Here is a 230,686-nt window from a genome sequence, read left to right on the forward strand (position 1 = left end):
AACGCGTTTGCCAGAATCGTGCTCCGTAACCGCAGTTGGCAGAGAGACTGGTGAAGAATAATCGGCAACCTGGGGATAGAGCGCAAGAGTGGGAAATTCCTTGCGCAGTTTGCGCGCGGAATCCAGCAGAATTTCTGCCGAGATATCGATAGGCACATAGGCTTTGGGATTCGGCAGACTGTGCAGCAAATTGCGTATTTTGCGCCCCTCGCCGGAACCGTATTCCACAATCGTCGCGTTTTCGCCAATCAAATCGGCAACTTCCGGCAATATTTGTTCGAGCAGACGGATTTCGGTGCGGGTAATGTAATATTCGGCGATTTGGCAAATTTGGGTAAACAGTATGGAGCCGCGTTCGTCGTAAAAATATTTGCAGGGTAATTCTTTTGGGGTTTTGCGCAAACCTTCGATAACGTCGCGCATAAAAGGGGAAATCTCTTCAACAGGATTTGTTATTCGATTGCGGGTTTCAAATAAAATCATCGGCTAACCTCACACCACTGAATTGCCAGCGCGTGCCGACAGGAAAAAAGTTGCGATAACTTGGACGGATATGACCGGGAGGCGTCGCGCAGGAACCGCCGCGCAGTACCCACTGATTTACCATAAATTTGCCGTTGTATTCACCGACGGCACCAGCGGGCGGGACATAACCGGGGTAGGGGAGATAAGCACTTTGCGTCCACTGCCAAACATTGCCAAATATTCGGTTGGCTTGGGAATTTTCGGCACTGTGCGGATGCAGTATTTCTGGATCTAAAAAATTTCCTTGGGTATCAGAAAATTGCGCTGCCAGTTCCCACTCATATTCCGTTGGCAAGCGTTTTCCTGCCCAGCTGGCAAACGCGGACGCCTCAAAATAACTGATATGACAAACCGGTTCGCCTGCGGCGACAGGACGAAGGCCGGCCAAGGTATAAGTCCACCATTCGCCATCTTGATTAATCCAATACAATGGCGCTTCTATGTGATTTTCCTGCACCCATGCCCAACCTTCTGAGAGCCAATGGCGCGGATCGTGATAACCGCCGTCTGCCATAAATTCCAAATATTCCGCATTAATCACCGGTCGACTTGCCAAGCGAAATGCGTGCACATAGGCGCGGTGCAAAGGCGCTTCATTATCGAAGTGAAAACCGTCATCACAGCCAAACCAGGATTCGCCGGGCGCAAAATGTCGCCAGTGCAATTCCGGTTTTTGCGAACTGGATTTATCGGGGAAATCAACCAGTTTCGGATACAAAGGATTAAAAGAAAGAGCGTGTTTAATATCTGTAACAATCAATTCCTGATGCTGTTGCTCGTGATGAATTCCCAACTCAATCAGCTGTAGTTCTGCCGGTGTTAATGCGTCCCATAGCGTTATCAGTTTTTCCTCCAGCGCAAATCGGTAATCCCAAATTTCGTCTAGGGAAGGACGTGACAGGATTCCTCGCTGAGCGCGGCGGAATTGCGGGCCGACTTGGTTGTAATAAGAGTTGAACAGATATTCATAACCGGGTTTGGCGACTGACGCGTCGCGTGGCAGCAGAATGAAGGTATCGAAAAACCAAGTGGTGTGCGCCAGATGCCATTTGGTTGGGCTGGCGTCCGGCATGGACTGGAGCTGCTGATCTTCCGGAGAGAGTTTCTGCGTCAGACGAGCAGACAGTTTCCGCGTCCGCTGAAATTGCTCGCGTAAACGACCGGCAAACTCTTCTGTGGTTGGCTTGGCTTTGTTTTGGCTGCGGTTGCTTGCGATATGGATGCCTGCGGTGGGAGGCACGAAGGTTTGGAGTGGAATCGCAGTGTCGCTCACAGTGACTGCCTTCTCAGGTGCGTCTTTCGGTTAATGGCGATCAGTCAATATGAGCTTGAGTGTAAGGACGCAGGTCTAAGGTGAATGTACGAAATCCAACAGTCTTAAGGCGGCGCAGCAAAACACGGGATTGAATTGGCGATTTACCCATGGGGTAATAATGCCTATAATGCCCGGTTTATCTCGCTTCACTTACCAGCTCCGAGGTGGACACCCAATGCTGAGAATTGCTCAAGAGGCACTCACTTTCGATGATGTTTTGCTGGTGCCCGGATATTCGACGGTCACAGCAAAGGACGTCTCTCTCAAAACTTCCCTCACTCGCGGTATCACCCTGAATATCCCTTTGATGTCAGCAGCGATGGACACGGTCACCGAGTCTCGCCTGGCTATTGCATTGGCTCAGGAAGGTGGTATCGGAATCATTCACAAAAGCATGTCGATTGAGCAGCAAGCCAGCGAAGTGCGTGCGGTCAAAAAGTTTGAAGCCGGTGTGGTCAAAGACCCCATCACCATCAATGCCGACGCCAGCATTAAGCAGCTGATTGCCTTGACTCGCCAGCACAAGATTTCCGGCGTTCCTGTTTTAAGTAACGGCGATCTGATCGGGATAGTCACCGGGCGTGACGTGCGCTTTGAATCCAATATGGACGCCAAAGTCGCCAGCATCATGACTCCCAAAGACAAGCTGGTAACCGTCAGAGAAGGCGCCAGCGCTGCGGAAGTCCGCTCGCTGCTGCACAAGCACCGCATCGAGAAGGTTCTGGTGGTCAATGACCGTTTCGAGCTGAAAGGCTTGATCACGGTGAAAGATATAAACAAGTCCGAGATGTTCCCCAACGCCGCCAAGGACGCTGACGGCAGTCTGCGTGTCGGCGCCTCTGTAGGTACCAGCCCGGATACCGACGACCGCGTAGAAGCCCTGGTCGCAGCTGGCGTGGACGTTCTGGTGGTGGATACGGCACACGGCCACTCACGCAACGTGCTCGAGCGCGTCAAACGGATCAAAACCCTTTACCCGCACGTACAGGTGATTGGTGGCAACATCGCCACTGGCGAAGCTGCTTTGGCGCTGGTCGAAGCGGGCGCAGATGCGGTGAAAGTGGGTATCGGTCCTGGCTCAATCTGCACCACGCGTATCGTGACTGGTGTGGGTGTACCGCAGATCTCCGCTATCGCCAATGTCGCAGCGGCTTTGAAAGGTACGGATGTGCCGATCATCGCTGACGGTGGTATTCGTTTTTCCGGTGACGTCGCCAAAGCCATTGTGGCCGGCGCGCATGTGGTGATGATGGGTTCCATGTTCGCCGGTACCGAAGAAGCACCGGGCGAAGTTGAGCTCTACCAAGGCCGTACCTACAAGTCCTACCGCGGCATGGGTTCACTGGGTGCCATGAGCAAAACCCAAGGCTCCTCCGACCGTTACTTCCAGGACTCCAGCCAAGGTATGGAGAAACTGGTGCCCGAAGGTATCGAAGGTCGCGTGCCTTACAAGGGTCCTCTGACCGCCATAGTTCACCAGTTGATGGGTGGCTTGCGTGCGGCGATGGGCTATACCGGCTCGATCGATATCGAAACCATGCGCACCAAACCGCAGTTTGTTCGTGTAACTGCGGCCGGTATGGGCGAAAGCCACGTGCATGACGTCAGCATCACCAAAGAAGCGCCTAATTATCCTGTTGGCGGTCGCTAAACTCCCGTTGGCGGCCGCTACATTTCTGTTAGGGGCCGCTAAACGTCGAAGGCAATTCTGACCTAGTTCCAGCGAAAGCCCGCCCGCGCGGGTTTTCTTGTTTTTCATTCCGACCAAACGATGAAGCACACCATGGCAATTGATATTCACGCACAGCGAATCCTGGTTCTGGATTTCGGCTCCCAATACACCCAGCTGATCGCCCGACGAGTGCGCGAGATCGGCGTCTACTGTGAAATCCACGCCTTTGATATGAGCGAAGCGGATATCCGCGCTTTCGCCCCAAAGGGCATTATCCTGGCTGGTGGGCCTGAGTCAGTGACTGAGCTGAACTCTCCACGCGCGCCGCAAGTGGTGTTTGAACTGGGATTGCCGGTGCTGGGCATTTGCTACGGTATGCAAACCATGGCGGAGCAGTTGGGCGGTAAGGTTTCTGGTTCCCATGTGCGCGAATTTGGTTATGCCCAGATCAAAGTTGAGGAGCCGAACGAACTCTTCAAAAACGTCCAGGACCATGTAGCACCGGATGGCAAAGGTCTGTTGGATGTGTGGATGAGCCACGGCGACAAGGTCACTCAAATGCCCGAAGGCTTTGTCTGCATCGCCTCTACACCGTCTTGCCCCATAGCCGCCATGGCGGACGCATCGCGCAATCTCTACGGTGTGCAATTCCACCCCGAAGTAACCCACACATTGCAAGGCAAGCGCATTTTCGAACACTTCCTGTTCGATATGTGCAAATGCGAAGCCCTGTGGACGCCAGCGAATATCGTGGAAGACGCTATTGCCAAGGTGCGTGAGCAAGTTGGATCGGACAAGGTGTTGTTGGGTCTTTCCGGCGGCGTGGATTCATCGGTGGTTGCTGCGTTGTTGCATCGGGCGATCGGCGATCAATTAACCTGTGTATTTGTCGACAACGGTTTGTTGCGCAAAAACGAAGGCGACCAAGTAATGGCGATGTTCGCCAAAAATATGGGCGTTAAAGTGATTCGCGCCGATGCGGAAGATCTTTTCCTGAGCAAGCTCGCCGGCGTTTCCGATCCCGAGAAAAAACGCAAAATCATCGGCAATACCTTTATCGAAGTATTCGATGCCGAAGCGTCCAAATTAAAAGACGTGAAATGGCTTGCACAAGGCACCATTTATCCGGACGTTATCGAATCCGCCGCTGCCAAAACCGGCAAAGCGCACGTGATTAAATCCCACCACAATGTCGGCGGTCTGCCGGAAGATATGCAATTTAAATTGGTGGAACCGCTGCGCGAATTATTTAAAGACGAAGTGCGCAAAATCGGTTTGGAACTCGGCCTGCCATACGACATGGTCTACCGCCATCCATTCCCAGGCCCAGGTTTGGGCGTGCGCATTTTGGGCGAAGTGAAAAAAGAATACGCCGATGTACTGCGTGAAGCGGATGCGATTTTTATCGAAGAATTGCACAACGCTGGCTGGTACCACAAAACCAGTCAGGCATTTGTGGTATTTCTGCCGGTTAAATCCGTCGGCGTTGTAGGCGACGCCCGCCGTTATGAATGGGTAGTCTCACTGCGCGCCGTCGAAACCATCGACTTTATGACCGCCCGCTGGGCCCACCTGCCATACGAGCTACTGGAAAAAGTCTCCAACCGCATCATCAATGAAATCAGCGGCATTTCCCGCGTTGCGTACGACGTATCGAGCAAGCCACCGGCTACGATTGAGTGGGAATGATTCCGCGTCCGGCAGCGGCCGGCAGGATCAGGCACCAGAAACACCTAAGCCCGCGTCACTGCGGGCTTTTTTGTGCTTCCAACCTGGCACGGACTGGCAGCCTGGGGTATGGCCAAGCACGAATTTTTCATGGCATAGTCGATGGCACGAAACCGGCCCTGTGCCATGCCTCGCCACCGATGCCATGCGCCTCGTTCCCAGGTGGCCATGATATCGGAATCATGTAAGTGGTTGCTGTAAAACAAATTTTTGTCGTTCCGCGCGGGGTTTTCCAGGCATGGTATTGATGGTCGGTGAAGCGTGTGCGTCACGATGGCCATGCCATGGGTACGTCCCCGTAAGCTGTTGACTTGTAAGGGGGTCTCTTTGGTTCAAGCAGGGCGCACGACGCATGGTGTTGCAAGGGAGCGTGTGTGCCATGTTGACCGATACCAAGCTGCGGAACCTCAAACCGACGGGCAAGCTGTACAAGGTGGCGGACAGGGACGGCCTATATGTGGCCGTCACCCCCTCCGGGACCATTTCGTTCCGCTACAACTACGCCCTCAACGGGCGCCAGGAGACCATCACCTTCGGCCGGTACGGGCCCGGGCGGCATCACGCTGGCCGAGGCCCGGGAACGCCTGGCCGAAGCCAAGAAGATGATCGCGGCGGGAAAGTCTCCGGCCCGGGAGAAAGCCAGGGAGAAGGCCCGTGTGCGCGACGCCGAGACGTTCGGTGCCTGGGCGGAAAAGTGGCTTCGCAGCTACCAGATGGCCGAGTCCACCCGCGACATGCGGCGCTCGGTCTATGAGCGGGACCTGAAGGCCAGGTTCGGCAACCTCAAGCTGACCGAGATCACCCACGAAGACCTGCGGGCCCTGACCGACGCCATCGTCGAGCGGGGCGCGCCGGCCACCGCCGTCCATGCGCGCGAGATCGTGTACCAGGTCTACCGGTGGGCCATCGAGCGAGGCCAGAAGGTCGAGAATCCCGCCGAGCTGGTCCGCCCGGCCAGCATCGCGAAGTTTGCGCCGCGCGACCGCGCCCTGACGCCGGAAGAGATCGGCCTCATGTACCAGTACCTGGAGCGCGTCGGCACGTCGCCGTCGATCCGCGCCGCCGTGAAGCTGCTCCTGCTGACGATGGTGCGCAAGAGCGAGCTGACCAACGCCAGGTGGAGCGAGATCAACTTCAGCGAAGCCCTGTGGACCATCCCGAAGGAAAGGATGAAGCGGCGCAACCCGCACCTGGTGTTCCTGTCGCGGCAGGCGATGGACCTGCTGGTCGCGCTGAAAACCTTTGCCGGTGGTTCGGAATACGTCCTGCCGTCACGCTATGACCCCAGCGTGCCGATGAGCAGCGCCACGCTCAACCAGGTGATGAAGCTGACCTATCAACTGGCGCAGAAGGACGGCAAGCCGCTGGGCAAGTTCGGGCCGCACGACCTGCGCCGCACGGCCAGCACCCTGCTGCACGAAGCCGGGTACAACAGCGACTGGATCGAAAAGTGCCTCGCCCACGAACAGCGCGGCGTCAGGGCCATCTACAACAAGGCCGAGTACCGGGAGCAGCGGCGGCAGATGTTGCAGGACTGGGCGGACATGATCGACCAGTGGACGAAGGCACCAAAGCCGTAACCGTGGCGGCGCTCAACGCGGCGCTGCGGGTTTTCGTGCCACGCCTGACAGCAGGAACTCGGTGCTGTATTCGGGAAGGCTGGGAAGTTGCCAGAACACGCTGGGGATACTGGCGCTGGCCTTGGAGACGGCTTGCCGCTGAATGCCAAGGACGCTGGCGGCATCGGATTGGCTCATGCCGTACCGCAGCAGCATGACGATTTGCTTCTTGCGGTCGGTCAGCCGGGCGTCTGTCATCCGCCTGGCGTGATCGCGCAGTTCGGACGTATCGCCATACCGGAGGCGATGCTTGAGCACGTAGTGGTGAAGGTAGCAGTCGACCAGCCAGTCGCCTGACCCGGCGCACGGTTCGCGCCAGTTACCTGCCTGACGGGTGAGGCGCTCCAGCTCCGCGTCGAACTGAGCGGCCGAACGCCTGGCCCTTTGGTGCTCAGGATTCCACCCACCATCCGGCAACTTTGGACGGTGCCGTGAACAGTACAGGCTGCTGAATTGCAGAGTCTCGTCAGGGTCACTTTCCAGGCGGCCGTTGGCGTAGGCCGCCAGTTCCGTTGGGGAGCCGCAGTAGCGGCAGAAGTCCTGGATGCGATCCCTGTCCACCTGCTTTCCATTCGCACGCGAGGTGAGCGGTGGCTTGCGCGCGCACGCTCGCGTGAGTGCGAGAAGGGTTTCCAGTGTGGCCACGAACCGTCGGCCCTGGTCAGTCTTTACGCCGTGGCTCGAAACGAACTGGCGAAGCAACTGGCGCTGAAGGCGTGCAGCGTCGTTCAGACCAACCAGCCGGCAAATGTCGCTGAACGAGAGGCCTGAGCCTGCACCGGGCAGAAAGTGGAGCAGGTCGGGCGGCAGCGTGGCTGCATAGGCTGCTACGGCCGGATCGATGACCTGCTGGATGAGCCGGTCGATGCGCTTGCTGCGCGACGCCATCGAGTACGGCCGCCACACCTCCTGCAACTTGCGGACTGCAGCACCAATGCCTGGATCACAGTTCTCCCAGACAAGGATGATGGGAAAGTGCGGCATGTCAACCAATTCGACAAATCTTTGACTGTATCGATTTTGCACTGCCGGGCACCATCACGCAATGCTTCGCATTGACTTGGAGGTTGCTGCATGGAGCCAAGGCAGAAAGTGTTGATCAACCGGAAGAAGCTCCACTCGATGATCCCACTCAGCGAGCGGACCATCTTCAATATGGAGCAGCGGGGGGAGTTCCCCAGGCGCATCGCGTTGACCCGACGCAACGTTGCGTGGGATCTGGCTGAGGTCGAAGCCTGGATCGAGGCGAGGAAAGCGTCCTGCCAGCAGGCGGACCGTCCTGGAGGCGGGCAGTGACGATGACGGTCAACGTGCAGGCCGCGTTCGAAAACGATCCGCCTGCGCTCGACTTCGTCTGGCCCGGCTTTCTCGCCGGTACGGTCGGGGCGCTGGTGGCTCCCGGTGGCGCGGGCAAGAGCTTCTGGGCGCTGGAGGCGGCAATGGCCGTTGCCGGCGGGGATGCTCCCGGCAGTGATCTGCTCGGGCTTGGGCCGTCACGGGCTGGGCGGGTGGTCTATTTTGCTGGCGAAGATCCGCTGCCGATACTGGAGTACCGCATCCACGCGATTGGCAAGCACCTGCCTTGCCAGGTGCATCCGGTTATTGCCGGCCGCATGACCGTCAAGACGGTTGTAGGGCAGTGCATGAACGTCATGGACGAGCCGACGCTGCGGCAGGTGGTCGGAGAGTGCCTAGGAGCACGCCTCATCGTGCTGGACACGTTGAGCCGCTTCCACAGCCTCGACGAGAACAGCAACGGCGACATGGCGCGGCTGGTCTCCAGGCTGGGGCGCATTGCCGTGGAAACAGGGGCATCCGTGCTGTACCTGCATCACGTCACCAAAGGCAGCACGAAGGAGGGTGGGGCCGATCAGCAGCAGGCCGCCCGTGGGGCGTCGGCTCTTGTCTATGACGCCCGATGGTGCGGCTTCATGGCTCCCATGACCTGCGAGGAGGCTTCACGCCTCAGTGCGGACCCCGAGGGTGCGGTGCCCATCGGGGAAGGCCGCCGCAGGCACTTCGTGCGCTTTGGTGTTTCCAAGCAGAACTACGGGCATATGCCGCCAGACCGCTGGTATTTGCGAGGCGCTGACGGCGTGCTTCTACCGGTAGCTCTGTCTGCTGCTGGATCAAGAGGCCGGAGGAAGGTGCATCGTGAGTACGCATGATTTGACGCACGCGCGGCACGACCCGATCCATTGCCTGGCACCGGGCTTGTTCCGCAGTCTCCAGAAGGGCGAGCGCAAGCGTGCCAAGCTGGATGTCGTCTATGACTTCGGCGACGGCAGGCGGGTGGAGTTCAGCGGTCCCGAACCGCTGGGCGCGGACGACCTGCGCATCTTGCAGGGCCTGGTGGCCATGGCGGGGCCGGCTGGGCTGGTGCTTTCACCCAAGCCGCAAACGGAGGCGGGCCGGCAGCTCCGGCTGTTCCTTGAGCCCAAATGGGATGCGATCCGGCAGGATGCGATGGTTGTCAGGGGAAGCTACAGGGCACTGGCACGTGAAGTCGGCTACGCCAATGTGGATAACGCCAAGCCGATCCGAGACTGCATCGAGCGTCTCTGGAAGGTCTCGGTCATCGTGCAGGATGGGAAGCGGCGCCAAGGCTTCAGGCTTCTTTCGGAGTACGCCAGCGACGAGCACGACGGAAAGCTCTACGTGGCGCTTAACCCCCTTCTGGCCCGTGCCGTGATGGGCGGTCAGCACGTGCGGATCAGTATGGGCGAGGTGCGGGCTCTACGAACCGATGCTGCGCGCCTCCTCCACCAGCGCCTGTGCGCCTGGATTGACCCAGGCAAGTCGGGCCGTGCGGACATCGACACTCTGTGCGGGTACGTTTGGCCCGACGCAGCGGTGAATGCCAACACGGTCAAGACCCGGCGTCAGACAGTCCGCCGTGCCCTGGCTGAGCTGGACGCGCTGGGCTGGAGAGTGGAGAGCTACACCAAGGACAAATGGGAAATCTCCAGGCCCAAGCTTACCGAACCCCGGCTGGGGCGGTGAGCATGCGTGGGGCCCACTTTAACGCCACCCCGATGATGCAAAAAAATTCAATAAATACAATGTGTTATGAGAGGCCTGGAAATGCTTTCCAAGATTATCCAAGAGATAATCCACTAGGCGCGGCCGAGGCCTTGCCTTCCTTCAGGACACCAAAAGATACAAGGGCCGGGAAGGGCACGTGTAATCTGTTAGCACCTCCCCCGAGGGGCGGCTCAACACCCGTGTCGCCGTTGACTGTCCGGCCCTTGGGCGGCGTGGCAGATGCATGTTTTGTCTGTGAATCGAGGGGCCGCTGGAATCTGCCGAACGGCCCCTTTCCTTTTGGTGCCCATCGCGACCGCGCGCAGGCCATGTTGCGCGAATATGTGCGATTCAATGCGACGAAGCGCGAACGTACGCGACGAAACGCGATGATGCGCGAAGACGTGCGATTGATCGTAGATTCGCGCGCCGATCGCGAAAGATCGCATAAGTTCGCAGTGAGTTTTGACGGCAAGATATGTGTTGTGGGCCTACGCGCAAGTGCGAAGTCCTCCAACACTCCCCCTTGCTCGCCATTGGCTCGACGGCATCTTGCTCTGGGAGGCTTACGGTCGCTGCCGCGACAGATGCCCTTACTCGCACCAACGGGAGGAACCTGCGATGCTCGGCGATAGCGCGAACGACCTGTTTGAGCTGCCCCGGCGCAGCCTGCCGCCGATCAAGGTCTGGGTCACACTCGAGGAACGGGCCGAGATCGAAATCCGCGCGGCACAGACCGGGCTTTCGGTTTCGGCCTACATGAGGGCGGCGGGGTTGAACCACCCGGTCCGCTCCGTCCTTGACCTGAAGGTGGTGGCTGACCTGGTAAGGATCAACGGCGACCTGGGACGGGTTGCCGGACTGCTGAAGCTTTGGCTCGCCGAGAAGCGAGGGCAGGGCGCACGCCCGGTGGACGTGGAGGCGTTGATGCGTCGCTTCCAGGCTTTGCAGACAGAGCTGCACCAGATCATCGGGCGCGCAGTTCGGGGCGCTTGACAGGGAGGCCCCGGAGCCGACCGGCAGATAGCCCGGGACAGAGATGGTTTGAAGCAATGCTGTCGTTATGATAAATTTGCTGTCATTGAAGGCATAGTGCGAGGTACTGCGTCATGGCTGTCCTGACGATCAGAAATGTGCCTGAAGACGTGCACCGGGCCTTGCGGGTGCGGGCCGCGCAGCATGGCCGCAGCACGGAGGCCGAGGTGCGCGAGATCCTGGCGGCGGCGGTCAAGCCCGAAAGCCGCGTGCGCATGGGCGATGCCCTGGCTGCCATCGGGCGGAAGATTGGCTTGACCGACGAAGACTTTGCCGATCTTGAGAGTGTCCGCGACAGGACGCCCGCCGAGCCGCCGAGGTTCGAATGATCGTCCTCGATACCAACGTCGTATCCGAGGCGATGAAGCCGGCGCCCAACGCAGTGGTCGTGGCGTGGCTGAATGACCAGGCGGCGGAGACTCTATACATCACCAGCGTCACGCTGGCTGAGCTGCTGTTCGGCATCCAGGCACTGCCGCAGGGCAGGCGCAGGGACCTGTTGGATGGCGCGCTCAACGCGCTGCTGGAGCTGTTCAGGGATCGCGTGCTGTCCTTCGACACGGAGGCAGCGCGGTGCTACGCAGAGCTGGCCGTGGCGGCCAGGAATGGAGGGCGTGGCTTCCCGACGCCGGATGGCTACATCGCCGCCATCGCTGCATCGCGGGGCTTCATCGTGGCGTCACGCGATACCGCGCCCTTCGAGGCGGCTGGGGTGGCGGTCATCAATCCGTGGGACGGATCGTAAGCCGAAATGCCTGCGACGCTGGATATCAGGCCAGGCCCTGCCAAGGGAACGAATGTGATTCACGCTGGATGTAACCAGGCGGCGTCGTTGCGGCAGCTTGGTTCGATAACTGACAAGAAGCTGGACAGGAACGTAAGCTTCCCCGTCAAGCAGGCATTTCAAAAGTAGAACTTCCGGCGACGTGTTGGCGGTACTCGGCCGGGGTCAGATTGCCGAGCGAATCGTGGGGACGCTCCTCGTTGTACTCGAGCATCCACCAGTACGCGGCCTCGCGCACGTCGTCGAGGCGGGTGAACAGGTGCTGGTCCAGGACCTCCTCGCGGAAGGTCCGATTGAAGCGTTCGATGTAGGCGTTCTGGTTGGGCTTGCCGGGCTGGATGTACCGGATGGCCATGCCGTTGAGCTTGGCCCACTGCATGAAGGCCTCGCCCAGGAACTCCGGGCCGTTGTCGGTACGCAGGACCTGCGGCAGGCCGTGGTCGCGCTTGAGCTGCTCGAAGATGCGGACCAGGCGAGTGGACGAGATCGAGCCACCAGTGGTCACTGGCCACTGACATGACATCGCGGGCATCGTCGGGCGCCAATAGCTCGGCAAGCCGATCCATTGCGGGTTCGACCTGCTGCCATTCGGCCTCCCCATCCCGGCTACGCTGCTGCAGACCGTGCAGCATCACGGCCAGCGGCAGGTCCCCGTTATCGAGCAGGGCCGACTTCAGATCGGCTGCTGGAACGGGGTACGCGATGTCCGGCAACCCGTACTGCGCCAGCGTCTCTGGCTTGAGGTGAAGCTCTGCGAAATCTTGCATGGCGCCCGTACCGATCCTTTTATCGCTGCGCCGCTTGTGGTTATCACAATACGATGCACACACAAATCAAAATAGAGTCATGGACAGATTCTAGGGCAGACCATACACTTCCCGCAACAAACCGTACCAGCATTTGCTAACCGCACGAACCAGCCAGGATGTCGAACCAACAGCTTGCCGATCTCACCCAACCACAACGCGACCGGCTCGCCTTCGTGGAGTTACGCGTGCGCTTCATCGGGGAAATACGCCGCCAGGACCTGGTCGCGCGGTTTGGCATCCAGTCCGCCGCCGCCTCCCGGGATCTGGCGCTGTACAAGGAGCTGGCCCCGGGCAATATCGACTACGACACCCGGGGCAAGTCCTACGTCCTGGGGCCGGACTTCCGGCCCATCTTCGACTTTCCGCCGGAGCGGGTGCTGTCCTGGCTGACCCGGGGCTTTGGTGATGGCGAGCCGATGCAGTTCAAGGCCCCATTCACGAATGCGGTGCTGGCCAGCGAGTACCCCTCACGGCTCACGCAGCCGGATCTGGATGTGCTGGCGAGCGTGACCCGGGCGATCCACCTTGGGTGTCCCCTCGCCATCGAGTACCACTCCATCACCAGTGGCCGCACCGCGCGGGAGATCGTCCCGTTCGCGCTGATCGACAACGGCCTGCGCTGGCACGTCCGCGCCTTCGACCGGCAGACCCAAGAGTTCCGGGATTTCGTCATCACCCGGATCAAGCGCCCCGTGGTGCTCAAGGGCCAGCCCGTGGCGCCCCATGAGATGAGCGACCAGGACATCCAGTGGACCCGCATCGTCGAGCTGGAACTGGTGCCGCACCCGGACCAGCCCCGGCCGGAAATCACCGAGATGGATTACGGCATGCAGGACGGCGTGCTGCGAATCAAGCTGCGCGCCGCCACCGCCGGCTACACCCTGCGCAAGTGGAGCGTGGACTGCTCGCCGGACCACAGCCTGCGCGGGCACGAGTACCGGCTGTGGCTGAGGGACCACCTGACGCTGTATGGGGTCAAGAACGCGGTGTTGGCGCCGGGTTATCGTTCGCCTGAACAACATATCGAAGCAGATGCCGACTGAATAACAGGACTGACCTAAACGTGGCCGTAGAGAACATACACAACAAAAAGCTGGAACGACTCGGGTTCAGTTATGAGCGCGGCGGCGTCCATACCGCCCGGACGATGATGCTCGCCGAGCTGCGCGCACTACTGTCCTTTGTGGACGCGGCCGACGCGGCCAAGGCCGACTACCTGGAAGCCATCCAGACTGCCAATTGTTTGGGGAAGCGCTCGGGCAAGACGCGAACACTGACCTTCCGACATTTAGTCGACCTCTATGCCCTCGATCCACGCTTGCTGGTGTTCCGTGCCCTGCGTTTCTTCTGGAAACGCGATGTGGATGGACAGCCGTTATTGGCAGCGCTCTGCGCCTATTCGCGTGACCCACTGCTTCGGGCCACGGCGCCCTTTGTCTTGGGCTTCCAAGAAGGCGCCACCGTCACCCGTGAGGCGATAGAAGAGTTCATTGACGCACAGGAGCCGGGACGCTTCAGTAAGGCGACGCTCAAGTCCACTGCACAGAACATCAATTCATCCTGGACCCAGGCAGGTCACCTGGTCGGCCGTGTCCGCAAGGTGCGGACTTGCGCTGTGGCGACTCCAGGATCGGTGTCGTTTGCGCTGCTTCTGGGTTATGTCAGTGGTCTTCGTGGCGAGTCGCTACTCAAGAGCGATTTCACCCGCATGCTCGACTGCCCCTTCGAAAAGACGATTGAGCTGGCCGAGGACGCCTCGCGTCGGGGCTGGATCTCGCTCAAGCGCGTCGGCCAAGTGGTTGAGGTGCTTTTCCCTAATTTGATCACCGCGCAGGAAATGGAGTGGCTCCGTGAGCAGAATTAAGCGATTGATTCAGTCCTACAGCAAGTATGTCGCTGTCCCATGGCGCGATGATGCCGCCGCCGCCCAGCGTGTCATTTTCTGCGTCTACCACGAGACGGAAGAATTGCGCCTGCGGGCCAAAGTCGACGAGTTTGAGATCGCCACTCGGGCGGCAGGCCACGACTGGGCATTGTTCGACTTGACCAATTCGTTCCCGAATTGGTTGGCGTCCCAGCGCTACGCCAAGAGCTACTTCCAAAAGCCTAATCTGCTGTCCACGCTGCTGCCCAAGTACCTGAGCTACATCGAAGTCGAGTTCGAGGCCTTTCTGAAAGACAAGAACGTCGGTGATGAGTTTGTCGTGGCGCTCCAAGGAGTGGGCACTCTGTTCGGATTCCTGAAGGTCAAGGAGGTGGTGGACAAGCTCGCACCCAAGGTGAAAGGCCGCCTGCTGGTCTTTTTCCCAGGCAGCTACGAAAACAACAACTACCGCTTGCTGGACGGGTACGACGGCTGGAATTACCTCGCCGTGCCAATCACCGCAGACAAAGAATTTTGATTAAGGGGAAGCACATGCTCAATCGCGACATCTACCAAAAGGACCCGTCGACCCGGAAGCTGGTCAACGAGGGGGTGGCCAGTGTCAACGACGAAAAAACCAACCAGGCATTGTCTGTCCTGCGGTATGAGCTCGAAACATTCGTCTGCGATGGCCAGTACGAAAAAGGCCTTGAGCACATCCTCGACGTCTACCTGAAGAACATCGAACAGGCTGAACAGCCCGCCGTTTGGGTCAGCGGATTCTATGGCTCGGGTAAATCGCACCTGGTCAAGATGTTGCGCGCACTTTGGGTGGATACCCCATTTGACGACGGCGCTACCGCGCGGGGCATTGCAAACCTCCCACAAGGGGTGAGTGACTTGCTAAAGGAACTCAGCACCCAGGCCAAGCGCCATGGTGGCTTGCACGCCGCGTCCGGCACGCTGGGCTCCAGTTCGCGCGACAAGTCCGTGCGCATGGCCTTGCTCGGCATCATCTTCAAGTCGGTTGGCCTGCCGGAGCAGTACCCGGTAGCGCGCTTTGTCATGTGGCTCCAGCAAGAAGGTATCTACGACGCCGTGCGAGATCACGTTGAAAAGAGCGGTTTCGACTGGAACGAAGAGCTCGACAACTTCTACGTGGCTGAGGGCCTGCACGAAGCCCTGGTCAAAGCAAAGCCCAACCTGTTCACATCGCCAGCGTCCTGCGTCGAGACCCTGAACAACCTGTACCCCTATGTGCAGGATGTCTCCAGCAGCGACATGATCAAGGCCATTCGGCAGGCGCTGACCCGTGACGGCAAGTTCCCCTTGACCCTGGTGGTGCTGGACGAGGTGCAGCAGTACATCGGCGAGGACAGCCAGCGCTCTATTGACGTGCAGGAAGTGGTTGAAGCCTGCTGCAAGAACATCGGCGCCAAGATACTGTTCATCGGTACCGGCCAGACGGCTGTCACTGGCACCTCCAACCTCAAAAAGCTCGAAGGCCGCTTCACTGTGCGTGTGGAGTTGTCCGACGCTGACGTCGATGCCGTGATCCGTCAGGTCATCCTGGCCAAAAAGCCCGAGGCAAAGGTGCCGGTTGAGCAGGTGATGCAGACCAACTTGGGCGAAATCTCCCGCCACCTGGCCGGTACCACCATTGGCCACCGTGCCGACGATATCCAGTTCTTCGCGCAGGACTACCCGATCCTGCCGGTGCGCCGTCGCTTCTGGGAGAACACCCTGCGTGTGCTGGACCAGACGGGCACCGACAGCCAGCTGCGCAACCAGCTCTCCATGATTCACAGGGTCATCCAAACCAATGTGGACGCGCCAGTCGGCAGTGTGGTGCCTGCGGACTACCTGTACTTTGACGCAGCGGACAAGCTGCTGCAGTCGCGCATCCTGCCACGCAAGGTGCATGAGAAGACCATGGTCTGGGCCAAAGGCTCAGATGACCAGCGCCTGATGGCACGGTCTTGCGGCCTGGTGTTTCTCATCAACAAGTTGGCCAGCAGCAATCACGAAATCGGCATTCGCGCCACTGCCGACACCCTGGCTGACTTGTTGGTGGAAGACCTCACCCAAGGCTCCAGCGCGCTGCGCAGCAAGCTCCCGAGCGTGCTGGACAAGTGCGAGCTGCTGATGAAGGTGGGTGACGAATACCGCATCCAGACCGAAGAAAGCGCTGCCTGGAACGACGAGTTTCTCAGCCAGCGCAACAGCCTGGCCAACGAAGCCCACCGCGTGGAGGCGGAGCGCGACGACCGCATCCGCAAGAAGTTCGGCGAGATGGTGCGCAAACTGTCGCTGACCCAAGGCGCATCCAAGGTCACACGCGACATTTTTCCGGTGTTCGATGCTCAGCTACCGGCTGACGCCAACGAGAAGGTCTGCGTCTGGGTGCGTGACGGCTGGAGCATCGACGAAAACTCGGTGCGTGCCGACGCTCGCCAGGCAGGCAACCAGTCGCCCACCGTGTTCGTCTTCATCCCCAAGCGCTCTGCCGACGATCTGCGGCACTACCTGATCGACTTCAAAGCGGCCAGCGCCACGCTGGACAAGCGCGGTGTGCCCAACACCGCCGAGGGCATGGAGGCCCGCTCGGCGATGGAGACCACCAAGCAAACCGCTGAAGGCAAGATTCGCGAATTGCTGCAAGAAGCCTTCTCTGGCGCCCGTGTCTTCCAAGGTGGTGGCAATGAGATCCTGGGCACTGACCTGCAGGAGATGACGCTGGAAGCCGCCACCAATGCGCTGCAACGTCTGTACCCGCAATTCCATATTGCCGACCATGCTGGCTGGGAAAACGTTCTGAAGAAGGCCCAAAAAGGTGCGCCAGACGCGCTCAAGAGTGTGGGCGACGATGGTGAGCCCGCCAAGAACCCCGTGTGCAAAGCCATCCTCGCTTTCATCGCTGGCGGCAAGAAAGGCATCGACATCCGCAAGCACTTCGAAGGCGCTCCCTACGGCTGGCCAGGTGATGCGGTGGACGGTGGCCTGCAGGTGCTGCTGGTGGCCGGGCTGATCCGCGCCCAGGATGAAAAAGGCCAGATCATTGACCCGAAAGACCTGGAACGCAAGGCCATCGGCAAGGCCATGTTCAAAGTCGAATCTGCCACCGTCTCGGCGGCACAGCGCATCCAGATTCGCAAGGTACTGCAGAAAGTCGGCCTCACCGCGAAGCAAGGCGAAGAGCTGGCCTACGTGCCGCAGTTCCTGGTCAACGCGCAAGAGCTGGCCAACCGCGCCGGCGGGGAGCCACCTCGCCCAGTGCAGCCAGATACGAAGGGGCTGGAGGAAATCCGCCTCACCGCAGGCAACGAACAGTTGTTGGCGCTGTACAACCAGCGCGATGAGCTCAGCGCTGCCATCGACACCTGGAAGGACTTGGCTGAACGCATAGAGAAGCGCCTGCCGGCGTGGAACACCCTCAAGCGTCTGCTGGCCCACGCCAATAGCCTACCGGGAGCCGAGGTCTTGGTGGCACAGGTCACGCACCTGGAGCAGCAACGCCAGCTATTGGAAGAGCCTGATCCCATTACGCCGCTAGTGGCCAGTCTCACTCAGTTGCTGCGCGACGAACTGAATCGCCTGCATACCGACTACCAGGCCCGCCACAAGAACGGTATGGCGCGCCTGGACGCGGACACCAACTGGCAGCAGCTGGAGCCTGAGCAGCGCAACAGCCTTTTGGCTGCCCAGAAGCTCACCCTTACTGACGCACCCAAGGTGCAAGTGGCCAACACCGACGAGGTGCTGGCCACGGTGGATCGACTGTCCCTCTCTTCGTTCGCCGACCGTGTGGCCGCCATCGACTCGCGCTTCGACGCCGTGCTGGTGGCTGCTGCCGAACTGATGGAGCCCAAGGCGCAGTTCGTCAAACTGCCGAGCCGCACCATCAAGTCGGAGGCTGAGATCGAGGCCTGGTTGAACGATACCCGACAAGCCATAGCGCAGGCCCTGAAAAACGGCCCGGTTGTTCTTCATTGAGGTCTGAATACGCATGATGCAAGCACTGGATAAAGATCTGCGCAGCGCGCTGGAGAAAACGGTTAGAGCAGCCCGCAAGGTTGCTGAAACTGCTGCGCGCGCGGCGATAGACCAATTGGGCGTTGGCCACGACAAGCCGGAAGCGTTTCTGAGCGATGCCGAGAAGGCGCTGCGCAATCGTCTGCGCATCCACGGCAAGCAGCTTGGCGACGCTCGCGACTCCAAGAGCACCAACCCGACTTACGGCAAGCAAGAGGTACAGCGCCTGGTGCAAGAGGTGGCCTATCAGCACTGGCACCGCATGCTGTTCGCACGCTTTCTGGCGGACAACAATCTGCTGATGTATGACGGCGTGGCCGTCACCCTCGAAGAGTGTGAGGAACTGGCACAGGACGAAGGTGCCAAGAACGGCTGGGAGCTGGCCGGCAGGCTGGCCGCCCGCATGCTGCCACAGGTGTTCAAGCCCGGTTCGCCGGTGTTCGAACTGACCTTTGCGCCCGAACACCAGAGCGAACTGGAGCGCTTGCTGAAGGATCTGCCCGATGCCGTGTTCAAGGCCAGCGACAGTCTCGGCTGGGTGTATCAGTTCTGGCAGGCTGACAACAAGGAGCGCATCAACAAGTCGGAAGTGAAGATTGGCGCCGACGAGTTGCCCGCCGTTACCCAGCTCTTCACCGAGCCCTACATGGTGGCCTTCTTGCTGCACAACTCGCTCGGCGCCTGGTGGGCCACGCGGCATCCGGGCAAACCATGTCCAGTAGACCTCGACTACTTCCGCACCCTGGAAGACGGTACCCCGGCGGCCGGCAGATTCGAGGGTTGGCCCGATTCACTGGCCGACTTCAAGCTGCTCGATCCCTGTTGTGGCTCGGGGCATTTCCTGGTGGCTGCTTTCCTGATGCTGGTGCCGATGCGCATGGCCGCGGAGGGGCTTAGTGCCAGAGATGCGGTCAATCGCGTGCTGGCCGAAAATATCCATGGTCTTGAGATCGACCCACGCTGTGTGGAAATTGCAGTGTTCGCGGTGGCGCTGGAAGCCTGGCGCTATCCGGATGAATCCGGCAAGCCGCTCGGTGTGCGGGAGATCCCGGCGCCCAACATTGCGTGCTGCGGCCTGAAAGTGGCGGCCAAGGCCGAGGACTGGGAGGCACTGGTTCCAGCTGACGCGACGAATGCCGCGCATTTGAGAGAGGGTTTGAGGCGCTTGCATGAACTATTTGCCCAGGCCCCTTTGCTTGGCAGCCTGCTATCCCCTGGCAAAAGCAAAGGCGATCTGTTCGGCGCCGATTACCGTGAATTGGGCGAGCTGCTGCGCGATGCGTTAGCGCGTGAGGGCACGGGTAAGCGCAAGGAGGGTGAAGAAAGCTGGGATTTGGCGCTTAGCGCCCTGGGGCTGCTCGACGCGGCTCGTTTGCTCGATGGCCGCTACCAGCTTGTGATCACCAATGTGCCGTATCTTGCCCGAGGTAAGCAGAGCGAAGTGCTCAAGGCTTACTGCGAGAGTCACTATCCTGAGGCAAAGAACGACCTGGCCAATGTGTTTCTTGAGCGCTGTCTGGAACTGGCCTGTTCGCCCGAAGGCGACCAGGGCGCCGGCGTGGTGCAAATCGTCATGCCGCAAAACTGGTTATTTCTCGGCAGCTACAAGAAGCAGCGCCAATCACTGCTCCAATGCGTGCAGTGGAATCTGCTGGCGAGATTGGGCGAAGGTGGTTTTGAGAGCGCGCAAGCAGCGGGAGCTTTCATTATCCTGCTCACGCTGACCCATGTACCCTTGACGGAGGGCGGTCAGCTACGCGGCATAGATGCCAGCGGGTCCAAGATGGCGCATGAGAAAGCAGCACGACTACGGAATGGCGAGTTGTTGGCTGTAAGCCAGTCGGCGCAATTAAGAAATCCGGATTCACGAGTTGTGCTTGGTGTCCTTGAAGAAGGTGAGCTACTAACAAAGTTCGCTTCAAGCCACCATGGGCTGACTACTGGCGATACGCCAAGAATGCAAATTGCCTTTTGGGAGCTACCTCGGGTGAAAGACGGCTGGATACCTTTTCAGGGTACGTGTGACAGCACTAAGCACTTTGGAGGTAAGGAAAATCTCCTGCGCTGGAATGGTGGCTCGGGGGCGATTGATGAGCTAGAGGGTGCCCGTAAAGATGGCACTGCAGCGTGGGGGAAACGTGGAGTTGTAATTCGACAGATGCGGCACCTTCCCGCTTCGCTGTATCAAGGGGATGCGTTCGACATAAATACAGCAGTGCTGGTACCTAAGAATTCTGAGCATTTGGCTGCTATTTGGTGCTTCTGTAGTTCGGATGATTACAACAACGCTGTTCGTGCCGTTGACCAAAAGGTAATCGTCACTAGCGCAACGTTGACAAAGGTGCCCTTTGATTTGCACCGTTGGCAGGTGGTGGCAGCTGAGAGCTATCCAAATGGCCTGCCTAAGCCCTACTCGGACGACCCAACTCAGTGGATTTTTCACGGCCACCCGCAGCCGGCAACCTCTCCGCTGCAGGTGGCCGTCGCCCGCTTGGTCGGTTACACCTGGCCAGCTGAATCCGACGACAAGATGGAATTGTCGGATGAGGCGCGTCAATGGATCGCCCGCAGCAAGGCGCTCACGAGTCATGCCGACAAAGACGGCATCGTCTGCATTCCGCCCGTAGGCCGCGAGGCATCAGCGAGTGATCGGCTACTGAATTTGCTGGCAGATGCCTATGGCGAAGACTGGAGTAATGATGTCCTGGCGCAACTGCTGACGGCAGCCGACCATGCCGGCAAGTCGCTGGAAAGCTGGCTGCGCGACAAATTCTTCACACAACACTGCGCGCTCTTCGGTAGTCGTCCATTTGTCTGGCACATCTGGGATGGCCTGCGCGATGGCTTTGCCGCCTTGGTCAACTATCACAAGCTCGATTACAAAACGCTGGAAGCGCTGATCTACACCTACCTGGGGGACTGGATCAGCCGTCAGAAGCGTGACGCCGACAACGGCGTGGATGGCGCGCAGGAAAAACTCGCCGCTGCTGAAGGTTTGAAAAAGCGCCTGGAGCTAATCCTTGTTGGCGAGGCCCCCTACGACATCTTCGTGCGTTGGAAGCCCATCGAGGAACAGCCCATCGGCTGGAACCCCGATCTCAACGACGGTGTGCGCCTCAACATCCGCCCCTTCCTCTCTGTCCCTGATGTCGGAAAGAAAGGGGCCGGCGTATTGCGCGACAAACCCAAGATCAAATGGGATAAAGACCGCGGCAGCGATGTACCCTCCGCGCCCTGGTATGAGCTTGGCCTGCAGTACGGCGGCAAGGCGGGCGACCGAATCAATGATCACCATTTGACCTTGGCCGAGAAGCGTACCGCAAGGGAGGCTACCAAATGATGTCCTCATACAAAGGAATGCGCTGGTTGAAATGCGACCTGCAGATGCAGACACCTGCGGACGCGCGGCATTGGGCCGGAGACCGCCTCGAAGCCGGACAGGAGGCTGCCGCAGCGAAGGCATTTGCGGAAGCCTGTTATCAGCAGCGTCTGGATGTGGTGGGCATTACCGACCACAACTTTCTCAGCAAGGATTTCATTCCACACCTACAGGCTGCGTTCGCTGAGATTGAGCGAGAGTTCAGCCACAAGATCACCTTGTTTCCAGGGTTTGAACTTGAAGCAGATGTCGGTAAAGGAATGCATGTTCTTTGTCTTTTTGAGCCTGGAACAAGCACCGACGACATAGACCACATTTTAACGGAATGCGGAGTTGGTAGACCTCGAATACAAAGTGAGCGGCTAGCTAAGTCAACAAAACGCCTGCCCGACATTTTAAGCGTTGTACAGAAACCCAATCCGGACGGCACATGGCGAGGAATCGTTATTGTCCCTCACGTTTTCGAAGACAGCCTTTTCGATAACGATCGGATTAGTGAATGGCTCCAGCAGGAGGAATACCGAAACCCTGATCTTTTAGCCGTTGAGGTTCCCAAGCCCGTAAGTCGAATGAGCGATGCATTCCAGAAGCTGTTTCGCTCTGGTGACGATTGCTATGAAGACTGGAAGCGCATTCGCCCCATTGCGACGATCATGTCCTCGGACAACAAGAAGCTGGTTGATCTCGATGAGCATCAAAAGCCGAAACCTAACAGCATTGGTTACCGGTACTCATGGTTGAAAATGTCGGAGCCCTCCATAGAGTCGCTCCGCCAGGCATTCCTCGACCACGAATCCCGCATCATTCTGCCGGAAGATGTAACGACTGATACGCATCCCGCGCAGCGTGTTCGTCAGGCAACCATCAAATCAATCTCTATCAAGAATGTGGCGTTCCTGGCTGACCAGGTGGTGCATTTTTCCCCCAATTTGAACTGCGTCATCGGAGGGCGTGGCAGCGGGAAATCCACTCTGCTTGAATACCTGAGAATCATCCTCGGCAAGGATAAGACGAAGGATCTTGATGACGGGACAAAAGAGCGGATCAACCGGGTACGCGAGACGCTGAACCTACCCGGCGCAGAAGTTGAAGTGTGCTGGGTCAGCGCGGATGGCGTCGAGGATCGGATCGTTTGGCAAAACGGCAACCCCACAGTGCAGGGACGCGACCTGGCGGATCCTGAAACCTTTTTCAATAGCTTGCCTATTCGCTTTTACAGCCAGCAGCAGCTCAATCGCCTGACCGAATCGAAAGCCGATGAAGGAAGCGTTCGTCAGGCTCAGCGGTTACTGGAGTTGGTTGACGGATTCGCCAAAAACGAACTGGATGAGCTGGCAGGCCGGGAGCACAAGCTCAAGCTGCAAATCCAGGACGCATTTTCCAATCTACGCAAGGCCAAGACGCTCGAAAAGGATTACCAGCGGCTCCAGCAAGAGCAGCAAGAACTGGACCGGCAATGGAAGGCACGAAGCGAGATTCAAGAGGATGCCCGCCGACACCAACTCCTCAAGGCCGAGGCACGCTACCTCGAAGGGCTTTTAGGAACACCAGGCAAGCAGTTCACCGACGTTGCCTCCCTGGCAGAGACAATCGCCGCATCGCACGTAGCATTTCACGTCACAGATTCAACTCACGCGACTTGGTTTAGGCAATTCGACGATAAGGTAAAGGCCGCCAAGGATGCGTTGGCCCGAACTATTCGGGATGCCGTCGAGCAATTCGAAGCCGCTGTCGAGGATCTTAAAGCCAGCGATCCGATGTGGAAGGCGATACGGGAGGAACTGGATCAGGCCGACGCCAAGTTCAGTGAAGCCTGTGCGGCTAAAGGTCTGACACCAGATGATGTTGGACATCTTCAGGAAATCAATCAAGCGCGCGCCAAGAAACAACGGGAGATTGATGAAATCGGTGCTGAAATCCAGCGGCTCAAAGACGCTGCGGGAGACACCGATAGGCTCATGCAGCAGTTGCACCAAATCTGGAGAGAACAATTTCAGAAGCGCGTTGAAGCCGCTGAACGAGCCAATGAACTCGCTGTGCTGAGGGAGGGGGCACAGCGTTTTATCGAAGTCACTGCAAAGTACCAGCAAGATCATACAAGTTTCCGGGAGCTCTGGGAGAGCTTTGCGCCCTCTGATAGGCGGACGCGGCTGGGCAAAAACTGGGAAAGCTGTGGGGAGATACTCTACACGCTGTTTACCGGGCAGGAAGATGCTGAGTCGCCTTGGCGAGTTCTGGAGGAGCGTTTGTCCGCGGAGCAAGGTTCAGCGGGTCCTGATTTTGGAGCAAGCAGCCAAGAGCTATTCCAGCACATCCAAAACAATCTCGAACGTTGGGAAAATCTGCGCTGCTCTCGGGTGCAAGACACCGTTGATATGAAACTGTTTCGAGCGGACGGATCGACAGCAGGCAGCATCGCCGAAGGCTCCCTCTCTGACGGTCAGCGGAACACAGCAGCCCTGGCGCTGTTACTGGCGCAGGAAGGCGGGCCGTTGGTCATCGATCAACCTGAGGACGAATTGGACTCCAATTTCCTGTATCGGGAGCTGATTCCGATGCTGCGCAAAGTGAAATCGAAGCGTCAACTCATCATTGCTACGCACAATGCCAACTTGCCGGTAAACGGTGACGCCGAGCTGGTCTATGCCTTCGAAGCCCGAGACGGAAAAGGTGAAGCGCGTGCTTGCGGTGGACTTGACCAGGCGTCTGTCACCAAGGCTGTTCTCGACATCATGGAAGGGACGGAAGAAGCATTCCGCCGTAGACGTGAGAAATACCATTTTTGAGGCGTTAGATGATTAAGTCCGTAAATAACTACCCGGTCTCGCAGCTCTTCGACATCGAAGCAGGCGTGGTTTATGCGATTCCGCGCTACCAGCGGGAGTACACATGGAACAAGGCTCAGTGGGAGTCGTTGTTTGATGACGTACAAGAGAACGATCCTGGCTACTTCCTGGGTTCGATCATCTGCATCAACCAGACTACTGACACCTTGGCGGTGCAGCGGCTGGAGGTGGTGGACGGCCAGCAGCGGCTGACGACGCTATCGCTGCTGTTTGCGGCGCTGTATCAGTCGCTGAAACTGCACGAAAAAGACCTGGATGACGACCAGCGCGTGGAGCTGATCAACCTCAAGCGAAAGCTCGTGCTGAAGAAGGGGGACGACCAGTTGCGCGTCATCCCTCAAATTCAGAACAACAACCAGAACGACTACCGTGCCGTCTTGTCCGACGTGGGCGTGATCAGCCCGTTCGATACACCAGCCTATGCGGGCAACCGCAAGATCTTCCGCGCCTTCCGTTACTTCCAGGGGCGTATCGAAGAGATGGTGGACAGCGAGAACGATCGCCTGGCGTCGATCATGGCCTTCCTCGACAAGGTGAGCCAGGCCTGCCTGGTGAAGATCGAGGTCGCCAGCCACGCCGATGCCTACACGCTGTTCGAGTCGCTCAATAACCGGGGCATGCCGCTCACGGCCATTGACCTGATAAAGAACAAGCTGTTGTCGCGGCTGGAGACCACCGAGCCCGGCAAGGTGGACCACTACTTCGACGTTTGGAACAAGCTGCTGGGGTATCTGGGCGACGACTACAGCGTCCAGGAGCGCTTCTTCCGGCACTATTACAACGCGTTCAAGGACCCACTGAATGCACCGTTCCGCAAGGACGAGGACAAGAAGAAAGACCCCCTGGGTCCCGTGGCCACAAGGTCCAATCTGATCCAGATCTACGAGAAGCTGATCAACCAAGACGCCAAGCACCATCTGCAGGCCATTCGCTCCGCAGGTCAGTTGTATGCACTGATGCTGGGGCGTAACACTGACGAGGCCTGGGCTCTGCTGGATAAGCCGTTGAAGGACCTGGACCGCATTCAGGGCGCCCCGTCTTACCTGTTGATGCTGTACCTGCTGGTGCGCCGTGAGGCGTTGGGGATCGACGTGGCGCAGCTGGAAGAGATCGCCCGGCTGCTGGTTTGCTTCTTCGTTCGACGCAACCTCACCGATACGCCGCCGACCCGTGACCTGACGCGCCTCTTCATGGCCACCATCGACAAGGTGGCAGAGCTGCCGGGTGCAGCCGTGGTGAAGACAATTCGCGACGAACTGCTCGCGGTGTCTGTCAGCGACGAGACTTTCCGCAGCAAGCTTGAAGGCCCCATCTACGAGGAGAACGCCGGGGTCGCCCGGTTCGTGCTGTGCGCCTTAGCTGAGCAGAGTATGACCAAGGAGACCTGGGTTGATCTTTGGAAGTACGAAGGCAAACAATTCGTGTGGACCATCGAACACATCTTCCCACAGGGCGACAACATCCCTGCGTCGTGGGTGACGATGATCGCGGGCGGAGATGAGAAGAAGGCGAAAGCAATTCAGGAAACGCATGTCCACAAGCTGGGCAACCTGACGATCTCCGGCTTCAATAGCGCGCTCGGCAACAAGAGCTTCAAAGAGAAACGCGACCGCACTGACAGCAAGGGCCGTGAGGTTGGCTACAAGAACGGGCTCAAGCTCAACGCCGAGTTGGCAACGGCCGAGGCATGGAGCGTGGAGCAGATCGATGCGCGGACCACCACGCTAGTTAACCAGGTGATGAATCTCTTCGCCATGACGGAGGCTCATTCATGCGCGTGATCGAACATCTGGTCAAGACCCTGCGCGACTCGGCAATCTTCAACCCTGAAGTCCAAGTCGCGCCCTCGTGCATCTTGTGGCCCGACAAGGACCGCCAGTGGGAGGCGGTGATTCCACGCCTGCAGAGCGAATTGGGAGAACTGCTTGTGCTGGGCGACTACGCGCCCGAGAAGCGCATGGGGCCGGCCATCTGGCTGCGTTGCGTGATTGCGGGAAAGGCCCCTGATGTCACTTTGCCAGCCGACCGCGTGCCGGTGCTCTACCTGCCTGGCGTGAGCCGCCAGGACCTTCGGGCGATCGAAGACTGCCCCGAGCTCTTGAAGCCCTTGGCCGAGCTGCAATACCGGGGCGTGATCTGGTCGCAGGCGAATGCCAAGGACTGGACCATCATGGCCTTCCTGAAGTCCGACCAAGGCGGCATGGGTCTGGATGTGGCCCAGGACAACGACTCCAGGAACGCCATGCAACTGGCGCTGTACCGGCTGTTGGACGAAGAGCTTGAATTGCTGAAAGGCAAGCGGCTGGGCAAAGACTACTTCAACACCCTGCTGACCGGCGGTGACCCGGTGCGTGACCTGCTGCAGTGGCTGAATCTGGGCGACGCGTTTCAGACCTCGCGCGGCGCCAACGAGTGGAAGGCCTTTGTGGAGGTTTGCAAGTCGCAGCTTGCGTTCAATCCCCAGGCCGATGGCGTGCTGGCTGGTGCCAGCAAGCTGGCGATGCGCGAAGGGCCCTGGCATTCGGTGTGGGAGCGCTATAGCGAGGCGCCAAAGCGTTACCCCAACATCCCGAACCGAATCCGCCAATGCAAGCCGCCACTGTTTGACCTCTTCGCCACGGCTGAATCGGCGGGTGGTTGGCCGCAATGGAACGAGGAACAGGAGCAAGCGCTTCAACGTGACTTGCTCGCCTTAAGCCATATGCCGGCGCACGAAGCCAGGAAGCGCGTGTTGGAGCTTGAGAAGGTACATGCGCAACGCCGCGAATTGGTGTGGGCTGAGCTGGGTGAGTCGCCGCTGGCTTTGGCTGTAAAGCACCTGGCAGTGGTTGCAGAGGTAACCAAGACGGCGTTGGCGGCCGGCTCGGTTGCGGACTTGCAGGCGGGGTATGCCACGCAGGGCTGGCGTGCAGACGATGCGGTTTTGTCAGCACTGGCGTGCGTAGACAAAGCGGCGGATGTTGATGCGGTGACGGCTGCAGTGCGGGCGATCTATCTGCCCTGGCTGGAGGAGTCGGCGCGCTACCTGCAAAAGCTGGTCGATGGATCGAGCTACCCCGGTGGAACGATCGCCAGTGCCAAGGCCTTCGCCGCCTCCAAGGGCGAGTGCGTGCTGTTCGTGGATGGCCTGCGCTTTGACACGGCCCGCCGTCTCTCTGCCATCCTGGAGGCACGCGGTTGCCAGGTAGCGGAGGCCATGAGTTGGACAGCGCTGCCCAGCGTAACCGCAACTGGCAAGGCGGCTGTTTCGCCAGTGCGAACCAAGATCAGCGGTGCCGACGACTGTGATGACTTCGAGCCTTGCGTCGCTGCCACCGGTCAGTCCCTCAAGGGTGGTTACCACCTGAAGAAGCTGCTGAACGACAACCATTGGAAAGTGCTGGACCGTACCGAAAGCGGCGATGGTCAGGGCAACGCGTGGTGCGAATTTGGCGACATCGACAGCGAGGGGCATGCACGCGGCTGGAAGCTTGCCAAGCATATCGACCTGCTTCTTGCCGAGATTGCAGAACGCATCGGAGCTTTGTTGGCTGCCGGTTGGAACAGCGTCAGGGTGGTGACCGACCATGGCTGGCTACTCATGCCGGGCAAGTTACCCACGATTCAGATGTCCAAGGACCTCACTGACAACAAATGGGGGCGCTGCGCCTCGATCAAGCCAGGCGCTTCTACCGGGGAGCGCTTGTACCCTTGGTATTGGAACCCCAATCAGCAGTTCGCGCTGGCTGACGGGGTGAGCTGCTATGGAAAATCGGTGGATTACAACCACGGCGGATTGAGTTTGCAGGAGTGTCTGACGCTGGAGTTGATGGTGACCCGAAGGGAGAGCGCTTCAGCACAGCAGGTGGTCGAGGTCACCGATATCGCCTGGAAGGGCTTGCGCTGCACGGTGGCTGTGGATGGTCAGTACGCGAATCTGTCCCTGGATATTCGCACCCAGGCTGGCGACCCGGCGTCTAGCGTGGTCGTGAGCGTGAAGCCGCTCAAGGACAACGGTACCGCGTCGGTGGTGGTTGAGAACGAAGAATTGCAAGGCCGCGCGGCGTCTCTGGTTCTGCTCAGTGCATCGGGCGAGCTGGTGGCCGAGGCAAACACCGTAATCGGCGGAGAATGACGAATGATTGAATTGGATCAGATAGACAAGAAAGCAGCCTCGGTGCTAGACGGGTATCTGGTCCGGAAAGACTTGGTCCGCACCTTTAGTCGGCAATTTCCGGTACCTACCTACGTTGTCGAGTTCATGCTCGGGCGTTATTGCGCCAGCACGGATCAGGAGGAGATCGACGAGGGACTAGAGATCGTTCAGCGCCAGCTCAAGTCCCGCACGGTCCGCGCCGGCGAGGAGGAGCTGTTCAAGGCAAGGGCGCTAGAAACTGGTGAGGTGAAAATCATCGACCTGGTGACGGCACGCGTGGACAACAAGGGCGAGTACGTTGCCAGCCTGCCCAGTCTGCGGCTGACGGATGTACGAATCAGCAGTGAGCTCGTCAACCAACACGAACGCATGTTGACCGGTGGCTTCTATGCCGAACTGGGCGTGACGTTCGATGTGGCCATCGCCCAGGAGGCCAAAGGGCGTCCGTTTGGGATCACCTCCCTGCGCGAGATTCAGCTATCGAAACGCGACGTGCTGGAGACACTGTCCAAGGCACGCGCCGAATTCACGAGCGAGGAGTGGAAGTCGTTTCTGCTCCGGTCCATTGGGATTGAACCCACGGGTTTGACCGAGCGGCAAAAGAATGCGTTTCTGCTGCGCATGGTGCCGTTCGTCGAACGCAACTACAACCTGGTTGAACTTGGGCCTCGCGGCACCGGCAAGAGTCATCTGTTCCAGCAGGTCTCGCCCTATGCGCACCTTGTATCAGGTGGCAAAGCTACCGTTGCCAAGATGTTCGTGGAGAACACGGCCAGAGGTCGTAGGGGCTTGGTTTGCCAATACGACGTGGTCTGCTTCGATGAGGTGTCGGGCATCTCCTTCGACCAGAAGGATGGCGTGAACATCATGAAGGGCTACATGGAGTCCGGTGAGTTCAGCCGAGGCAAAGAGAGCATCCGCGCCGACGGCAGCATCGTGATGGTCGGCAACTTCGACGTCGATGTAGAACATCAGCAGCGCATTGGGCACTTGTTTGGCCCCATGCCGCCGGAGATGCGTGACGACACCGCCTTTATGGACCGCATCCATGCGTTCTTGCCGGGTTGGGATGTGCCCAAGATCAACAAGGATCTGGTCACCAACCACTTCGGCCTGGTCAGCGACTTCCTGTCCGAGTGCTGGAGCCAGCTTCGGAACCAGAGTCGGGTGAGCGAATTGCAGAACCGCGTCTTCTTTGGCGGTGCTCTGTCTGGCCGCGACACCAATGCGGTCAACAAGACGGTCAGCGGTTTGCTCAAGCTGTTGTATCCGAGCTCGGACACCCCAGTTCCGGACGAAGACCTGGAATGGGCTGTTCGCATCGCTATGGAGGCTCGGCGCCGCGTAAAAGAGCAGCAAAAGCGTGTGGGCGCTGCCGAGTTTCGCAATACGCACTTCAGCTACATCATGGGCACCGACGGCGTGGAGAAGTTTGTCTCGACGCCTGAGCTGCAAAGCGACAACAGTATTGGCGGCGACCCACTGGAGCCAGGTCAGGTGTGGGCCATCAGCCCGGGAGGCGGCGAAGAAAACCCGGGCCTCTACCGCATTGAGGTCAATGAAGGCCCAGGCTCCGGTGTGAAGGTGCTTAACAAGCCCATTCCTCCTGCGTTCCGCGAAAGCATCGGCTTTGCCGAACAGAACCTGTACGCCAGGTCCATGCAATTGGTGGGGGACAAAGACCCCAGGCAGCACGAGTTCACGGTACAGCTTCGGGCGTTTGACGCGGCAAAGTCAGGTGCCAAGCTTGGTGTGGCCTCTTTGGTCGCCCTATGCACGTCACTGTTGAAGCGAAGCGTGCGTGGTGGCTTGATCATTGTTGGCGAGATCAACCTCGGGGGCTCGATTGAACCGATCCACAACGCGGTCACGATTGCCGAGATCGCGGTTGAGAAAGGCGCGACTTCGCTACTGATGCCGGTGGCGTGCCGGCGTCAGTTGGTCGATTTGTCCGACGACATGGCGACCAAAATCGACATCCAGTTCTACTCCGACGCCCGCGATGCGTTGTTGAAAACCATGGCCGAATGACCCAAGAGGACAAACACCATGGCACTTAACCTTGGGTTGGTGCAAACCTCATGCTGCGGTCAGAAGGGCCGAGTAACCAGTTCGTCGCTTTGCAAGACACGAAATGAGAGTGGAACTTGCCTGGAGCACCCGAATGGCAATGCTGAACAAATCGGCCGAACCTTGTTTCATCTCCGATGGTCCACCATCAAGTGACCTACCGATCCCGCCGCATCGGACGATGAACTTGGCGCAAATCCTTGCGAGCCTTACCGATGACGAGTTGGAGAGGTGGCCAGGCAGCTTGGTCAGCACAGAACTGGAGAAGCGGCGTGCGACTGTAGATGGGACGTCATCCCGTGGGTAGCTCAACTTCCTCTTGGTGTTGAATGGTATTTTTCATGGCATTGCTCGGCTGTGCATTACTAATGCATTGATATTCTTGAGGATTTTTGTGAAAACAATAATCGAGTGGGAAAAAATTGTTGGATATAAAAGCCCGCTTATGCGGGCTTTTTTTTGGTCTATTGATCTTCACAAAAAGAAATTTATCTTGAGAAGCCCCGGTGTCCGCTCAATCAAAACAAGCAGATAGCGGACACATTTTGCGGACACATGTGCATGGCGTAAAGCCGTTACTTGCTTAAATAATTTCTTTAAAAACATCTATTTACTAATTTTTTGTCTATGTGGTACGGGCTTTGAAATGCGTATGGCAAACAAGTCCGGTTCACGTCTATGAATATGAAAATTGCCGACACCTCTGCCCAGGATTTAGTTGTGGGGCAAGCAACTCGCAAGAGCAGGTTGATGCTGATTGTGGGAGGCGCTCTGCTGGTAATCGCGGTTGTTGGGTGGGCGGCTCATTATGTAGCGGATGTGTCACTGGCTGGGCAGGTGGTGGAGCGATCTGCGATTCGGGTTGCGACAGTGGAGCGCGGTACGCTGGTGCGTGAGGTGGTTTCGCAGGGGCGAATTGTGGCGGCGAACAGTCCTACATTGTTTAGCCCGGAACAGGGCTACATTGATTTGGCTGTTAAAGCCGGTGACAAAGTGGAGCGTGACCAAATCCTCGCCACAATTGTCAGCCCCGATTTGAATGAGTTATTAGCGCAGGAGACGGCCAATCTGACGCGTCTCGAAGCGGATCTCGGTCGGCAAAAAATAGAAGCCAAACGCCGCAATTTGGAATTGGAACAAATCATTGCCATGGCGCAAGTGAGCAAAAAAGCCATGGCGAGAGAAAAATTACGTGCGCAGCAGGCCATCAGCAAAAAATTGATCAGCCAACTGGAATACGAAAAAGCCGAAGATGATTTGGAGCGCGCTGAACTGGAGTTGGCACAGGCCAAACAAAATGGCGAACTCGCCAAAGAATCTTTGGCTTTTGATATTGAGTCGCTGACATTGCAGCTGAAACGCCAACAACTGCTGGTCGACGCATTGCGCCGCCGCGTCAATGAGTTAACGATTCGATCGCCTGTTGCTGGCATGGTGGGCAATGTGCAGGTGATCAACCGGCAAGCCGTTATCGCTAATCAAGCGCTGATTACAGTGGTGGATTTGAGTGCATTTGAAGTGGAAGCGGTGGTACCAGAAGGCTTTGCGGATGAAATAGCGCCGCTGATGGAAGCGGAAATTACTTTAGGCGGAGCCGTTTATCCCGGCGTGGTTACTGCCATATCACCCGAGGTTGTGAATGGTGGTGTGAGCGCGCGCATTCGTTTTGCGAATGCATTGCCTGACAATCTCCGCCAGAGCCAACGCCTGACCGCCAGAATTATTCTGGAAAACAAACCTAATGCTTTGATCGTAAATCGCGGTTCTTTCTTCGATGGTTTTCGCGGTCATGTTTACAAATTGCAAAACAATAAAGCGCTGCGTGTACCTGTGGTGCTCGGTGGCTCAAGTCTAAAACACATGGAGATTGTGGATGGGTTGCAAGAAGGTGACAGCATTATCATCTCCTCTTTAACGACTTCCGCCACAGACGAACAAATCTTGATAACCAATTAATTCAGGGTGTTGCCAATGTTGAAAATGCAATCCGTAAAAAAATATACCGAACCGATATGATTGAAACCCATGCTTTGCGCGATTTTAATCTGGAGGTGAAGGAGGGAGAGTTTGTCGCTGTAACAGGGCCCTCTGGTTCCGGCAAAACGACGTTTCTCAATATCGCCGGATTGTTGGAAACCTTTGAACAAGGACAGTATTTACTGGATGGACAGGACGTGAGTCGCTTGAGTGATAATGTCCGCTCAAAATTGCGCAATGAAAAAATTGGATTTATTTTTCAGGGTTTTAATCTGATCTCAGATCTCAATATTTTCGACAATGTTGATGTTCCCCTGCGATATCGCGGGTTTTCTGCGGCAGAACGAAAAAAACGGATTCTGAATGCGCTGGAGATGGTGGGGTTGGCCTCGCGCGCGCGCCATCTTCCGTCGCAGTTGTCGGGTGGTCAACAGCAGCGGGTGGCGATTGCCCGCGCGCTGGCAGGTGAACCCAAGTTTTTATTGGCGGATGAGCCAACTGGTAATCTCGATACTTTGATGGCGCGACAAGTCATGGAGATGCTCGAAGACATCAACAAAAATGGCATGACCATTGTGATGGTGACGCACGATCCTGATTTGGCGCGACGCGCAAACCGCAATATTCAAATCGTGGACGGGCAAGTTACCGACTTTAAAATCTACGAATCCTATGTCGATTCTGATAGCGCAAGAAATGCGGATGTGGCGAGCGCAAACAAATCCGCAACTCAAACGATTTAGTCGGGAGCCAAAAACATGTGGCGATATTATTTGCGATTATCCTTGCTTAGCCTGCGTAAAACTCCGGTCTTGTCGCTGTTGATGGTACTTGCCACCGCTGTTGGTATTGCAGCCAATCTTACGATTCTGACCATGCATTCCGTGGTTTCGAGCAATCCTTTGGCCCATAAAAACGAGCGTGTTTTTGCCGTTCAGCTCAATGCCTGGAACCCTGACGTGGAGTATTTCAGTCTTAATGCTATTCCACCTCAAGTGACTTATCAGGATGCCAAGGCGCTTTATGACGCCCAGGTGGCAGATGAAATTGTCGTGATGCGCAAGGCGGGCACCATTATTCAGCTGCCGGATTCGTCAGAGACGTCATCGGCCTACAATACCCGTATGACAACGCGCGATTTTTTCAGCATGTTCGATGTGCAATTCATCTATGTGGGGCTTGGAGTAAAAATGCGGATGAAGGTCCCGAGCATGTGATTGTGATCAGTGAGGGGCTTAATAATAAATTTTTTAAAGGGGAGAACAGCTTGGGCAAGGCGCTATTGCTGGATGGCGAAATCTTTACGGTGGTGGGTGTGGTCAGTGAGAAATGGCAAGTTGTGCCCAATGTTTATGACCTGAATAATCTCCCATTTGAAAACGCACCAGAAGCCTATATTCCATTCTTTTTTGTTGCCTCTAAAGCCTTTCAATCCTGGGGGAATGCGCAGAGTTGGTTGGATGAAAACATCCGAACCTACGAAGACTTTTTGCAAAGCGAGACGATTTGGATACAAGCCTGGGTGGGCCTCAACTCTGCTGAGAAAAAGCAGGAGTTTACACAATTCCTGGATAACTATATTTCCACACAAAAAGAGCGAGGCCGGTTTAAGCGTTCGCCTGGATATCAACTGAATACTCCGCAAGAGTGGTTGGAGATTAACAATGTAGTGTCTAAAGACAACAAACAATTGTTAGTGCTTTCCTTTGTTTTTCTGGCGATTTGTCTGGTCAATAGCACTGTTTTGATGCTCGCTAAATTTCTGCGCAAAGTGCCTGAGGCGGGTATCAGGCGGGCTCTTGGTGCGAGTCGTTATTCGATATTTTTCCAGCACTTGACCGAAGCCTTTATGGTCGGAACGGCTGGAGCTTTGCTCGGTTTGTTTTTGTCAATTGGCGGGCTATCTGCGGTGCGATCACTTTATAACAACTATGAAAACGTTGCTGTTTTTAACGGTGTTACGGTCGCGGCTGCACTTTTGCTCGCTTTGGTGGCAAGCCTGTGCAGCGGTTTTCTTCCTGCTTGGCGGGTGAGTCATGCTGCCCCCGCCAAATATCTAAAAACCCAATGACACAAGCCAGGATAATTTTATGTTGGATATTATGCCGATATTGAAAAGTTTGTGGCGCAATAAAACCGGGCCACTCTTGATTATTCTTCAGCTCTCACTCACTGTCGCCGTTGTGAGTACAGCATTGTTTGTGGTCGGTGAGCGACTAGAAAATATAGGACGTCCGAGCGGCTTGGCAGAAGAGGAAATATTCAGGGTCTGGATGCGACAAAGTTCTTCGGGCGCCGATATAGAGCAAATCGCAAAAAGGGATATGGAAATTATTCGCGCAATGCCAGGTGTTATCGACGCGACGCCCATATCCTATGTCCCTATATCGGGAGCCGGAAGTTCTTGGTTACTTTTCAAAAGCCTGGAAGAGAAGGTGACGGATTTTCCCAGTGCAATTTACGAGATGAGCGATCATGGTTTGTCGACGCTCGGGCTGGAATTGATAGAGGGTCGGAATTTCAATGCAAACGAAATTCAATATTATGAGAGGGAGAATACGCCGGAGCAGTCGATAACTATCATTACCAAAGATCTTGCCAATAAGCTATTTCCAGACGATTCCGCGGTTGGGAAAGTGATATATATGGGAAATATGCAGTTGACGATTGTCGGAATCGTTGAGCGCTTGATGGGGCCGTGGCCAGATGCTGAATTCGCAACCAGCTCAGCAATTCTTCCTGATATTGTGAAAGAAAATTCTCTCAATTATCTCGTGCGGGCCGATCGCAATCAGCGAGACGCCGTGATGCATTCGGTGGTGGAAAAGTTGCGCTCTATTGATAGTACTCGTTTGATTGTGGACGAAAAATCAATCGCACAAATCAAGCGTGAAACATACTCCAGTGATTATGCCATGATCAAAATCCTGTCTCTTGTCATATTCCTGCTGGTCTTTGTCAATGCGCTGGGAATTGTTGGGCTGACGACATTCTGGGTAAATCAGCGGCGCAAACAAATTGGAATTCGACGCGCGCTTGGCTCCACCAAGGCGGGCGTGATGCGTTATTTTATGGTGGAAAATGTTGTTCTGGTCGTATTCGCAGCGGTTATTGGTACTATGATCGCTTATGTAAATAGCAGCTATATGGTCCGAACCCACGGTATGAGTCTTCTTCCAATAGAGTATGTTGTGATTACTGTGCTGTTTTTATTGTTGGTAACTATGCTGGCGGCTTATTTGCCGATTCGAAAGGCTGCGCAGATTTCACCCGTTGTAGCTGTTGCCAACGTTTGATCTGGGTGAGCTGCAGTGTTTAATTTGGGTAATCTCTATGGCTCAAAAAGTTTTGATTGTCGATGACAATCCCGCGGTTGGAAAAGCACTGCATTTGCTGCTGAGCGTGCATGACATTGCAGCGGAAATTGCACTGACACCGCAGGCAGCATGCAAGCGTTTGGAGGAGGACGGCAGCATTGCGCTGGTTGTTCAGGATATGAATTTTTCCGAGGCCACCACGTCGGGCGAAGAGGGTAAAGCCCTTTTTTATAGGCTCAGGCTAATTCGACCGGATATTCCCATTATTTTAATCACCGCCTGGACACAGCTTGAAACCGCCATTGAGCTGGTGAAGAGCGGGGCGGCGGATTATGTCGCCAAACCCTGGGATGATATTAAGTTGGTGACAACGATTAAAAATCTATTGGAGTTGGCCGACCTGCAACAGCAGCAGCGATTGCAAGCGCAAACACAATTAAATGAAAAAGCCCGTTTGTTGGAAAGCGCCAATCTTTGTGGACTTGTTTACCAAAGCGCTTCAATGCATGCGCTAGTTACCCTGGCGGTAAAAATTGCCCGTTCCGATGCACCTGTGCTGATTACCGGGCCCAATGGTTCGGGCAAGGAGAAAATTGCCCAAATTATTCAGGCCAATTCAGGGTAAATAGCGGGCCATTTGTATGTGTCAATGTCGGTGCCTTACCGCAGGAATTAATCGAGGCGGAATTGTTTGGAGCGGAAGCAGGGGCTTATACCGGCATTAACAAACGGCGTATTGGCCGTTTTGAGGCGGCTGATGGCGGAACCTTGTTTTTGGACGAATTAGGCAATCTGTCTGCTACTGGCCAGGCCAAATTGTTGCGAGTTTTACAAACAGGTGAGTTTGAACGTTTGGGTTCCAGCGAGACCCGGCGTTGTAAAGTGCGGGTTATCAGTGCAACCAATACCAATCTGGAACTCGCAATCAAAAAGGGCGAGTTTCGCGAAGATTTGTTATATCGCCTGAATGTGTTTGAGTTGAAAGTCCCTCCTCTAGAGGAGCGCAAAGAAGACATACTGCCGCTGATACACCATTTTTTTCATGGCAAAGCGCAGCTGGATGATTCGGTTTTACACGCGCTGCGTTGTTATTCGTGGCCGGGAAATGTGCGTGAACTGGAGAACGCTTGTCAGCGCGCGCAAATCTTGAATGAAGGGGGAAAACTCCAGCTTAAAGACTTTGGATTGCCCATAGATGAGGCTGTAATAGACAGTTACAAGCCAGTTATTGCAGAACCCTCGCGTGAAGTGATTGAAATGGTGCTGAAGCAAAATCAGGGGGTTGTCGCACAGGCTGCACGGCAACTGGGTTTTTCTCGCCAAGCTCTCTATCGTCGATTGGAAAAATACAAAATTGAACTCAATTCGTAAAACCATCTCACTTGAAGGAAAGCTTTGCGCGATAGTGACGCTATCGATCACTATCGGTTTGGGAATTTTGGTTGCTTTTTCGAAATTAATTGATGACTTATGGGTGGCATTGGTGGTCGCTCTGCCGGTTGCGCTGGCAGTCTCAACCTGGTTGGTGAGCAAGTTGGCGCAGCATCAAAAAATCAAAATCAGCGCTATCCAGAACGGCATGCTGAACCTGCTGGATAACGATTTTAGTGTAAGCATCTTCAATACAGGCAAGGACGAACTCAGCGAAATCATTGCTGTTTTTAATCAGCTTTCAGAAAAAATGCGTAACGAGCGGCAGCACGTATATCAGCGCGAATTGCTGCTGGATATGATCATTCAAAACTCCAACATGGGGGTTGTTCTTATAGATCAAGAAGATCGAGTGATTTATTCCAATAGTTTTGCCAAGGAAATGCTCAATGCTGGCAAACCGATTAACGGCATGTGCCTGTCCGACGCGATCAAAGCTACGCCAGACTTACTGAGAGAAAGGATTGCGCAAAGACAAGATGGGTTATTCCGGGTGAAAGAAAGCTCCGGCGATGAGCTTTATCACATGACCACAGGAAGTTTTATGTTTAATGTGCGCAAACATGAGGTGATATTGATCAAGCGTATGACGTTCGAACTCCATCGCCAGGAGGCAATGATCTGGAAAAAAGTCATTCGTACGGTTACTCATGAGTTGAATAATTCCCTAGCGCCGATCTCCTCAATGGCGCATTCCGGCGAGCGGCTGGTCGAACAAGGAAAATATGATCAGTTGAGTGTGGTATTTGAAACCATTGGCGAGCGCGCTCAGCATCTCAAACACTTTGTCGATGGCTACGCGCGAATTGCCAAATTGCCAACGCCAGAAAAGAAGCGAGTGGATTGGTCGGAGTTTATTAAAAAGCTGTCTGTAGCTTTGGAATTTCGTTTTGACGGGAATATGCCTTCTGCTCCGGGATATTTTGACCCGGTGCAGATTCAGCAAGTGATTACCAATCTGCTAAAAAATGCCCACGAATCTGGCTCAGCCTCAGATGAAATCTGGTTGGCGATAGAGCAAAACAGCCAATACTGCGTGTTACGGGTTTTGGATCGCGGCACCGGCATGTCAGCAAACACCATGGAACATGCGCTGCTGCCTTTCTACACCACCAAACAATCGGGCAGCGGAATTGGTTTATCGCTGTGTCGCGAGATCGTGGATGCCCACGGCGGGCAGATTTCCTTGGAGAACAGAAATGGTGGCGGAGTTTGTGTAAGGGTCTTACTGCCGAATGCTCCCAGATAAAAAAAATCCCGGTTTGGTAACCAAACCGGGATTTTTGTTTACTCAGGATTGATTGATTACTGTTTTACAACCAGTCGGCGAGACAGGAGCAGAGCGCCCATCATCAGCAGGAACAGAGCACCGTTGCTGCCGCCGCCAGTATTGCCATTGCCACCGCCGTTGTTGTTGCCGCCGGAGGAAGAGCTGCTGGAGCTGCTGCTAGATGAGCTGCTGCTAGAGCTGGAAGAACTGCTGCTAGAGCTGCTTGAAGAGCTGCTGGAAGACGAGCTGGAGCTGGAAGAGCTGCTAGCTGACTTGGTTACCAACAGTGAGCTCAGGGTTGCGTTGTCAGTGTTAGTAGTCAACACAACGTCCAGTTTGCCGTCGGTTACGGTTACGTCAAAGGTCTTCTTCATTACAGTGTTGGCGCCAACTTCTGCATAGATATCGACGTTGCGCATTACTTGCTGGCCTTCGATAGCAACGTTGAAAGAACGCGAGTTAGAGGCAGTCCAGTACATCTCAACAAAGCCCAATTCAACAGTGTAAGCACCGTTGGTAACAGGGATAGACGCACTGAAGTCACCGTAGAGCTCGGTTTTGTAAACGTCGTTGTTGCCGCCAGTAATGTTCGCTGTAGTGGAGTTCGGCTGACCGCCTGTCATATAGAGGTTAGGCGCGTAGTAGATGTTGCCGATCTGAACTGCGGGGCCATCGCTACCTACGTTAACCGCTGCAATAACGTTGGATGGGTTGGCTGGGTGCCAGCCGACAGTTTTGTCGGTTACAGTACAAGCTTTGCCGTTCTCCATACCCATGCCGCTACCAATCGGGTCTTCAGAGCGGATATGACAGCAAACAGGTACGCCACCTACTTCACCACATGCTGGGCCTTGGTTACCGCCGCCGCCACCTGCACCTTCACTGATCCACAGCTCGGAGTTACCGGAGGAGTTTCTGTTGCCATCGTAACCTTCGGTAGCGAGAACCATGTAGTAATGGTCATCACCCAGTCTCATGCCGGCGTTAGCCCAGGCTTGGAAGTGCGCGCCCACGTCGATGGAGCCTTGAACCTGACCCCAGGGCAGCGGGTTTTGGCGTACGCTGAAGAACTGCTTGAATGTGGAAGTACCAGAAATAGAAGGCTGGTTGGTACGAGTACACTGAGTCAAGTCGTAAGCCACACCGCCGATAGTAACGGTTCCTTTGCGGCCGTCACCGTTACCGCCGCCGCCAACTACACCGCCGCCACCACCGCAGTTAGCTGGGTTGTAGGAGCCGTAACTCTCAACTACGTAATACTCAACTTCTGTTGGGACGCGAGTCCATCCGTAAAGTGCCAGATATGAGTTTGAGGAGTTGCGCTGGCGGCCAGAGTTGAATGAACCGCGGTAATTAACGATTCGCGGACCGCCTGGGTTCCAGCCCAGTCCACCTACCCAGTTAAAGACGTTGCTCCATTCAGTCTTGTAATAGCCGGGTTCACCGCAGGTAATGCTTACTCGGTTGCCGTTTTCCTGCTTCCAGAATGAATAGTAGAAGCCGTTGTGAGTACCGACCGCGTTGTTGGAGTTGTTAAGTACGCCGGTACAAGCGTTCGCTGAGGAAAAACTCATCAAAGCAGCACATGCCGTCACTGCTGCAAGTGAGCTTTTAAGTTTGAAAAAACTCATAGGGAAACCCCGCCTAATGAATATTTGCTGTTTATTGAAAATAGGAGGAGCATCTTCGCTCCGGGTGAGGCATTCCGATCGAACGAGCCATCGTTATTGTTAACTTGCTCCACCCGGACCGCACTGCCGCGGCGACCGACAAATACAACCGTCGCGTCGAACATGCCTTAGAACCAATCTACGTAGATATTGAAATTTGGTATGTGCGCCATTTCTTCCTTTTGTCATATCATCAAATAAAGCAAAGATTTGGTTAAAAAATTGCCAACTTGCGCATGGTCATATTGACTCTAAAGCCGTGTTTTTACACAAAAAAATGCCCAAAGGATTAATAAAGCAGACTTACCGTCGCTTGCTTTTTTTGCACTTGGTGGCCTTGGCAGTTACAAAATCCCCCAGTTGTACAACCTCTTTTTTCATGTCGGGAAGATAAAAACTAATCACTTCGCCGGCATAGGCTTCGCCGTCAACTTCTTCCCCTTCTCTCAGATCCTCCACAAGCAAGATGCGAGCAACCGCTTGCAACACTTCTTTTCCGTTGCGTCTCACAACAAATACATCATCGTGGGAAATGCATCCCTCTTCGGCAGTCCCAGTGATAGAAACACCTCGCAGGACGATTCCATTCAATTCGTCGATACGGTCGATTTTCATTCTGAAATCAGTTGCGTTAGCGCTAACCCCGGTAGCCAACAAGCCTGCCAAAATGATGGTTCTTAAAATCATGATGATTACTCCGCGTTTGCCGCAAAATTCCAAAGGATATACCAGTGCCCTCGTTTGATCGCAATGCAACCATTCAGTGGCGAATCGGTTTGTGATCGAGTCCGCGAAATTGGATTGTTTGTGCGTAGTGCTTAGGCTAGGTTGACTAGGCCAAATAGACACCATTCATATCAGTCATGACTAAAACAAGCATGTAAGAAAGGCTCGTAAAAGGTATTTATGTCTGGAAATTCAGTTTGAGGTCATTAAATCCAAAATCGCCGGATGAATATAGATGAGCAATGCATGCGAACAGGAAAGTTAGAATGCATCGTCGATGTTTATTCAATTTTTGATAATGTGTGCGGCAGCAACGTTTGGCCGGTTTCTCCAAGAGAATATTTTGGATTTGTGTGTCTGAAGAAGTTTTCAAGGAGCGGCAAATGTCCAAAAAATTTGGATCTGGGTCATCGTATCCGTCGGAAAATGATGAAATCTCGCTGGAGTTGAAAAAGTTAAAATTTTTCAAAATTGAGTTTCCGCATGGAGGTCAGTACAACGATGGTATACTTTGGTTGCTAAATTTAAGCACTTTTATGATGAAGATTTGGTCCTTCTCCTGCGGGAATTGGGTGTTGAGCCTGTTCTTATGGATGAACAACCGCCCGCACCAAAAGAGTATTCCGATCCTATTTATGATGAGTTGGTAATTGATGGAAAACCAACATGGTTGAAAAGGGTAGGTTATTGCAAAATTCTCGACGAATGGTTTTATGTGTCGTACGGAATGGAAGGGCTGCGAATTTTGGCTAATGGTGGAAGTTATGAAGTTGAGCTATCTGATGTCATTAAAGCAAAGAAATTGGAGAGTAAAATGAATTTTCCTTTCTTCCTGAGACGAGTTGATAACTCGTAAAACAGGGTTATCAACTGCGTTATTGTGTGTCAACTTTCGTGAGATTCTTTGAATTTCACTGACTAGCGCCTCTCAAGAATCGGTTCACCTTTCCGTAACAATCCTATCCCTTCCCCCCAAATACCCCATACCCGCCTGAACCACCGCACAAGCCGTCAATCCCCCCAACGGAATTAGCCATCCGCCGGAAATATCGTGCGCAAGGCCAAATAAAAGTGGGCCGGAGGCGGCGAGGAGGTAGCCTATGGATTGGGACATTAGGGAGAGAGAGGTGGCTTGGTGATGGTCGCGGGTGCGCAGGCCTATAAGGGCTATGGCCAGAGGGAAGGAGATGCCGCTGCCGAATCCTACAACGCAAACCCAAATCATTGCTGCTTTGGGATAGGCAAGAAGGCCAAAAAATCCCGTCGCCATGGTGAGCGCGGCGAACAAGGCGAGTCCACTTTGATTTTTTCGCTTAGCGAGCAGGCGCGGCATGGCGGCGCCGGAAACCAGAGAGACAAGCTGCAAGCCAGTGATCATTAAGCCTGCAAAGGCGGGGGCGTGGCCGTTGTCCTGAATGACCTTGGGCAGCCAAGCGATGGATACATAAAAACAGAGTGATTGCAGCCCCATAAAGGTGGTGACGCACCAAGCGATAGGAGAACGCCAAATGGATGACGTTGTGGAATTCGGATTGGGTGGAGGTGTGTGGCGAGGCCGAAAAGACGCCCATGCCCAGAGTGCTGCCGCAAGTGCGGCTGGGATTGCCCAGACTGCCAGCGCGCTTTGCCATCCGCCGGGCAGCAACCGTTCCAAAGGAACTGCCAGCCCCGAGGCAATAGCAGCAGTTAAAGTGAGCACCAGCGCATAGATGGTGGTGAGTGTGTTTATTCGGTCGGGGTAATCGCGTTTGATGATGCTGGGGACGAGTACATTGCCGATAGCGATGCCCGCCGCGAGCAGTAATGTGCCGCAATAAAGCGCTATGGCAGAGCCGCTGGAACGAATAAGAAGTCCCGTAAAGAGCATCACCATAGCTACCGTCAACACTCGCTCAAGGCCAAAGCGACGACCGAAATTGGCGAGCGGGGCGAATGCGGCAAAGGCGAGCAAGGGGAGGCTGCTCAAGAGTCCCAGCGCGGTGCCGGACAATCCAGTGGCGTCTTGAATGCTGCTAATCAATGGACCAACGGTGGTGATTGCTGGTCGCAGATTTGCGGCTATCAGCAAAAAGGAGAGAAATGCAAACATTCGGATCTCGTAATAGGGTTAGCCAGAAGGAGTATTAGGCGTCTGGGGCGCGGCATTCTAAAAAAAGATTTCTTGGGTTAGGCGTTTTATTTTGTAGTCGCTCCAAAAACAGCTGAGCACAGACAGGGGCCGCATAAAGTAGCCCCGCATAGGCATCAGCTCTATCAAATGTGCTGCAGCACATTCACCAGATTGCCAAACGGATCCTGTACAAAAAACCTTCTCACACCCCAAGGTTCCTCGACCGGGCCATATTCCAGAGGGATTTGAGCTTGTTGCATACGGAGCAGTGCTTCGTCGAGGTCGTCTACTTCTATGGAGAGATCGGGTACCGGCGTGTCCGAACCACCTTGGCTGGCGAAGCTGATTTGGACGGTCATTTGATTTAATCCTGCGTAAGTGCGAATCCAACCATGGTCCATTGCGACTTCCAAGCCTAGAATGTCGCGGTAGAATTTGTCCGCTGCGGCGGGGTTGGCAGTCGGGATATTGGCAACGATACGGTTGACTTTCATCATTAAGCCTCTGTTCATCCGATAAGTGAGCAAATATGCATCAGGCCGGCATCAGGGACGCGGCCATGGGAATGTATCCCATTCAATGAAAAATCACTTTGCCCAGATGTGAAAATTTCACTGAATTCGACATCCTGGACGCCTAATCTTCTTTCCAAGCCTTGATATATATGGGTAAGAAATGGTCACCAGAGTGGTTATTGAAACTACGTCTAGCGCCGGTTTGGCTGACGGTGAATCCGTGCGCTAACGTTAAGAAGGAAAATTATCTTATTAATAAACGAAACTTGGTTTTTCCATGAGGGCAAAGCAATGAATTTCGAAGCATGGACTGTGGATCTGGCGTCATCTTCAGCGGTGCATTCAACCGGCTTCAAAGTGGTTGTGGAAGGTGATTTAAATAATCCGTCCGGAGTTCATCCGGGCAAATTTCCCGAGGGGTTGACAGCTCTGGAACAGGTTAGACTTTTGCGCTGCGGTGTTGAGGCGATAGTCAAGCTGGCGCAGGCTCAGGAAGCTAAGCAGGAGCAAAAACGATTTGCTGAGCGAGCACAAGTAGCCTCCTTGCCGAAAACTACACGCAAGGTACTTTCATTAAAGAAGCAGTCTTGAGGCTCTGTCATTTAGACGGCAGCCTCAAAATTCAGTCACTTGAAAAACTGCATTAAAAATCTGTCCTTAACGTCTCTTAAAACAGAAAATCACTCGCGCTTAAGGCGCGAGCGCTTTGACTACGAGATTTTTCAGGTCGTCTTTCAATGGAATTTGTAGGGCGGCGTTATGGGCATCGGCGGACATTTTTGCCCAGGTCTTTTTGATAATGTCGATTAATTTTTCTTCGTCGTGTTTGCTGGCGAAATCTTCCAAATAATGGCGGATAAATACCAGGCAGGCGACGTCTTCCAGAGTTTGTGTTTCCGCATCGCGTCCTAAACCGCGTTTTTGCACTATGTACTGCGTGCGTTTGATATCTTCTTCGCTGTAGCCAGCTTCGTGCATTAATTCACCTACGCGCCGCGCGTGGAACAGCCCTAATTCAGCACGCCATTTTTTGTAACCGGTGCGGCCTTCCGGATAGGCGCTGCGCGGGCTGGTCCAGCGTTCAATATGTTGGCCGCGCACGGCAATTTGCAGATGCTCGGAAGCATCTGGGCGAAACTCCAAAAGGCAGCGCGTCATGCGCTCCGAATACAAAAACTCTTTGGGAAAGGATTTGTCGCCATCCTGTTCCAGATTGGGATCTTGCAGGTTGGCGGCGTCAATAAGAGCAATGGTTTTTGCAAAAGGCGTGGGCATAGAAAATCCGTTAAATAAATGGCACCACAGCGGCGCGGGAGAGTGTAAAAAATCAGGGTTTGTCGCTGGTTAACGCCAAATTGCGCAGGGCAGTCATGTCGTTGATCAATACGTGCTTTTTATCCAGCGTGATGATTTTTTGTTTGTGGAGACGGCTCAAAACCCGGCTGACGGTTTCGATGGTCAGGCCGAGATAATTGCCAATATCTGAGCGGGACATTGGCAAATAAAATTCTTCCGCCGACAGGCCACGGCTGTGATTGCGTGCGGAAATGCTCAGCAATAAAGAGGCAATGCGCTGATCCGCATTATTTTTGCTGAGCAGGGTGATGAGCTGTTGGTCGTTGGTGATTTCTTTGCTCATCAATTGGAAAAAACGGCGCTGCAAATTCGGCAATTGCGCACTTAATTCTTCCAGGCGGCCAAAGGGAATTTCGCAGACGGCGGAGGTTTCCAGGGCAATAGCGGAGTTGGAGTGGGTATTGGTTGCCAGTCCATCCATGCCAATGATTTCGCCCGGCAAATAAAATCCGGTGATTTGCTCCTGGCCGTCCTGGGTATTGCTGACGGTTTTGATGGCACCGGAGCGGACGGCGTAGACGGAACGGAATTTATCGCCAGCGTGGTAGACGTGATCGCCCCTTTGAATCGGCCGGCCGCGCTGGATGATTTCATCGAGTTTGTTAATGTCGGTCAGTTCAAGGCTGATCGGCAGGCACAGCATATTCAGGCGGCAGCTGGAGCAATTGATCTGCGGCATGGAGTGGCATTGGGAGGTAGGAATAACCATGCGGAAACAGCCTGATTAGAAATGCTTGCTCAATTTTGGGGCGGGTAAACCATCGAAAGGATAGTGGATGCCAGAATGGCTTGTCAAAAAAGCGGGCAAAACCACGGTTAGCGACAGGTTGCTACGGGCAAGCCATTGGTCTGTACGCGGGCATGATAAGCCAGTGCGGTAGCAAAATTGACGGTGCGCATAGCGCCGAAGCGAGACGCTGCACCAGGGCCGAGCCTTACGCAGTCTGTAGGGCGGCTGCGTAGGGGGCTGTTAAAGCGCATGATGGTGTTGTCTTCATGGAGGAAGTAGCCAAATTGCATTAACAGAGCGGTAAGTCCTTCTCCGGCTATGCGGGCCAATGGATCTTTGATGCTGCGGTGAAACGCCAGGGTGGCCGGTTCGACAAATGACAACAATTCCATCAGTTGCATGCTGAAGGCATCGCGCTCACTGCCAAAATCCAATTGCAAACTGACGTAGGCGATTTTGAATTCCAGCAGGGTTTGTTTTACTTGCCGCAATTGCTGGATATCAAAATCCACCGGGACGCGAATTTCGATATGGTTGAACCCCAATCCCTTCAGCAGGGCGATGTTTTGCCGCGTGATATCGGCGATGGCTAAGGTCGCCGTGTGTTCGACGTGGTTGCCGGAAATGAGTTTGAGGTTTTGGCCGATGGCGTGAGTCAGTTCTGTGAGGCTCGGCGCATCCATCAGGCAAAAGGGTTCGTTGATCAAAATGCGGCTGATTGGGCGACGGTTTAAGTAGTGATTCCAGGCGCGCAGTTCGCGCACCAGATTTTGGTAGCGAAATCGCTCTTGCATTTGTTCTTCGCCCCAAGTGCGCATGGCGGCGCAGTCGATCTCCAACGCGAGCGGCGCAATATTGTTGCGCAACTGACAATGGAGCAGCTCCAGCACGACTTCTTGGGGAAGGTGCGGCTCTTCGTGGACGGCGTTTAACATGTTGGGATCATCTGATTTCATAACCAGAAGTTTAGGACGACCCCCCAAGTTTGTCTTGACGCAGGTCAACTGGAGCGGATGAGATGTATTGCCTAGCCGATCAAAGCCGCGCATTGAAAAATGCGCGGCTTTGATCGGCTATTTTTTAAGCGTTTTGCTGGGCCAGTTGGGCGAAAAACTCGGTAACCATCTGACTGGCCGGACCGTAGTGGTGTTCGGCAAACAGCGAGCGGCCCGCGGAAGGTTCCAGGTTGAGTTCGACGGTATGAGCGCCGTAGCTGCGGGCGATTTGCACGAAGCCCGCAGCTGGGTAAACCTGGCCGGATGTGCCGATGGAGACAAATAAATCGCACTCAGCCAGTGCTTCTTCGATTTCATTCATATACAGCGGCATTTCACCAAACCACACAATATGCGGACGCAGTGCGCCTATACGGTTGCAGCAGGGACAGGGTGCGTCGACCGTAATATCGTCACGTCAGGGAATGACTTTACCGGTGGAACTGCAGCGCGCTTTTAATAATTCGCCGTGCATGTGAAATAAATTGCGGCTGCCGGCGCGCTCGTGCAGGTCATCGACGTTTTGCGTGACTAAGGTGAATTTGCCTTTAAAGGACTGTTCGAATTCCGCCAGGGCAAGATGTGCGGGATTGGGTTTTGCCTCTGTCACCAATTGCTGGCGCCGGGCGTTGTAAAACCGCTGTACAAGTTCCGGGTTGCGCACAAAGGCTTCGGGCGTGCACACATCTTCCACGCGGTGGTTTTCCCACAGGCCGTTGCTGTCGCGAAAGGTTTTGATGCCGGATTCGGCGGAAACGCCAGCACCTGTAAGGACGACAATGGATTTAAATGAAGCCATGTGGAATCCGCTGTTTATAAATAACGCATCAACAGAGCGTAACCGCCGTCTTCTGTTAGGGGGAAGTCCGGCGCGGGAATGCGGACGACGTGACCGGAACCGGGAGCGGCCTCCAGACTTTCACCCTTGGTACTTTCCAGTGCGCCGAGGCGGAATACGTGATTGCCTTTGGGCGTGATCAATTCCAGCTGGTCGTTTAGTTCGAAGCGGTTTTTCACATCCAGAGTCAGCCAGCCGTTGGCGGCGTCGTAGGCGATGGCTTCGGCCACAAACTGTTGGTTGCTGTTGTCGGAAACGCCTTTTTCATAGTTCTGATATTCGCTCGGCACATGGCGGCGGTAGAAGCCTTCGGTGTAGCCGCGGTTGGCGAGGTGGTCGAGCTCGCGCATCAGGTTCATATCAAAAGGCTGGCCGGCTTTGGCGGCGTCTATAGCGCGGCGGTAAACCTGCGCGGTGCGCGCCACGTAGTAGTGGGATTTGGTGCGGCCTTCGATCTTAAGCGAGTGGATGCCCATATTCACCAGCCGCTCCACATGCTGCACCGCGCGCAGGTCTTTGGAGTTCATGATGTAGGTGCCGTGCTCGTCTTCGTAGGCGGGCATATATTCGCCTGGACGGCTTTTTTCCTGCAGCAGCACCGGCTGGATTTCGTCGTTGATTTCCGGGTTCCAGGTTTTCGGCTGCGCCGATTCCACCGCAATCAAGTCGCCGGTTTCCGTTTCTTTCGCCGGGTGGGCGTTGTATTCCCAGCGGCAGGAGTTGGTGCAGGCGCCTTGGTTGGAGTCCCGGTGGGTCATATAACCGGACAGCAAGCAGCGGCCAGAATAGGCGATACAGAGTGCGCCGTGTACGAAAACTTCCAGTTCGGTATCCGGGCATTCGTTGCGGATTTCTTCGATTTCCTCGATGGACAACTCGCGCGACAGAATCACCCGCTCGATGCCTTGTTTGGCCCAGAACTTCACCGTTGCGTAGTTGACGGCGTTGGCTTGTACCGAGAGGTGCACCGGCTGATCCGGCCAGGTTTCCCGCACCATCATGATCAGACCTGGGTCGGCCATGATCAGCGCGTCCGGTTTCATCGCAATGACGGGTTCCAGGTCGCGGATATAGGTGCGCACCTTGTCGTTGTGGGGCGACAGGTTGCTCGCCAGATAAAACTTTTTGCCCTGGCTGTGAGCTTCCTCTACCGCCAGGGCGAGATTTTCCAGTTTGTTGAATTCGTTGTTGCGCACGCGCAGGCTGTAACGCGGTTGGCCGGCGTAAACCGCATCGGCGCCATAGGCGAAGGCGTAGCGCATGCTTTTAAGGGTGCCGGCGGGAGAGAGTAGTTCTGACATAACACAAAAACCGCATTTGACGGGCTAAGGCCCAAAAATGCGGGCATTTTAGCGAACTGACCGCGGTGCGGCTAATCCTTAAATCCGGTTACGGCCCAAATCCCGAATCAAAAACCGCGCGGGGTGCAGTGAGAGGATCTGCTCGCGCGGCAGAGGCAGCGGCTGGGCGGTGATCAGGCAGGCGAGCAGTTCGGCGCACAAGGGCGTATAGGCCAGCCCACGGGAGCCGTGGCCGACGTTGATAAATAGGCCGGGGTAATAGCCGCCGGGTTGATCGACATTGGCTTTGGCATTCTGGCGCAAGCGGGCAAAACGCTCGGCCATGGTATCGGCGTCTGCGAGTGGGCCTGTGATTGGCAGATAATCGGGTGTGGTACAGCGGAAGCTGACGCGCGCCTGATGCAGATCTTCGACGACCAGCCCGTTTAGAGCCGGAGAGAGTTCGGCGACATTGTGCAGATTGCCTTCGTGCTCCTGCCAGGAGGGTTCGGTCTCCTCCGTGCGCAATACAAAGGAGGCTCCCATGCAGTGCTGGCCGTCGACGGCTGGCGCTATATAACCCTCGCCGCAGAGCACGGTTTTAAGCGTTGCCGAAGTTTGTGTGGCTGGAGCCAGGCTGACCTGGCCGCGAATTTTCTTTAAAGGCAAATGCATGGATTGGGCAAATTGGCTGCTGCTGTAGGCGCAGGCAATAACCGCTGCCTCGCAAGCCGAAATAACCTCGTCAGTATCGCCAAGTAGCTCCCATCCATTGGTGCTTTGGCGAATTTCCTGGACTCGGGTACCGGTCAGCAGGCGAATATTCGGATGATTGGCGAGTGCCCGGCAGAGTTGCGGCGGGCTCAACCATCCGGCCTGGGGAAAATAGAGTGCGCCATTGGGAAGTGGAACTCCGGCAATTTCGGCAGCTTCCGTCGGTTCCAGCCAGCGGGCGATTTCCGGAGATTGCAGCATAAGCTCGGCAATTTGCCTTAATTGGGTTTCGTGCTCGGGATTTTCCGGCAATTGCAAAACGCCGCAGCTGTCGCCAACCGATTGGAAAAATCCCTCCTGGTGATAAAAGCGGCAGGCGTAGAGATAAGCGGTGAGATTAAAGTCGGACAAGCGACCGGTGGTGTGGGAAAGGCGGCTGTACAAAACCCCCATCGGATTGCCGGAGGCGCCCGCACCGGGTTCGGCTTGCTCGATCAAAGTAACCTGCACACCTTTTTGCGCCAGCGCCCAGGCTGTGTGACAACCGGCCATGCCTGCGCCGATCACCGCCACATGTTTTGGTGGAGTTCCTTTTGTTTCCACCAAATGCCAGCTGAAATCGTGTTTTCCTTCGACAGGTTTTGCTGCTTGGGTATCGGCAATCATGCCGTGCAGCATTTCCCGTTTGGTGCCGTAACCTGGAACTTTATTGACTTGAAATCCTTCCGCCAATAATCCGCGCCGCACTATGCCCGCCGCCGTAAAAGTCGCGAAGGTAGCACCGGGACGACTTAAGCGCGCCAATAATTGAAAAAGCTCGGGCGTCCATAAATCCGGATTTTTCGCTGGCGCAAAGCCATCCAAAAACCAGGCATCCACCAAACCTTTGCCGCTATAAGGACCAAATCCGCATTCCTGCACAGCCACATTCGGGCCGGGCTGAACAATGGGCAGCAATTGCGAAAAACCTGCAAGGGCGTCGTCGTAAATCAGCGTTAATTGCACTGAACCAAAATTCAGACGGTGAAATCCTGCTGCATCGACGGGCGGATATTGGCGCAGAAGGGCAGATGCTAAATCATTTAATTCCGGCCACAACGAAAGCGCGCGGGCGAGGTCGTCGCGCGAGAGGGGGAATTTTTCCACGCTGATAAAATGCAGCGTCGCATTTGCGGGTGCGTGATCACGCCAGGCTTGCCATGCAGCAAGAAAATTCAAACCAGTGCCAAAGCCGGTTTCCGCAATGGTAAATACGGCGCCCGGTGGCAAATCTTTCCAGCGTTCCGGCAAATCGTTGTGTTTTAAAAAAACAAAGCGGGTTTCGTCGATGCCACTATTTTTTGAAAAATACACATCGTCGAATTGATTGGAGATCGGCTGGCCATTTTCGTCCCAAGTAATGCGGGCGGTTTTGGGATCGAGTGTCATATCAAGCCAAATTCACGCAAAATCTGATCGCACCATTGCGCAATGCGATCGGCTGTCAGGTCGAATTGATTTTCTTCGTCCAATGCCAGGCCGACAAAGTATTGGCTGTCGTCGGTTAAGGCTTTGGAGCTTTCGAATTCGTAGCCTTCATTGGGCCAGTAACCACAAATTGTCGCGCCGCGTTCGACGAGTTTATCGTGCAGATAACCGAGGGCATCGAGAAACCATTCGGGATAACCCACTTGATCGCCCAGGCCGTAAAGCGCGACTTTTTTGCCGGTGAGATCCAGATCATCCAGCTCTGCCCAAACATCTTCCCAGTCTTCCTGTAATTCACCGTAATCCCAGGTGGGAATACCGAAAATCAAATAGTCGTACAGCTGCGCGGTAATCACCGGTACGTCGGCGATATTGCACAGATCTACGCGCTCGCTGCCGATACGGTCGCGAATTTTTTCGCCCGCCATTTCCGTGTAGCAGGTTGAGCTGCCATAAAACAGGCCGATCAGGGCGCGTTCGCTCATAGCAGAGTGCTCCATTCATTGGCCCAGTCGGATGCATCCGAGGCGGGATCGTTGGTAAAGATGGAATCTATGACCAACGGCTCGCCGATGCGCACAGCGCCTAAATCGGCCACGGCTTCATCCAGAGTTTTGCCCGCCTGGGCAAAATTGGGGAAGGAGCTGTCGCCCAGGTTGATGACGCCGTAGCGGCGGCCGGCCAGGGCGGGGTAGTCATTTTTCAGATGCTCGTAGAAAGGAACTATGTTCATCGGCAAATCGCCCATGCCGGTGTTGGAGGTGCAGATCAGTAATACCTCCTGCGCATCCTGCAGATCACCTTTTTGAAAACGCGCATTGATCCGCACTTGGTGACCATGAGCGGTAAGGGTGTCGGCGACGGCTTCCGCGACTTCCAGGGCAGTGCCCGACACGGAACCCACAATAATCTGTACAGCAGCCATAAGCATTTGCAGAGCTATCAAAAAGGGGCGTTATGGTAGAGCGCGGAAGCATATTGTTCAAACCGGGCTATTTCCCCCTCTAAACGCTCTTATAACCAAAAAGTTAGTGAGACGCGGATCTCAGATCTGACTGGAACAGCTATACCGGGGAAAAAGTGCTGATTAATATTTGGTCAATTCGTAGTGGTCAAAGGAAAACTTTGTGCGAATCCTCTTAGCGCTTTGTCTGGCTGTTGGGCTCTCCATGCAAGCCCAAGCCTCCGTCTCTGTAAGCGATCTTCCCCATATCGCCGGCACTCCCTTGGCCGAAGATAATTCCTGGCAAATTCTGGATATCGCACAAACCGAAGACACCATTCACTGGGTCTGGCTGCAGCGCAACTCTACCTCCGCATTTATTGTTTACCCATCCAGAAGTGAAATTTTATTGCCGGATAATTCCACTGCGCCGGCTAACGCCGACCAATTAACTCTGCGTTTTTCTGGTTCTGAAGAGGAATATGCTTTTACACGCTTTGGCGATGCATCGATTACGCTGGTTGGTTCGGACGTGGAGGTGCGTTACGACATCCAGCAAAGTGCAGAAGAAGGTGCATATGCTGGCGATATGTATTTACAAGCCGAGGAAGTACATTTTTACGGCGATTTGATTCTGGATGGCAATCTGGATGTGGTCGCGCATAATGTGTTGGGAATATACGGTAATCTGGACCTGACTGATCACTATTTTTCCGCCATCGCCTCAGCCAATTTGATTTTGGGCGCAGTGAAATCCGCCGAAGGCGTATTGAATGCCTGCCAACCGAATTCCCAATACAGTTCTATCAATATAGGCGTTAGTCTCGGACAAAAAACCTGTGTTGGCGATTTTGTTGTTCCTCAGAAAAATTCTGTGCAAACCCAAGCAACGGAAAAATCCGCAAAATCCAGCGGTGGTAGCGCGGGGTGGTGGTTTTTTGCGCTGCTTTCATTAATTGCTGGGGTGCGTTTCCGCAGTTCCATCCAATAACGTAGGTCGGCCTTTTAAATCCGGGAATTTCAACATCGGTTCTTAAATTCCTCATCCCAGAGATCACCAAATCCATTTTTGGTCATATATCCACAGATCTTGTTAAATAATTTGTGGATCCAGAACTCAATATCATCTACACCATCTACTTCTTTATTGCTCAGGTGAAATTCCGCCGCTAGATCGGTCATATGCATTGCAACCGCCTCGCGCGCCGGATGTGCGGTGTTGTTCATTCAGATTTGACGTTACACTTGACCACATTGACTAACAATCGGTGAAAGAAATTTTTTAAAAACAACCATGACTCAAATTGAAGGAATAAGCGAAGATGGTGTATTGAACGGTTCCACCTGGCACGTCTATATCATCCTCACCGATAAAAACCATCTATACACCGGCATAGCAACTGATATCGACCGACGCTTTCAGGAGCATATGGATATGGCCGATGGCAGGGTGAATGCGCGAGGGGCCAAGTTTTTTCGGTCGCAGCGGCCGTTGGAGGTGGTCTATCGCGCTTCCTTTCCTGACCGCAGTGCCGCGTTGCGCCATGAGCGATTGATCAAATCTCTTTCTGCTGACCAGAAACGGCGGTTGATTATGGGGAGGCTATGAATGATCAGTTGTATTTCAAGGATGTGGCTCCGACGAGGCTGAGAGGCTGATTCGACCGAAGATGACGGGAGCGAAAACGTAGCGGGGTTAAGGGGTTCCTCCCTTCACTGAATCTTATGGCTACGCAGTGCAATAGTTGATGTTTAACGAGGCCTTCTTTGGGGCTTTTCAGCTGCTGTCAAATTGAAGACAATAGTGCGTTTGTGATAGAGGTTGGTGTTTATGCCTATATCCCGAAGCAATCTGGGAGTTAAATAGTTTCAATGAAAAAGGAGAATGGAGCTCATGGTGGTTGAAAAAACATTATCAGATTTTAAAGGCAATATTGACCAATATTTCAAGGATCAATTTGAGGAAATTGGTGAGGGTTCTTCGAATGGAAGAAGGCTATTTATTGCAAAGAACGCCAAGCGTCAGTTTAATGAGTTGCTGAAAAGAAAAGATAAAAGTTTTTCGGAGCGTTATTTTTATAATCAAATCCTTTCCATAAAAAATGTCGGCTATTTAAATAGCCAGTTTAGCGTGATATCTCCTATCACAAGGCGGCTAAGGTTGGAAGGTGGGGAGATTATCTATGCTGTTTGGCATGGTAGTTCCTATGTTACCCAAATCAACGTAACTCCCAATAATTCGGATAAGATCAACCCTGGAGTGTATGCAGTAAGAAAGCAAACTGGAAAGGGTAAGGAAGTTTGGGAAGCGGATACCAATTCTGAGTTAAATCATATCCAGACCAAAAATTTGGCGATAAATGGTTATGCGAACGGTATTCAAAATGCAGCTAACTTTATGCCTGATCTTATTAAGTATGGATTTGGCGAAATAGCTATCCGAGATGTTTATTCGCTTTTTTATAATCCTTGCTCAGGCAATCTTTCCGGTGAATGGCGGTCCTTTCGAGATAATAATGGTTTTAGTACCCAGACCGCTAAAAAGCTTGCAGATATCTTGGCTTTAACTGCAGAAAAGGAAAAAGAACTGAATTTAACAGTACACGAAGATGGACATATTCTCCTGAAGTCCGCTTTGCGTATTGTGGCCAAAGAGGGTAAATCCTTGGAGAATTTTACGGTCTTTTACGCCAATCCAACGGTAAATCTCCAGTTGATCGACAGATGGCGTAGTAAAACAGGCATGAAGCTGGCATCCAAAGCGCCGTTGATCAATATAATGAGTGCGCGTCAATATCTAACGAGTCTCAATTTCTTTAGTGATGCCATCGTCACCAGAAGGGCCGATCCCGCTAATGTAGGCATCCCAGTTTACAACGCTATACAGACGGCCATCACTACGGCGGGAATTGCTACGGCATCAGCTACCTTCTTGGGCATCTCTGCAGCAGCAGTTGGGGCAGCGCCATTTTTGCTGGGGCAAAGTCGTACATTGAGTCAGAAGGTGATAGATTCCTCTGGTAAGTCTGTCCAGGAAGGTGTGCGTCATTACGCGGGTAAAGCTAAAAAACTAGTTTGGGACCCGATTCATAAAATGATGGTTGCGGAATAAGTCAAATGGCGCTGATCGATTTATGTCTACCGTTACGGGGGCCAAGCTTAGCCCAACAGTCGGAGTTAAAGATTAACTTATCGGGGACTTTGATTTCCGTAAAACTACCAGATAGTGATGACGGCGTCATTAGAAATGGACCAAAGTGCCAAACCGATAATTTATATGATTTGCCTTTTGGTCGTTGGAGAAACGACGATCCCTATGAAACGGAAGGTTTTGGTCTTTTCAATTGTGAGTGGCAATTTCATAGGTTGTTTTTAAGTGATAGTGCTGCGGATGTTGGGTTTGGTTTGAGTGTCTTTCACCTGCCGGAGTTTCAGAGTCTGTTTCGTCCTAGAAGATTGGAATGTGCGATTGAAAGGTTGATATATACAACGCCATTTCTTTCAACACAGAAATCTGGCGAAAGTAGATTAAATTGGCAAGTCATTGATGGGCCTAATCAATGGATTCGGTATGAATATATCGGTTGTAGAAGAAGATATGAGGCGACGGAGCATGTCGGGGTTTTGTGGCACCTTCCGTTGACGGACAAACACTTATTAAGCGTGCGTTTCCGTTTCATCTATCGCTCAAAGAATCAGCTTGTTCGGAAAAAATGTGCCGAGCTCATGAGCATGATTATGGAGTCGTTTCGTGTCGAGCTTTCCAACGATGCACTTCAGCAAAAAAGGGTAGCGCAAGAAGCCTACCCTTATGAGAAAATTTCTACTTCTTTACCTCCGTACACTTTCGAAACACCTGAAATTTTGATTAGGCATGATCTGATTGGAAAAGTGAGCGAGCAAATCAACCACGATTCATCATATCCAGATCATTTATTTGAAAAGTTGGTAGAAGAAGCGGACATGAAGCAACGAGCTTATGCCGATGAAGTTCGCGATAGAATTCTTAAGTCCCACCTCCGCTTCGGAGAGTTGGAGCAGCAGGATTATGAGAACCATCTGGCCAATCAAAGAAAAAGTGCCGAGGTAGGATAGTGGTAATGGGCTTGAGTAGCCGATTTTGAACGCGCCTAAGTTACAATGGCCGCTTTTCATACTGTCCAGGGGATTTTCCATGACATCCTTGAAAGACCAATTGCTCAAAGCGGGTTTGATCGACCCAAAGAAGGCCAAACAGGCGGAGAAAGAGAAGCGCAAGCAGGATAAGCAGGCGCGTCGCACTGGGCAGTCGGAGCAGGACGAAATAAAGGCTGCAGCCCAGGCGGCGCGGGCGGCCAAGGCGGAGAGGGATCGGGAGTTGAATCGCCAGCGCGATCTGGAAGCGGAGCAGAAGGCGATTCAGGCGCAGATCCGCCAGCTGGTTGAGAATCACCGGCAGCAGCGCGGTTCGGGTGATGTCGAGTACAACTTTACCGACGGCAACAAAATCAAAAAGATTCGGGTTTCCAACGCGGTGCACCGCCAGATCGTCAATGGTGTTTTGGCAATTGTGCGTTTAGGCGAGGGTTACGAGCTGGTGCCGCGGATTGTGGCGAATAAAATTGCGCAGCGCGACGCATCCTGTGTGGTGGTGTCCAACGCACAGGCGGCCAATACGCAAATGACTGACGAAGAAGATCCTTACAAGGATTATGTGATCCCGGATGACTTGATGTGGTAAGGGATGAGTTGGTGTGGCTGGTTAGAAGCCATTTCAAAAATCAGCTGAACGTAGACATTTTGAGATAGCTTCTATTTTGAGATAGCTTCTAGAGAACGTGCAGCCACACCGCAAAATAATGGCTTACACTGCCTGCTAATACGAACAAATGCCAGATGGCATGAAAATACGACTTGCGATGGTCAAACACATAAAACACAACACCAGCGGTATAAAAAATCCCACCCGCCAGCAACCACAAAAATCCCTGGTGCGATAAAGCGTGAACCAAGGGTTTTATCGCCACCAAACATAGCCAGCCCATCACTATATAAAGCGTAACGGACAGTACTTCGCGCCGTGGTTTTAATGTCGCATCCAGCACAATCCCGATAACCGCCAAACTCCAGATAATGCCAAATAAAGTCCAGCCCCACGGGCCTTCCAGGCTTACTAATAAAAACGGGGTATAAGTGCCGGCGATTAATAAATAGATAGCCGCATGATCGAATTTTTGGAAGATTTCTTTCGCCCGACCGCGGAAACTGTGGTACAGGGTAGACAGCAAATACAGCGTAAACAAAGTTGCGCCATAAACACTGAAACTGATGATCTTCATTAAATGGCCTTGGTGGGCCGCCTGGTTGATCAGAACGATCAGGCCTGCCAAGGCCAATGCCGCACCCATCAGGTGGGTAATGCTGTTGAGTCTTTCGCCTTTATACATCGTTTACGTCACTTCTCTTTCATCTATCTTTTATATGGATGCATCGACCGAGAGATAAGTTTCTCTTCGCAAATAACTATTCTGTTAATGTCGACGTCATCGCAAAAATCGCCGTCGCTGCAATTTAGCGATCATAAGTTGCGGTAATTTTACCGCTGGCCAGTACATGGCCTTTCAATGCGTTCAGTAGCTCTTCCCGACTTGCACCGAACGGAATATTTAACTTTTTATCCACGGCAAATACTTGAAAATGGTAATGGTGCGCTGGGTCATCAGGTGGTGGTTTGGGGCCAAAGTAGCCGATATTTCCACGATCATTTTCCCCTTGTAGCGCATCTTTGGGTCTGGGAACTTGCGGTGCTGGAGGTACCGCTTTTTCAATTTGGGTGACGTTGCCCGGAATGTTGTAAATCAGCCAATGCACAAAGGGTGGATTTTCACTTGCATCTGGATCTTCCATCACTATTGCATAACTTTTAGTTCCTTTTGGCCCTGTTTGCCATTGCAATGGTGGAGAAATATTTTCGCCGTCCGCGGCAAAAATATCGGGCAATGGGGCGCCGTCGGAAAATGCAGGCGAAGTCACTGAAAGTGTTTGCGGCGCTGATAACACATCAATGGCCAGCACTGGTGTTTTTTGTTCCGGCGGAACACCCAGACGCTGAATCACTTTTATCTGGGTGCCAGCAGAGTTTGTCGGCTCGCCAACCGGCCAACCCTGTCTACCATTTTGAGTATAGGCAATTCGATAAATCACGCCGTTCGTATCGTCGGAGACGAGTAACGCTCCGTCCTTGGTCTGTGCCAAGCCGGCCAATCGGCCTTGGTGTACCCATTTGTCGTCCAGATGCATTAAAAACCCTTGCGCAAATACTTCGAATGACGCGGGTTTGCCGCCGCTGAAACGAATGCGGGTAATTTCGTAGCCGGAAGGTGGTTTGCGATTCCAGGAGCCGCGCATGGCAACAAAGGCATCGCCTTGATATTCCTCCGGAAATTGTTTGCCGGTGTAAAACAGCATCTGCATAGGAGCGGCGTGGGGAGTGTAATAACCGACAGGTTCTTCACTGCGCGCCGCCCACTCTTTCATAGTGATATTGCCGGGCGGCTCATCCTGCGGATTAAAGTGGCTTGCGCCATATACATAAGGCCAGCCGTATTGTTTGCCTTTAACGATATGGTTCAGTTCTTCGTATTGCTCGTTATCGCCGAGCCAATCAATACCGTGATCCATGCCGTAAAGCTCGCCAGTTTGCGGTTTGAATGCAAAACCTATGGTATTGCGCAAACCGGAAGCAAAAATCGTGCGGCTGCTTCCGTCCGGTTTCATTTGCAAAATAGTGGCGCTCTCCGGATTGCTTTCTGCGCAGGCATTACAGGTGGAGCCTACGGAGACGTACAACATCCCGTCCGGGCCTACGGCGAGAGTACGGTTGGGGTGCTGGCCGGCGTCCGGAAGGTCATCCACCAGTTGTTCCAAGGGTGCGAGGGTGCCGTCTGTCTGAATGGTGGTGCGATATACGCTGTTGACGGTGACCAAATACATGGTTTTACCGTCGATAGTGATGCCGTGCATGTCCGGTCTGCGCGCTACGACCTTTTGCACATCTGCCACACCATCGCCGTTTTGATCCTGCAGCATAAGCACGTCTCCAACGCTGCGTCTGGTGACGTATACAGTTCCACCTTCGGCAACGGCCATCATGCGCGGATTGACCAAATCCTTGGCGAATACGTTCATTTCAAACCCCCAGTGGAGAGCGATTCCAAGCAATCCTTTTTCAACCGGAAGTTGCCGTGGTTCCAAAACATGCCCAACCACTGTTACATCTGCTGCTTTGGGGTCTTTTAATTGTTGTGATACGGGTGGCACTGGACTATCGGCGTAGCTATGTGAGTAAAAGAACGGGGAGTAAAAAAACGGGGAGCAAAAAAGTGGCAGAGCACTAATAAGTCCAGCCTTGCGTAAAATTGCATTAATCGCGGAGATGTATCGGCACATTTTCTTTACCTTGGGGTTAGGCTAAAGAGGGGCAAGTGAAAGGCCGTGTAACCAAAACGCAAATGATGCATCTCCAAATGCATATCACGACCACGTATGCCGCATAGCAAGGCATGTGCCTATGTAGAACGTGTTTAATTTTTCAAGGGTTTTTTATTTCCAATAATAAGAACCTGTAAGTTTTACATAGGTCGCATGCAAATATTCCTGTCGATGGTTCATTATCACCGCAAAAGAAGCCTTCGCTCCACACCCAAGGATTAGCCGAGCGCAAACATGTGCGCGACGCTTATAAGAAAGTAGCGCTCGTTCGCATTCCTATAGACTGTTTTTAGCTGTGGTACAGCGCTTGCAATCGCCAGAAAACCAGGAAAAAGGAAAGCGGCGAAATGGCAGTCATAAGACGAAAGTTTGCGGTTGGCGCGGAGGTAATGCCTGCTGGAGTGCATTTTCGAGTTTGGGCGCCCGATGCGCATAACATGCAGGTGATATTGGAAAACGGCGGGCAAAAGTCATTTGATTTAAATGAAGAATCCGGAGGTTATTGGTCCGGATTGATTGCTGAGGCCAAAGCGGGGGACCGCTATAGATTTCGCATCAACGAAAAAGAAACGCTTTATCCAGATCCGGCTTCCCGCTTTCAACCAGAAGGACCCCACGGGCCATCGCAAATTATTGATCCATCAAAGTTCGCTTGGACAGACGATGCCTGGCAGGGCATTTCGCCTAACAACCGCGTGATTTACGAAATGCATATAGGGACCTTCACACCCGAGGGAACCTACCGCGCTGCGCAGCGAGAGCTGGAGGAATTGGCGCAATTGGGTATCACCGTTATCGAAATCATGCCTCTGGCAGAATTTGATGGAAAATTCGGCTGGGGTTATGACGGCGTTGATTTTTTTGCGCCTTTTCATCACTACGGCACGCCGGATGATCTGCGAGCGTTTATCAATGAAGCGCATCGACTGGGCTTGGGTGTGATTCAGGATGTGGTCTACAACCACTGCGGCGCCAGCGGTTGTTATTTCGCCCAGTTTTCCAAGCATTATTTTTCTGCGACTTACAAAGGGGAGTGGGGTGACGTATTTAATTACGATGGCCCGCAATCCGAAGCAGTAAGAGAATTCGTTTGTGCCTGCGCGGCTTACTGGATAGAGGAATTTCATTTTGACGGCTTTCGTCTGGATGCGACTCAGCAGATTTTTGACTCGTCGGCGCGCCATATCATCAAGGATATCGTCGTTGAAGCGCGCAAACAGGCTGGCGACCGGCAGCTTTATATAGTTGCGGAAAATGAACCACAGCACAGCGATATGGTACGCAACCCGGAGGATGGCGGTTACGGCTTGGATGGCATATGGAATGATGATTTTCATCATTCGGCGTTGGTCGCATTAAAAACTTATAAAGAAGCCTATTTTTCTGATTATCTCGGGCGACCCCAGGAGTTTATTTCCGCGGTGAAATACGGATTTTTATATCAAGGTCAATGGTATCACTGGCAGAGCCAAAGGCGGGGCACACCGACTTTTTCAGTACCTCAAACGTCATTTATCCATTTTCTGCAGAATCATGATCAGGTCGCCAATACGGGCAGTGGCAAGCGCGTGGATGCTATGTCTCATCCAGGCTTATATCGAGCCTTTACCGGATTGTTATTGCTGGGACCGGCTACGCCGCTGTTGTTTCAAGGGCAGGAGTTCGGTGCATCTGCTCCGTTTTGTTATTTTGCGGATCACAACGCTGATTTAGCAGAAAAAGTCATGCAGGGGCGGACGGAATTTCTGCATCAGTTCCCGTCCTTGGCTCATAGCGAAACGCAGAATTATTTATTGCGACCCGATGATCCGACTACTTTTACCCGCTGCAAATTGAATTTTCAGGAGCGTGAAACACACGCGCCTATTTATCAGTTGCATAAGGATCTGCTCACCCTGCGCAAGCTGGATCCCATATTTTCACAAGCGGAGCTGGTTGGCGTGGATGGTGCGGTATTGTCTGAATCGGCTTTTTTGTTGCGTTTCTTTTCCCGCAGTGGAAGGGATGATCGGATTTTACTTGTGAATATGGGAAGGGATTTACCTTTGTCGCCGCTGCCTGAACCACTGCTGGCGCCACACGATGATTGCGATTGGGACATACTGTGGTCGAGCGAACATCCTGCCTATGGTGGTCACGGTATGGTGGCGTGGCGTATGGATGGCAAGTGTATGTTGTCGGGTTCATCGGCAGTGGTCTTGCATCCCAAAACCATAAAAACCAAAACCGCGTTTTATCGCAATCATCAATTTCCGTCCGAAGCGGTTTAATGGAGAAAACTCTATGTCCCAAATGATTGTGCGGAGAGTTAATTGGCGGGACGAGTCTCCAGAAGATGAACTTGCGTTATCCGAGGAATGGTTGGTAGCCAATGGGCTTGGTGGATATTCTTCGGGCACACTTTCCGGAATTGCCACGCGCCGTTATCACGGTTTGTTAGTTGCCGCTTTACCAACACCGCTCGGCCGCACCGTGATGCTGAACCATGTGCTGGAAACTTTGATATTCAGCAACGGTAATAAAATTAATCTCACCGAACAGGAAATCCACAATACGCGAATGGAATTTGCCGCGTTGCGCCGGTTGAAGTCATTTCACCTGGAAATGGGTCTGCCCGTATGGCGATATGAAATTGAAGGTCTGTTGTTGGAGAAAAGGCTTTATTTGCCGTATCAGCAAAATACGGTTCATATTTGCTACAAAGTTCTCGAGTGCACCGAACCTGTGAGATTGGAATTGCGGCCTGCAGTCAACTTCCGCCCACAGGAGGCGGCAGTGGAAAGCATGTTCGTCGATCCCAGTGAATATGTATTCAGTGTTCACGACGATTATTTCCGTTTGGAAGGCGAAAAATTTCCGCCGCTGCATCTGAAAATGCAGGGTGGCAATTTTACTTTTACCATTGATCGCCGCCGTCGCAATGATATTTTCTTCCGCCTTGAAGCAGCACGCGGCTATACCTCTGTTGGTGAATTTTGGAGTCCCGGATATTTTGCGGTTACCTTGGAAAAAGGTGTTGAGGTTACTTTTACCTGCTCTACGGAATCGCCGGAAACGTTGCGACTGTTATCGCCGGAAGAGGTGTTTGATCTGGAAGTAAAACGCCGCTTTCATTTGCTTGATATGGCATCGATTCCAGCAGACGCTGGATTGCCGGCGGAATTGGTATTGGCGGCGGATCAATTTATTGTTACGCCAGCGGGTCGTGCGGAAGAGGCGGCGCGGGCGCGCGCCAGTGGTGAAGAAGTGAAAACGGTTATTGCGGGTTATCACTGGTTTACCGATTGGGGCCGCGACACCATGATCAGTCTCGAAGGTTTGACCATTACCACTGGTCGCCATCATGAAGCCAGTTTTATCTTGCGGACATTTGCCAAATATGTACGCGATGGTTTGATTCCCAACATGTTTCCCGAACACGGCAAAACCGGCCTTTATCATACGGCGGATGCGTCCCTGTGGTTTTTTCATGCGCTTTCGCGCTATATGCGTATAACCAACGATCGGGAAACCTTGCGGGTCATTCTGCCGAAATTGCTTTCCATCGTTGAACATCATTTGCGCGGAACACTTTTTAATATTGGCATTGATCCGGAAGATGGTTTGTTGCGGCAGGGCGAAGAGGGTTATCAGCTTACTTGGATGGATGCCAAAGTCAAAGATTGGGTGGTGACGCCGCGCCGAGGAAAAGCGGTGGAACTCAACGCTCTCTGGTACAACGCCTTAAATATTTTGGCTGGATGGTTGAATGATGAAGATCCCGCGCAAGCCGCAAATTTACGCGAACACGCATTGCGTGCACGCCAGTCTTTTAATCGACGTTTTTGGTTCGACGAGGGCGGCTATTTATACGACGTGATCGACGGGCCAAACGGCTCAGATAAAGCGTGCCGGCCAAATCAGGTATTCGCCATCTCTCTGGATTTTCCCATTTTGGATGAAGAGCGCTGGGCATCCGTGATGAATGTGGTGGAGCACCGGTTGTTGACGCCTGTTGGCCTGCGTTCGCTTTCACAGGAACATCCGGATTACAAAGCCTCCTATCGCGGTGATTTATGGACGCGCGATGCCGCCTACCATCAAGGCACTGTATGGGGTTGGTTAATCGGGCCGTTTATCGATGCCTGGTTAAAACTCCATCCCAATGACTGCGACGGCGCACGGCAATTTTTAGCAGGATTTGAGCAGCATTTAGGCGAGGCGGGAGTCGGTTCTATCAGTGAAATATTCGATGCAGAAGCTCCATTCACACCGCGCGGTTGTATCGCACAGGCGTGGAGTGTGGCAGAAGTCTTGCGCTGTTGGGTGAAATGTTCGCCGACAATACGGCGCACTATTACCTAATATAAAAATCACCTAATATAAAAATCGCCTGATATAAAAATCCGCAAAGAGCTAAATTTAATTGGTGGATTGGTTGCGCTGCTCTGAACTCGCCGTTTGCTGTGGCAATGGATATCCGTCCGTCAAAGTATTCAGAAACGCAATCAGTGCATCGATTTCTTCTTCGGTCAGTTCCAGCTTGGTTCTCAGCATATGACTTTTGGTTTCCGCAAAGCTGGCCGGGCCCCAGCGTTTTCGGTCATCCACATCGTTGTAGTATTCGATAACTTCCCGCAGAGTTTTAAAAACACCGTTGTGCATATAGGGCGCCGTTTTGGCGATATTGCGCACGGTAGGGGTTTTAAAGCGGCCTTGGGCCACCTTTTTTTCTTCCGCATTTAATTTGGAATTATTGGCTGCGCCGGGATCAGGGACGCCGTTGTTCAGTGCCGCGTTGGGTGGCGTAAGGATATTGTGGTAGCTGAAAGATGTGAAAAGCAGTTTGCCGTCTTCCGTAGCCCCAGCGTGGCAATCCATGCAGGAGGCTTTGGTGTCGAAGAGTTTGCGCCCAAGTTTTTCCTGTTCGGTTAATTCCAGCAAACCTTTTTGCGCGTAATCGAATTTCGAGGTGAAAGGCGCAAAAATGTCGCTCTGCTGAAATGCCTCTAATGCATCTGCGGCTGCGGCGATTAAATGTTCGCTATTAGCAAAAACGTCTTTGCCGTAAATCTGCCCGAACATTCCCTTGTAACTTACATTGCTCAATTTGGTGGCGAGTGTTTCTTTTGTGTTGTTCATTTCCGCCGGATTGAGCAAAGGGCCGAGCGCTTGTTCTGCCAGCGTATCCGCGCGACCGTCCCAAAATTGTCCACCCACCCAGGTTCTGCGCCAATCTTCATAGGAAAATACCGGGCTGAATTTGGCATACATCAGTGAAGGAGCATTGCGGGAACCGAGCGCTTTGGTCGCGCCTTCGCTGACCACTTTATCTTCGGCAAAACTCAGGTCGGGTCTGTGGCAGGTGGCGCAGGATTGTCCCGGCGGATTGGAGAGAGAAGGGTCGTTAAACAAAATATTGCCGAGGGAGATTTTTTGTTCGCGATGGGGATCAACCACAGCATTTTCCGATTGAGCCAGAAGTACGCCAGGTGAAAACAGCAAAATGCAGATAAACAGTGAACGCATGGGTGCTCGTGCAAATCTCATAACGGACAGACGCGAAGCATAGAGGCGGGAATGGGACGGGACAACCGAACCTGTCCCAATTTGACGGGATTCAGGAATTATTCCGTTCGGCAATTCCCGCCTGATCCAGCCAAGCCCGCAGCAAGGTGAGATCGCGGCGGAACTGGGTGTTCAGGCCGTCGATATCCAAAGTGCCTTTGCTGCTGACGATGACCTGCTCCTGGCGGGAGGCGTAGTCGGCCAGTTGATCCAGCCCAAGGGCTGCGGCTATGGAGTGGAGGCTATGTACTAAATCGCGCAGCTGACCCATTTCCCCTGCTTGCAACGCGTCGTTCAATTGCTGCGGCAGGTCTTGCCGCTCGGTGACAAAGCGCTTCAGCATGCGGTGGTAAAGCTCTTTATTGTTCATCATATGGTGCAGCGCGCGGGTGGTATTCACGCCGGCTTTGCGCAGACTATCGAGCGAATCCGCGGATGTGAGAGTTTCCGGACTGAACGGCTGCCAGCGCAGTAGCAGGGCATGCAACTCTTTGGCGTCCAAGGGTTTGGCCAGATAGTCGTTGATTCCCTGGGAGAGATAGTGTTCGCGATCGCCGGGCAGAGCGTTGGCGGTGACGGCGATAATCGGCACATGGGCGCCTTTGGGCAGGGCGCGGATTTGTGTGGCGGTTTCCAGTCCATCCATACCTGGCATCTGCATATCCATCAAAACCACATCAAAGGTTTCCTGCGCAAACAATTCCAGCGCTTTGGCGCCATCGGCAGCGCTGACCACTTGGGCGCCGAAATCCAGCAAAAAGCTTTCGATGATTTCCCGGTTGAGGGCGTCATCCTCTACCACCAGAACCCGGCATTTCACTTTTGGCAGGTTTGCCGCAGGAGCAGGGGATGCAACTGGCGTGGTAGTGCCCGGTTTTAAACAGAGATTGAGTCGGAAACAGCTGCCGACACCGGGAGAGCTTTCCACAGACACTGTTCCGCCCATCAAATCCGCCAGATTGCGACAGATGGCAAGGCCTAAGCCGCTGCCCTGGAAGCGGCGTTTGCTCGAGTTGTCCACTTGATGAAACGGCTGAAAGAGCACGCTGAGCTTGTCCGGTTCGATTCCTATGCCCGTGTCTTCAACCGCAAATACCACAGGTACGTGACCGCAATCGCTGGATTCATCCAAGCTGGCGGTCAGAGTAACTTTGCCCTGCTCGGTAAATTTTACGGCATTTGCCATAAAGTTGATCAGCACCTGGCCGAGGCGCAGAGAATCGCCGTTTAAAAAGCGCGGCAGGCGCGGATCGACAGTGACCTTTATCTCCAGCCCCTTGGTTACCGCTTTGTCCCACACCAGATCGACGACACTGTCGAGCAGCTTGCGCAATTCGAAATCGCGTTGATCCAGCTGCATCTTGCCGGCTTCGATACGGGAAAAATCCAAAATGTCATTGATCACCTGCAACAGGTGACGGCCGGAATCCTGAATTTTCATCAGGTAATTGCGGACTTTGGCGGGCAGATTTTCGTTGAGAGACAAATGCGCAAGTCCGAGCACCGCATTGAGTGGCGTGCGGATTTCGTGGCTCATATTGGCGAGGAAATCGGCTTTGGTTTTGGAGGCGGCAACCGCTGTCTCTTTGGCCTGCCAAAGCTCGTGGGTGCGCTCTTCGACCAGTTTCTCCAGATGCAGATTGACGTCGCTCAACTGGCGCACCGCCGTGGTTCTTTCCGTGTCGTCGACAATAATCGTAGCCACTGCTTGTGAGCGGTCGGAGTGTTGCAGAAAGACGGGGAAGCGCACCAGACGATAAAAACATTGCTCGCCATCAGGTCGTTCCAGCTCCACGGTTTGTGGAATGGAGCGCGCGCTGTCCAGATCTGTATCGCCATCAAACAGCGGTGCCAGCCAATCCGGAATTTTCTGGCTGGGCGTTTCGGCGCGCAATAAATCCGCTGCCTTTTGACCCACCATCTCACAGAACGACGAATTCAGCACTGTGATCCTGCCGTCGAGGGATTTCATATAAACCGGCGTGGGAATGTTTTCCAGCAGTGAGCGGAAGCGGCTTTCACGAATTTCCAGTGCTCGTCGGTGAATAACCGAACTGGCGCAGAGCAGTACCAACAAAAGGCTGGCGCTCAAGGTAAGGGCGATAATCACATCACGCGCCGCCAGATAGGAGGCAAAGGCCTCTTCGTAGTCCTGTTCGGCGATCAGGCCGATGTTCATGCTCTCCAGCCAGTGTCCTGCACCAACCACGCGCACGCCGCGGTAGTCACTGTAGGGGGAGTCAGTTTGGAAATGCTTGTCTTGCAGCAGGCGCTGCGCCGCGAGCGTCAGGTGTTGGGGATTGGTACCAGGAACCGTTGCACTTAAATATGTTCTCGGCTCGGGGAGAAACCGGCTGGGTGTAATGATGTTGCCCTCTTTATCGATGGCGTATACCTCGCCTGTCTCACCACTGGCGACGCTAGCAAAAATGGGAAAAAAGCCGGTATAAGGATTAAAGCGAAAACAAAAATAACCAGCGAGGGAAACTCCTTCCGAACCGGGCACGGTTACACACATCAGCTGCAGCAAGGTCCCAACTGGCATAGTGCCCGTGGGGCCATCCAGTGTTCTGCGTGCGCCAAGCGGGGCTGTAATCGCGGGCAATCCGGCCTCGGCACGTACCAGGGCCTCCATCGTCTGAGCTCGTCGCGCCTGGGTGCCGACATAAGCTCTACTACTTGACGCTACCAGTGTGTAGTCGGACGTAAAAACGCTGTAACCCTCATATCCTAGGGGTTGCATCAGGGGATAAAGCTGTTCATCCAATAAATCGCTGGCCGACAGAGGCCCCTTGTCCCGCAGGGCGTTTAACAGCAGGGGGCGGACTTTGGATGAATTGGTGATGACTTGGATCGAGCCCGCATGTTGCCTTTGCCAAGTGCTCAGCAACTGATCCAGAGAGCGCAGTGTGGTTTGCAGATGGTTTTGGACAAAGGTTTCCTGGCGTTGATAGATCTTGCGCAAGGCAATCTGGCTGATCACACCGAGGACGATAATGGCGATCAGGGCGTAGAGAACGACCGGGTTGTAACCAAGGATGCAGGCGCGATCACGACCGACCTTGGAAGACTTCTTTGGTGTGCCGCTCGCCCGGTCGTCTGGTGTCAGGGTCGGCATAAGCTCAATGCACTAGTCAACGACTGCTGAAGCCAGTCTTGCAGGGCGTTGGCAGGCATGGGCTCCGCTATAGCGTCTCCCTGCACTTGGCGACAGCCCATTTGGCGCAATACACGCAGCTGTTCGACGGTAGCAACGCCGTCGGCTATGGTAGTGATGCCAAGTCGTCGCCCCGTGTTCACGGCGGCCTCTAACAGAGGCGTAAGAGATGGGTCGCTCAATGCCCCGCGAATGAGGTTGCGACTGACTTTCAATTCGGTAAAGGGAAAGCGCGCGAGCTGTTGCATGGACGAGAATTCGGTTCCGTAGTCGTCAATGGAAAATCCAAAACCCTTTAAGCGTAGACGACTTATGGAGGCTAGGGCATGAGGTAAATCCACCATCAGCGCACTGTCGGAAATTTCGAGGGTGATCAGGCGTGGGTCCTCATTGTAACGCTCCACCAACCCCATGATGTGATTGGTTAGGAGCCGGTCGCCGAGCGCCTTGGCAGACAATTGCAGTGCCACCGGCATAGGGTGGCCGGCGATGCGCCACTTCGCCATATAGATCAGTGTTTGTTTCAGCTGCAATAAGGTCAGCCGCTCTCGCAACCCGTCATGCTCGGCGGATAGCACTTCGCCCTTGTCGGTGTGCCAACGGGCGATCACTTCCACTCCGGCAAAAGAGCCCGCTTGAATATCCAGTCTCGGCTGGAATGTCAGTTGGATCGATCCGCGATCCAGGTCTTCACGCAGGGGATCGATGAGTTTTTTCGGTTGGCTTTCCGCAGGTTGTTCAGAGATGTCACATGAGGGGGCGCGGAACTTGTCCAGCGCTATATAGATATCCACGGGCGTCAGCGGTTTTTGCAGTGCCCCCAATAAATTGAAATTCATGGCCTCCACCATAGTAGCCACTGCACTCAGCAATACATCATCGGCGCTGCTCAAAATAATCACAGCGGGGGCAATTTCCTGCTCGTACAGGCGTTGCAGCAGCTCAATGCCATCCATTCCCTGCATTTCCAGGTCGAGAATCAATAGGCAGCCCGGCTCGTTCAGTTCGTTGGTGAAACTAAGCGCGTGCTGACCATCGCGGCAGATCAGAATATCGGTGAGACCAAAGGTGCGCAGCCAATTGGATAGATTGGCTTTTTGCATAGGGTTGTCGTCCACTGCGAGAACGGCTCGGCACCCCTGTATGGAATCCAGTGCTATGGCTTGTTTTGCGCCCCCGGAATTATGTGTACCCCCAGAATTATTGGAGCTGCGGGCATCCTGTAAGATCGGCGGCAACATAGGCGATTCCCGTGGCTCTAGTTAAAGTCGTCGAGGTGAAATTCTGCGTGCGTATCCAACCGGTCTAGCGAGCAGACTCGGCGGGTAGAAAAAACATTGGTGCCGGTGCAGCTTGTAGTCATCCGCTGAGATCCAAAGCTAAGGCAACGGAAGTTTGGGCAGTGAGGTGTGAAACAGCGTGACGAACATGAGCGGATTGAGGAGCCGAAGCGCCGCTCAGGCAGACGTGAATTAAATGGTCCTGTGGTTTGATTTCGACTTTCATGTACGCAATGCCTCCAGCCCGGAGTGTGTCGAGGATCCTTCGACTTGCGCAAGCAAGCCGGTCCTATTGCTCATATTTTGGACGGAAGGCGAAGCGAGTGGTATGAGTATAAGTACTCAGTCAGACTGGGTGATGTTGCCTAAAGAAATCGGTGTTACAGAATATTGTTGAACTCGCGAATTAATTCCACCGCGGATTTGACGCGCAATTTGGACATTATGTGAGCACGGTGGTTTTCCACAGTGCGCACGCTCAAGGTTTGTTGCTCAGCAATTTCCCGGCTGGATAAACCGCGTAATACCGCATCGAGAATTTCTTTTTCTTTGGTTGTCAGCAATGCAAGACGCGCTTCCCGCGTCGCTCGGCGCATGCGTTTGTCGTGCAGTTCGCGGCTCAGGTTGAGTGCGGCTTGAACCTTTTCAACAAACTGGTGGCCATTAACGGGTTTTTCCACAAAATCAAAAACGCCTTGTTTCATCGCCTCTACCGCGGCGGCAACTTCGGCAAATCCGGTGACCAGAATCAGTGGGGGAGGAAAGGGGTACAGATTCTGCAGCTGTTTGTGTAGCTGTAAACCGCTCACGCCGGGCATGCGCATATCGGAGACGATGCATTCACAGGGACCTTGACGGTATTCCTGCAGAAAGCTTTCCGCATTGTTGAAACTAATCGTGCGGGCGCCGATGGTTTCGATCAAGGTGCCGAGAATTTCCAGCATCATGCTGTCGTCGTCAACAATATAGACAATGGGGCTGGTATCTGGAACTTGGCGCATATCAGTAAACAGTGAGCATAAAAATATAAAGAGCCTAAAGCTTAGCAGAGCTTGGCGAGCTTGCTCATTAAGGTTTTGCCAATCCCAGCCATTGTCGCGCGCTATGCACGCGCCGCAAGATCAGCCACTCGAGCAACAAAATGAATAATAACGAAGCGGCAAGAAGCGGAAGCAAAAGTGCAAGCAGCACAATAATTCCGCTGACCACCGTTCCGGTTCTGGGGTCAGGAAGAGCCGGTGGGGCACCGAGAGCGTCGAGCGGTTTGCGCCGGCGCCAAAGGACAAAAGCGCTGATGCACATAAGGCTAAGCCCAACGGTAGTGAAAACCCCCAATAATTGATTCAACCAGCCGAATAATTGTCCCTCATGCGCGGCAATGCCGACTCCTATAACGCGGTCCAACGGCTTGCGTTGCGCAAAGGTTTTGATTTCCAGTACTTCACCCGTAGTTGCGTCCAACCAGGCATCGGCGCGCAAAGGACGATTTTGCGCCTGGGATTTCACCGCCCAGGTTCCGGGGCGGTCCTGGGCTGGCGAAAGTTCCACCGGAGGAGCAAATTGTAATGCCCGGGCGTTTTCCACCAGCGCTTGGGGCAAATACGGCAATAGGTGATGTGGCGTGGAGTGGTGATGCTCATTGCTGCGCAGCGACCAATCCTGTGTTGACATCTGATGCGGTGCATGCGAATGCGTCTGATGTTGTGCATGCGAATCCATTTGGCGCAGCTCTTTCAAGACACTGCCCCACACCAAGGACCACGGCAGACCGCTGATTAATAAAAACAGCGTAAAACCCGCGACCCAAAAACCGGTGACCGCATGCACATCGCGCCAAAAAATGCGCGCGCCCTGGCGCAAGCGCGGATAGAGAATGCCGGCCATGCCGTGTGCATTTCTCGGCCACCACAAATACAAGCCAGTTAAAACCAGCACAATCGCCCAACAACCTGCCAATTCCACCAATACGGAACCCACATCGCCCGCCAATAATTCGCCGTGAAAACGTTTTATCAGCTGCATAAATTCGCTGTTTACAGGTGCACTATGGAGAATTTCCAGAGTGGAGGGATGAACATAAACACGTATTGGCTCGTCGCCTTTTTGCAGAGTGACAATCACAGCTTCGTTGGCCGTTTGTGGCAGGCGGTAATTCACAAACTGATGATCGGGAAAATAAGCCAGAGCTATGGCAATCTGCTCTTCGGCGGTAGTGGTGCCTAAAGTTGCCAAATCGCGATAAGGTGCATCCCGCCAGGCTTCCCATTGCGGTTTAAATAAATAAACCGTACCGGAAATCGCCAATAGCAAAACAAACGGCAAACAAAAAATCCCCGCATAAAAATGCCAGCGCCATAAAGTGCGGTAGAGCGAGGCGGTGGGGTTTTTAGTCATTTTAATTTCGTCTCCGATTTTTCTATGGCACGAGTTTATTTGGGGAGGGCGGAACGTGCTATTGATAAATGTCTGTCACAACTCCCACTCCGCCGACAAATAAAATGTCCGCGCTGGCCAAGGATGTGCCACGTAGGAAAGTTCGTCTGTGAGATTGTCCACGCCCAAGCTGGTTTTCCAGTTTTTATTCACCCGGAGGTTTGTTTTAAGCCCGATTCGGGTATAGGCATCCTGCGCTCCGTACACCTCGTCGCGAATGTCGAGATTATCTGCGCGACCGAAACTGTCGCTGGCGTATTGCAAGCTCGTACCTACATCCCAGTTATCCGTGATGTGATAAGTCGCCAATAAATTACCGCGCCATTTCGGCATGCGCGGCGGGGTTTTCCCTACCAATGCTGGGTTGGCGCTGTTTTTGACAATTTCCGCTTCCGTGTAAGCGACGTTAAAGCGAATATTCAGCTTGTCTATCAATAAATCCTGCGCATTGACAATCCACTCGGCACCAAAGGTTTCCACTTCGTCGATAGGAAAAAACGAAGTGACCGATGTGGCTGTATTGGTTTGATTTTCGATCACATCTTTAATGGTTTCGTGAAAAATATTCAGTCGTATATAACCTTTGTCGAGCGTGCGTTCGATCAGCACATTTTGATGTAGGCCTTTTTCTGGCTGCAGAGATGAATCGGAATCTGTACCCGCACCGCGAATATCGCGATAGCGCAGGAATAATTCTTCGACTATAGGAAAACGATAAGCCCGGGCGAGCGAATAGCGCAGAATCCAATTTTCATTGGGTTTATAGCCGATGGCGAATTTGGGTGAGAATTTATCCTGCTTTTGCCCTGGTACAAGATTTTTTTCGTTATCCCAATAATAACCATTACGGCTCTGCCACCATTCCAGGCGCCCGCCGAGTGACAAATCCCACGCGTCGTTGATATCCCAGTTCGCTTGCGTGAAAAATGCATTGATTTCGGTTTGTCCGCCGCTATGACTGGTTTTATCGCTTTTACTTCCTTGCAGATAATTTTCCGAATCGAAGCCGAGAATATTGAGCTCGTAGACTTCATACCGCAGGCCACTCACAATATTCAGGCCGGATATTCCCAAGTCACTTAAAGACAGTTTGATATCCGCAGTCTGCCAGCCAGTATCGTCAAACTCCGTGATAGAACCTTTTAGATCATATGCCGGGTCGGCGGGATTGCGCGCGGAAGTACGCGTTTGGTCTTCCAGAATCGCGAAGCGGTTGATATTGGCTTCCAATTTGACGTGATGGCCGAGATCACCTTTGAGACGCAATCCGGTGGAAAGACTGCGGCGGTCTTGTTCGCTGATACCAAAGCGGCTAGTGGGAATCGAAAACGTTTGACCCTCTTGCGTTACATTACCACGCCAAAGAGTATTTCCCGCTGCGTCGCGTAAATAGGAATTTGGCGAATCCGTTAGCGCATTGCGATCTTCGTAGGCGATATTCAGCAGGCTTTGCCAATTGCCAAATTCGTAGCCCAATTTGATTTTGAAATTATCCGTAACATTGTCGATAACGCCCGTATCGCCATACACCACGACCGGATCATTCAGTTCGTTAAAACTGATAATTCCCCCATTTGTGGATACCGGATTGTCCAACGGAGTAGAGGAGTTACTGCCGTAATAAAAGGTTTGCGGCTGGGCGGTGTTTTCCAAACGATTAAATGACGCATATACGCTTAAATCGCCGAATTTATCACCGTAAGAAGCAAATGCTTTGTAGCCGTCGAGCGTATCGCTAAATCCATAAGCGGAAAAATCCTGGAAAAAATATCCTGCGTCCAGATGAATTTCCCGCTCCTGCGGAATGCCGGTTTCGATCAGCACTACACCGCCCATGGCATTGCCGCTGTATTCGGCGGAAAACGGTCCGTAAATTACTTCGACTTGGGCTATTTCACTGGCGGACACCATGGTCCAGCGCGGCGCGCCGCTCCAGCGGCTTTGCAGGAAATAGTGCAGAGGAACACCGTCGGCAAACACCATGGAGCGCGAGGTTTGAAACATATTGGAACCGCGCATGCCCAAGGTGCCATTGGCATCGCCGATAAAACGGCGGCGAATCACCAGGCTCGGTTCATATTTCACAATGTCTTCGGTAGTGGCGACATTGATGGTCGCCATATCTTCTTTTAACAGCAGACTGGTTGGATTGGTATAGCCCGCCTGACCACTGGTTTTCTGCTCTCCCCAAACTAGAACTTCTTCGATGTTGGAACTCGGGGTGTGAGTAGCGTAGCTGGGTACTGTGAGCGCGCTTGCGATCAGGGCGGCGAAAGTAACTGTGGTGTGCTTGTGTGTTTTTTGAGCGAAATGATTAAATTTTGATGGAGACAAACTTCTTATCATTGCACCCGCAGGTCCGTCGTGAATGGTTTATGGAACCTATTCACTTTATGCCACATACATAAAGGGTCAATGTGGCAAATTGTCGCACTGCTATAGGCAGTAGATTTAACAGCTATAGGCAGTAGATTTAACAGCGCGACATAGGGTTCACGGCAAATCTATACTCTGCCGAATAGCATCATGACCGCAGGGAGAATCCATGTCCGACAATATCTATCAGCCGCCTCAGTCCGAGGTGGATATATCGCAAGAATCCCATCAGCCGTTTTATGTAGTGTCCAAGCAAAAATTCTGGATCCTGTTTGCGGCGACCTTCGGTATCTACAGCCTGTATTGGTTTTACCAACACTGGCGTCAGTACAAGCGTTTTACAGGGACGTCCATCTGGCCTGTTCCGCGTGCGATTTTTTCGGTTTTTTTCGCCCATTCTTTGTTTCGGTCCATCCGCAATATGGCGGATGAGCAGGGATATTCCCCGCCGATTAGCCCGGGGCTGCTGGCAACGATTTATGTCGTTTTTTCTCTGCTGAGTAACGGCGCTGATCGGGCGGCCGCCCGAGATATTGGCAGTCCGTTTTCCGATGTTGTTTCATTCTTCACGATTTGGGTCGTTGGCAGCGTGTTATATCAGGTGCAAAAAGCGGCCAACGCAGCATCCAAAGATCCTGGCGGAGAGACCAATAGTGTTTTGACGGCAGTCAATATTATTTGGATTGTGTTGGGAGTGATTTTCTGGATTCTGATGTTGATAGGTATTTACACCATCATTACCTACACAGGATTCGAGTAATAATCCGGTAAATCATCATACTTGGTACCTAAGTAGGCTACTAATTAGCCAAGTAAATCACCACCAGATAACGCAGTATTTTGCCGGTGCCCACCAGAAGCACAAACGGCACAAAGCGCACTTGAAAAATACCGGCTGCCAGCGTGAGCAGATCGCCCACCACCGGCAGCCAGGCTAGCAGCAGGGAATACTGGCCGTACTTTTGGAAATAGTGCTGTGCGCGTTCAATTTGTTGTTGGTTGAAATAAAACCAGCGACGGTCTTTTAGCTTTTGCAGATATTTCCCCAATAGCCAATTCACCGCTGAACCTGCCGTATTACCCATTGTGGCGACCGCAAGCAGCAGGAGTGGATCGAAACCCCGTTGCAATAGGACGTAGAGCGCAACTTCCGACCCCATGGGTAGGAGCGTTGCGGCAATGAAAGAAGAAGTAAATAGGGAGATAAGTTCCAGCATGGAGGAAGAATAACTGAACTCCGCGCCAAGACGGGGCTCTTAAGGCACTTAAGCGACGGGGCGGGGCGCGTCTTTTATCGTTTTTCGCCCTTCGTCATAGCTGCTACAATGCGCGGCTTCGCGCTGCACCCACTCAAACAAATCTTGGGCTTATATCTATCATGAAGTGGAATTTTCCCCATCGATTTCTATTGCTTTGCCTGATTTTCACCACATCTTTCGTTAATGCGGCCCCTCTGATCATTCCCTCTCCGCCGCAGGTGAGCGCTACAGCTTATTTGCTGATGGACGCTGCCACTGGTGAAGTTTTGATCGAGCAAAACGCAGACGAACAATTGCCACCGGCCAGTCTGACCAAGATGCTGACGGCTTATATAGTCTCGGACGAAATTGAACGCGGCAAAATCAAAGAAACCGATACTGTCTTGATCAGCGAAGACGCTTGGCGTCGCGGCGGCACCACCAGCGGTGGTTCTACCATGTTTCTCAAGGTTGGTTCCCGTGTGCCAGTTATAGATCTGCTGCGCGGCGTTATTATTCAATCGGGCAACGACGCCTCCATCGCTCTGGCTGAACATTTGGCCGGCAGCGAAGCGGCTTTTGCGGAGGTGATGAACCAATACGCGCAATTGCTTGGTATGCGTTCTTCCCATTTTGTTAACGCCACTGGCTGGCCGGCACCGGGTCACCTGACCACCGCCCGCGATCTAGCGACGCTTGCCCGTGCCGTTATCAACGATCACCCCGCGCACTATCCGATCTACGCGGAAAAGTATTTCACCTACAACGGCATCAATCAGCCCAACCGCAACTTGTTGCTCCACCGCGATCCGTCAGTGGACGGCCTCAAAACTGGCCACACCAACGAAGCGGGATATTGTTTGGTGGCGTCCGCCCAGCGTCAGGGGATGCGGTTGATTTCAGTGGTGCTCGGCACCAAATCCGAGTCAGTGCGCGCTGAAGAGTCCTCCAAATTATTGGCCTACGGCTTCCGCTATTTCCAAACCCACAGTCTCTACGGCAAAAACCAGGAGTTGAGCCGGGTTCGCGTCTGGAAAGGACAGGCAAAAGACCTGGCTCTCGGTGTCGATAAAGATGTGATGATCACCATTCCACGCGGCTCCGCTGAGTCGCTGAAAGCGGAAATCGTCGTCGACAGCCGCATCACTGCGCCTGTGGCAGAAGGGCAGAAACTTGGCGAACTGCGCGTGACTTTGGAAGATAAGGAGATCTACAAGGCTCCGCTGGTAGCGCTGAATGCAGTGGAAAAGGCCGGGTTTTTTGCCCGTTTGTGGGATAGTCTGGTTCTGTTTTTCTCAGGATTTTTTGGCTAATGAGCGATCCAACACCGCCTAAAATCGAATTCCCCTGTCCCGGTTACATCATTCGTGTGATGGGGGAATCCTCGGAACACTTCCGCGCCCATGTGGTGGAAGTGTTTACCCGTCACGCCCCGGATTTCGACCGCGACGCTATGAAAATCCGGCCGAGCCGTAATGGCCGGTTTGAATCCGTCAATGTGGTGATCACTGCGACTGGTGTGACGCAACTGGAAGCGATTTTTGTCGATCTGAAAAAACATCCTGCGGTGCAGATGGTCCTGTAAGATCGTGGCCGCTTTGTAGTAGGTGCTGTAACTGTCGTGTCCTCCATATCCGAATCCCTCACCCTAACCACCCGTCTGCTCGGTGTACAGCCGTACCCCGATATCTGGCAGCGTATGCGGGATTTCACTGATAAGCGCAATGCGGATACCCAAGACGAACTCTGGCTGGTGCAGCATCCGCCAGTGTTTACCCAGGGGCAGGCGGGCAAGGCCGAGCATGTGCTGAATCCTGGTGATATCCCGGTGGTGCAGACGGACCGGGGAGGGCAGGTGACCTATCACGGTCCAGGGCAGATAGTGGCCTATCCGCTGCTGGATTTGCGCCGCACCGATATAGGAGTGAGAGATTTGGTCACCCGGTTGGAAAACACCGTGATCGAATTTCTCGCCGCGCGAAATCTGCAGGCTGCGGCCCGTCCGGATGCCCCCGGCGTCTATATTGAAGGCCGGAAGATTGCGTCTCTGGGCCTGCGGGTGCGCCGAGGTTGTTGCTATCACGGGGTGAGCTTCAATGTCGCGATGGATATGACGCCGTTTCTGCGGATCAACCCGTGCGGCTATAATGGCCTGCAAATGACTCAGCTCACCGACTGGGTGGACCCGGCAAGTCTGGACTTTCCCGAATTGGAACGTGAGTTCGCCCACCGCCTGGCGGTCAACATGGGTTTTGCTGGCTGCCAGATCCAATCCTGACTTATCTAACCGTCTTCTTCGAGACAGACTTCTATGACTGACAATCTTCCCGTAAAACGCACTCGCCGCTTGGCCCAAGGGGAAAAACTGCGCGACGCCGATAAGGTCGAACGCATTCCCGTCAAAATCATCGCCAGCGACGCCATGCTGCGCAAACCGGATTGGATTCGCGTGCGCATCCCCGCGTCACCAGAAGTCGAGCGCATCAAACAGCTGCTGCGCAAAAACAAGCTCTCCACCGTCTGTGAAGAAGCCAACTGTCCGAACCTGTCCGAATGTTTCAGCGGCGGCACCGCGACCTTCATGATCATGGGGGATATTTGTACTCGTCGCTGCCCGTTCTGCGATGTTGGCCATGGCAAACCCAATCCGCTCGATCCGGAAGAACCGAAGAATCTGGCGCAGGCCATCGCTGAGATGAAATTGAAGTACGTGGTCATCACCTCCGTGGACCGCGACGACCTGCGCGACGGCGGTGCTCAACACTTTGCCGACTGTATCCGCGAAGCGCGTGCCTTGTCGCCGGAGTTGGAAATCGAGATTCTCACCCCGGACTTCCGCGGTCGTATGGATGTTGCCCTGGATATCCTCGAGCGCGAGCCGCCGGATGTGTTCAACCACAACCTGGAAACTGTGCCGCGCCTGTATCTGCAAGCGCGCCCCGGTGCCAACTTCAAGTGGTCGCTGGAACTGCTGAAGCAATACAAAGCGCGCCGTCCTGACGTGTTGACCAAATCTGGTCTGATGGTGGGGCTGGGTGAGACCAAAGAAGAGATCATCGACGTGATGCAGCAGATGCGCGAGCACGATATCGATATGCTCACCATCGGCCAGTATCTGCAGCCTTCCAAAGACCACCTGCCGGTTCTGCGTTACGTGGAGCCTGCCGAGTTCGACGAATACACCGCCATCGCCAAAGAGCTGGGCTTCAAACACGCCGCGTGCGGCCCATTGGTTCGTTCTTCCTACCACGCCGACAAGCAGGCGCACGGCGAAGTGGTGAAGTAAGTTCATCCAGGTCGGGCTCGCCCGGCCTGTGTCTATTTTTTATTCAAATGCGCAGATTTTTACCTGAGGGTTCAGGTAGAATGCGCGCTTTTTTCTGTTTGCAGGTTTCTTTTCCGCAGGTTCCAACATGTCCAATTCATCTCCCAAAGTCGGCTTTGTGTCCCTCGGTTGCCCCAAGGCGCTGGTGGATTCCGAGCGCATCCTGACGCAGCTGCGCACCGAAGGTTATCAAGTGGTGCCGAGTTACGAGGACGCAGATGTAGTGGTGGTGAATACCTGCGGATTTATCGACAGCGCCAAGCAGGAATCCCTCGACGCCATTGGCGAGGCCATCAGTGAAAATGGCCGCGTGATCGTCACCGGCTGTATGGGTGTTGAAGAAGACATTATTCGCAAGATCCACCCGAGCGTGCTCGCAGTCACTGGCCCGCAGCAGTACGAGCAGGTGGTCAACGCGGTGCACGAAGTGGTGCCGCCGAAAAAAGATCACGATCCTTTTATCGATCTGGTTCCACCGCAAGGCATCAAACTGACTCCGCGTCACTATGCCTATCTGAAAATTTCCGAAGGCTGTAACCACCGCTGTTCGTTTTGCATTATTCCGTCCATGCGCGGCGATCTGGTCAGCCGTCCAATCGGCAGTGTGCTGGATGAAGCCGAGCGTTTGGTAAAAGCCGGTACGCGCGAGCTGTTGGTGATTTCGCAAGACACCAGCGCATACGGCGTCGACTTGAAATACCGCACCGGTTTTTGGCAGGGCCGTCCGGTCAAAACCAAAATGTACGATCTGTGCGAGGCGTTGAGTGATTTAGGCGGCGCGTGGGTGCGCCTGCATTATGTGTATCCCTATCCGCACGTGGACGACATTATTCCGTTGATGGCGGAAGGAAAAATCCTGCCGTACCTGGATATTCCGTTCCAACACGCAAGCCCGGCGATCCTAAAAAACATGCGCCGTCCGGCTCACCAGGAAAAAACTCTGGAGCGCATTAATCGCTGGCGGGAAATCTGCCCGGAGATTACTTTGCGTTCGACTTTTATTGTCGGCTTCCCGGGAGAAACGGAAGAAGATTTCAATTATTTGTTGGATTGGCTGGACGAAGCGCAATTGGATCGCGTTGGCTGCTTTGAATATTCACCCGTTGCCGGTGCCGCCGCCAACGAATTGCCCAATCAGGTTCCAGATGAAGTGAAAAAGGAACGTTGGGAAAGGTTTATGGAAAAACAACAAGCCATTTCTGCCGCTAAATTGCAAAACAAAATCGGTTGGGAAATGGATGTGCTGGTTGACTACGTAGAAGATGGCGTTGCCACCGCACGCAGCTACGCCGATGCACCGGAAATTGACGGTGTGGTGATGATCGAAGGTGACTACGGCTTAAAACCGGGTGATATGTTGCCGGTCGTGATCGAAGGCGCGGACGACTACGACCTGTGGGCGCGTCCGTTGATGGAAGACGACGAATAAAAATCGATTATGTAGCTCGGAAGGCGCTAGCCGCCTTCCGGCATGCAGCGCAAAAAAACTACTCCCAGCGCAAAAAACCTACTCCAACAAATTTCACCTATTGCAGGAATAAAAAAGTCGGAAGGCTGCAGCGGCGTTCCGGCTAAGAGAGTGCGCGCGGATTCAATGCGATAAAGCAACGGTGTGACCGCGATAGATCACGGTTTTTTCTCTAACAGCAGCGGGGGTCTGTGTGACAGAAGGAATTGATGGAGTGGCAGCCGCGATCGTGTGTCCGCGGTAAACCTGCTGATGCGGCTGGTGTTCTTCTTTTTTGGACGATTCTTGCATTTCATAGTTGGTCTGCAAGCGCGTAATCCACGCTGGTCCAGCCATAGACATCAGCTGGCGAATCAGGTCTCGCAACAGCAGATCCTCCACTTCTCTATAAAGATCCACCAGAAGATCCAGCAGTGCTGGGTTGGTCAATTTGACATGCGCGCGTGCGGGCGCGGGTACGATTTTGCGGATCAGAAAAACCTGATCGATCATGGATTTTGTGTACTGCATGGCGTTCAGTCCCGGATATGCAATTGACGGGGCGGTCGGTCCTGGCACCAATAGTGGTGCTGCATCGTCGGTCCTTGGCGGTCCCACAGAAGCCATTTCAAAAAATCCCTGTGCTTGGCACTCGGCCGCCAGTGCTCGCGTCGGTCCCTCCTCGCTGGCGCGCTCGGCGCCCAGATATTTTTTTGAAACGGCTTCGCGTGACGAACGGTAGGCAAATATTGCACCAATGCTACGCTTAATCTTGGCTTTTCCTTCAAGCTCGCGAATTTCCTGAGGTTCGTCAAATTAGCGCACCCAAGCGGGTGGAAATTGGGGTGTATTTCGCGTGATTGACGCCCTAGAATGGCCGTCTTTGCCCCGTTTGCGGGCGCAGTTAGTTCAGTGATTACGAAGTAAGCAGGTGGTAGCAATCGGCTGCTGCAAATGGTGGAAATTTCATGAGTTCAAATTTTGTACATTTGCGGGTGCGCACCGAATTCTCCCTGGTGGACAGCATTATTCGTGTCAAAGGCCTGGTCAAACGCCTGCAGAAATTGGAAATGCCTGCTTGCGGCATTACCGACTTCACCAACTATTTCGGACTGATCAAGTTTTATAAGGCGGCGCAGGGTGCGGGCATCAAGCCCATCAGCGGCTGTGACTTGCTCGTGCGCGGTGAAGAGGAAGACGCGCCAGCCCATCTGATTACCCTCTTTGCCCAGAACAATGTGGGCTACAAAAATATCATCCAGTTGATCTCCCTTGCGTACCAAAAAGGCCAGCACCTCGGCCAGCCCTATGTGCGGCGCGAGTGGGTGTCGCAATACAGCGAAGGTTGCATCGCAATTTCCGGCGCGCGGGCAGGGGACATAGGTAAAGCCTTGATCGCTGACCGCATTGAGCAGGCGGAAACTCTGGCGCGTGGCTGGGCAAAAGATTTTCCTAATCGTTTTTATATCGAATTACAGCGCACTGGCCGGGAAAACGAAGGCATTTATATAGAACGCGCCGTGCAGTTGGCTGACCGTTTGGAATTGCCGGTAGTGGCCACCAATGATGTGCGTTTTCTCGACGCTGACCAGTTTGAAGTGCACGAAGCGCGGGTGTGTATCGGCGAAGGCCGCACTCTGGATGATCCACGCCGCGAGCGCCGCTACAGCGAGCAGCAGTATCTGCGATCCGCCGAAGAAATGGCCGAGCTGTTCAGTGATATTCCGGAAGCGCTCGCCAATACGGTGGAGATTGCCAAGCGCTGTACCCTGGATATTCAGCTCGGCAAATACTTCCTGCCGGAATACCCGATTCCCGAAGGTCTGACCGAAAACGACTTCTTCCGCAAAATCTCGTTTGAGGGCTTGGAGAAGCGTCTCGAGCGTATTTTGCCGCCGGACACGCCCAACTACGCCGAGCGGCGCAAGGTCTACGAAGACCGGCTGCAGTTCGAGCTGGATATCATCATCCAGATGGGATTCCCCGGTTACTTCCTGATCGTGATGGACTTCATTCAGTGGGCCAAGGACCACGATATTCCGGTAGGGCCGGGGCGGGGTTCCGGTGCTGGCTCGCTGGTGGCTTACGCGCTGAAAATCACCGATCTCGATCCGCTGCAATACGACCTGCTGTTCGAGCGTTTCCTTAACCCTGAACGGGTGTCCATGCCCGACTTCGATATCGACTTCTGCATGGATAACCGCGACCGCGTGATTTCCTATGTGGCTGATACCTACGGTCGCGACGCGGTGAGCCAGATCATCACCTTCGGTACCATGGCCGCCAAGGCGGTGGTACGCGACGTGGCGCGGGTACAGGGCAAGTCCTACGGCCTCGCCGACAAACTCTCCAAACTGATTCCCGCCACACCCGGTATGACGCTGGAAGTGGCGCTGGAGCAGGAGCCGCAATTAAAAGAATTTCTGCAGAACGACAGTGACGCCCAGGAAATCTGGGATATGGCGCTGCAGCTCGAAGGCATTACCCGTAACGTCGGTAAGCACGCCGGTGGTGTGGTAATCGCGCCGACCAAGCTGACCGACTTCGCGCCTCTGTATTGCGACGAAACCGGCGGCGGTCTGGTAACCCAGTTCGACAAAAACGACGTAGAAGAAGCGGGCTTAGTGAAGTTCGACTTCCTCGGCTTGCGCACCCTCACCATCATCGACTGGGCGCGCCGCATGATCGACCGGCGCCGCGAGAAAAACCAGGAGCCGCCGCTCGATATCAGCGCCATCCCGCTCGACGACCCGGCCACCTTCAAACTGCTGAAAAAAGCGGAAACCACTGCGGTATTCCAGCTTGAATCCCGCGGTATGAAGGACCTGATCAAGCGTTTGCAGCCGGACAACATTGAAGACCTTATCGCTTTAGTGGCGCTGTTCCGCCCAGGTCCGTTGGAATCGGGCATGGTGGACGACTTCATCAACCGTAAACATGGGCGCGCCCAGGTGGCCTATCCGGACGCCAAGTTCCAGCACATCAGCCTGAAGCCGGTACTCGAACCCACTTACGGGGTTATCGTGTATCAGGAACAAGTAATGCAGATTGCCCAGGTGCTAGCCGGTTATACCCTCGGCGGTGCGGACATGTTGCGTCGAGCCATGGGTAAGAAAAAGCCGGAAGAGATGGCTAAACAGCGCGCCGTATTCGAAGAAGGTGCGAAGAAGCAGGGCATAGACCCGGAACTGGCGATTCGTATTTTCGACCTGGTGGAAAAATTCGCTGGTTACGGTTTCAACAAATCGCACTCGGCTGCCTACGCCATCGTTTCCTACCAGACCGCCTGGCTGAAGGCGCATTACCCGGCGCAGTTTATGGCCGCCACCATGTCGTCCGATATGGACAAAACCGACAAGGTGGTGACCTTTATCGAAGAGGTCCGCAACATGGGCCTCAATCTGTTGCCGCCGGATGTGAATCTGGGTGAATTCCAATTCACCGTGGATGACCAGAACAACATCATCTACGGCCTCGGCGCGATTAAAGGTTTGGGTGAAGGCCCAATCGAAAACATCATCAACGCGCGCAAAAAAGGTCCGTTTAAAGACCTGTTCGATTTCTGCTCCCGCGTTGACTCGCGCAAAGTCAACAAGCGCGCTTTGGAAGCGCTGGTGCGCAGTGGTGCTCTCGATAACCTCGGTCCCGGCGTCGACAAGGACTACGACCGCGCGGTGATGTTCGCCGCTCTGGGCGAAGCAGTAAAAACCGCCGAGCAGAGCGCCGCCAATGCCAATGCGGGTATGGTGGATCTGTTTGGCTCCATCATCGAAGCAAATGCAGACAGCCGGGACGTCTATGAGGATTTCCGCAAGATCAAACGCTGGAGCATCAAAGAGCGCCTCAACGGTGAAAAAGAGACGCTGGGCTTGTACCTCACCGGACACCCCATTGAGGAATATCAGGACGAGCTCAAACACTTGGTGTCCTGCCGCATTGTCGATCTCAAGCCGGATAAAAACAAACAAACCGTCGCTGGCTTGGTAGTGGCTTTCAGGGTGATGAAAACCAAACGCGGCGACAGTATGGCGTTTGTCACCCTGGATGACCGCAGTGGCCGGATAGAAGTCGCAGTCTTTGCCGATACCTACAACACTTACCGAGATAAATTGAACAAAGATGCCATGTTGGTGATCGACGGAGTGATCAGCTTCGACGATTACAGTGGCGGCTTAAAAATGCGGGCGGATGCGGTTATGGATTTGGCTGAGGCCCGCCTCGCCAAGGTTCAGGCCATCAATATCGTGTGGAAGCGCGACGAGCTGGACCCCAACAGCGTTCAGCAACTGAAAGAGACGCTGACGCCGCACAGTCAGGGCGCATGTGCCGTAGCCCTGGAGTATCAACGCGGCGATTGCGCCGCTCAGTTGATGCTTGGGCCGCAGTGGAAGGTGAAACCGACCGACGAACTGCTGGTGCAATTGCGCTCATTGTACGGGCCGGAGAAGGTCAAAGTGGTTTACCGGCAGCATGTGGCGTGAAGATCCTATCCATATAGTGCTAAACTCTCGCCCAATTTTTTTCCGCGGAGCCTGTGTCAGGCTCCGTTCCCAGTCATAACCAGAACCGAATATGAACCTGAATTACTTGCCATTTGAACAACCCATCGCTGAACTCGAAGGAAAAATCGCGGAACTGCAGCTGGTTGGCAGCGACAACCGTCTGAACATCACGGAAGAAATCGAGCGTCTGCGCGAAAAATCCTCCAAACTGACCGAAAGCATCTATTCCAATCTGACTCCCTGGCAGATCGTTCAGGTCGCGCGCCATCCGCAACGTCCTTACACCTCTGATTACATCACCAGATTGTTTACCGACTGGGAAGAGCTCCACGGCGACCGCCACTTCGGCGACGACAAAGCCATTATCGGCGGCATAGGGCGTTTGGACGGCAGACCCGTGATGGTGATCGGCGAAGAAAAAGGCCGCAGCGTTCACGAAAAAGTTGCCCGCAACTTCGGTATGCCCAAACCGGAAGGCTATCGCAAAGCGTTGCGCCTGATGGAAATGGCTGAGCGCTTCAAACTGCCCGTCCTCACCCTGATTGATACTCCCGGAGCCTACCCAGGTATCGACTCCGAAGAGCGCGGCATCAGTGAAGCTATCGCGCAAAACCTTGCAGTCATGTCCCGCCTGCGCACCCCGATCATCTGCACCGTAATCGGTGAAGGTTCATCCGGTGGCGCCCTGGCTATCGGCGTGGGCGACCACCTGAACATGCTGCAATACGCCACCTATTTCGTAATCTCTCCGGAAGGTTGCGCCAACATCATCTGGAAAACCGTGGAAAAAGCACCTCTGGCTGCCGAAGCCATGGGTGTGACTTCCAGTGTTCTGGAAGAACTGGGTATCGTCGACGAAACCATCCCCGAACCCCTCGGCGGCGCCCACCGCAATATCGAAGCCATGGCCGAAACCCTCAAAGAACGCCTGATCGCCCAGGTCGATCGCTACTCTGCAATACCAATCGATCAGTTGTTGGAAAAGCGTTATGAGCGGTTAATGAGTTACGGAAACGATTAATTTCTACCTCCTGTGCATCGAGCGAATCAGTCGCTCGATGCATTCCTTTCTAGCTTATCCCTTTGCTTTTCTATAAATTTCTCCGGTCGCTTCAACCAGAATTAATGTGGCTGGCAGCATTTGCTAATTGCACAATACTTTGCTTGCGCAACTTAACTCTTCGTGAGAAAACTTATGGAAACCATCCCATTCGACGACTTTTTAAAAATCGAACTTCGCGTCGGACGCATTATCAGTGCATCTGTATTCAATGAAGCTCGCAAGCCAGCTTATGTTCTGTAGGTCGATTTTGGAGAAGAAATCGGCATCAAAAAATCCAGCGCCCAGATAACAGCTCTGTATCAGCCAGAGGAATTAGCAGGAAAACTCGTCGTAGCCGTAATCAATTTTCCCCAAAGCAGATTGGCAACTCAAAAGCTGCAAAATTTTCGTCGCCGTTTGATGCTTAATTTGAAGTGAAAAACTGAACGCAGGGGCGCCGATAAGGGTCGTAGAAGCCGAGATATTTGACGGGAATATCCGTCCTGGCTCCATTTTGAAAAAAATCTGTCGATAGCAAAAAAGTAGAAACTATATTGTTTTCCATTCGTCTCCACGGATGTCCCTTTGGTAATAATTGATAGGGTGTAATTACGGAAAATAGTTCCGCAAATGTCCCCAGAAAGCGTAGTCGATCGGCGTATTCTTTTCTTGTCTCGATATACTCGACGCTGAATTGTTTAAAAATTTCCACCTCAATTTTAAGTGGGCGCAAGCGGTTGCGCAGTATTGCCACTATTATATCTGTCTCAGTTGCGGTGGCCCAAGATCTGAAAAGTGCAGCGCCGGAGGCGGCTAAAAAGCCTAGCCCAGAAAAGAGCAAAAGATTTCTTCGCGTTAGTTTGCCAGCCATGGTTAGTCCCTTAATTTAAGTCAGAAGTTTATAAGCGCTGCGTAGAGAAAGAGCGGAAAGGATAAGAGTCGGATTGGCAGCCGGGCAGGTTGGAAATGCACCGGAACCCAGCGCCAAGAGGTTGCGCACACGGTGATGCACGAGTTGGGGGTCTACAACGCTTGTGTTGGGATCGAGGCCCATGCGGGTAGTGCCATGAATATGAGCGGAGCCGCGGAGACTTTTATCTTCCTCTGAGTTGATAACATAATCCTCAACGGGTAGGCCATCCAACAGCATTTCCACTCTGCGTTTTACATCTGCAATACCTCGCTTCATATAATCCGAATATTCAGCATATTCAACTTGCATGCGACCGTCAGGCGCGACGGTCACTCTGTTGTGTGGCTCTGGGATATCTTCAAAAACGAATTTTAAAAGTCCTACGTGACGCCACTTTCCAAATTCTGCGCGCAACCATGGGATGTTGTAATTTTCCACTACACAGCCGGGAATCCGGTTTCGATTGGGTTCATTCAAAAACATGATGCCCAACCCTGTCACACGCTGGCCGCCGTCGTAATTTTCTACGCCGTCGAGGTTTACGCGCACGTCTACGTCAATCTGCTCATTCAAATAACGCCCCAGTGCGTAATCATTAAGACCTGAATTAAGCAATATATAAGGAGTAGCAATTGCGTGGGCTCCGACGGCGACAAGATCGGCGAAAGCCTCTTGTTCTTTGCCATCGCGTCTATAAGTGACTCCTTTTGCCATTTCATTTTCGATAATGACTGCTTTTACGTCGGCCCCTGTAATTAAAGTCACGCGAGGGTCCTGATAAATATCTCGCATGTAGAGGTCGACCTGAAACTTTGCGCCGATTGGACAGACCGAACAGACGCCATTGTTACAACAAGGCGCGCGCCCAACCGAATAATGTGATGCGCGCGCGCTGGGCATGGCAGTGTATTGATCCCCGTATTTAGCTTGAAACAGCCTGTCTAGGGCATTAAGGCGATGAGCTGGGGCCGGGTAGGGGCGCGAACGGGGGTATTCAGCGCATTCAGCGCCCGCGATTCCCATAATGTCTTCTGCTTCTGCCAAATAAGGCTCGAGTTCATGGTAGTCGAAAGGCCAGTCCTCTCCTACGCCGTGCAGGGTGCGAGTTTTAAAGTCGCTGGGATGTAAACGAGGAGTATTTCCAGTCCAGCAGGCGCCGCCACCAAACGCGATATTCTGGATCCACGATTTTTGGGGGGTGAGGTTGTGTAGATCTTTTTCGAAATCGTATGGTGTATTGGTGATGTTTTGGAGTTTCCAGCTGTAGGGAATATCTTCACCTTTTTCCAGCACCAAAACTCGCACATCTTGGCCGGAGAGGGAAAGATATTTTTTTAGAAAAAATGAAGAGGCAAACCCGGTGCCTACGATAATGGTAGTGTAATAGTCACGCTTTAGATTCATATGATCTTTGCACTAGATAGGCCGAAGTTTGCTTGACGAGACGAAACGATTCTAACGGTAAACGCGCTTATGATTCCAGCTAAAACCCTTACGGCTTCGCAGATACAAGAAGCACCGACCAAAACCCCAAATTAGTTGTTGTTACTTTCTCGCCACATTCGTGACCAAGTCTACGAAACACGTGTTCTCCTCGGATGCACCCGCTCCTATAATGTAACCCGTTACATCGCTTTTCTGACTAAAAAATGATCATTTTCGGGCTGGGGCAGGGGTAGAGAGGGTCTTTCGCTCGGAAGGGACTGGTGACAATCGCGGAGTGAAAATAATGAATAAGCAAGCCATAAAGGCTCTTTTGAGAGGATGTGTGTTGGGTGCTGGGGCCTGGGTCCCGTCCGTTTGGGCGGGATTTTCTGTGTCGGGTACGCAGTTGTTGGATGGCAATGGCCAGCCGTTTGTGATGCGCGGGATTAATCATGCGCACACTTGGTATTCCAATAAAACCAATAGCGCAATTGCGGATATCGCAAAAACGGGCGCAAATACAGTACGGGTGGTTTTGTCGAATGGGACGCATCGCGAAGGGTGGATAAAAACGCCGGTAAGCGAAGTCAGAGAAATTATTAACCTGTGCAAAAGCAACAAGCTGATTTGTATGTTGGAAGTGCATGACACCACAGGTTACGGTGAAAAAGCGGAGGCAACGGCTGTCGCGCAGGCAGGCTTATTGGGCGGAAATCGCTGATACGCTGAAAGGTCAGGAAGATTATGTGCTGATTAATATCGGCAATGAGCCTTTTGGTAATGGTCGTCCGGCGAGTGATTGGATCAATGCGCACCGTTCAGCAATTCAAACAATTCGCAGTGCCGGTTTGACGCATACGCTGGTGGTGGATGCACCGAGCTGGGGTCAGGATTGGGAGAAGCAAATGTTGAATAATGCTTTTCAAGTGGCGGATGCGGATTATCTGAATAACACCATTTTTAGTGTTCATATGTATCAGGTGTATCAAAATTACGACACTATCCGCAATTACGTCAGCTCGTTTATGAATCAGCACAATTTGCCAATTATTATCGGTGAATTTGGTGCGGACCATCAGGGTGACTTCGTCGATGCGGAATCGATTATGCGCGTCGGGCAGGAGTTTGATATCGGTTATATCGGCTGGTCCTGGTCCGGAAATGGTTCTTGCTGTACCACGTTGGATATAGTGCTGAATTTCAATCCCTCCAATCTTTCCAGTTGGGGCAATTTGTTGCTCAACAGCCTCAACGGTATTAAGGCAACGTCAAAATTGGCAACGGTTTATTCGGGTAATATCGGCTCTTCCAGTTCAAGTAATTCTTCCAGTTCAAGTAATTCTTCCAGTTCAAGTAATTCTTCCAGTTCCTCCAGCTCAAGCAGTTCGAGTTCTTCGTCAAGCAGCTCTTCATCCGGCGGTGATAACACTTCGAGTGGTGGTGGCAGTAGTGGTGGCAGTTTGGATTTGCTGGGTATGTTGATAATGGTGCTCGCGGGTTGGGGGCGCGTAGGGTTGATGCGCGAACCTTAAGGAGATTAAACGTTCTTCGCGAGCTCTGGGTTATATCAGCCCAGGGGCTCTCTTTTTTTAAGGAGAATTCAGGGATACTGGCAGGTCTTATATTGCAGTTCTGGACTAGAGGCGGGCCATGTTGACGATCACATCCAATGTGTCGATTCCGGATGAGGAAATCGAATTAACAGCGATTCGCGCGCAGGGTTCGGGTGGGCAGAACGTTAATAAGGTTTCGTCGGCAATTCATCTGCGCTTCGATATCCCCAATTCGAGCCTGCCGGACTTTTATAAAAGTCGCTTGTTGGATTTAAAAGACAGTCGCATCAGCAAAGAGGGTGTGCTGATTATCAAGGCGCAGCAGTTTCGCACGCAGGAGAAAAATCGGGATGATGCGCTGAATCGGCTGCGCGAGTTGATACTCGGCGCAATTAAAGTCCAGAAAACCCGCCACGCGACCAAGCCCACCAAAAGTTCCAAGAAGAAGCGCATGGATGAAAAGTCGCGCCGCGGTGAGATCAAGTCACTCCGGCGGACTCGTGTCTCGACTGACGACTGATGCGCCTTCCACATGAGTGTCGTGCAGCCATTCCCGCCACATAGCTACCAGCAGCGCCATTAACACCGGGCCGACGAAAAGGCCGACCAGTCCCATGGTTTTGACGCCGCCGATCAAACCGAAAAAGGTGGGCAAAAACGGCAGTTTAATGGGGCCGCCTACCAATCTGGGGCGCAGGGTTTTATCGACGATAAACAACTCGATGCTGCCCCATAAAAACAAACCGACACCGCCGGATACATTGCCGGTGCCAATCAGGTAAATGGATAGCAAGGTGAAGCTTAAAGGCGCGCCACCGGGGATCAGCGCCATAAAGCCGGTGAGGACGCCGAAGGTAACGGGCGAGGGAACGCCTGCGATCCAATAGGCAACACCCAGTACAACGCCTTCGCCTATAGCAATAAGCCCCATGCCGATCACCGTGGAGCTGACGGTAGCGGGTACTACGCGGGAAAAACGGCGCCAGCGTACGGAGAGAACGCGTTCGCCAATCCGGTCTACCTGCGCCGCGATGGAGTGTCCGTCTTTGTAAAGGAAGAAAAGGGTAATCAGCATAAACAGCAGGGTGAGCAACAAGCTGGCGACGCTGGAGCTGAGCGACCAAACCCATTTGGAAATGCCGCCGATGTTTTTACCGCTGACAACACTCAGAACATAAGAAGGGCCGTGTGGTTCGTTGAGGTAATCGTTCCACTGGGTCGTCAGCCACTCGCCCACCCCCGGTAGAGAAGCCAGCCAGGGCGGTGCAGGAATACCGGTTTGGTTGGCGGTGTGAAACCACTCGATCCAGCCGCTGGCTTCGCGGAAGGCATAGGCCATGGCGATAGAGATAGGGATGACAAGACAGAGGAGAATCAGGCCTATGGCAATGCTGGAGGCGAGGATTCGCCGGTTATTGCACAGCTCGGTGAGCCGTTTGAAAAGTGGCCAGCTGGCGAAGCAGATAATTAGTGCCGCCACCACCGGAATGGCAAAGCCGATGAAGAAGAACACACCGGCCACCAAAACCAAGACAAGTAAAACTCGAGCTACGGTACTGTCGCTGAATAATGGGTTCACGAATTGTCTCTGTAAGGCCAATAGGGGCAACCATCTGCCACAAGCGGCAAGATGGCCATTTCTTCTAATTTTCACCGCGAACGCCGGATGCATCAGTGCGTTCGCAATCATCGATTGAACCAAGTATAGGCACGAGCGCCGTAATACTACGAGAAGACCAGCGCTGGCACCAACTGTTCCGCCGCTCACATCAGAAGATTCCCCGCACGCTCAGCGGCATAGTTAGGCTCGGCGGCTTATCGGCTTTATTCATCGGCGCGGCTGCGAATTGGAATCTTTAGATAGCGCACCCCGTTACTCTCTGCCGGAGGGAGTTGCCCCGCCTTGATATTCACTTGAATGGACGGCAGCAAGAGTTGCGGGGCGGGCAGCTTGGCGTCGCGCGCGTTGCGCGTGGTGACAAAATGCTCCTTGGTAATGCCTTCGTGCACGTGAATATTGTGGGCGCGTTGTTCCGCGACTGTGGTGGTCCAGCAATGTTCCTGCCGGCCAGGCGCTTTGTAGTCGTGACAAAGATGGATGATGGTTTCATCCGGAAAGGCTAGCAGGCGTTGGATGGAGGTGTACAAGGTCTCGGCGCTGCCACCGGGAAAATCGGCGCGTGCGGTGCCGTAATCCGGCATAAACAAGGTGTCACCGACAAACAAATTTCCGTCCACGTAGTAGGACACGCAGGCAGGGGTATGCCCGGGCGTGTGCAGTACCTCAATAAACGTTTCGCCTAGCGGAATGCGCTCGCCATCCTTTAGCAAACGATCAAATTCACTGCCATCCAGGGACACATCGTCCAAATTAAAAACAGGGCGAAATAGTCTTTGCACCTCGCGGATATGCTCGCCGATGGCAAGCGGAGCGCCGGTTTTAAGCTTTAAGTAATGGGCGGAGCTCAGGTGATCCGCATGAGCGTGAGTTTCCAAAATCCATTGCAGGGAAAGCTGATGCTCGTCGAGAAAAGCCAATAATAAATCCGCCGACGTGGTCGAGAATTTGCCGCTGGGATGATCATAATCCAGCACCGGATCAATAATGACCGCGTGATGTTTTTTGTTTTCCCACAGCACATAACTGACGGTGCTGGTCGCCTCATCGAAGAATGATCGGATTTTAATACGTGATGGCATGGCAGCTCCTCGATTGACAAACTATTTAAGATGTCTATTATATAAGCATTGTCTTAACGATGTGTCAAACAGAGCGGACCTATGTTTTGCCAAGCGTATGGCGGAGGTGTTGCTGGAAAATGAAGGTGAAAAAATTGAGTGTCGAAACTTTTATGCGCGACGGTGCGCAACAGGCGGCGGCTTTTTTGCGACTGTTGAGCAATGAAAATCGCCTGCTGATTCTCTGTTTGCTGTTGCAGCATAAAGAGTTGAGTGCGGGTGCACTCAACGAATCCCTCGACTTGACGCAGCCAGCGCTGTCGCAACACCTGAGTAAACTGCGCGAGGAAGGCCTGATTACCTACCGTCGCGAGGCGCAAACTCTGTATTACCGCATTGCCAATCCGGATGTCGCCAAGCTGATCGATACATTAAAAACCATTTTTTGTCCGTAACCTGTTGCCCAATTGGGTAAGGAGTAGCGTTATGAGTTTGCCCAATATTAACCCTGGCGAAGCGTCGCGGCTGATTCAGGAAGGTGCGGTTGTTATTGATATTCGCGGTGCCGACGAATATGCGCGCGAACATATTCAGGTGGCGAAAAATATTCCACTGGACGAGTTATCGCCGGACAAGCTTGCGTTTGTGAATCATCAAAAAGTGATTTTTCATTGCCGTTCCGGCATGCGCACGTCTGCCAATGCACAGCGCTTGGCGGAGGTGGTGAAAACCGAAGCGTTTATTTTGGCTGGCGGACTTGATGCTTGGAAAAAGGCGCAACAGCCAGTGGTAAAAGATTCCTCGCAACCGCTGGAAATGCAGCGACAAGTGCAAATTGGCGCGGGTTTTTTGGCTTTAACCGGTTGTGTTCTCGGCTTGACGATATCGCCTAAATTTCACTATCTGTCGGGATTTATCGGCGCAGGGCTTTTATTGGCGGGCATCACCGGTTTTTGCGGTATGGCAAAAATACTTGCGCATATGCCGTGGAATAAACGCTGATGCTCATCGGCATTGCGCTGGGACTTTTCGTCGGTTTGATTATGGGGCTGACGGGTGCGGGTGGTGGCATTCTTGCCATTCCCGCGTTGATGTATGGAATGGGTGTTGCCCTAACCGATGCGCGTCCTATTGCATTAATTGCCGTCGGCCTTGCCGCTATGGTGGGAAGTTTTCATGGTCTACGTTTAAAACTGCTGCGCTATCGCGCCGCACTTGTTCTCGCGTTGGCTGGTGGTTTGGTTGTGCCCTTCGGTATGGCGTTGGGGCATCAGTTAAGTCCGGTTGTACTTCATTGCTTATTTTCAGTAGTGATGGTTATCGTCGGTGTGCGCATGCTGTTTTCCGGTAAAGAGCTGACCTTGGAAAAAAACAATCTCGTCGGAATTGTATGTGCCATTGCGCCGGATTCGGGTCGCTTTATTTGGACGCCTAAAACCTTTTTCGTGATGGTTGCAATCGGTTTGGTTGCCGGATTTTTTACCGGGCTGTTAGGTGTAGGCGGAGGTTTTATTGTGGTCCCCGCGCTTTTGGCGGTGAGTCCGCTTTCTTTTAACAGTGCGGTGGCGACGTCGCTGATGGTAGTCGCACTGAATTCGTTGGTGGCTGTGGGGTTGGCTTTGCCGAATGGCGTAGCACTGACGATTCCTGTAGAGCTATTTATTCTCTGCACAGTAAGTGGTCTGTTTGCCGGACGTATATTGGGTAAATGTATTCCCGGCCAATGGGTGCGTTATGGCTTTAGCGCCCTGTGCTTCAGCAACGCGATAGTGATGGCTGTGTATTTTTAACTGAGAGTGTCGGTGCTTGTTAGGCGTTAGGTTGCACGGCCGACAAGAGGCGATCTTGCCACGCATCCTGATCAATTTCCCTTTCGTGAATAATTTCGATGCGACTGTCGAGAGCGTCGTCCAGTTCGATTTCAGTCAGCACCGCGCCGGATTTATTAAAACCAAAAACCCCTTGCTCCGTAATCAATGCCGCTTTTAAGCGTTCTTCCTCGCAGCCATTCAAGAGCGCAAAAATTTTGGCGTAGTCGAAAATAATATCCGGGCTGAAAATCCAACCGCTGCTGAAATAGCCATCGGCTGCGCGGCTTTTATGGATATAACCGCAGGCGGGCAGGGTTTCCGGCAGGTCGACGGTGAAAGGGCTCACCGCATTGAATTCGCGCTTTTGGCTTGGTGTGCGATTTTCCTGATCCAAAAGCGCCGGATTTAATTCGCCCCAACTGCTGTAAATCAGGGTTTTCCCCGGCAGGTATTCTTGCCAGTACTGTTCCAGACGCTCGCGGTCCGCGCCGGTATAAGTGTCCTCTTTATTGCCCACCACTACATCGGCAACTTGCAGCTGTTGCTGAAAGGTCGCGTTATCGCGGTAGCGCGCATCGGCCAATTTGCGTGCATCCACCAAGGTGATAGTTGCGCGCAGGTCCAGAACATTTTGATAAAGCTCAGAACGCAGCAGGGCGATAATTTCCGCCGGATGGCCGAGCCCGGTGGGTTCAATCAACAATCGCTGCGGCTTCGCTTTGCGCAGCAGACGGTTAAGGGCAATCTGCACCGGCAAGCTATTGGCGCAACACATGCAGCCGCTCGGTACTTCGCGCACAAAAATATCGTCTCCCGCACCGCTCAAAAGCGCGCCGTCGATTCCCACTTCACCAAATTCATTTACCAGCACCGCCCAACGTTCACCTGCTGGTTTTGTTTTTAACAGGTTCAGTATTGAGGTGGTTTTTCCTGTGCCGAGAAAGCCGGTGATGATATTGGTTGGAATCGGACGCGCGTCTGTCATAAATCCTTAGAATTCGTTGGAGAGTTCCTTGTAGCCTTTAATCAAATAATGGTTGGCGCTGACAATGGATTCGGAGAACGCCTGATATTCCGGATCCACTTTGGGAATAGTGTTTAAATCGAAATCGTGACCGATGCGTGTCATGGACGGTACGTGGAAACGTTCTGGCAGATCGCAGCCGTCCACTACCGAGTTATGGCGCACCACGCAGCCGTCGCCGACGCGGCAGTTGAACAGAACGCTATTGAATCCGATAAACACATTGCTGCCGACTACGCAGGGACCGTGAATGATGGAGCGGTGGGCGATGGAGGTGCTTTCGCCGATTTCGACTTTAGCGCCTGCCTTGGAGTGGATCACCACGCCGTCCTGCACATTGGAATTACGACGAATAATAATGGCTTCCATCTCGCCGTTTTCGTCCACTTCATCCGCACGAATAACGGCGTAGGGACCGATAAATACATTGGCTTCGATAATGACTTTGCCGCAAATAATTGCGGTGTTGTCTACATAAGCTTCGCTGCTGACTTCGGGGTAGTGGCCGGTAGGGTTCTTGCGGAGCATAAAAGGCGCCTCATATTTTGGATGAATTTGCCGCGATTACATCTTTGCAGGGACTTTAGCAAACTCGAAGCGTTTCAGGTATTAAAGATCTTCTATCAGAGGCATTGGCATATCAGAGATGCCAATTATTGCAATCCTCTCTTATATGCCTAACGCTTCGTATGGCGACCTCTTATAAGGATCCCCGTATCCCAAACCTAAACCCCCGCCCATGCAGCGGCGCCAGATCTTTCAGGAATGACGAGTGCACTTGGGCGTATTCATCGGTCAGATTGTCGCCCTGCAGGTACCAGGTGATCTCGGTGCCATCGAAGTTATGGGAATAGGAAATTTCCGCATTGATCAATGTGTAACCATTGGTCGCTGACTCGCCTGGGGCGGTGTTGTCCTGATCAAACAGGTGGCTTACCCAGAATTTGGTGTTCCATTTTTTATGGTTGAAGTCCCACATAACGCCCAGTCGTTTCGGTGGTGTGCGGGGTAGGTATTCGCCCGATTTCAATTCCGCTTGGACGTTGTCACCCCATAAGGTCCACTGCAAAAACTCTGCAGGTCGCCAAGTGAATTGCAATTCCGCGCCATAAAGAACAGCATCGCTTTGGCGGAAGATATAAACCGGCAAATCGCCTTCGTGTTCTTCTTCGCCTTCATGACCAAATAATTGATGTGTCGTCAGTCCTGTATCAGCTTGATAAAAATAATCGGAAATTTCGTTATAAAAAATATTGAAGATAAAACCGAAAGCGCCTTTGTGTTTGCGCAGGCTGATATCGATATTGTTGGATTTTTCCGTTGTTGGTTCGTCAGCGATTTCCAAATGGAAATGATCCGGCGCTACTTCGTGCACATCAAACATTGCACCTATCTCAAATGTCTGTGTGCCGATATGTGGTCCCAGGGCAAATAATTCCGCTGCGGAGGGTGCGCGTTGTGCGTGGGCGTAGGAAATGCCGAATTTATAACTATCGGCAAAATCCCACACGACGCCAGCGGAGAGGCTGTAAGGTGTGAAATCGTAATCGCGAGAAATTAAAGACGCTGATTCGCCATGGTTGTGCAAATCCGGCAGATAAAACGAATCGGTTTTCAAGGATATTTTTTCTATACGAGCGCCAAGCTGCCAGAGCAGAGCGCCGCTGTGTTTTTCCTCAATCAAAGCGACGGTAAATGTGTCGGTATCCGATTGAGGAGTAAAGGCTTCTGCACCTTCGGAGGAAAATTCCGTGGTTTTGTATTCGCTGGATAATGCGCCGCGCCAGCCGAGAATTTCCCGGTGGAGAAAATCGACGCGGGTTTGCAGAGTTTTGTTTTTAAACAGACTGCCATCATCCGCATGTTCGTCGTGAATTTCGCGGTGTTGATAATCCGAATAGCCGATTTTGGTGTTGATATCGCTGAGAATGCCTTTGTTCAGCGCGAATTCACCAATCAGCAGCCAGCGGTTTTGCTGCAGTTTTGCTCTTACATCTTCTTGCTGGTGAATATCTTCGTGCTCATCATGATCGTGGTCATCGTCATGATCATGAGCGTTATGTTGATGACCGGGAATGCCGTAATCGCGTGTCAATTTACCAAAGGAGATTCCAAGTAAACCGTTGTCGAGGAAATAGCTGCCGCCAGCGTTAAAACTGGCGGATGAGGAAGCACTATTGGCTAATCTTTTACGATTTTCATCGTCGGCGGGAATTTTGTAGTTATTGCCGTCGCGCCAAAACCCATCGAGATGATAGGCAACTTGATCTGCCCCGGAAGTCACACCGAAACCGGTGTAATTTTCGTCGGCAACGGAATTATGGCCGGTGTTGAAGTGGGCGCGGGTTTGGTTATCGCGCGGAACCCGGTCGTCGACGATATTCACTACGCCGCCTATAGCGCCAGTGCCGTAAAACAGCGTTGCGGGGCCGCGTAATACTTCGATTTGTTCGGCAGAACCGGTTTCTGTTGCGACGGAATGATCGGGGCCTATGCGCGAAGCATCGGCCACATCCAGACCGTTTTGCGCAATTTGTACACGCGGTCCGTCCATGCCGCGAATAATCGGGCTGCTGGATACGGGGCCGTAGTAGGTCGAGTGAATTCCCGCTTCATTTTTTAAGGTTTCACCCAAAGTGCTTGCACTTTTACGGCGCAATTCATCGCCGCGAATCACGGAAATCGGCTGGACGGATTCCATATTGGAAGCGTGGATCGGCAAACCGTAGACGTCGATTTGCTCCAGCACTGTGGGCTGTAAAACCAGCTGCAGATTTTTGTTCTGCTGTTCTACATGAACCGCCAAATGGCTGTACCCCTGCGCCGTCACATGCAACTCAATGGCGCCGTCTTCGGGGAGATCTTGCAGGCTAAACTGCCCGTCTGGATTGGTAAGTGTGCTTTGTCGACTGCCGACAACCGAGACTTTAGCGGCTTCCAATGGCCGTCCCTGATCGTCTGTCACAACGCCTGTAACGGTCTCTGCAAAAACCTGCGTACTCAGCAGGATGCCGGAAAGAAACACAACTCGCTTCATGGATGTATCCAGGTGGGTAAAAATGCGTGGTACGATACAACGTATCATTTTGCGTGGCAACAAAGGATTTGGCCGGGAATAATTTATTGGCACGTGTTACCTAGGAGAGGGTAAGGATGCGCGTGGTTGTACTAAATCCCACCCACAAACCCCAACTGCCGCCACGCCTCATAACTCACAATCGCAACCGCATTGGAAAGATTCAGGCTGCGACTGTTGGGCTGCATAGGGATACGCAAACGGTGTTCGAGGGGAAAAGAGCCCAGTACGTCGGCGGGCAGACCAGCTGTTTCCGAGCCGAACAACAACACGTCACCGGCCTGGTATTGCAGCTGGTCGTGCGGACGGCTGCCTTTGGTGGTGCAGGCCAGAATGCGCCGACCGGTCATGGCCTGGCTGAAGTCTTGGTAGTTTTTGTGGATGGTGACTTTGGTGAGATCGCTGTAATCCAGCCCGGCGCGGCGCAGTTTTTTCTCTTCCAGATCAAAACCGAGCGGCTCGATCAAATGCAGCCAGCAGCCATTATTGGCGATCAGGCGAAGGATATTGCCGGTATTGGGCGCAATTTGCGGTTCAAAAAGGGCGATATGAAACATGGCGGTCGCGCGGATAAAAAAATGTGCCGCATTTTAACGGCAGCGGTCAGATATGTCTTGATGGCGGCACCTTTTCCGCTCTACGGATAACCGCTGTATGATTCGCGCAGACTTTTTGGAGGTGATCATGCGTCTCTCAGCTTTGAGCTTTTTATGGTTATTCGCACTGGCAATGCCGTTATTTGCACATGACCACGCCCATCATCACGAATCCCACGAGGCCCACGTGCACGGCAAAGCTCAGCTGCAAGTGGCAGGCGAGGGCACCGATTTATTGGTGTCGCTGCGCTCGCCTGCGGCAAATTTTCTCGGTTTTGAACATACTCCCCAAACGGAGAAAGAGCGCAAAACAGCAAATCAGGCGCGAGATTTTTTGCAGAAGGTTGCGCAGTGGTTGGGGCTTGAGGGCGGTAATTGCAGGATTGCCAGCGTGGATATCGGCAATGCGGAAGCGCATGAGCATCACACAGATATCGAAGTCGAAGCCATGTTTCATTGTGCAAAGCTGGCGGAATTGCAGGGATTATCGCTCGAGCTTTTTAGCGAATTTCCTGCCGTAGAAACGATTGAATTGGAATGGGTGATTGAGCAAAGGCAGGGCAGTGCGGTGTTGAGCAGGGAAAAACCGCGGGCTGCCCTGGGGCGTTAATTATTCTTCGTAGGGCAGTATGCGATCCACCTTCATGGAGTAAGCAGAAGTGGCCAGATCGTGCTCCTGCAATTCGGTAAAAATGGTGCCTTCGATAAAAAAGGCATCGCTCAAATCATCCAACGTAAGGCCGGGTTCGTAAGTGGCGAAAATGATTTGATTGGGCGGCGGCGGTGGTACGTGGATACAGGCGCCGAAGAACGGCACCAGCAAAAATGTGGTGATCACCTGGTTGTCGTCAAAATCCAGGGGCACGATAAATCCGGGTAAACGAACCTTGCGTTGGTGAAATTCCGCGATGACCTTGGTGGACACCAGCGCTTTCTGATAGGGATCGTCCGGATTTTCCTGCTGAATTTTGAGTTGATCTTCCAGCGTATCTTCCTCGGAGCCGTCGGCGATTTCATTCAAATATTCCGGCGGATTCATCAGCGCATCCAGATCTTCCTTCGGTATCAAATCCGTCCATTCGATTTCCTGATATTCGATTTTGGGGCCGGCGGAGTTTGCTGGAGGATTTTGCGCGGGCGCTTGTTGGATAGCCGACTTTTTAGAGCAGCCTGTTACCAGCACCAGTGAGGAGAAAAGCAGAAGGAAGAACGCGCGAAGAAAGGTCATAAGTCGGCAGGTCGCTGAGTTTCAAAAAACGCGGCTATGTTATAGGCTTTCGCCCCCTCCGACAATTTAGGCAGGTTTTCCCGCTGATTATGGAACCCGTTGCAGACGCCATTTCCGTGCACGGCTTGCGCTTTGCTTATGCCAGCGAGACGGTGCTGTATATTCCGGAGTGGCGGATTGCCTCGGGTGCGCGGGTGTTTTTGCGCGGCGCGTCGGGCAGCGGCAAATCGACCTTATTGAATCTGCTCTGCGGCATGCTGCGTCCTTCCTCCGGCGAACTCAAAGTGCTCGGGCAGGATTTGACCGGGATGGGCAATCACGCCCGCGATAAATTCCGTGCGCGCCATCTGGGTGTGGTGTTTCAGCAATTCAATTTGATTCCCTGGCTCACAGTGCGGGAGAACATCAAACTCGCCGCGCATTTCGGCTCTTCCCGGCGGGAATGGCAAGATTATTTAGTGGAGCTGATGCAGCGTGTGAATCTGCCTGCTGCTCTGCTCGAGCAAAAAGCCGGTGCCCTGAGTATCGGTCAGCAGCAGCGGGTGGCAGTGGTGCGTGCTTTGATCAATCAGCCGGAAATTCTGCTGGTGGACGAGCCAACGTCGGCGCTCGACCAGGACAATCGCGATGCTTTTATTGAATTGTTACTGCGCACGCTGGATGCCTGCGGCGCAACCTTGATCTTTGTCAGTCACGACCGCTCCCTGGCCGGCCATTTTTCCACTCAGGTGGATATGGCGGAGCTTAATCACGCGGAGAGGGTGGCCTGATGTTCTGGCGGGTGGCTTGGCGCAGTCTGTCGCAACGCAAGTCGTCGGTGGCCCTGACGATTGCGGCTTTGGCGTTGAGCATCTTGGTACTGGTGGGTATTGAGCATGTGCGACAAAACGCCAAGTCGGCGTTTGCCAGGACCATCTCGGGTACGGACTTGATCGTCGGTGCGCGCACCGGCGATATCAATTTGCTGCTCTATTCGGTCTTTCGCCTGGGCAATGCGAGCAATAACGTGTCCTGGCGCAGTTATCAGGAAATCGCTGCGCTGCCGGATGTGGCCTGGACTATTCCGCTGTCGTTGGGTGATTCCCATAAAGGCTATAAGGTTCTCGGTACCAATGAGTCGTACTTTAACCATTACCGCTATGGCCAGAGCCTGCCTTTAACCTTTGCCGCAGGGCGGGAATTTCACGCGGCTTTCGAAGTGGTTTTGGGTGCGGAAGTGGCGCGACGCTTGGGGTACAAGCTCGGCGATGAGCTGGTGCTGGCCCATGGCACAGCGGCGACCAGTTTTACCTTGCACGATGAGCATCCTTTTACCGTAGTGGGCATCTTAAAACCCACCGGCACTCCGGTAGATCAGACTCTGCATATCAGCCTTGCCGGCCTGGAGGCAATTCACCGCAAGGGGGCAGCCCACGATCTTGAACCGGAATCCATCACCGCATTTTTGGTTGGCTTGAAATCCCGCGTGAAGGTATTTCAGGTACAGCGCGCGGTCAGTCAGTATCGCGGTGAACCGCTGCAAGCTATTTTGCCCGGTGTGGTGCTGACGCAGTTCTGGTCAAGCCTCGGGGTGATGGAAGGAACCCTGCGCTTTGTTTCGGCCCTAGTATTGGTGGCGGCCTTGTTTGGCATGTCGGCAATGCTGCTCGCCTCCATGCGCGAAAGAAAACGGGAAATCCTCTTGCTGCGCACGGTAGGCGCCAGCCCCTGGTTTATTGCACTGCTGTTACAGCTGGAAGTGCTGTTGATGACCACCTTAGCCACAGTCGCGGCTTATGCTGTGAGTACCGTACTTTTGACCTTGGGTCGTTCTTATATAGTGGATTCTTTCGGCCTGCATATCTCCGCGAACCTGTTCTACCCGGCTACCGGCTATATGCTGGGCGCTGTCTACACCGGCGCTGTGATCGTCGGTTTTGTTCCGGCCTTTGCCGCCTACCGTTTTTCCCGCCACCCGTCTCACTTCTGAACCCTTTGGCGCTTCGCCAATTCCCCTTGGACGCTTCGGCTATTTGCACCGGCAATTGATCCTATAACGCTTTGGTTATTCACCCTGTAACGCTTAGCTGATTCGGCAGCACATTGACTGCCAGTGTCTATACTCAGTTATGCCTGAAGGTTTTAAAACCCGCAGGATACATATCTGGTGCGGCTCGTCCCGCCGTGAATCTTGGTTCGATGTCCATGAGGGTTTAGATGGGAGACGCGTTCTCAGCGCGGCTGCGCGGTTTGTTCAAGCAGAGGCGCAAAGGCGTGACGGTCGGGTTGGAGCTGCAGTCCGACGGCATGGCAGTGGTGGCGCGTCAGACAGGCGAGGGCGGAACCGTCAGCCATATGGATTTTTTGCGCTACCAAAAAACTGTTTCACCCGCTCAGTTATTAAAGGACTGGGTGGCGGAAAAACGCCTGAACAACGCCGATTGCAACGCGGTGTTGGGGCCTGACACCTATCAAATTCTCCTGGTTGAACCACCGGACGTTCCGGCGGAAGAACTGCGCGGCGCTATTCGTTGGCGCCTTAAGGATCTGGTGAATATTCCGGTCGACCAGGCTGCGGTGGATGTTTTTGCACTGCCGGCAGACGGTGTGCGTTCCAACAAGAAAATGGTTTATGTGGTGGTTTGCGAAAAAAAGAAAATCCAGGCTGTTGTCGATCTGGTCGGCGAGGCGGGCTTGGCACTGCAATCCATCGATATTGGTGAGCTGGCGTTGCGCAATGTGGTGCTGAATTTGTTGCCTCCGGATCAAGCAGAGAGAGGTGTGGCCTTGACGCGGATTCGCGACGGCATGGCCAGCGTCTTTATTTACCGGCTGGGCAATCTCTATCTCGGCCGTTCTTTTTCCCTCGACTACAACGGCGGTTTGCTCGACAGCTTGCCGGAGGAAGCGCTGGCGCTGGAGCTGCAGCGCTCGCTGGATTATTACGAACGGCAGATGGGACAGGCGCCGCCAGTGGCGATTTATGTCTGCGGTGAACATGTCTCTGAAGACAAAATCGGCAATGTTTTAAAAGCCAGTCTCGCGCCGCGCATTCAGTGGCTTAACCCGTCTGCCGTGGTGCCTATGGCCGTTAATGACGAGTGGGACGACCAGCTCGCGCAGCGGTGTGTCGCCGCCATAGGCGGTTCCCTGCGACAGGTGGAGGCGGGCTGATATGCAGCAAATCAATCTTTATTTGCCGGAATTTCGTCCGCAAACGGATTGGTTGTCAGTCGAAAAAATGGCGCTCGCGCTCGGCGCGTTTCTGGCGATTTTATTGAGCATTCAATTGGTTCAGGCTAGGCAGCTGTCTGGTTTGCAGAAGGCGGTTCTGGCTTTGGAAACCGAGCAGAAAGCCAAAAAGCTGGAAGCCGATGCGCTGAAAAATGCACCTCGGCCAGCGAAAGATCCTGCGTTGGAAATCGAAATCGAGCGCTTGCGTCAGGCGATTCAAAATCGCGAGCGCGCGTCGACCATATTGGCGCAGCGGTCAATGGGTAACGACAGTGGATTTTCCCAGCATCTGGTGGCGCTGGGCCGTCAAAAAGTGGAAGGTGTTTCACTGCAGAATTTCGCGCTGCAAAGTGGTGGCGCTTTTGTGCGTCTGGAGGGTGTGAGTACAAAGCCGGAATTGGTGCCGTTGTATATCACGCAATTGCAGCAGGACCAGCGTTTTGCCTCTGCCAAATTTGGTTATCTCTCCATGCAAAAATATGGCGATGGTGTGCGGTTTCTTTTGAGTGGCGATGGTCCCATGGATCCGCAGACTTTGCCCTATGTGATGGAGCATTCCGGAGGATTCCGGTGAAACAAAAATGGATGTTATTAAAAAATCGTTTTGAAACGCTGGCGGCGCGCGAGCGTTTATTGGTTGTAGGGGCAATTGTTGCTGCGGTTTATTTGCTGTGGGATTTGCTGTTGTTGCAACCGATCGCCAAACAAAAAGAACTTTTTGTGGCACGCGAACGCGTTGCCCAAGCGGCATTGACCGCATCGCAAGCTGAAGTGCAGGTCCTCACCGGATTGGTGAGAGTCGATCCCAACATGGAATTGCGCCGCGAAATTCAGGATCTGCAAAATAAACTGGCTCAACTCGATCGCGAATTGGATAAGGCCGAGATAGGCCTGGTTCCGGCGGAAGCGCTTCCAAAAGTCATGCACGGCGTATTGAGCAAAATCGGCAAGCTTAAAATCGTCAATATGGTGACCTTGCCACCCGAACAACTTTCGCTTTCTTCCAATCTGCAAAATGCCGTTGCTGAACAAGGGCCAGCGGAGGAAGAAGCCGGTGTAAAAATTTTTAAACATTCCGTGGTACTGAATTTGGCAGGTGATTTTCCCTCAGTGGTCGAATATCTGAAAACGCTGGAGCAAAGCGACTGGCGCTTTTATTGGGATTCCCTGCGTTATGAAGTCAAGAATTATCCGAATGCCGATGTTCGCCTACGGGTATTTACGCTTTCCACGCAGCGAGGTGTTTTGGATGGGGTTTAAATATGCAGCGCCGTTATTTTTGCTGTGTTTGGCCGGCGTAAATGTCGCAAGCGTGAATGCAAATACCGCAAACGACAATATGGAAAGCGCATTGGTCGATCCTACGCGGCCTCTGCATGCGGTCGTTGCCAAAGCGAATGCTGCTGAGGAAAACAGACCCCTGCAGTTGCAAGCCGTTTATACCGACAGTACACGCGCTCGCGCGGTAATTAATGGCAAAACGGTAGTGGTAGGTGATGTGGTGGAACAGGCCAAGATACTGGCAATTCAACCGGACAAGGTGATTTATTTGAAAAATGGTGTGAAGGGGGAGCTTGTGCTTTTGCCGGCCGTTTTACGTGCGGTGGAGGACTGACCTATGTCCTTGCGCTCTGCGCTAATGTTTTTGACTGCGATGATTGCCGTCGGCGGCTGCGCCCCGCAAACGCAAAAACAATCGCTGGCGGACGATCTGTATGACAAGGCTCTGGAGCGCAGTCAGCCATCCCGCGAGGTGCCGGATTTTGTAAATCAGGCACTGCTGTCCAATTCTGTTTCGGCCATGGCGAAAGCAGGCGTAAGCGAAAAACGTTTTAATGTTACGGTCAATAAAATCCCGGCGAAGGAATTTTTCCTCAGTCTGGTATCCGAAGCCGGCGTCAATGTCGTTACCCACCCGGATGTGGCGGGCGAAATTTCCCTTGACTTGCGTAATGTTACTGTGCCCGAAGTCTTAACCGTGGTGCGCGATATTTACGGTTACGAATACAAATTCAAAGACGGTATTTATACGATTTTCCCGCGCAGCTTGCGCACGGAAATTTTTTCCATCAATTACATCGATATACAACGTGTCGGTGTGACCGATACCAATGTCTCCATTGGTGAAGTGAAATCCAGCAACAGTGGTTCCTCCAGCGGTTCGAACACCAGTGGCACCAGCACAGAGGCGATGAATTTGCTCGGCTTGGCCGGCGGGTCTGAATCCAATTCATCCGGCGGCCAGGGCTTGAGCCCTGGCTCGCGGGTACAGACATTAAATAAAACCGATTTCTGGCGCATGCTGGATACGACCGTGAGCAGCATGATTGGCGCTCCTGCGGATGGCCGCAATGTTATGGTCAACCCGATTGCAGGACTCTTGGCTGTGACCGCTATGCCAGGCGAAATCAATGCCGTGCGGGAATTTTTGGAGCGCTCGGAAATCAGCGTCAAACGCCAGGTGGTGTTGGAAGCGCAGATTTTGGAAGTGCGCCTAAATGAAGGTTTTGAGGCAGGCATCAATTGGAATGCGATTGAAGGGCAGTTGATGTATTCCAATAACGTAACCCAGTATAACTCGCCGGTCGATATCAGAGATGCCACTCCGAATGGAGCGGAGATTTTTGCCTCGATTTTTAAAATTGTCGATGTGCGCGATTTGCTTTCTCTATTGGAAACCCAAGGTTCGGTGCAGGTTCTCTCCAGTCCGCGTGTTTCCACTGTAAATAATCAAAAAGCGGTCATTCGCGTGGGTACGGATGAATTTTTTGTAACCGGGGTAAAAAGCAATACCACATCCAGCGCTTCGACCACGGTTTCGTCGCCAGAATTGGAGTTGACCGCTTTCTTTAGCGGTATTTCTCTGGATGTTACCCCGCAGATTTCTCCCGACGGTGATGTGATTCTGCACATTCACCCGATTATCAGTGAGGTACGCGATCAAACTAAAAATGTCACCGTGGGTGATTCGTCGTTTTCCCTGCCGTTGGCGCTGCGCGAAATTCGTGAGAGCGACAGCGTGGTACGCGCGCGCAGCGGGCAAGTGATTGTATTGGGTGGTTTGATGCAACATGCCAAGCGTGCAGCGGATGGAAAGCGTCCAGTGTTGGGCGATATCCCGGTGCTCAATGCATTTTTCAAAACCAAAAGCCGGCAGACCTCCAAAACCGAATTGGTTATTTTATTGCGTCCCGTGGTAGTCAATGAGGAATCCTGGCGCGATCAGTTGAGCGATTTCCGTGATTTCTCCGGTCCTCTTAAATCTGAGCGGGGTGGCCGCTGAGCCATAGGTGGGCCATGTATCTGCAACATTTTCAGATGACGGAAAAGCCGTTTTCTCTGACGCCGGACACACAGTTTTTTGTGAATTATCGCAGCCACAGGGAAGCGTTAAATACTCTGTTTTTTGCTCTGAGAGATGGCGAAGGTTTTATCAAAATTGTCGGCGAAGTCGGCACAGGTAAAACCTTGCTGTGTCGTATTTTGCTGAGCAAATTGGATAAATCCCGCTTCGTAACCGCCTATATTCCCAATCCGTGTCTGGCTCCGGAAGAGCTTAAGGCATTTATCGCAACGGAAATTGGTGCGGAGTATCAGCGCTCCATGCCATCCCATGAACTGACTTCCGCCATATATCGCCGTCTGATACAAATTGCGCGACAGAAAAAGCGAGTTGTGCTGGTGGTAGATGAAGCGCAAACCATGCCGCGGGAAACCATTGAAGCATTGCGTTTGTTGACGAATCTGGAAACCGAAAAACACAAATTATTGCAAGTGGTAATTCTGGGGCAGCCAGAATTGGATGTGCTGTTGCATCGGGAAGATTTACGTCAGCTGAAACAGCGAATTGTCTTTGCAGAAAAATTGCAACCGCTCGATTATGCGGGCGTCGTTGCTTATGTTCAACATCGTCTTAAAGCCAGCGGTTGTGCGCAAAACAATTTATTCAGTCCGCTGGCCGTCTGGTTGCTGGCCAAGGCTTCTGGCGGAATTCCGCGGTTGATAAATATTCTCGCGCATAAAGCTTTGTTATGTGCCTATGGACGGGGCGATATCAGTATTGCCGGATGGCATATTGCCATGGCTGTGCGCGACACACCGGAGGCGCGTCTGGGTGGACGTTTTTGGTGTCGCCTCTGGCAATTGAATGGTCGGGCATTTGTGCCGCGTGCGGCAGGAGTTGCTCGATGAGTTTGATCAATGACATGCTCCGGGATATCGATCGCGTCGAGCAACCCACAGAAGCGCGAGTATTACCTGCGGGGCTTGCGCCTGTGGAACCGAAAAAATCGGACATAAAGCGTTATTGGTTGCCTGGTTTGGCGGCTACCGCAGTTTTGTATGCAGTCGTAGTGGAGTGGAATGCGTTAGGTTTATTTCCATCAAAAAAATCGCCTATGCCAATTCCTGAACCGGTTGCCTTTAACAGCAAATGGTTAAGTGTGACGGCTGAGCTGGCGCCACAAGATGCAACTGATGCTGAAGAAGTGATTAGCGTATCCAAGGAAAATAGCTCAATCGAATCTGCTTCCTCAGCACTCGTTGAAATACCTGCTGTATCTGCAAATCCTGATACCCAAATTGCATCTAATACAAATGCTCAAACCGCGTCTAATACAGATGCGATCGCGCGTTTACTCAATGCGGCGGAACTTGCCGTTCAAGAAAATCGCCTTACCAGCCCAGTAGGCGACAATGCCTATCAATACTACAAAACGGTTTTATTGCTCGATAAAACCAATGAAGCAGCATTGCAAGGAATTGCCTCTCTGCAACAGCGCTATATCGCGCTGTTGGAAAGCGCTGTAAAAGATGAGCGTTTTGAGGCTGCACAAAGATACATCAAGGGCGCACAAGTGGTTGGTGTAGCGGACTCCGCGCTGTCTGTTTATCAGGAGCGTTTGCGTGCAGGCGAAAAAAAGCCTGTTGTGCAAACCCAAAAGCCGGTTATCACGCTAGCCGTAACAGGTGATGAGCAGATGTCGGCAGAGCTGCGTGCAAAAGGTTGGCGAGCGGAGAGTTCGGTTTTGAATTGGCTAGCAAGTGCGTCGGAGATTGGACAAACCGCTGTTGCCCTGGCCGACTTTTACGCAGCGCAAAATCGTGTCAATGAATTGTTGAAATTGGAAGAGTTGTTACAAAAACGCGGCCATGCCACTGCGTATTACGCCGCTGCGCAAACTGCGGTGCTGAGAGGTGATTACGCTCGCGGTATCCAGCAATTAACTTCCGTTGAATTTTCCTCTCTGGCTGAAGAGCAGCGGTTGCGTTTACTGGGTGGTATGCAGCAAAAAATTGGCGATTACGCAGCGGCTATGGCGGTATATGCGCGCTTGACCGAGCGGGCGCCCAATAATGTGAACGATTGGCTCGGCCTAGCCGTCAGTGCTGATGGCAACAAACAAATACAGATCGCACTGCGCGCATATGAAAATGTGCTGAGGCTGCGCCACCCGGATACGCGGGTGATGCAATTCGCCCAGCTGCGCTGGCAGGAATTATCGCCAAGTCGATGATGTTTTTACGGGTAAATAAGTGGAAGGTATGACCAACAATTCTGCGAGCAGTACGGCTGTTTCCAAGCGAATTCGCATAGGTGATATTCTGGTCGCCCAGCAGATTATCAGTCAGGAACAACTGGAAACCGCGCTCGCCGAGCAAAAGAAAACCGGATATAAACTCGGTCGCCAATTGGTAGCGCTGGGATTTGTTGACGAAAATACCCTGCTGACACTTTTGTCAAAACAGCTGAATTACCCGTTTATCGATCTCGCTCACTATCGCTTTGATCGCGAAGTAGTGCGGATTCTGCCGGAAACCGTATCGCGACGTTATCGTGTTATTGCGCTGAAGGAAGATAAAGACGGCATTCTGCTCGGCATGTCCGATCCCACCGATATTTTCGGTTTGGACGATATCCGCAAAATTCTCAACAAACCGGTCAAGCCAGCAGTGGTTCGGGAATCCGAATTGCTGGATATTCTCGATGTCGCCTATACCCGTGCCAGCGAAATTGCCTCTCTGGCGGAGCAGTTGGACGAAGAGCTGGAAAGCGACGCGGTCGATATTGCGGATATAGTCACTGCAGCGGAAGACATGGATGCGCCCGTCGTTAAATTGCTGCAAAAAATATTTGAAGAAGCGGTAAAAAGCCGCGCCTCGGATATTCATATAGAGCCGGATGAAACCGTGCTGCGTATCCGCCAGCGGATTGATGGCGTTCTTGTTGAGCAAGTCATGAACGAAAAGCGGATTGTCGGTGCACTGGTGGTTCGCCTGAAATTGATGTCGCGTTTGGATATTTCGGAAAAACGCTTGCCGCAAGATGGGCGCTTCAATTTAAAAATCGGTTCTCACAGTATTGACGTTCGTTTGTCCACTATGCCGGTTCAATACGGTGAATCGGTGGTAATGCGTTTGCTCGATCATTCCGCCGGTATTCGTCCGCTGAGCAAGGTGGGCATGCCGGACAACTACGTTAAATTGTTTCGCAATGTGATCCATCGTCCTCACGGACTGGTATTGGTGACAGGTCCGACCGGTAGCGGTAAAACCACCACGCTGTACGGCGCTTTAAGCGAACTCAATACGCCCGAGAAAAAAATCATCACCGTAGAAGACCCGGTGGAATATCGTCTGCCCCGTGTCAATCAGGTGCAGCTGCACGAAAAAATCGGTCTGACCTTCAATACAGTATTGCGCGCAACTTTGCGCCAAGACCCGGATATTTTGCTGATCGGTGAGATTCGCGATTCCGAATCGGCAGAAATTGCTTTGCGCGCTGCTATGACAGGCCACTTAGTGTTGTCGACATTGCACACCAATGATGCCGTGACATCCGCCTTGCGATTAATTGATATGGGCGTGGATTCCTTTCTGGTGGCATCCAGCCTGAAAGCGGTGATTGCACAACGCCTGGTGCGGCGCGTATGCATCCACTGTGCTGAGCCTTATACGCCTAATCCTCAAGAATTCGATTTAATTCGTCGTATGACGAAACATTCTGCACCGGATGTATCGCAAATGCGCAAAGGATCCGGTTGCCCGCATTGCTATAACAGCGGCTATCTGGATCGTATTGGTGTGTTTGAATTTCTGGAAGTCAATAACGCAATGGCAGATGCTTTACGCGATCGCAATGTGCGCCAATTTAATGAAGCAGCGAATGCGCACGAAAATTATCGACCATTGAGCAGAAGTGCACTGGACTACGCTCTTCAGGGTATTACCACTATTGATGAAGTATTGCGTGTATCCGCAGAAGTGGAAGATGAAAGTTTGGCGAAGGATGTTGCAAAGTGAAAAATGTGATCGCGCAGAGAGTAGGGTAATAATCGTTTATGCCCATATTTGAATATCAAGGGCGCTCTTCCCAAGGGCAATTGGCCAAAGGCCAGCTCGACGCTGCCAATGAGGAAGCGGCAGCTTCTGCATTGCTTGCCCAAGGAATTACGCCTGTCAGTATTCAGCCTGCGACAGCGTCTAATAATGACATAGACCTGGATGCATTACTGGGTAACAACAAAGTCAAACCCGTCGACCTGATCATGTTCTGCCGCCAGATGTACACGATTACCAAATCCGGTATTCCGCTCGTGCGGGGTATTCGAGGTTTGGCGGCGGGTCTCAAACATCGCGAATTTCAGCGTGTACTCAACGATGTTGCATCACGCTTGGAAGGCGGGTCGGCGCTATCGCCGGCCATGGCCAAACATCCGAAAGTTTTCAGCAATTTATTTGTCAGCATGATCAGCGTCGGTGAGAGCACCGGCAGCCTGGATCAGGTATTTGCGCAGCTGGCTTTTTATATGGAGCGCGACGAAGAAACCCGTAAAAGTATCAAGTCCGCTATTCGCTATCCTACATTTGTCATGATCGCCTTGGCGCTGGCGATTACTGTCGTAAACATTTGGGTCATTCCCAGATTCGCGGAGATGTTCAAGCATTTCAAAGCAGAATTGCCTTTTGTGACGAAAATTCTGCTCGGAACATCGCATGTTTTCGTTAATTACTGGTGGGCGTTGATACTAGGTATAGGTGGGTTGATTGGCGGAATCTGGTTTTACATTAATACTCCTAAAGGCGCTATTTTCTGGGGTGAAAAAAAACTCAAGCTCCCCATTATCGGCAGCATTATTGATCGTGCCTCCATGGCGCGCTATGCGCGCAGTTTTAGCTTGATGCTCCGTGCAGGGGTTCCATTGAATCAGGCCCTTACTCTGTGTTCGAGAGCGATTGATAATCCCTATCTTGGAATGAAGATAGATCGTATTCGCCGAGGTATAGAGCGAGGTGAAAGTTTGCTGCGTACACATACTCAGGCAGATATGTTAAGTCCCTTGGTATTGCAGATGATTGCTGTTGGGGAAGAGAGTGGCAAAGTAGAAGAATTGCTCGCTGAAGTCGCGGACTTTTATGAAAGGGAAGTGAGCTACGACCTTAAAAAACTGAGCGACAGCATAGAGCCCATTCTGATTATTGTTATGGCTGCATTTGTCACTCTCCTGGCATTGGGAATCTTTCTCCCCATGTGGGATATGTATAACGTCCAAAAAGGTGCATAAACACAGCTGTTTTTCCTTGCATTTGCCCGACAAAGATTTTGTTAGTGAATACTCCGGGTTGGTGTAAATTCGTAACATCTCCGCCGCATATTAACGCTTTGTGACTGAATTTTGACGCTCAAATGTCCAGATTCTGCACCAATCCCGCGCACTTCTAAACCATCGTCAAGCGCATTAAAAAATTTATATTCCGCCGAATTGCGAGTTGCCAAGTTCCATCTATTCTTTCAACTGGGTCCAGGTAAACCTCGCGTTTATTCCACCAGAATCTCGCTAGCTGTTCAGCGTTTTGTCCATTACAAGTGGATAAAAAATGATCATGCATTTACGTCGAATATTCTTGCTGAGTGCCGTGGCGGTCGCGATCATTATGCAAGGTTGTGGCTGTAACGGCAGCAAAAAGCATTATCCCTCGAACTCACAGGAGCCGACTGTCACGGTTGAGGGTAAAGCCAGCAAGGGAATACTCCAAGGTTTTAGCGTTACCGCTTATCCGCTTGGGCTTGGCCCAGATGGGATATCAATCGCGCAGAGCATCACTGACAACGACGGCGAATATAGACTTCAAATTCCTCGGTCTCAATCCCATGGTGATCCAAAAGGTTATTTGACCATTACCAACCAGGATGGAGTGAGCATGAGTGTTCGCGAGGTACAACTGGTGGATCTGTAGAAGGCGATGTTTCCTACAAAGGAACTGTATATGGTGTGATCGAGAAACGTAATGGCCAGGTCGTTGTGCGCTACACCAGCGGCAATACCAACGAGATCGAAACACTCTATTAATCGATGCAAAAATTCAACTCTCCTTTGGGGATTTGACTAAAATAATATTAACGATGCTTACAGGGTGAACATTTGTTCACCCTTTCTTTTTAACCAGCTGTTGGTTTTTCATGTATCTTCTCATTGCGCTCGCATTTGCCCTGATTTCATTCCCTTGTTTCGCCAATGACAAAAACGCCGCAATTTTTATTCGTCATGGCAGCGTCGTTTTCAGCGAAGTCGTTCCCATCAAAGATTTTGAAGATGACCTGAAAGGCGGTAGTGAGCCAGTGCCCGGTAATCATGCGCTGACCTACAACCGACTGGAAATGGGATTTGGTTGGAAGAATTTTGAACTTGCGCATTTTATGCGCGAGGATTATGTATTCGAATTTACTCCGGATACGATGAATATCATTTATTGGGACAAAAACAAAAAGAAAATTCCGGAAGGAACCTACGATGCCTATTTGAAGGCACAACATGTCAAAGCGGAAGGATGGCGAGTTGGTTACCGATTTGCCCTGTCGCAGGATTCCCTGGTGCGCGTATCGGTGAATTATCTGGAAGCTGAAGAATTGCTTTACGGCGCCATAGGCGGCTCGGTCAATGTAATGGATGACGAAATTAAAGGTGGGAATCTCGGTGTACTGTATTACTACGAAGAGGACTACCTGTTGGATAGGCCCCCGGTGATTCCGGCAGAAGGGAAGGGGTACTCTTTCGATGTGGAGGCAAGATTTCACCTGCAAGGCGGTTGGCAATTCGATCTGAATTTTTACGACTTGTTTGGCGAAATTGATTGGCGTGATGCCCCCTATACCAAAGGCACTGTTGCTTCAACCAGCACTTATGTTGACAGCAATGGCTACGCGCAACGCGCGCCTATGATGACCGCTGTCGAGAGCTACCAAAACTTTACCCAGAAGTTGCCTACTTTCTATCAATTGTCGGCTACCAAAAAGCTCTATGGGCCTTTGGGAATTTCCTATATGCGAGAGAAATACGACAGTGTTGAATTTGATCGTTTGTTCCTGCTGTGCGATCTGGCTGGCGATTTTTATTTTAAGGCCGGCTATGACTTTACCATGAGCGCCACATGGGTTGGATTGGAGAGTGATGCTGTATCACTCAATATTGCAACGGATGATTGGTCTCTAGTGGGGGCGAAGTCTTTGGTTTTGCGGTTCAACGGACGCTGGATCTTCTAAAAGCAACCTCAAAAATGCCTAGAATAAAGGCTCGCTTTGGCGGGCCTTTCTTTTTTAGGTCTTCGCATCCTTCTTATGGCTCGAATCGACTCATTCCTTTTATCCGCCAATTCTTCCAGTTATCCATTCATCTTTTTCCCAACGTTTGGATTGAATATGCATTGCTTATATCCAACCTGATGGAAAGTCACTAATTCGCAAATAATTTTTAATTAAAAAACTGCATTCTTCGCAATTTTTCGCTTCGGCTGAAATTTTCAATCTGGCATATCCAAAAAAATTATAAATGGCTGAAAGTCATAACTATCTGTTTGAAATAGTCCTATGGCCTAAGTCTTTTTATAACCAGGAAATCCAAAAATTGTTGACTAAGCTTAGGAGCAAGTGAGGCGTAAATGCTGGCTCAACAAAATGCTGGCATCAGAAGACGGAAATCCGACTTCAAAAAGGCCGCATGTGCCTGGATCAAGTGAAGCGCCAAAATTCCGGTGATCACAATTCCTTATCTTTTCGAGTTGTAAATAGTTGGAGATTTTCCATGGGTAGAAATCAGCAATCGGGTTTTACGTTGATCGAACTCATTGCGGTGCTGGTCATTCTTGGGATATTGGCCGCAACGGCAATACCGCGTTTTGTTAATTTGCAAGACGAAGCCGCCGAGGCTGCGGTTCGCGGTGTCGCCGGTAGTATTGAAAGCGGTGCAGCGTTAAACCACGCCGTGGATCTTGCGGTAGAAGCAAAACTGACAACGACTTCTACAGATCCTTTTTACAATATCTCCAATTGCACAGATGGCGGAGTGCTTCTGCAAGGTGGTTTGCCTGCGGGCTATAGCATTGCTAGCAAGCCTGTCGGCGATAAAATTGCCGTCACTTGTACTTTGACTGGCGACACTGGTAAATCTGCCGAGTTTGTTATTATCGGCGCAGCAGGTGGTATAGATCCTCCGAGTGAATAATTGGGGAGCGCGTGCAGCAACATAACCATCGCTATCACACAGCGGAAAAAGGATTCAGCCTTATTGAGCTGATCGCGGTGATGGTAATTGTCGGGATTATCGCGACAATTGGTGTGTCCCGTCTGACCCCCTCTACAATGCTCCAACTGCAAGCGGGCCGTGATCTTCTGACCACGGCCCTTTTTTCTGCCCAACAAAAAGCCATGGCGCAACTTGCACCCGTTCGGGTCATCGTGTCTGGTTCCACGGTGGATGTGCGTGTCGATAGCAACCGGGATGGAAATTTCACAGCGGACGAAAGTATTTCCGTTGCTGGAATTCGCTATCCTCTCGACGTATCAGGCGGTATAACCTTCAGCTCTCATGTATTGAACTACGACCATTTAGGGCATACGAGTCCTACTGTAATTGCGGTCAGTAACAACGGTCAGAGTGTTGATGTCACAGTGACGGCGACCGGTTATGCTTACTAAATCCTGTTTCCTTGCTAAACACCGCGCCCGTAAAAAATCCCAAGCGGGATTAACTCTGATCGAAGTCATAGTGTTTATTGTGGTGGTGTCCATCGCAATGGGCGCATTGCTCGCGGTTTTTAATAACGCCGTCATTAATACAGTTGATCCTGCCGTGCGCATCAAAGCCTTGGAAAAAGGCCAAGCATTGATGGATGAAATTCTTGCGCGCAAGTTTGCTGACAATACTCCGACTGGAGGAATTCCAGCTTGTGGTTCAAATGGAGTGGATGCCTGTACGCCAATTTCCCCCGAAAATCGTTTTGATGATGTGGGTGATTACCACGGATATTCCGATACAACGGACACTGGATTCCCCGTTTCAGTGGCAGTAGTGGAGGCGGGAAGTGATCTTGGGCTGGCTGCAGATGCTGCGCGCCGCATCACCGTGAGTGTGGGTATGCCGGACGGCAATATCCTGCAATTAACCGCCTATAAGGTGAATTTCTGATGCAACGGGAACAGGGATTCACTTTGGTGGAAATGATTATGGTCGTGGTGATCCTGGCCATAGTCGCATCCATAGGTTCCAATTTTGTGCTCAGTGCATTGGAGTCCTATCGCATTGCGCAAACGCGCAATCAACTGGTGCAACGCGGGCGTTTGAGTTTGGAGCAAATGGCCAGAGAATTGCGTATGGCAGTGCCGAATTCCGTGCGCGTTAGTCCCGGCGGTCAATGTGTGGAATTTTTGCCGGTTGTTGCTGCAACTCATTATCAGAATGCTGTGGCAGATCAAAACAATAACAAGGCCGAACAAACACAAATTGCCATTGGAAATCTCGCTGGGCAGGGCGGAAGTGCTCAGCATGTGGTTATTGCACCATTTTCCCCTGCGGAGATTTTTACCGCAGCAAAACCGGCTGCGCGTGTCAGTATTACGTCTTTAGGACCTGCCTCCATTACGCTTGCGGCACCCCACAGATTTTTCCGCAATTCCGTTAATAAACGTTTGTTTCTGACTTCTGATCCCGTTCGATTTTGTGTTAGCGGCGGCAATCTGGTGCGTTATTCAGATTATGGATTTTCGACGACGGCCTTGGGCGGGGGGAACCCGGGCGGCAAGAGTGCATTAATGGCGCATGACGTGGCAGCCAATAATATTGCCTTTGAATTATCGCCTGCATCGCAGGAGCGCAGTATGGTGGTGCGTATGCATCTGCGGTTTAGCGCTGGCACTGCCAGTTTGGATTTAAATCATCAGGTATTGATCCGCAATGTGCCCTGAATGTTATTTAAAAAAATTGCCATCCAAAAAAGAGCAAGGTTTTTTAATGCCGCTCGCACTGTTTATTTTGGTGGGTTTAGGTGCATTGGCGATAGCTATTAGTCGTTTAAGTGCAGGCCAGTTTTCCGCCGCTGTGCAGGAGAGTCTATCCGTCCAGGCGTTTTATGCCGCTGAAAGTGCGGCGCAAGTGGCCATGCATCAAATTCTGTTCAATACCGCGGATAAAGCGGGTGCCGATGGAAAATGTGCGGCGGCTAATGGCGATATCTTGACGTTCTCCGCTGCAGGATTAAATGCCTGTTCCGCGCAAATTGCCTGTTCAATTGCCTCAAGTGCCGGTGATACCGCCGGTATTTATCGGGTGGAGGCAACGGCGTCTTGCGGGCAAGGGCAATTGGCAGCGGAACGCAGAGTCATTACAGGGGTGCGCTATGAATAGGGTTTTCTGCGCACTGTTGATCGCTTGGCAATTGTTGGTCTGGAATGCCTATGCCGCTACCTGCGATTCCATTTTCTCTGCGGGGGTTCAGGCGCATTCCGCCAGTGGTTATCTGGAAATGAATATGCAGTCGCGGGTAATTGGCGGAAGCACGCTGCTAAATGTGCCCAGTATTATCGATAACGCCGGATACGGTTGGAAATCGTGTGGAGCTGTAAGTTGTTCCGCAACAGGCGGATTTAATGCACCCGTCAATTTGACGATCCCTGCTGGTACTGGCTCTGATGGCTCTATCAATATAGCGGCGGAAGCTACCGCAACCTACGGGGCGGGTCATTACGGAGATGTCAGTGTCGAGCAGCAAGGGACTTTGAATTTTTCCACGAGCGGTGGAAAGTACTACATGGGAAAATTAACGACTAATTGGCGATCAATAGTCAACTTTGCTCCAGGCGATTATTACATCAATGGTGATTTGAGTATTCACCGAGAAAACATCATAGGTATAACCGGTAATGGGCCGGTCAGAATTTTTGTTAATGGAAGTGTTACGGTTCAATTCGCAACCAATATCACGCATGGCCACCCGGAAAACTTATTGATTTTTGCCAAAAATACAATCTCGTTTGATGAGTCCGTAAGATTTTCCGGATTTCTCTATTCGCAAACGGGAGATGTTTTACTCGGTTTTATGGTCCAGGTAACCGGCGGAGTATCTGCTGCCGGCCGGATACATTTGAATAACCTCACTAGGATCAACTACACCGATTCAATTAATACCGCGGATTTCGGCTCTCTATGCAGTTTGACGCCCTCAATTAACGGTTGGAATATCAATACGGGTAATGGCGCGGCGAGTACCTGTAGCGATTTCCCGGTAACCATTAGCGCGCGCGATAGTAATAACAGCGTTCTGACGGGTTATACCGGAACCATAAACCTTTCAACGTCTTCCGGTCACGGCAAGTGGAAAAAATCCAACGGTGATGCATTTGGCGATTTAACAGCGTCAAGCAACGATAATGGTCAGGCGTCCTATACATTTACCGCAGCGGATCAAGGTGAAATTACTCTGTTGCTGGATAACCAGCACGCGGAAAATTTGCAGATCACCGTATCAGATGGAGGTGTCAACGCGATCTCCAATCCAGTTACATTTTCCGCTAATGCATTTGTAATCGAAACAGCGGATGCTGATGTCATCGCCGGACGCCCCCATTCTTTTACCGCAAAGCTGATGACCCAGGATATATCCTCGCCATCCAAGTCCTGTAGAGTGGCGGAGCTTTACAATAATGCCAATGTGAAAATGTGGCTGGTGCGGGATTCCGCAGATCCTGGCGGCGCGGCCCCTGCGATCACAGCTGGTGGGCAAACGTTTTATCCGCCCAATTCCACCCCGGCCAACGATAATATTCAGCTAGGTTTCAATTCCGGTATTGCAAATTTCACCTTGCTGGCATCAGATGTTGGCAAATATCGTCTCGCAATCAGTGACACGAGCGAGAATTTTTCGGATTCCCATATTCTCGGTCAATCCAATGTTTTGATAGCGCGGCCATTCGGGATAAATGTCGCTGTGACTGGAAATACGGGAGCAGTTGATAGCGGCGGTGCAAAATTTCGCGTAGCTGGGCATTCTTTTACGCTCACCGTAACCGCCGTTGGCTGGCAATCTGCCGACGATCAGAATAATGACGGTATTCCGGATGGCCACAATGACAATTCGCTGGGCAATAATGCCGACCTTGCAGATAATCCGCCTTTGGTGAGTTTTGGCAAGGAAAATCCCGCACAAGGTATTAGCGCCAATTCGGTTCTTATATCGCCAGCGGATGGAGAGAATCCAGGATTATCCGGGGGTAGTTTTACAGCTTTTACTGTTGGTACGGCGAGTTCGGCAGTTTCGTTTGGCGAAGTGGGTATTATTGAAATCGCTGCAAGCGTAGCTGGAGGGAATTATCTGGGTAGCACTGGAAGCAGCAAAATCATCGGCAAATCGGGCTATGTCGGGCGTTTTTATCCCGATCATTTCCGTTTGAGCGATTTATCTTTAACGCCCGCGTGCAGTTCCGTTTTGCCGTTTTCCTATTTGGATGAAACCTTTTCGTTCTCGGCGAAAATAACGCCTTACGGAGCACATGATTTGCCGTTGAAAAATTACAAAGACGGATTTAATAAATTTTCGACCGCCGACTTGCAATCGATGTTATCGGCCATTGATGAAGCCGGTTCTACGTTGCTGAGTGGTCGTATCACCAATGTATGGGCTGAACCCAGTTTGCAGGATGGTGTTCTGGCATTGGCGCCGCAGCTCAGTATTGCTCGCGCTGCAAATTTAGACGGCCCGTTTTCGTCGGTACGCATTGGCTTTAAACCGCTGGATTCGGATGGTGTCACTGTGCGTCTGGGCGATTTGGATTTGGATCTTAACAATGACGGAATAATGGATACGGTACGCGTCAATTCTGTACCGACCAGATTGCGTTATGGCCGTTTACGTCTTGACGATTCTTATGGGCCGGAAACGGCAGATCTTCCGGTGGTATTTCAGACCGAATACTGGAACGGTAGCCAATGGATAAAAAATCTCGACGATAGCTGCAGCACCATCCCTTTAAATAAAATTATCTATCCGGATGGCGCTATCCATATTTCCAGCAATCGAACTGCAAGTGTGGGCGGCGGTTCAACCACCGGGCGGTATGCATATCTCAATGCAACAACTGTTGGGTTTAATGCGGGCGATGCCGGGCACTATTTCACGGCGCCCGGAGCCGGTAATACCGGCAGTATTACGGTAAAGGTTGATTTAACAGACCTTCCCTGGTTGATGTTCGACTGGGATAACGATGGTGTCCCCGATGCACAACTGCCAGATGCGCAATTTTCCTTCGGCAATTATCGCGGTCACGACCGGGTTCTGTATTGGCTGGAAATGCTGCGTTAGTGCGATCCGCCTCCGAGAACTTGGCGTTTTAATTCCTGATAGCGCGTCGTCCAGCGCGGGCCCATCTGAGCTTCCCGGTGATCAAAGCCAAATGCACGCCGTTTAATGGCCAGCACCGGCGGAGCCTGAATGCGTTTCGCAATGGCCATGCCTTGATAGAGTTTCCACCAGCGCTCCAAATCCTCGATAAAACTTTGTGCGTCCGGGAAGAGAGTTTGAATATCACCCTGATAACCAATCTGCTGCGCCAGTTCGCCGTTGACATACCATTGCAAATTATCTTCCGGTGTTGCGCGTTGCCAGCGTTCCACCCAGCTGCGGAATAGGGCGTCGTGATAGGGGTAGAAGAGGGGATCGCCCTGATCTTTATCCACATTTTGCTGTGCGCTTAATTCAGCGGACGGTTTGATTTTGATGGTGCCCGCTGGAATCACTTCGCGCTGATAAATTTCTTCGTTTAAAAATTTCGCCAGAGCGTAGACTTCGCCTTTCCAGAGATCGGCGAGATTAGCGAGAAATCCGCCGAGATCACCGTAAAGTGTCGAATAGCCGACCGTCATTTCGGATTTGTTGGCATTGCAGGTAAAGGCGCCGCCGAAAGCAGCGGCAACGCCGGCAAGAATGCGCGACGAGCGGTCGCGCGCCTGAATATTTTCTTTTACAAAGTCGGATACCTGGAGTTTCAATTTGCCCGCGCTGTAATTGAATTCCGCATTTTTCAGTTGTGCGATGGTGGTATCCACGGCGGGCTGGATGGGAATTTCCGTATAAGGACAGTCGAGATTTTCCGCTAGAGCCCGACCTAGATTGCGCGTGGTAGTAGAGGTAAAGGGACCAGGCATATTCACCAACAATAAATTCTCTGCTGGCAGAATCGTGCGATACAGCGCTGCTGCGACGGCGGAATCAATGCCACCGGATACCCCAATCACCACTTTGCGCACACCGATGCGCTCCATAAATTTGCGCGTGCCGTATTGAATCGCCGTAAATTGCTGCGCGGTGGAATCTTCTATCCAATTATTGGGAACTGCCTTTGACGTATTGGTGGTTTTGATATCCAGTTCGAGAGTAACGGCCTCTTCCTGAAAAGATTTGGCTTGCGTGAGGATGTGGCCATCCCTGTTGTATACACAGCTCGCCCCGTCGAGGGTAAACAGGGTTTTACCGTTATCCTGCAGACCGCATGCGTTTACATAAGCCAGCGGCAACTGATATTTGCGCGCCTTTGCGGAAAAAACTCGGTTGCGTTTGTGATTTTTGTTGAAGGTGTAAGGCGAGTTGCTGATATTAACCAGCAATTCCGCACCTTTTTGCGCGAGAATCGCAAGTGGCGAAATATTGTAATCCTCGTCCCAGCCGTCTTCGCACAGAATGCAACCCAATTTGCCCAAGCGGCTCGGCACGGGCTGGATCAAATCTTCTAACTGCAACTGACGTTCGTAAGCCAGTTTGCGCGGATCGTAAAAATAGCGGTTATCGTCGAATTCGCGATAATTCGGCATCAAGGTTTTGATAAAAAACGGTTGCTGGGTAACTGGGTGGGAAATAAACCGACCCTGTTCGGCAACGAACAGCGCGTTGTATTTGCGCGCTCGACCATCTTCATTTTTGCTATCCCATTCCACCGCGATATTGCCGAATACGACGGTAATGTTTTGGCTCGCCTGAGCAATTTTTTCTCCCCAATATTCACACTCGCGCAAAAAAGCGTAGCGCTCCCATTCATCGCCGAGCAGATAACCGGGTACTGCCATTTCCGGCAGTATCAATAAATCAACCCCGTCGTGCTGAGCGGCTTTAATCTGAGAGAGTATGGCTTGGCCATTTTGATCGGGTTGGCCAGGTATGACATCGAGCTGAATAAGGCGAATTTTCATTGTCGTGTCCTTAAGATGCAAAAAGGGCGCATTGAGCGCCCTTTTATGGTTGATCGCTGTGGCTATTCTGCCGTCTTAAAACTCCATGCGGAAGCCTGCATAGAATTGGGTAGAGGAAAAGTCATCGTAGCCAAACGTTTTGCGGAAGCCTGCGTAAGCGCTGGTGCCGCGCGGCAATACGGTGCTGAAGCCGAGTCCCAATTGGTAATACAGCGAGTCCGGATCCTCCGCTTCCAGGGCAAACAACACAGTGTCACCCGGCGCAAATGCGAAGCTACCGGTCATTAATTCCTGGTCGGTGTTCACATCAGCAACCAGGTTGAAGTCCAGGTTAGGGATTATTACGCCCCAACTGGTGGTAATGGCATAGGTGCTTTGTACACCGGCTTCAAACACCCAGCGGTCGATGGATTGGTCACCGAGAATGACTTCCCAACCGCCAGCGCCGTTATCTGCGTAACCTTTGATTTCCGCGCTGGAGAAATTCAAGCGCGCGCGCGGAGAAAACGACCAGGCGTTAACAGACCAAAGGTACTGCGCCTGGGTGCTGGCAAAGAATTCTTTGCCACTGGTTTCACCTTTCGTTTTCGCAGAAAAAGCATCTTCACCGGAACCATATTGGATGTAGCGGGAGATATCGATCTCGCTGCTGGAATAACCGAGCTGCACATCAAAGGAGAAATTGCCGCTGTTGAAGGTGGTGTAGCCGATAAAGGTGAAAATATCGGCTGATACATCACCGCCGTTGTTTTTATAGTCCAGATCGTTGCCGGTCCAACCGCCAGCGGCGCCGATAAACCAATCTTTGGACAGTGCATAGTCTGCGCCGAGCGTGATGGCATTGGATTTGTAGTCAAAGCCGGCTTCTGCATCGGTACGGTCTTTCTCCGCGTCTTCCAGCTGCACGCTGCCAAACAAACCAAAGCGGCTGAATAGGCCGTCACCGGCGGCGCCGCCATAAGGCGTGGTGCCCCAGGTCAAGCGATTGCGTGAAGCGGTGGCAATACCTTGGCTCAATTGCGAGAGACGCGCGCCAACAACATCGGCTTGAAGTTTTGAGGCATTGGTGCCTAGGCGCTTGAGAGCAAGGGTTTCTTCCGGAGTGATTTGTTGAATGGCTTCTGCGGCCTCGCTGTCGGAAAGTTTGGACAGTCCTTCACAACGCAGTTGCAGATTGCGGGTGCCAGGGCTGGCACCTTCAAGGTTGCGGTCCGCCAGTTCAGCGCAGATCAGATCCAGCGCTTGTGCGACGCTATAAGTGTTTTTATTTTGGGCTATGCCGCTATAGATGTTGGGACTCACCAGAATTTCTACCAAGCCTTCTGCCGTTTCTTCCTGTGAATCGATCACCGTGTAATAAAAGATGATCTTCTCAGGCTCGACGCTACCGACGCCTGGATTTGGAACCACCTGGATGCCGCCGTCGCTATTGACCGTAACTGTGGCGTTATCAGTCTCCATGCGAACTTCGGGAAGGACTGTCAGACTGCCACCATCAGGATCCGTATCGTTGGCCAGCACGTTCATCGTATAGGTCGTTCCGGCACGAATTGTTCGGATATCGGTGTTTGCGATGGGCGCTGCAGCGTGTACCAGTGGAGAAGCGAAGAGTAAAGCGGCTGGAAGTAAGTAGCGAATGTCCATAAACGTTCCTTGCTGTAGTTGAATGCCATGCCCGCGTTGATCAAGCGAGTCCTGGCTCCGGGTAAAAATAGGGCGGGATTATAGAATGATTTGCGTAGCGTAACTAGAAGCTAGCGCAAAAACGCCTGCGTTTGGCATTTTGGCTACTAGGCGCTTGGTCTGCGCCCCTATTATCCGGGCGACCCTTCCGGGCGGTCCGATCTTAATCCTAGGGGCGTTTAGTTTGGCGGTTTGGCGCCCCTGCGGGCATAATGCGCACCTTTCGTTTGCCAGCAATACATTGACCATGCAGGAAAACCACATTTTCCCCGCCACTTCCGCCGAACTGGAGCAAGCTCTTGCGGAAACCCTGTTGATGCACCGGCCCCGGCTGCGCAAGCTCTGGCGCATAGGTCAAGAGGCAAACACGGAAGAAAACCTCGCCCAGGTCAAGCAAAAATTCTTCGCTTTGCTCAGCGAATCCCAAGCCATTGTGCAGACCAAAAAACAAAATCTGCCGACGGTGGAATTTCCGCAGGAATTGCCCGTCAGTGCGCGCCGCGATGAAATTGCCGATGCCTTGCGCGAGCATCAAGTGGTCATTCTGGCGGGGGAAACCGGGTCCGGTAAAACCACCCAATTGCCGAAAATTTGCCTGGATATAGGCCGGGGAATTCTGGGCCAGATCGGCCATACCCAGCCCCGTCGTATTGCGGCCAGTACCGTGGCCAATCGGATCTCCGAAGAATTAAAAGTGGCGCTCGGCACAGCGGTGGGATTTCAGGTGCGCTTTACCGACCAGTCGCTGCCAACCTCGCATATCAAATTGATGACCGACGGTATTTTGCTGGCGGAAATTCAAAACGATCCTCTGCTTTTGCGCTACGACACTCTGATTATTGATGAGGCGCACGAGCGCAGCCTGAATATCGATTTTTTGCTGGGATACATCAAACAGATTTTGCCCAAGCGTCCCGATCTGAAAGTGATCATCACGTCGGCGACCATCGATTTGCAGCGTTTTTCCCGCCATTTTAACGATGCGCCAATTCTGGAAATTTCCGGGCGTACTTACCCGGTGGAAATTTTGTATCGCCCCTGGGCAGGTGAGTTGGAAGATCAGAGTGAAGCCATTATTCAGGCGATCGAAGAAATTCTCACTCTGCCCAACAGCAGCAATGGCGATATTCTGGTGTTTCTGCCGGGCGAGCGAGAAATTCGCGAAACCGCCTTGGCGATTCGCAAACGCGAATTTGCCCATCTGGAAGTATTGCCTTTGTATGCGCGCTTGAGTCTCGCTGAGCAGAGCCGCGTATTTCAGAGCCATAGAGGACGCCGCGTGGTTTTGGCAACCAACGTGGCGGAAACTTCGATTACCGTGCCGGGGATTGGCTACGTCATTGATCCGGGCTATGCGCGTATCAGTCGTTACAGCGTGCGCACCAAAGTCCAGCGTTTGCCGATCGAACCTATTTCGCAGGCGAGCGCCAATCAACGCGCGGGTCGTTGCGGACGGGTGAGCAACGGCGTTTGTATTCGCCTGTATTCTGAAGAAGATTTTATTCAACGTCCGGAATTTACCGATGCGGAAATTTTGCGTACCAACCTGGCATCGGTGGTATTGCAAATGCTGCATTTGGGTATCGGCGATATTCGCAAATTTCCCTTTGTCGAAGCGCCGGATTCCAAATTTATCAGCGACGGTTATCGCCTGCTGGAAGAATTGCAGGCGGTTACACCCAAAGGTCAATTGACGCCGCTGGGCCGCCAGATCGCCAGTTTGCCCCTCGACCCGCGCATCGCCCGCATGATTCTGGAAGCCCACAAGCTCGGCTCTTTACGGGAAGTATTGATTATCGCCGCTGCGTTGACGGTGCAGGATCCGCGCGAACGTCCTGCCGATAAACAACAGGCTGCAGATGAAAAACATCGGCGCTTTTGGGATGAAAATTCGGATTTTCTTGCCTATTTGAATTTGTGGAATTACGCGGAGCAGCAGCGCCAGGATTTATCGCAAAATCAGTGGCGCAAACAAAGTGCGAAGGAATTTTTATCGCATCTGCGTCTGCGCGAATGGCGTGAACTCCACCATCAAATCCGCGTGTCGTGTAAGCCTCTCGGCTTGAAAGAAAATCAGGAACCTGCGTCCTACGCCGCCGTGCATAAAGCCTTGTTGTCGGGTTTGCTCGGCAATATAGGTGTAAAAAATGAAGAACCGGGTGAGCTGCAATATCAAGGCGCGCGCAATCGAAAATTTTCTATTTTCCCAGGTTCATCGCAGTTCAAGAAAAAACCGCGTTGGATAATGGCGGCTGAATTATTGGAAACCTCCAAATTATTTGCCCACTGCGTCGCCAAAATCGAACCCGAATGGATTTTGGAATTGGCGCAGCATTTATTGCGTCATCACTATTACGAGCCGCACTACAACAGCAAAAGCGGGCAGGTTTTGGCTTACGACCGCATTACTTTGTTTGGCCTGACATTGGCGGACAAAAAAACAGTCAATTACAGTCAGATCAATGCAGCGGAGGCGCGGGAAGTATTTATTCGCTCGGCGTTGGTTGAGGGCGGTTACGGTCAACATCCGAGCCGTGCGTCGCGCGGACGTCAGGCAAATCGAACACCACAGCGCGAGCAAGAAAAAGACGATTTTTTTCTCTACAACCAGAAACAAGTCGCTGCGGTACACGATCTGGAAGCCAAATCCCGCCGCAAAGATATTATGGTGGACGACGAGGTTATTTATCGTTTTTACGACGAGCGTATTCCAGCTCATGTGGTGAATTTCGCGGGATTTGAACACTGGCGCAAACAGGCGGAAAAAAAGCAGCCGGATTTATTGTGGATTCCGCGCGATTTGCTGATGCAGCACGGCGCCGCTGGAATTACGGAAGCGCAATTTCCGGATTCCATGTCGTTGGAAGGCATGATCCTGCCGCTGACCTATCATTTTGAACCGGGTCATCCGGATGACGGCGTGAGCATTGGTATTCCCGCCAGCGTATTGCACACAGTGCCCGAACATCGCCTGGAATGGTTGGTGCCGGGATTTTTGCGCGATAAATGCATTGCGCTGGTGAAAAGCCTGCCCAAACAGTGGCGCAAACAATTCGTCCCTGTGCCGCATTATGTGGATCAAATCATCGGCAGACTCAAGCCCGGTAATCAGCCTCTGTTGCAGTCTTTGCAACATGAGTTGGAGCGGCTGCTGGGCAAACCTATGCCGAAGGATATATGGCAGGAAGTCGAGCTTGATCCGTTTTATCGCATGAATATCCACGTATTGGACGAGCGCAATAAAATTCTGGATCGCGGTCGGGATCTGGCGGAATTGCGCGAGCGCTATCGCGGCCATGTGCAAAATACCTTGCAAAAAGTAGGGGAGAGCATAGAACGCGATGCGATTACTGAATGGAATTTTGGCGCGCTGGAAACCTCATGCACCTTGAAACGCGGCGCCATGCAGGTGCGAGCCTTTCCTGCTCTGGTGGTGGAAGGGCAATCAGTGGCTTTGCGTCTATTGGATAACCCGTTGGAGGCTGAGCAGACCAGTGTCAAAGGGGTGGTTGCTTTGCTTATGATGCAACTCGGAACCACCATCAAATATCTGCAAAAAGAATTGTTGCGCAACAAAGATATGGCGCTGAGCGTGATGAACCTCGGCAAGCGGGAAGAGGTGGTGCAGGACATGCTGCAGGGTGTGGTTTATCGTGCATGTCTCGAAGGTCATCCATTGCCGCGCGATGCAGATGCTTTTGCCAAAGCTTTATCACGCGGAAAAAACAATGTGGTGCCGCTCGCCAATGAATTGGAAAAATGGCTACTGCAGGTACTGGATGGAACCGTACAAATCAAAAAGAAAATGAAGAGCAATCCCAATGGTTTGATGCTGGCGGCGACATTTTCCGATATTCAGCATCAGCTCGACCAATTGATTTATCGCGGTTTTATTTCCGATGCCCCGTGGGAATGGCTGGAGCAATATCCGCGCTATTTGAAAGCCATTGGCGTGCGCCTGGAAAAAGCACCTATGGATATCAGCCGCGATAAGAGCAACACCCGCTTGTTGCAGGCTTATTGGGAAAAACATCAGGCGCGCCTGCAGAAAGATGGCATAGCGGTTTATCGCCAGAACGGGCTTTGGCAGCAGTATCGTTGGATGCTGGAAGAGTTGCGGGTATCGCTGTTCGCTCAAACCCTCAAAACCCGCCTGCCGGTTTCCGAGAAACGTTTAGACAAGCTATGGCAGGAGAGCCTAGCCTAGTTTGGCGCGGATATTTGCGTGGCACATTATGCATCCGCTCCTAATGGCAATTGGCAATCGTGAGGATTATGATTGCCGGGCCTTTCTACAATAAGGACACATCCATGAGCAAATCTTATCCTTGGCTATTTACCCGAATTGGTGGCTTTGATCAGGTGCTTCTGCGCACTGGTGAAGATCTGCGTCATCTCGACGAGTTGGATCCAAAGCTGTGGGCTGCCCTGGCTTGTCCAGTAAAAGGATTATTCTTCGACGAAAAAACCTTGCAGTTGATCGATGTCGATAACGATGGTCGAGTACGGGTTCCCGAAGTGATCAAAGCCGTTAAATGGGCGGTCGATTGCCTGAAAAATCCGGATTTGTTGCTGCAACCCGCCGCGGAAATTTCGCTGGCGGATATAAATGACGCTACTCCAGACGGCGCAACCATTCTGAACAGCGCCCGAACTATGCTGCATATTCTCGGCAAGTCTGACGCTGGCGTTATCACTCTCGCGGATGCCGAGGCTCAACAAACGGCATTGGTGGCGGCCCCCCTCAATGGCGACGGTATCATCCTCGCCGATTCCGCTTCCAACGACGAACTAAAAACCCTTATCAATGAAATCCTCGCGGCATTCCCTGGCGTGGTAGACGCTTCCGGCAAGCCCGGAATTGACCTGGCGACCGTGGAACAATTTTTTGCCGCGTGCCAAGCCCGCGCGGCTTGGCTGGATCAAGCCCAAAGCGATTGGTTGGAGGCGGTAGATTACACTGCAGGTTATGAAGCCCTGGCTGCAGTACGCGCTAAAATTGATGACTTTTTCAGCCGTTGCCGCGCCACACAGTTTGATGCCCGCGCCATTGAATTGCTCAATCAGCCTGCCGAGGCCTGGACCAATCTGACCGGCGAAAAAATCTCCGCTGACTGCCACGAATTTGCGAATTTCCCTCTGGCCAAAATCTCCCAAGACGCTTTATTGCCATTGGAAAAAGGCATCAACCCCGCTTGGGATGCGGCGATCCGCAACTTTAAAACCAAAGTCGTTTCCCTTTTGATTGGCGAAAAAACAACGCTGAGTTTTGACGACTGGAACGAAATCAAACAGCGCTTCGATGCGTATCAAGCATGGTTGAACAGTGAGGCAGGTAAAGAAGTTGCAGCGCTCAGCCCCGCGCGTATTCGCCAAATTCTGCAAAACGGCAAGAAAGCCGAATTGGAAGATTTGGTTAAGCAGGATCTCGCTGTGCAGCCGCAAGTTCAGGCATTTGCTTCAGTAGAAAAATTGCTGAGACTGCGTTTGCATCTGAAAACCCTGCTGCAAAACTTCGTCAATTTCACCGATTTTTATTCCAACGACAATCGTGCAGTGTTTGAAGCTGGAACCCTGTTCCTCGACGGGCGTGCGTGCGATCTCTGTATCGAAGTACATGATGCCGCCAAACACGCAGCGCTGGCCGGTTTGAGCAAATGCTTCCTGGCTTATTGCGACTGCACCAGACCCGACGGTCAGACAAAATCCATTGTGGCGGCCTTTACCAGTGGTGACTCGGATTATTTGTTGGTAGGGCGCAATGGTGTTTTCTACGATCGCGCTGGTCGAGACTGGGATGCCACTATCACCAAACTGATCGAAAACCCCATCAGCATTCCGCAGGCGTTTTTCTCTCCGTATAAGCGACTGATTCGTTTTATCGAGGAGCGCGCAGCAAAAAGCGCGAGTGCGGCGGAAGCCTCCAGCCAGACCCTGCTGGAAAGCGCCACAGAAAAAACGCTCACGACTGATCCTAAAACCGCTCCGGCCGCCAAGCCGAAATTCGATTTGAGCATGATTGCCGCAATGGGCGTCGCCGTAGGTGGTATCACCACAGCACTAGGTCTGTTACTGCAGTCGTTTTTCGGACTGGGTTGGTTGATGCCGTTGGGACTTATTGGTTTGTTGCTGTTGATCAGCGGTCCGTCCGTATTTATAGCCTGGCTCAAATTGCGTCAACGTAACCTCGGCCCAATTCTCGACGCATCCGGTTGGGCGGTGAATGGTCAAGTTCGAATCAACGTGCCTTTCGGCGGCAAACTAACCGAAGTTGCCAAACTGCCCCCCGGTTCAAAACGCAACCTTATCGACCCCTATGCGGAAAAGAAAACCCCTTGGGGATGGTGGCTCGTGCTGGCATTGGTGGTGGTTGGCCTTGCGGTTGGCGGTTGGTGCCTGTGGACCGGTAAATGTCCTTGGTTTAAATCACCAGTAGTTATCACCGCGCCTGTGGAACCGCCGGCAGAAGGCTAGTGATGAAGGAATAAAAATGGCCGCATATGCGGCCAATTTTATTTTTGGCGTTTGCGCAATTATCTTTCGAGTTTATAACAATCTTCCGCTTTTATCGGCGATGACTCGATCAAATGAGTAATCAGATTGGGCCTTGAGTGTTCCCTGTGACTACGTCATCCTAAATCCGCATCGCTAAAGCTTGTCACATCTCTGACATATTTCCTTTTTATAGTGCGCCTCGTTGTCATTTTAAATTCAGAAAATGACACTTTATTTGGCTATTGGGGAGCTTCTATGAAAAAGAAAATCGGCTTTTATACGGCGTTTGCCGCCATTTTTCCTTTAAACGCGCTGGCAGATATTACGCTTTATGGCAAAGCCAATGTATCGCTGGAATCTGTGGATGAGGGAGAAAAGTCTATTATTGCGCTAGAAAGTAATGCGTCCCGCCTTGGGTTTAAGGGGGCTGAAACTATCAGCGATGGACTGGATGTTATTTACCAAATGGAATATGAAACCAATTTTGACGACAATGCTGGTAATCCTTTTCGACAGAGAAATATCTTTGTTGGCTTGAAAGGAGGATTTGGTCAAATTATTGGAGGTCACTTTGATACGCCACTAAAGAATGCGCAGAATAAAGTCGATTTGTTTAATGATTTGCGCGGGGATATTAAGAATTTTATAACGCCTAACGACAATCGAGAAAATAATTCGGTGATGTACTCATCCCCCTCGTGGAACGGATTTGCTGCGAACCTGGCTTATATCGCGAGCGAGGCAGAGGAAGTAGATGATGGCAAATCACTGTCGCTGACCTATACAACAAATGGGTTGTACGTCGCTCTGGCATTTGATCAGGATGTCGAAGCGGAAAATGCTGAGGCGCTGCGAGCTGTAGTTCAATACACAATCTCGTTGCTGCAACTGGGATTCCTCTATGAACAATATGAAGAGGATGGGGCTGATAGTGAAGATGCCTGGGTGGTGTCCGCGCTCTACAATTTCAATGATCGCTGGGCTTTGAAAGGTCAGTATGGCCAATCCAGTATTGCGTTTGGGTACAGCAGCGGTTTGGTAACGGATGATAATGAATCTATAAGCGTTGGTGTTGATTACAAAATAAATAAAAACGTCCTTGCCTACGGTTTTTATACTTCCATATCTGCGGAAAATGGCAGCGTGGAAGTGGTGGATAATGATTATTTTGGACTGGGTCTGGAATTGCGCTTTTAAAAAAGGGGGAGCAACGCTCCCCAATTTTATTTTGCAATTAATCGCCTTGTCGCTGCACATGCCAGGGCAATCAAAAGCAACTCTCCGCCAGGTGCTCCGCCTTTTTTCTTTTTCCCGGAACTTTGTTTTACCGCAAATACAGGCTTTAAGTCCGCAGCGGTATGAGGATCGTCATCAACGACAGTAATACGATGAATCATCACGCGGTGTTCGTCGGTGATGGGGACATTGTTCCTGTAATCTTCTGCGGTGTAATTAAGTACCGGCATATGGGTAAATGCACCGCCCGGGCTCACTATGGATAGCTTGTTGATTTCATCCAGTATTTCTAACCCTTCTTCGGATACTTGACCAAAAACGGTAAATCCACCGTTTTGATAATCCAGATTGGCGCTATTGTTGGTGAGATTGAAAAACCATTCTGATGTCGCGCTGTTGGGGTTGTTCGCAACTTTCGCCATAGCGATAGTGCCGCGGCGATTGGACAATACCGGTTCGTTTACAACAGATTTGTTTTTTTCGATATGTGGTGTCAGGCGAATTTTATCTGGTATAGCGAGATCAGGATCGTATGCAAATCCTCCGCCTTGTATAACAAAATCTTTGGCTAATCGATGGATAAATGTATTGTCGTAGGATCCATCTTCGACGTAATTAAGGAAGTTTTCCACTGTTGCAGGCGTGTGCATGTCAAATAGATTGACTTCAAAATTCCCTACGTTGGTTTCGAATAAAACAATAGTGGCCTGGGCTGTGTGGGCTAGCGCTAAAAGTCCGCTAATTAAGGAAATTTTTAAAAATTTGAATCGCATGGTGTAATTCGCGCCTTATAGTTGATGACGCAGAGACTATGCCAAAGGCATGGCGCGAAATTCGTAAAGAAATGTATGTAAATTTGTAAAAAAATGTATGCGACTGGAAAGAAGTTCGGTTTGGGCTTAAAAAGCGGAAAAATGCAAAAAGAAAGAGGGGCAATAGCCCCTCGGTAAATACTTACTGATATACGCGTACGTAATCAATTTCATAAATGGCGGGGAATGTGGTTTGTGCGGGATTGCCGCCATTGTTTCCGCCAATTGCCAAGTTGATCAGGATATACATAGGTTTGTTGCGAAACGGATTGCTGCCGTCCGGATTGATGGTTTGGTTGGTGTTGGTGATATTCATCAACACATCATCAACGTAAAGCCGTATGGATTGTGCATCCCAGTCCGCCCGCCAAGTGTGAAAACGCGATTCCCAATCCGGATGCTGATAGCGCAGTGCTTCCAGTGAGCGAGTGGATGCATCCCAGGCCGCTGACCAGGCATCGCTGTTATTGGCTTTCCAGGCGACGTTGGCGAGAATTTTATTTTGGTAATACTCCATGATGTCGATTTCGCCATTTTCCGGCCATTTACCGTTGCCGAGCATCCAGAACGCGGGCCACATACCCGCGCGTGTATCTATGCGCGCACGTATTTCAAAACGTCCATAGGTCCAGCTCACTTTGTCGCGGGTGTGCAGGCTAGCAGAGGTGTAAGACGCGCCCATGTAATTTTCGCGGCGGGCGATGATTTTGAGGGTACCGTTGGAAATGTTGACGTTCTCAGGTCGCGCGACGGTGTAATACTGAGCTTCATTATTGCGCACCAGACCTTGTTCGTAGCTCCAGTAGGCAGTATCGGGCATGCCGCTGCCATTAAATTCATCGGACCACACCAATTGATACTGTTTTTGTCCTGGCACTTGTTCGAACCGCCATTGCTGATTGGGCGTTCCCTGATAAGTGCGCTGCCGAATATCTCCGCCGTTGGCCGTGCTGCTATTGACCACTTCCACGGCCTTGCCGCTGAGTCGCGACGTGATCCGCACATAGCCATCGCCAACGCTCTCAATGCGCCACTGCTGATGAGGCTCGCCCAAATAACTGTATTGGCGGATATCAACGCCGTCTGCTGTGCCGCGGTCCCATACATCCAATGACTTGCCGCTGTGGTAGGGCATAAGGGCGTAGTAGCCGTTTTGCAGATCCACCACCTCAAATTGCTGATTGGCTTTACCGGTAAATGACCATTGAATGAGGTTTGCGCCGTTCTCGCTGCTTTCATCCGAGATATCCATCGGCAGCCCGCTCAAGCGGTTGTAAATGAAATAACGGCCGGTGGCTATAGGGCCGCTGCCGGAGGATGAACTGCTGCTGGAAGATGAACTGCTGGAAGACGAACTCGAAGAGCTGCTGGAGCTGGACGAAGAACTGGAACTCGATGAATTAGATGAAGATGAACTAGATGAAGATGAGCTTGATGAGGAGGAGCTGGATGAGGAACTGCTGGAACCGCCTCCGCAAGCGACTAATGCGCTGCTGAGAACAGCGATAAGTCCCGCATAAAAAATACGATAAAAAAATCCGCGAGCTAAACGCATAGTTTCCATCACCGAGTTTTGATTATTTGCGGGAAATTATGCGCTATATGACTATATGGAAGGCGCGAACCTTGTGGCAAATTCCATATGCGGATTCGCCAATTTGTCGCGCTTGAGCGGATTTTATTTTTTGTCTTGTTGACTATTTGTAAAGAGTTTACCCGTGTCGCAAGAATTTATCTGCGTACCAACAACTCGCCTGTATGTCGTACCCCTGTTCTTTCGCCCAGGCCAGCCCATGGCGGACCAATCGCTCAGCGTGGCCCTTGCCGCGGAATTGCGGCGGAACATAAGTACTGACAAAGTCCAAAGTATTGCCATTCACTCGATATTCCAGCACCGCTTGTTGGTCCTCGATGCTTAAAACAAAGCGCTGGTTTTGTTTGTCGTGCTCGATGTGTGTGGCCGTCATAAATACTCCGCCTGCGCTTGTTAATTTTTCGATGGATCAATCTATAGAACGCGTACAAATCGTCGCGTTCATTTATTGATTTACTGCCCCCAATAACTCACGCGCTCTTCCAGGCTGGGACGCACACGTTCTTCCGGTTTTTCCGCGAAGCTGCCGATATAAATAAATCCAGCAACGCGGTGGTGCGGTTCCATATTGAGTAAATTTTTGACTTTGTCGTTATAGCTATACCACTCGGTCAACCATTGCGCGCCGAAGCCCATGGTGTGGGCGGCGATCAAAATATTCTGGCAGGCGGCGCCAGCGGATAAGACCTGCTCCCATTCCGGAACTTTGACGTGCGGTCCTGCCGTGGAAATAACCGCGATAACCAAAGGTGCGCGCAACAAAAGGCTTTTTTGCAGCTCCAAAGCTTTTTCCGGTGCATCGGGATTTTCCGCCTGATAAATCGCCGCCAATTCACGCCCGAACGCCGCGCGCGCATCGCCTTGGAAAATAACGAATCTCCAGGGACCAATTTTGCCGTGGTCCGGTACGCGATGTGCCGCCCGGAGAAGAGTCTGCAATTGTTCAGGGGATGGGCCGGGTTCGCACATGTCTTTGGAGGAAACGGAACGGCGGGTGAGAATGATATCGAGCAGACTCATGAAAACTCCTGGAAAGCTGAGAGCAGGCTTAAAAATAGCCGGCCAGCATACTCTTTGCGAATCGCTCGCTCAATCAGTTGGCGCTGCGCTCGCGGAGGGCATTGGGTATATAATGCCGCCCTTTGTCTGACAGCCTTGGAGTCGCAATGACTGTTCGTACCCGTATTGCTCCGTCACCCACCGGTGATCCCCACGTTGGCACTGCCTATATCGCCTTGTTCAACTACTGTTTCGCTCGCCAGCACGGAGGCCAATTCCTGCTGCGTATCGAGGACACAGACCAGGTGCGCTCCACCGCGCGCTCGGAACAGGCTATTTTGGAGTCACTGCGTTGGCTGGGTCTGGAGTGGGATGAGGGACCGGACGTCGGCGGCCCGCACGGACCTTATCGCCAGAGCGAGCGCCGAGAGATTTACGCGAAGTACGCAGAACAATTGCTGGAATCCGGCCACGCCTTCCGTTGCTATCGCACTGCTGCGGAGCTGGATGAGCTGCGCGAAGCGCGCAAAGCCCAGGGTTTGCATACGGCGCTCAAGCCGAGCGATCTGATATTGCCGGACGACGAAATTGCCCGCCGCGAAGCCGCAGGCGCGCCATACGTGGTGCGCATGAAGGTTCCGGAAGGCTCAGGGCCTTGCCCGGTGCCGGATCTGCTGCGCGGTACTATCGAATTGGACTGGAGCCAGGTCGACGCCCAGATTCTGCTGAAATCCGACGGCATGCCGACCTACCACTTGGCGAACGTGGTGGACGACCACCTGATGGGTATCACCCACGTTATCCGTGGGGAAGAGTGGATCAACTCGGCGCCAAAACATTTGTTGTTGTATCAATATTTCGGCTGGGAAGCGCCGGTTCTGTGCCATTTGCCGCTGCTGCGCAACCCGGATAAAAGCAAGCTCAGCAAACGCAAAAACCCCACCAGCATTCTGTACTACCAGCGCATGGGCTATTTGCCGGAAGCGCTGTTGAACTATCTCGGCCGCATGGGCTGGTCTATGCCGGACGAGCGGGAAAAATTCTCCCTCGCCGATATGCAGGCCAATTTTGATATCAAACGTGTATCCCTCGGCGGCCCTATTTTCGATATCGAAAAATTGAACTGGCTGAATGGTTTGTGGATTCGCGAAAATTTCAATGCGGAAGCGTTGGCGGACCGTCTGCAGCAATGGGCGTTAAATCGCGAAAATCTGCTCGCGGTTATTCCCCATGCGCAGCGGCGTATCAACACCTTGAGCGACTTTATGCCGTTGGTGGGCTTTCTGTTGGCGGGCCACTTGCCGTTGACGCCTGACCATTTCAAAGATCTGAAAACGGATGCGGATACTACGGTAAAAATCCTGCAATTCTGCATCTGGCGTTTCGAAAGCTTGCGCGATTGGAACAAGGAGTTGCTGTTTAGCGAAATGAAATCCATTGCCGATGCTCTGAGCATCAAAATGAAAGATTTTGTTGCACCTATCTTTGTTGCAGTAGCGGGTACTACATCATCCATTTCCGTTACGGATTCCATGGAATTACTCGGTTCCGATATGACGCGTGCGCGCCTGCGTCATGCCTTGGATCTGTTGGGCGGCGTCGGCAATAAAGCGGCGAAAAAGCTGGAAAAGGAATATCAGGCATTGGGCAGCGGCGCGGGTGGTGAAGCTGAGGGAGATAATTAATCCTCATGCTGACCCGCATCCGAACTCCTTGCATAGGCGTTTGTTCCACCGGTATTGGCGACAATGTTTGCCGCGGCTGCAAACGTTTTGCCCATGAGGTGATTGGCTGGAACAGCTATACCGATGCTGAGCGTGAAGCGATCATGCAGCGGATAGAATCTTTGCTGACGCAAGTGGTGGAAAACCATATTCGTGTGGTCGATGAAAAAAAACTGCACGAACAAATGGAATTGCAACGGGTTCGGATGTATCCCGGATTAAATATCTATTGCCAGGCGTTTGAAGCCATCCGCGCGTTTGGCGGAAAACTTAAGGAGCTGGAGTGGATCGGTTGTGAAGCGCAATTGCCATATCGCACCTGGTCGGTGGCAGAGCTGAAAAAAGCGATCGACGATGCTTTTTTTGAGCTTTCTCGTGCTCACTACGAACGTTATTTTTCGGTATTTGGCTGATCTAAGTTGGTATTGATAGATGCTTCAACCTATCCAAGAATTTTTATTGTGTCCTACCCCTGATGCCTGGGTGCAACAGGCTCTGGCTCATCCCGAAATATTGCTGATCGATCACGCGAACTGCGAAAAAAAAGCGGCGAGCACTGCGCTCAATTTGATGTATCGCTATATCGGTGATTTTGAGCTGCTCAATAAAATGTCGCGTCTGGCGCGGGAGGAGCTGCGTCATTTTGAGCAGGTGCTGGCGATTATGGAGCGGCGCAATATCGATTATCGCCATGTCAGCGCGTCCCGTTATGCGGCGGAGTTGCGCAAACATGTGCGCAGTGCTGATCCGGAAAAATTAATCGATACGTTGATTGTTGGCGCCATTATCGAAGCGCGGTCTTGCGAGCGTTTTGCCCGTTTGGCTCCGCATTTGGATGAAGAATTGCAGAAATTTTATGAGTCGCTGCTCAAGTCCGAAGCGCGTCACTTTCAAGATTATCTATCCCTGGCCAAAAAAGCGGCTGGCGGTCAGTCTATTGATGAACGCGTGAGATTCTTTCTGGAGCTCGAGCAGGAACTGGTGGAGTCGTCGGATGAAGAGTTTCGCTTCCACTCAGGTGTTATGAACTAAGCTAAAAGGTGATGTACAGAAGCGCAGCCTTGACGTGAGTCAAACGCAGTAGCAGTCTCTGGTTGTATGATCAGCTATAGATACTTTGCGGAGCAGCACCATGAAAGCGACACTCGATCTGTCCAAATATGGCATTACCGATGTAAAGGAAATTGTCTACAACCCATCTTATGAGGTGCTGTTCGAGGAGGAGACCCGTCCCGGCCTGGAAGGTTACGAAAAGGGCGTTATCACCAAATCCGGCGCGGTTGCTGTCCGTACCGGCATTTTTACCGGCCGCTCGCCGAAGGATAAATACATCGTCTACGACGATGTCAGTAAAGAGCATCTCTGGTGGGATTCCAATATCGCCCACAACGACAACAAACCTATCACTCCTGCCGTCTGGGCGGATCTCAAGGCTTTGTCAGCCAAGCAACTTTCCGGTAAGCGTTTGTTTGTGGTGGACGCTTTCTGCGGCGCCAATGAAAACACGCGCATGAAAGTGCGTTTCATCATGGAAGTGGCCTGGCAGGCGCACTTTGTCAAAAATATGTTTATCCGTCCGACGGCAGAGGAACTCGCCAATTTCGGCGAGCCGGATTTTGTCGTCCTGAATGCCTCCAAAACCACCAATCCGCAATGGCGTGAGCACGGCATGAATTCGGAGGTGTTTATTGCATTCAATATGACGGAAAAAATGCAGTTGATCGGCGGCACCTGGTACGGCGGCGAAATGAAAAAAGGCATGTTCGCCATGATGAATTACTATCTGCCGCTCAAACATATGGCCTCCATGCACGCGTCTGCCAATATGGGCGAAGATGGCGATGTCGCGCTGTTTTTTGGTTTGAGTGGCACTGGAAAAACCACTTTGTCCACTGATCCCAAGCGCAAACTGATCGGCGATGACGAGCACGGTTGGGACGAGCAGGGGATTTTCAATTTTGAAGGTGGTTGTTACGCCAAAACAATCGATCTGGATCCAGAGAGCGAACCGGATATTTACAACGCGATCCGCCGCGATGCGCTGTTGGAAAATGTCGTGGTGGATGACGAAGGAAATATCGATTTTCACGACCGCTCCATCACGGAAAATACCCGCGTTTCCTATCCGATTTACCACATTGAAAATATCGTCAAACCTGTATCGCGCGGCGGTCACGCGAGCAAAGTGATTTTTCTCACTGCCGATGCATTTGGCGTATTGCCGCCGGTCTCACTCCTGGATCCGGCGCAGACGAAATACCATTTCCTCTCTGGCTTCACTGCAAAACTTGCAGGTACCGAGCGCGGCATCACTGAACCTGTGCCCACATTTTCCGCCTGTTTTGGCAAGGCATTTCTGACTCTGCATCCAGTGAAATACGCGGAAGAACTGGTGGCAAAAATGGAAGCCGTAAACGCCAAGGCCTATCTGGTCAACACCGGTTGGAATGGCACTGGCAAACGTATTTCGATCAAGGCTACTCGCGCCATTATCGACGCTATATTGGATGGCTCGATTGAAGAAACCGAGACCGATACTCTGCCTATCTTCAATCTCGCAATACCGCGCAATCTGGCGGGTGTGGATAGCAATATTCTCGACCCGCGCAATACTTATGCGGATCGGCAGGAATGGCAGCAGAAAGCCGAAAAACTGGCCAAATTGTTTATTGAAAACTTTGTGAAATTTACCACTAATGAGGATGGAAAAGCTTTGGTAGCTGCGGGGCCTCAGCTTTAGTCACAAACTGATATAGGGAAATCGCGTCAAACGAGGGGCTTGTCAGCCCCTCGGACTCCTGCAAGAATCACATCCGTTATTGCCTAGGATTTTCCGCAAAAGGATGTGGCCACCCCATGGTTATCTCTCGTCAATCATTTCTTCTTGTCACCGCACTTTGGCTCTGGTCAGGTGTGTTGCAAGCCAATCAGATTTTGCAATGCACAGACAAAAACGGGCGCAAAATCTTTACAGACGACCCGCGTATTTGTGCCGCGCGCGGTGGAGCAGATAGTTCTGCGGAGCCAATAGAATTGACGCGGCTCAATACGCATTCGCAATATGGAGCAACGATTAGTGAGGAGTATCGAAATTATGCTTTTAGAGCTTATAGCCCTGTAGAGGGATACTCTATTCCTATTATGGCAGAAGATGCTCTTATCGAAGGCGCGCCGGATGTATTAAAAAAGGCAAGCAAAAAACTTGACCGTTCAATGGCAGATGCCATACGTCTTTATCCACCCCATATTCGTGCTGAATTTTCCAATATCACTTACTACTTGTTTACCGGTCATGAGGCTAATACTGGTGGGCGTAGAGGAGGGCAATGGTATTTTCGCAGAGGCAATTCGGTCTCGCAGCGTTTTGACGACAGCATTGTCGTGCGCTCTGCATCAAGCTATTTGAAACATCCTCACGAGACGTCTGTCGCCACCGGCGTTCATGAACTCGCGCATGCTTATCATTATTATCACTGGCGAACGCATGCGCGTAAGATACTCAATGCTTATCAAAATGCGTTGAATGCGAGACTCTATCGAAACGTCAGGAATAAAGCAGGCTATTCCATCGCCAAGGCCTATGCCTTGACCAATGATAGAGAATATTTTGCGGAGCTTTCCAAAACGTATCTTTACAAAAACACAACCTTTCCATTCACCAGGTTGGATTTGGAGCAATACGATCCTGTGGGATACCAGTTAATGCGTGAGATATACGGTAATTAATCAGCGTTGCATTGACTGCTGGGCAAAAAACTGCCGTGTTTAGGCTACTACCTTAACAGGATTAAGCGTAACCAAATCAAACTGAATTAGATTCAGCGCGCCGTTTTCCGCTTCCAAGTACCATCCGGTATTACCCCAATCACCCAAAACCCATCGCTCCGCGGGCGCATTGTTGACAGTCAATGTATGGCGGGCGGGGCGGTGGGTATGGCCGTGGATTAGCAAATCAACACCGTTTGCAGTCATCACTTTTGCCACTTCTTCCGGGGTGACATCCATAATGTCTTCCGCTTTCATGGCGTTCATCGACTTGCTTTTGTTGCGCAGATCGGCGGCCATTTGGATGCGCTGGGCCAGCGGAAGGCTCAACACCTGTTGCTGCCAAGCGGGATTGCGCACCATCGCGCGGAATTTCATATATTCCAGATCCTGAGTACACAGAGAGTCACCGTGCATAAGCAGCGCGCGACGGCCGTCCAAATCGACGACTTCAGTTTCAGGTAATAATTGGATTCCGGTTTCTGCTGCAAAGCGATTTCCTAAAAGAAAATCGCGATTACCGTGCAAAAAATAAATCGGGCAACGCGCAGCAAGCTCTGCCAAAGCCGTTTTGATTTGTTGGATCAAGGGATCGTTGAAGTCATCGCCGATCCAGGCATCAAAAAAATCCCCCAAAATATACAGCCGATCCGCCGTTGCGCTCTGGGTCTTCAAAAAATTGAAAAAACCACTGGTAATTGCCGGTGAGTGGTGGCTCAGGTGAAGATCGGAAATAAAGAGGGTGCGCATATTAAAGTGAAGTGTGAGGGAAATATGCAGATAGGCGACGGGCAGAGCCGTCGCCGCAGACGGATTACTCTTGAACAGTTACACGTTCGATAACAACAGTTTCCACCGGCACGTCTTGGTGCATGCCGAAACTGCCTGTTTTAACGTTTTTGATTTTATTGACCACTTCCAAGCCTTTGGTGACTTTGCCAAATACGCAATAGCCCCAGCCTTGCGGCGTTTTGCTTTTGTGATTAAGAAAATCGTTGTCTTTAACGTTGATAAAGAATTGAGCTGTTGCGCTGTGCGGGTCGGAGGTGCGCGCCATGGCGATAGTGCCAGTGTTGTTGGGCAGACCGTTATCCGCTTCGTTATCGATCGGAGCGCGGGTTTTTTTCTGCTCCATTTCTTCTGTGAATCCGCCGCCTTGAATCATGAAGTTGTTGATGACGCGATGGAAAATGGTTCCGTTGTAAAAGCCTTCTTGTGCGTATTGTTTGAAGTTCGCAGCGGTTTTAGGGGCTTTTTCAAAATCCAGCTCCAATTCAATGTCGCCGTAATTTGTGTGAAGGGTAATCATGCAACAGCTCCTACTTAAATTTGGGCGTGGCTCCACGGCCAGCGAGCCGGCTATAATACGCGCTTTACGCTGAAATCGAAACCCGCTTTGCTGGCCAGACTCTTATTATGACCGACGATCACAAGCCTTTGAATTTCCTAGAGCAAATCATTCAACGCGATCTTGCGGAGCACAAATATCAGCAGATTGTCACGAGATTCCCGCCAGAACCCAACGGGTATCTTCATATAGGCCATGCAAAATCCATTTGCTTAAATTTTGGCCTGGCGGAAAAGTTTAATGGCCGCTGCAACCTGCGCTTTGATGACACCAACCCGGCGAAAGAAGACCAGGAATATGTTCAGGCCATTATGGATGACGTTCGCTGGCTCGGTTTTCAGTGGGATGGCGAGGTTCGTTACGCGTCCAGTTACTTCGACCAGCTTTATGAGTGGGCGATTTATTTAATCAAAGCTGGTAAGGCGTACGTTTGTCATTTATCGCCAGAACAAGCGCGCGAGTATCGCGGCACCTTGACTGAAGCGGGCAAAAATTCACCTTACCGCGACCGATCGGTCGAGGAAAATCTGGAGTGGTTTGAAAAAATGCGCTCCGGGGTCTTGGAAGAGGGCGAGTGCGTGTTGCGGGCCAAGATCGATATGGCGCACGGCAACATCAATATGCGCGACCCGATCATGTATCGCATTCGCAAACAATCCCACCATCAAACTGGTGACAAATGGTGCATTTATCCCACCTATGACTTCGCTCATGGTCAGGGAGATGCCATTGAGGGTGTGACTCATTCCATCTGTACCTTGGAATTTGCCGATCACCGTCCTCTGTATGAGTGGTTTATCGAAAACCTGCCGGTACCAGCCCAGCCCCATCAGTACGAATTTGGCCGGTTGAATCTGAACTACACGGTCACTTCGAAGCGCAAACTGAAGTTGCTGGTGGACGAAGGTTATGTGGACGGATGGGACGATCCGCGTATGCCAACCATCGCCGGTTTCCGCCGCCGCGGCTATACCCCGGCTTCGATCCGCAAGTTCTGCGACATGATCGGTGTCACCCGCGCCGATGGCGTCGTGGACGTCGCCATGCTGGAGCACGCTATTCGCGATGACTTGGACAAAAACGCTCCGCGAGCGATGGTGGTGTTGCGCCCCTTGAAAGTGGTTCTCACCAATATCGCAGAAGGTCACACCGAAGAATTGACCGCAAAAGGGCACCCCCATCGCGACGATCTGCCGGACCGAATTCTGCCGTTCGGGCGCGAAATTTTTATCGATCAAGACGACTTCCGCGAGGAAGCGAATAAAAAATACAAGCGCCTGGTATTGGGTAAACGTGTGCGTCTGCGCAACGCCTACGTGATTGAAGCCGAACATGTGGTTAAAGACGAGGCAGGAAATATTGTCGAAGTTCACGCCCGCGTCATTCCCGATACGCTCGGTAAAGATCCGGAAGATGGCAACAAACCCAAGGGCGTCATCCAGTGGGTGGCGGCGCATCGTTGCTTGGATCTGGAAGTGCGCCTGTACGATCGCCTGTTTACCGATCCCGCGCCTGATGCGGGTGACAAAAATTTCCTTGATTTCATCAACCCACAAAGTCTTTCTGTGTTGTACGGATGTAAAGGCGAGATTTCTCTTGCGAACAGCGAAGCTGGCAAAGGCTATCAATTCGAAAGGGAAGGCTATTTCTGTCGAGACTCACGCAGCCAAGGTTTGGTGTTTAACCGCACCATCAGTTTGAAGGATTCGTTCGGCAAGACTGAGGATTGATGAGATGAGTTTGTACGTTTACAACACCCGAACGCGGCAGAAAGAAAAATTCGAACCGCAGGAGCCCGGGCGCGTCAAGATGTATGTGTGCGGACCTACCGTCTACAACCTTGTGCATATCGGAAATGCCCGTCCGGTTGTAGTTTTTGACACACTGTTTCGAGTGTTGCGCCGTCTCTATAACGAAGTGATTTACGCCCGCAATATCACTGATATCGACGATAAAATCATGAAAGCCGCGCGCGAAAACGGCGAAACCATCGCTGAATTGTCCGCGCGTTTTGCCGCCGAGTACCAAAAGGATATGGCGGCGCTACTCAATCTTGAGCCGACCATTACTCCGTACGCGACTCACCACATCGCCGATATGATCGGCATGATCGAAGCCTTGGTAAATCAAGGGCATGCCTATGTGGCTGAAAATCATGTGTTGTTCGATGTGAAATCCATGGAGGATTACGGGCGCCTGTCCAACCGCTCATTGGACGATATGTTGGAAGGTGCACGGGTAGAAGTTGCACCCTATAAAAAATACGCCGGTGATTTCGTATTGTGGAAACCATCGTCCGATTCCGAACCCGGCTGGGATAGCCCCTGGGGGCGCGGTCGGCCCGGTTGGCATATCGAATGTTCCGCCATGATCGAACGGCACCTGGGCGAAACCATCGATATTCACGGCGGCGGTCGCGATTTGATTTTCCCACACCACGAAAACGAATTGGCGCAAAGCCAGTGCGCCCACGGTGGCAAACAGTATGTGCGTTACTGGATGCACAATGGCTTTATCAATATCGACGGCGAAAAAATGTCGAAATCCCTCGGCAATTATCGTTTTGTCCGGGATTTATTGGCGCAATATCCAGGCGAAGTCATTCGTTTCGCCATTTTGTCCGCGCATTATCGCTCCGAATTGGATTTCTCCGCGCAATTGTTGGATCAATCCAAAGCGAGCCTGGATTCGCTTTACGGTGCTTTGCGTAAAGTGAAGAACATCGAAGCAGAAGCGGTAACGATCGATAACAGCCCAGCTTTTCAGGCTTTGTTGGATGATCTGAATACGCCATTGGCGATCAGCGAGCTGCATAACCTTGCGCACAAAATCAATAAAGAAGATGGCTCCTCTTTGGCAGTCCTGAAAGGTGAAATGCAGGAAGCCGCAAAGTTGATGGGCCTGTTGCAGCAGGATCCGGACGCATGGTTCCAAGGCGGCGCAGCGGAATCCGGCGTTGATGCGGCGAAAGTTGAAGCTCTGATCGAAGAGCGCCAGCAGGCGAAACTGAATAAAGACTACGCTCGTGCGGATGCGATTCGCCAGGAGCTTAAGGCCATGGGCGTGGTGCTGGAGGATTCCAAACAAGGGACCACTTGGCGCATTGAGAAGGGTTGATTTCCCAACCAAGAGAAGCCGCCTATCGCAGGCGGCTTCTAAATGAATTTTGCGGAGAATCGCATTTGTGGGACAAACAAGCTATTTGTTCAGAGTTACTGGATTTTCTGCGACAACAGAATAAGCCCGTCGGCGAATACGATCTTATTCGGCATTTAAACGACACCAATCATTTCGCCTCACTAAGGCGCGAGTCGGCCAATCTTCTTCTCTTCCGAAAACATTTTATTACCCGCCATTGTCTTTATTCGTTACAGCAGGAACTCGCACCGGGATGGGCTCTGCGAATTTCCATGTTGGAAATTCAGTTAGAGAAGGTTTCTTCGGTTCAATCGGATGACAATCGTCTGGCTGCGCTGGATGGCGAGTTGCGTCGTTATTATCTGGATTTGGCCAATCTCGATCAGGCGACTGAGCAGTCTGTAGATGAGTTGCTGAAAAATTTTTGGAAACGATTTTCCGCCTATGGCGATTGCAGCGAGGCTTGCAAAATATTGGGCGTCGATGAAAGTGCGCAATGGCCGGAAATCCTATTGGCCTATCGCCGCAAAGCACGTTCCACTCATCCGGATATGGGTGGCAGTGCGGAAGAGTTTCGAGCAGTGCAGGATGCTTTTGAGATATTGAAAAATCGTTTTGGCAAATAAATTGGTTGTCATCAGTTCTGTGAGGTTTGTGTGAGCTGGATAGGTCGAATCATCGGTTTTGTACTGGGCTTGGCCATGGGCAGCTGGCTCGGCGCTCTAATTGGTTTTGTTGCGGGTTATTACTTTGATAAAGCCTGGCGAAATTTTCGCGCAGCCTTTAGTCCGGAGCAGAGACAAAAAATCGAATTGGCGCTTTTCCACTGTATTTTTCCGCTGCTTGGCCGCATGGCGAAAGCGGATGGGCGGGTTTCGGAGAATGAAATTCAAGCGGCAGAAGCTATGATGGCTAATATGCGCCTGACACCGGAAATGCGTGAAGAGGCCAAACGGCTTTTTAAAAAGGGTGTTGCTGCGGATTTTGATCTCCCCAGCACTATGGCGGAGTTTTTGGCGGTAGCGGCCAATTATCCGCATCTTAAGCAGATATTGCTGGTGTATCTCATCACCATGGCGATGTCGGATAACGAGCTACATGATGCGGAAACGCAATTTTTGCGTGAAGTGGCGTTTTTGTTGGGTTATTCCGAAGCCGCATTCCGTCAGTTATTGCGCATGATACAGGCGCAAAACCAATTTCAGCGACGCTACCAATCCAGCTCTGATTATTCCTACAGCGATACGCGGACAGAAGCACCAGCAGATAAGCTCTCGCTGGCCTACGATGCGTTGGGAGTAACGCCGAGCGCCTCCGATGAAGAAATAAAAAGGGCGTATCGAAAACTGATGAGCCAATACCATCCGGATAAATTGGTCGGGCAGGGTGTCCCGGAGGATATGGTAAAGGTCGCTACCGAGCGATCGCAGGAAATTCAAGCGGCATATGATTTGATCAAGAAGAGTCGTGCATGAAAAAAGCGTTATTTATTTTTGTTTTGGTTTTTTGGCCTGTTTGGAGTTGGGCTTGGTCTGCGGCGGGTCACGGTGATATTGCCATTGCCGCTTTGGAGCAGGTGCCAGAGAAAAAAAGAAAGGAGTTTCAATCCATCCTGATGGAAGGTCCCTGGGCCAAGGGCAATATCAGCTGGAAAACCGCTGCCTCCCGCGCGGCTGCCTGGCCGGACCGTATACGCGATATGCCCCTGCGCAAATTATTCGGGCAGTACGGCAGTGGATCTGTGCCACCAGCCTTGCAGGCCTATCGCAAGGATTCGACCAAAGAATGGCACTATGTCAACGCGCTATTTATCGATACCTCGGGACGCATTTTGGAGGCGACCCAAAACGCGTCCGCTAAATCCTGTCCTCCAGCCCAAGAGGGCATGATGTTGGAAATCTGGCCGCATCTTTTTAAAGCCTATGAACAGGCAAAGGATCCGCGCGATAAAGCCATAGTGCTGTCGTTTATCCTGCATATGGTGGGCGATGCCTATCAGCCTTTGCATGTGCTCGGCTCAGTGGACGGCGGTTGTCGTCATGATAGGGGAGGGAATGGTTTTTGTACTGCCCCTATTGTGGGATTTCAGGCAGGACTGCGCTGCCGCGAAAGTCTGCATTATCTGTGGGATCAGGGATTTGGTGTATTCGCGGATGATATCTCAAGCAAGGCGCGTTTCAGTGGTGACCCCAAAAGCCTTACGCCTGCGCTAAAAGAAGTGCGCAAGGTTGCGGAGAGCGTATACCCAAAGAAATCCGAAAGCCCGACTTCAGAGTCCTATAAAAATCGAAGCCGCAAGCACGTGGAGACAGTCGCGAAGAAAGCCAGTGAACATTTGGCTGCGGCCTTAAAAACGCTGCCGTAAGCCACCGGTTATTGCACGCGAGTAACGTCGACGTACAAGGTCAGGTTTTGGCCTGGTTGCAGGCGTTTGGACGGATTCACCTGGTTCCACTCGGTGATGTCCGCCACGCGTACTTTGAATTTGCTGGCAATCGCGGCCAAGGAGTCACCTTTGCGAACGCGGTAGGCCACCTTGCGGATGGTGCGCTCGCCGCCTGGTGTGGCATGAAACGCCGCAGTTTTCTGCCAGATCACCAGCTTTTGCCCCGGGAAGATCTGGCTGTTCTGGGACAGGTTGTTCCACTGGGCGAGCTGTTGTGTCGTCACATCAAATTTGCGTGAGATCACCCATAGAGAATCGCCAGCCTGGACCCGGTACTCAATCTTGCTGTTGGTCTGAGCTGGGGCATTTTTATTGTCCGCCAGCAGCGCAGGATGACCAGTACTGGGGACCATCAGGGTTTGGCCAGCTCGGAGATTGGTGCCCGTCAGGTTATTGATGGTTTGCAGGATGGAAACGGTGGTGCGGTATTGTTGGGCAAGTCCAGAGAGCGTATCGCCATTCTTGATCTGATGACGATGCCAAACAACGCGCTGCTCCACAGGAACTTCCGCCAACTTCGCCATAAACGCATCCGCTTTATCGCGTGGCAGCAGCAGGCGATGAGGTCCATCCGGATCGGTTGCCCAGCGATTGAACCCTGGGTTCAGGGCAGCCAGGTCAGCGGTTGAGATGCCTGCCCATTCGGCAGCTTGGGCCAAATCGATTTGCGAGCCGACGTCGACAGAGACGAAATAGGGTTCATTGGCGATAGGGTAGAAACTCAACCCGTAAATCTCCGGGTTTTGCACCAGCTCTTTCAGAGCCAGCAGGCGCGGAACATACATTTCCGTTTCTTTGGGCAGCTTCAGCGACCAGTAATCCGTACTTTTTCCGCTCGCCTGATTTTTCTTGATTGCCCGCTGCACATTGCCGGCGCCACTGTTATAGGCAGCGAGGGCGAGCAGCCAGTCTTTCCCCAGTTGGTTGTAAAGCTGCTCAAGATAGGTCAATGCCGCATCAGTCGATGCAGTTACATCCCGTCGGCCGTCATACCACCAGTTCTGCTTAAGGCCGAGCATCTTGCCGGTACCGGGAATCACTTGCCACATGCCTGCCGCTCTGCCCGATGAATAGGCAAATGGATCAAAAGCACTTTCCACTATGGGCAGCAAGGCCAGTTCCATGGGCATCTGGCGTCTTTCGATTTCTTCTACCACATAATGCAGATATTTCTCGGCTCGCTCCGATACCCGGGCCATGTAAGAGGGGTGCTTGGAATACCAATCGATTTCCTGCTGAATCCGGCGGTTGATTTCTGTATCCAGACTAAAACCATCGCGGACCCGGTCCCACAAATTCACACTCACCGGTAACGCAAATTCGGTCAGCTGCTCGGTTTCGTGGATCAGGCACATATCGAGAGAATCTCGATGCCACTCCGACAGTTCGGGCTTCGCAGGTTGACCTATCAGACGTTTTGGGAATGACAGAATGGAATAGTTTTCACTCGTAGAGGCGGACTTGTCGAAGTGAGCGCAACCGTATAGCGCCATGCTCATCAATAGTAGGCTGGTCTTTTTTGGCATCTGGGATTCAACGTCGAAGTGCTGTCACTGATCGGAATTCTGTCCTGGCTCGGATTCTAGCGGAGATAAAAAGATGTGCCCGCTTATATGCGTGAACTAGTAGCGATTTTTCCATTTTCGCAACTCGGAAAAGATTAAAAAATAGTCACTTTTCTGCAGGTTAGCTGCTTTTTTCACCGCTTGCTGAACGCTTTGTTCGCGAATACGCAAGAACGGATTGGTTGCGAGTTCGGTGCCTAGATCGACAGGAATTGTGGGAGTTCCGTTTTGGCGAAGCTGGATCGAGTATTGTTGGCGTTGCTTCAATGCTTGTGAGCTGGGTTCCACAGCCAAAGCAAAATCGAGGTTCGCCAATGTGTATTCATGAGTGCAATAAATCTGAGTTTGCGGTGGAAGCGAAGCTATGCGTTGTAGAGATGCATAGAGTTGTTCCATAGTGCCGTCGAACAACCGGCCGCAGCCAGCGGCAAATAGGGTATCGCCGCAAAAGAGGTAGCCCGGCTGTGGCAGATAATAGGAGAGGTGATCGCGGGTATGGCCCGGCGTTTCCCAGACTAGGATTTGATAAGCACCGATATTGATTTGATCGCCTTCTTTCGCCAGCCGGGTTACGCCGGCAATTTCAAATGATGGACCTATAACCGGCGCATGAGGATTGGCTGCTTTAACGAGTGGAACTATGCCGGTGACGTGATCCCAGTGGTGGTGGGTGATCAATATGCCGGAGAGGGTACGCCCCGTGCGTTCCAGGTAATCCAGAACGGGTTTATGATCACCGGGATCGACTACCCAGGTTTCGGTTTCTGTGAGCAGACACCAGACATAGTTGTCTTGGTAAATGGGGATAACGTCAATATTCAAAGGGCTCATTCTGCAACTTGCTCGTTGGGTTTTCGTCCATAATAGAAATCGCTGTCGGAACTGAGGTGGCCAGACATGTCTATCCTGCGCAAAAGTCTTTCTTTGATACGCAATCGCCAGCGGGTTCCCGATCTCGATGCCAGTATTGCGGCATTGGAAGAGTGGTTCGAAACCCCTCTCGGTCACCAGCTGTTGCTCGAAGAGCAGCGTATTCTGGAGAAAGAACTCAGCTGCATGTTTGGCTATCACCTGATGCAATTGAGCATCAATCGCCGCATCCAGCTCTTTCAGGACAGCCGTATTTGCCACTGTTTCGCCATAGGGGCAGGCTCGCCTGGTCCGGATTCCAATGTGGCAGCTTACAGCTCCATGGACTCCTTGCCTCTGGAAGATGAAAGTGTAGACGTCACTATCCTGCATCACGTATTGGAGTTTTCCCATAACCCTCATCAGGTATTACGGGAAGCCAGTCGAGTTACCATTCCGCGCGGCCACATCATCATCTTCGGCTTCAATCCCATCAGTACTATGGGCATCATCAAGCCCATCGCCCAATTGTTCAGCAACAGTCCGATCTGGAAACGCAATAGTCTGCGCAAGGGACGAATCAGTGACTGGTTGCAATTCCTTGATTGCAATACACTGCGCACCCAAGACGGCATCTATAACTTGCCTTTGCAGAACAAGGGGTATCTCGTGTATTCCACGCGGGTCAACCGAATGCTGCAGCGATGGGGCGTTCCTTTCGGCAACTTCTATTGTTTGATTGCCCGCAAGGAAAGAGCGTGCTTGACGCCGATTCGTCCAGACTGGTCGCGTCAAACCCGTTTCAAAGGTGCCACTAAACAGGCGTTGTCGGCTCGTTCGGCAGCGCGTCTCGCCTTGATCAAGGGATCAAAGCCAACTCCCGTAAAGTGACCTCGAGTTGAAACAAGTCGAAATTTTTACTGACGGTGCCTGCAAAGGAAACCCGGGCCCGGGCGGCTGGGGCGCATTGTTGCGCTACGGCACGCGCGAAAAAACACTCTATGGTGGCGAGCCGGAGACAACCAACAATCGCATGGAATTGATGGCGGCCATCCGCGCACTGGCAGCGCTTAAGCAGCCGTGCGAAGTCACCCTGACTACCGATTCCCAATATGTCCGCAAAGGCATAACCGAATGGCTGCCGCGTTGGAAGCTCAATCAATGGCGCACCGCTGATAAACAACCCGTCAAAAACCAGGATTTATGGCAGGCTCTGGATGAACAGGTGGCGCGTCATAAAGTGCACTGGAAATGGATCAAGGGCCACAGTGGACACAGAGAGAACGAAATCGCCGACCAATTGGCCAACCAAGGTGTAATAGAAGCGAAGAATCATGCGACAAATCGTATTGGATACTGAAACCACCGGTCTGGAACCGCAGTTGGGACACAGAATCATTGAGATCGGCTGCGTGGAGCTGATCAACCGCCGGCTCACTGGCCGGCACTATCACCAATACATCAACCCTGAGAGGGAAGTGGACCAGGGAGCTATTGAAGTCCACGGTATCACCAATGAGTTTCTCGCCGATAAACCGAGTTTTGCTGCTATAGCGGATGAGTTCTGGGAATTTATTCGCGGCGCGGAGCTGGTGATTCACAATGCGGGTTTCGATATAGGCTTCCTGAATCATGAATTTGCCCGCCTCAACCGCCCCCCGGTAACCAGCGAATGTACAGTGCTGGATACTTTGGCTCTTGCAAGACAAAAGCACCCGGGACAGAAAAACAGCCTGGATGCCTTGTGTAAACGCTACGGGGTGGATAACTCGCACCGGGATCTGCACGGTGCCTTGTTGGACTCGGAGATTCTGGCCGACGTCTATCTTTTGATGACCGGTGGTCAGACAGCGTTGGAATTGGGTAGCGACGCGCCAGACGCCGCCGCTCAGCAGGTGAGCGGGCCAGTTAGCATGGGGCGCATCAGTTCAGACCGCCGCCCCCTGCGCATTATCTACGCCTCCGCCGAGGAGCTTGAAGCCCATCAAAACAAACTTAAGGCCATCGATAAAGCATCAGGTGGTTCGTGCATTTGGCTCAAGCAGGAAGCTCAAGCCTAACCTCGCCAACGACCTGCCGCATGGCAGGTCGTGTCTTCCCCCCTTTATAAGAAGAGGCTCACGCACGCCAGGCCAACCACGCTCAATGTGATGGTATAGGGTAGGGCCATCAGAACCATTCGACCGTAAGACAGGCGAATCAATGGCGCCAATGCTGAGGTGAGCAAGAATAAGAATGCCGCTTGTCCATTAGGCGTGGCGACACTTGGCAGATTAGTGCCAGTGTTGATGGCGATCGCCAGGATATCGAAATGCTTCCGGTCGATCGCTCCCGTATCCAGCGCTTCTTTCACTTCGTTGATATATACCGTCGCAACGAACACGTTGTCGCTGATCATCGACAGTATGCCGTTGGCGATAAACAACATGGGCGGTTGTTGCGCCGTATCCAGGGATAGCACCCATTGAGTAATTGGGGAAAACAGATGCTGGTCATGGATAACGGCAACGACAGCGAAAAAGACAACCAGCAGGGCGGTGAAGGGCAGGGATTCTTCAAAGGCGCGGCCGATGCGGTGCTCTTCCGTTACCCCGGTAAAGGCCGTCAGCAAGATGATGATCATAAGGCCGATTAGACCAACCTCGGCCAGATGCAGTGCGAGACCAATAACCAGAATAACGGCAGCGATGGCTTGAATCACCAAGGCCGCGTTATCCAAATTAGTGCGCCTGCTGCTCATCTCCCTGTCATAGTCCAGGAGGATCACGCGGACTTTTTCGGGCAAGGTCGCCCCATAGCCAAACAAGCGGAATCGCTCAAGAAATAAGCAGGTTAGAATTCCTGCGGCTAAACAGGGCATGGAGACCGGGGCAACGTGCATAAAAAACTCTATAAAATCCCAGCCGGCTTTTTCTGCAATCAGCAAGTTCTGCGGTTCCCCGACCAGCGTACATACGCCCCCTAATGCCGTTCCGACAGCTCCATGCATAATCAGACTGCGCAGAAAACCTCTGAATCGGTCTAAATCAGATCGCTCCAGCTCTGCCACCATATCGTCGTTATCCGGGTAGTTATCGCCGCCGGTCACCACCTTGTGGTACACCGCGTAAAAGCCCACCGCGACTGAAATCAGTACCGCCGTAACAGTCAGCGCATCGAGGAAAGCAGAGAGAAATGCCGCGACCAAGGAGAACAACAATGAGAGCAGTATTTTGGAACGGACCCCTAACATGATCTTGGTAAAGGACCAGAGCAGAAGATCCTTCATAAAGTAGATGCCTGCAACCATAAACATCAGCAGCAGGATCACTGGAAAGTTGTTGACCACCTCGTGATAGACCGAATCGGGAGAGGTCAGCCCTAGCAAGATGGCTTCGAGGGCAAGCAGGCCGCCCGGTTGCAGCGGGTAGCACTTCAGAGCCATGGCCAAGGTGAAGATGAATTCAATAATCAACAACCATCCGGCTAAAAAGGGGTCGTAGAGAATAACGAAAGGGTTAATGACGAGAAACGCGATGATGGTTTTTTTGTACCAAAGGGCAGATTTGCCAAGAAAGTTATGCCAGAAGGCCATTGAAAGGGAGGTTGGGGCCATGCGCGAGTCCTCGCCGGGGCTTGCCGGCAACAAGTGTGACGTTATGCAAAGTTTCGCAACTTACTCATATCAAAACAAAATGCAACAGTTTCGCTTTGAAATGGCGCATTGCAGAGTCTAGATACTGCGTCCAGGTTCCGCTGGCTGCGATGACAAGTCCAAAGTATTTGCTTAAGATGCCCCGATAACTGTGCGAATCTAAAAGAATTTTTTGATCACCGTATTATACTTGTAAGGTTGTCGGTGTCTCGGGTGCAGGATTCACCAATCAATAACAATGTATCTGCCCGAAAAAATATAGGAAAACCAATGTGATGACGGCGGACTCGGCTAGTTTTCACTCCCTCAATGTGATCCGCGACGAACTGGTGGCGACTATCGAACAGGCCGCTCGTGATCTCGAGATGTTTGTTTCCGAGGGGGGCGATCCCAAAAGTTTTCAATCCTGCATATCCGGTATCAAACAGATCATCGGTATCTTTCGGGTTCTCGAGTTCAAGAGTGCCAGCATGTTGGCGGAAGAGCTTCTCGCCACCGCCTCGACTATCAAGCCAGGTGAGTCCGGCCCCCTATTCGAAAAGCAGCTGGAGCTCGTCAGCAGCACCTTCTTCGTGCTGTCGCGCTATCTGGAGTATGTTCAGCAAACAGAGCGCAAATTCCCGGTCTTGCTGATTCCCTACATCAATGAATTACGCAAATTCCGCCGGGAGCCGGTGCTGCCGGAAAGCTTCTTCTTTCAAGTCAATATCAACTCCAACCCATTACCCCCGCCCACAGATGCTATAGATGTCAGCGACAAAGACTTTATGCCGCTGCTGGTGCGCCTCCGCCATATGTACCAGCTCGGTCTGCTGGGGGTTTTGCGTGACAAACAGGTCAAAGCATCTCTCGGCCTCATGCGCCGCGCTTTGATTCGCCTGCAACGCCTGGGTAATGACAAGCCGTTGGCATCCCTGTGGTGGATGGCGAATGTGGCCATTGATGTCATGATCCAACAGCAAATGGAAATGATTGAGCCGCGCAAAATGCTGCTCAGTCGTATCGATCGCATCATTCGCCAAGTGCAAAAGGGCGGTCGCTCCTCTTATCAGGCAGCGGCGCCAAAAGGTTTGATCAAAGAACTGCTCTACATCATTTTGTTGTCGGGCCATCAATCCGACACAGTAAACCGTCTCAAGCAGTTCTTTGGCGTGCGTGCTCTGCCTTACAACGAACGGCTGCTTGCAGCAGAGCGCCAATCCTTGCGAGGTCCCAGTGCACACACCATCAGCTCTCTGGTGCGAGTGCTTAAGCTTGAGATCAATAACATCAAGAAAGTACTTGAGACAGCAGCCCAGGGCGTACACATCATCGATGACGTTCCGGGTATGGTCTCAACCCTGACCAAAGTGGCCGAGACCATGGGTGTGGTCGGGCTGGTTGGACCCAGTTCCATTCTTAAGGAAGAAATCAAACTGGTCAGTCAATGGCGCAACGACCAGGAGGTTTCGGATGACGAACTCCATCGCTGCGCCAAAGTCATGCTGTATATGGAAAGCGCTGTTGCCGCATTTGAGTTCGACAGACTCGCTGGTGACATGCTGGACACCAGTGATGAATCGCAGAACCAGATCATTGCTCAAAGCGAACTGGCGCAGGCAGAGCGCATAGTGCTGCAGGAATGTGTCGCGGGCATCTCTCTCACCAAACGCGCAATCACCGCCTATTCGGAATCCAATTTTGATCACGGCCATATCAGCAATATCAGCAAAACTCTCAATTCGGTGCGCGGTGGGCTGATTATGTTGAAGCGCCCCAAAGCTGCTTCAGTGGTACAACGCTGCGCCGATTTCGTCGATGAAGTCCTGATGCAGAGCGAGCATCCGCCGGCACTCAAAGAGCTGCTGGAAACTTTCGCGGATGCGATTATCAGCATCGAATACTTCTTTGACACATCCAACATCGCAGCAAAACTGGATGACTCAGTCCTGCAGGTGGCGGAAGAAAGTCTGGCGGCGCTGGGGTACGCCCCGCGCAAATCCTGATGACCCTCGTCCTTGATTTCAGTGCGGATCAGTCATTAGCGGATGCAGATTGGGTTGTAGGAATCATTGGCAGCCGCGTGCTGATGCGGCGTGCAGACCAAGCTTTCTTGTTTACTGTTGCAGGGTTGGGCGAACTGGCAGGGTTAGCCCAAGAGCGTCTATATCTGGGGCGTTGGTGTGGCAAACCCTGTTACGCATTGGTTTTTCCTTCCGAATTATCTTTTCCCGACGATTTTCCTCTTTATGCGGGTAGCTTGCGCAGCCAGCTCGGGGTCGCGAGCGACGCACTTTTCTATCTCGCCGGCCGTGCCCAACAGCTCGCTCATTGGAGCGAATACCACCGCTTTTGCGGCCGCTGTGGAATGCCTACCAAGCTTCAGCTGCATGAGCGTGTTCTTGCCTGTACCCGTTGTGGAGCTTTGTTCTATCCGCGTATTGCTCCTTGCGTCATTGGAATAGTGGTTCGGGACGATAAGTGCCTCTTGGCTCACAACGCCAATTTTCGTGAAGGCTTGTATAGCGCCATTGCCGGTTTTATCGAGCCAGGCGAGACCGCCGAACAGGCATTGTTGCGGGAAATTTACGAAGAGACTGGCATCATTGCGGAGCGGGCAGAATACATTTGCAGTCAGCCCTGGCCCTTCCCGAGTCAATTGATGTTGGGTTTTATCGCCCATTACAAATCCGGGGAAATTCGCGTGGACGGTACGGAAATCACGGACGCCGGTTGGTTCAGCCCGCACGACATGCCGCAGATCCCACCTCCGCAAACAATTTCCGGTAAACTCATCGACCTTTTCCTTCATCGCACCTAAGCGTCAGGTTGAGCATGTTCTATTCCGCAGCCACAATCCTCATCGCCATCTTCGGAGGCCTGCTGCTGTTAATTGCCTTGAGAACCCTTCTTCGTGGTACCTGGTTCTGGGGGTGGGTGAGGGGAATGAGCGGTGTAGCCTTGATCGCTCTCGCGATACTTTGCGGCTTAGTGGCGCTTGATCTCCGCTCTTATCGGGAAGTGTTGATCGACAAGCCCGTTGCGACCATCAGCTTTGTCAAAGTGGATGAGCAGGCTTTTGTCGCGACAGTTGCATTAACAGATTCCGGAGTTGCGACTGACTATTATTTGCGCGGTGATCAATGGCAGATGGATGCTCGCATCATTCGCTGGAAGGGAATTCTTACGCAGGCAGGAGGGAAGCCGGGCTACAAACTGGAGCGCATTTCTGGCCGTTATGTCTCTATCGATGACGAGCGTAGCCGCGAGCGCACGGTGCATGCCCTGCGCGATGAGTCTGAGTTTGGTATCGATCTTTGGGCGTGGGCGTATAAAAACCAGGGAAGTGCACCATTGATCGATGCCGTATACGGCAGCGCCACCTTTGTCCCTATGGCGGATGGAGCGCTTTACGAAGTCGCTCTATCGCATTCTGGTTTGGTGGCAAAGCCGCTTAACGATGCCGCCAAGCGGGCGGTAAATTCATGGTTTAACTAGTGCATTAACAAAAGGGGAAACACTTTGGAGTTTTTGTCGGAATACGGTTTGTTCTTGGCCAAGTCGGTAACGGTCGTGATCGCCATTTTGGTGGTGGTCGGTTTTATCGTTGCGTCAGCGCACAGAGAAAAATCAAAGGAAAAAGGCCGCATTCAGGTCACCCAGCTGAATGATCGTTTTGATGAAATGAATCACGTGCTGAAAGAAGCCGTGTTTGACGAAAAAACTCTGAAGGAAGAAGAGAAGAAACAAAAAGAAGAAGAAAAGAAAAAGAAAAAAGAAGAAAAACAGGCGCGTAAAAACCGTAAGGACGCTTCTGCCGAAGACACAAGGAAAAAACGCGTTTTTGTGCTCGACTTTAACGGCGATGTCAAAGCGTCTGCGACGGAAGAACTACGCGAGTCCATCACCGCTGTGTTGAGTCTGGCGGAGCCGCGCGATGAAGTGGTTGTGCGTTTGGAAAGCCCTGGCGGCTTGGTGCATAGCTACGGGCTAGCAGCTAGTCAGTTGGCAAGAATTACGCAAAAAGGTATCCCCTTGACCGTATGCGTCGATAAGGTAGCAGCGAGCGGTGGCTATATGATGGCGTGTGTCGCCAACAAAATATTGGCCGCACCCTTTGCAGTTATTGGTTCCATTGGCGTTGTGGCGCAGTTGCCGAACTTTAATCGAGTGCTGAAAAAGCACGACGTGGATTACGAAATTTTCACCGCCGGCGAATACAAGCGCACAGTGACCATGTTTGGAGAGAATACCGAGAAAGGTAAGAAAAAGTTTATTGAGGACCTGGAAGATACCCATGTTCTATTCAAAGAATTCGTGAACGAGCATCGACCGGCGGTCAATGTGGAAGAGGTTGCGACGGGCGAAATCTGGTTCGGCAAGCGAGCCTTGGAGAAAAATCTGATCGATGGTATTGCTACCAGTGACGAGTACCTTACCAGCCAACATCCAGAAGCCGATATAGTCGCCGTACATTACGAGCAGAAGCGCAAAATTCAGGAGCGTTTAGGAATGGCGGCGAGCAAGGCTATAGAAACGGCTTTTGAAAATGTTCTGGGCCGACTAAGCCAGCGTCATTGGTTTTGATAGCTACAAAGCAGGCAATAAAAAACCCCGTTTCCGGGGTTTTTTATTGGAGCAAATTTAGGCTTGCTTGGCCAAGCGCCGGCGGAACAGCGGAGTGGGCTGGTCGACAGCGGCTTGGTAGAAGTCGCTGAAATCGCGCAGGCTCTGTTTCATGGACTCCACATTGGCGTCTTCTTTGATGATGAATGCATCAAAGCCGCAGCGTTGCAGATAGAACAGTTGATCCTGCATAAAACCGCCCAGAGCGCGCAATTCGCCAGCAAAACCGTAGCGCTCGCGCAGAGTTCGGCCTATGGAAAAACCGCGCCCGTCGGAAAATACGGGAAAATTCACGCCTACTACAGGAAACAATTTAGCCGCATCGCCAAGGTCAGAAGCTTCATCATCGGAATCCAGCCAAACGCCCAAGTTGTCACTGGGTGTAACTGTGTCCTTATGAGCCAGATACCATTTCACATGGACAAGCCATTTGCCCGCAGACAGTTGCTCTGCGGATAAATCTTGCTCTTTTTCCTGTACTTGCCAATCGTCGGCGAACACCTCGCCGGATTTATTAAGCTTTGGCATAAACGCGCTCCTTAAAAGGACCCATACCGATGCGAGAGAAGGTTTCCATGAATTCTTCTTCGCCTTCGCGGTTTTCGACAAATACATTAATGATCTTGCGGATCACGTTTGGCATTTCTTCGCGGCTGAAGGATGGTCCCAAAACCTCACCCAATGCAGCGTTGTAGCCAGAGTTGCCGCCGAGCTGCACTTGATAGAACTCTTCGCCCTTTTTATCCACGCCGAGGATGCCGATATTGCCGATGTGGTGGTGACCGCAGGCATTCATACAGCCGGAGATATTCAGCTCGATGTGGCCTAGGTCATAGACATAATCCAGGTCGTCGAATTCGCGCTGAATGGCTTCCGCGATCGGGATCGACTTGGCGTTTGCCAGGGAGCAGAAGTCACCGCCGGGGCAGCAGGTAATGTCGGTCAGAGTGCCGATATTGGGGGTGGCAAAACCTGCTTCGCGCAATTCCAACCACAGCTCATACAGATGGCTGGCGCGCACGTCGGCCAGCACCATGTTTTGGTTGTGGGTGGTACGCGCTTCGCCGAAGGAATAACGATCTGCCAAATCAGCAATGATTTCCAACTGGCGATCGGTCAAATCTCCCGGAGCAACACCGGTAAATTTCAATGACAGAGTCACCGCGCGGTAGCCAGGCACTTTGTGCCCGTGCACGTTGTGACTCAGCCAGTTGCCGAAGTCGCGATTTTCGCCGCGCAGCTTATTGATGGATGCCATCTCGTTGATGTCAGCCAAACCGCGTACATAAGCGTGTTCGGGGAAGAAGCTCTTGGCGCGTTCGATTTCTTCCTGCGGCAGGCGAGAGGGAGATTCGCGCAGGTGCTGCCATTCTTGTTCTACCTTTTCAGCGAACACATCAGGCCCTAAGGCGCGCACCAGAATTTTGATACGAGCCTTGAATTTGTTGTCGCGACGGCCGTACAGGTTGTAAATGCGCAGAATGGCTTCGAGGTAAGTCAGTATGTCCTGCTCTGGCAAAAACTCACGAATAACACTGCCGATTACCGGTGTGCGACCGAGACCGCCACCGACAATGACTTTAAAGCCGGTTTCACCTGCAGGGCCTTTAACCAGTTGCAAGCCGATATCGTGGAAATAAATAGCCGCACGATCCGCTTGGGTTCCGGCAACCGCAATTTTGAATTTGCGCGGCAGGAAGGCGAATTCCGGGTGGAAGGTCGACCACTGGCGGATGATCTCGCAGTAGGGGCGAGGATCGATGATTTCGTCTGGAGCCACACCGGCAAACTGGTCTGTCGTGACGTTGCGAATACAGTTGCCGCTGGTTTGCACCGCGTGCATTTCCACTTGCGCCAGTTCCGCCAGAATATTCGGCACTTCCTCCAACTGAGGCCAGTTCAGTTGGATGTTCTGGCGGGTGGTGACGTGGCAGTAGCCTTTGTCGTAATGGCGCGTGATGTGTGCAAGTTTGCGCAGTTGGCGGCTGTTGAGCATGCCGTAGGGCACGGCGATGCGCAGCATCGGAGCCAGACGTTGAATATATAAGCCGTTTTGCAGGCGCAGCGGCAGAAATTGCTCCGGTGGGATTTCCCCAGCCAGATAGCGTTCCATCTGGCGGCGGAACTGCGCTACGCGCTCACCGATGATTTTGTGGTCATATTCGTCGTAAACGTACATGAAGCTTCGTTTCCCGTTGCAATCGAAAAAAGCGAACGTCCGCTGGGCGTCCTGTTGCGCTCCCTAATCTGGCTGAAGGCTCGCTGATTGTCGTTGATGATGCTCAGAAAATGGACAGATGAACCTTTAGCGGGCGGCAAGCATACAGTAATTGGACACCTTGCTGCGAGGTGCGCCACAAGGGTTTTTCCGATGGCATATATTCTATTTGGCGGTTAAGCGCTGAGCGAAGCGAAGGGGTGGCCTCTAATCTGTTATTTGAGCTCACTTTTCTGATAACATCCGCGTCCTTTACGTGGCCGTAATATACGCTGGACCCATCCTTGATCAACACTAGAACTGTACGAGTGAAAATCTGCGGAATTACCGCTGTGGATGTTGCACACCACGCGGCAGCTGCGGGTGCGGATGCGATAGGTCTCGTGTTTTACCCTCGCAGTGCTCGTAATATCTCGGATTTGGGACTGGCGCGTGAGATTGCCCAAGCCGCTGGCCCCCTTATAAATGTGGTAGGGCTTTTTGTTGATCCTGCGCCTGCGGATGTCGAGCGGGTGCTGTCCGCTGTTCCCCTCAGTACGCTGCAATTCCACGGTGAGGAATCCGAAGATTTTTGCAGCCGTTTCAGCCGTCCGTATTGGAAAGCCTTGCGCATGAAGCCCGGCCTGGATGTGTCTGCACAGGCTTCGCTTTACTTGAGCGCGTCTGGTTTGCTGTTGGATGCCTACCATCCAGAAATGCCTGGCGGTACCGGCGAAAAGTTTGATTGGCAGCGGATTCCGCCATCCTTGCCCCGTCCGTTGATTCTCGCCGGTGGTCTCGATCCGACCAATGTTGCGACTGCGGTGGAAACAGTTCGGCCTTGGGCTGTCGATGTCAGTGGTGGTGTGGAATCCGCACCTGGAGTTAAGTCTCCATCCTTAATTGAAGAATTTATCGTCCGCGCCAAAGCGGTGAGAATTTCGCTTAACTAACGAGAAACTGTTTGTGAACGAAACCAATATAGATTTCACCAATCTGCCCGACGAGCGCGGTCACTTTGGTCAATTCGGTGGACGCTTTGTCTCCGAAACCTTGTTTTATGCCTTGGACGAACTCCAGAGCATGTACGACCGACTGAAAAACGATCCCGCGTTTTTAGCGGAAATCGACAAAGATCTGACTCATTACGTCGGCCGCCCATCTCCTCTTTATTTTGCCGAGCGCTGGACCGAAAAAGTCGGCGGTGCCCGGCTCTTCCTCAAGCGCGAAGACTTGAACCACACCGGCGCGCATAAGGTTAACAACACCATCGGTCAGGCTCTGTTGGCGAAATATTCCGGCAAGAAGCGTGTCATCGCGGAAACCGGGGCAGGGCAGCACGGTGTGGCGACTGCAACCGTCGCGGCTCGACTCGGCCTTGAGTGCGTGGTGTATATGGGTTCTGAAGATGTGAAGCGCCAGTCGCTCAACGTCTATCGCATGAAGCTGTTGGGCGCGACTGTGGTGCCAGTGGAATCAGGCTCCAAGACCCTGAAAGACGCTATGAACGAAGCCATGCGTGACTGGGTCACCAATGTGGACAACACCTTTTACATCATCGGCACCGCCGCCGGCCCACATCCCTATCCGCAATTGGTGCGGGATTTCCAATGCATCATAGGTCGCGAAGCTCGCCGCCAGTGCCTGGAGCAAACTGGTCGCCTGCCTGATGCTTTGGTGGCTTGTGTCGGTGGTGGCTCCAACGCCATTGGTTTATTCCATCCCTTCCTGCAGGACACTTCTGTTGCCATGTACGGTGTAGAGGCCGGTGGTTTGGGCTTGGACACCGGTCGTCATGCGGCGCCGCTCAACCGTGGAGTACCGGGCGTTCTGCACGGCAACCGCACCTACCTGATGGAAGATGAAAACGGCCAGATCAGTGAAACCCACTCGGTTTCCGCTGGCTTGGATTATCCGGGTGTCGGTCCCGAGCATTCATGGCTAAAAGATATCGGACGCGTCAAATACGTTTCCATCACCGATGATGAGGCTATGGCCGCTTTCCGCAGCCTCACTCGCGTGGAAGGCATCATGCCCGCGCTGGAATCTTCCCATGCGGTGGCCTATGGCGAAAAACTCGCTGCGCAATTAAGCAAAGACGACATCATCATTGTGAATCTGTCGGGACGCGGTGATAAAGACATTCACACCGTAGCGAAAATCGATGGAATCGAGGTTTGAAATGAATCGCATCGAGAAAAAAATCCGACAGCTCAAAGAGCAAAACCGCAAAGCCCTTGCCACCTATATCGTGAATGGCGATCCGACACCTGACATTACGCTTGCCGCTATGCATGTGTTGGTCGAGGCGGGTGTCGATATCTTGGAAATCGGCGTGCCTTTTTCCGACCCTATGGCGGAAGGTCCGGTCATCCAGCGAGGTCACGAGCGTGCCTTGGTGCATGGCACCAGTCTGCGCGACACCCTGCAATTGGTGAAAGCGTTCCGCCAGACTAATACCGACACTCCAATAGTGCTGATGGGCTACGCTAATCCGATCGAGCGTATGGGATACGCTGCCTTTGCCGACGCTGCCGCGGACGCAGGTGTTGACGGTCTGCTTACTGTGGATTTGCCACCAGAAGAAGCAGACGATTTGCATAAATTGCTGAAGCAGCGCGGTGTGGAAACGATTTTCCTGCTGGCACCGACGTCTTCTGAAGCACGCATTAAGCGCGTTAGCGAATTGGCTGGTGGATTTATCTATTACGTGTCGCTCAAGGGCGTTACCGGAGCCAGCCATCTGGATATTGGCTCTGTCAAAGATAAGTTGTCCGTGATTTCACGCTACAGCCAATTGCCTGTCATGGTTGGGTTCGGCATCAAGGATGCGCTCTCAGCTCAGGCAGTCAGCAGCTATGCCGACGGTGTGGTGGTGGGCAGTGCTCTGGTAGACATCATGGGCTCAGGCCACAGTCAGGCGCAAATTCTTGAAAACCTCAGTGCCAAGGCGAAATCGATCCGCGTGGCATTGGATCAGCGATAAATACATAAACCCGATTCGCGCTCGGCGAATCGTTTTTTGAGTGTCCGAATTATGAGTTGGTTAGACAAAATCGTTCCCAGTGTTGTGCGTTCGGAGCGCCGTGGGGAGAGCAAAGTACCGGAAGGTCTGTGGAAAAAGTGCACCAAGTGCGACGCGGTACTGTACCGTCCCGAGCTGGAAAAAAGTCTCGATGTATGTCCGAAGTGTGACCACCACATGCGTATCGGCGCGCGCCGCCGCTTGGATATTTTCCTCGACGAACAAGGCCGCGAAGAAATTGCCTCTGAGGTTGTGCCAATTGACCGCCTCAAATTCAAGGACGTGAAGAAATACAAAGAGCGCCTTGCCTCTGCGCAAAAAACAACAGGCGAAAAAGACGCTCTAATCGCAATGAAGGGCACTCTCAAGGGTATTCCAGTAGTTGTGACCGCTTTTGAATTTGCCTTCCATGGCGGTTCCATGGGTTATGTAGTCGGCGAGCGTTTCACCCGCGCAGCCCAAGTTGCCCTGCGTGAAAAACGCCCGCTGATCTGCTTCTCTGCCACCGGTGGTGCGCGTATGCAGGAAGCTTTGATCTCGCTGATGCAGATGGCCAAAACCAGCGCTGTTATCGAGCGCCTGAAGCAGAACGGTATTCCCTATATTTCCGTAATGACAGACCCTGTTTACGGCGGTGTATCCGCCAGTCTTGCGCTGCTGGGTGATATCAATGCTGCCGAGCCTGGCGCTCGCGCGGGATTTGCCGGTCCTGCGATTATCGAACAGACCATCCGCCAGAAATTGCCCAAAGGCTTCCAGCGCTCCGAATTCCTGTTGGAGCACGGTGCTATAGACACGATCATTCATCGCCGGGAAATGCGCGATCGTCTGGCGTCCTTGGTGGCTAAATTGATGAAACTTCCAGGCTGATCAAACACGTGCGATTTTCCTCTCTTGATGAGTGGTTGAGGTGGCAGGAAAGCTGCCACCCATCAGCGATCGATCTCGGTCTGCCGAGAGTCAGGGAGGTCGCCGAGCGACTCGGGTTGCTCGATACCGACGCTACCGTTGTGACGGTAGCAGGTACCAATGGCAAAGGAACATGTGTGGCCGCGCTGGAGGCCCTTTTACTCGGCGCAGGCCGCAGCTGTGGCGTCTATTCATCTCCCCATATTCTTCACTATCGCGAACGCATCCGAATTCAGGGGCATTACGCATCTGACGAGGCGATTTGCAGTGCCTTTGAGGCTATCGATCAGGCTCGCGATGATATATCTCTGACCTATTTTGAATTCGGCACCCTGGCGGCGCTCTATCTATTTCGCGAAGCCGCAGCATCGGTTTGGCTATTGGAAGTCGGATTGGGTGGACGCCTGGATGCCACCAATATCATGGACGCTGATATTGCCGTTATTACATCCGTTGCCTTGGATCATATCGAATGGCTCGGACCGGATCGCGAAAGTATCGGCCGCGAGAAGGCAGGTATTTGTCGTCCTGGCGTGCCGCTGGTTTGTTCTGATTCAGAGCCACCCGCATCGGTACTGCAAATCGCTGCCGAGCTTTCCTGTCCTTTACACCATATAGGTCGCGACTTCGGTTTTGCAGAAGAGGCGACCGGAACACAGTTTTGGGTGGGCAAGCAGAATTCCGCTCCTATAACAACGCACCTGCCTAAACCGAGCTTGGCGGCCGCGCTGCAGGTGGCACAACTGCTAGGCTTATATACGCACCTCCCTGTAGAACTGTTCGAGCGAGTTGAACTTGCCGGGCGTCTGCAGTACGTCCACTGGCGGGCGCGTACCGTGATTCTAGATGTCGCGCACAATCCGGCAGCTTTTCAGTATCTGGCGGGCCAGCTGCACATGCGCCACCCGGGTGAACGGTTCGTTGTGGTGGTCGCCATGATGGCGGACAAGGATTTAGCGACATCCTTAAACTCTTTTGTGGATTTGGCATCAGATTGGTTTCTGACGATCATCGCCGATTTGCCCCGGGCCGCGCCCATTGAACAACTGCAAAGATCTTTACCTGCGGAAGCGAATGTCAAAACTGCTGCAAACGTGGGTGAGGCTTTAACAGAAGCAGCTCGTTCGACGAGTGGGCCTATTTTGGTTACAGGTTCTTTCTATACAGTGGCGGAAGCCATGAGATTTCTCGCTGGAAATGCAGGAATTGATCAGTGAAATCACTGGATGACGGTCTAAAGCAGAGAGTTGTCGGAGCGCTTGTGTTGCTGGCGCTGGCGGTGATTTTTCTTCCTGTGTTGTTCGACCGCGATCCAATAGCTCCTGTAGACAGAACCTCGCAAATTCCGCCGTCCCCACAAGTAGTGACGATTGAAGTTGGCCAACCGACGATACCCAGAGAAATTCCGACAGCTCCTGAGCCGGAGCTGATGTATGTGCCGGAAGAAACCGCGGCAGAGGAGGAGCCTCGCCCTGAACCGCCGGGATTGTTGGCTGACGGCACTCCCAAGTCATGGGTATTGCAGGTGGCGAGCTTCCGTCAGCGTGAGCATGCCATTGCCTTGCGCGACAAGCTGCTCGCCAAAGATTACCCCGCCTACGTGCGCGATATTCCGCAGAGAGAAGGAAGCATTGTGCGTGTGTATGTAGGTCCTAAACTGGATAAACAGAGTTTGTTGAAGGTTCAGGACGCCATTGAGCGGGAGTTTACGTTGAAGGCTCTTGTTCTGCCGTTTACCCCCGAATAACCACTGGTCAGGAACTGTACAACCAGGAAGAGGTCTTTGAGGACCTTTAATTGATGCAGAGAAAAAGACTTGTGTTTGGTTGGGTATCGGTAAGAGCCGCTGCGGATTCTCTGTAACGGCCGTGACAAGGCAGAGAAATATCGCGAATTCCGATGGGCAAAATACGTCAACACAGTTCGCCTTTGATAGCTGCTCTGGTAGAATTGCGCCTCTCCAAATAACCGGGTTTTTCTTGTGTCATTTAACTGGGCTGATTGGGTCATTCTCGGCATAGTGGTGGTTTCCTGCCTACTTGGCCTGATGCGCGGATTGATCAAGGAAGCTCTGTCTGTCGCCAACTGGATCATTGCTTTATTGGTTGCTGTAACCTTCCGCGACCCCTTGGCATCCTTATTAGTTAATCAAATCGAGACCCACTCTCTGCGACAAATCGTCGCCTTCAGTTCTTTATTTGTCACCACTCTCATGGTGGGGGCGCTGGTGAACTACCTCATCGGCGAATTGGTGAAAATAACCGGCCTTTCAGCCACGGATCGTGTTTTAGGCATGGTGTTTGGTTTTTTGCGTGGATTCGTGGTGGTAATGGCAATTCTGCTGTTGATACCGCCCATTATTTCCATTGATCAGGATCGCTGGTGGAGCGAATCGCTTTTGATTCCGGATTTTCTCGCCTTTGAAGGGTGGGCGAGGGTATCAGCATCAGAGTTTGCATCCTGGTTACGTCAGTTACTTAGTAGTGATTAATCCCAAGGGGAATACGTTTTATGTGCGGCATTGTTGGAATGGTTGGTAAGAGCAATGTGAATGTGGCGTTATACGACGCCCTGACCATGCTGCAACATCGCGGGCAGGACGCCGCCGGTATCATGACTTGTCACAACGGCAAAATGGCCCAGCAGAAAGCTGTCGGTCTGGTGCGTGACGTATTCCGTACCCGCCATATGCAGCGCTTGATTGGCAATATGGGTATTGGGCATGTGCGTTATCCAACCGCAGGCAGCTCCGGCCCAGCTTTGGCGCAACCGTTTTATGTCAACTCGCCTTACGGGATAGCGCTTGCTCATAACGGCAATCTGACCAATGCCGAAGCTTTAAGCAAAGAACTGTTTCTGGCGGATCTCCGCCACGTCAATACGGATTCCGATTCGGAAGTTCTGCTCAACGTCTTTGCTCACGAATTGCAACTTCAGGGCAAACTGAAGCCGACTCACGACGATATCTTCAAAGCAGTTGAAGGTGTACATAAAAGGGTGAAAGGCGGCTATTCCGTAGTCGCCATGATTGCGAGCTATGGTGTGGTGGCCTTCCGCGACCCTAACGGTATTCGCCCGCTGGTTTTTGGTGAGCGTATGTCGGATGAAGGCAAGGAATATATGATCGCTTCCGAAAGCGTCGCGCTCGATGTGCTCGGTTTTAAACTGCTGCGCGATGTTGCGCCCGGTGAAGCGCTTTATATCACTGCAGATGGCGATCTTTATACACGTCAGTGCGCGGAAAAAACTCAGCTCAGCCCGTGTATTTTTGAACACGTTTATTTTGCGCGCCCTGACTCTATTATGGATGGTGTATCTGTTTATAAAGCGCGTTTGCGCCAGGGCGAACGTCTGGCGGAAAAAATTCTCTCCCTGCGTCCCAATCACGATATCGACGTTGTGATTCCAATCCCTGATAGCAGCCGCGTTGCCGGCCAAGCACTCGCGCAAAAACTGGGTGTGAAATTCCGCGAAGGTTTGGTCAAAAACCGTTATATAGGTCGCACCTTTATCATGCCCGGACAGCAGCAGCGCAAAAAATCCGTACGCCAGAAATTGAATGCTATCGATTTGGAATTCCGCGGCAAAAATGTATTGCTGGTGGATGATTCCATTGTGCGCGGCACCACCTGCCAGCAAATTATTCAAATGGCGCGCGATGCAGGCGCTAAAAAAGTGTACTTCGCATCCGCGTCTCCCGAAGTGAAATACCCGAACGTGTACGGTATCGATATGCCGTCTGCCAGCGAGTTGATTGCCCACGGTCGCACCGTTGACCAGGTGGCGGACGCGATAGGCGCGGATTGGCTGATCTATCAAGACCTCGAAGATTTGATTGCGGCATCTGCCGAAGGTAACCCGGATATTCCGCGTTTTGATTGTGCGGTCTTTGATGGCGATTACGTCACCGGCGATGTCAACGAAGAATATCTGCGCAAGCTTGAAGCAACGCGAAATGACTTGGCTAAATCCCAGCGCGAGGAAAGCAAAATACTGGCTAGCCTGAACTCGATAGTCGGTATCCACAACGCGTAATACCGACCCACCTGCTGATGGAAAAATTCTCATGATGGATTTTCTCGAAGATGCGGAGCTGGATACCCTGGCGATACGCGCAGGCATCCAGCGCGGTCCGGAAGGCGAACACAGCGAACCCATCTTTACCACCTCCAGTTACGTTTTCAAATCGGCAGCGGAAGCTGCCGCACGTTTTGCCGGTAACAGCCCTGGCAACGTCTATTCCCGCTACACCAATCCCACTGTGCGCTTGTTTCAGGACCGTATTGCGGCTCTGGAAGGTGCCGAATCGGCGGTAGCCACTTCCTCGGGAATGGCGGCGATTCTCAGTACGTGCATGGCGCATCTGCAATCGGGCGATCACGTCATTTGCTCAAGAAGCGTGTTTGGTACCACGACCGTATGGTTCACGCGCTATATGGAGAAGTTTGGCGTTAAGGTCAGTTTGGTGCCTCTGACAGACCTGGATGCATGGCGTTCTGCCGTGACCCCAAAAACCAAGCTGATGTTCCTGGAAACACCGTCCAACCCGCTGTGTGAAGTGGCAGATCTAGGTGCTCTCTCGGCGCTTGCCAAACAAGCCAATAGTTTGCTGGTAGTCGACAACTGCTTTTGTACCCCGGCATTGCAGCGACCGCTGGAGCTGGGTGCGGATCTGGTCGTGCACTCAGCGACCAAATATCTGGATGGTCAGGGACGTTGCTTGGGTGGGGCAGTGGTTGGCAGCACCGAGCTGGTTGACCCTGTATTGGCCTTTATCCGCACCTGCGGGCCGACTATGAGTCCTTTCAACGCCTGGGTATTTGCCAAAGGTCTGGAAACCCTGCGATTGCGCATGGAAGCCCATTCCTCTAATGCTCTTAAGCTGGCGGAATACTTGGCGGCTCGCCCCGAAGTGGAAAAGGTGTTTTACGCCGGTTTGCCGGATCATCCGGGCCATGAACTGGCAAAAAAACAGCAGCGCGCGTTTGGCGGTGTGATGTCCTTCCGGGTAAAAGGCGATAAGGCTGCCGCTTGGCGGTTTATCGATGCTGTGCGGATTATGTCGCTGACCGCTAACTTAGGGGATGCAAAAACCACCATCGTGCATCCAGCCACTACTACTCACGGCCGTCTCGCTCCTGAAGAAAAACAAGCGGCAGGCATTACCGATAATCTGATCCGTGTGTCTGTTGGCTTGGAAAGTCCCATCGATCTCATCAAGGATCTGGATCGCGGTCTCGCCGCGCTCTGATCCTTGTCACGCCTTTGGCGGATCGGGCCGGCTTATTGGGCTATTCTTGAGAGGTTGAGGTTGAACCAAATACATCAGCCGCAGCCGAATAGCCGAGCCGGAAAATCCGCTTCGCCATAACCAATAACAGAACGCCCAGCGTCGACTTAAGGATGCACTGCGGCTTGGCCGCGGGAAGTCATGGATAAGGCTAAGGGCCGATGCCATAGGAACCACATGAATCCCATAATCAATTCTTTGATTGAACGTATCGGCCAAGTGCTGTTGGGCAAAGATCTGCAAGTGCGCTTGGCATTGGCTTGTCTGCTGGCGAGAGGACATCTTCTGATCGAGGACCTGCCGGGAATGGGCAAAACCACGCTCGCTCAGTGCTTGGCTGCGGTGCTGGGGTTGAAATATGAAAGGGTGCAATTTACCAGCGATTTATTGCCGACCGATATTTTGGGTGTTTCGATTTTCGACAAGGGCTTAAATGCGTTTACTTTTCATCCCGGCCCCATTTTTACCCAGGTTTTGCTCGCGGACGAAATCAATCGCACCACGCCCAAAACCCAAAGCGCCTTGCTTGAAGCCATGGAAGAAGGGCAGGTGACCATCGATGGCGAAACCCGCCAGTTGCCCAAACCGTTTTTTGTGATAGCGACGCAAAATCCGATTCACCAATCAGGCACTTTCCCTCTGCCGGAATCGCAGCTGGATCGCTTTTTAATGCGTATTACGCTGGGTTATCCAAGCGCCGCGTCTGAACGTTTGCTGCTGAAAGGGGACGATCCTCGAGCCAGTCTTAAAACCATGGAATCCCTGATCAGCACTGCCCAATTGAACGAACTGCAACAACAGGCTCACGATGTAAAAGCCAGCGATGCCGTGATCGATTATCTGCAGCGTTTGGTAGAGCGAACCCGGCGTGACAGTCATTTTGCTTATGGACTTTCCCCGCGCGGCGCTATGGCATGGTTGCGTGCCGCCAAGGCCTGGGCGCTGATTCACGGGCGTGCTTATGTGGTGCCGGAAGATTTGCAAACGGTTATGGGGCCGGTGGTTGGTCATAGAGTGCACGGCCGGGATAAAACAGAAGAATTGCTGGATCATTTATTAACGAGTGTCGATGTTCTGGCGTGAGGTGACAGACCCATGCTCTCGGTAAAATTAAAAAACATTTGGCAACATTGGTTTTTCAATTGGATTGATCGGCGCCAGCCTCGCTCTGCTCAACATCGCTTACATCGCAAAAATCTCTATATTTTTCCCACTCTCACCGGTTTTGCTTATCTGTTTCTGGCGCTCATTATTTGGCTGCTGGGCACCAACTATCAAAACAATCTCATTCTTGCGTTGGCTTACATGCAAGTCAGCATATTTGTCATGACCATCTTGAATACCTACCACAATTTGGCGGGTTTGCGCGTGGAATTCGTCAGCGCGGAAGAGGGATTTGTTGGCGAAAAAATCGCATTCAGGTTGTTGTTTCGCTCGAACAATGCGAAGGGGACTCATTACGTCACTGCGCACTGGATTGGTAATTCTCCCGTGATATTGGATTTCGAATCACAGCAAGACCATCTGGAAAACGTCTACGCCCAAGCTGATGCGCGCGGATGGCTCAAACCTCGTCGGTTATTATTGCAAAGTACTTTCCCTATGGGGCTGTTGCGCTGTTGGACGTGGCTGTCATTCGATGCGCAAGCATTGGTCTATCCAACGCCCGTCGCTGGTGATTTGCCAGTAGGAATTTACGAAGGTGATGAGGAGCAGGGCCGTCATTTACAAAGTCGACAGGGCGATGAATTTGCCGGTTTTCGCGAATACAAACCGGGCGATTCGCCGAAGCAGATCGCTTGGAAACAATACGCCCGCGACCGAGGTTTATGGAGCAAGGAATATCGCGATGCGACAACCAGCCGCACCTGGCTGCAATGGTCGGATTTTTACCGCGGAGATCAAGAGCTGGCACTATCGCAAATGTGTTATTGGGTAATAGAGCTTACGCAGCGCCAGACAGAATTTGGTATGCGCTTGCCCGGCTTTGAATTAGCACCGGGAGAAGGTCTTGATCATCGCAAGCGAGCCTTGCAGGCGCTTGCTTTATTTGAGCAGGCACGTTCATGAGATTGACGGCGCTGGAAAAAGACATGATTCATCGCGGCAACCTTTTATGGTTGCTAGGTGCGCAAGCGATCTGCATTTTTCCTCTGCTGATAAAGCTGCCTTTCTGGATCTGGCTGGTATGGATTTCTGCGCTGATCTGGCGCGTCCAAATCCATCGCGGTCGTTGGTATTTTCCTTCCGTCTGGGTGAAATTGTTTTTGGGTATCGGCTGCGCCGTCGGGATTTTTGTGACTTTTTCCGGGATTCGCGGCGTTGAGCCCATGGTCGGATTTTTAGTGTGCTCGTTTATTCTTAAAGTAATCGAGATGCGCACTAAAAAAGATGCGCTTATTGTGTTGTTTATCGGCTTTATAGCGGTCGCTGCGCAATTTTTATTCGCGCAGGACGTGCTGGCGGGAATCTACGGAATATTTTCCCTGTTTATTTTGCTGACTGCGTGGCAAGCCGCTTTTTATTCGCGCCCTATTTCAATTCGTCAATATTTCAAAATCGGCGGGACTTTGGTTATTCAGGCGCTGCCATTTATGGTGGTGTTATTTATTGTCATGCCACGATTGGGGCCACTATGGGCGGTGCCTTTGCCGCAGGGAAAAGGAAAAACCGGTTTTAGTGATACTCTGGAAATGGGTGATCTCGGCGAGTTGGTGCAATCTCCGGAAGTGGCATTTCGGGTTGCTTTTAATGATGTTCCGCCTCCTGCTCAGCAGTTGTATTGGCGCGGTTTGGTGTTGGATGAATTCGACGGAGTTCGCTGGCAAACCGCCGCGTTGCTGGCCCGTCCTATAGGTGGAGCGCCGAATACCTCATTTGCTCCAGGTGAAGTGTTGCGTTATTCCGTTATTGTCGAGCCGCATCATTACCGCTGGCTTTTTACCTTGGCCCCGCTGATTTCCGCAGATTCATCCCAATTAAGGTTGGAACAGGATGAGCGCGGTTTGTTGTTTGCACGCCGTCCTGTTGTCAACAAGGCGGAATATTCGGCGATTTCGGCAAGACAGCCCGTAGCTGCAGATCAGGCTTTATCAGAGCGCAATAGGCGATGGTTGACTCATTTACCGGAAGGCAATCCTCGCACGCGCGCATTGGTTGAAGAATGGCAGGCGCAGTCTTTGACCGACCAACAATTGGTTGATCGAGCCTTGGCTCTCTTCACGAATAATTTTGTTTACACCATGAGACCGCCTCGATTGGGGCCGGATGCCGTGGATGATTTTTTATTTAATACCAAGCGTGGTTTTTGCGAGCATTTTGCCAGCAGCTTTGTTTTTTTGATGCGCAGCGCCGGCATTCCGGCGCGCATTATTGTTGGATATCAGGGGGGCGAATATAACAATCTGGAATCTTATTTTTTGATTCGGCAAAGCGATGCTCACGCCTGGGCGGAAGTTTGGCTCGAGGGTATAGGGTGGCGGGCGGTTGACCCTACAGCGGCCGTTGCACCTAATCGCATCGAGCTGGGAGTCGCTGATGCGTTGGATGTGGAAGAACGCGATTTGGTCGGACGGGTTAGGTGGTCGAGTACAATTGCCTATGCGTTGTATAGACACTGGGATGCGTTGGGTTATAGTTGGAATCGTTGGGTTTTAAATTACGATCGACAGAGTCAGCAAAATCTTTTCAGTGATTTGTTCGGCAACAATAGCCCCTGGAGGATCGGTCTGGGATTTGTTGTAGTGAGTATAGGAATTTTTTCGCTATACGCCGCATTTCAATTTTTCTCCCGAGTTCGTCCCGCGCATCGCGTCGAAGATCGCATGATGTTTCGACTTTTAAGAAAAATTGCCAAGATGGGATTCGAGCGCTATCCGCAAGAAACATTAGGGCAGTTTGCGATGCGGGTAAGTCAAACCGCCCCAGGATTGGGTCAGCAATTAAAAATGATTGCGAATTTATATAACGCTGTTATTTATGCGGAAGACAAAGAAGCCAGTGAAAAACTGATGGGGGCTTTAAATAGTGCGGAGCGGCAACTTTCTCGAGGTTTTGCCAAGTCATTAAAGGGATAATTTTCCCATCGAGAAGTTGCCGAGCTTTTAATTATTCAAGTGTACGAATGCGATCTGATAGGTAGTCGTCGTAGTCTGGAATTTGCCGGCTATAGGCTTTATCAATCCAGTGAGATTGCAGAATAAAATCCGCCGAGGCGGGATTGCAGGCAACGGGAATGTTCCAGGCTGCCGCAAGTCGCAATAACGCTTTGACATCCGGATCGTGCGGCATAGGCTCGAAAGGATCCCAAAAGAAAATCAGGATATCGATAAAACCTTCCGCTATTCGTGCGCCGACCTGCTGATCGCCTCCCAGAGGGCCGCTGATAAATTTGTGTATCGGCAGTCCTAATTTTTTTTCCAGCACAAAACCGGTCGTTCCTGTGGCAAATAATTCGTGCGCGCCCAGGGCGGATGCGTTATTTACGGCCCATTCGGTGAGTTCGTCTTTTTTGTTGTCGTGAGCGATCAACGCAATGCGTTTTTTGGCTGGCAGAGGAGAGGCTTTATAGTGCATGAGAGAGGCTCCATGTCGAGCTGCTGATAGCAGTCAATTTAAAATAATGGTGAGCCGCAAATACAAATGAAAAAGCCCGCAATATGCGGGCTTTCCTAATATGGCGCGCTCGAGAGGATTCGAACCTCTGACCGCCTGGTTCGTAGCCAGGTACTCTATCCAACTGAGCTACGAGCGCGCTGTCTTCAGCAGTAGTAGCGCTGAGGCCGCGTATATTAGGGATAGCTTTGTATAGAGTCAACACCAAAATTAAATTTTCTTAAAAAAAATTTTGCCGCCAGAACATTAACGATTACGAATTAATCACTAATGGCTCACCACTATGTTTTGATCGGCAAAATTTCCCGGTACAAGAATAGTATCTATAGCCAAATTCGACGTATCCGGGTAATCCAACGAATAATGTAAGCCGCGACTTTCTTTGCGCTGCATGGCGGAGCGGATGATTAATTCGGCAACCATGGCCAAATTGCGCAATTCGATGAGGTCACTGCTGACCTTGTAGTTGGAGTAATACTCGTGGATCTCTTGCTGCAACAACTCAATGCGGTGCTTGGCGCGCTCGAGGCGTTTATGGGTGCGGACGATGCCAACGTAGTCCCACATAAAGCGCCGCAATTCATCCCAGTTGTGGGAAATCACCACATCTTCGTCGGAATCAGTCACCCGGGATTCATCCCAGCTTTTGGGAGCAGCTGGCGGGGCAGTGTCGGGCAGAGTGGTGAGAATCGTTTGGGCTGCGGACTGGGCGAACACTATGCACTCTAGTAGCGAATTGCTGGCCATGCGGTTGGCGCCGTGCAAGCCCGTAAAGGACGTCTCGCCAATGGCGTACAGGTTTTTGAGGTCGGTCTCGCCGTTGGTGTTAACGACGACGCCGCCGCAGGTGTAGTGAGCTGCGGGAACCACGGGGATAGGCTGGGTGCATATATCTATGCCGTACTTCAGGCAGTTCTCATACACGGTAGGAAAGTGTTGGATGATGAACTCTTTGGGCTTATGACTGATATCCAAATGGACGAACTGCGAGCCCAAGCGCTTCATCTCGTGGTCGATTGCGCGTGCCACCACGTCGCGGGGGGCTAGCTCGGCCAACTCATGGAATTTGGGCATAAAGCGCTCGCCGCCCGGCAGTTTGAGAATGGCTCCTTCACCGCGCAGCGCTTCGGTAATGAGGAACGACTTGGCACTGGGGTGGTAGAGGCAGGTGGGGTGGAATTGGTTGAATTCCATATTTGCCACCCGACAGCCGGCGCGCCAAGCCATGGCGATGCCGTCACCACTCGCGCTATCTGGGTTGCTGCTGTACAGATAAACCTTGCTGGCACCGCCAGTGGCCAAAATAACGGCTTTGGCAGTGAAACACTCAACCTTGTCCAGGTTGCGGTTAAAGACGTAGGCACCTACGCAGCGCAGTTTTCGGCTTTGCGGGTCAGGCTGGCGAATCAAATCCAGCGCGATCATATGTTCGAGCAGAGTGATGTTCGGATTGCTTTGCGCCTTCTCCAGCAAAGTCGTATGGACCGCCTTACCGGTTGCATCTGCACTATGGATTATGCGTCTGTGGCTGTGGCCACCCTCGCGAGTGAGATGGAACTCTTCGGAACCTTCGCTGCGCGTGAAATCCACTCCGAGATCGACCAGCCAATCAATCGCAGCTTTGCTATTTTTTACAGTGAACTCCACTACGTCAGGGTGACAGAGTCCGCCACCGGCTGCGAGTGTGTCTGCCACGTGAGATTCAATAGAATCTTCTGTGTCCAGAACGGCGGCGATACCGCCCTGAGCGTGCCAAGTCGAGCCGGATGTCAGGGTGCCTTTGCTCAAGACGGTGACGCGGGCGGCGTTGGCCAGAGAAAGGGCCAAGGTTAAACCTGCCGCACCGGAGCCAATAACCAATACGTCGCAATTATGGATATCTGTCTGGGTCACGAATGTTCCTTGCCTGTACAATTTTTGTTGATATTCTACGCCATCGATTCGCGGGCTGATCAGCTTCGGTTGAACTTTTCTTGCGTCGATCATGTCTAGTGTGTCATCGGAATACGCCAGCTTCACAAAATCTGGCGAAGCACAAACCACAATGCCACGGTTTTGACTGATGGCTTACATGGGTGACACGATGCCGCTACCGAACTCTGCAAAGATTGTTGATTTCAAGATTGGGGATTCCGGAATGTTAAAACCGCCCGCGCAGGACACGGACGAGAAGCTCGTCGCGCGTGTCCAGCAAGGTGATAAGCGTGCGTTTGACCTGTTGGTACTCAAGTACCAGCACAAAATTACCGCAATTATCAGCCGTTTTGTGCGGGATTCGGCGGAAGTTCATGACGTCGCGCAGGAGGCGTTTATCAAGGCCTATCGCGCCTTAGGAAATTTCCGTGGCGATAGTGCCTTCTATACATGGATCTATCGCATCGCTGTTAACACTGCGAAGAACCATTTGGTGTCGCGAGGACGTCGTCCACCGGCAACCGATATAGATGTAGATGATGCCGAGTTTTTGAACGGTGCGGATGGCTTGAGAGACATTACCTCGCCGGAACATGAGCTGATGAAAGATCAGCTCGAGCAGGTGGTCTATAAAGCTATCCAAGCATTACCAGAAGATCTGCGCACTGCGCTGACATTAAGGGAAATGGAAGGAATGAGTTACGAGGAGATCGCAGAAGTGATGGATTGCCCTGTAGGCACTGTGCGATCCCGAATTTTCAGAGCGCGTGAGGCCGTCGACCGTCACGTTGCACCTTTAATGAACTAAGTGACCTGATCGTCATTTTCAAAAAACCGAACCTGGACAAGTACAATGACTTTGAACTCTTCCGATCAGTTGTTCGAATCTCTATCCGCTATGGTCGACGACGAAGCCAGCGAGTTGGAGATCCATAGAATTCTGCGCAGTATGGAACAGCGCCCTGAGCTTATGGAGCGGTGGCGTCGCTACCATATGATCGGAGCGGTTATGCGAGGCGAATATTTGGCAACAGCCTCCGAAACTGAAAAATTGGCAGCTTCTGTATCTGGCAGCATTACCGGGTTGACGGAAGAGACCACTTCGGTCGAAACTCGTAAAGATCCCTCTTACTCCGCAACAAAGATCTCCGGATTTAAAGATTTGGTGAGCAAAAGTGCTATAGCTGCATCTTTTGCCGCGACCTTGGTGATGGGTTTTCATTACTTAGGCAGTTCCAAAGAGAATGGTGTTGCGCCGCAGATCGCAGGGCAGCCGAATACCCCTGCGGCGGCAGAACCCGTTGCAGTCGTTGCTCAGGCGCCAATAGGTTTTGAGCTACCACTGCCGGAAGCGCGTACTGTCGGCCTGACCACGGGTTCGTTTCAGTCCCAAGCTAATGAAGTCCGCGTGCCTATGCCTGCTTATGTGGATGACATTACTGATTACGCTACGCAGGAAATGTTGAACCGATTGTTGATTCAGCATGCAGAGCGGGCGAGCGTGCATGGCAGCCTCGGCATTATGCCATTTGCTCGGGTGCACAAAATGCAGGTCGACCACCAGCCTCGATAGTGCTCGATTTTCTTTATTTGGATTTTCTTAAATGGTTCGCCATCGCTCTGGATATGCCGTGTTTTCTAAGATAACGCGGCTTTTTTGTGTCGCTCTTTTTTCTCTTCCCTGTTTAACTGCGCAAGCTCAGGAGTCTGTGATGACTTCTGTTGATGCATTGCTCGAGCGAGCATCCAAAGCCTTGCAAGAGCAGAACTATAAAGGTCGCTTTACCTACGAGTTCGGGACGACACTGGAAACCCTGGAGGTAGTTCATATAGTGCGCGAAGGCGTGGAATATGAGCGCATCACTCACTTAAACGGTCCAGAGCGCGAGTTTGTCAGAGGTGGCCGGGACAAGAACTGTGTATCCACTGGTGGTTTTCTGTTGCGCGGTGGTCTGATCAATCAAATGGGTGGCGCTGTAAGTCTTTCTCAGAGTTATCACTTTTATATTCGTGGTCGAGATCGAATTGCTGGGCGGGATGCGGAAGTTGTCCAGGCGGTACCTAAGGATGAGTATCGTTACGGCATGACCTTGGCGGTCGATCGTGAGTCGGGCTTACCTCTTATGTCTCTGACGACGGTTTCCAACAAAAGCGCGATTGAGCGTTTTCAGTTCACCGAATTAGAAGTGGGTTCCGAGGTTGAAGAGGAGGATATTTCTCCAACCGGAACAAACCACGCCAAATTGGATGGTAAAAATTTGCCCTGCGAAAAGCTGCCGCAAGCGCCGTCCATCTGGCGAGCGGGCTGGTTGCCTCCAGGATTTGTCGTGTCCCACGTTAACTCGGATAGTGAAGGCGATGTGTTGACCTACACTGACGGAATTGCTTCCTTCACACTGTTTATCAAGCCCTTATCTGATGCGTCGAGCTTTAAGCAGGGAATGGCGCGAAGGGGGGCGACTACCGCACTAATGTCAATCGTATCCACTACAGCACATCCTCTCGGGGTTGTTCTGGTAGGGGAAGTACCCTTTGCAACAGCTCAGCAAGTGGTTTCGTCAATCTCTCCTGCCGCGGGGGGACGTTGAGGTGTTGATCGAAAAGGGGCAGGTGACGCGCCTGATGCCGGCAGATGGTTCGGTATGGGTGTCGACCATACAAGCTTCGGCTTGTGATGCATGCCGGGCTAGCGCCGGTTGTGGTCAGAGGCTCATGAGCCGTCTGATAGGGAGGTCAACGGATATTCGCGCCCGGCTTGATGAATCCTCTCTAAATTTGGAGATTGGAGATCAAGTCGAAATAGGGATAGAAGAGGGAGCTGTAGTCGCAGCCTCCTTACTGGCTTATGGACTTCCTCTCTTGTCATTTGTTGTTTCTATTTGGCTGTGCGAAAGTATGGCTCTTGCTCCCATTCTTGCCGTAGTGGTTTGTTTGATCGGGCTGAGCCTTGGCTTATCTACCTCTCGTTTCGTTCTTCGTACCCGCTTTACTGCGGATTTTTTCGAGCCTGTAGTCTTAAGAAAAATTCCAGACGTCAATACCAAAGCGCTTGAACTGCAATAGGTTGCCGGCGGAGGCTGAACGTGACGCCTGCCGGGCAAATACTGTAGACTTGCGCATCCAAATTGCTTGCACTTTTTAAGCTTTAAAAAACACTTCTAAAATCAACGGGTTACAGAATCAGTGTCCGATCTCAGCCACATCCGCAATTTTTCGATTATTGCCCACATCGACCACGGAAAATCCACTTTGGCGGATCGCTTTATCCAAATGTGCGGAGGGCTTAGCGATCGGGAAATGGAAGCGCAGGTCCTGGATTCCATGGATCTGGAGCGCGAACGCGGAATCACCATCAAAGCCCATAGTGTCACCCTGTATTACAAGGCGCGTGACAATAAAACCTATCAGCTTAATTTTATTGATACCCCTGGGCACGTGGACTTCAGCTATGAGGTTTCCCGGTCTCTGGCGGCATGCGAGGGGGCGTTACTCGTCGTTGATGCAGGGCAGGGTGTAGAGGCTCAGTCGGTTGCCAACTGTTACACCGCGATAGAGCAAGGCCTCGAAGTCATCCCAATTCTTAACAAGATGGATTTGCCGCAGGCAGATCCTGAGCGAGTTGCGCAAGAAATCGAAGAAATCATCGGGCTTGATGCAACTGATGCAGTAAGATGTAGCGCAAAATCTGGAATGGGCGTCGACGACGTATTGGAACGCTTGGTTGCATCCATTCCTCCACCAAAAGGGGAAATCGACGCTCCCTTACAAGCACTGATCATTGATTCATGGTTCGACAATTACCTCGGCGTCGTATCGCTTGTCCGGGTGAAGCAAGGAACCCTGAAGGTTAAAGATAAGATCATCTCCAAGTCTATTGGCAAAGCGCATCTGGTCGATAGCGTCGGCGTATTCAACCCCAAAAGACAAGAATTGGAGTGTTTGAAAGCGGGTGAAGTAGGTTTTGTCGTCGCTGGTATCAAGGACATTCAAGGTGCGCCGGTAGGTGATACCATCACTCATGCTTCTACCCCTGATGTACCGTCATTGCCTGGTTTCAAGAAAGTAAAACCGCAGGTTTATGCCGGTTTGTTCCCAGTCAGCTCCGATGACTATGAAAGCTTCCGCGACGCTCTGGCCAAGCTGACTCTGAATGATGCATCACTGTTCTATGAGCCGGAGAGTTCCGACGCTTTGGGTTTCGGCTTCCGCTGCGGCTTTTTGGGCATGCTGCACATGGAGATCATTCAGGAGCGTCTGGAGCGTGAATATGATCTCGATCTGATCACCACTGCGCCGACGGTAGTGTATGAAGTGGTCAAAAACAACGGCGAAGTGGTTTACGTCGACAACCCTTCCAAGTTGCCCGAGATCGGCACAATCTCTGATATGCGCGAGCCGATCGTTCAAGCCAATATTCTGGTTCCGCAAGAATATTTAGGCTCGGTCATCACGCTCTGCATCGATAAACGAGGGGTTCAGAAAGATATTCAGTATCTGGGCCGCCAAGTGTCGGTATCTTACGAATTGCCGATGAACGAAGTGGTATTGGACTTTTTCGATAAGTTAAAGTCGGTCAGTCGCGGCTACGCTTCACTCGATTACAGTTTTTTGCGTTTCCAAAGCGCCAATCTTGTGCGTCTTGATGTTTTGATCAATGGGGAGAGAGTCGACGCCCTGGCGTTGATTGTTCACCGCGAAACAGCTCACTATAAAGGACGCGCATTGACGGAGAAAATGAAGGATCTGATTCCAAGACAGATGTTCGATGTCGCGATCCAGGCGGCGATCGGCGGGCAAATCATCGCTCGTACCACGGTAAAAGCGCTGCGCAAAAACGTGACCGCGAAATGTTATGGTGGTGACGTAACCCGTAAGAAAAAGTTGTTGGAGAAGCAAAAAGCAGGGAAAAAGCGCATGAAACAGGTCGGCAAGGTTGAGATTCCGCAGGAAGCATTTTTGGCGGTATTGAAGGTCGATAGCTAAGAGGACAAGTCATGGATATTAATTTGCCGCTGATATTGATGCTGGCCGTTGCCTTTACCGGGTTGGTTTGGCTGATCGATATCCTATTCTGGTCAAAGTCGCGCAAGGCAGCGATTGCGGAAGTTGAGCAGCGTCACGGCCACTTAAGCGAAGAACAGCGACAGGGGGACTCAGGTTATATTGCTGCAAGGCAAAAGGCCGCCAAAGAACCTGTGCTTGTGGAATACTCCAAGTCATTTTTCCCTATATTGGCAATCGTTTTTGTATTGCGCTCTTTTCTTATTGAGCCTTTTAAAATTCCCTCTGAATCCATGGTGCCTACGCTTGAGGTGGGTGATTTTATCGCGGTGAATAAATATACCTATGGTATTCGCTTGCCGGTATTTCGCACCAAGATTCTCGATCTCGGGTCTCCTCAACGTGGTGATGTGGTGGTGTTTTTCCCTCCTCACGAAGATCGCTATTTCATTAAAAGATTGATTGGAATGCCGGGAGACATAATCCAAATACGTGACAATGTTCTCTACGTAAATGGCGAGCCGTTACCACAAGAATTGCTGATGGAAGATCCTGTGAACCGTCACGGCTCTGCATGTTGGTCTGGGTATCAGATTGTTAATGAGACCATAGACGAGAAAAAACATTTGGTGAGAAAATGTCCAACTGCCGGTAGATCGTGGAATGACAGGACCTGGATTGTGCCTGAAGGTCACTATTTCATGATGGGAGACAATCGGGACAATAGTTTGGATAGCCGAGTTTGGCCAGATCCATTTGTACCGGATAAAAATATCGTCGGTAAGGCCTTTGCAGTGTGGATGCACTGGAATGAGGGGCTCCCAAGTTTTGGGAGGGCAGGGGCGATTAAGTAGGTTCGAAATCTGGTTTTAACGAGATAGAGTTATGAATAAGAATAAACAACTCGGTATGAATAGCCTTCTTTTATTATTTGTGCTCGCCAGTTTTGGCTTTTTTCTAACCTGCTTTTATAAGCTCGGCCCGGTGTATCTCGACAACTATTACATTGTGGAAGCCTTGCAAAGTCTCGCCGAAGGCCATCCCGATGACCTGAAGGATTTGAGCAAAGATACGATTCGGCAGGAGTTGGATAAGTTTTATACCATCAACAATGTGCGCGGTGAAGCGGCAAAGGCGTTGGCGGTTGAGCGCAAACAAGACCGAACCATCATTACCGTTGCCTATGAAACCAGAATCCCGTTTGCGCGGAATATCGATTTGGTATTGAAGTTTAACAACGTATTGGATTCCTCTCAGCCCGACAAATGTTGTTCTATTAGTGAAAAAGACAGTGCAAAAAAATAGCCGTTTCGAAGTCCTCTGCCAAAAAATTGGCTACTCATTTGTCGATCACACCTTACTGAATCATGCCCTTACCCATAGAAGCTTCAGCGGCTCGCATAACGAACGGCTGGAGTTTCTTGGCGATTCCATTCTGAATTTCACAATCGCCGAGTTGCTGTATTTTCATTTTCCAAGCTCTCCGGAAGGCGACCTCAGTCGTCTGAGAGCGGCATTGGTGCGCGGCGATACTCTGGCGGAGATCGCGCGCGAATGGGATTTGGGTAGTTACCTGAATCTTGGTGAGGGAGAATTAAAAAGCGGCGGATTTCGCCGCCCGTCGATTTTGGCAGACGCAGTGGAAGCCATTATCGGGGCTATTTATCTTGATGCTGGTATGGATACGGTAAAACGATGTGTATCCACATGGTTTAAGGATCGTCTTAATGACCTGTCTCTCACGACCGGAGAAAAAGATCCGAAAAGTCAGCTGCAAGAATGGCTGCAAGCGCGCAAAAAACCGCTGCCGCAATATTCCGTGGTGAGTATTGATGGCGAAGCTCACGATCAGTTATTCACCGTGAGTTGTACCGTGACATTATTGCCCGAGCCTACTGTTGCGACGGCGCCCAGCCGAAAAAGCGCCGAAAAAGAAGCAGCGCTTTTGATGTTGGCGAAATTGGAGAGAAATTATGAGCGATGATAAAAGCTACTGTGGATACATCGCGATTGTAGGGCGGCCCAATGTTGGCAAGTCGACTCTGCTCAATCATTTGATTCAGCAAAAAATCAGCATTACGTCGCGCAAGCCTCAAACAACTCGCCACAATATTACGGGAGTGAAAACAGTCGACAATGTGCAAATGATTTTTGTCGATACGCCCGGGATGCACAAAAAAGAATCCAATGCGGTCAACCGCTATATGAATCGTGCGGCCAATTCGGCAACGCAAGGCGTGGATGTGGTTCTCTTCGTTGTCGATCGTTTGATTTGGACGGAAGAGGACGAAATGGTGGCGCAGAAGTTAAAGGGCCAGCATGACAATGTCCTTGTGGTGATCAATAAAGCCGATAAGATCGAAGATAAGTCGACCCTGATCCCCTATATTGCTGAGCTGAATGAGCGGCTGCAGCCAGCTGCGATTATTCCGTTGTCCGCGTTAAAAAATCTGAATCTGGATGAACTGGAAAAAGCCATTCGCGAACGCCTGCCGGAGGGAGAACATATGTTCCCTCCCGATCAGATCACCGATAAAAGCTCCAGATTTTTGGCTGCGGAATTGGTGCGAGAAAAGATCATGCGCCAGCTCGGCGCAGAGCTCCCATATCAAGTAACTGTTGATATTGAAGAGTTCAAGGAAGAGAGAGGGATTTTCCATATATCCGCGCTCATTTTGGTTGAGCGGGAAGGGCAGAAGCGCATCATCATCGGCGAAGGTGGCTCTCGCTTGAAATCTATAGGTCAGGCAGCCAGGGTCGATATGGAGAAATTGTTTGACACAAAAGTGATGTTGAAACTTTGGGTCAAGGTTAAAACCGGCTGGTCAGATGACGACAGAGCGCTGCGCAATCTCGGTTATTTAGAGTGATCATGGGGGATCTATGCAGAATGCGTTTGTCCTGCATGTTCGCCCCTACACAGATTCTCGTCTACTGATCGATTTTTTTACTGAGCACGACGGGTTGATTAGAGCGGTTGGCCGAACGCCAGGCAAAAGAGATCGCGCAAAATATCAACCATTTCAACCATTGGAGCTGGAGTTTTCTGGCTCTGGTGAGTTGAAAACCTTGCGCTCCTGCGAATTAACCAATCACATCGCTTTTTCCCTGCTTGGCCACTCATTATTTTGCGGTCTTTATATTAACGAGTTGCTGTTGCGTGTGTTGCAAGCAGATGAACCATTTCCGCCATTGTTTTCTTTTTATAGCGGAGCCGTTCAGGCGCTTAAAGCAAACCCTTCGCACCAGCAAACGGAGAGTGTTCTTCGGTCACTGGAATTATTCCTGTTGGAACAGTTGGGTTTCGGAGTGGATTTTGACTCTAGCGAAACTGGGCAGCCTATTAACGAAGAGCGCTTTTATTTTTATCGTGCAGGCCATGGTTTTTGCGAGTGCGGTCAGGATTCAGGCGAGGCGATTCCGGGGCATCATTTGTCCGCTATTGACCGACGCGATTTTTCCGACGAAGCGATTTTGCGCTCCGCCAAAATTATCACCCGCGCTGCGCTGTCTCCCTTGATAGGGGAAAAGCCGCTCAAAAGCCGAGATTTGTTCCGCTAGATTTATTAACCCTGCTAGTCATCATAATCGGCAAATAGAACGTCAATATCATGCTCTTCACTCCAGCTTAGTACTGCGCGAATTTCTTGCAGCAGGCGATTTATCAGGTCGTCGATGGAAGAATATTCTTTATTGTGCAAGGCTATTTCCAATTCTTTGCTTGCTTTGCGGAGTGCGGGTACACCGCAATAACAGCAGCCGCCGTGGAGCTTGTGAGCAACTTCCAGCATTGCTTGCCAATCCTGGTCGTCCATGGTTTGTGCAATTTTTTTTGCGGTCTCAGGTAGGGATTCCAGCAACATTTTTAACATGTCCGTGGCTAAATCGGGCTTGTTTTTAGCCAAACGCATGGATTCCGACCAATCAAAAACACTGCGTGAAGGTTTTTCGGTAAATTCAAATGAGCTCGATTCGCCGGCAATTACAGGCGAGGTTGCTATTTCTGGATCTGGAGTTGCCGAGCTTTCATTTTCTTCAGTAATCCGCGGTGTTACCCAGCGTTCGATTAATCTCTGCAAATCTTCCTCGGCAACCGGCTTGCTGAGAAAATCATCCATGCCTGCGAGCAACAACTGGGTTTTTTGTTCATTTATTGCATGAGCAGTTAGCGCAACTATGGGTGTTCGAGTTTCTTTTTCCCGGCTGCGCAAAAGTTTAGTGGTTTCATAGCCATCCATGCCAGGCATTTGCACGTCCATTAATATCATATCGAAGGTTTCTTTTTCTGCGAGATCAAGCGCTTCGTAACCGCTGCTGGTGGCTTTGGCATCGACACCAAGGCCGCGGAGGAATTCGCACACCAGTTTGAGATTGGCCGGATTATCATCGACGACCAAAATGCGAATTCCGATGTGCTTCGGCGATGCAAGATTGTTTTCAATTGAAATTGGTGTACTGCCTGGATGGCGATTGCTGATATTCAACATGCTGCACATGGCTTGATGAAGCTGGTTGTGCACAATTGGGCGAACGACGATCTGCGCATTCAAGCCTGCCATATCATCCTGCAAAATCCGCTGTATCGCCGGCGGAGCCAAAACGATGGCCGGAATTTTGAAAGTCATGCGAATTCTATGAATTCCGGTGAGTAATCTTTCTCTGTCAAAATTATTTTCTTCTGTATAGGCATCAAGAATTAATAGATCGGTGGGGCGGTCCTGATGATTGGCGGCAATTACGTTCGGAATATTGTTGAAATTACTTTCCTCAACGAAGCTGACTCCCCAATTGGACAGCATGTGTGTCACTTCCATTCGGCAAACAGCGTTGCAATCAAACACAAGTGCGTTAAGGCCGTAGAGTGAATTGACAAAAGGCGATTGAGAAATTCTCTGGCGATCTATGCCGAGGCGAGCGGTAAACCAGAAGGTGGAACCTTTTTGATACTGGCTTTCAACGCCGATTTCGCCTTTCATGCGGTCAACCAAGCCTTTGGCAATCGCCAAGCCCAACCCTGTGCCGCCTTGGAAGCGACTGTCGCTGTTATCCACTTTGGCGAAAGCGGAGAACAGATTTTGCTGCTGCTCTTCCGTCAGGCCTATACCACTGTCGGCGACGCTGATTTTGATTTCGATTTGATTGTCCATTTCTCCCAGACTGATGGCTCTGACAACTATGTTGCCGTTGTGAGAAAATTTAATGGCATTGGATACCAAATTGGTTATCACTTGCCTCAGCCGCTGAGGATCTCCCAAAAGATTGCGCGGAACATTGTGGTTGATAATGGAAACCAGGCGCATGTTTTTTTCGTGAGCCTGAGGTGCGTAAATTGCGAAAACCTCTTCGATTAGCTCGCGTAAATAAACGGGCTTGTATTCCAAAGAGAGTTGACCGGTTTCCAATTTGGAAAAATCGAGAATGTCGTTGATAACCGTGAGCAGGCCCTGGGCGGACTGTTCTATGGTGCTTAAATAATCTTTTTGTTGATTGGAGATATTGGTTTTCAGGAGCAAACTGGTGAAGCCGAGAATGCCGTTAAGCGGTGTGCGAAGCTCATGGCTGGCATTAGCCAAAAATTCCGATTTTGCTCGGCTGGCCTGCAGGGCATTTTTTCTCGCAATATCCAGCTCGATATTCTGGATCTCAACAGTTTCCAATGTCTCGCGAAGTTCTTTGGTCGATTGGTCGACGTTGTTTTGCATTTCTTCATGAATGGATTGCTGCATAGCAATCATTTCGTTCAGTGCCAGGATCAGCTCGTTATAAAGTTGATTTTTACTATTGATTGGTGGAATTTCTGAGTGGTTGCTGATGGCTTGGCGCAGATCATTCAAAATTTCTTTTAACGGGGTTGTGACCTCGTTATAAAGACGCGAGCCGAAATGCAGAGTCATTAAAATCACGAGTATGGCTACCGCCATTAATATGATGGCGCCCTGATATCGGGGAATCGTGAATGGTCCGTTCAATATTCCAACGACTAACCAACTGGTTTGATCGTTAATTTTATAGGGTATGACGGTATATACCGTATTGGCGATCGTTTTACTCGTTTCAGTATCCAAAAAATCCAACTTATAAGCGGATTTTATTGGGCGCGAGAAATGGTGCGCGGATTGCTGATTGGCGTGACGCAGAGGAATGGTGTGATAAAGCGATAAATGCGATATGGTTTCTATATTCAGCAGCAATTCCGCTGCACTGACAAGTTCTTCTTGGGTGTGCTCAGGATTCTTGAGTAGGGGCAACATGGCTTCTTTGGCCATGATTGCAGTTTCATTTTTCAATGATGCGACTAGTTGGTTTTGTAAAATAACGAACCCAGCGCCCAGTATTACTGCGGCAATGAATACAGGAAAAACCCCAAGCAGAATGATTCGGCGTGTAAAAGGTCGCGTGTGAAGCATTGGTCGGTCCGATGAAAAATTACACGGTCGTTCTAATTTGTCGTTTGCCGTGAGCAGAAATCCTTTAGGCAAAATTGTGCGGCAACGAATATTTTTTATTTCAAGTCTGGATCCGGCAGGAAGCGGGCAGCCGTCAGAGCCGTTTCAAGATAACATAATCCGAGCTAGAATACGGCTCCTTTAATGCCAGTTATCCCAGTCCATTACATGCCTCACTATCCCACCATTGAAGATTTTATCGGCAATACCCCTCTGGTCAGATTGCAACGTTTGGGAAGGCGTGATGCCAATACCATTCTGCTGAAACTGGAAGGTAATAATCCTGCCGGATCTGTAAAAGACCGTCCCGCTTTGTCCATGATTCGCCACGCTGAAGCGCGGGGTGAAATTCGACCAGGTGATTGTTTGATCGAAGCGACCAGCGGTAATACTGGCATAGCCTTGGCAATGGCAGCGGCGATCAAGGGTTATCGGATGATTTTGATCATGCCGGATAACGCAACGGAAGAGCGTAAAGCGTCCATGCTGGCATATGGGGCGGAGCTGATACTGGTATCCAAAGAACAGGGCATGGAAGGTGCACGGGATTTGGCCAAGCAGCTGGAGAGGGAAGGCAAAGGTAAGGTCCTCGACCAATTTGCCAACCCGGACAACCCGCTTGCTCATTTTGAGACCACGGGTCCGGAAATTTGGCGTCAAACGGAAGGTCGAATCACCCACTTCATCAGTTCGATGGGAACCACCGGCACAATTGTGGGAACTTCTCGCTACTTGAAGCAACAAAACCCCGCCATTCAGGTTATCGGACTTCAGCCTGAAGACGGCGCTGCGATTCCGGGCATCAGACGTTGGCCTCCCGAATATCTACCGAGCATTTTTGATGATCAGAATATCGATCAAGTTCTGAATATCAGTCAGTCTGAGGCAGAGAACACCATGCGACTGCTGGCCCGTACCGAAGGCATTTTTTGTGGTGTTTCATCAGGTGGCGCAGTAGCGGCTGCTTTGAAGCTTGACCAAACACTGAATGGCGCGGTGATAGTGGCCATTATTTGTGATCGCGGTGATCGATACCTAAGTTCTGGTTTGTTCAATGTTTAGTATCACAATTGAAGCTAGTGCAACGATTCAAACTAGCATCACGATTGAAACAATGGGGTTTGTTAGGTCATGGTAAAGGTCAGAGAGGATCGGCCTCTCACTGCCGATGGCAGATTCGATATCGACGCCTGGACAACCCGGTTGATCAGCTTGGCGCAAATCGATCCCGCCGCGTCTGAGCCCGTAAAAGCGGCAGCTGTGCTCGCGGAATCGGTTGAGCATCTTCCGGGAGACAAGCTGACGGGTTGGGGGGAGAACTATTCTTCTTATAGTGCTGGTCTTGAGATGGCGGAAATCCTGGCGGATTTGCATCTCGACTATGAAACCCTCGTGGCAGCGGTTCTTTATCGAAGTGTTAGAGAGAAAAAACTCAGCCTGGACGACGTGGAGGGTCAATTTGGCCAAACCGTTGCCAAGCTGATCAGTGGTGTCGCCCGTATGGCGGCCATCAGCACCATCTCAAACCATTCCAGTGACACGGTTATAGGCCTCCAAAGCAGCGAGCAGGCGGACAATGTTCGCAAAATGCTGGTTGCCATGGTGGACGATGTTCGTATCGCCTTGATCAAGTTGGCCGAGCGGACCTGTGCGATTCGTGCGGTCAAAACCGCCCCTATCGAAAAACGCCAGCGGGTTGCCCGCGAAGTTTCCGATATCTACGCGCCTTTGGCGCACCGTTTGGGTATTGGTCATATCAAGTGGGAGCTCGAAGATCTCTCGTTCCGCTATCTGCACCCCTACGACTACAAATACATTGCCAAACTGCTCGACGAAAAGCGTATTGACCGTCAGGTCTATATCGATAACGTCATCCAGGCGCTGAAGGAAGCGCTGGCTAAAGAAGGTATTGAGGGCGCAGAAATCAATGGCCGGGCCAAGCATATCTACAGCATCTGGCGCAAAATGCGGCGCAAAAATATCGGCTTCTCGGAAGTCTACGATATTCGCGCGGTTCGCATTCTCGTCTCCAGCGAACAGGATTGTTACCGCGCATTAGGGGTGGTGCACTCCTTGTGGCGAAACATCCCGCACGAATTTGACGACTATATCGCCAACCCGAAAGAGAACGGTTATAGATCGCTGCACACTGCGGTGAAAGGACCGAATAATCGGGTGCTGGAAGTGCAAATCCGCACTCGCGCCATGCACGAAGAAGCCGAGTATGGCGTTTGTGCTCACTGGCGTTATAAAAAGAGCGACCAGGAAGGCGGCTCTGCCGGATATGAGCAGAAGATCGAGTGGCTGCGACAAGTGCTGGAATGGCACGAAGAGGTCGGCGGCAACCCGTGGGACGATCACCTGCCGCGGGGTATCGAACAGGATCGCATTTATGTCTTCACGCCGGACGGTCACGTGGTGGATCTGCCGGAAAATGCAACCGCAGTCGATTTTGCATTCCGTATTCACTCGGATATTGGCCTGCGTTGTAAGGGCGCGAAGGTCAACGGCCGAATCGTGCCTCTCAACCAGCCGCTTAAAACCGCGGATCAAGTGGAGATTCTCACGTCGAATCGGGAATCTCCCAGCCGCGATTGGCTGATTCCTGCATTGGGCTACATTACCACCAGCAAAGCGCGCAGCCGGCTGCAGGCATGGTTCAAACAGCAGGATCGCGAACAGAATATCGCGGACGGTCGGGTCCTGTTGGATCGCGAATTTATGCGCTTGGCGGTGGAGGATATTGATTATCAGCAGCTCGCGCAGAAGCTCAATCTGAAAACCTTGGATGACCTCTACGCCGCTGTAGGTACAGGTGATTTAAGCGTTGACCGGGTTGTTAATGTCGCGCAGAGACTGTTCAAGGTCGATAAACCAGAGCCGGTTATTTCTCTGGTGGGGCGTGCCTATTCGGCTGATCAGGGCGCGTCTGATATCTACATCGACGGCGTGGGTAACCTGCTCTCCCATATCGCGCAATGCTGCAAGCCGATCCCTGGTGATAGCATTACCGGTTACATCACTCTTGGCCGGGGAGTTTCGATTCACCGCCAGGATTGCCCGAATGTTCTGCAACTTGTGGCAGATGAGCCAGAGCGAATTATCAAAGTTGATTGGGCGGAGAAACCTGAGCAGTCCTATTCAGTAGATGTTTCTATAGAAGCCTTCGATCGTCATGGATTGTTGCGGGATATTACAGCGTTGTTGGATAGGGAAAAGATCAATGTCAGCGCCATGCAGACGCAATCCAACAAAAACAGAAACACGGTTGATATGTCGTTGCGGATAGAAGTCTCCAGCTTCAGCGATCTCAGTCGAGTGCTGGCAAGGCTCAGTCGCTTGCCCAATGTCACATCCGTCAAACGGAAAAATTAATTACAAACACCCGGTCTTTTGACCGGGTGTTTGCTGTTCTTCCCTTAATAAATTCATTTCCTGTCGTTGGTAAATCCATGGGTGATAAGCCGCTGTACTCCGTCTCTGATCTTGTGTACCTGATGGCGCGTTTGCGCGATCCGGAAACGGGTTGCCCCTGGGATCTCAAACAAAGCTACAAATCCATTACCCCATCTACTATCGAAGAAGCCTACGAAGTAGTGGATGCAATCGAGAAAGAAGACTACCCCCATCTGAAAGAAGAGCTTGGTGATCTGGTATTTCAGGCGATTTTTTACAGCCAGCTTGCGCACGAAGACGGCTTATTTACCTTTGCCGATGTAGTGCATTCACTGGTGGAAAAATTGATCCGCCGACACCCGCATGTATTTCCAACCGGGACGCTCAATCCCGAAGCTGGTTCAGCCTCTTTGGATGAGGCACAAGTCAAACGCCAGTGGGAGGAAATCAAACAAGAGGAACGCAAAGGGAAGGGCGTAGATGGCATATTGGCGGACGTTCCTATCGCGCTCCCAGCGCTCACTCGCGCTAGCAAATTGCAGAAGCGTGCGGCACAAGTTGGCTTTGATTGGCCGGATGCAGACGGCGTACTGGAAAAATTACAGGAAGAAATCCAGGAGTTGCGCGTGGCCATCTCTCAGTCTGATCGAGCCGCGATCGAAGAAGAATTCGGCGATGTGCTGTTTACCTGTGTGAATCTGTCGCGTCATCTCAAATTGGACGCAGAAGCAGCTTTGCGTTCGGCCAATGCCAAATTTGTAAATCGTTTTGAATATATGGAAAAGGAAATCGCCAAAGCGGGATTAGATATTCGCAATCAGTCTGCAGATCAATTGGAAGAGTGGTGGAACAGGGCAAAAGAGGTGTGACCCTTTTGCCCTGGCGTTGAATCAGTGGGATTGCATTTGGGAAAGATGCTTGCGGGTAAGTTCTACGAAACGAGAGGTAGGTCCTACATCTTCATATATAGGATCCCCGCGCTCATCCAATGCGGAAATCCCGTCCCCTTGCACGTAAGGAAGTGTGTATTCCAGTTCATTGAGCGCAGCGCCGACCAAATCTGACAATATTTGTTCAACCGTGCGCGAGGGGTACATCTCGGCCAGGGCGGCGACTTTGGCGGCGTCTTTCAATGTAAGACGTATTGGATATTCCTTTTCGGTCAATGGGTTGGTTGACGTTTTTTCCCAGGTCATCACTAACTCACGTAAGGTCATAACAGCTCCCCTGTATGTGTTCGAACTCGACAAATTAAAGTTTAGTTCCAATCCTTCTCACTCGTCGTCTTCCCTGTATATAGATGAAGATACAAGGAAAATGCCAATGGAGCAGAAGTGGGGATTGAGAATGGGTTTGTACGGAGAGGAGATGGTGAAGATCACGCCAAACTGGATCAGTGCGTGGCACCGAAACGTCGGGTGAACTTGAGAAACCCAGCCTGGCCGTGTATCTTTAGCCCCCATTTTGTCAGCGGTGTCCCGGTGGGGACCCTCAAATCAGGAGTTTCTCCATAATGCGAATCATTCTTTTAGGAGCGCCAGGCGCCGGCAAGGGCACCCAAGCCAAGTTTATTACTGGGGCCTACGCGATCCCTCAAATCTCCACCGGGGACATGTTGCGAGCTGCGGTTAAAGCTGAGTCTCCTTTGGGCCTACAGGTGAAAGACATAATGGCAGCCGGCGGACTGGTGCCAGATGAGTTGATCATCGGTCTGGTAAAAGAACGCATTGCCCAGGACGATTGTAAAAACGGGTTCTTGTTTGACGGTTTCCCTCGCACGATCCCGCAAGCCGAAGCGCTTTTTACTGCAGGCGTAGAAATTGATCACGTTCTGGAAATCAGCGTGGACGATGAGGAGATTGTTCAGCGTCTAAGTGGCAGACGAGTTCATCCTGATTCCGGTCGCATTTATCACGTCGTTTACAACCCGCCTAAGACAGCTGGTGTAGACGATGTCACTGGTGAGCCTTTGGTACAACGCGACGACGATAAAGAAGAGACCGTGCGTAAAAGATTGGCTGTCTACCACGAGCAAACAGAGCCTCTGGTTTCCTATTACCAGGGATTGGCTGAGAAACATAGCAAGCCAAAATATTCTCGCGTTGATGGCATAGGCTCATTGAACGACATCAAGAGCAAAATCTTCGCTGCACTTGGTTGAGCACATATCTGAATGCAAAAAGGGCCGCTTGCGGCCCTTTTTGTTTTTATTGACTGTCTTCACAACGCTGCTGAATGTCGGACGCAGTTGAACAAATAGGGGCATCTTGTTACGAGCGAACATAAGATTTTGTTTCGCTTTCTCCACATTTTAAGATTTGCTCGCACGCACCACTTACGACATCCAACCCCAGTATCACATCTAACTCATCCCGCATCGACTAAACGCCGTGCTGAGATTGTCAGCCTCCGTCAATTAAGCTGTTCATGAATTGCTACTCCAACGAATCCTGAGTTCGATTAGCTTTCGAACGAAAAATTTTCAACAAAAAGATCATAAAGCTTGTTGTGTTTATTTTTTGTGCTATGGTTTTTGATGAGGTGCTTTATAAATAAAATGAGGAGATGCGCATGGCCACTCGAAAAACCAAAGCAAGTTCGCGTAGCAAAGTGAAAGTTGCTGGTAAATCCAGCACTGGAAGAAAAAGGAGAGCAGTAAGAGCCCCTGCACAAGTTGTTACCAGTCCCGAAGTACAGAAAGCAGAAGCTGCCGTTACCAAAGCAAACGATGCGGTGACGAAAGCATCCGAAAAGCTCGCAGCAGCGCGCACGCGAGCAGCAGCAAGTGCAGCGCGAGCTAAAAAGTCCAAATCAGTGGCTGTTAAAGCAGCGGCGCAAAAAGCCAAAAGCGCAGTACCAGAGCTGGCAGCAAAGGTTAAAGCAGCCAAAGCAGCATTGGCAGAAGCTAAAAGTCGCTTAAATGCTGCGAAGAAATCCGCTAAATCATCTGAGGCGGTCGCCAAGGCTCATGCGAAGGTGGAGCAGTTAAAAACATCTCTCGAAAAGAAAGCTGCGCAAGATTTGGCTAAGGCTGTCGATGCGTTCAAAGAGCGTTGGTTGAAAAAACGAGCTTCTGCCGATGGCAGGAAAATCAAAGTCGCAGAGAAAAAATCTGCGGCAAAAGCCAAAGCGAAGAGAAAAACCAAGCGCACAGCATCTGCGAGTAAACCAGCTCCTGCGGTAGTCTCGAGAGCGAAAAAGGGCGCGGGAAGACCTAAAAGAGCCGCAGCAAAAACGGCACGCAGAGGTCGTCCAGCGAAAAAAGCCGCTTAATGTGATTCTGGGCAGAACTCAGTTTCTGCCCATTCCTCCTTTCTTTAGGGCGACAGACGCTACCCACGTCGATTTGCCTCCAGTCATATACAACCGATTCTGAAGTCTCGTTCCGCCATCGCGGGATTTGTTAAACAGCAGTGCTCAGGTAGAATGCGGTCTTTTCTGTTTGCGCGTACCAATGGCGACCTTCATTGCTTTAGATACCTCGTCGACTGCTTGTTCAGTCGCTCTTGTTCATGGCGAAAGCCGCATTTCCAAACTCAGCGATTCTCCAAGAGAGCACGCCGGTCTTCTACTTCCGTTTGTAGACGAGCTTTTATCGCAAGCGGGGGTAAGCGCATCTGATCTGGATTTTGTCGCGTGTTGTCAGGGGCCTGGGTCGTTTACCGGCTTGCGCATTGGTTTGGGCATGGCTCAAGGATTGGCATTCGCATTAAACAAACCCATGGTCGGTGTCAGTAGCCTGGCTGCGATGGCGCGAACAGTTCAGCTGAGTCATCCCGATGCACTAAGCACCGCTTGTTTGCTTGATGCGCGCATGAATGAGATTTATTGGGCGGTCTACGAGATTGGCAATGGAATCGTAAGCGCTTCAGTCGAGCCTAATCTCATCGGCAAAAATGAATTGAATGCAACGCTGCTCAGCCTTGTGCAAGACGCACCGCAAACAGTTATCGCGGGCGAAGCAGCTCGATTATTCAATTTTCCCTCAGATATCTCTCAGCAACTGCTTTTTGATTTCAACATTGCCCCCAATGCCGACGCCATTGCGGATTTAGCTTTGGAGAAGTGGTTGCAAGGCGAGGCGTGCGCTGCCAAGGATTTTCAATTGACCTATTTGCGCAATTCGGTTTCGTGGAATAAACGACAGCGCATTCGCAGTTAAATGATGTTTGCATTTATGACGCTCGTGCCCTGGAAAATATTCGTACGATCCGTTAATCAAAATATTGAGGATTGGTCACATGCCGTTTTCTTTGTGTCAAAAAATCATGAGTTGGATCGATGCATCTCCTACGCCTTACCACGCGGTGGATGTTGCTCGCGGTGAATTGTTATCACACGGATATCAGGAGTTAAATGAAGGTGATGCGTGGGCACTGCAACCAGGTGGCCGTTATTTTATTACCCGCCGCGACGCATCGATTGTTGCATTTCGCCATGGTCGTTCGAATCCGGTGGAAAACGGTTTGCGCATTATTGGCGCGCACACGGACAGCCCGGTTTTAAAAGTAAAACCTAAGCCGGAAAAAGTATCTCAAGGATATTTCCAAGTGGGGGTTGAAGTGTATGGCGGTGCTTTACTGAGCCCCTGGTTCGACCGCGATTTGTCTTTGGCGGGCAGGGTGACGCTGAAGCAGGATGGCGGATTGCGGAATCTGTTGATCGATTTTCGTCGACCTATCGCTATCATTCCCAGCTTGGCCATTCACCTGGATCGCACGGCTAACGAAGGTCGGGCGATCAATGCGCAAGAGCATATGCGTCCAGTATTGCTGCAAAACCCAGAACCTGGATTGACCTTCAAAGGCTTGCTGGCGCGTGAGCTTGGCAAAATGGGTGTGGCGGAGATTGGCGAAGATCAGATTCTCGATTTTGACCTGAGCTTTTACGACACCCACAAAGCCGCACTGGTCGGCATCGAACAGGAATTCGTCGCTTCGGCGCGGCTGGATAATTTGTTGAGCTGCTTTGTCGGCCTCAATGCGTTTCTGTCGTCTGCTGGTGAGCAGTCCGCCGTATTGGCCTTGTTCGACCATGAAGAGGTGGGCAGCCAGTCCAATATAGGTGCGCAAGGTAATTTGCTGCTGTCGTTCCTGGAGCGTTTTGTGCCGGAGGCGGAAGCGCGCTACCGCATGTTGCACAAATCCATGCTGCTGTCAGTGGACAACGCCCACGGCATACATCCCAACTACCCGCAAAAGCATGATGAGGGGCACGGTCCCAAACTCAATGCTGGCCCGGTGATCAAGTACGACGCCAATCAGGGTTATGCGACCAGCACGGAAACCGCCGCCATAGTCAAACTCCTGGCTGAGCGTTGCGGTGTGCCTTATCAGGTGTTCGTCACTCGTGCGGATATGCGCTGCGGCAGCACTATTGGGCCTATGTCTTCCGCCAAAATGGGTATGCGCACGGTGGATATAGGATTGCCTACTTTTGCGATGCACTCCGTTCGAGAATTGGGTGGCTCGCAAGACATGAATCATTTAAGCGCCATCTTAGAGCGATATTTAGAAACGGGAGATCTGTCACTCTAAATTTTGGGTTACTTCCTGGCGATGGTGACATTTTTGGTCAAGACTTTACCCATCGCGGAGGAGAGTTTATGTCAGAAATTGAAGTTTTTAGCCGTTTTTTGCCCATCAACACTCTAAAGGGGCAATTTCTGTCAGAAGTGGTACGTCAAGCCCGCGTGGTATCTGTTTCTAAAGGCACCATGCTGTTTAAGCGCGGAAAGATTCTCGCTGACCACTTCTACCTGCTGGAGGGAGAGGTAGACCTTATCAACAACGAGTTCGGGGTGGAAAAGGTCAAAAGCGGTGAAGAGCGCGCTCGCAGGGCGCTCAATGCCCAATCACCGACGGTAGTATCGGCCGTGGCCAAAACCCACGTCCGTTATGTGACGATCAATGCGGAATTCCTGGCTACGCAGATTGCTCTGGCCAACAAGCCGGCCGAATCTGCTGTGAAGCCCATGGAGTCTCATGAGTCATCCGAGGCGGGAATCGAAGTAGGCGAACTGTCCGATTCCAATGATTGGATGGCCTGCCTGCTGCAATCCCCCTTGTTCTCGCGGATCCCCTGGGCGCAATTGCAGGAATTGTTCAGCCGGTTTGAATCACTTGAAGTGAAGGCGGGAGATCGCCTGATCAAAGAGGGCGCGCTCGGAGATTACTTTTATGTGCTGGCGGAAGGATCAGCTTTGGTCTTCGATCGCGCCGGTAGCGTCAAAGTGGAGCTGAAAGAGGGCAGTTATTTCGGCGAAGAGGCGCTAATCAGCGAAGCTCGGCGCAATGCCTCGGTGATTATGCTGACCGATGGTGTGGTGAAGCGTTTAGGGGCTGATGACTTTCTGGCTTTGGTGCGGCAGTCGGTTATCCAATATGTGGACAGGGACACTCTGGAAGCTCAGCGCAAGCCGGTGAAGTATCTGGACGTTCGTTTGCCCATCGAATTCCGCGCTGGACATGTGGAAGGCAGCATTAACGTGCCCTTGTCGCGTCTGCGTGACAGTTTGCAGGATTTGGCTTCCGCCAATCTCTATGCCATCTCCGATGAAGCCGGGCCGCGTGCGGATATAGCCGCGTATCTTTTGTGTCAGGCGGGATTCGAAGCCGTGGTCCTCAAAGGCGCAGCAGAATACTGTGCAGCTTCCGAAGTCTCCTAAACCAAGTCCCTGCGCATGGTGCCGGTAACGGCCCATGCGCTTTGACACCCCCTTTGAACTCTGTATGATTGCGGCTTTTAGCGAAAACGCGAGCCTGCATGACGAAGAAACGCTTTCTCACCGGCATTACCACAACGGGCACTCCTCACCTTGGCAATTACGTAGGCGCGATCCGTCCGGCGATTGCCGCAAGCCAAAATCCCGATGCCGAATCCTTCTTTTTTCTCGCCGATCTGCATGCACTGATCAAGTGTCATGAACCAGAACGCATTCACCAATCCACCAAAGAAATTGCCGCCACATGGCTTGCGCTGGGGTTGGATCCGGAAAAAGTAGTTTTTTATCGTCAATCCGATGTTCCGGAAATTACCGAACTCTGCTGGATACTCACCTGCCAAAGCGCCAAGGGCTTGCTGAATCGGGCGCACGCTTACAAAGCAGCTGTTGACGCCAATGTTGCCGAAGGTCAGGATCCGGATTACGCCATTACCATGGGGTTATTTTCTTACCCTGTGCTGATGGCTGCCGATATTTTGATGTTCAACGCGACTCACGTACCCGTCGGCAAGGACCAGACGCAGCACCTGGAAATGGCGCGCGATATAGCGCAGCGCTTTAACCACCGTTTCGGTGAAACTTTTGTCCTGCCCGAAACCGTGGTGCAAGAAAATGGTGAAGTTCTGCTCGGCCTGGACGGGCGGAAAATGAGCAAGAGCTACAACAACACCATTCCGTTGTTTTTGGCGGAAAAACAGCTGCAAAAACACATCAATAAAATCAAAACCAATCTGCTGGAACCGGGCGAGCCCAAGGATCCGGACGATTCCACGGTGTTCCAAATCTGGAAAGCGTTTGCCACTCCTGAGCAAACCGAAGACATGCGGCGCAAATTTGCCGAAGGTATTGCCTGGGGGCAGGCGAAGAAGGAATTGTTCGAATTGATCAACTCCGAAATCAGTGCTGCGCGTGAGCGGTATGAGGATTTGATGTCCCGTCCTGCGGACGTTGAAGCGATACTGCAAGCGGGAGCGGCGAAAGCGCGCGATCGCGCTAAGCCGTTTCTGGCGAAAGTGCGCAAAGCAGTCGGATTGTATCCATTAGGCTAATAAGCGCTATTCAATATTGAGGAGGGCTGTGCCGGGAAACTAGCACAGCCCTTTTTATTTATTGAGATAAAAATTGACAGATATCAGCCATTGCCGCAGTGATCTGGCTGAGTTGGTCTGAAGAAATGACGAAGGGCGGCATGGTATATAACAAGCGGCCAAAAGGTCTCAGCCATACACCTTGTTCTACCAGACGCGGAACGACGACTTTCATATTCACCGGCTCATGCAGTTCCACCACACCAATGGCGCCAAAAGCCCGCACCTCTTTTACCGCCTGATATTTTTCCAAGGGCGATAACTCATTTATTAATTGCTGTTCGATGCGTGCAACACGCTCTTGCCACGGCGAAGAACACAATAAATCCAAACTGGCATTGGCCACGGCACAAGCCAGTGGATTGGCCATAAAGGTCGGTCCGTGCATCAAAACACCGGCTTCTCCCGAGCAAATACCGTCTGCAACTTTGTTAGTGCACAAAGTCGCGGCCAGAGTCATATAGCCGCCGGTCAGCGCTTTGCCCAGGCACAAAATATCCGGGGTAATCCCCGCGTGTTCGCAGGCGAACATGCGGCCGGTGCGGCCAAAACCGGTGGCAATTTCGTCGGCAATCAGCAGCACGTCAAATTGGTCGCACAGTGCGCGGGACTCACGCAGATACTGGGGATGATAGAACCTCATGCCGCCTGCACCTTGAACAATAGGCTCCACGATCAACGCCGCGATTGTCTGATGGTGGTTATGCAAAAGTTCTTTCAGAGAATCCAGACAAGCCGGGTCCCATGGATCGCGCACACCGCAGGCCGGCGCGTCGGCAAAAAGCTGCTGCGGCAGAATGGCTTGAAACAGATGGTGCATGCCGGTTACGGGATCGCATAAGGACATGGCGCCCAGTGTGTCGCCGTGGTAGCCCTTACGCAGGCTCAAAATCCGGCTTTTTTCTGCTTTGCCTTGCGACATCTGATATTGCAACGCCATCTTGATGGCGACTTCCACGCTCACGGAACCGGAGTCGGCAAAAAATACTTTTTCCAAACCTTGAGGTGTGAGGTCGACCAGTTTTTTGGCGAGCGTGACGGCAGGTTCGTGGGTCAGTCCGCCAAACATCACATGCGCCATTTGGTGCGTCTGACGGGTCAGGGCTTCATTCAACTCAGGGCGGTTGTAGCCGTGAATAACGCACCACCAGGACGACATGCCGTCGATCAGGCGCCGACCGTCGTACAGCTCAAGCTCACAACCTTGTGCGGATGCAACCGGGTACAAGGGCGCAGTGGGATCTGTAGAAGCGTAGGGGTGCCAGATGTGGGTTCGGTCGAGTGCGAGCAGATCTTCGCCGGAAGTCAGGTTCATGGTTCGGACATGGATGATGTGATGGACGCGGCATTATACCGGCGCCCATCCTTCTTAGGCGGTTTGTGCCTCGGTGAAATTATGGAGAAAAGAAGACAGTTGCTCTTTTTCAAAGGGATTTAAGGTTTGAAAACCGATGCGCAGATGTGTGTGGTGAAACGGGCGGCGACGCACTTGTGCCTGGAGGACCTCCACTTTGGTCTGCAGCACAAAGAAATTGCTGAAGTGAATGCGGCATTCGCCTTTGCGAGAATATAAAGGCGGGCGGTTGTTGCCGCAGAAAGCCATGGAAAATTCCTCCTCCGACAATTCCAGCAACTGCCCACCCATCATGGGTGCGAAGGGGAGCAGCAACTCCACTCTTGGTGCGGTGGTTTCTTTAAAACTCACTCCTTTGGTTTTTGGCTGTCCTCGCAAACGAGTTTTTTCCACCACCTCGGTGAGATAGGCAGGCGCGTTCGCCACGTCCAATTGGCTGCGTATCACAATCTTCAATGCCAAGTGTCCATCATGGGTCGGAATATTCAGGTGAAAACGCCCCCCCATCGGCGTGAATGATGGGCGGGGGAAAAATTCGTCGAGCAGAAGCTTATGGTTGCCTTGGTCAAAGCGAAGAATGACGGTCTGCATAACTGAACCTTTGCTCGGATCAATTACTGAGCAAATGTTTCGTTGTGCTGCGTTTTGCCGAATCGCTTCAGTTTCTTCTTTGGACCAGCTCAACTCCGGAGCCAGCGGCAACTCCCAAGATATGGAGTGGGCGGCTGGTAGACTGCTGCCATTAAATGCACGAGTGAAATGGGACAAGAGTCCGAACATGGTTTCTCCTAACAGAGTTTTCTCTTAGCTGCGATTGGGTTTGCCAATAATGAATCGCAGCGTACCGTCGGGACTTTGGCGTAGCCTGCGGTTTGTTAGGGGGATTGCAAGGAGTGTTCCGTTGCTCTGTTTCTCGCAATTTTTCGCGCGCAAGTCCCTAAATATGTGGGTTGCAGCTTTGTGAAGGGTTTGTCGGCAGGCGGCAATCGTCGGCAAAGTTTTGCCGGACGGTAGTCGTTTCATTCACTCTGGCGGTCGAAATCCGTACAATGCGCCGGTTTCTTTAATAGGGTGTCCCCATGGCTGTCAGCAACGAACGTAAACACAAGCTGGAATTCAATAAGCTGCAGAAGCGTCTCCGCCGTCAGGTGGGGCAGGCGATCATCGACTTCAACATGATCGAAGAGGGCGACAAGGTTATGGTGTGCCTGTCCGGCGGCAAGGACTCCTACACCATGCTGGATATTTTGATGAGCCTGCAAAAGACCGCGCCCATCAATTTTGAACTGGTTGCCGTCAACATGGACCAAAAACAACCGGGCTTTCCAGAGCATGTGTTGCCGGAATATCTCTCATCCCTGGGAATTCCGTTTCATATCATCGAGCGCGACACCTACAGTGTTGTGAAGTCGGTTATTCCCGAAGGCAAAACCACCTGCGGTCTGTGCTCGCGTTTGCGTCGCGGCACGCTTTACGGCTTTGCTGAGGAAATTGGCGCAACCAAGGTTGCTCTCGGCCACCACAAGGACGATATTGTCGAAACCTTATTTCTGAACCTGTTCTACGCCGGACGCCTGAAGGCTATGCCGCCGAAATTATTGGCGGACGATAAGCGCAATATCGTCATTCGTCCTCTGGCGTACTGCCGCGAAGCGGATATTGAAGAATACGCCTCACAGAAGGGGTTTCCGATTATTCCCTGTAATTTATGCGGCTCTCAGGAAAACCTGCAGCGCCAGGTCATCAAGGAAATGCTGCAATCCTGGGATCGCCAACATCCGGGCAGAGTGGAAACCATTTTCTCGGCGCTGCAACGGGTATCTCCATCGCAATTGGCTGATCAGAAATTATTCGATTTTATTAATTTGCAACTCGATCGCAGCCAGCCGCTTGAAAATCGCAATGACGAAGAAACAGGCTGCGGTGAAGAATTGGTTAAAGATTCACCGCCAGATTATGGCGTGCAAATTCTCGAATTTGTCTGATCTGTCTTTTTTCGCCAATCAGTAAACCTCCATATAACCCGCTGTACGCCCCTTGGCTTGGTAGTGATGCCACGCTAAGGGGCGCGTTGTTCCTTTTTGGTGCGTTAAAAAGCTTGATAGCAAGCACTTTATCGCTCGCTTGGCTGCGTGATTGCGAAGGGGTATACCCTGACTGAGACTAATTCCAAAAAAATCTAAAAAAATTTTTAGGGCCTATTGCTTTTAAAAGTCATTTTCGGACGAAAAGCAAAAAAAACTTTCCACAAAACCTGTGGATAACTTAGTGGATAGTGCTTGGGAAATATGGGCTATACCCCGGTTTTCCTAGTCCTGCCTTAGATTGATTATAAAATGATCAACAATAAAAAATTATTTAAAATCAATATGTTGCATCGTTTAATTAAGGCCGGATGTGATTTGGCATGAAATTCATACTTGACATTCACTCGGTGCAATCGATGCCCTTGCATTGTGCATAAAAATTCGGTTAGAGGGGGTGCTCCGCTTCCTGATCATAATTTCTTCATCCATGAAGAGGTTTGTTTGAGGTGGCTAAGAAAGTACCAGGAGTTATTAAAAATCCGAGGGAAGTGATTCAATTTGTGAATTGGTTCTCTTTTTTTAATTCAAAAAATCGCTATCACGAGTTGCAGCGAAGCAAGTCTGTGCTACGCATCGATGCAAGTCGGCTTTTGCCGGCTCGTAAACGGTGCGAGGTGGGGTTACCACCTCTCATGTTAATGATGATGGCCGCCATCGCCGTGCGCATGTCCGTGGGCGATTTCCTCCTCAGACGCATCTCGAACGGATACCACTTCGATATCGAATTGAAGAGTTTTACCGGCGAAAGGGTGGTTGAGATCGACGTCGACATTAAATTTTCCGACTTTCAGAATCTTGGTCGTCAGAATGCCTTGTTCGGTTTGCACGTGAGCAATCATGCCTGGCATCAAACGTTTTGGAGCGTGCACCAAGTGTTTGATCGGCACTCGCTGGGTCGCGCCTGGTTTGAGCTCACCATAGGCTTTTTCCGGCGGTAGGGTAAGGCTTAATTTGTCGCCGGCTTGGCGACCTGCCAGGGCTTCTTCCAGGGCTGGCAACAAGTTGTTATGGCCGTGCAAATAGGCCAGCGGGATACCGTCTTGGGTTTCTTCCAGTTGTTCGCCTTCTGCGTCTTTCAGCTGATACAAAATGGAAACAACTTTGTCTTTTTCGATTTGCATAGGATTCTGCCTGCTAGGTAAAAGGTGCCGCGCATTATAGGGGATGACGACAGCAAAAACGCCGTCTATAGGGGAGATTTATACGTTTGGCGGGCGCGAGCGAAAACGCTTGCTCTGCCCGGATTTTGGGGCATAATCCGCCGCAATTTACCCGCGGGGAAGTTCCCAGAGAATGAGCATGTCGAAGTACGCCAATGAAAAACTATTAATCGGCAGTGAGGAGTGGTGCTCATTCCCAACCCTGGGGATTCCAGCCATCAAGGCGCGTGTCGACTCCGGGGCAAAAACATCATGCGTCCACGCCGTCAATATCCAGACTTTTAAACGCAACGGCGCCAACTGGGTGACTTTTGAGGTTCATCCGCTGCAGGAGAATCGCCGCATCGTCGTGCGCTGCGAAGCGCCCGTTGTAGACCGGCGAACGGTGCGCAGTTCCAGCGGTGACAGTGAAAAGCGCTTGGTGGTAAAGGTGCCGATGCGCTTGGGTGAAAGGATTTGGGAGATAGAGCTCACCCTCACCAATCGCGACTCCATGGGATATCGCATGTTGTTGGGACGTGAAGCCATGGCGGGGCGGATGCTGGTTGATCCAGAAGAGCGTTTTATTCAGGGCGATATGGAAGAATCGGTACTGCTCGACCTCTATGGCGACTATGAAACGCCCGAGCAGGAGGGGCTGACCATTGGTTTGCTCGCCAGCGATCCGACCTTGTATAGCAATCGCCGCATAATCGAGGCAGGGGAAGAACGCGGCCACAAACTGATTTTTCTCAACATCAAACACTGCTACATCAAAATGGATGCGGAGAAACCCGAGATCCATTACCGCGGCGGCAATATAGTCGATGGTCTAGATGCGGTGATTCCGCGTATTCGCCCCAGCATGACCTTTTACGGCTGCGCCTTGACGCGCCAATTTGAAAGTCTGGGCACATTTACCCTCAACAGTTCTTCCGCTATCGCCCAATCGCGCGACAAACTTTATTCCCTGCAGCTACTGTTGAAGAACGGCTTGGACATCCCGGTAACTGGCTTTGCGAATTCGCCGAGTGATACGGGGGATTTGATCGAAATGGTTGGCGGAGCACCCTTGATTGTAAAACTGTTGGAAGGCGCACAGGGTAGGGGCGTTGTTCTGGCGGAAACTCGCAAAGCGGCGGAAAGCGTGATTAACGCCTTTAAATCTCTGCAAGCGAATTTGCTGGTGCAGGAGTTTGTAAAAGAGGCAGACGGCAAAGACTTGCGCCTGTTTGTGATAGACGGCAAAGTGGTCGCCGCTATTGAACGCAAAGCGGCCCCGGGTGAATTCCGTGCGAATATTCACCAAGGTGGCACCGCGAGTGTCGTCAAAATCACACCGGAAGAGCGTAAGCTGGCAATTAAAGCAGCGAAAACATTGGATTTGCTGGTGGCAGGGGTAGATATTATCCGCTCGTCCAAAGGGCCTTTGTTGTTGGAGGTCAATTCATCGCCTGGCTTGGAAGGGATCGAAACCGCAACTGGACGCGATATAGCTGGCATGATGATTAGTGCTATAGAAAAGAAACTGGATTGGCGGCGCAAGCTCGCTACGGAGACCTGACCGGGCGTTTGCGGTTCGCCCAAAACTGAACATCGAGGGCGCGATGACCATAAAAAAAATTCATACACTATTCGATCATCGTCGCCGTTCATTTCCCGGATACACAATCCAATCATTTCTTCATTTCTTTTTCTTCCTGTTGAATTTTGCGCTGGTTGGATGTGGTCATCTTAAAACGACTTCGTCGACCTCGCCGAGTTATACCGATCCTGCGGCCACCTATATAGAAAGTTGCAGCAAACAGTTCGAAAAGGCGCAGCAAATTTTTCTTGCCACTGAACAGTCTGAATTTTCTCCTCCGGCCGATATTCTTGCAGCCATAAACCGTTTGGATATCCTCACCTACGAGCCGACTGGCCTTGCCAGTTTGTACAGCAACGTTCATCCCAATGAATTTGTGCGCGCGGCAGCGGAGATATGCGAGCAGAAATTTACCGCATTAACCAACGATATCCGCCTGTCCGTTCCCTTATATAAAAAGCTCATCGCGGTTGATCCGGCGAATCTGTCGCCATTGGATCGTTATTTTCTTCAGCGAACCCGCCAGCTGTTTGAATTGGCAGGTGTTGGTTTGGACGAGGAAAGCCGCCGGCGTATCAGCCAATTGAATGACGAAATACTGAAAATCGGTCAGGAATTTGCGGCCAATATCCGCAACGATGTGCGCTTGCTGGACATGGTCTACGAAGATTTGCAAGGGTTGCCAGAGGATTACATAGTTCGTCTCGCGTTCAATACTCGAGGAGTGATCGTTACCACGAATGGGCCGGATTACTATCCGTTTATGCAGTATGCAAGCAACGATGCGGCGCGAAAACGTATGTACACAGCGTTTCGCCAGCGGGGATATCCGGCGAATAAAGAGGTTTTGCACAGATTGCTGCAAAAACGTTATGAGCTGGCAAGGCTGTTGGGTTATCAACATTTCGCTGATTACATCACCGTCGATAAGATGATTGGCTCCGCAGCAAATGCAGCAGCTTTTATTGAACGCATCGATCAGATTGCCAAGCCTCGTTCTGACCAGGATTACGCCGTACTGTTGGAACGTCTTCGCAAAATTGATCCTGCGGCAACCGAGGTGGGCGATTGGCAGAAAACCTATCTGGAAAATCTGGTTCGCCACGAAGCCTATGCGGTTGATTCTCAGGAAGTGCGGCAATATTTTTCCTATCAAAAGGTTAAGCAAGGCATTTTCGATCTGGTTGAAGACTTATTTGATGTCACTATAAAACCCTGGAAAACCCCCGGGTGGCATTACTCTGTCGAGGCGTATGAGATTCGAAAGGGCGAGACTTTGATTGGACAATTTTTTCTCGATATGCACCCAAGAAGAAACAAATACCAACACGCAGCGCACTTTAGTATTCGGGAAGGGGTAAAAGGCGTACAAACGCCATTGGCGGCGTTGGTATGCAATTTTCCTGGTGGTGGCGATGGCGCTCCGGATTTGCTGGAGCACGATCAGGTGGAAACCTTTCTGCATGAATTTGGCCATTTGCTGCATAGCATGTTTGGTGGAAATCAGCCCTGGATGAACCTCTCCGGCACTAATACTCAGCACGATTTTGTTGAGGCGCCATCGCAAATGTTAGAGGAGTGGGTTTGGGATGCGGAAACCCTCAAATCCTTTGCAACCAATAGTGAGGGCGAAGTCATACCGGATGCGCTTATCGAGAAAATGAATGCTGCACGCAAATTCGGGCGTGGAATCTTTGTGCGGCACCAAATGTTCTACGCTGCACTTTCTCTGAATTATTACAACCGCGATCCAGCGGATGTGGATGTCGACCGCATGATGGTGGAATTGCAAGAATGCTATTCGCCGTTTGCATATGTTGACGATACTTATCTCTATGCGAATTTTGGCCATCTCGACGGTTACTCAGCCCTTTACTACACCTATATGTGGTCGCTTGTCATAGCGGCCGATATGTTCAGCGAATTCCAAACGCACGGTTTGCGTAATAAGGTGGTGGCGGCCCGGTATCGCGACAAAGTGTTGAGCCCTGGCGGTTCAAAACCGGCGGCGGAATTGGTGGAGGACTTTCTCGGTCGGCCCTTTAATTTCCAGGCCTTTGCTGATTCACTTAAAGATGATTTGAAACACTGAGGAGTGTTATGCGTTATCTCGCCCTGGTTTTGTTTGTTTTGCTTACATTACTGGCCTGTTCAAAAAATGAGGACAAGAAGGGTGGTAGTGCTACTCCTGAGCAAGTCTTGCGTATTACCATTGGTGCATCTCCAGCCAATCTTGATCCTCATCAAGCGACAGACGTTCCGGGATTAAAAGTGGTTGCGGCCTTGATGGAGCCTCTGCTTACTACCGATTATCAAACCTTTGAGGTTCAACCCGGTGTCGCGGAATCCTGGGAAGTGCTTGAAGATGCAATGCTTTATCGGTTCAAGATTCGTGAGAATGCCAAATGGTCCAATGGTGATCCTTTGACCTCTCACGATTTTGTTTATTCTTGGCAGAGAATTCTGTCGCCGGGATTGGGTAATCAATACGCGCTAGATTATTACGCGATTCAGAACGCGGGAGCTTTTCATAGAGGTGATTTGAAAGACTTTTCTGAAGTGGGCGTAAAAGCCATCTCCGACAAAGAATTGGAATTCCGCTTGGAAAAAAGAGATCCGCTGTTTTTAAAGCGCTTGGCGGTAGAGACGACATCCCCCGTTCACAGAGCAACCGTGGAGAAATTTGGCGCGATTGATGATCCCAATAATCCTTGGATACGTGCTGGCAATTTCGTGGGTAATGGCCCCTTTCTGCTCAAATACTGGGAACTGAACCAAATTATCGAAGTGGAAAAAAATCCTCATTACTGGGATGCAGACAGCATTAAATTGCAAAAAATTCTGTTCAATCCCGCAGAAAGTGAATCTGTTGAAGAGCGCCTGTTCCGCGCGGGTCAGATTCATATCGCCTACGGCGGCCGCATTCCGGTCGATAAAATCGCCCGCTACAAGGCTGAAGCGCCGGAGCAGTTTGTCTCCCAGCCGGCCTACGCGACCTATTTCTATGTCTTCAATGTGACCAAACCGCCATTTGATAATGTTGATGTCAGACGCGCATTTGCCTATGCCATTGATAAAGAGGCGCTCACGCAATATGTCACTAAAAATGGTGAGCCTGCAGCGAACGCTTTGTCGCCAATCAGCGCAGCTTACAATCCTCCGAAAATGCCTGCATTCAATCCTGAGCTGGCGCGCGAGCATTTGGCCAAAGCGGGTTTCCCCGGCGGCAAAGGATTTCCAAAGGTGACCCTAACCTACAACACAATGGAAATGCATCAAGCCATTGCAGTTGCAATTCAGCAAATGTGGAAAAAAGAGCTCAATGTGGATGTGACGCTGGAAAACCAGGAGTGGAAGGTGTTTTTGAATTTCCGCGAGAATTTGCAGCATGACATAGCTCGCGCTGGCAGTTTCAGTACATTTGCGGATCCCATGGATTTTCTCGATTCATTTCGCAGTGGCCATGGTATGAACGATACGGGTTGGAGCAACGCTGAATACGACCGGCTAATCGAAGCTTCTGGCCAAGCACTAACGGACAAGGAGCGTTACGAATTGTTGTACCAGGCAGAACAAATTTTGTTGGACCAGGTTCCGCTGATTCCTCTCTACTACTACACGCAATCCTATTTAATAAAGCCCGAAGTGAAAGGATTTAAATTCAGTATGGCTGATTATCCGAGCTTCAAAGGCGTGTATTTGGAAGCTAAACAATGAAGAATTTTGGGATTGTTGTCGCGCTGCTTTTAGCAATGGTTGTGTTGCATGGATGCGGAGAGAAAAAGCTCAATAATGTCGAATATGGTATTCGCAATCAAATTCTATATTACGCCAATGGGGATGAGCCAAAAAGCGTGGATCCGCACCTGATCACCGGGACGGTGGAAAACAACATCATCATCAACTTGTTCGAAGGCTTAACCAGCAAGGATGCCAAGACATTGGAAGCTCGCCCGGGAGTTGCGGAGTCTTGGACCATTTCAGAAGATGGCAGGGTATATCGCTTCAAACTGCGTGAAAATGCTCGCTGGTCCAATGGCGATCCTTTGACGGCGGAGGATTTTGTCTATTCCTGGCGCCGCGCTTTGAATCCACGCTTACCCAATGCTTACGCCTATATGATGTTCTACATCGAAGGCGCGGAGGCATTCTATAAAGGTGAAAATACGGATTTTGCCAGTGTCGGCGTCAAAGCGATTTCCCCTCATGAGTTGGAAGTAACATTAAAAGCGCCCGCGCATTTTTTTCTGCAATTGCTGGATCACCACTCCTATTATCCGGTTCACGGACCGACATTGGAAAAATTCGGCGGCGTAGAGGATCCGACATCGCGCTGGGCGCTGCCGGAAAATTTTGTTGGTAATGGCCCCTTCGTTCTAAAGCGCTGGGAGATCAATAAAGTCGTCGAGCTCGACAAAAATCCCCATTACTGGGATGCGGACGTCGTTCGTTTACAAGCGGTGCATTTTCTCCCCATTGACGACCAGCAAGCGGAAGAGCGCGCTTTTCGCTCCAAACAGGTTCACCTCACCAATACTCCGCAGATGGATATCGAAAAAATCCAGGTGTATCGCAAAGATCGACCTGAAGTTTTACGGGTGATACCAACCTATGCCAGTTACTATTACGAATTTAATGTGCAGCGCAAACCCTTTGATGATGCGCGCGTGCGTAAAGCATTTGCACTGGCAATCGAGCGCGATCTACTGGTCAAGAATGTGACAAAAGGCGGGGAAGTGCCGGCCTATAATTTTGTTCCCCCCGATCCTGAAGGTTATACACCTCAGATCTACTGGCGCGAAGATGTTGAAGAAGCCCGGCGCTTGTTGGCAGAAGCCGGTTTCCCCAATGGTGAAGGATTTCCGGTGCTCACCTTGCTGTACAACACTCACGACAACCATCACAAAGTGGCGGTGGCGATTCAGCAAATGTTGAAGAAAAACCTCAACGTTAATATCCAGTTGGAAAACAAAGAGTGGAAGGTTTACCTGGCAGCCCGGAAAAATGTCGAGCACGATATCGCCAGAGCCGGTTGGTTGGGCGACTATTTGGACCCTTCCAATTTTTTCGATATTTTGCGCTCCTACGCCGGCAACAATAATACCAATTGGAAGAATCCGCGTTACGATGAGCTTATGAACACCATAGAGGCTACATCAGATCCCGCGCGCCGCAACGAGTTATTTGAAGAGGCAAACCGAATATTGGCGGAAGAAATGCCAGTTTTACCGCTGTATTTCTTTGTCGATATCAATCTGGTGGATACCTCGGTGAAGGGCTGGTATGACAACGTTATGCATTTCCACCCGCTCAAGTATGTCTATCTGGAAGCATCGGAGCCTTGAGGAATCATAATGTTGCGTATTTTTCTTCAGCGATGCCTTTCTGCAATTCCAGTACTTTTTCTGGTTGTGCTATTTACCTTCATTCTGATTCGTTTAGCACCGGGCGGACCGTTTGACGATGAGCGGGCAGTGCCGCCGCAGGTGCTGGAAAATCTCAATAAACGTTATCACCTGGACGATCCCATTCACGTCCAGTTTTTTGATTACGTAAAGCATCTTTTACAAGGTGATTTTGGCCCATCTTTTAAATATCCCAGTCGCACGGTGACAGAAGTCATTTATGCGGGAATTCCTGTCACGTTGGAATTAAGTCTTTATGCGTTTCTAGTCGCGCTGGTGTTTGGTATCACCTCTGGAGTGATTGCATCACTAAAGCCAAATACATTGCAGGATTATGTGCCTATGTCGGCTGCCATGATTGGTATATGTTTGCCGTCATTTGTGCTCGGGCCATTGTTGATTCTGGTTTTTGGCATTCAATTGGATTGGTTGCCTGTGTCGGGTTGGGGGGTGACGCCAGGCGATAAAATTTTGCCGTCAATCACGCTCGGCGCTGGTTATGCCGCCTATTTGGCGCGATTATCGCGTGGTGGCATGCTGGAAACTCTGTCGCAGGATTACATTCGCACCGCTCGCGCCAAGGGTCTCTCGGGGTGGCGAGTAGTTTTTCATCATGCGCTGCGCGGTGCTTTGGCTCCGGTAGTGTCCTTCGCTGGTCCTGCGGTTGCGGGGCTTCTGTCCGGTTCTTTTGTGGTGGAAACCATTTATCAAATACCCGGGCTTGGCCGTTTTTATTTGCAGGCTGCATTTAACCGCGATTACACCATGATTCTCGGCATGACCATTCTGTTCGCATTCCTCATTATTATTTGTAATTTGTTGGCGGATTTATTACTGCTCTGGCTCAATCCAAAATTACGAGGGCGGAAATAATGAGCACTGAGGCAGTGGATTTTGATTTGAACCGTTTGGAAAAAGGCCGCTCTCTTTGGCAGGATGCGTTTAGTCGTTTGAAAAAAAATACGCTGGCGATGGGCGGACTGGTATTTCTCCTTTTGCTGATCGTATTGGCTGTATTGACCCCGTGGATAGCGCCTTATTCCTACGAAGAACAAAATTTGATGTTGGGCGCAACCCCGCCATCGGCTGAACATTGGTTTGGTACGGATATTTTCGGGCGTGATCAGTTGACACGCATTTTATATGGCAGCCGAATTTCGTTAATGGTGGGATTTATCGCTACCGCCGTCGCTTTATGTATAGGTGTGACCTGGGGCACCATTGCCGGCTATATCGGTGGTCGTGTTGATGCGCTGATGATGCGTTTTGTCGATATTCTCTACGCGCTGCCATTTACCATTTTTATTATTTTGCTGACGGTGGTATTTGGGCGCAGCATGTTGTTGCTGTTTCTTGCTATAGGGGCAGTAGAATGGCTGACTATGGCGCGTATCGTGCGCGGCCAGGTAATGGCAATTAAACATCAGGAATTTATTGAAGCGGCAGTCGCAATGGGTATGTCGCGTCCGCGCATCATGTTCAAACATGTAGCACCCAATGTTCTCGGGCCAATCATTATTTACACCACTTTGACGATTCCGAGCGTGATTTTGCTGGAATCCTTTTTGAGTTTTCTCGGCCTCGGTATTCAGGCGCCACAAAGTTCGTGGGGCTCGCTGATTTCCTACGGAGTGGAAACCATGGAGGAATATCCCTGGTTGCTGATTTTTCCTGCTTTGACGCTCAGTATGACTTTATTTGCGCTGAATTTTCTTGGTGACGGTTTGCGTGATGCGCTTGATCCGCGAGTATCCAAGGACTGATTATGGCTCTGTTATGTGTAGAAAATCTCACCACCCGATTCCATACTCGCGACGGCATTATCACCGCAGTCGATAACGTCAGTTTTGCTATCGAGCCAGGAAAAGTACTTGGTATAGTGGGCGAATCCGGCTCCGGAAAGTCCGTAGCATGTTACAGCATTATGGGACTGATTCCTTCGCCTCCCGGGCGGGTGGAGCAGGGCAGCGCTGAATTTATGGGGCAGGATTTGCTGACTCTGAGCCCCGGCCAGTTGCGCCGAATTCGCGGGCAAAAAATCGGCATGATTTTTCAGGACCCCATGACGTCTTTGAATCCCTTTGTCACCATTGGCGACCAGTTGATGGAGTCTCTGCGTGTTCACAAAGGCATGAGTAAAAAAGACGCGCGCAAGCGCGCAATAGCCGCACTGGAAGAAGTGGGTATTCGGGAGCCGGAGCGACGCTTCAACAGCTATCCGCACGAATTTTCTGGCGGCATGCGCCAGCGGGTGATGATTGCTATGGCGTTGATCAACGAGCCGGATTTGTTGATCGCCGATGAGCCGACCACTGCACTTGATGTCACTGTGCAGGCGCAAATTCTGGATCTCATCAAACGTTTGCAGAGTGAGCACAATCTTTCCGTGATTTTTATCTCGCACGATCTCGGTGTTGTGGCTCATATGGCCGATCATGTAGTGGTGATGCAGAAAGGCAAGGTCGTAGAAACGGGTAGTGCAGATCAGGTGTTTTTTTCACCGCAACACCCCTACACGCAAAAATTGGTGGAGTCTCTTCCAACTACAGCCAAACCTTATTCGCCACAATTCCAAAAAGACGATAAGCCGTTTTTGCGTATCAAAAACCTGCGCACGGAATTTTCTCGGCAACACGGATTTTTGTTTTGGAAAAAATGGTTTCATGTCCGTGCTGTGGATGATGTGACGCTGACCCTGCGCAAAGGCGAGATTCTCGGTTTGGTAGGAGAGTCCGGTTCAGGAAAGTCCACTTTAGGGCGCAGCATCATGCGTTTGGTGGAGCCCCGATCCGGTGAGGTGTTATTGGATGGTGTCAATCTGACAGAGCTGGAGCCAAAACGTCTGCGCCAAGCGCGGCGCGATTTTCAGATGATCTTTCAAGATCCATACGCTTCACTGAATCCCCGTATGACGGTATTTGATGCTTTGGCGGAACCTTTGTTGATTCACCGCATAGTGCCGCCTAGCCAAATCCTTTCCGCCGTTAATCAGCTGATGGATGATGTCGGCCTTGATCGCCGTATGGTACGCAAATACCCGCACGAATTTTCCGGTGGTCAGCGCCAGCGCGTTGCCATTGCTCGTGCGCTGGCTGTGCGCCCGCAATTGATTATTGCAGATGAGCCCGTCTCTGCGCTGGACGTTACCATCCAGGCGCAAATTCTTGAGTTGCTGTTACAGCTCACGCAAAAATATCAATTAACCATGTTGTTTATTTCGCACGATTTGAGCGTGGTGCGCTATGTGGCGGATCGTGTGGCTGTAATGCAACAAGGTAAAATTGTGGAAGAGGGTGAAGCCGAGGCAATTTTTTCGAATCCGCAGCATCCTTATACTCGTGCGCTTTTGAATGCTGTACATCATTTGAAAAAAACGGACGCTGCTTAAAACAAACCGCACATCCATGTGCGGTTTACCATTAACGAGGTTTAACCACGCATTCCGGTGCGGGGGCTATAAGTCGGGCACCGGTAGTAACTTTCTCTTGGAGCGGAAATGGACATCCTCTGGGCGTTTCGCAGCCCAGTTCGCTGGAAATATAACCTTTTGGGCAATTCTCGGCGGCATTGGCATCAACCGGCAAATAAAACTGTGTAGCCAGCAATCGCACGCCAGTGCCGGAAAATCCTTTATAACGCTGATTGCGACCGACAATAATCACCGCTTCTTTCTCAGCCATCAGTTCAAAAGCTCGTTGGATATCTTTTTCGCTGGCGCCGGTGCGACTGAGGTCGACATCGGAAATGGCCTGAGCTTTATCGCTATTTAGTAGGTATTCGTCAAAACTGAAGCAGGGACTGGAGATGCACATAAGACCATTGTTTTCCACGCCGAAATAAGAGCCTTTTCTATTGTCGTTACCAGCAGGAGCCAAAGCGGCGCGCGCGACAAAACGGCCGAGTTCTACGGTGTAATCCACATCGCCTTGTAATAACAACTGCTCGGAATTAGTTACGGCAAAAGGATTAAACCCAAGTTTGCGCCAGTCTGGCGTACCTATATAACATTCTTTGCTCGCGCGTCCGTCGTGGCATATCAGGCGAGCGTCATTGACCGCTTTAATAAAAATTCCACCGCAATGGGGAGCTGCGCAACGGCGATAATCCTGATGCGCCAGATAAAAACCGTGCGGATCAAAACCCACTGCAAGCGAGTTGCGTACCTTGGCGGTTAAACTGTAGCGAACTAGGGGGCCATCAAACGCGCTAGAGTCTATAACGCCTTCCAGTACGAGAATTTCCCCATCGAATTTATAGCGGGCATCGTAAACGGCGCCGTTAACGTCGGTATGAGGGTCTTCCGGTAGTTTGAATTCTTCGAGTTCGCTTTTGACGTTGATATTGGAAAGACGAATTTCATCGCCAAGAAAAGTTGCATCAAAGGTGCCGGTTAATTCGCCACTGCGTTCCTGGCAGCGTTCTGGTATGCAAAATACCGGTTTTATGGAGACTTTGCCTTGAGTAATTTCGAAACTTTGTTGGTCTGGTGCCACAATCAGCGCATGCGTCAGACCGAATGGGGTAAACAGTAGCAGAAAAACTGCCACCCATTTCATTGACAGACCGATTTTCATAGCAACTCCTTCTTATAAGAATTGATGATTTTGAGATCGCCAGATATGGCGATCTACCGGAGGTTAGCTAAAGAAGGAGTGCTGAAACTGTTAAGAATTGTTTGATGGATTAACTTGTGCCAACAAGCAAGTGTTGGTGTCAATAGCGTGTGATTCTTTTAGTGTTAACAATGTGCAGATCTTGGTGTTGATAAAAATATAGAGCTGGGCGTCAAATAATCCTTGAATAACGCGGCGCGGCATCAGCGCCGGGTTGCTGCAAATGGGCATCAAATACCATACAGATACTACGGATCAGTAGCCGCCCGATATTTGATGCTCGGATTCCGTCAGAATCCATTTCCAAAAGCCCATCCTGTTGCATAGGCTTCAGTGCTGCCAATTCGGTGGCGAAATAGGATGCAAACGAAATATCAAATTCCTTTTCAATCTCGGCGAATTTTAATTCGAACTGGCAAATGATCTGATTGATCACGCGGCGGCGTAACAGATCGTCTGCGCTTAAATGAAAGCCCTTATGGATGGCCAGATTATTTTCCAAGGAATTTTGATAAGCCTCTATGGTTTTATGGTTTTGCACATAAACGTCGTGTATGGCACTAATCGATGAGGCGCCAAAAGCAAACAGATCGCAATCTCCATGGGTGGTATAGCCCTGAAAATTTCGGTGCAGTGTGCCACTGCGTTGTGCTTCCGCCAGCTCATCGTTCGGCAGCGCAAAGTGATCCATGCCGATATAAACGTATCCTGCGTTTTGCAGTCGTTCGATACTGTTGTGCAGGATTTGGAGTTTTTCCTGTGGTTCCGGTAAATCGCGCGCATCAATTTGTTTTTGCGATTTAAATAAATGCGGCATATGGGCGTAGTTAAACAGGGAAATGCGATCTGGCCGCAAATCGACAATCGCATTTAACGTTTGCGCAAAGGATTCACAGCTCTGTTTCGGCAGGCCATAAATCAAATCCAAGTTGAGCGAGCCAAATCCAAGCTGGCGGCTTGCCTGGATTAATCCCGCAACTTCTTCATAAGTATTGAATCGGTTGACGGCTTTTTGTACTTGCGGGTCAAAATCCTGTACTCCGAGGCTCAAGCGATTAAAACCGAGCGCGCGCAAATGGGCGAGTCGTTCGGGTGTGACGGACTGTGGGTGAATTTCCAGCGAAAAATCGCTTTTTTCGCTCTCATCAAACGAAAATTCGGCACGCAAATGCGCCATTAAATCGGCAATTTGCTGATCATCAAGATAGGTTGGTGTGCCGCCACCAAAGTGCAGCTGTTGTACTTTGCGCGCGCTATCGACATAGGTTGCTTGCAGACTGATTTCCCGTTTAAGCGCAGCCAAGTAAGGAATTGCTCGCTGCCGGTTGGCCGTGACGACTTTGTTGCAGCCGCAGTAATAGCAAATGGTGCTGCAAAAAGGGATGTGCACGTACAGAGATAAGGGCTTGAGTGTGCGGTTGCCTTGTGCAATGGCTTCGCGCCAGTGGCGCAGGTTGAAATCACTGTGAAACTGCGGCGCAGTCGGGTAGGAGGTGTAACGTGGGCCGCTCAGGTTGTAACGCTGAATCAGTGAATCATCCCAAGCCAGTGGCTGATATGCACGGGTCATAAAAATCTCTCGATGGGAATCTCGCTAGGCAAATGCCGCCCAAAATAAAGGCGGCTAAAAATTGTTCATCGCGCAGCGATTGCTATTTCCGATGTTTGCAACTGTACTTGATAGACAGTCTTTATCTTTGATGCATATCAATCCCATATCGATCTGGGTATGATGCCGTCATTTTATGCGGAGGGTAACGAGGGTAATGAGTCAAGATTTGGCTAAGGCTATGAGAGATGGCATGCGTCGTTTGCCATCCGGTGTATCAGTGGTCTCGGCTCAAACTTCAGATGGTCAGCGGTACGCAATGACCGCTTCGTCAGTGACATCGGTATCGGATCAGCCAGCGTCGCTTTTGGTTTGTGTCAATCGTAATACTCGAATCTGTCCCATTCTGGTATTGGGCCAGCGTTTTGCCATTAACATCCTGAGCAAGCATCACCAGGAAATTTCGATTCTGTGCGCAACCGGAGATCAAGGCGAAAAACGTTTTAATCTCGGGCGCTGGCTGTTGGCTCCGGATAAGACGCCTTATTTGGAAGATGCCGAAGCGGTTTTCGAGTGCGAAGTGGATTTAGTGCAGCCTTACGGCACTCACAATATAGTCGTTGGGAGAATTATTGCCGTGCGCGTAGCTAGCTCCGGTCCGGCTCCGCTGGTGTATCTGGACGGCAACTACCGCAATCTTTCTCTGTAGATCCCAAGCTTTTAAACAAAAACGGCGGCTAATGGCCGCCGGTTTTGTTTTCTGGTTTTAGAGTTTCAGAGTCTCCAGCCCCAATTTGCCGATTTGCTCCTGTTTGCTGTGATCAGTGATCACGGCGATGTTGGCTTTTTCCGGGGCCAGATAAGTTTCAACAACCCGGCGCAAATCTTCCTGACGTGTTGCCAAAACCCGCTCGCGGAATTGCTGGCGCAGCGCCAGGGTTCGGCCGTGCAGATCATTGTGATACATGCGCTTGGCGCGTCCTGCCGGAGAATCCGGTTTGTCGATGCCGCTGATTACCCCGAGGATGGCTTCTTCCACGGCTTGCCAGGGCAGGTTGGTGCTCATAAGCCAATCGATAGAGCGATCGAAATCGGCCAGAGTTTCCTCCAGGCGCGGATCGCGATAGGAGTAGAAGCGGAACGCCGCCGAGTTGCTGTCCTGGCCTGCACCGCCGCCGTAAGCGCCGCCCTGTTCGCGGATCGCACGGTGCAGGAAGCCGTTGCGCAACACATTGCCGAGTACCACCAGCGGCGCAGCATCCGGATGCGTCATAGGCACGGTCGCGTAAGCTTTTGCGCAGAAATTCACTTGTGAGTTGGTCAGCCAGCCCTGGCGAATCTGCTCTTGCATGGGCGGCAGCTCCCAAGAAGCAGCAACGGAGACTGCATCGCTATCAAACCAACGGGCGAAGGTTTGTTGTAGTTTCGGTTGCTGATCGTTTTCGCCGATCAACAGGAAGCGGCGCGGTGCTTGCCGGATCAGTTGATGGATCTGCGCCAGTTCATCGCAGAATGCCGCCAGTTTTTTATCGTTCTTCAGTTCCTCATGCAGAGCTTTGATACGGCGGATTCCTTCCAAGCCGCCTTGCTGGAAGCTCAGCTTGGATGCGGCGCACATACCCGAAGTCGCCGCGCCCATAGCCAGCGCATGGCCGCTTCCGGTGACGGCCTGCTCACGCGAGGCCCGCATCTGGGCAACCAGGTCTCTCACCCGGCTGTGCTCGTCAAAGCGCGCCTCTTCCAGAATCGCGGTCATCAACTCGCACACGGCTTCGTGATTGCGCACCAGCGCTTTGGATGAGAAGGTCAGGAACTGCTGGGTGCGATGAATATCGTCAACCTGGCTGCGTATGCTGCTAAAAGCATTCATAGAGCCGGATACGCGCGCCTGCCAGCGCTGGGCTTCCATATAGGTTTTGTCGCCGATGCCCAGTTCGGTTACGCAGCTGGTGTAGTAGGGCAGAATCGCCAGCTGACGCTCGGTCAGGGGCGGGGTTTCAATTACTACCTGTTGGTACACCAGACCGTTGGAGCCAACGCTGTAAGTGGCCAAAGGGCGTTTGCTGACGGGTAATTCGTGCAGATCCGCTTCCAGATGAGGTTCGGTGGCTGGCACATCTGCCAGAGTGACTTTGGGCAGAATGCTTTCGTCATCCTGGCGCGATTGGCGCTCGACCAGCAAGGCTGCCTGACGGACGATTTCCTGCTTTTGTTCTTCTGAAAGAGTGTTTTTGATTTTCGCCAGACGGTCTTTTTCCGCCTGTTCTTTGCGCGCCGGAATGGACGAATCTGGCACCAGGCTCAAACGCACGCGGTGAGGGTTATCGATCAGCAGTTTGCGCACCTGCTCTTTGATGAATTCCGGGCGCTGAATGGCGCTGCGTAAGGTCGACAAGGCGGAATCCACATCCAACATGGCCACAGGATCGCCCCGGTGGGTGGCGGCGGTCAGGGCATTCATGATCAATTGCAGGCCGTAGGGATAGCTGTCCCCGCCGATTTCCCGTTGATGTAACTCCAATTGATGCAGGGCCGCTTCTACATCCTCCAACGGGATGCCCTCAATGGCGATGCGCGAGAGGGTATCGAGAATCAGGTTTTCCACCGCGTCCACATCATCTGCGGAACAACCTTCCAAGCCACAGACAAAGGCCAACTCTTTCTGCGAGTCGTCGAGCCCGCATAGAGGTGAAGGGGCATTGCCCAGCTCAGTCGTTTCCAGCGCATGGAGGAGGGGGCAGGAACTGTTATCGAGCAAAACGCTAGACAGCAGATTGGCAGTCAGGGATTCGGTCAGATCAGCGCTATGTCCCAGCAGCCATGCCATGACAACGTGAGTTTTCTTTTCGCTGTTCTCGTCTTCCGCCAGAGGGTATTTCTCCTCGATGCGAACAGGCGAGTAGTAGCGCTGCTCATCGGGAACTGAGACAACTTTATCGAGACGCTGAAAACGATTGAGCGCAAGCTCTTCGAATTTGGTTTGGTGCTCGACGGCGGGAATATCCCCGTAGGTCATAAAAATCGCATTGCTCGGGTGGTAATGCGTTTTGTAGAAGTGCACGAGTTGTTCATAGGTGAGATTGGGAATGCAGTCAGGTTCGCCACCGCTGTTGAAATGGTAAGTCGTCGCCGGGTGCAGATATTTATTCAAGGTGTGCCAGAGCATGGAGGTCACTGAGCTCATGGCGCCTTTCATCTCGTTGTACACCACACCTTTGAACACCAGTTCTGATTCCGGATTGTCCGGCTGGGCGAATTCCAGGCGGTGGCCTTCCTGCGCGAAATCCAGAGGATCGAGACGGGAGAAAAACACCGCGTCCAGATACACCTCCAGCAGGTTGCCGAAGTCCTTGCGGTTCACGCTGGCGAAGGGGTAGGCGGTCCAGTCGGAGCTGGTAAAAGCGTTCATGAAAGTATTGAGAGAACGCCGCGTCATCATGAAGAACGGGTCGCGCACCGGATAGCGCTCGCTGCCGCACAGGGCGGTGTGCTCGAGAATATGAGCCACGCCGGTGGAATCCTGCGGAACCGTGCGCAAGGCCACCAGGAACACATTTTCCGGGTTGTCCGCACTTAAGTGATAATGTTTGGCCCCCGTGGCGAGGTGTTCGTATTCTTCGACGACGAGATTGAGGGACGAAATGGTTTGGCTGCGAACGTACTGGAATGCGGGGTGGGACACGGGTTTGGCTTCTTGCATGGAATGCCTCTTGGGGGTTGGAGAACTTCCGTCGCACGCGCGACGCAAAGGTTTCTGGCATTTTGCCGCGCCTGCTCTTTTGAATTCAACCAGGACCAAGCTTTGGTGTGGACCTATTGGACGCTCCGGAAAACCGTTATATTGCGCGCCCGCAGGGCTCGTGCCGATTCTTGAGCAATACTAAATAGTATTCGAGCTCTGATCTCTAGCTGGAAATAACAGAAAACTGATTTGGAGGAAGCGTGGATCTGTCGGGGTGGTTTCAGCTGCTTGGCTACGATCTTTTGGCGGCCATTTGGTTGGTGGGCTGCTGGTCGGGTTATGCCAAGTTCGCTCAATGGCGCGCGCGCCGGACGTTTTCGATTTCCTCGGTTTTACACCACTACAGGTCCCAGTGGATGGCCTCGATGCTGCGGCGGGAAAACCGTGTCGCCGATGCATCGCTCTTATCCAGCCTGGAACGCAACGCCAGTTTCCTCGCATCCACCGCCATGTTGATCATCGCTGGTTTGGTCACCGCTCTGGCGTCGACGGAAAGCGTCCACGCCGCACTCCAGACCGTCCCCGTATCTCGCCATGCACAAACGCCAATACAGCTGCAGTTCAAGATCATGGTGTTATTGCTGGTGTACATCTACACGTTTTTTACGTTTACCTGGTCCATGCGGCAGTACGGGTTTTGCGCGATTATGCTCGGCGCAGCACCCTTGATGGCGGCGTCAGATCCGAAAGCAGCGCAATTTTCCCGCCATGCTTCCAGTGTTATTGATCAGGCGGGCCTCAGCTATAACTATGGCTTGCGCGCCTATTATTTTTCTTTGTCCGTGCTGGTTTGGATGTTCAGTCTGTGGCTGTTTTTTGTCGCTGTGGCATTGGTGGTTGCGGTTCTTTATGGGCGGGAGTTTCATTCGGACACATTGAAGTCCATGATCGCCGCAGCAGATCTGAAACAAACTGAGGACGAGTAGTAGTCGAGTGGCGAGACAACATTCATTGTTTCCCGTCATTGGTACGGCTACCATGCCGATTTCTTAAATCGAAAGTGGAACGATGGAAAACGACAAGTCCACCCAAGTAAATAATGCTGATACGGATGCGACGCAGAAACGGTCAATAGACCAAACCGACAAGCGTATTCCTGAGCCAAGGTTAAACAGGGACCCGTCATCTGCGGTGACTCAGGCGCGTGATACCGATCAGACTCTTCCTAGTTCTGCTGACGCAGAAGCCACGCGAATTAAGCCCAATTCCGTTAGGCCATCCGATAGAACTGCCACGATGGAAACGCAGGCGCGTGATACCGCCGTTTCCTCAGCCAGAACCACCAAAATCAATACCGCACTGCATAAACTGTATCGAACAGGTGCGGTGGATCGGCGTCTGCTTGAACAATACAAAGACAAGACGATTCTCAAAGAGCGTTTTGTCTTGCTGCGGGAACTTGGTCGCGGCGGCATGGGTAACGTGTACCTCGCCAAAGATCTGTTGCGCGAAGAAATGGAAGACAGCGATTCGCTGATCGCCATTAAGGTTCTTAATGAAGAGTGCCGGCGCTTGCCTGGTGCATTGCAATCCCTGCAGCGGGAAGCCAAAAAAGCCCAGACCCTGTCCCACCCCAATATAGTTACCGTCTACGACTTCGACCGTGATGGCGAAACCGCCTTTATCACCATGGAGTTTATCGACGGCAAATCCATCAAGGATTATTTGAGGATTGATGGGGCTATGCCAGTGGAAAAGGCGTACTACGTGATCGAAAGGGTCGCGCGCGGTTTGGCCTATGCGCACCAACAGGGCTACGCCCACGCCGACATCAAGCCCGCGAATATTTTTCTCGCCGATAATGGGACTGTGAAAATTCTCGATTTTGGTATCGCCAAAGCCTTTACCGAAGTTAAAGAAAAACGCAGCCTCGCAGATACCTTGACCGATGGCGCTATTACACCGGCGTACGCCAGCCTTGAGATGATCAATGGGCAAAATGCGCTGCCAGTGGATGATATTTATTCATTGGCTTGCACGTTTTACGAACTGATCAGCAAGCGCCATCCGTTTCTTGGAGAAGATGGGCGGCCTATGCCCGCCAACGTTGCATTGGAAAAAGGTGCTAAATTCGAGCCTCTTCCCAATGTGCCACGACGTTACACTCGGGCGATGCGCAAAGGATTGGAATTTGAGCGGGCAAAACGTTTTAAAGATGCCGGCGAATTTCTCGACGCTATCAAACCGCGCAACATCAAAAAAGATCTGAGTCTTTTAGCGCTTGCTGCTTGTGTCACTGGGGTGATTATTTTTGCAACTAATGCAGCGCTGGACCGAGTAGTGCCGAGTATCAGCAGCTTGAAGCCCGAGCTTGCATCTGTGGCCCAGGCGATCAGCGAAGGTGATGAATTTTTATCATCCCAAGACATTGATCTGGCCCATCGCCTTTATTCACAAGCCTGGGAATTGGCCAACGATTTGACAGGAAGCGATATTGCCGAGAAGGAAAAAGTGCACTCGATATTGCAAGACCGCATGAACAAGGTTGGCGATCTGTTGATTCAGCGGTCCCGCGGCAAGGATGTCGATGAATATGAACTGCGTGAGTTATACGTGGCGCTGGAGTTTCTCGCCAAAGATGAAGTCACCAGCAACAAGCGTCGGATTAATTCCGCACTCGACGATATTGTACGACGCTTGAAAAAGCTTGAATCCCGAAACTGAAGTAATTAGGAGAATTTCAATAATGCCAGTGAGAAAAATCGCAAAATTTCTACAACCGTTGGGCTTGGCCGCTCTCGGTTTGGCTGTTTTGGCAGGCTGCAATGCCAGCAACCCAACAAAAAGTTCAGGTAAAGCTCAAGAAGGGTACGAATCTCTCGAAGATCTTTATATAGTCGACTGTTTGTTGCCCGGGCAGGTCCGCCGTCTCGGCAATATGCAATATCTCAGCCCCCGCCGTGCGGTGCGTACAACCACTGCAGATTGCCGTATTCGCGGTGGGGAATATGTGGAATACGATCGCGCGGATTATCGATCAGCATTGAAAGTCTGGCTGCCGCAAGCAGAGCAGGGTGATGCTGAAGCGCAAAATTACGTAGGTGAAATTTTCGAAAAAGGACTCGGGCAAGAGCCGGATTATGTCTCTGCCATTAGCTGGTACAGCAAAGCGGCGGAGCAGGGCTACTCGAGAGCGCAAATCAACCTCGGCTATATGTATGAAAAAGGCCTGGGGGTAGAAAAAAATATCACCACAGCGCTCAATTGGTACCGCAAAGCCTCGGGCATCGGTGACGATGAACTGATCCTCAATAGTGAAGCGCAAAAAGAAATCGCCGCAACCCGCGAAAAATTAAATGCGCAACTTGCCAGCAGCAAAGTGCAAATGGAGTTTTTGCAAAAGCAGATCGCCAATCTGACAAAAGAAGTTGAAAAACAAACCCAGCTGGCACAACAAAACCAGAATGCCGCGGATGCTAAAGAATTGGAGTTTGCCCGCCAGGAAATCGCGGCTTTGACCGAGTTGTATGAAAAAGCGCTCAACGATCGCAATGCATTGGAAGGCCAGTTGAACGATATGGAAGTGGCGTACCGCAAATTTAGCAGCGGTGATTTTCTGGCACCACAAGTGCTCGGCAAAGTGGAGAACCGTGTTGCCAAAGACATCAACTTCGGCCGTTATTTCGCGTTGATTATCGGTAATCAGGATTACGTATTTTTGGATGACCTGCGCTCGCCGATTCAGGACGGCAAACGCCTGCAGCAGATTCTGGAACAGAAATACGGTTTTAGCACTCTGTTTATTCCGAACGCGTCGGAAAAAAATATCCTCAACACCATCAACAATTTTTATGAACAAATCGGCGAAAACGACAACCTGCTGATCTATTACGCCGGTCACGGCAATATTTCGCGCAGCGATCAAAGTCGCACTGAGCGCGGCTATTGGCTGCCGGTCGACGCAGGTAAAGACAATATCAGCAACTGGATCAACAACTCCGTGATCAGCGATCACCTCGACCGTTTGAAAGCGCGTTCCGTGCTGGTGATTTCGGATTCTTGTTACGCTGGATATCTCGGTTCAGAAAAAAGCCCGTTCTTGTTCGGCGTTAGCGGCACTCAATCGGAAAAAGCCATCCAAGCAGGATTGGCCCGCCGTGCGCGCGTGGTGATTTCCTCCGGCGGCGTTAAACCCGTATTGGACGGCTCCAATAAAACTCACTCAATTTTCGCCGGTGCATTAATCGATGCGCTTGAGCAAAATCGGGACACATTGCGCGATAGTGCTCTGTTTGCGCAATTATCCGTTAACGTGCGCAAGCGCAGTGAATTTGCGGAGGAAGTGCAGATTCCGGAATTAAAACCTGTGCGGGAAGCAGGGCATGAGGGTGGATCGTTTTATTTTGTGCCGGTCAACTGATTGCGCATCATAGCGATGATCTCCGACCACTGATTTTCCCAGCAGCATTGGTGATCGAATCCCGCCTTTAAAATAAAACGTGCTTGTGGATCCATATCCGCAGCGCGTTTTGTAATTTCTGGGGACACTTGTTTGTCTCGGTCTCCTGCCAAGTGCCAGCGCAATACATTTGCTGGTAATAGCTCTTGTTCTATTGGATTTAAAGATTCATGCAGTGGCAGATACCCGTGTGTTTCTGTCCAGGCTTTATGATCCAAATTCGCCGCTACTGTCAGTATTGCTGCAACATCATCGCGCGTTTGCGTAAGCAACATCGCCAGCGTTCCTCCGCCGCTATGACCAATCAAGATCCAGCGTTGATTTGGAAATTGGTGCGCAAGTTCAGTTAACGCAGAATTCAGTGCAGTCACCACGGTCGCTGAGTAGCGCGCGCTGGTCCATAAATCAGGTGAGCAGGAAGGTGGTAATTTTTGATAACCGTAGCAGGGGCGGTTGAGATAAATGGCGGGGTACTTGTCTTGAGCCATCAACCGCAAGGCGGTCATTTCGCGCGAGTTGGGATTTTTCGCTGGCCAGATGCCTTTCACCCAAGGGCGGCCATCTCCCTCCAAATAAATATGGATCAGTCCGTCAGGTTCAACTTCATTAACTCGCGTGTAAGCGATCAAAGGATAGTCGCCCTTTGAATTCAAAATTATTTGCTTACAGTTTTGACAAATCTTTTGCGTTGTTTTACTGGGGTTGAACGTGCACCCGAGCAGAGGGATAAAAAGGTAAAGAGCTAGAACGGAATATTTAAATATGCGCAGTGCCCTTCTCATCACAGCAAGCTTCCGGCTCGGTAATAGCGGTATCCGCACATACTCTGTCCTTGCCTTTGCGTTTAGCTTCATAGAGTTTTTCGTCAGTGCGTTGCAAAAAGGTGTCGAGCGATTCTCCGGGTTTAAAGGAGCTAACACCAAAACTTGCGGTTACGGCAAGGGCGCCTTTTCCAGTTTCGACCCACGCGGATTTCAGTGCGATGCGCAATCGCTCTGCCACTTGCACTGCAATGGGCAAAGGCGTTGCTGGCAGAATAATGGCAAATTCTTCGCCGCCGTAGCGACAGGGAATATCGATCATCCTGAGCACGCTGCGGATGACAGTAGCTGCATGACACAACACTAGGTCGCCAATGGGGTGGCCGTAGCGGTCGTTGATGCTTTTGAAGCTGTCGAGATCGGCGAGGATAAGGCTGGTGGGTTGGGAGGTGCGGCGGGTCCGTTCCATTTCAGTGGTGAGAACCGAATTGAAATGACGTTTGTTGTACAGCCCTGTCAGCGGATCGCGAATAATCTGTTGCTCGAGTTCCGCCATTTCCTTGCGCAATCGGGAGATCTCATTGGTTGCCGGACACCCATCCTCGGGATGCAGGCAGAGGGATTGCTCGGAATAAGTCATGGGTAAATCGGGGCGCACGTGGAACGGGGCGCCCATCTTAACCTTGACTCTATCTTGTCTCTAGCGACGGTCGTCGGGTCTTTAGGAAAGTCGCTCAAGAAAATCTCGGTACTCGAACTCCTTCACAATTTTCAGCGAATCATCGCGGCTGTCGTACAGGGCGATGGCCGGAAGGGGGATACCGTTGAAGGTGGTGTTCTTGACCATGGTATAGATCGCCATGTCCTCGAACATCACGCGCTGACCAATCTGCAATGGCTGTTGGAAGCTGTAATCGCCGATCACATCGCCAGACAAACAGCTCGGTCCACCGAGACGGTAGGTATAGGGAAATTCGCCGGGTTGGCCTGACCCCGTAATGCGGGGGCGATAGGGCATTTCCAATACATCCGGCATATGACAAGTAGCGGAAGCGTCCAGAATCGCCAGATCCATACCGTTCCAATTGGTATCCAGAACTTCGGCGACAAAAATGCCTGCATTCAGGGCGATTGCCTCTCCTGGTTCCAGATACACCTGCACCTGATACTTTTCCTGGAAGGCTTTGAGACGCGCTATAAGGGCGTCGACCTGGTAATCATTGCGTGTGATGTGGTGCCCGCCACCAAAGTTGATCCACTTTATCTTAGGCAGATAGTCGGCAAACTTCGTTTCGATCACGTCCAGAGTGCGGCGCAGCGGCTCGAAATCCTGCTCACACAAGGTGTGGAAGTGCAGGCCGGTAAGACCGGTCAGATCCTGACCTTCGAACTTGGCGATCGGGATGCCCATGCGCGAGCAGGGTGCGCAAGGATCGTACATAGGGGTGGCGCCTTCCGAATGTTCCGGGTTGATGCGCAGACCGAATTCCAATTGCGGACGCTTTTTCTGTGCTGCCAAAGCCTGCTCTTTGAAGCGATTCCACTGACCGAACGAGTTGAACACCACGTGATCCGAGACATTGAGAATGGCTTCCATATCCTGTGGGCGATAGGCGGCTGCGTAAGTGTGGACTTCACCCCCAAACTTTTCCCGGCCGAGGCGCGCCTCAAACAAACCGCTGGCGCAGGTGCCCTTCAAATAGCGCATTACCAGGGGCGCCACTTCGAACATTGAAAACGCCTTGAGAGCCAACAGAATTTTCGCGCCGCTTTCTTCTTGAACCCGCCCCAGTATCTGCAGGTTGCGCTCAATGGCTGCGGCATCAACCACATAACATGGGCTGGGAACGCGGGAGAGGTCGAAGTTCTCCATGGAATGGGACATGTGCTAAATCGCTCGAATCGGTCAGAAAAAACAAAGCGGCCTCTTCTGAGGCCGCGCAGGACGGGATTAAACAGAGAGGCCAGTATCGCTCTTTTCCACCAAGGTCCATGGCAGACCGTACTTGTTGAGGTCTTCCATAAACGGATCGGGATCGAACTGTTCCATATTCCATACGCCGGGTTTCATCCACTTGTTTTCCAGCATCATCTTGGCGCCGATCATGGCAGGAACACCGGTGGTGTAGGAGATCGCTTGCGACTGCACTTCGCGGTAGCACTCTTCGTGGTCGCAAATGTTGTAGATGTAGACGATCTTCTCTTTGCCGTCCTTGATGCCTTTGGCAACACAGCCAATACAGGTGCGGCCTTTGGTCAGAGGGCCGAGGCTTGAGGGATCAGGCAATACGGACTTCAGGAATTGCAGAGGTATCACTTCCACGCCGTTGTACAACACAGGCTCGATGCTGGTCATGCCGACGTTCTGCAGGACTTCCAGGTGCTTGAGGTAGTTCTGGGAGAAGGTCATCCAGAAACGCGCGCGTTTGATTTCCGGGAAGTGCTTGACGATGGACTCCAGCTCCTCGTGGTACATCAAGTAGATGTCCATAGGGCCAATACCTTCCGGGAAGTCGAAAGTGTCTTTAACTGACAGAGGATCGGTTTCCACCCACTCGCCATTCTGCCAGTAGCGGCCTTTTGCGGTAACTTCGCGGATATTGATTTCCGGGTTGAAGTTGGTAGCAAAGGGTTGGCCGTGGTTGCCGGCGTTGGCGTCGATGATGTCCAGTTCGTGGATTTCATCGAGGCAATGCTTCTTGATATAGGCGGTATAAACGTTGGTAACGCCCGGGTCGAAGCCGCTGCCCAGCAGAGCCATCAGGCCTGCTTTCTGGAATTTATCTTGGTACGCCCACTGCCATTTGTACTCGAACTTGGCTACTTCTGGTGGTTCGTAGTTGGCGGTATCCAGGTAATGCACGCCTGCGTTCAAGCACGCGTCCATGATGTGGAGATCCTGATAGGGAAGAGCAACGTTGATAACGAGGCTGGGTTTTTCTTTTTTCAACAGCTCGGTCAGCTGTTCTACGTTGTCCGCGTCAACCTGGGCTGTGCGAATCGGGCGTGACAACTGTGCGGCAATCTTCTTGCACTTTTCCTCATTGCGGCTCGCCAGGATGATTTCTGGGAAAACATCCGGCAGCTGTGCGCATTTATGGGTGACCACGCCACCCACACCGCCGGCACCGATAATGATCACTTTGCTCATTTCAATCTCCTCAATAGTCTGCGCGCCACGCCCTTTGGGGAGTGGCTGGTTGCGCAGTGCAGTTTTTTGTCAGTGGCTAATTTGGTAAAGGCGCAGACCCATTACTTTTCGTAATAGGTATAACCGCGCATGCTGGCGGAAAACGCTTTCATGATATCGAGCCGCTCGGAAGCGGTGATACGCCCTTCGCGGACAGCCTGCTCAGCGATGCGACGGAAGCGGTCTTGCATCACTTGCGGGTTGTATTCCACGTAGCTCAATACGTCAGCAATGCTGTCGCCTTCAATTTCGTGGATGAACTCGTAGTGACCACCTTCGTTAATGCGCACGCTGACCACGTTGGTGTCGCCGAACAGGTTGTGCAGGTCGCCGAGCGTTTCCTGATAGGCCCCGACCAGGAAGGTGCCGATGTAGTACTCCTCATTCTCTTTCAGAGTGTGCAGCGGCAGGGTTCGTCGGGTGTTGTGCATATCGGCAAAGCGGTCGATCTTGCCGTCGCAGTCACAGGTGATGTCCGCAATGATCGCCTGGCGGGTTGGGCGCTCGTCCAGACGGTGGATTGGTGCTATAGGGAAGATCTGGTCGATCGCCCAAATATCCGGCAGCGACTGGAACAAGCTGAAGTTGCAGTAGTAGATGTCGGACAGCTGTTCGCGCAATCTTGGCAGTTCGCTGAACTCTTTAGGAGCATCTTCCGCCAATACCAGCAAACGCTGCATGACCTTCAGAAACAGGTTTTCTGAAAGTGAACGTGAGCGGAGATTGACCTGACCGCGCTTGAACAACTCTCTCAGTTCGTCGCGATAGAACAGGGCGTCGTTGTAGCACTCCTGCAGGTTGCGAACATTGGCGGTATTGAGCAGCTCCTTCAGATTGTGAATCATCGGGTGCTCAGCTGGGCTGATCACTTCCGGCAGCGGACCGGGCTCGAACGAGGCAACGTCGAGCACGTTGAACAGCAGGACGGAAGAGTAAGCGACAGTTGCGCGACCTGATTCGGTAATGATGGTCGGATGCTCGATCTTGTTGGGATCCAGGGTCGTCATGATGACGTCCACTATGTCCGCGCAGTATTCATCCAGGGTGTAGTTTTTTGAGTGGACATAATTGGTTTTGGAACCATCGTAGTCCACGGCCAAACCGCCACCCAAATCCAAGAAGCCCATAGGTGCGCCTTCGCGTACCAGATCCATATAAACCTGACAGGCTTCCAGTACACCAGTTCGGATGTCGCGGATGTTGGGAATTTGAGAACCCAGGTGGTAGTGGAGCAGGCGCAAGCAATCGAGCATGCCCTCTGCTTTGAGGGTGTCTACCAGATTGATCAGCTGGGCGATGGTGACACCGAAGATGCTGCGGTCGCCGCTGGTGGCATTCCAGTGGCCGCCAACCATAGAGGCGAGCTTCACGCGAATTCCGATCAACGGCTTGATGCCCAAGGCACGGCTGCGCTCGAGAATGATCGGCAGTTCGGTCGGAGTCTCGATAACGAAGAATACCCGATAGCCCATCTTGCACGCCTGCAGGCCCAGGTCGATAAACTCAGCATCTTTATAGCCGTTACAGACGATACAGGCCTCTGGCGATTCCAGATTGGCCAGGGCGATGATCAGTTCGGGTTTGGAACCGGCTTCCAGACCATGACCGTACTTGGCGCCAACCTGTGCGATTTCTTCAATAACATGGCATTGCTGGTTTACTTTGACTGGAAAGACGCCCCGATACTTTCCTTTATAACCACTTTGCTCAATCGCATTGTTAAAAGCATTGTTAAGACGAGCAATCTGCTGCGCCAGCAAATTTTCGAAGCGCACCAACACCGGCATGTCCATCCCGCGCTCTTTGATATCCTTGACCAGATCGAGCATGGATATCTTCAGAGGTCCCGATTCCCCTTGAGCGGTAACCAAGATCTCACCTTTGTCCGAAACGCTGAAGTAACCAGCGCCCCAGTCATTGATGCCATAGAGTTCAGCCGAGTGGGCGGCTGTCCAAGCGTGATGAACCATTTTGTTCAATGTCGGAATCTCTCCAAAAAAGGGTGGGGTTTGGCATGAAGGAAATGCCACCGGCTTGCGATTAGAGTGACAAGAGGGCACCGCGTTCGCAAAGGCGCGAACTATCGCAGATTTGCACTGACTTTTCCAGAAGAGATAGGGGTAAAAGACGTAAAGTACGCTCGGGTTCTTTACCTTAGTGAAGACTTAGTAATGGTTGGGATTTTGCGTTATCTAACTGAGCGCAAAACGGCAGAATTCCGTCTTGCGCCCGCCTTATGTCAGATATTTATATCAGGGGTCAAACTACCTCGCATTTATCTCTTAAATCGGATTTCGCAGGTTTCTTTTAACTTGCGCTCTGCGGCGAGAAAGGCATCTCGCACCGCA

At 52.0% G+C, this 230,686-nt stretch carries 194 protein-coding genes, 1 tRNA gene and 4 pseudogenes (2 of these 199 cut by a window edge); 133 read left to right on the plus strand and 66 right to left on the minus strand.

Features of this window, described 5'->3' with window-relative positions; genetic code table 11:
- On the minus strand, positions 1-483 hold the beginning of the coding sequence (gene egtD / locus DWB84_RS14820; protein ID WP_187410597.1) for an L-histidine N(alpha)-methyltransferase. It extends 495 nt beyond the left edge of the window; only the first 483 of its 978 coding nucleotides appear in the window; it begins with the start codon at positions 481-483; its stop codon lies off the left edge, out of view.
- A complete protein-coding gene (egtB, locus tag DWB84_RS14825; protein WP_370589728.1) occupies positions 470-1,798 on the minus strand; it encodes an ergothioneine biosynthesis protein EgtB in 1,329 nt (442 codons plus the stop codon). The genes egtD and egtB overlap by 14 nt, the downstream gene beginning before the upstream one ends.
- 217 nt (positions 1,799-2,015) lie before the next feature.
- Here egtB and guaB point away from each other — a divergent pair, with 217 nt between their 5' ends.
- From guaB to DWB84_RS14840, 3 genes and pseudogenes are all read left to right on the plus strand, one after another.
- Positions 2,016-3,491: an IMP dehydrogenase gene (gene guaB, locus DWB84_RS14830; protein ID WP_187410598.1), complete on the plus strand. Its 1,476-nt coding sequence runs from the start codon at positions 2,016-2,018 to the stop codon at positions 3,489-3,491.
- 132 nt (positions 3,492-3,623) lie between these two features.
- Positions 3,624-5,201, plus strand: coding sequence for a glutamine-hydrolyzing GMP synthase (gene guaA / locus DWB84_RS14835; RefSeq protein WP_187410599.1), 1,578 nt, complete (start codon positions 3,624-3,626; stop codon positions 5,199-5,201).
- 418 nt (positions 5,202-5,619) lie between these two features.
- A pseudogene (locus DWB84_RS14840) lies at positions 5,620-6,820 on the plus strand (tyrosine-type recombinase/integrase).
- A 12-nt stretch (positions 6,821-6,832) separates the two neighbouring features.
- On the opposite strand, the gene DWB84_RS14845 reads toward DWB84_RS14840, so the two are convergent.
- Entirely contained in the window at positions 6,833-7,843 is a 1,011-nt protein-coding gene (locus DWB84_RS14845; RefSeq protein ID WP_187410600.1) for a LuxR family transcriptional regulator, read from the minus strand.
- A gap of 90 nt (positions 7,844-7,933) precedes the next feature.
- Between DWB84_RS14845 and DWB84_RS14850 the strand changes: the two genes are divergently transcribed.
- From DWB84_RS14850 to DWB84_RS14875, 6 genes are all read left to right on the plus strand, one after another.
- Entirely contained in the window at positions 7,934-8,155 is a 222-nt protein-coding gene (locus DWB84_RS14850; protein ID WP_059939464.1) for an AlpA family transcriptional regulator, read from the plus strand.
- A 2-nt stretch (positions 8,156-8,157) separates the two neighbouring features.
- Entirely contained in the window at positions 8,158-9,027 is an 870-nt protein-coding gene (locus tag DWB84_RS14855) for a helicase RepA family protein (protein WP_187410834.1), read from the plus strand.
- Positions 9,014-9,862 (plus strand): replication protein C, IncQ-type, encoded by an 849-nt coding sequence (gene repC / locus DWB84_RS14860; RefSeq protein ID WP_187410601.1) that lies wholly within the window; start codon positions 9,014-9,016, stop codon positions 9,860-9,862. The genes DWB84_RS14855 and repC overlap by 14 nt, the downstream gene beginning before the upstream one ends.
- Before the next feature lie 642 nt (positions 9,863-10,504).
- On the plus strand, positions 10,505-10,879 hold the full coding sequence (locus tag DWB84_RS14865) for a CopG family transcriptional regulator (protein WP_187410602.1): 375 nt from the start codon (positions 10,505-10,507) through the stop codon (positions 10,877-10,879).
- Positions 10,880-10,992: 113 nt separating this feature from the next.
- Entirely contained in the window at positions 10,993-11,247 is a 255-nt protein-coding gene (locus DWB84_RS19120; RefSeq protein ID WP_162123419.1) for an Arc family DNA-binding protein, read from the plus strand.
- A complete protein-coding gene (locus DWB84_RS14875; RefSeq protein ID WP_072756440.1) occupies positions 11,244-11,663 on the plus strand; it encodes a type II toxin-antitoxin system VapC family toxin in 420 nt (139 codons plus the stop codon). The genes DWB84_RS19120 and DWB84_RS14875 overlap by 4 nt, the downstream gene beginning before the upstream one ends.
- Before the next feature lie 145 nt (positions 11,664-11,808).
- On the opposite strand, the pseudogene DWB84_RS14880 reads toward DWB84_RS14875, so the two are convergent.
- Positions 11,809-12,192: pseudogene (locus tag DWB84_RS14880) on the minus strand (transposase); the annotation flags it as partial.
- 435 nt (positions 12,193-12,627) lie between these two features.
- Here DWB84_RS14880 and DWB84_RS14885 point away from each other — a divergent pair.
- From DWB84_RS14885 to DWB84_RS19425, 17 genes are all read left to right on the plus strand, one after another.
- Positions 12,628-13,554, plus strand: coding sequence for a WYL domain-containing protein (locus DWB84_RS14885; protein ID WP_187410604.1), 927 nt, complete (start codon positions 12,628-12,630; stop codon positions 13,552-13,554).
- A gap of 20 nt (positions 13,555-13,574) precedes the next feature.
- Positions 13,575-14,375 carry a hypothetical protein gene (locus DWB84_RS14890; protein WP_026638255.1) on the plus strand — a complete coding sequence of 267 codons (801 nt, stop codon included), beginning with the start codon at positions 13,575-13,577 and terminating at the stop codon, positions 14,373-14,375.
- Entirely contained in the window at positions 14,362-14,913 is a 552-nt protein-coding gene (locus tag DWB84_RS14895; RefSeq protein ID WP_187410605.1) for a BREX protein BrxB domain-containing protein, read from the plus strand. Before DWB84_RS14890 ends, DWB84_RS14895 begins: the two co-directional genes overlap by 14 nt.
- A 14-nt stretch (positions 14,914-14,927) precedes the next feature.
- Complete coding sequence (brxC, locus tag DWB84_RS14900) at positions 14,928-18,368, plus strand: BREX system P-loop protein BrxC (RefSeq protein WP_187410606.1); 3,441 nt, start codon at positions 14,928-14,930, stop codon at positions 18,366-18,368.
- A 13-nt stretch (positions 18,369-18,381) separates the two neighbouring features.
- The gene (locus DWB84_RS14905; protein ID WP_222868206.1) at positions 18,382-21,747 is read left to right on the plus strand and encodes a DNA methyltransferase; all 3,366 of its coding nucleotides are present in this window, start codon (positions 18,382-18,384) and stop codon (positions 21,745-21,747) included.
- The gene (locus DWB84_RS14910) at positions 21,744-24,572 is read left to right on the plus strand and encodes a TrlF family AAA-like ATPase (protein WP_187410607.1); all 2,829 of its coding nucleotides are present in this window, start codon (positions 21,744-21,746) and stop codon (positions 24,570-24,572) included. Before DWB84_RS14905 ends, DWB84_RS14910 begins: the two co-directional genes overlap by 4 nt.
- Before the next feature lie 8 nt (positions 24,573-24,580).
- Positions 24,581-26,413, plus strand: coding sequence for a DUF262 domain-containing protein (locus tag DWB84_RS14915; RefSeq protein WP_187410608.1), 1,833 nt, complete (start codon positions 24,581-24,583; stop codon positions 26,411-26,413).
- Positions 26,404-28,746 (plus strand): BREX-1 system phosphatase PglZ type B, encoded by a 2,343-nt coding sequence (gene pglZ / locus DWB84_RS14920; protein ID WP_187410609.1) that lies wholly within the window; start codon positions 26,404-26,406, stop codon positions 28,744-28,746. Before DWB84_RS14915 ends, pglZ begins: the two co-directional genes overlap by 10 nt.
- 3 nt (positions 28,747-28,749) lie before the next feature.
- On the plus strand, positions 28,750-30,798 hold the full coding sequence (gene brxL / locus DWB84_RS14925; RefSeq protein ID WP_187410610.1) for a BREX system Lon protease-like protein BrxL: 2,049 nt from the start codon (positions 28,750-28,752) through the stop codon (positions 30,796-30,798).
- Between the two features lie 717 nt (positions 30,799-31,515).
- Positions 31,516-32,793: an efflux RND transporter periplasmic adaptor subunit gene (locus DWB84_RS14930; protein WP_187410611.1), complete on the plus strand. Its 1,278-nt coding sequence runs from the start codon at positions 31,516-31,518 to the stop codon at positions 32,791-32,793.
- A gap of 56 nt (positions 32,794-32,849) precedes the next feature.
- Positions 32,850-33,557, plus strand: a complete 708-nt coding sequence (locus tag DWB84_RS14935) for an ABC transporter ATP-binding protein (protein WP_187410612.1) — start codon at positions 32,850-32,852, stop codon at positions 33,555-33,557.
- 15 nt (positions 33,558-33,572) lie between these two features.
- Positions 33,573-34,031: an ABC transporter permease gene (locus tag DWB84_RS14940; protein ID WP_187410613.1), complete on the plus strand. Its 459-nt coding sequence runs from the start codon at positions 33,573-33,575 to the stop codon at positions 34,029-34,031.
- Positions 34,028-34,885, plus strand: coding sequence for an FtsX-like permease family protein (locus DWB84_RS19415; RefSeq protein ID WP_187410614.1), 858 nt, complete (start codon positions 34,028-34,030; stop codon positions 34,883-34,885). The genes DWB84_RS14940 and DWB84_RS19415 overlap by 4 nt, the downstream gene beginning before the upstream one ends.
- A gap of 19 nt (positions 34,886-34,904) precedes the next feature.
- On the plus strand, positions 34,905-36,110 hold the full coding sequence (locus tag DWB84_RS14950) for an ABC transporter permease (protein WP_187410615.1): 1,206 nt from the start codon (positions 34,905-34,907) through the stop codon (positions 36,108-36,110).
- A 37-nt stretch (positions 36,111-36,147) separates the two neighbouring features.
- Positions 36,148-36,756, plus strand: a complete 609-nt coding sequence (locus DWB84_RS19130; RefSeq protein WP_255429015.1) for a response regulator — start codon at positions 36,148-36,150, stop codon at positions 36,754-36,756.
- 50 nt (positions 36,757-36,806) lie between these two features.
- Positions 36,807-37,502, plus strand: a complete 696-nt coding sequence (locus DWB84_RS19420) for a sigma 54-interacting transcriptional regulator (protein WP_370589735.1) — start codon at positions 36,807-36,809, stop codon at positions 37,500-37,502.
- A gap of 34 nt (positions 37,503-37,536) precedes the next feature.
- Entirely contained in the window at positions 37,537-38,811 is a 1,275-nt protein-coding gene (locus tag DWB84_RS19425; protein WP_187410616.1) for an ATP-binding protein, read from the plus strand.
- 56 nt (positions 38,812-38,867) lie between these two features.
- Here the strand turns inward: DWB84_RS19425 and DWB84_RS14965 are convergent, their stop codons facing one another.
- On the minus strand, positions 38,868-40,463 hold the full coding sequence (locus tag DWB84_RS14965; RefSeq protein ID WP_187410617.1) for a glycoside hydrolase family 11 protein: 1,596 nt from the start codon (positions 40,461-40,463) through the stop codon (positions 38,868-38,870).
- A gap of 342 nt (positions 40,464-40,805) precedes the next feature.
- The gene (locus tag DWB84_RS14970; RefSeq protein WP_187410618.1) at positions 40,806-41,189 is read right to left on the minus strand and encodes a hypothetical protein; all 384 of its coding nucleotides are present in this window, start codon (positions 41,187-41,189) and stop codon (positions 40,806-40,808) included.
- Positions 41,190-41,739: 550 nt separating this feature from the next.
- On the opposite strand from DWB84_RS14970, the gene DWB84_RS14975 reads away from it, so the two are divergent.
- Positions 41,740-42,084 carry a hypothetical protein gene (locus DWB84_RS14975; RefSeq protein WP_187410619.1) on the plus strand — a complete coding sequence of 115 codons (345 nt, stop codon included), beginning with the start codon at positions 41,740-41,742 and terminating at the stop codon, positions 42,082-42,084.
- Positions 42,085-42,168: 84 nt separating this feature from the next.
- On the opposite strand, the gene DWB84_RS14980 is transcribed toward DWB84_RS14975, so the two are convergent.
- Positions 42,169-43,317, minus strand: a complete 1,149-nt coding sequence (locus tag DWB84_RS14980; protein ID WP_187410620.1) for an MFS transporter — start codon at positions 43,315-43,317, stop codon at positions 42,169-42,171.
- A 164-nt stretch (positions 43,318-43,481) separates the two neighbouring features.
- The gene (locus DWB84_RS14985) at positions 43,482-43,835 is read right to left on the minus strand and encodes a VOC family protein (RefSeq protein ID WP_255429016.1); all 354 of its coding nucleotides are present in this window, start codon (positions 43,833-43,835) and stop codon (positions 43,482-43,484) included.
- 309 nt (positions 43,836-44,144) lie between these two features.
- Here DWB84_RS14985 and DWB84_RS14990 point away from each other — a divergent pair, with 309 nt between their 5' ends.
- Positions 44,145-44,444 carry a hypothetical protein gene (locus DWB84_RS14990; protein WP_187410621.1) on the plus strand — a complete coding sequence of 100 codons (300 nt, stop codon included), beginning with the start codon at positions 44,145-44,147 and terminating at the stop codon, positions 44,442-44,444.
- Positions 44,445-44,543: 99 nt separating this feature from the next.
- Here DWB84_RS14990 and DWB84_RS14995 read toward each other — a convergent pair whose 3' ends face one another.
- The 8 genes and pseudogenes from DWB84_RS14995 to DWB84_RS15030 form a co-directional block, all read right to left on the minus strand.
- Positions 44,544-45,128, minus strand: a complete 585-nt coding sequence (locus DWB84_RS14995; protein ID WP_187410622.1) for a DUF4202 domain-containing protein — start codon at positions 45,126-45,128, stop codon at positions 44,544-44,546.
- A gap of 52 nt (positions 45,129-45,180) precedes the next feature.
- Positions 45,181-45,918 carry a fumarate/nitrate reduction transcriptional regulator Fnr gene (gene fnr / locus DWB84_RS15000; protein WP_187410623.1) on the minus strand — a complete coding sequence of 246 codons (738 nt, stop codon included), beginning with the start codon at positions 45,916-45,918 and terminating at the stop codon, positions 45,181-45,183.
- Between the two features lie 107 nt (positions 45,919-46,025).
- Positions 46,026-46,874, minus strand: a complete 849-nt coding sequence (locus tag DWB84_RS15005; protein WP_187410624.1) for a hypothetical protein — start codon at positions 46,872-46,874, stop codon at positions 46,026-46,028.
- A 145-nt stretch (positions 46,875-47,019) separates the two neighbouring features.
- Positions 47,020-47,733: pseudogene (gene cobB, locus DWB84_RS15010) on the minus strand (Sir2 family NAD+-dependent deacetylase).
- Positions 47,734-47,747: 14 nt separating this feature from the next.
- A complete protein-coding gene (gene yegQ, locus DWB84_RS15015; RefSeq protein ID WP_187410625.1) occupies positions 47,748-49,073 on the minus strand; it encodes a tRNA 5-hydroxyuridine modification protein YegQ in 1,326 nt (441 codons plus the stop codon).
- A gap of 78 nt (positions 49,074-49,151) precedes the next feature.
- Positions 49,152-51,194, minus strand: a complete 2,043-nt coding sequence (gene mnmC / locus DWB84_RS15020; protein ID WP_187410626.1) for a bifunctional tRNA (5-methylaminomethyl-2-thiouridine)(34)-methyltransferase MnmD/FAD-dependent 5-carboxymethylaminomethyl-2-thiouridine(34) oxidoreductase MnmC — start codon at positions 51,192-51,194, stop codon at positions 49,152-49,154.
- A complete protein-coding gene (gene fldB, locus DWB84_RS15025; RefSeq protein WP_187410627.1) occupies positions 51,191-51,718 on the minus strand; it encodes a flavodoxin FldB in 528 nt (175 codons plus the stop codon). The genes mnmC and fldB overlap by 4 nt, the downstream gene beginning before the upstream one ends.
- Complete coding sequence (locus tag DWB84_RS15030; RefSeq protein WP_187410628.1) at positions 51,715-52,158, minus strand: flavodoxin domain-containing protein; 444 nt, start codon at positions 52,156-52,158, stop codon at positions 51,715-51,717. The genes fldB and DWB84_RS15030 overlap by 4 nt, the downstream gene beginning before the upstream one ends.
- A gap of 202 nt (positions 52,159-52,360) precedes the next feature.
- Here DWB84_RS15030 and DWB84_RS15035 point away from each other — a divergent pair, with 202 nt between their 5' ends.
- A complete protein-coding gene (locus tag DWB84_RS15035) occupies positions 52,361-53,167 on the plus strand; it encodes a hypothetical protein (protein WP_187410629.1) in 807 nt (268 codons plus the stop codon).
- Between the two features lie 29 nt (positions 53,168-53,196).
- Here the strand turns inward: DWB84_RS15035 and DWB84_RS15040 are convergent, their stop codons facing one another.
- Positions 53,197-53,403, minus strand: coding sequence for a hypothetical protein (locus tag DWB84_RS15040; RefSeq protein ID WP_187410630.1), 207 nt, complete (start codon positions 53,401-53,403; stop codon positions 53,197-53,199).
- A 67-nt stretch (positions 53,404-53,470) separates the two neighbouring features.
- Between DWB84_RS15040 and DWB84_RS15045 the strand changes: the two genes are divergently transcribed.
- The 4 genes from DWB84_RS15045 to DWB84_RS15060 all read left to right on the plus strand — a co-directional run bounded on the left by DWB84_RS15045 (position 53,471) and on the right by DWB84_RS15060 (position 56,896).
- Complete coding sequence (locus DWB84_RS15045) at positions 53,471-53,785, plus strand: GIY-YIG nuclease family protein (RefSeq protein ID WP_187410631.1); 315 nt, start codon at positions 53,471-53,473, stop codon at positions 53,783-53,785.
- 285 nt (positions 53,786-54,070) lie between these two features.
- The gene (locus DWB84_RS15050; protein WP_187410632.1) at positions 54,071-55,288 is read left to right on the plus strand and encodes a hypothetical protein; all 1,218 of its coding nucleotides are present in this window, start codon (positions 54,071-54,073) and stop codon (positions 55,286-55,288) included.
- A gap of 5 nt (positions 55,289-55,293) precedes the next feature.
- On the plus strand, positions 55,294-56,271 hold the full coding sequence (locus tag DWB84_RS15055; RefSeq protein ID WP_187410633.1) for a hypothetical protein: 978 nt from the start codon (positions 55,294-55,296) through the stop codon (positions 56,269-56,271).
- A gap of 79 nt (positions 56,272-56,350) precedes the next feature.
- Positions 56,351-56,896, plus strand: a complete 546-nt coding sequence (locus DWB84_RS15060) for a DUF2058 domain-containing protein (protein ID WP_187410634.1) — start codon at positions 56,351-56,353, stop codon at positions 56,894-56,896.
- An 88-nt stretch (positions 56,897-56,984) separates the two neighbouring features.
- Here DWB84_RS15060 and DWB84_RS15065 read toward each other — a convergent pair whose 3' ends face one another.
- Both DWB84_RS15065 and DWB84_RS15070 read right to left on the minus strand, forming a co-directional pair.
- On the minus strand, positions 56,985-57,602 hold the full coding sequence (locus DWB84_RS15065; RefSeq protein ID WP_187410635.1) for a hemolysin III family protein: 618 nt from the start codon (positions 57,600-57,602) through the stop codon (positions 56,985-56,987).
- 124 nt (positions 57,603-57,726) lie between these two features.
- The gene (locus tag DWB84_RS15070; RefSeq protein ID WP_222868207.1) at positions 57,727-59,343 is read right to left on the minus strand and encodes a YbhB/YbcL family Raf kinase inhibitor-like protein; all 1,617 of its coding nucleotides are present in this window, start codon (positions 59,341-59,343) and stop codon (positions 57,727-57,729) included.
- 650 nt (positions 59,344-59,993) lie between these two features.
- On the opposite strand from DWB84_RS15070, the gene treZ reads away from it, so the two are divergent.
- Positions 59,994-61,916: a malto-oligosyltrehalose trehalohydrolase gene (treZ, locus tag DWB84_RS15075; RefSeq protein ID WP_187410637.1), complete on the plus strand. Its 1,923-nt coding sequence runs from the start codon at positions 59,994-59,996 to the stop codon at positions 61,914-61,916.
- Positions 61,917-61,929: 13 nt separating this feature from the next.
- Positions 61,930-63,990, plus strand: coding sequence for an amylo-alpha-1,6-glucosidase (locus DWB84_RS15080; protein ID WP_187410638.1), 2,061 nt, complete (start codon positions 61,930-61,932; stop codon positions 63,988-63,990).
- A 57-nt stretch (positions 63,991-64,047) separates the two neighbouring features.
- Here the strand turns inward: DWB84_RS15080 and DWB84_RS15085 are convergent, their stop codons facing one another.
- From DWB84_RS15085 to DWB84_RS15110, 6 genes are all read right to left on the minus strand, one after another.
- A complete protein-coding gene (locus tag DWB84_RS15085) occupies positions 64,048-65,154 on the minus strand; it encodes a cytochrome-c peroxidase (protein WP_187410639.1) in 1,107 nt (368 codons plus the stop codon).
- 91 nt (positions 65,155-65,245) lie between these two features.
- Positions 65,246-68,311 (minus strand): response regulator, encoded by a 3,066-nt coding sequence (locus tag DWB84_RS15090; RefSeq protein ID WP_187410640.1) that lies wholly within the window; start codon positions 68,309-68,311, stop codon positions 65,246-65,248.
- Positions 68,299-69,591 (minus strand): EAL domain-containing protein, encoded by a 1,293-nt coding sequence (locus DWB84_RS15095; RefSeq protein WP_187410641.1) that lies wholly within the window; start codon positions 69,589-69,591, stop codon positions 68,299-68,301. The genes DWB84_RS15090 and DWB84_RS15095 overlap by 13 nt, the downstream gene beginning before the upstream one ends.
- A gap of 419 nt (positions 69,592-70,010) precedes the next feature.
- Positions 70,011-70,631, minus strand: a complete 621-nt coding sequence (locus tag DWB84_RS15100; RefSeq protein ID WP_187410642.1) for a response regulator transcription factor — start codon at positions 70,629-70,631, stop codon at positions 70,011-70,013.
- Positions 70,632-70,698: 67 nt separating this feature from the next.
- Positions 70,699-72,024, minus strand: a complete 1,326-nt coding sequence (locus DWB84_RS15105) for a PepSY domain-containing protein (protein ID WP_187410643.1) — start codon at positions 72,022-72,024, stop codon at positions 70,699-70,701.
- 75 nt (positions 72,025-72,099) lie between these two features.
- Positions 72,100-74,397 carry a TonB-dependent receptor gene (locus DWB84_RS15110; protein WP_255429017.1) on the minus strand — a complete coding sequence of 766 codons (2,298 nt, stop codon included), beginning with the start codon at positions 74,395-74,397 and terminating at the stop codon, positions 72,100-72,102.
- 211 nt (positions 74,398-74,608) lie between these two features.
- Between DWB84_RS15110 and DWB84_RS15115 the strand changes: the two genes are divergently transcribed.
- The gene (locus DWB84_RS15115) at positions 74,609-75,199 is read left to right on the plus strand and encodes a hypothetical protein (RefSeq protein WP_187410645.1); all 591 of its coding nucleotides are present in this window, start codon (positions 74,609-74,611) and stop codon (positions 75,197-75,199) included.
- A gap of 40 nt (positions 75,200-75,239) precedes the next feature.
- On the opposite strand, the gene DWB84_RS15120 is transcribed toward DWB84_RS15115, so the two are convergent.
- The gene (locus DWB84_RS15120) at positions 75,240-75,656 is read right to left on the minus strand and encodes a YqaA family protein (RefSeq protein ID WP_187410646.1); all 417 of its coding nucleotides are present in this window, start codon (positions 75,654-75,656) and stop codon (positions 75,240-75,242) included.
- A 161-nt stretch (positions 75,657-75,817) separates the two neighbouring features.
- Here DWB84_RS15120 and DWB84_RS15125 point away from each other — a divergent pair, with 161 nt between their 5' ends.
- The 5 genes from DWB84_RS15125 (at position 75,818) to rimO (ending at position 80,431) form a co-directional block, all read left to right on the plus strand.
- Complete coding sequence (locus DWB84_RS15125) at positions 75,818-76,990, plus strand: D-alanyl-D-alanine carboxypeptidase family protein (RefSeq protein ID WP_187410647.1); 1,173 nt, start codon at positions 75,818-75,820, stop codon at positions 76,988-76,990.
- Entirely contained in the window at positions 76,990-77,262 is a 273-nt protein-coding gene (locus DWB84_RS15130) for a YbeD family protein (RefSeq protein WP_187410648.1), read from the plus strand. The genes DWB84_RS15125 and DWB84_RS15130 overlap by 1 nt, the downstream gene beginning before the upstream one ends.
- 114 nt (positions 77,263-77,376) lie before the next feature.
- Positions 77,377-77,955, plus strand: a complete 579-nt coding sequence (lipB, locus tag DWB84_RS15135; protein ID WP_370589736.1) for a lipoyl(octanoyl) transferase LipB — start codon at positions 77,377-77,379, stop codon at positions 77,953-77,955.
- Between the two features lie 33 nt (positions 77,956-77,988).
- Positions 77,989-78,963 carry a lipoyl synthase gene (gene lipA, locus DWB84_RS15140; RefSeq protein ID WP_187410649.1) on the plus strand — a complete coding sequence of 325 codons (975 nt, stop codon included), beginning with the start codon at positions 77,989-77,991 and terminating at the stop codon, positions 78,961-78,963.
- Positions 78,964-79,090: 127 nt separating this feature from the next.
- Entirely contained in the window at positions 79,091-80,431 is a 1,341-nt protein-coding gene (rimO, locus tag DWB84_RS15145) for a 30S ribosomal protein S12 methylthiotransferase RimO (RefSeq protein ID WP_187410650.1), read from the plus strand.
- 162 nt (positions 80,432-80,593) lie between these two features.
- Here rimO and DWB84_RS15150 read toward each other — a convergent pair whose 3' ends face one another.
- Positions 80,594-80,980: a hypothetical protein gene (locus tag DWB84_RS15150; protein ID WP_187410651.1), complete on the minus strand. Its 387-nt coding sequence runs from the start codon at positions 80,978-80,980 to the stop codon at positions 80,594-80,596.
- A gap of 437 nt (positions 80,981-81,417) precedes the next feature.
- Between DWB84_RS15150 and dnaE the strand changes: the two genes are divergently transcribed.
- Positions 81,418-84,930 carry a DNA polymerase III subunit alpha gene (dnaE, locus tag DWB84_RS15155; RefSeq protein WP_187410652.1) on the plus strand — a complete coding sequence of 1,171 codons (3,513 nt, stop codon included), beginning with the start codon at positions 81,418-81,420 and terminating at the stop codon, positions 84,928-84,930.
- 91 nt (positions 84,931-85,021) lie between these two features.
- On the plus strand, positions 85,022-85,972 hold the full coding sequence (locus DWB84_RS15160; RefSeq protein WP_187410653.1) for an acetyl-CoA carboxylase carboxyltransferase subunit alpha: 951 nt from the start codon (positions 85,022-85,024) through the stop codon (positions 85,970-85,972).
- 445 nt (positions 85,973-86,417) lie between these two features.
- On the opposite strand, the gene DWB84_RS15170 is transcribed toward DWB84_RS15160, so the two are convergent.
- The gene (locus tag DWB84_RS15170) at positions 86,418-86,864 is read right to left on the minus strand and encodes a hypothetical protein (protein WP_187410654.1); all 447 of its coding nucleotides are present in this window, start codon (positions 86,862-86,864) and stop codon (positions 86,418-86,420) included.
- A gap of 15 nt (positions 86,865-86,879) precedes the next feature.
- The gene (locus tag DWB84_RS15175; protein ID WP_187410655.1) at positions 86,880-88,310 is read right to left on the minus strand and encodes a GMC oxidoreductase; all 1,431 of its coding nucleotides are present in this window, start codon (positions 88,308-88,310) and stop codon (positions 86,880-86,882) included.
- Positions 88,311-88,635: 325 nt separating this feature from the next.
- Here DWB84_RS15175 and DWB84_RS19155 point away from each other — a divergent pair, with 325 nt between their 5' ends.
- The 3 genes from DWB84_RS19155 (at position 88,636) to arfB (ending at position 90,404) form a co-directional block, all read left to right on the plus strand.
- A complete protein-coding gene (locus DWB84_RS19155; protein WP_255429018.1) occupies positions 88,636-89,052 on the plus strand; it encodes a cellulase family glycosylhydrolase in 417 nt (138 codons plus the stop codon).
- Positions 89,053-89,077: 25 nt separating this feature from the next.
- Positions 89,078-89,863 (plus strand): cellulase family glycosylhydrolase, encoded by a 786-nt coding sequence (locus DWB84_RS19160; RefSeq protein ID WP_370589729.1) that lies wholly within the window; start codon positions 89,078-89,080, stop codon positions 89,861-89,863.
- 118 nt (positions 89,864-89,981) lie between these two features.
- Positions 89,982-90,404: an alternative ribosome rescue aminoacyl-tRNA hydrolase ArfB gene (arfB, locus tag DWB84_RS15185; protein WP_187410656.1), complete on the plus strand. Its 423-nt coding sequence runs from the start codon at positions 89,982-89,984 to the stop codon at positions 90,402-90,404.
- On the opposite strand, the gene DWB84_RS15190 is transcribed toward arfB, so the two are convergent.
- Together DWB84_RS15190 and DWB84_RS15195 are read right to left on the minus strand one after the other, a co-directional pair.
- Complete coding sequence (locus DWB84_RS15190) at positions 90,369-91,463, minus strand: AI-2E family transporter (protein ID WP_187410657.1); 1,095 nt, start codon at positions 91,461-91,463, stop codon at positions 90,369-90,371. The genes arfB and DWB84_RS15190 overlap by 36 nt on opposite strands.
- Before the next feature lie 245 nt (positions 91,464-91,708).
- The gene (locus tag DWB84_RS15195) at positions 91,709-92,584 is read right to left on the minus strand and encodes an MBL fold metallo-hydrolase (protein WP_187410658.1); all 876 of its coding nucleotides are present in this window, start codon (positions 92,582-92,584) and stop codon (positions 91,709-91,711) included.
- A 119-nt stretch (positions 92,585-92,703) separates the two neighbouring features.
- Here DWB84_RS15195 and DWB84_RS15200 point away from each other — a divergent pair, with 119 nt between their 5' ends.
- Genes DWB84_RS15200 through DWB84_RS15210 form a run of 3 tightly spaced genes read left to right on the plus strand, consistent with a single transcriptional unit; the run spans position 92,704 to position 94,353 of the window.
- Entirely contained in the window at positions 92,704-93,018 is a 315-nt protein-coding gene (locus DWB84_RS15200) for a helix-turn-helix transcriptional regulator (protein WP_187410659.1), read from the plus strand.
- Between the two features lie 31 nt (positions 93,019-93,049).
- On the plus strand, positions 93,050-93,565 hold the full coding sequence (locus tag DWB84_RS15205) for a rhodanese family protein (RefSeq protein ID WP_187410660.1): 516 nt from the start codon (positions 93,050-93,052) through the stop codon (positions 93,563-93,565).
- Entirely contained in the window at positions 93,565-94,353 is a 789-nt protein-coding gene (locus DWB84_RS15210; protein ID WP_187410661.1) for a sulfite exporter TauE/SafE family protein, read from the plus strand. The genes DWB84_RS15205 and DWB84_RS15210 overlap by 1 nt, the downstream gene beginning before the upstream one ends.
- 19 nt (positions 94,354-94,372) lie before the next feature.
- On the opposite strand, the gene DWB84_RS15215 is transcribed toward DWB84_RS15210, so the two are convergent.
- The 4 genes from DWB84_RS15215 to DWB84_RS15230 all read right to left on the minus strand — a co-directional run bounded on the left by DWB84_RS15215 (position 94,373) and on the right by DWB84_RS15230 (position 99,031).
- The gene (locus DWB84_RS15215; RefSeq protein ID WP_187410662.1) at positions 94,373-95,359 is read right to left on the minus strand and encodes a GTP-binding protein; all 987 of its coding nucleotides are present in this window, start codon (positions 95,357-95,359) and stop codon (positions 94,373-94,375) included.
- 6 nt (positions 95,360-95,365) lie between these two features.
- Entirely contained in the window at positions 95,366-95,926 is a 561-nt protein-coding gene (locus DWB84_RS15220) for a carbonate dehydratase (RefSeq protein ID WP_187410663.1), read from the minus strand.
- Positions 95,927-96,098: 172 nt separating this feature from the next.
- Complete coding sequence (locus DWB84_RS15225) at positions 96,099-98,435, minus strand: TonB-dependent receptor (protein ID WP_187410664.1); 2,337 nt, start codon at positions 98,433-98,435, stop codon at positions 96,099-96,101.
- A 131-nt stretch (positions 98,436-98,566) separates the two neighbouring features.
- A complete protein-coding gene (locus DWB84_RS15230) occupies positions 98,567-99,031 on the minus strand; it encodes a tRNA (cytidine(34)-2'-O)-methyltransferase (protein WP_187410665.1) in 465 nt (154 codons plus the stop codon).
- Between the two features lie 127 nt (positions 99,032-99,158).
- Here DWB84_RS15230 and DWB84_RS15235 point away from each other — a divergent pair, with 127 nt between their 5' ends.
- Positions 99,159-99,680 (plus strand): DUF2796 domain-containing protein, encoded by a 522-nt coding sequence (locus tag DWB84_RS15235; RefSeq protein WP_187410666.1) that lies wholly within the window; start codon positions 99,159-99,161, stop codon positions 99,678-99,680.
- Here the strand turns inward: DWB84_RS15235 and DWB84_RS15240 are convergent, their stop codons facing one another.
- Positions 99,681-100,298 carry a DUF3299 domain-containing protein gene (locus DWB84_RS15240; RefSeq protein WP_187410667.1) on the minus strand — a complete coding sequence of 206 codons (618 nt, stop codon included), beginning with the start codon at positions 100,296-100,298 and terminating at the stop codon, positions 99,681-99,683.
- An 89-nt stretch (positions 100,299-100,387) separates the two neighbouring features.
- Between DWB84_RS15240 and DWB84_RS15245 the strand changes: the two genes are divergently transcribed.
- The 19 genes from DWB84_RS15245 to DWB84_RS15335 all read left to right on the plus strand — a co-directional run bounded on the left by DWB84_RS15245 (position 100,388) and on the right by DWB84_RS15335 (position 120,137).
- Entirely contained in the window at positions 100,388-101,068 is a 681-nt protein-coding gene (locus DWB84_RS15245; protein WP_187410668.1) for an ABC transporter ATP-binding protein, read from the plus strand.
- On the plus strand, positions 101,068-102,267 hold the full coding sequence (locus DWB84_RS15250) for an ABC transporter permease (RefSeq protein WP_187410669.1): 1,200 nt from the start codon (positions 101,068-101,070) through the stop codon (positions 102,265-102,267). The genes DWB84_RS15245 and DWB84_RS15250 overlap by 1 nt, the downstream gene beginning before the upstream one ends.
- A 227-nt stretch (positions 102,268-102,494) precedes the next feature.
- Positions 102,495-103,451: a pilus assembly protein PilM gene (gene pilM, locus DWB84_RS15255; protein WP_187410670.1), complete on the plus strand. Its 957-nt coding sequence runs from the start codon at positions 102,495-102,497 to the stop codon at positions 103,449-103,451.
- 1 nt (position 103,452) lies between these two features.
- On the plus strand, positions 103,453-104,085 hold the full coding sequence (locus tag DWB84_RS15260) for a hypothetical protein (protein WP_187410671.1): 633 nt from the start codon (positions 103,453-103,455) through the stop codon (positions 104,083-104,085).
- A complete protein-coding gene (locus DWB84_RS15265; protein ID WP_187410672.1) occupies positions 104,082-104,771 on the plus strand; it encodes a hypothetical protein in 690 nt (229 codons plus the stop codon). Before DWB84_RS15260 ends, DWB84_RS15265 begins: the two co-directional genes overlap by 4 nt.
- Positions 104,761-105,126, plus strand: a complete 366-nt coding sequence (locus DWB84_RS15270) for a hypothetical protein (protein ID WP_187410673.1) — start codon at positions 104,761-104,763, stop codon at positions 105,124-105,126. Before DWB84_RS15265 ends, DWB84_RS15270 begins: the two co-directional genes overlap by 11 nt.
- 3 nt (positions 105,127-105,129) lie before the next feature.
- Positions 105,130-106,794 carry a pilus (MSHA type) biogenesis protein MshL gene (gene mshL, locus DWB84_RS15275; RefSeq protein ID WP_187410674.1) on the plus strand — a complete coding sequence of 555 codons (1,665 nt, stop codon included), beginning with the start codon at positions 105,130-105,132 and terminating at the stop codon, positions 106,792-106,794.
- Between the two features lie 14 nt (positions 106,795-106,808).
- Complete coding sequence (locus DWB84_RS15280; protein ID WP_187410675.1) at positions 106,809-107,702, plus strand: ExeA family protein; 894 nt, start codon at positions 106,809-106,811, stop codon at positions 107,700-107,702.
- Positions 107,699-109,027, plus strand: a complete 1,329-nt coding sequence (locus tag DWB84_RS15285) for a hypothetical protein (protein ID WP_187410676.1) — start codon at positions 107,699-107,701, stop codon at positions 109,025-109,027. Before DWB84_RS15280 ends, DWB84_RS15285 begins: the two co-directional genes overlap by 4 nt.
- A gap of 28 nt (positions 109,028-109,055) precedes the next feature.
- Positions 109,056-110,813, plus strand: a complete 1,758-nt coding sequence (locus DWB84_RS15290) for a GspE/PulE family protein (protein WP_187410677.1) — start codon at positions 109,056-109,058, stop codon at positions 110,811-110,813.
- A gap of 38 nt (positions 110,814-110,851) precedes the next feature.
- Positions 110,852-112,075: a type II secretion system F family protein gene (locus tag DWB84_RS15295; RefSeq protein ID WP_187410678.1), complete on the plus strand. Its 1,224-nt coding sequence runs from the start codon at positions 110,852-110,854 to the stop codon at positions 112,073-112,075.
- A 313-nt stretch (positions 112,076-112,388) separates the two neighbouring features.
- Entirely contained in the window at positions 112,389-112,748 is a 360-nt protein-coding gene (locus DWB84_RS15300) for a hypothetical protein (RefSeq protein WP_187410679.1), read from the plus strand.
- Between the two features lie 223 nt (positions 112,749-112,971).
- Positions 112,972-114,051, plus strand: coding sequence for a hypothetical protein (locus DWB84_RS15305; protein WP_187410680.1), 1,080 nt, complete (start codon positions 112,972-112,974; stop codon positions 114,049-114,051).
- 538 nt (positions 114,052-114,589) lie between these two features.
- The gene (locus DWB84_RS15310) at positions 114,590-115,009 is read left to right on the plus strand and encodes a type IV pilin protein (RefSeq protein WP_187410681.1); all 420 of its coding nucleotides are present in this window, start codon (positions 114,590-114,592) and stop codon (positions 115,007-115,009) included.
- An 11-nt stretch (positions 115,010-115,020) separates the two neighbouring features.
- Positions 115,021-115,482, plus strand: a complete 462-nt coding sequence (locus tag DWB84_RS15315; RefSeq protein ID WP_187410682.1) for a type II secretion system protein — start codon at positions 115,021-115,023, stop codon at positions 115,480-115,482.
- A complete protein-coding gene (locus tag DWB84_RS15320) occupies positions 115,472-115,972 on the plus strand; it encodes a prepilin-type N-terminal cleavage/methylation domain-containing protein (protein ID WP_187410683.1) in 501 nt (166 codons plus the stop codon). Before DWB84_RS15315 ends, DWB84_RS15320 begins: the two co-directional genes overlap by 11 nt.
- The gene (locus DWB84_RS15325) at positions 115,972-116,748 is read left to right on the plus strand and encodes a PilW family protein (protein WP_187410684.1); all 777 of its coding nucleotides are present in this window, start codon (positions 115,972-115,974) and stop codon (positions 116,746-116,748) included. The genes DWB84_RS15320 and DWB84_RS15325 overlap by 1 nt, the downstream gene beginning before the upstream one ends.
- Positions 116,749-116,794: 46 nt before the next feature.
- Complete coding sequence (locus tag DWB84_RS15330; RefSeq protein ID WP_187410685.1) at positions 116,795-117,187, plus strand: hypothetical protein; 393 nt, start codon at positions 116,795-116,797, stop codon at positions 117,185-117,187.
- A complete protein-coding gene (locus tag DWB84_RS15335; protein ID WP_187410686.1) occupies positions 117,180-120,137 on the plus strand; it encodes a DUF6701 domain-containing protein in 2,958 nt (985 codons plus the stop codon). Before DWB84_RS15330 ends, DWB84_RS15335 begins: the two co-directional genes overlap by 8 nt.
- On the opposite strand, the gene nadE is transcribed toward DWB84_RS15335, so the two are convergent.
- Together nadE and DWB84_RS15345 are read right to left on the minus strand one after the other, a co-directional pair.
- On the minus strand, positions 120,134-122,017 hold the full coding sequence (gene nadE, locus DWB84_RS15340) for an NAD(+) synthase (RefSeq protein ID WP_187410687.1): 1,884 nt from the start codon (positions 122,015-122,017) through the stop codon (positions 120,134-120,136). The genes DWB84_RS15335 and nadE overlap by 4 nt on opposite strands.
- 75 nt (positions 122,018-122,092) lie before the next feature.
- Positions 122,093-123,661, minus strand: a complete 1,569-nt coding sequence (locus DWB84_RS15345; RefSeq protein ID WP_187410688.1) for an autotransporter domain-containing protein — start codon at positions 123,659-123,661, stop codon at positions 122,093-122,095.
- A 223-nt stretch (positions 123,662-123,884) separates the two neighbouring features.
- Between DWB84_RS15345 and hrpA the strand changes: the two genes are divergently transcribed.
- The 3 genes from hrpA (at position 123,885) to DWB84_RS15360 (ending at position 131,392) form a co-directional block, all read left to right on the plus strand.
- Positions 123,885-127,907: an ATP-dependent RNA helicase HrpA gene (gene hrpA / locus DWB84_RS15350; protein WP_370589730.1), complete on the plus strand. Its 4,023-nt coding sequence runs from the start codon at positions 123,885-123,887 to the stop codon at positions 127,905-127,907.
- Positions 127,908-128,011: 104 nt separating this feature from the next.
- Positions 128,012-130,174 carry a hypothetical protein gene (locus DWB84_RS15355; RefSeq protein WP_187410689.1) on the plus strand — a complete coding sequence of 721 codons (2,163 nt, stop codon included), beginning with the start codon at positions 128,012-128,014 and terminating at the stop codon, positions 130,172-130,174.
- 276 nt (positions 130,175-130,450) lie between these two features.
- Positions 130,451-131,392, plus strand: coding sequence for a porin (locus DWB84_RS15360; protein WP_187410690.1), 942 nt, complete (start codon positions 130,451-130,453; stop codon positions 131,390-131,392).
- Positions 131,393-131,418: 26 nt separating this feature from the next.
- On the opposite strand, the gene DWB84_RS15365 is transcribed toward DWB84_RS15360, so the two are convergent.
- The 4 genes from DWB84_RS15365 to DWB84_RS15380 form a co-directional block, all read right to left on the minus strand.
- Positions 131,419-132,204, minus strand: coding sequence for a peptidylprolyl isomerase (locus DWB84_RS15365; protein ID WP_187410691.1), 786 nt, complete (start codon positions 132,202-132,204; stop codon positions 131,419-131,421).
- 181 nt (positions 132,205-132,385) lie between these two features.
- The gene (locus DWB84_RS15370; protein WP_187410692.1) at positions 132,386-133,798 is read right to left on the minus strand and encodes an RICIN domain-containing protein; all 1,413 of its coding nucleotides are present in this window, start codon (positions 133,796-133,798) and stop codon (positions 132,386-132,388) included.
- 157 nt (positions 133,799-133,955) lie between these two features.
- Entirely contained in the window at positions 133,956-134,210 is a 255-nt protein-coding gene (locus DWB84_RS15375; RefSeq protein WP_187410693.1) for a GNAT family N-acetyltransferase, read from the minus strand.
- Positions 134,211-134,290: 80 nt separating this feature from the next.
- Complete coding sequence (locus DWB84_RS15380; RefSeq protein WP_187410694.1) at positions 134,291-134,857, minus strand: nitroreductase; 567 nt, start codon at positions 134,855-134,857, stop codon at positions 134,291-134,293.
- 146 nt (positions 134,858-135,003) lie between these two features.
- On the opposite strand from DWB84_RS15380, the gene gltX reads away from it, so the two are divergent.
- The 5 genes from gltX (at position 135,004) to DWB84_RS15405 (ending at position 140,286) form a co-directional block, all read left to right on the plus strand.
- Complete coding sequence (gltX, locus tag DWB84_RS15385; protein WP_187410695.1) at positions 135,004-136,521, plus strand: glutamate--tRNA ligase; 1,518 nt, start codon at positions 135,004-135,006, stop codon at positions 136,519-136,521.
- 5 nt (positions 136,522-136,526) lie between these two features.
- A complete protein-coding gene (locus DWB84_RS15390; protein WP_187410696.1) occupies positions 136,527-136,973 on the plus strand; it encodes a DUF1289 domain-containing protein in 447 nt (148 codons plus the stop codon).
- 19 nt (positions 136,974-136,992) lie between these two features.
- Positions 136,993-137,592, plus strand: coding sequence for a tRNA-(ms[2]io[6]A)-hydroxylase (locus DWB84_RS15395; RefSeq protein ID WP_187410697.1), 600 nt, complete (start codon positions 136,993-136,995; stop codon positions 137,590-137,592).
- A 100-nt stretch (positions 137,593-137,692) separates the two neighbouring features.
- Entirely contained in the window at positions 137,693-139,300 is a 1,608-nt protein-coding gene (gene pckA / locus DWB84_RS15400; protein ID WP_187410698.1) for a phosphoenolpyruvate carboxykinase (ATP), read from the plus strand.
- A gap of 116 nt (positions 139,301-139,416) precedes the next feature.
- Positions 139,417-140,286 carry a DUF4124 domain-containing protein gene (locus DWB84_RS15405; RefSeq protein WP_187410699.1) on the plus strand — a complete coding sequence of 290 codons (870 nt, stop codon included), beginning with the start codon at positions 139,417-139,419 and terminating at the stop codon, positions 140,284-140,286.
- Between the two features lie 39 nt (positions 140,287-140,325).
- Here the strand turns inward: DWB84_RS15405 and DWB84_RS15410 are convergent, their stop codons facing one another.
- Both DWB84_RS15410 and DWB84_RS15415 read right to left on the minus strand, forming a co-directional pair.
- The gene (locus DWB84_RS15410) at positions 140,326-141,075 is read right to left on the minus strand and encodes a UDP-2,3-diacylglucosamine diphosphatase (protein ID WP_187410700.1); all 750 of its coding nucleotides are present in this window, start codon (positions 141,073-141,075) and stop codon (positions 140,326-140,328) included.
- A 64-nt stretch (positions 141,076-141,139) separates the two neighbouring features.
- A complete protein-coding gene (locus DWB84_RS15415) occupies positions 141,140-141,634 on the minus strand; it encodes a peptidylprolyl isomerase (RefSeq protein ID WP_187410701.1) in 495 nt (164 codons plus the stop codon).
- Between the two features lie 107 nt (positions 141,635-141,741).
- Here DWB84_RS15415 and DWB84_RS15420 point away from each other — a divergent pair, with 107 nt between their 5' ends.
- The 5 genes from DWB84_RS15420 (at position 141,742) to DWB84_RS15440 (ending at position 147,176) form a co-directional block, all read left to right on the plus strand.
- Positions 141,742-143,403, plus strand: coding sequence for a glutamine--tRNA ligase/YqeY domain fusion protein (locus DWB84_RS15420; RefSeq protein WP_187410702.1), 1,662 nt, complete (start codon positions 141,742-141,744; stop codon positions 143,401-143,403).
- 4 nt (positions 143,404-143,407) lie between these two features.
- Positions 143,408-144,790 (plus strand): cysteine--tRNA ligase, encoded by a 1,383-nt coding sequence (cysS, locus tag DWB84_RS15425; RefSeq protein ID WP_187410703.1) that lies wholly within the window; start codon positions 143,408-143,410, stop codon positions 144,788-144,790.
- A gap of 65 nt (positions 144,791-144,855) precedes the next feature.
- Complete coding sequence (locus DWB84_RS15430) at positions 144,856-145,437, plus strand: DNA-J related domain-containing protein (protein WP_187410704.1); 582 nt, start codon at positions 144,856-144,858, stop codon at positions 145,435-145,437.
- Positions 145,438-145,467: 30 nt separating this feature from the next.
- Entirely contained in the window at positions 145,468-146,286 is an 819-nt protein-coding gene (gene djlA / locus DWB84_RS15435) for a co-chaperone DjlA (protein WP_370589731.1), read from the plus strand.
- Positions 146,283-147,176, plus strand: a complete 894-nt coding sequence (locus tag DWB84_RS15440) for a S1/P1 nuclease (protein ID WP_187410705.1) — start codon at positions 146,283-146,285, stop codon at positions 147,174-147,176. The genes djlA and DWB84_RS15440 overlap by 4 nt, the downstream gene beginning before the upstream one ends.
- An 8-nt stretch (positions 147,177-147,184) precedes the next feature.
- Here the strand turns inward: DWB84_RS15440 and DWB84_RS15445 are convergent, their stop codons facing one another.
- Positions 147,185-148,783, minus strand: coding sequence for a LysM peptidoglycan-binding domain-containing protein (locus DWB84_RS15445; protein WP_187410706.1), 1,599 nt, complete (start codon positions 148,781-148,783; stop codon positions 147,185-147,187).
- A 96-nt stretch (positions 148,784-148,879) separates the two neighbouring features.
- Positions 148,880-149,653, minus strand: a complete 774-nt coding sequence (gene gloB / locus DWB84_RS15450) for a hydroxyacylglutathione hydrolase (RefSeq protein WP_187410707.1) — start codon at positions 149,651-149,653, stop codon at positions 148,880-148,882.
- A gap of 66 nt (positions 149,654-149,719) precedes the next feature.
- On the opposite strand from gloB, the gene DWB84_RS15455 reads away from it, so the two are divergent.
- Genes DWB84_RS15455 through dnaQ form a run of 3 tightly spaced genes read left to right on the plus strand, consistent with a single transcriptional unit; the run spans position 149,720 to position 151,731 of the window.
- The gene (locus DWB84_RS15455; RefSeq protein WP_187410708.1) at positions 149,720-150,562 is read left to right on the plus strand and encodes a class I SAM-dependent methyltransferase; all 843 of its coding nucleotides are present in this window, start codon (positions 149,720-149,722) and stop codon (positions 150,560-150,562) included.
- Positions 150,563-150,569: 7 nt separating this feature from the next.
- Positions 150,570-151,031: a ribonuclease HI gene (rnhA, locus tag DWB84_RS15460; protein WP_187410709.1), complete on the plus strand. Its 462-nt coding sequence runs from the start codon at positions 150,570-150,572 to the stop codon at positions 151,029-151,031.
- On the plus strand, positions 151,006-151,731 hold the full coding sequence (gene dnaQ / locus DWB84_RS15465; RefSeq protein ID WP_187410710.1) for a DNA polymerase III subunit epsilon: 726 nt from the start codon (positions 151,006-151,008) through the stop codon (positions 151,729-151,731). The genes rnhA and dnaQ overlap by 26 nt, the downstream gene beginning before the upstream one ends.
- 44 nt (positions 151,732-151,775) lie before the next feature.
- Here dnaQ and nhaB read toward each other — a convergent pair whose 3' ends face one another.
- A complete protein-coding gene (gene nhaB, locus DWB84_RS15470) occupies positions 151,776-153,266 on the minus strand; it encodes a sodium/proton antiporter NhaB (protein ID WP_187410711.1) in 1,491 nt (496 codons plus the stop codon).
- Positions 153,267-153,580: 314 nt separating this feature from the next.
- Between nhaB and DWB84_RS15475 the strand changes: the two genes are divergently transcribed.
- The 4 genes from DWB84_RS15475 to sohB all read left to right on the plus strand — a co-directional run bounded on the left by DWB84_RS15475 (position 153,581) and on the right by sohB (position 157,871).
- On the plus strand, positions 153,581-155,290 hold the full coding sequence (locus tag DWB84_RS15475; protein ID WP_222868222.1) for a CDP-diacylglycerol--glycerol-3-phosphate 3-phosphatidyltransferase: 1,710 nt from the start codon (positions 153,581-153,583) through the stop codon (positions 155,288-155,290).
- Complete coding sequence (nudC, locus tag DWB84_RS15480; RefSeq protein ID WP_187410713.1) at positions 155,290-156,105, plus strand: NAD(+) diphosphatase; 816 nt, start codon at positions 155,290-155,292, stop codon at positions 156,103-156,105. The genes DWB84_RS15475 and nudC overlap by 1 nt, the downstream gene beginning before the upstream one ends.
- A 125-nt stretch (positions 156,106-156,230) precedes the next feature.
- Positions 156,231-156,782 carry a hypothetical protein gene (locus DWB84_RS15485; RefSeq protein WP_255429019.1) on the plus strand — a complete coding sequence of 184 codons (552 nt, stop codon included), beginning with the start codon at positions 156,231-156,233 and terminating at the stop codon, positions 156,780-156,782.
- Between the two features lie 24 nt (positions 156,783-156,806).
- Positions 156,807-157,871, plus strand: coding sequence for a protease SohB (gene sohB / locus DWB84_RS15490; protein WP_187410715.1), 1,065 nt, complete (start codon positions 156,807-156,809; stop codon positions 157,869-157,871).
- Positions 157,872-157,928: 57 nt separating this feature from the next.
- On the opposite strand, the gene DWB84_RS15495 is transcribed toward sohB, so the two are convergent.
- Both DWB84_RS15495 and DWB84_RS15500 read right to left on the minus strand, forming a co-directional pair.
- Positions 157,929-158,438 (minus strand): DUF934 domain-containing protein, encoded by a 510-nt coding sequence (locus tag DWB84_RS15495; RefSeq protein ID WP_187410716.1) that lies wholly within the window; start codon positions 158,436-158,438, stop codon positions 157,929-157,931.
- Positions 158,425-160,089 carry a nitrite/sulfite reductase gene (locus tag DWB84_RS15500; protein WP_187410717.1) on the minus strand — a complete coding sequence of 555 codons (1,665 nt, stop codon included), beginning with the start codon at positions 160,087-160,089 and terminating at the stop codon, positions 158,425-158,427. The genes DWB84_RS15495 and DWB84_RS15500 overlap by 14 nt, the downstream gene beginning before the upstream one ends.
- A gap of 323 nt (positions 160,090-160,412) precedes the next feature.
- Here DWB84_RS15500 and DWB84_RS15505 point away from each other — a divergent pair, with 323 nt between their 5' ends.
- From DWB84_RS15505 to DWB84_RS15560, 12 genes are all read left to right on the plus strand, one after another.
- Positions 160,413-161,060: a phosphoribosylanthranilate isomerase gene (locus DWB84_RS15505; protein ID WP_222868208.1), complete on the plus strand. Its 648-nt coding sequence runs from the start codon at positions 160,413-160,415 to the stop codon at positions 161,058-161,060.
- Positions 161,061-161,073: 13 nt separating this feature from the next.
- On the plus strand, positions 161,074-162,288 hold the full coding sequence (trpB, locus tag DWB84_RS15510) for a tryptophan synthase subunit beta (protein WP_187410718.1): 1,215 nt from the start codon (positions 161,074-161,076) through the stop codon (positions 162,286-162,288).
- 1 nt (position 162,289) lies between these two features.
- Entirely contained in the window at positions 162,290-163,093 is an 804-nt protein-coding gene (gene trpA / locus DWB84_RS15515) for a tryptophan synthase subunit alpha (protein ID WP_187410719.1), read from the plus strand.
- 51 nt (positions 163,094-163,144) lie between these two features.
- Entirely contained in the window at positions 163,145-164,002 is an 858-nt protein-coding gene (accD, locus tag DWB84_RS15520; protein WP_187410720.1) for an acetyl-CoA carboxylase, carboxyltransferase subunit beta, read from the plus strand.
- Between the two features lie 8 nt (positions 164,003-164,010).
- Positions 164,011-165,258 carry a bifunctional tetrahydrofolate synthase/dihydrofolate synthase gene (folC, locus tag DWB84_RS15525; RefSeq protein WP_187410721.1) on the plus strand — a complete coding sequence of 416 codons (1,248 nt, stop codon included), beginning with the start codon at positions 164,011-164,013 and terminating at the stop codon, positions 165,256-165,258.
- Positions 165,255-165,788 carry an SPOR domain-containing protein gene (locus DWB84_RS15530; RefSeq protein WP_187410722.1) on the plus strand — a complete coding sequence of 178 codons (534 nt, stop codon included), beginning with the start codon at positions 165,255-165,257 and terminating at the stop codon, positions 165,786-165,788. Before folC ends, DWB84_RS15530 begins: the two co-directional genes overlap by 4 nt.
- 234 nt (positions 165,789-166,022) lie before the next feature.
- The gene (locus DWB84_RS15535) at positions 166,023-166,532 is read left to right on the plus strand and encodes a CvpA family protein (RefSeq protein WP_187410723.1); all 510 of its coding nucleotides are present in this window, start codon (positions 166,023-166,025) and stop codon (positions 166,530-166,532) included.
- Between the two features lie 20 nt (positions 166,533-166,552).
- On the plus strand, positions 166,553-168,076 hold the full coding sequence (gene purF / locus DWB84_RS15540; protein WP_187410724.1) for an amidophosphoribosyltransferase: 1,524 nt from the start codon (positions 166,553-166,555) through the stop codon (positions 168,074-168,076).
- A 31-nt stretch (positions 168,077-168,107) separates the two neighbouring features.
- The gene (locus tag DWB84_RS15545) at positions 168,108-169,292 is read left to right on the plus strand and encodes an O-succinylhomoserine sulfhydrylase (RefSeq protein WP_187410725.1); all 1,185 of its coding nucleotides are present in this window, start codon (positions 168,108-168,110) and stop codon (positions 169,290-169,292) included.
- A gap of 216 nt (positions 169,293-169,508) precedes the next feature.
- Positions 169,509-170,414 carry a MoxR family ATPase gene (locus DWB84_RS15550; RefSeq protein ID WP_187410726.1) on the plus strand — a complete coding sequence of 302 codons (906 nt, stop codon included), beginning with the start codon at positions 169,509-169,511 and terminating at the stop codon, positions 170,412-170,414.
- A 12-nt stretch (positions 170,415-170,426) separates the two neighbouring features.
- The gene (locus DWB84_RS15555; RefSeq protein WP_187410727.1) at positions 170,427-171,401 is read left to right on the plus strand and encodes a DUF58 domain-containing protein; all 975 of its coding nucleotides are present in this window, start codon (positions 170,427-170,429) and stop codon (positions 171,399-171,401) included.
- Positions 171,398-173,407: a DUF3488 and transglutaminase-like domain-containing protein gene (locus DWB84_RS15560; protein ID WP_187410728.1), complete on the plus strand. Its 2,010-nt coding sequence runs from the start codon at positions 171,398-171,400 to the stop codon at positions 173,405-173,407. Before DWB84_RS15555 ends, DWB84_RS15560 begins: the two co-directional genes overlap by 4 nt.
- 31 nt (positions 173,408-173,438) lie before the next feature.
- On the opposite strand, the gene DWB84_RS15565 is transcribed toward DWB84_RS15560, so the two are convergent.
- The 3 genes from DWB84_RS15565 to nadB form a co-directional block, all read right to left on the minus strand.
- Positions 173,439-173,906, minus strand: a complete 468-nt coding sequence (locus DWB84_RS15565; RefSeq protein ID WP_187410729.1) for a methylglyoxal synthase — start codon at positions 173,904-173,906, stop codon at positions 173,439-173,441.
- A gap of 101 nt (positions 173,907-174,007) precedes the next feature.
- Positions 174,008-174,084, minus strand: a tRNA-Arg gene (locus DWB84_RS15570).
- A gap of 128 nt (positions 174,085-174,212) precedes the next feature.
- Complete coding sequence (gene nadB / locus DWB84_RS15575; protein WP_370589732.1) at positions 174,213-175,838, minus strand: L-aspartate oxidase; 1,626 nt, start codon at positions 175,836-175,838, stop codon at positions 174,213-174,215.
- A 244-nt stretch (positions 175,839-176,082) separates the two neighbouring features.
- Here nadB and rpoE point away from each other — a divergent pair, with 244 nt between their 5' ends.
- The 10 genes from rpoE to recO all read left to right on the plus strand — a co-directional run bounded on the left by rpoE (position 176,083) and on the right by recO (position 184,421).
- Positions 176,083-176,667, plus strand: a complete 585-nt coding sequence (rpoE, locus tag DWB84_RS15580; protein ID WP_187410841.1) for an RNA polymerase sigma factor RpoE — start codon at positions 176,083-176,085, stop codon at positions 176,665-176,667.
- A 45-nt stretch (positions 176,668-176,712) separates the two neighbouring features.
- On the plus strand, positions 176,713-177,432 hold the full coding sequence (locus DWB84_RS15585; RefSeq protein ID WP_187410731.1) for a sigma-E factor negative regulatory protein: 720 nt from the start codon (positions 176,713-176,715) through the stop codon (positions 177,430-177,432).
- Between the two features lie 139 nt (positions 177,433-177,571).
- Positions 177,572-178,447: a MucB/RseB C-terminal domain-containing protein gene (locus DWB84_RS15590; RefSeq protein ID WP_187410732.1), complete on the plus strand. Its 876-nt coding sequence runs from the start codon at positions 177,572-177,574 to the stop codon at positions 178,445-178,447.
- Between the two features lie 34 nt (positions 178,448-178,481).
- On the plus strand, positions 178,482-178,922 hold the full coding sequence (locus DWB84_RS15595; RefSeq protein WP_255429034.1) for a SoxR reducing system RseC family protein: 441 nt from the start codon (positions 178,482-178,484) through the stop codon (positions 178,920-178,922).
- 120 nt (positions 178,923-179,042) lie between these two features.
- Positions 179,043-180,842: a translation elongation factor 4 gene (lepA, locus tag DWB84_RS15600; RefSeq protein ID WP_187410734.1), complete on the plus strand. Its 1,800-nt coding sequence runs from the start codon at positions 179,043-179,045 to the stop codon at positions 180,840-180,842.
- 11 nt (positions 180,843-180,853) lie between these two features.
- On the plus strand, positions 180,854-181,714 hold the full coding sequence (gene lepB / locus DWB84_RS15605; RefSeq protein WP_187410735.1) for a signal peptidase I: 861 nt from the start codon (positions 180,854-180,856) through the stop codon (positions 181,712-181,714).
- Positions 181,715-181,745: 31 nt separating this feature from the next.
- Positions 181,746-182,165, plus strand: coding sequence for a DUF4845 domain-containing protein (locus DWB84_RS15610; protein WP_187410736.1), 420 nt, complete (start codon positions 181,746-181,748; stop codon positions 182,163-182,165).
- Positions 182,152-182,844 carry a ribonuclease III gene (gene rnc / locus DWB84_RS15615; protein ID WP_187410737.1) on the plus strand — a complete coding sequence of 231 codons (693 nt, stop codon included), beginning with the start codon at positions 182,152-182,154 and terminating at the stop codon, positions 182,842-182,844. The genes DWB84_RS15610 and rnc overlap by 14 nt, the downstream gene beginning before the upstream one ends.
- Positions 182,834-183,730, plus strand: coding sequence for a GTPase Era (gene era / locus DWB84_RS15620; RefSeq protein WP_187410738.1), 897 nt, complete (start codon positions 182,834-182,836; stop codon positions 183,728-183,730). Before rnc ends, era begins: the two co-directional genes overlap by 11 nt.
- A gap of 13 nt (positions 183,731-183,743) precedes the next feature.
- Positions 183,744-184,421: a DNA repair protein RecO gene (gene recO, locus DWB84_RS15625; RefSeq protein WP_187410739.1), complete on the plus strand. Its 678-nt coding sequence runs from the start codon at positions 183,744-183,746 to the stop codon at positions 184,419-184,421.
- 14 nt (positions 184,422-184,435) lie between these two features.
- Here the strand turns inward: recO and DWB84_RS15630 are convergent, their stop codons facing one another.
- Positions 184,436-187,267 carry a response regulator gene (locus DWB84_RS15630; RefSeq protein WP_187410740.1) on the minus strand — a complete coding sequence of 944 codons (2,832 nt, stop codon included), beginning with the start codon at positions 187,265-187,267 and terminating at the stop codon, positions 184,436-184,438.
- Positions 187,268-187,474: 207 nt separating this feature from the next.
- Between DWB84_RS15630 and cysM the strand changes: the two genes are divergently transcribed.
- From cysM to mazG, 3 genes are all read left to right on the plus strand, one after another.
- On the plus strand, positions 187,475-188,368 hold the full coding sequence (cysM, locus tag DWB84_RS15635) for a cysteine synthase CysM (RefSeq protein ID WP_187410842.1): 894 nt from the start codon (positions 187,475-187,477) through the stop codon (positions 188,366-188,368).
- Between the two features lie 69 nt (positions 188,369-188,437).
- Positions 188,438-190,681, plus strand: coding sequence for a GTP diphosphokinase (relA, locus tag DWB84_RS15640; protein ID WP_187410741.1), 2,244 nt, complete (start codon positions 188,438-188,440; stop codon positions 190,679-190,681).
- Between the two features lie 77 nt (positions 190,682-190,758).
- Positions 190,759-191,571 (plus strand): nucleoside triphosphate pyrophosphohydrolase, encoded by an 813-nt coding sequence (gene mazG / locus DWB84_RS15645; RefSeq protein WP_187410742.1) that lies wholly within the window; start codon positions 190,759-190,761, stop codon positions 191,569-191,571.
- Positions 191,572-191,592: 21 nt separating this feature from the next.
- Here the strand turns inward: mazG and DWB84_RS15650 are convergent, their stop codons facing one another.
- Positions 191,593-191,919, minus strand: a complete 327-nt coding sequence (locus DWB84_RS15650; protein WP_187410743.1) for a type 1 pili tip component — start codon at positions 191,917-191,919, stop codon at positions 191,593-191,595.
- Positions 191,920-192,215: 296 nt separating this feature from the next.
- On the opposite strand from DWB84_RS15650, the gene adk reads away from it, so the two are divergent.
- The 6 genes from adk to DWB84_RS15680 all read left to right on the plus strand — a co-directional run bounded on the left by adk (position 192,216) and on the right by DWB84_RS15680 (position 198,475).
- Positions 192,216-192,863, plus strand: coding sequence for an adenylate kinase (gene adk / locus DWB84_RS15655; protein ID WP_187410744.1), 648 nt, complete (start codon positions 192,216-192,218; stop codon positions 192,861-192,863).
- 410 nt (positions 192,864-193,273) lie between these two features.
- Positions 193,274-193,975 (plus strand): hypothetical protein, encoded by a 702-nt coding sequence (locus DWB84_RS15660; protein WP_187410745.1) that lies wholly within the window; start codon positions 193,274-193,276, stop codon positions 193,973-193,975.
- Between the two features lie 181 nt (positions 193,976-194,156).
- A complete protein-coding gene (gene tsaB, locus DWB84_RS15665; protein ID WP_187410746.1) occupies positions 194,157-194,864 on the plus strand; it encodes a tRNA (adenosine(37)-N6)-threonylcarbamoyltransferase complex dimerization subunit type 1 TsaB in 708 nt (235 codons plus the stop codon).
- A gap of 79 nt (positions 194,865-194,943) precedes the next feature.
- Positions 194,944-196,239 carry a M18 family aminopeptidase gene (locus DWB84_RS15670; RefSeq protein ID WP_187410747.1) on the plus strand — a complete coding sequence of 432 codons (1,296 nt, stop codon included), beginning with the start codon at positions 194,944-194,946 and terminating at the stop codon, positions 196,237-196,239.
- A gap of 68 nt (positions 196,240-196,307) precedes the next feature.
- Positions 196,308-197,369, plus strand: a complete 1,062-nt coding sequence (locus DWB84_RS15675) for a cyclic nucleotide-binding domain-containing protein (protein ID WP_187410748.1) — start codon at positions 196,308-196,310, stop codon at positions 197,367-197,369.
- A gap of 98 nt (positions 197,370-197,467) precedes the next feature.
- The gene (locus DWB84_RS15680; protein ID WP_187410749.1) at positions 197,468-198,475 is read left to right on the plus strand and encodes a tryptophan--tRNA ligase; all 1,008 of its coding nucleotides are present in this window, start codon (positions 197,468-197,470) and stop codon (positions 198,473-198,475) included.
- A gap of 58 nt (positions 198,476-198,533) precedes the next feature.
- On the opposite strand, the gene bioA is transcribed toward DWB84_RS15680, so the two are convergent.
- The gene (gene bioA / locus DWB84_RS15685; protein ID WP_187410750.1) at positions 198,534-199,829 is read right to left on the minus strand and encodes an adenosylmethionine--8-amino-7-oxononanoate transaminase; all 1,296 of its coding nucleotides are present in this window, start codon (positions 199,827-199,829) and stop codon (positions 198,534-198,536) included.
- 54 nt (positions 199,830-199,883) lie between these two features.
- Positions 199,884-200,648, minus strand: coding sequence for a hypothetical protein (locus DWB84_RS15690; protein WP_187410751.1), 765 nt, complete (start codon positions 200,646-200,648; stop codon positions 199,884-199,886).
- Positions 200,649-200,947: 299 nt separating this feature from the next.
- Here DWB84_RS15690 and ttcA point away from each other — a divergent pair, with 299 nt between their 5' ends.
- Positions 200,948-201,853 carry a tRNA 2-thiocytidine(32) synthetase TtcA gene (gene ttcA / locus DWB84_RS15695; RefSeq protein WP_187410752.1) on the plus strand — a complete coding sequence of 302 codons (906 nt, stop codon included), beginning with the start codon at positions 200,948-200,950 and terminating at the stop codon, positions 201,851-201,853.
- A 737-nt stretch (positions 201,854-202,590) separates the two neighbouring features.
- Here the strand turns inward: ttcA and DWB84_RS15700 are convergent.
- Complete coding sequence (locus DWB84_RS15700; RefSeq protein ID WP_187410753.1) at positions 202,591-203,076, minus strand: peptidylprolyl isomerase; 486 nt, start codon at positions 203,074-203,076, stop codon at positions 202,591-202,593.
- 178 nt (positions 203,077-203,254) lie between these two features.
- Between DWB84_RS15700 and DWB84_RS19165 the strand changes: the two are divergent.
- The 8 genes and pseudogenes from DWB84_RS19165 to DWB84_RS15735 form a co-directional block, all read left to right on the plus strand.
- Positions 203,255-203,629 (plus strand): annotated as a pseudogene (locus DWB84_RS19165) (ATP-dependent zinc protease); the annotation flags it as partial.
- Positions 203,630-203,752: 123 nt separating this feature from the next.
- Positions 203,753-204,658, plus strand: a complete 906-nt coding sequence (gene rimK, locus DWB84_RS19170) for a 30S ribosomal protein S6--L-glutamate ligase (RefSeq protein WP_255429035.1) — start codon at positions 203,753-203,755, stop codon at positions 204,656-204,658.
- A gap of 43 nt (positions 204,659-204,701) precedes the next feature.
- Positions 204,702-206,771 (plus strand): M3 family metallopeptidase, encoded by a 2,070-nt coding sequence (locus tag DWB84_RS15710; protein WP_187410755.1) that lies wholly within the window; start codon positions 204,702-204,704, stop codon positions 206,769-206,771.
- A gap of 8 nt (positions 206,772-206,779) precedes the next feature.
- Positions 206,780-208,396 carry a peptide ABC transporter substrate-binding protein gene (locus tag DWB84_RS15715; protein ID WP_187410756.1) on the plus strand — a complete coding sequence of 539 codons (1,617 nt, stop codon included), beginning with the start codon at positions 206,780-206,782 and terminating at the stop codon, positions 208,394-208,396.
- Positions 208,393-210,024 (plus strand): peptide ABC transporter substrate-binding protein, encoded by a 1,632-nt coding sequence (locus tag DWB84_RS15720; RefSeq protein ID WP_187410757.1) that lies wholly within the window; start codon positions 208,393-208,395, stop codon positions 210,022-210,024. Before DWB84_RS15715 ends, DWB84_RS15720 begins: the two co-directional genes overlap by 4 nt.
- 9 nt (positions 210,025-210,033) lie before the next feature.
- Positions 210,034-210,957: an ABC transporter permease gene (locus tag DWB84_RS15725; RefSeq protein ID WP_187410758.1), complete on the plus strand. Its 924-nt coding sequence runs from the start codon at positions 210,034-210,036 to the stop codon at positions 210,955-210,957.
- The gene (locus DWB84_RS15730) at positions 210,957-211,847 is read left to right on the plus strand and encodes an ABC transporter permease (RefSeq protein ID WP_187410759.1); all 891 of its coding nucleotides are present in this window, start codon (positions 210,957-210,959) and stop codon (positions 211,845-211,847) included. Before DWB84_RS15725 ends, DWB84_RS15730 begins: the two co-directional genes overlap by 1 nt.
- Positions 211,848-211,849: 2 nt before the next feature.
- Positions 211,850-213,472, plus strand: a complete 1,623-nt coding sequence (locus tag DWB84_RS15735) for an ABC transporter ATP-binding protein (RefSeq protein ID WP_187410760.1) — start codon at positions 211,850-211,852, stop codon at positions 213,470-213,472.
- A 31-nt stretch (positions 213,473-213,503) separates the two neighbouring features.
- Here DWB84_RS15735 and DWB84_RS15740 read toward each other — a convergent pair whose 3' ends face one another.
- A complete protein-coding gene (locus DWB84_RS15740; RefSeq protein ID WP_187410761.1) occupies positions 213,504-214,658 on the minus strand; it encodes a DUF6748 domain-containing protein in 1,155 nt (384 codons plus the stop codon).
- Between the two features lie 211 nt (positions 214,659-214,869).
- Complete coding sequence (gene hemN / locus DWB84_RS15745) at positions 214,870-216,267, minus strand: oxygen-independent coproporphyrinogen III oxidase (protein ID WP_187410762.1); 1,398 nt, start codon at positions 216,265-216,267, stop codon at positions 214,870-214,872.
- Positions 216,268-216,499: 232 nt separating this feature from the next.
- On the opposite strand from hemN, the gene DWB84_RS15750 reads away from it, so the two are divergent.
- A complete protein-coding gene (locus DWB84_RS15750) occupies positions 216,500-216,955 on the plus strand; it encodes a flavin reductase family protein (RefSeq protein ID WP_222868209.1) in 456 nt (151 codons plus the stop codon).
- Between the two features lie 57 nt (positions 216,956-217,012).
- On the opposite strand, the gene DWB84_RS15755 is transcribed toward DWB84_RS15750, so the two are convergent.
- On the minus strand, positions 217,013-219,946 hold the full coding sequence (locus DWB84_RS15755) for an insulinase family protein (protein ID WP_187410764.1): 2,934 nt from the start codon (positions 219,944-219,946) through the stop codon (positions 217,013-217,015).
- 242 nt (positions 219,947-220,188) lie between these two features.
- Between DWB84_RS15755 and DWB84_RS15760 the strand changes: the two genes are divergently transcribed.
- From DWB84_RS15760 to DWB84_RS15770, 3 genes are all read left to right on the plus strand, one after another.
- Positions 220,189-220,914, plus strand: a complete 726-nt coding sequence (locus DWB84_RS15760) for a DUF599 domain-containing protein (protein WP_370589733.1) — start codon at positions 220,189-220,191, stop codon at positions 220,912-220,914.
- 82 nt (positions 220,915-220,996) lie between these two features.
- A complete protein-coding gene (locus tag DWB84_RS15765; RefSeq protein WP_187410765.1) occupies positions 220,997-222,652 on the plus strand; it encodes a serine/threonine-protein kinase in 1,656 nt (551 codons plus the stop codon).
- A gap of 22 nt (positions 222,653-222,674) precedes the next feature.
- Positions 222,675-224,348, plus strand: a complete 1,674-nt coding sequence (locus DWB84_RS15770) for a caspase family protein (RefSeq protein ID WP_187410766.1) — start codon at positions 222,675-222,677, stop codon at positions 224,346-224,348.
- Here the strand turns inward: DWB84_RS15770 and DWB84_RS15775 are convergent.
- From DWB84_RS15775 to DWB84_RS15800, 6 genes are all read right to left on the minus strand, one after another.
- The gene (locus tag DWB84_RS15775; protein ID WP_187410767.1) at positions 224,327-225,241 is read right to left on the minus strand and encodes an alpha/beta hydrolase; all 915 of its coding nucleotides are present in this window, start codon (positions 225,239-225,241) and stop codon (positions 224,327-224,329) included. The genes DWB84_RS15770 and DWB84_RS15775 overlap by 22 nt on opposite strands.
- Positions 225,144-225,788 carry a GGDEF domain-containing protein gene (locus tag DWB84_RS15780; RefSeq protein WP_187410768.1) on the minus strand — a complete coding sequence of 215 codons (645 nt, stop codon included), beginning with the start codon at positions 225,786-225,788 and terminating at the stop codon, positions 225,144-225,146. The genes DWB84_RS15775 and DWB84_RS15780 overlap by 98 nt, the downstream gene beginning before the upstream one ends.
- 81 nt (positions 225,789-225,869) lie before the next feature.
- A complete protein-coding gene (gene nspC / locus DWB84_RS15785) occupies positions 225,870-227,033 on the minus strand; it encodes a carboxynorspermidine decarboxylase (RefSeq protein WP_187410769.1) in 1,164 nt (387 codons plus the stop codon).
- Between the two features lie 66 nt (positions 227,034-227,099).
- A complete protein-coding gene (locus DWB84_RS15790) occupies positions 227,100-228,299 on the minus strand; it encodes a saccharopine dehydrogenase family protein (RefSeq protein ID WP_187410770.1) in 1,200 nt (399 codons plus the stop codon).
- 101 nt (positions 228,300-228,400) lie between these two features.
- Positions 228,401-230,317 carry a biosynthetic arginine decarboxylase gene (gene speA / locus DWB84_RS15795; protein ID WP_222868210.1) on the minus strand — a complete coding sequence of 639 codons (1,917 nt, stop codon included), beginning with the start codon at positions 230,315-230,317 and terminating at the stop codon, positions 228,401-228,403.
- A 296-nt stretch (positions 230,318-230,613) separates the two neighbouring features.
- On the minus strand, positions 230,614-230,686 hold the 3' portion of the coding sequence (locus tag DWB84_RS15800; protein ID WP_187410771.1) for an HPF/RaiA family ribosome-associated protein. 239 nt of this gene lie beyond the right edge of the window; 73 of the gene's 312 nt are visible here — the last part of the coding sequence; its start codon lies off the right edge, out of view — the gene reads right to left on this strand; its stop codon occupies positions 230,614-230,616.

It is taken from the genome of Saccharophagus sp. K07, assembly GCF_014336955.1.
GTDB lineage: Bacteria > Pseudomonadota > Gammaproteobacteria > Pseudomonadales > Cellvibrionaceae > UBA5868.

Bases quoted from the DNA above. Each gene is read 5' to 3' on its own strand.
- DWB84_RS15725 (WP_187410758.1), top strand. From the start codon at position 210,034: ATGTTGCGTATTTTTCTTCAGCGATGCCTTTCTGCAATTCCAGTACTT.
- nadE (WP_187410687.1), bottom strand. From the start codon at position 122,017: ATGAAAATTCGCCTTATTCAGCTCGATGTCATACCTGGCCAACCCGAT.
- DWB84_RS15555 (WP_187410727.1), top strand. From the start codon at position 170,427: ATGCTCTCGGTAAAATTAAAAAACATTTGGCAACATTGGTTTTTCAAT.
- recO (WP_187410739.1), top strand. From the start codon at position 183,744: ATGCAGAATGCGTTTGTCCTGCATGTTCGCCCCTACACAGATTCTCGT.
- DWB84_RS15410 (WP_187410700.1), bottom strand. From the start codon at position 141,075: ATGCGCACCCTCTTTATTTCCGATCTTCACCTGAGCCACCACTCACCG.
- cysM (WP_187410842.1), top strand. From the start codon at position 187,475: ATGCCTCACTATCCCACCATTGAAGATTTTATCGGCAATACCCCTCTG.
- DWB84_RS14995 (WP_187410622.1), bottom strand. From the start codon at position 45,128: ATGCCCACGCCTTTTGCAAAAACCATTGCTCTTATTGACGCCGCCAAC.
- nudC (WP_187410713.1), top strand. From the start codon at position 155,290: ATGACCCTCGTCCTTGATTTCAGTGCGGATCAGTCATTAGCGGATGCA.
- pckA (WP_187410698.1), top strand. From the start codon at position 137,693: ATGAAAGCGACACTCGATCTGTCCAAATATGGCATTACCGATGTAAAG.
- DWB84_RS15290 (WP_187410677.1), top strand. From the start codon at position 109,056: ATGACCAACAATTCTGCGAGCAGTACGGCTGTTTCCAAGCGAATTCGC.
- DWB84_RS15770 (WP_187410766.1), top strand. From the start codon at position 222,675: ATGCCAGTGAGAAAAATCGCAAAATTTCTACAACCGTTGGGCTTGGCC.
- DWB84_RS15205 (WP_187410660.1), top strand. From the start codon at position 93,050: ATGAGTTTGCCCAATATTAACCCTGGCGAAGCGTCGCGGCTGATTCAG.
- DWB84_RS15070 (WP_222868207.1), bottom strand. From the start codon at position 59,343: ATGAACGTATTCGCCAAGGATTTGGTCAATCCGCGCATGATGGCCGTT.
- DWB84_RS15390 (WP_187410696.1), top strand. From the start codon at position 136,527: ATGCTGACCCGCATCCGAACTCCTTGCATAGGCGTTTGTTCCACCGGT.
- mshL (WP_187410674.1), top strand. From the start codon at position 105,130: ATGTCCTTGCGCTCTGCGCTAATGTTTTTGACTGCGATGATTGCCGTC.
- DWB84_RS15355 (WP_187410689.1), top strand. From the start codon at position 128,012: ATGAGCAAATCTTATCCTTGGCTATTTACCCGAATTGGTGGCTTTGAT.
- DWB84_RS15545 (WP_187410725.1), top strand. From the start codon at position 168,108: ATGATGGATTTTCTCGAAGATGCGGAGCTGGATACCCTGGCGATACGC.
- DWB84_RS15225 (WP_187410664.1), bottom strand. From the start codon at position 98,435: ATGAAGCGAGTTGTGTTTCTTTCCGGCATCCTGCTGAGTACGCAGGTT.
- DWB84_RS15735 (WP_187410760.1), top strand. From the start codon at position 211,850: ATGGCTCTGTTATGTGTAGAAAATCTCACCACCCGATTCCATACTCGC.
- DWB84_RS15750 (WP_222868209.1), top strand. From the start codon at position 216,500: ATGCGTCGTTTGCCATCCGGTGTATCAGTGGTCTCGGCTCAAACTTCA.
- DWB84_RS15245 (WP_187410668.1), top strand. From the start codon at position 100,388: ATGGAACCCGTTGCAGACGCCATTTCCGTGCACGGCTTGCGCTTTGCT.
- DWB84_RS15715 (WP_187410756.1), top strand. From the start codon at position 206,780: ATGCGTTATCTCGCCCTGGTTTTGTTTGTTTTGCTTACATTACTGGCC.
- DWB84_RS15325 (WP_187410684.1), top strand. From the start codon at position 115,972: ATGCAACGGGAACAGGGATTCACTTTGGTGGAAATGATTATGGTCGTG.
- DWB84_RS15150 (WP_187410651.1), bottom strand. From the start codon at position 80,980: ATGCAGTACACAAAATCCATGATCGATCAGGTTTTTCTGATCCGCAAA.
- gloB (WP_187410707.1), bottom strand. From the start codon at position 149,653: ATGAGCCCTTTGAATATTGACGTTATCCCCATTTACCAAGACAACTAT.
- DWB84_RS15240 (WP_187410667.1), bottom strand. From the start codon at position 100,298: ATGACCTTTCTTCGCGCGTTCTTCCTTCTGCTTTTCTCCTCACTGGTG.
- dnaE (WP_187410652.1), top strand. From the start codon at position 81,418: ATGAGTTCAAATTTTGTACATTTGCGGGTGCGCACCGAATTCTCCCTG.
- purF (WP_187410724.1), top strand. From the start codon at position 166,553: ATGTGCGGCATTGTTGGAATGGTTGGTAAGAGCAATGTGAATGTGGCG.
- DWB84_RS15230 (WP_187410665.1), bottom strand. From the start codon at position 99,031: ATGTTTCATATCGCCCTTTTTGAACCGCAAATTGCGCCCAATACCGGC.
- DWB84_RS15050 (WP_187410632.1), top strand. From the start codon at position 54,071: ATGGTGGTTGAAAAAACATTATCAGATTTTAAAGGCAATATTGACCAA.
- DWB84_RS19120 (WP_162123419.1), top strand. From the start codon at position 10,993: ATGGCTGTCCTGACGATCAGAAATGTGCCTGAAGACGTGCACCGGGCC.
- pglZ (WP_187410609.1), top strand. From the start codon at position 26,404: ATGCGCGTGATCGAACATCTGGTCAAGACCCTGCGCGACTCGGCAATC.
- DWB84_RS19155 (WP_255429018.1), top strand. From the start codon at position 88,636: ATGAATAAGCAAGCCATAAAGGCTCTTTTGAGAGGATGTGTGTTGGGT.
- ttcA (WP_187410752.1), top strand. From the start codon at position 200,948: ATGGCTGTCAGCAACGAACGTAAACACAAGCTGGAATTCAATAAGCTG.
- DWB84_RS14865 (WP_187410602.1), top strand. From the start codon at position 10,505: ATGCTCGGCGATAGCGCGAACGACCTGTTTGAGCTGCCCCGGCGCAGC.
- guaA (WP_187410599.1), top strand. From the start codon at position 3,624: ATGGCAATTGATATTCACGCACAGCGAATCCTGGTTCTGGATTTCGGC.
- DWB84_RS14930 (WP_187410611.1), top strand. From the start codon at position 31,516: ATGAATATGAAAATTGCCGACACCTCTGCCCAGGATTTAGTTGTGGGG.
- DWB84_RS15120 (WP_187410646.1), bottom strand. From the start codon at position 75,656: ATGCTGGAACTTATCTCCCTATTTACTTCTTCTTTCATTGCCGCAACG.
- DWB84_RS15680 (WP_187410749.1), top strand. From the start codon at position 197,468: ATGACGAAGAAACGCTTTCTCACCGGCATTACCACAACGGGCACTCCT.
- DWB84_RS14855 (WP_187410834.1), top strand. From the start codon at position 8,158: ATGACGGTCAACGTGCAGGCCGCGTTCGAAAACGATCCGCCTGCGCTC.
- DWB84_RS15365 (WP_187410691.1), bottom strand. From the start codon at position 132,204: ATGCGATTCAAATTTTTAAAAATTTCCTTAATTAGCGGACTTTTAGCG.
- DWB84_RS14915 (WP_187410608.1), top strand. From the start codon at position 24,581: ATGATTAAGTCCGTAAATAACTACCCGGTCTCGCAGCTCTTCGACATC.
- DWB84_RS15500 (WP_187410717.1), bottom strand. From the start codon at position 160,089: ATGTACGTTTACGACGAATATGACCACAAAATCATCGGTGAGCGCGTA.
- lipA (WP_187410649.1), top strand. From the start codon at position 77,989: ATGACTGACAATCTTCCCGTAAAACGCACTCGCCGCTTGGCCCAAGGG.
- treZ (WP_187410637.1), top strand. From the start codon at position 59,994: ATGGCAGTCATAAGACGAAAGTTTGCGGTTGGCGCGGAGGTAATGCCT.
- lepB (WP_187410735.1), top strand. From the start codon at position 180,854: ATGGATATTAATTTGCCGCTGATATTGATGCTGGCCGTTGCCTTTACC.
- nspC (WP_187410769.1), bottom strand. From the start codon at position 227,033: ATGTCCCATTCCATGGAGAACTTCGACCTCTCCCGCGTTCCCAGCCCA.
- DWB84_RS15250 (WP_187410669.1), top strand. From the start codon at position 101,068: ATGTTCTGGCGGGTGGCTTGGCGCAGTCTGTCGCAACGCAAGTCGTCG.
- dnaQ (WP_187410710.1), top strand. From the start codon at position 151,006: ATGCGACAAATCGTATTGGATACTGAAACCACCGGTCTGGAACCGCAG.
- DWB84_RS15775 (WP_187410767.1), bottom strand. From the start codon at position 225,241: ATGAAGCTAAACGCAAAGGCAAGGACAGAGTATGTGCGGATACCGCTA.
- DWB84_RS15200 (WP_187410659.1), top strand. From the start codon at position 92,704: ATGAAGGTGAAAAAATTGAGTGTCGAAACTTTTATGCGCGACGGTGCG.
- pilM (WP_187410670.1), top strand. From the start codon at position 102,495: ATGGGAGACGCGTTCTCAGCGCGGCTGCGCGGTTTGTTCAAGCAGAGG.
- DWB84_RS15370 (WP_187410692.1), bottom strand. From the start codon at position 133,798: ATGCGTTTAGCTCGCGGATTTTTTTATCGTATTTTTTATGCGGGACTT.
- rpoE (WP_187410841.1), top strand. From the start codon at position 176,083: ATGTTAAAACCGCCCGCGCAGGACACGGACGAGAAGCTCGTCGCGCGT.
- DWB84_RS15790 (WP_187410770.1), bottom strand. From the start codon at position 228,299: ATGAGCAAAGTGATCATTATCGGTGCCGGCGGTGTGGGTGGCGTGGTC.
- DWB84_RS15080 (WP_187410638.1), top strand. From the start codon at position 61,930: ATGTCCCAAATGATTGTGCGGAGAGTTAATTGGCGGGACGAGTCTCCA.
- DWB84_RS14965 (WP_187410617.1), bottom strand. From the start codon at position 40,463: ATGAGTTTTTTCAAACTTAAAAGCTCACTTGCAGCAGTGACGGCATGT.
- DWB84_RS15040 (WP_187410630.1), bottom strand. From the start codon at position 53,403: ATGAACAACACCGCACATCCGGCGCGCGAGGCGGTTGCAATGCATATG.
- DWB84_RS15415 (WP_187410701.1), bottom strand. From the start codon at position 141,634: ATGATTACCCTTCACACAAATTACGGCGACATTGAATTGGAGCTGGAT.
- cysS (WP_187410703.1), top strand. From the start codon at position 143,408: ATGAGTTTGTACGTTTACAACACCCGAACGCGGCAGAAAGAAAAATTC.
- DWB84_RS14935 (WP_187410612.1), top strand. From the start codon at position 32,850: ATGATTGAAACCCATGCTTTGCGCGATTTTAATCTGGAGGTGAAGGAG.
- DWB84_RS15055 (WP_187410633.1), top strand. From the start codon at position 55,294: ATGGCGCTGATCGATTTATGTCTACCGTTACGGGGGCCAAGCTTAGCC.
- DWB84_RS15455 (WP_187410708.1), top strand. From the start codon at position 149,720: ATGTCTATCCTGCGCAAAAGTCTTTCTTTGATACGCAATCGCCAGCGG.
- DWB84_RS15090 (WP_187410640.1), bottom strand. From the start codon at position 68,311: ATGCCGACCCTGACACCAGACGACCGGGCGAGCGGCACACCAAAGAAG.
- lipB (WP_370589736.1), top strand. From the start codon at position 77,377: ATGCGGGATTTCACTGATAAGCGCAATGCGGATACCCAAGACGAACTC.
- DWB84_RS14905 (WP_222868206.1), top strand. From the start codon at position 18,382: ATGATGCAAGCACTGGATAAAGATCTGCGCAGCGCGCTGGAGAAAACG.
- DWB84_RS15115 (WP_187410645.1), top strand. From the start codon at position 74,609: ATGTCCGACAATATCTATCAGCCGCCTCAGTCCGAGGTGGATATATCG.
- brxC (WP_187410606.1), top strand. From the start codon at position 14,928: ATGCTCAATCGCGACATCTACCAAAAGGACCCGTCGACCCGGAAGCTG.
- DWB84_RS15650 (WP_187410743.1), bottom strand. From the start codon at position 191,919: ATGACCTTACGTGAGTTAGTGATGACCTGGGAAAAAACGTCAACCAAC.
- mnmC (WP_187410626.1), bottom strand. From the start codon at position 51,194: ATGACACTCGATCCCAAAACCGCCCGCATTACTTGGGACGAAAATGGC.
- DWB84_RS15065 (WP_187410635.1), bottom strand. From the start codon at position 57,602: ATGTATAAAGGCGAAAGACTCAACAGCATTACCCACCTGATGGGTGCG.
- DWB84_RS15670 (WP_187410747.1), top strand. From the start codon at position 194,944: ATGCCGTTTTCTTTGTGTCAAAAAATCATGAGTTGGATCGATGCATCT.
- guaB (WP_187410598.1), top strand. From the start codon at position 2,016: ATGCTGAGAATTGCTCAAGAGGCACTCACTTTCGATGATGTTTTGCTG.
- DWB84_RS15175 (WP_187410655.1), bottom strand. From the start codon at position 88,310: ATGAATCTAAAGCGTGACTATTACACTACCATTATCGTAGGCACCGGG.
- DWB84_RS15375 (WP_187410693.1), bottom strand. From the start codon at position 134,210: ATGACGGCCACACACATCGAGCACGACAAACAAAACCAGCGCTTTGTT.
- DWB84_RS15445 (WP_187410706.1), bottom strand. From the start codon at position 148,783: ATGCCAAAAAAGACCAGCCTACTATTGATGAGCATGGCGCTATACGGT.
- DWB84_RS15100 (WP_187410642.1), bottom strand. From the start codon at position 70,631: ATGCGCCAAGTTCCAGATACCAGCCCCATTGTCTATATTGTTGACGAC.
- DWB84_RS15335 (WP_187410686.1), top strand. From the start codon at position 117,180: ATGAATAGGGTTTTCTGCGCACTGTTGATCGCTTGGCAATTGTTGGTC.
- DWB84_RS15210 (WP_187410661.1), top strand. From the start codon at position 93,565: ATGCTCATCGGCATTGCGCTGGGACTTTTCGTCGGTTTGATTATGGGG.
- DWB84_RS15260 (WP_187410671.1), top strand. From the start codon at position 103,453: ATGCAGCAAATCAATCTTTATTTGCCGGAATTTCGTCCGCAAACGGAT.
- DWB84_RS15700 (WP_187410753.1), bottom strand. From the start codon at position 203,076: ATGCAAATCGAAAAAGACAAAGTTGTTTCCATTTTGTATCAGCTGAAA.
- DWB84_RS15045 (WP_187410631.1), top strand. From the start codon at position 53,471: ATGACTCAAATTGAAGGAATAAGCGAAGATGGTGTATTGAACGGTTCC.
- DWB84_RS14875 (WP_072756440.1), top strand. From the start codon at position 11,244: ATGATCGTCCTCGATACCAACGTCGTATCCGAGGCGATGAAGCCGGCG.
- adk (WP_187410744.1), top strand. From the start codon at position 192,216: ATGCGAATCATTCTTTTAGGAGCGCCAGGCGCCGGCAAGGGCACCCAA.
- brxL (WP_187410610.1), top strand. From the start codon at position 28,750: ATGATTGAATTGGATCAGATAGACAAGAAAGCAGCCTCGGTGCTAGAC.
- DWB84_RS15585 (WP_187410731.1), top strand. From the start codon at position 176,713: ATGACTTTGAACTCTTCCGATCAGTTGTTCGAATCTCTATCCGCTATG.
- DWB84_RS15610 (WP_187410736.1), top strand. From the start codon at position 181,746: ATGAATAAGAATAAACAACTCGGTATGAATAGCCTTCTTTTATTATTT.
- hemN (WP_187410762.1), bottom strand. From the start codon at position 216,267: ATGACCCGTGCATATCAGCCACTGGCTTGGGATGATTCACTGATTCAG.
- DWB84_RS15495 (WP_187410716.1), bottom strand. From the start codon at position 158,438: ATGCCAAAGCTTAATAAATCCGGCGAGGTGTTCGCCGACGATTGGCAA.
- DWB84_RS15730 (WP_187410759.1), top strand. From the start codon at position 210,957: ATGAGCACTGAGGCAGTGGATTTTGATTTGAACCGTTTGGAAAAAGGC.
- DWB84_RS14950 (WP_187410615.1), top strand. From the start codon at position 34,905: ATGTTGGATATTATGCCGATATTGAAAAGTTTGTGGCGCAATAAAACC.
- DWB84_RS14850 (WP_059939464.1), top strand. From the start codon at position 7,934: ATGGAGCCAAGGCAGAAAGTGTTGATCAACCGGAAGAAGCTCCACTCG.
- era (WP_187410738.1), top strand. From the start codon at position 182,834: ATGAGCGATGATAAAAGCTACTGTGGATACATCGCGATTGTAGGGCGG.
- DWB84_RS15395 (WP_187410697.1), top strand. From the start codon at position 136,993: ATGCTTCAACCTATCCAAGAATTTTTATTGTGTCCTACCCCTGATGCC.
- DWB84_RS15720 (WP_187410757.1), top strand. From the start codon at position 208,393: ATGAAGAATTTTGGGATTGTTGTCGCGCTGCTTTTAGCAATGGTTGTG.
- DWB84_RS15420 (WP_187410702.1), top strand. From the start codon at position 141,742: ATGACCGACGATCACAAGCCTTTGAATTTCCTAGAGCAAATCATTCAA.
- DWB84_RS14985 (WP_255429016.1), bottom strand. From the start codon at position 43,835: ATGATGAAAGTCAACCGTATCGTTGCCAATATCCCGACTGCCAACCCC.
- rimO (WP_187410650.1), top strand. From the start codon at position 79,091: ATGTCCAATTCATCTCCCAAAGTCGGCTTTGTGTCCCTCGGTTGCCCC.
- DWB84_RS15755 (WP_187410764.1), bottom strand. From the start codon at position 219,946: ATGCAAGAAGCCAAACCCGTGTCCCACCCCGCATTCCAGTACGTTCGC.
- DWB84_RS15440 (WP_187410705.1), top strand. From the start codon at position 146,283: ATGAAAAAAGCGTTATTTATTTTTGTTTTGGTTTTTTGGCCTGTTTGG.
- gltX (WP_187410695.1), top strand. From the start codon at position 135,004: ATGACTGTTCGTACCCGTATTGCTCCGTCACCCACCGGTGATCCCCAC.
- DWB84_RS15565 (WP_187410729.1), bottom strand. From the start codon at position 173,906: ATGCACTATAAAGCCTCTCCTCTGCCAGCCAAAAAACGCATTGCGTTG.
- DWB84_RS15475 (WP_222868222.1), top strand. From the start codon at position 153,581: ATGACGGCGGACTCGGCTAGTTTTCACTCCCTCAATGTGATCCGCGAC.
- DWB84_RS15215 (WP_187410662.1), bottom strand. From the start codon at position 95,359: ATGACAGACGCGCGTCCGATTCCAACCAATATCATCACCGGCTTTCTC.
- DWB84_RS15235 (WP_187410666.1), top strand. From the start codon at position 99,159: ATGCGTCTCTCAGCTTTGAGCTTTTTATGGTTATTCGCACTGGCAATG.
- DWB84_RS19130 (WP_255429015.1), top strand. From the start codon at position 36,148: ATGGCTCAAAAAGTTTTGATTGTCGATGACAATCCCGCGGTTGGAAAA.
- DWB84_RS14990 (WP_187410621.1), top strand. From the start codon at position 44,145: ATGAATTTCGAAGCATGGACTGTGGATCTGGCGTCATCTTCAGCGGTG.
- DWB84_RS15330 (WP_187410685.1), top strand. From the start codon at position 116,795: ATGCCGCTCGCACTGTTTATTTTGGTGGGTTTAGGTGCATTGGCGATA.
- DWB84_RS14970 (WP_187410618.1), bottom strand. From the start codon at position 41,189: ATGATTTTAAGAACCATCATTTTGGCAGGCTTGTTGGCTACCGGGGTT.
- DWB84_RS14845 (WP_187410600.1), bottom strand. From the start codon at position 7,843: ATGCCGCACTTTCCCATCATCCTTGTCTGGGAGAACTGTGATCCAGGC.
- DWB84_RS15405 (WP_187410699.1), top strand. From the start codon at position 139,417: ATGGTTATCTCTCGTCAATCATTTCTTCTTGTCACCGCACTTTGGCTC.
- DWB84_RS15320 (WP_187410683.1), top strand. From the start codon at position 115,472: ATGCTTACTAAATCCTGTTTCCTTGCTAAACACCGCGCCCGTAAAAAA.
- DWB84_RS15765 (WP_187410765.1), top strand. From the start codon at position 220,997: ATGGAAAACGACAAGTCCACCCAAGTAAATAATGCTGATACGGATGCG.
- DWB84_RS15740 (WP_187410761.1), bottom strand. From the start codon at position 214,658: ATGAAAATCGGTCTGTCAATGAAATGGGTGGCAGTTTTTCTGCTACTG.
- DWB84_RS15630 (WP_187410740.1), bottom strand. From the start codon at position 187,267: ATGCTTCACACGCGACCTTTTACACGCCGAATCATTCTGCTTGGGGTT.
- fldB (WP_187410627.1), bottom strand. From the start codon at position 51,718: ATGAGCGAACGCGCCCTGATCGGCCTGTTTTATGGCAGCTCAACCTGC.
- mazG (WP_187410742.1), top strand. From the start codon at position 190,759: ATGGGTGATAAGCCGCTGTACTCCGTCTCTGATCTTGTGTACCTGATG.
- DWB84_RS15130 (WP_187410648.1), top strand. From the start codon at position 76,990: ATGAGCGATCCAACACCGCCTAAAATCGAATTCCCCTGTCCCGGTTAC.
- accD (WP_187410720.1), top strand. From the start codon at position 163,145: ATGAGTTGGTTAGACAAAATCGTTCCCAGTGTTGTGCGTTCGGAGCGC.
- DWB84_RS15060 (WP_187410634.1), top strand. From the start codon at position 56,351: ATGACATCCTTGAAAGACCAATTGCTCAAAGCGGGTTTGATCGACCCA.
- tsaB (WP_187410746.1), top strand. From the start codon at position 194,157: ATGGCGACCTTCATTGCTTTAGATACCTCGTCGACTGCTTGTTCAGTC.
- DWB84_RS15710 (WP_187410755.1), top strand. From the start codon at position 204,702: ATGACCATAAAAAAAATTCATACACTATTCGATCATCGTCGCCGTTCA.
- DWB84_RS15105 (WP_187410643.1), bottom strand. From the start codon at position 72,024: ATGACTAAAAACCCCACCGCCTCGCTCTACCGCACTTTATGGCGCTGG.
- trpA (WP_187410719.1), top strand. From the start codon at position 162,290: ATGAATCGCATCGAGAAAAAAATCCGACAGCTCAAAGAGCAAAACCGC.
- DWB84_RS15660 (WP_187410745.1), top strand. From the start codon at position 193,274: ATGGCCACTCGAAAAACCAAAGCAAGTTCGCGTAGCAAAGTGAAAGTT.
- DWB84_RS15310 (WP_187410681.1), top strand. From the start codon at position 114,590: ATGGGTAGAAATCAGCAATCGGGTTTTACGTTGATCGAACTCATTGCG.
- DWB84_RS15485 (WP_255429019.1), top strand. From the start codon at position 156,231: ATGAGCGGTGTAGCCTTGATCGCTCTCGCGATACTTTGCGGCTTAGTG.
- DWB84_RS15285 (WP_187410676.1), top strand. From the start codon at position 107,699: ATGAGTTTGATCAATGACATGCTCCGGGATATCGATCGCGTCGAGCAA.
- DWB84_RS14910 (WP_187410607.1), top strand. From the start codon at position 21,744: ATGATGTCCTCATACAAAGGAATGCGCTGGTTGAAATGCGACCTGCAG.
- DWB84_RS15690 (WP_187410751.1), bottom strand. From the start codon at position 200,648: ATGTTCGGACTCTTGTCCCATTTCACTCGTGCATTTAATGGCAGCAGT.
- DWB84_RS15270 (WP_187410673.1), top strand. From the start codon at position 104,761: ATGGGGTTTAAATATGCAGCGCCGTTATTTTTGCTGTGTTTGGCCGGC.
- DWB84_RS15195 (WP_187410658.1), bottom strand. From the start codon at position 92,584: ATGCCATCACGTATTAAAATCCGATCATTCTTCGATGAGGCGACCAGC.
- DWB84_RS15300 (WP_187410679.1), top strand. From the start codon at position 112,389: ATGATCATGCATTTACGTCGAATATTCTTGCTGAGTGCCGTGGCGGTC.
- DWB84_RS15160 (WP_187410653.1), top strand. From the start codon at position 85,022: ATGAACCTGAATTACTTGCCATTTGAACAACCCATCGCTGAACTCGAA.
- DWB84_RS15030 (WP_187410628.1), bottom strand. From the start codon at position 52,158: ATGGCTGCTGTACAGATTATTGTGGGTTCCGTGTCGGGCACTGCCCTG.
- DWB84_RS15675 (WP_187410748.1), top strand. From the start codon at position 196,308: ATGTCAGAAATTGAAGTTTTTAGCCGTTTTTTGCCCATCAACACTCTA.
- DWB84_RS15560 (WP_187410728.1), top strand. From the start codon at position 171,398: ATGAGATTGACGGCGCTGGAAAAAGACATGATTCATCGCGGCAACCTT.
- DWB84_RS15595 (WP_255429034.1), top strand. From the start codon at position 178,482: ATGCCGGCAGATGGTTCGGTATGGGTGTCGACCATACAAGCTTCGGCT.
- DWB84_RS15345 (WP_187410688.1), bottom strand. From the start codon at position 123,661: ATGGACATTCGCTACTTACTTCCAGCCGCTTTACTCTTCGCTTCTCCA.
- DWB84_RS15550 (WP_187410726.1), top strand. From the start codon at position 169,509: ATGAATCCCATAATCAATTCTTTGATTGAACGTATCGGCCAAGTGCTG.
- DWB84_RS14980 (WP_187410620.1), bottom strand. From the start codon at position 43,317: ATGTTTGCATTTCTCTCCTTTTTGCTGATAGCCGCAAATCTGCGACCA.
- DWB84_RS14885 (WP_187410604.1), top strand. From the start codon at position 12,628: ATGTCGAACCAACAGCTTGCCGATCTCACCCAACCACAACGCGACCGG.
- DWB84_RS15380 (WP_187410694.1), bottom strand. From the start codon at position 134,857: ATGAGTCTGCTCGATATCATTCTCACCCGCCGTTCCGTTTCCTCCAAA.
- DWB84_RS15305 (WP_187410680.1), top strand. From the start codon at position 112,972: ATGTATCTTCTCATTGCGCTCGCATTTGCCCTGATTTCATTCCCTTGT.
- fnr (WP_187410623.1), bottom strand. From the start codon at position 45,918: ATGGTTATTCCTACCTCCCAATGCCACTCCATGCCGCAGATCAATTGC.
- yegQ (WP_187410625.1), bottom strand. From the start codon at position 49,073: ATGTCAGAACTACTCTCTCCCGCCGGCACCCTTAAAAGCATGCGCTAC.
- DWB84_RS15220 (WP_187410663.1), bottom strand. From the start codon at position 95,926: ATGCTCCGCAAGAACCCTACCGGCCACTACCCCGAAGTCAGCAGCGAA.
- DWB84_RS15360 (WP_187410690.1), top strand. From the start codon at position 130,451: ATGAAAAAGAAAATCGGCTTTTATACGGCGTTTGCCGCCATTTTTCCT.
- relA (WP_187410741.1), top strand. From the start codon at position 188,438: ATGGTAAAGGTCAGAGAGGATCGGCCTCTCACTGCCGATGGCAGATTC.
- bioA (WP_187410750.1), bottom strand. From the start codon at position 199,829: ATGAACCTGACTTCCGGCGAAGATCTGCTCGCACTCGACCGAACCCAC.
- DWB84_RS15295 (WP_187410678.1), top strand. From the start codon at position 110,852: ATGCCCATATTTGAATATCAAGGGCGCTCTTCCCAAGGGCAATTGGCC.
- arfB (WP_187410656.1), top strand. From the start codon at position 89,982: ATGTTGACGATCACATCCAATGTGTCGATTCCGGATGAGGAAATCGAA.
- DWB84_RS15125 (WP_187410647.1), top strand. From the start codon at position 75,818: ATGAAGTGGAATTTTCCCCATCGATTTCTATTGCTTTGCCTGATTTTC.
- DWB84_RS15170 (WP_187410654.1), bottom strand. From the start codon at position 86,864: ATGGCTGGCAAACTAACGCGAAGAAATCTTTTGCTCTTTTCTGGGCTA.
- DWB84_RS15780 (WP_187410768.1), bottom strand. From the start codon at position 225,788: ATGACTTATTCCGAGCAATCCCTCTGCCTGCATCCCGAGGATGGGTGT.
- DWB84_RS15095 (WP_187410641.1), bottom strand. From the start codon at position 69,591: ATGTTGCCGCCGATCTTACAGGATGCCCGCAGCTCCAATAATTCTGGG.
- DWB84_RS15085 (WP_187410639.1), bottom strand. From the start codon at position 65,154: ATGCGTTCACTGTTTATCTGCATTTTGCTGTTTTCACCTGGCGTACTT.
- nhaB (WP_187410711.1), bottom strand. From the start codon at position 153,266: ATGGCCCCAACCTCCCTTTCAATGGCCTTCTGGCATAACTTTCTTGGC.
- DWB84_RS14940 (WP_187410613.1), top strand. From the start codon at position 33,573: ATGTGGCGATATTATTTGCGATTATCCTTGCTTAGCCTGCGTAAAACT.
- DWB84_RS15005 (WP_187410624.1), bottom strand. From the start codon at position 46,874: ATGTTAAACGCCGTCCACGAAGAGCCGCACCTTCCCCAAGAAGTCGTG.
- DWB84_RS15590 (WP_187410732.1), top strand. From the start codon at position 177,572: ATGACTTCTGTTGATGCATTGCTCGAGCGAGCATCCAAAGCCTTGCAA.
- DWB84_RS15280 (WP_187410675.1), top strand. From the start codon at position 106,809: ATGTATCTGCAACATTTTCAGATGACGGAAAAGCCGTTTTCTCTGACG.